Origin of the sequence: Rathayibacter sp. AY1B4 (genome assembly GCF_002932815.1) — a bacterium.
Lineage (GTDB): Bacteria > Actinomycetota > Actinomycetes > Actinomycetales > Microbacteriaceae > Rathayibacter.
This window is the reverse complement of sequence record NZ_PSWN01000005.1, coordinates 1-205,354: the sequence shown is the minus strand read 5'-3', so window position 1 is coordinate 205,354 and position 205,354 is coordinate 1. Positions and strand designations below refer to the sequence as shown.

Genomic DNA, 205,354 nt, shown 5'->3' with positions numbered 1-205,354 from the left:
GCAAGCTGGGCTTCATCGTTCGACTTGCATGTGTTAAGCACGCCGCCAGCGTTCGTCCTGAGCCAGGATCAAACTCTCCGTAAAAAAATTACGACCTCCGACCCCGAAGAGAAGGAGAGTCAAGTTTGACCTCTAGCAAATAAGACATCTCTCCGACCCGAAAGCCGGAAGCTGACATCAATTTCCAAAGGAATCCCAACCCGATCCGAAGATCAAGGCCGGGGTATAAATTGGCATTGAACATAGTGCACGCTGTTGAGTTCTCAAGAATCGGACACATCCCGCCTCCACACCAGAACGGTGCTTCACAACGAAAGTGATCGAAGTTTGCTGTACGAGGGCGTGAGCCACTCGATTTGTCTTGCTTGCCGAGACCGGTTAGGCTGGTTAGAACCGAAGTTCCGATCGCCTCCGTGGCAACTCGACTAACTTAGCACATCCGCAGGCCGTGTCAAGTCCGGCTTCTTCGTGGTGTTCGCTGCACGATCGAGGACCGCACCACTGCACCGGGCTCGGCCGTGAGGCCTTGCAACGAAGCCGGGACCGTGTCCCATGGAGGCTTTGCATCTTACGCTCGCGATCCCGCAGTCTTCAAGAGACGAATCTCTAACAGGCCTGGGAGCGAGGGGATGGTCCCCGCTTGAGGTGGGCCAGCTGGTCTCGACGCTCTGCGCCTGACTCCCGCTTGCCGCTCCTTTGGGGTGACGAGGAGTTACATTACGTCGGGCCTCGGCCGAGCGGCAAATCGCCTGCGTCCCGGGCGTGTCGGGATTCAGGGGTCTTGCGTCGCTGAGTGTCCGACTCGGCACCGGACACCGGACACCGGACACCGGACACCGGACACCGGACACCGGCTACCGGCTACCGGCTACCGGCTACCGGCTACCGGCTACCGGCTACCGGCTACCGGCTACCGGCTACCGGCTACCGGCTACCGGCTACCGGCTACCGGCTACCGGCTACCGGCTACCGGCTACCGGCTACCGGCTACCGGCTACCGGCTACCGGCTACCGGCTACCGGCTACCGGCTACCGGCTACCGGCTACCGGCTACCGGACACCGGACACCGGACACCGGACACGGGACACGGGACACGGGACACGGGACACCGTGTTGATGAGACCGCCGACGCCGTCATCATCCGCGTCCGCTCGAGGAGAGCGGGCACGCGGTCAGCGGACGAAGGCCCCGGCGAAGCTCTTCTTGCCGCGACGGAGGACGGCGATCCCATCGATCAACGGGAGCTCGCCGAGCGTGACGGTCTCGGACGGGAGGGCGGTGTTGTTCACCGAGAGCCCTCCCTGAGCGAGTGCCCGTCGCGCCTCCCCCGTGCTGGCGACGAGTCCGGTCTCGACGAACGCCTGCAGCGCCGGCGTCTCCGGTGTCGCCTCCATCGAGGGCACCGCCTCGAGCGCGCCACGGAGGATGACCGGGTCGATCCCCTCGAGCGAGCCCTTGCCGAAGAGCGCGGCCGAGGCGTCGATCACCGAACGCGTCGCCTCCGCTCCGTGCACGAGCGACGTGACCTCCCAGGCGAGCGCGCGCTGCGCCTCCCGGCGGAACGGCTCGTCGGCGGCGGCCTTCTCCAGGCGCTCGATCTCCGTGCGCGGCAGGAAGGTGAAGATCCGCAGGCGGTCGGCGACGTCACGGTCGTCCGTGTTGACCCAGAACTGGTAGAACGCGTATGGGCTGGTGAGCTCGGAGTCGAGCCAGACGGCGTTGCCCTCGCTCTTGCCGAACTTTGTGCCGTCGGAGTTCATCACCAGGGGTGTGCCGATCGCGTGGACCGACACGCCCTCCGTGCGGTGGATCAGGTCGGTCCCGCTCGTCAGGTTGCCCCACTGGTCGCTGCCGCCGGTCTGCAGGACGCACCCGTACTGCCGGTAGAGCTCCAGGTAGTCGAGTCCCTGCAGGATCTGGTAGCTGAACTCGGTGTAGCTGATCCCCGCGTCGGAGTTGAGGCGGGCGCTGACCGCGTCCTTCTTGAGCATCGTCCCCACGCGGAAGTGCTTCCCGATCTCCCGCAGGAAGTCGATCGCCGACAGCGGAGCGGTCCAGTCGAGGTTGTTGACCAGGCGCAGCCCGTTGTCGCCGCCCGCCGGAACGAACCGGGACACCTGCGCCTGGAGGCGCTCGACCCACGCCGTCACCGTCTCGCGCGAGTTCAGCGTCCGCTCGGCCGTCGGACGCGGATCCCCGATCAGCCCGGTCGAGCCGCCGACGAGCCCGAGCGGCCGATGCCCGGCCAGCTGGAGCCGGCGCATGACGATCAGCTGCACCAGGTTCCCGAGGTGGAGGCTGGGCGCGGTCGGGTCGAACCCGCAGTAGTAGGTGATCGGCTCCCCCGACAGCAGCTCGCGCAACGCTCCCGCATCGGTCGACACGTGCACCGAGCCTCGCCAGACCAGCTCGTCCCACACGGAGTCGAAGGCGGGGTCGAGCTGCGGGCTCGTCGCGGACCCGGGGAGGTGCTGGTCGATCACCCGACCAGGCTACCGCGGCGGGAAGGAGCCGGTCTCCGGGAGTCAAGCGCACAGGCTTGATCCCGGGCGATCAAGTGCCGATACTTGATCGAGGAGGTCCGATGTTCGTCATCACCGCGGATCAGCGCGACAGCAGGCACGACCACGACCGCGTGGACCAGGCGATCGCGAGCCTGATCGACGACGGTCGGGCGTCGTTCGTCCTGCCCCCGGAGCGGACGGCGGGCGACGAGTTCCAGTGCGTGCTCGACCGGGCCGATGCCGTCGTCGCGCTCGTGCTCGAGCTGCACCGGACCGGCCACTGGAGCATCGGCCTCGGGATCGGCCCCGTCGACCGGCCACTCCCCGCGACCACGAGAGCGGCGACCGGGGAGGCGTACTTCGCGGCGCGCCGGGCGGTCGAGGCGGCGAAGGGCCGGCCGACGCGCTTCTCCCTCGATCCGGACGCACCGGGAACGGCGGCGCCGGCACCGGCGGACGTCCAGGCGCTGATCGATCCGCTCCTCCTGCTGCGCGACGCGCGCTCCGAGGCCGGCTGGCAGATCGTCGACCTGCTCGAGAGCGGCCTCTCCCAGAAGGATGCGGCCGAGCGCCTCGCCGTCAGCCCGCAGGCGGTCAGCCTCCGGGTCCGCGCGGCGAGTGCTCGAGTCGACGCTCCCGCCCGTGACGCGCTCGCGCGCCTGCTGACAGTGGTCGACCGTACGCTCGACCCCACCGACGAGAGGACACCCCGATGACGGCACCCCCCGGATCCCCCGCCCTGCTCCTCGCCTCCGCGCTGCAGTCCGCCTCGTGGACGGGCGTGGTGCTCGTGCTGCTCGCCGGACTCGCCGGTGCGGTGCTCGCCGTGCGCCTTCGCCGTCCGCAGCTCGCCTGGATCCCCCTCGTGGCGGCTGCCGCCGCCTTCCTGCTCACGGCGGTCGCCGGACCGTCCGCGCCCCCGATCCACTCCGTCCTGGTGGCGGTGCTGGCCTTCGCGCTGGCGGTCGCGGGCGGCGGGCCGGTCGTGCTGCTCACCCTCCGGCTCGCGACGGCCGACTCCCGCAGCGGCAGCCACGGCGGCATCATGGTCGCCGGATCCTCCCGACCCGCCGCCGGGAGCGCGCCCTCGGCGATCGGCCAGCCGATCGAGGTGCTCCGCGGCGGGACGACGATCGGGGTCCTCGAGCGGATCGCGACGGCCGGCGCACTGATGAGCGGTCTCCCCGAGGGGATCGCGGTCGTGGTGGCGATCAAGGGCGTCGGCCGCTTCAGCGAGCTCGCCTCCCCGGAAGCGCGCGAGCGGTTCATCATCGGCACGCTGGCGAGCCTCGCCTGGTCGGCGGCTCTCGGCGTGCTCGCCCGGCTCTACCTCGCGGGCTGAGCTCCGGGCCGCCGCCGGGGCACTGCTCTCCGGTAGGGCGAGACGGTGGGGTCGCCCGGGATGCTGAAGCGCCACGGGAAGTCGTCCCCGCCGCCCGGGCCCGAGACGCCGGTGCGCGGGCCCGCCGCCACGGAGGACGGCCTCTCCCCCGGCAGCAGCTCGAACGCCGCCTCGAGCGGGTCGCCCGACTCGGTGAGACGGACTCCGAGGGCCTTCGCCAGCCGTGCGGGTCCGCGGGCCAGATCCCGGCTGCGAACGGGTCCGCGCCGGATCATCGCGAGATCCTCCCCCGATACGACCTCGCCGGCGCGCAGCAGCACCGCCGACGCCGTGCCCGCCGGGGAGCAGACGATGTTCACGCAGGTGTGCATCCCGTACGTGAAGTACGCGTACACGGACCCGGGCGGACCGAACATGGGAGCCGTCCGGGGTGTCGGTCCGCGGTGCGCGTGCGAGCCCGGATCCTCACCGGTTCCGAGGTACGCCTCGACCTCGGTCAGCCGGACGCCGACCACGCCCTCCGGCGTGCGGTGCAGGAGGACGCGGCCGAGCAGCTCCGGTGCCACCTCGAGGGCCGAGCGCGAGAGATCGGGGAGGTCGGCGCTCAGAAGAAGCTCTGGCCCGACACGAGGGTGATCACGATCACCGCGACGATGACGACTGCGGCGACGAGCACCAGAGTCCGCTGCTGCCAGGGGCGCAGCGGCGGACGGCCGTCGTCGCCCGGCGCTCCTCGAAGGGTCACGGGCGCTCCCCCCGGAGGGATCCGCGCACGACCCGGACGCGCTCGGTCAGCCGGGCGAGCTGCTCCGAGACGCGGTCGGGAGCCGTGCCGCCGACACCGTCCCGGCTCGCCACCGATCCCTCGATGCTGAGGACGGAGCGCACGTCGGGCGTGAGCAGCGGCGACACCGAGGCGAGCGCGGCGTCGTCGAGATCCTCGAGCCCCCTCCCCTGCGCCTCCGCCAGCTTGACCAGCTCGCCGGTGATCTCGTGGGCGTCCCGGAAGGGCACGTGCTTCTTCACGAGCCACTCGGCCACGTCGGTCGCGAGGGAGAAGCCCTGGGGCGCGAGCTCCGCCATCCGGTCGGTGTGGAAGGTGAGGGTCGCGATCATGCCGCTGAACGCGGGCAGCAGGACCTCGAGGGTCGTCACCGAGTCGAAGACCGGCTCCTTGTCCTCCTGCAGGTCACGGTTGTAGGCGAGCGGCAGGGCCTTGAGGGTCGCGAGCAGCCCGGTGAGGTTGCCGATCAGCCGGCCGGACTTCCCCCGGGCGAGCTCGGCGATGTCGGGGTTCTTCTTCTGCGGCATGATCGAGGACCCGGTCGAGTAGCCGTCGTCGAGCGTGACGAAGGCGAACTCCCGCGTGTTCCAGAGGATGACCTCCTCCGCGATGCGCGAGACGTCGATCCCGATCATGGCGGCGACGAAGGCGAACTCGGCGACGAGGTCGCGGCTGGCCGTCCCGTCGATCGAGTTCGGCACGCTCGACGCGAAGCCGAGATCGCGGGCGACCGCCTCGGCGTCCAGGCCGAGGGTCGAGCCGGCGAGGGCGCCCGAGCCGTAGGGCGAGACGTCCGCCCGGACGGCCCAGTCCCGCAGGCGCTCCAGATCGCGCAGCAGCGCCCAGCCGTGGGCGAGCAGATGGTGCGCGAGGAGTACGGGCTGAGCGTGCTGGAGGTGGGTGCGCCCGGGCATGATCGCCGTCGGGTGCGCCGACGCCTGTGCGGCGAGGGCGTCGATGAGCTGCACCACCAGCTCCGAGACGAGCGCCGCGTGGTCGCGGAGGTACATCCGGACGAAGGTGGCGATCTGGTCGTTGCGCGAGCGCCCCGCGCGGAGCTTGCCGCCGAGCTCGGGACCGGCTTCGAGCATCAGGCCGCGCTCGAGGGCGCCGTGCACGTCCTCGTCCGACTCGTCGGCGGCGAAGCTCCCGTCGGCGACGGCAGCCTCGAGCCGGTCGAGCGCCGCGAGCATCGCGGTGAGCTCGGCGTCGTCGAGGTAGCCCGCTCCGGCGAGCGCCCGGGCGTGGGCGCGGGAGCCGGCGAGGTCGTAGGGGGCGAGCTGCCAGTCGAAGTGGGTCGACCTCGAGAGCGCGGCGAGCTCGGGCGAGGGGCCGCCGGCGAAGCGGCCGCCCCAGAGGGCTCCGGCCTCGCCCGCGCGGGCGGAGGGTCGTTCCGTCATGGTTCTCCTCGGGTTCGGCTGTCGAGTCTACTGAGCGGCGTCGGCGGTGCCGGCGCGCTCCAGGAGCCACACGAGCAGGGCCTTCTGCGCGTGCAGGCGGTTCTCCGCCTCGTCCCAGATCACGCTCTGCGGGCCGTCGATCACGTCGGCGGTCACCTCGTAGCCGCGATCCGCGGGCAGGCAGTGCAGGAACAGCGCGTCGGGAGCGGCAGCGGCCATCGTGGCCGCGTCGACCCGGTAGGCGCCGAAGGTCGCGACGCGCGCCGCCTTCTCGTCCTCCTTGCCCATCGACACCCACGTGTCCGTGATCACGATGTCGGAGCCGGCCGCGCCCTCGTCGGGGTCGGTCGTGGTGATCGCCGATCCGCCGGTGGTCGCGGCGATGCGCTGCGCATCGGCCAGGACCGCCGCGTCCGGCGAGTACGACTCCGGGGAGACGATGCGGACGTGCATGCCGGCCGTGGCCCCCGCCAGGAGGTACGAGTGCGCCATGTTGCTCGCTCCGTCGCCGAAGAACGTGAGCGTGAGGCCGGCGAGGTGACCGCGGTGCTCGCGGATGGTCAGCAGGTCGGCGAGGAGCTGGCACGGGTGGAACTCGTCCGAGAGCGCGTTGACGACCGGCACGCGCGTGCTGCGCGCCATCTCCTCCAGGCCCGACTGCGCGTAGGTGCGCCACACGATGGCGGCGACCTGGCGCTCCAGGACCCGCGCCGTGTCGGAGGCGGTCTCCTTGCCGCCGAGCTGGCTGCTCGCGGTCGAGATGATCAGGGGGCTGCCGCCGAGATCGGCGATGCCGACCGCGAAGGAGACGCGGGTGCGCGTGGAGGACTTGTCGAAGATCACGGCGACGGTCTGCGGCCCGGCGAGGGGCTTCCGGGAGAAGCGGTCGCGCTTGAGCTCGAGGGCGAGGTCGAGGATCTCGGCCTGCTCGGCGGGAGTGATGTCGTCGTCGCGGAGGAAGTGGCGGGTCACGGTGCTGGTCGCTTTCGGTGGAGGTACGGGGTCAGAGGGTCTGCAGTGCGCGGCCGAAGCGCTCGGCGAACTCGGCGACGTCGGCGGCGGTCACCACGAGCGGAGGCGCGAGCCGGATGCTCGAGTCGTTCGCCGCGTTCACGATCAGGCCGGCGTCGAGGCAGGCGGCGGCGAGCTCGGCGGCGACCGGCCGGTTCAGGGCGATGCCCAGGAGGAGGCCCGCGCCGCGGACCCCTCCGATCAGGGGCGAGTCGAGAGCGGTCAGCGCGTCGACGATCTGCGCCCCGCGCTCCCGCGCGTTGCCGAGAAGGTCGGCGCGCTCGATCTCGGCGAGCACGGCTCCGGCCACGGCGGTCGCGAGCGGATTGCCGCCGAAGGTGCTGCCGTGGTGGCCCTTCTGCAGGAGGTCGGACGCCTCGCCGAAGGTCACCAGCGCTCCGACGGGGAAGCCTCCGCCGAGCCCCTTGGCCAGGGTGACGGCGTCGGGCAGGATCCCCGCCTCCTGGTAGGCGAACCAGCGTCCGGTCCGCCCGACCCCGGTCTGGATCTCGTCGACGATGAGCAGCGCGCCGTGCTCGCGGGTGAGCTCCCGCGCGCGCTCGAGGTAGCCGGCCGGCAGCGGGATGACGCCCGCCTCCCCCTGGATGGGCTCGACGATCAGCGCGGCGACGGACTCGTCGAGAGCCGCCTCGAGGGCCTCGATGCTCGCCTCGAGGTGCTCGACCCCTCCCGGCATCGGCTCGAACGGCGCACGCATGGCCGCCTTGCCGGTCAGCGCGAGCGCGCCCATCGTCCGCCCGTGGAACGCGTTCTGCAGCGCCAGGACGCGGTGCCGGCCGCCGGCCGCGTTCAGCCGCGCCAGCTTGAAGGCCGCCTCGTTGGCCTCGGTGCCCGAGTTGGCGAAGTAGACGCGGCCCGTCTCCCCGGCCCCGGTGAGGCGGCGCAGGGTCTCGGCGAGCTCGATCTGCGGGGCGGTCGCGAAGTAGTTGGAGACGTGGGCGAGCGCACCGGCCTGGCGCGTCACGGCCTCGACGAACACGGGATGCGCATGGCCGAGCGAGTTGACGGCGATGCCGCCGAGGAAGTCGAGGTACTCCCGCCCGTCGACGTCCCAGACCCGGCAGCCCTCGCCGCGCTCGAGCACGGCGAGCGGCGGCGCGAAGGTCTGCATCATCGCGGCGGAGTAGCGGTCTCGCGCCGAGCCGGTGCGGGACGCGGTCGTGGGGATGGACATGGTGGCCTTTCGATCGGAGCGGTCCGGCCGCGAGGGCCGACGGTGCGCGCGTCCCGGACGGGACGGGCGCTCGGAGCCGGGGCCGCTGAGGATCAGCGGCCCGACATTCGCTCCCGGTCGCGGGGGTCGAGCGAGGCGACGACCTCGGTGCCGATGCCCTCCGAGGTGAACACCTCGAGCAGGATCGAGTGCGGGATGCGGCCGTCGATGATGGCGGCCTTGGGCACTCCCCCGCGCACGGCGTCGAGGCAGGCGGTCATCTTGGGGATCATGCCCGATTCGAGCGAGGGCAGCAGAGCCGCGAGGTCGTCCGAGCGGATGTGCGAGACGAGCGACTCGCGGTCGGGCCAGTCGGAGTAGAGGCCGGCCACGTCGGTGAGGACGACGAGCTTCTCGGCGCCGAGCGCGACGGCCAGCGCGGCGGCGGCGGCGTCGGCGTTGACGTTCAGCGACTGCGTGGGGTCGTCCGAATCGGGGGCGATCGAGGACACGACCGGGATCCGGCCGGCCTCGAGCTGAGCGAGGACGGCGGCGGGGTCCACGGCGATCACGTCTCCGACGAGTCCGAGGTCGTGCTCCTCGCCGTCGATCACGACACCGCGGCGGCGGCCGACGAAGAGGCCCGCGTCCTCACCGGAGATGCCGGCGGCGAGGGGGCCGTGCTCGTTGATCCGGCGGACGATGTCGCGGCTGATGCTGCCGGTGAGCACCATCCGCACCACCTCCATCGCCTCGGGGCTCGTGACCCGGTAACCGCCCCGGAACTCGCTCTCGATCCCGAGCCGGTCGAGCATCCGCGAGATCTGGGGCCCGCCGCCGTGGACGACCACGGGGCGGATCCCGGCGTAGCGCAGGTAGACCATGTCCTGGGCGAAGGAGCGCTGCAGCTCCTCCGACACCATCGCGTTGCCGCCGAACTTGATCACCATCGTGCGCCCGTGGAAGCTCTGCAGCCAGGGCAGCGACTCGATGAGCGTCGCGGCCTTCCCGGGCGCGGCGTCGCGCTCGGCGCGGCTCTCGGCCGAGAGAGTGGTGTCGTCGCTCATGGCCGCCTCAGCTCGAGTACGCGGAGTTCTCGTGCACGTAGTCGTGCGTGAGGTCGTTGGTCCAGATCGTGGCCGTCGCGTCCCCGGCGTGCAGGTCGATGTCGACGGCGACCTCCCGAGGGGCGAGGTCGACGAGGTCGCGGCTCTCGTGCGGCTCGCCCGCGAGGCAGACCTGCACCCCGTTCATCGCGACGTCGATGCCGTACGGGTCGAACTGCGCATCGGTCGTGCCCACGGCGGCGAGGACGCGGCCCCAGTTGGGATCCTTGCCGAAGATCGCGGCCTTGAACAGGTTGCTGCGGGAGACGGCGCGGGCGACGACCACGGCCTCGTCCTCGGTCGCGGCGTTCAGCACGCGGATCGCGACGTCGTGGGCGGCGCCCTCCGCGTCGGCCTGCAGCTGCAGGGTGAGGTCGCGGCAGACCGCGGTCAGGGCCGCGGTGAACTCGTCGGCGTCGGCCTCGACGCCGCTGGCGCCGCTCGCGAGCAGTGCGACGGTGTCGTTCGTCGACATGCAGCCGTCCGAGTCGAGGCGGTCGAAGGTGACGCGGGTCGCGGCACGCAGGGCGGTGTCGAGAGCGGCGGACTCGAGGGCCGCGTCGGTCGTGATCACGACCAGCATCGTCGCCAGACCCGGCGCGAGCATCCCGGCGCCCTTGGCCATGCCGCCGATGCTCCAGCCCTGCTCGGAGCGGACCACCGCCTGCTTCGGGACCGTGTCGGTGGTCATGATCGCGCGGGCGGCCGCCTCGCCCGCCTCGGGTCCCCCGGCGAGCTCGGCGGAGGCGCCGGTCACGCCGGCGGTGAGCTTCGCGAGGTCGAGCTGGTCGCCGATCAGCCCGGTGGAGCACACCAGCACGTCGCCGGCGGACACCTCGAGGCTCTCGCCCACGAGCTCCGCGGTGCGGTGGGTGACCTGGAAGCCCTGAGCACCCGTGTAGCAGTTGGCGCCGCCGGAGTTGAGGACGATCGCCGAGACGACGCCGTCGCGCATCACCTGCTCGCTCCAGAGGACGGGGTTCGCCTTGCAGCGGTTGCTCGTGAAGACCGCGGCGGCGCTCTGCAGCGGGCCGAGGTTCTGCACGAGCGCGACGTCGCGCGCTCCGGTCGACTTCAGCCCGGCGACGACTCCGGCCGCCCGGAACCCTGCTGCTGCGGTGACGCTCACGGCGCGACTCCGTTCACGCTCAGGCCGAGGGACTCCGGGAGTCCCAGGGCGATGTTGGTGGACTGGACGGCCGCGCCCGCGGTGCCCTTGACCAGGTTGTCGATGGCCGAGACGACCACGACCCGGCGGGCCCGCTCGTCCACGGCGAGTCCGATCAGAGCGGTGTTCGCCCCCACCACGTCGGCCGTCCGGGGGAAGGAGCCCTCCGGGAGCAGCTGGACGAAGGTCTCGTCGCCGTAGGCGGTCTCCCACGCGGCGCGCACGTCCTGCGCGGAGACGCCGGGAGCGAGGCGCGCGGTCGAGGTCGCCAGGATGCCCCGGGACATCGGCACGAGGACCGGGGTGAACGAGATCGAGACGGGTCCGGCTCCGGCGAGCAGGAGGTTCTGCCGGATCTCGGGATTGTGGCGGTGCGCTCCGCCGAGGCCGTAGGCGTGCGCGGAGCCGAGGAGCTCGCTGGCGAGGAGGTCGGTCCGCAGGCTCTTGCCCGCACCCGAGGGTCCGACGGCGAGGACCGCGACGAGGTCCGACGACTCGATCACTCCGGCGTGCAGGCCGGGGGCCAGGCCGAGCGTGATCGCCGTGACGTTGCAGCCGGGGACGGCGATGCGCCGCACTCCGGCGAGCGCCTCGCGCTGCTTGCGTCCGCCGCCGCCGATCAGCAGCTCCGGGAGCCCGTAGGGCCAGGCCCCGGCGAAGTCGCCCCCGTAGAAGTCGGCCCAGTCCTGCGGGTCGGTCAACCGGTGGTCGGCGCCGCAGTCGACGACGAGGACGTCCTCGGGGAGGGTCGCGGTGATCTCGCCCGACTTCCCGTGCGGGAGGGCGAGGAAGACGACGTCGTGCCCGGCGAGGTTCCCGGTCGTCGTGTCGACGAGGACGAGGTCGCGGAGCGAGCGGAGGTGCGGGTGCACGGCGACGAGGGGCTGACCCGCATTGGCGTGCGCCGTCACCGTGCGCACCTCGAACTCGGGGTGGTCGGCGAGCAGTCGCAGCAGCTCGCCGCCCGCGTAGCCGCTCGCACCGGCCACCGCCACGGAGAAAGTCATGCCCGAGAGCCTAGCCGGTGCGGGTGCGGGGCCCCGCCCGGCCGAACCGGACGGGACCCCCGGCCTCACTCGCGGAGTCGGGCGCCGAAGCGCTCCGCCGCCACGGCCACGCCGTTCTCCTTCGCGGCCGTCGCCTCGGCCGCGGTGAGCGTGCGGTCCGGCGCGCGGAAGCGCAGCGCGAAGGTCAGCGACTTCGTCCCCTCGGCGAGCCCGGTGCCGCGGTAGTCGTCGACCAGGCGGATCGCCTCGAGCAGCTCGCCCGCCCCCTCGGCGACGGCGGCGCGCACGTCAGCCGCCGCGGTGCCGACCGGCACGACGAGCGAGAGGTCCTGGGTCGCGGCGGGCAGCGCGCCCACCGGGCGGGCCACGACGACCCTCCCGGCCCGCGCGAGCAGCGGCTCCAGGTCGAGCTCGACCACGGCGACGCGGCGCGGCAGGTCGAGCTCCTCGGCGAGCGCCGGGAGCAGCTCCCCCGCGTGGCCGATGACCGCGCCGTCGAGGACGACCTCGGCGGTGCGGCCCGGGTGCAGCGCGGCGTGGGCCCCCTGGCGCAGCACCAGCTCGGTGCCGGTCGCCGCGGAGACCTCGCGGACCACGTCGAGGGCGTCGCGCCAGTCGACGTCACGGCCGGCGACACCGGGCTGGCGCACGACGGCGGCGCCCGTGAGCAGCGCCGCGAGGTGCCGCGGCTGCGGTGGGATGCCCGCGTTCAGCTCGGCCTCGACCTCCGCGGACGGACGCGCCCCGCCCGCAGGGAGCGCCCCGGAGCCGAACGGGCGGCCGGCGACCGGGAGGAAGACGGAGCCGAGCTCGTAGACCGCGAGATCCGTCAGGCCGCGCGAGCGGTTGCGGGCCGCGACCTGCACGAGACCCGGCAGCAGAGAGATCCGCAGCTGGCCCGCGGTCGCGTCGAGCGGGTTGGCGAGCGTGATCTGCTCCTGCGGCTCCCCGTCGACCGAGCCGAGCCGGTCGTTGATCGAGCGCGAGAGGAACGGGTACGAGAGCACCTCGGTCAGACCCGCGGCGGCGAGCGCCTGGGCGAGGGTGCGGCGCAGCCTCTGGCCCGGGGTCAGACCGCGGCCGGGAGGCGCGACGGGCAGGATCGCCGGGATGCGGTCGTACCCGGTGATGCGGGCGACCTCCTCCGCGAGCGAGGCGCGGTCGACGAGGTCCGGGCGCCAGCTCGGCGGAGTCACCAGCAGGCCCGCTCCGCCGGTCTCGACGGAGGCGCCGATCTCGACGAGCGCGCCGCGGATCTCCTCCGGGGTGTACTCCACCCCGATGAGGCCTGCGACGTAGCCGTCCGGCAGCTCGACCGGCTCCGCCGTGCGCGGGTCGGCCAGGACCGAGCCGAGCTCGTCCGCCGTGCCGCCGGCGAGCTCCACCAGCAGCTGCACCGCGCGGGCCGCGGCGACCGAGGCCACCTCGGGGTCGACGCCGCGCTCGAAGCGCCGCGACGCCTCGCTCGGCAGCTTGTGCCGGCGAGCCGTCCGGGCGATCGAGACCGGGTCGAAGTTCGCCGCCTCGAGCAGGACGTCGGACGTGGCGTCCGAGATCTCGGTGCGCGCGCCCCCCATCACTCCGGCGAGGCCGATCGCTCCGCTGTCGTCGGCGATGACGAGGTCCTCCGCGTGCAGGCGCCGGGTCTGGCCGTCGAGCGTCTCGAGGGTCTCCCCCGGCGCGGCGCGGCGCACCACGATGCCGCCCTGCAGGGTCGCCAGGTCGTAGCCGTGCAGCGGCTGGCCCAGCTCGAACATCACGTAGTTGGTGATGTCCACGACGAGCGAGATCGAGCGGACGCCGGCCAGTCGCAGTCGCGCGAGCATCCACGGCGGCGTCGGTCGTGAGACGTCGACGCCCCGGACGACGCGCGTGACGAACACGGAGGCGCCGACACGGCCGCGGATCGGCGCCTCGTCGGCCACGGACACGGGGAAGACGGGGGCCGTCTCCGTGCGCTCGTGCGGAGGGAGCGCCCGAGCGGGGTCGCGGAAGGCGGCTCCGGTGGCGTGGGCGTACTCGCGGGCGATGCCGCGGATCGAGAAGGCGTAGCCGCGGTCGGGCGTCACGTTGACCTCGACCGCGGCGTCGTCGAGACCGAGGAGCGCGACGGCGTCCGTGCCCGGCTCCGGGTCGAGCCCGAGCGAGGCGAGGCGGAGGATGCCGTCGTGGTCGTCCCCGAGGCCGAGCTCGCGGCTCGAGGCGATCATCCCGTCGGACACGTGCCCGTAGGTCTTCCGCGCGGAGATCGGGAACGGCCCGGGCAGGACCGCGCCCGGCAGTGACACGACGACCTTGTCGCCGGCCGCGAAGTTGTGGGCTCCGCAGACGATGCCGCGGACGTCCTCTCCGCCGTCGGCGGCACGCCCTCCCTCCGGGGCCACGCGGACGTGGCACCAGTTGATGGTCTTGCCGTTCTTCTGCGGCTCCGGAGCGAGGTCGAGCACCTCGCCGACGACGACGGGGCCGGTCACCTCGAAGCGGTGGACGTCCTCCTCCTCCAGGCCGACCGACACCAGGGCCGCGTGCACGGACTCCGTCGTGACGTCCTGCTCGAGGTCGACGTACTCCCCCAGCCAGCTCAGCGGGATGCGCATCAGATCACCATCCCGTACTGCTCGCTGAAGCGGACGTCGCCCTCGACCATGTCGCGCATGTCCTTCACGTCGTTGCGGAACATCAGGGTCCGCTCGATCCCCATGCCGAAGGCGAACCCGGAGTACTCCTCCGGGTCGATCCCGGCCGCGCGCAGCACGTTCGGATTGACCATGCCGCAGCCGCCCCACTCGATCCAGCGGGCACCGCCGACGAAGGTCGGGTGCCAGACGTCCAGCTCGGCGCTGGGCTCGGTGAAGGGGAAGTAGTTCGGGCGCAGGCGGATGCGCGCGTCGTCGCCGAAGAGGATCCGCGCGACGTGCTCGAGGGTGCCCCGCAGGTGCGCCATGGTCAGGCCGCGGTCGACGGCGAGACCCTCGAACTGCGTGAACACGGGCGTGTGCGTCGCGTCGAGCTCGTCGGTGCGGTACACCCGTCCGGGAGCGATCACGTAGAGCGGCAGCGGGCGCTCGAGCATCGAGCGGATCTGCACCGGCGAGGTGTGCGTGCGCAGCACCAGGTGCGAGTCGACGGGGTCGACGAAGAAGGTGTCCTGCATGGCGCGGGCCGGGTGGTCCTCGTCGAAGTTCAGGGCGTCGAAGTTGAACCACTCGTTCTCGAGCTCCGGCCCCTCCGCGATCTCCCAGCCCATCCCGACGAACACGTCGGCGATCGACTCCTGGAGCAGAGAGAGGGGGTGGCGGGCGCCGCGGCGCACGAAGCTGGCACCGGCGGTGACGTCCACGCGCTCGGCCTCGAGCGCGGCCGCGTCCTCGGCCTCGACGAGCTCGGCCTCGCGGGCGGCGTAGGCGTCGCCCACCTGCTTGCGGGCACCGCCGACGAGCTTGCCGGACGCCGCCTTGTGCTCGGGCGGGACGGAGCGCATCTGCGCGTTGAGGCGGGCGAGGGCGGACCCCTCGCCGAGGTGGGCGGCTCGGGCGGACTTCAGAGCGGCGGAGTCGCCCGCCGCGCCGATGGCGGCGAGGGCGTCGGCGACCGCCGCGGAGACGGCCTCGTCGGTGATCGGGTTGCTGTCTGACACGATCCCCCAGTGTAGGCGAGGGCCTCCGCCCCCTCCCGCCGCCCGCGCGCGGTGCTCGTCGCGCTCACCCGCGGCCGGCCCCCGTCTGCGCCGACGGCTCTCGAAGCCCCGCCACCGGCGCTGCTCGACCAGCAGGGGCGGGGTTCTCGCTACGCCGGGGTCGGACGCTGCTCCACCGGCAGGAGGCGGGGCACCGCCGGACGGGAAGACTCCCGGATCGATCGCGACTCCCCGATCGCCACCGCCTCCGCGTCGACGACGCCGGAGCGGAGCACCACCGCTCGATGCGCTGAGCGATCGCCGGACCCTCGAGGCGAACGGAGGAATCGCGTGCGAGCGATTCCTCCTGGCCGGACGCAGGACGCTCTGCGGAACCCGACCCGTCGGGAAGCCGACCGCGGTGAGGATCGCCCTCGGGCGATCCTCACAGTTCAATCCTGCACAGCGATCAGCTGCGTGTCCGTCTGCGCGCGGGCTGCGGGGTGGCCGCCGATGGTGCGGCCGCCGCGTCCGCCGCTCTTCGTGCGGATCTCGATCCACTTCGCCAGCCCCGAGAGGAGGAGGCAGATGCCGATGTAGATCGCTCCGATGACGATCGCCGCCGGGATGATCGGGCTGTCGAGGCTCGACTGGTTGCCCAGGTAGCGCGCGTAGTACAGCAGCTCGTTGTAGGTGATGATCGAGCCGAGCGCCGTGTCCTTGAGGGCGACGACGAGCTGGGCGATGATCACGGGCAGCATCGAGCGGATCGCCTGGGGGAACAGGATGAGCCGCATCACGCCGGACTTGCGCAGGCCGATCGCGTAGCCCGCCTCCTTCTGTCCTCGCGGGAGGGCTTCGATGCCGGCGCGGAAGATCTCGGAGAAGACGGAGCCGTTGTAGAGGGTCAGGGCGATGACGACGGCGAGGTAGGGGCTGAGCTTGAGGCCCGCGAACGGCAGGCCGTAGTACATCAGCATCATCAGGATCAGGACGGGGATCGCCCGGAACAGCTCGATGAAGAGCGTGACGGGGACGTTGATCCAGCGCCGGTCCGAGAGCCGGCCGATCGCCAGGAGGAGGCCGAGGACGAGGCTGGCGACGCCCGCCGTGGCGAAGGCCGCGAGCGTGCGGCCGAGGGCGCCGCCGATGCTCTGCCAGACCAGCGGGTAGCCGAACGCGCGCCACTTGGAGGCGTCGAACTGGCCGGACTCCGCGAAGCGCCAGACCACGAAGCCGAGGAACGCCGCGATCAGCAGGACGACGACGACGCCGATGACGCGGTTGCGCACGACGGCCCGGGGGCCGGGGTTGTCGAAGAGGACGGAGCTCATCGGGCGACCCTCCACTTCTTCTCGAGCTGACGTTGGACGAGCGAGAGCAGGGTGACCAGGACCACGAAGACCAGGGCCACCCAGAGGACGACGATGAGGCTGTTCTCGCCGCGCTCGTTGAGGACGCGGACGATGGTGCCCGCCTCCGCGACCGAGAAGCCGGCGGCGACGGTGGTGTTCTTCAGCAGCGCGATCAGGACGCTCATGAGCGGCGGGATCACGGAGCGGAAGGCCTGGGGCAGGACGACCTGCGTCATCGTGAGGCCGAAGTCGAGGCCGATCGCGCGGGCGGCCTCGGCCTGGCCGATCGGCACGGTGTTGATGCCCGAGCGCAGCACCTCCGCGACGTAGGTCGCGGTGTAGAGGCTGAGGGCGCAGATCGCCAGGTTCGTGTAGTCCACCTGCGGCAGGTCGAGCTTGGGGTAGCCGAAGGCGAAGAAGAACATCACCAGCGTGAGCGGGGTGTTCCGGATGGTGTTCACGTACACCGTGCCGACCGCGCGGGCGATCGGGACGGGCGAGACGCGCATCGCGCCGACCACCGTGCCGATCAGCAGGGCGAACACGAGCGAGACGCTGAAGAGGATCAGGGTGTTGCCGAAGGCCGGGACGTAGACGTCGAGGTTGTTCAACAGGACATCCATGCGGCTGGCCCTTCTGTCGGAGCGGTGGTGGTGGTCGAGGAGAGGGGACCCCCGGGCGGCGGTCGGGCCGCCCGGGGCGCCTCCTAGTAGTCGTTCACCGCCGGCTGGGTGACGGTCGTGCCGGACTGGCCGAGCGTCTCGTCGTAGATGGCGCTCCAGGTCTCGCCGCCGTCGGTCAGCATGCCGTTGACGAAGTGGCGCAGGGCGTCGTCGTCCTTGGGCAGGCCGATGCCGTACAGCTCGGTGCTGAAGGGCTCGCCGACGACCTTGAGCTCGTCGGGCCGCTGAGCGGCGTAGCCGATCAGGATCGCGCCGTCGGTTGTGACGGCGTCGACGGTGCCGTCGGCGAGCGCGTCCACGCACTGCGAGTACGTGTCGAACTCCTCGGTCTTCACCTCGGGGTAGTTGGTGCGGATGTTCTGGATCGGGGTGGAGCCGGTGGCCGAGCACACGGTGGTGTCGGCGGTGAGGTCGTCCGGTCCGGCGATCGTGTCGTTGTCGGCCGCGACGAGCAGCTGCTGGCCGGTCTCGAAGTAGGGTCCGGCGAAGCCGACCTGCTCCTTGCGCTTGTCGGTGATCGAGTAGGTGCCGACGTAGTAGTCGATGTCGCCGTTCACGATCGACGCCTCGCGGTTGGCCGACGGGATCGCCTTGAACTCGATGGCGTCGGCCGCGAAGCCGAGCGAGGCGGCGGTCCACTTCGCGATCTCGATGTCGAACCCGGAGCGCTCGCCGGTCGCCGCGTCGAGGTAGCCCAGCCCGGGCTGATCCTCCTTGACGCCGATGACGACCTTGCCGTCCGCGGTCATCGCGTCGAAGGTCGGGCTGCCCTCGAGGGTCACGTCGGAGGCGACCTCGTACGCGGAGGTCCCTCCCTCGGAGCCTCCACCGGCGCCGCCGCCGGCGGTTCCGGAGTCGCCGGAGCAGCCGGCGAGGGCGAGGGTCGCTGCTGCGAGTCCCGCGGTCATGAACATGAGCCTGGTGCGCATGATCGTCCTTCCTGGGGTTCGGCCCGCCGGAGCGGGCGATGTCGGGTCGGCTCCCGGGTCACGGGTCCGACCTGCCTGGTGGCTGCTGATCGCGCTTCTAGTGCGTGATGAGCTTGGAGAGGAAGTCCTTGGCCCGGTCGGTGCGGGGCGCGGTGAAGAACGACTCCGGGTCGGTGTCCTCGAGGATCTCGCCGTCGGCCATGAACACGACGCGGTCGGCGGCCTTCCGGGCGAAGCCCATCTCGTGGGTGACGACGATCATCGTCATCCCGTCCTTGGCGAGCCCGACCATCACGTCCAGGACCTCGTTGATCATCTCGGGGTCGAGCGCCGAGGTCGGCTCGTCGAACAGCATCACCTTGGGCTTCATCGCCAGCGCCCGCGCGATCGCGACGCGCTGCTGCTGCCCGCCGGAGAGCTGGGCCGGCGTCTTGGCGGCCTGGTGGCCGACGCCGACCCGGTCGAGCAGCGCCGTGGCCTGGGCCTCCGCGTCCTTGCGGGAGAGCCCGCGGACCTTGATCGGGCCGAGGGTGACGTTCTCGAGGATCGTCTTGTGCGCGAAGAGGTTGAAGGACTGGAAGACCATCCCGACGTCGGCGCGGAGCGCGGCGAGGCCCTTGCCCTCCTCCGGGAGCTTCTGACCGTCGATGGTGATGGTGCCGCCCGAGATCGTCTCGAGCCGGTTGACCGTGCGGCAGAGCGTCGACTTGCCGGATCCGGAGGGGCCGAGGACCACGACGACCTCGCCCCGGTGCACCGTCAGATCGATGTCCTTCAGAGCCTGGAAGTCGCCGTAGTGCTTCTGCACCCCGGAGAGGACGACGAGGGGTTCACCGGCGGGAGCGGCGGCGCGCTCGTCTTGCGGGGCTGTGACCATGCCGTCAGAGAAGCACACGGGGATGGGCCGGTCAAATCATGAGGGAATTCTTAACCGAAGGGTAACAACGCGCCCTGTTCTCCAGGTTCGCGGCCCCCTCGGCCCGGTTCCTCTCAGGAACGCAGCGCGAAGGCGCTCTCGTACAGGCAGACGGAGGCCGCGGTCGCGAGGTTGAGCGACTCCGCCGCCCCGTAGATGGGCACCGCGACCACGCCGTCGACGAGGGCGAGCGACTCGTCCTCGAGGCCGCGCGCCTCGTTGCCGAAGACCCAGACGGTCGGCTGGGCGAGGTCCCCGCGGGCGCGGACGTCGAGCAGGTCCTCCCCCTTCACGTCGGCCGCGACGGAGCGGAGGCCCACGCCGCGGAGCCGGCCCAGCACGTCGGCGAGGTCGGCGCCGACCGCGACCGGGAGGTGGAAGAGCGAGCCGGTCGTGGAGCGCACGACCTTGGGGTTGTAGAGGTCGACCGAGCGGCCGGACAGCACGACCGCGTCAGCGCCGGCGGCGTCGGCGGCACGGATGATCGTGCCGAGATTGCCCGGATCGCGGACCTCCTCGAGCACCGCCACGAGGCGCGGCTCGGAGGCGACGACGTCCTTGAGCGACGTGGGGAACTGACGGCAGACCGCGACGAAGCCCTGCGGAGTGACGGTGTCGGCCATCGCGTCGAGGACGTCCTCGGTCACGTACTCGATCTCCACCTCCGCCTCGGCGGCCGCGGCGACGATCTCGGGGTGCCGCTCCAGAGCGGTCGGAGTCGCGAACGACTCGACGATCAGCTCCGGGCGGTACTGCAGCGCCTCGGAGAGTGCCTGCGGGCCCTCGAGGAGGAAGAGCCCCGTCTCGAGCCGGGCCGGGCGGCGAGTGAGCTTCGCCACGGAGCGGACACGGGGAGAGCGGGGGTTGTCGAGCATGCGGCGAGCCTATCGGCGCGGTGGTCGCCGCCCCCGCAGACACGGCGCGGGAGGGCCCGCGGACGACGGAGGGGGCCGCGACCTCTCGGTCGCGACCCCCTCCGGGAAGCCGTGCTGACTACGCTGCGGCCTTGGGCGCCGAGGTGTCGGCGGGCAGCGCGCTCTTCGCGGTCGCGACGAGCGAGGCGAACGTGGCCGGCTCGGTGATCGCGAGGTCCGCGAGGATGCGGCGGTCGACCTGGACGCCGGCCAGGGCGAGGCCCTGGATGAAGCGGTTGTAGGTCAGGCCGTTCGCGCGGGACGCGGCGTTGATGCGCTGGATCCAGAGACGACGGAACTCGCCCTTCTTGGCGCGGCGGTCGCGGTACGAGTAGACGAGGGAGTGGGTGACCTGCTCCTTCGCCTTGCGGTAGAGGCGCGACCGCTGGCCGCGGTAGCCCGAGGCGCGCTCGAGGATGACGCGACGCTTCTTGTGGGCGTTGACGGCCCTCTTCACTCTTGCCATTGCTGTTTCTTCCTATCGATCCGTGTCGGCTGAGTAGCGACCACGCGGCGCAGCGGGCTGCGCCGGCGGTGGGCTACAGACCGAGAAGCTTCTTGGCGACCTTGGCGTCCTGCGGGGCGAGGACCTGGTCCTGGTTGAGGCGGCGCGTGCGAACGCTGGACTTGGACTCCAGGTTGTGACGCATGCCGGCCTGCTGCTTCATGACCTTGCCGGAGCCGGTCACCTTGAAGCGCTTCTTGGCACCCGAGTGGGTCTTCATCTTGGGCATGTTCTCTCCTTGTGAACGTCACTCCGCGCTCGGCGGGGCGAAACCGGTGCCCCGCGAGCGGGGCGTCCACCGGCCCCGAGGCCGGGGCGGCGAAGTACTAGACGGACTCGGCCTCGGCCGTGTCCTCGGGGGTGTTGGCCTCGCGACGAGCGGCGCGGACCGCATTGGCCTCGGCCTTCGCCTCGGACTTGTTCTTCAGCGGGCCGATGACCATCACCATGTTGCGACCGTCGATGGTCGGGGTGGACTCGACCTGGCCGAACTCGGCGACGTCCTCCGCGAAGCGCTGGAGCAGGCGGACGCCCATCTCGGGGCGCGACTGCTCGCGACCGCGGAAGAGGATCATCGCCTTAACCTTGTCGCCGGCCTTCAGGAAGCCCTCGGCGCGCTTGCGCTTGGTCTCGTAGTCGTGCTTGTCGATCTTCAGGCGGAAACGGACCTCCTTGAGGATCGTGTTCGCCTGGTTGCGACGGGCTTCCTTGAGCTTCTGAGCCTGCTCGTACTTGAACTTCCCGTAGTCCATGATCTTGGCCACGGGCGGCTTGGAGTTGGGGGCGACCTCGACCAGGTCCAGGTCTGCGTCCTGCGCGAGTCGCAGGGCGACCTCGATCTTGACGACGCCGACCTGTTCTCCTGCGGGACCCACGAGGCGGACCTCGGGGACGCGGATACGGTCGTTGGTACGGGGATCGCTGATTGCGTTTCTCCTCTGATCTCGGTGAGTGCAGCTGCGCTGCCGGAGTCTTCTCCAGCGCACCCGAGAGAGGTGATCGTCCCGTCCACGTCGTGCCTGCAGCACGGCGCTCGCACCCTGTGACGCGGTTCCCGAGGCGGACCTCGAGAGCCGCAGCCCTGCCTCCGGCGGTCTGACGACCCTCGGGGGCGGAGTGCTTCTGACCCGGTAACCTTGTGAAGCGGTCAAGCGCGGGTGGGAGAATCTCCACTTTCGAACCGAGGACATGCCTCGGAGCCCGGACAACCATAGCAGACCAGCGGCCCGCCCGACAGAGCGGATCCGGCCGCCCCTCGATCCTCTGCTGCGGCGGCCGCGCCCCTCCACCACGGACGACGAACGAAGGACCCATGGCCCAGTACGACGACGACTACACGCGACGATTCGGCGAGGACGGCGGAGCCTCCGACGTGGAGGCCGCCCGCGACATCGCGGAGGTCCCGGCGGTGGAGATCATCACCACCGCCGCCGTGCACCTGATGAGCGCGGCCGCCGTCAAGTGCGGGCTCGCCGACGAGCCCGGAGCGCAGGTCGACCTCGACGAGGCGCGCAAGCTCATCAACGCGCTCGCGGGCCTGGTCACGGCCGGGGCGCCCGACATCAGCGACATGCACGCCCGGAGCCTGCGCGACGGCCTCCGCACCCTCCAGCTCGCGTTCCGCGAGGCGTCCCCGATCGCCGACCCGATCGGCAAGGGCCCGGGCGAGAAGTGGACCGGCCCGGTCACCTGATCGGGAGTCAGCGGGCGGCGGCGAGCTGCAGCGTCATCGAGTCGACGCGCTGCGCGACGGTCTCGTCGGCCGCCCACCGCTCCCCCAGGCGCGCGACGAGGGCGCCGAGCGCGTCCTGATCGAGCCCCGGGCGCAGGCTCAGGACCACCACGAGCTCGGGCCCCGCGAGGCGCTGCTCCGGATCTCCCGCGCGCACCTCGAGCGAGGCGACCGCCCGCTCCCCCTCCGCAGCCGCGCGCAGAGCCCGGAGCACCTCCGCATCGGCGGGGGCCGGCCGCCAGTCGCCGCCCTCCGCGATCGCCCAGAGCGCCGGGCGCCGGACCGCGAACTCCCGCTCGGACGCGGGGTCGAGGACCATCACCTCGGTGCCCTCCGCGACGGCCGCCAGGGCCGCGCGGCGCCCGTCGACAGGGACGGGACGGGCGGCCGGGTCCCACCGGCGCATGCTCTCGACGCCGCTGAAGACGGGGAGCACCGTGCGGCCGTCGGGTCCGGCGACCGTGACGATCGCGAGCTCCTGCGTCTTGTCCGCCCGGAGACCCCCGACCCCCTCGGCCTCCTCGCCGAGGCGGGCGACCAGCGGGATGAGCAGGCGGGACGTGCGGATCGCGTCGACCACGGTCTCCGGGCCGCGAGTGCCGCGGGCGAAGGACTCGAGCGCGGCGACCAGCGCCTCCGGGGCGCTCCCGTCGTCCTCCGGCGCTGCGCTCGGCTCGAAGTGCCGGCCCGCCCAGGGGGTGCCGGCCGAGTCGGTCAGATGCGCCGGGAGCGGGCGGGGCTCACTCGGATGCGACATCCAGGGCCTCCGCGAGCGTGAACGCGCCCGCGTACAGCGCCTTGCCGACGATCGCGCCCTCGAGGCCCTGGGGCACGAGGTCGCGAAGAGCGGCGATGTCGTCGAGGTTCGAGATGCCGCCCGAGGCGATCACGGGGCGGTGGGTGCGGGCCATGACCTGCTCGAGGAGCTCGAGGTTCGGGCCCTTGAGCGTGCCGTCCTTGGTGACATCGGTGACGACGTAGCGGGTGCAGCCGGCCTCCTCCAGGCGGTCGAGGACCTGCCAGAGGTCGCCGCCCTCCTTGGTCCAGCCGCGCGCGGCGAGCGTGGTGCCGCGGACGTCGAGCCCGACGGCGATCTGGTCGCCGTACTGCGCGATGACGCTCGCGGCCCACTCGGGGTTCTCGAGCGCCGCGGTTCCGAGGTTGATGCGCTTCGCGCCGGCGCTCAGCGCGGACTCGAGGCTGCGGTCGTCGCGGATCCCGCCGGAGAGCTCGACGTTGACGCCCTTCACCTGCCGGATGACCTTCTTCATGATGCCGTGGTTGTCGCCGCGGCCGAAGGCGGCGTCGAGGTCGACGAGGTGGATCCACTCCGCGCCCTGGTCGGCCCAGTCGCCCGCGGCGTCGATCGGGTCGCCGTAGTTGGTCTCGGTCCCGGCTTCGCCCTGCGTGAGCCGCACGGCCCTGCCGCCCGCCACGTCGATCGCGGGCAGGAGGACCAGGCCCGGGGCCTTGGTGAACTCGCTCATCGTCATCCTCAGTCTCGGAGCCGGTGCCGGCCCCTGGAGGCGCCGACCACCGGCCGATCCTAGTTCGTGCGGAGGGTGCCCAGCCAATTGGCCAGCAGCCGGAGCCCGGCGGCCCCCGACTTCTCGGGGTGGAACTGAGTGGCCGAGAGCGGCCCGTTCTCGACCGCGGCGATGAAGGGGCCTCCGTGATCGGCCCAGGTGACCGCGGGACGCGGGAACGGGGGCATCACGTCGAGCGACCACTCGCGGGCGCCGTAGGAGTGCACGAAGTAGAAGCGCTCCTCGGCGATGCCGTCGAAGAGCACCGATCCCTCGGGAGCGGAGACGGTGTTCCAGCCCATGTGCGGGACGACCTCGGCCGGGAGGAGGTCCACCGTCCCCGGCCACTCGCCCAGGCCCTCGCTCTCGACCCCGCGCTCGACGCCGCGCTCGAAGAGCACCTGCATCCCGACGCAGATGCCCAGGACGGGGCGCCCGCCGGCGAGGCGCTTCTCGATGATCTCGCCGCCACGGGCGCGGGTCAGTGCCGACATCACGGCGTCGAAGGCGCCGACGCCGGGCACGAGGAGGCCGTCCGCCTCCAGCGCCCGCTGCCGGTCCCCCGTCAGCTCGACGTCGGCCCCGGCGAGCTCGAGCGCCTTGACGGCGGAGTGCACGTTCCCCGAGCCGTAGTCGTAGACAACGACGGAGGGGCGGGCCGAGCTCACAGCGCGCCCTTCGTCGACGGCACGCCGGAGACGAGCGGATCGAGGGCCTTGGCCTGACGGAAGGCGCGGGCGAACGCCTTGAACTCCGCTTCGGCGATGTGGTGCGGGTCCCTGCCGCCGAGCACCGTGACGTGCACGGTGAGGCCGGCGTTGAACGCGATCGCCTCGAAGACGTGGCGCACCATCGACCCGGTGAAGTGGCCGCCGATCAGGTGCAGCGCGAAGCCCTCCGGCTCGCCGGTGTGCACGAGGTAGGGGCGCCCCGAGATGTCGACGACCGCCTGCACGAGCGCCTCGTCGAGGGGGACGAGCGCGTCGCCGAAGCGGGAGATCCCGGCCTTGTCGCCGAGCGCCTGACGGATGGCCGTGCCGAGCACGATGCCGATGTCCTCCGCGGTGTGGTGGATGTCGATCTCGATGTCGCCGCGGGCCCGGACGTGCAGGTCCGTGAGCGAGTGCTTCGCGAACGCCGTCAGCAGGTGGTCGAAGAAGGGCACGCCGGTCTCGAGATCGGCGACGCCCGTGCCGTCGAGGTCGAGGGAGAGCTCGATGCTCGACTCGCTGGTGGCACGGCTGAGGGAGGCGGTGCGCCCGGGTGCGGCGCTCGGGGAGGTCATGCCTCCCAGTCTATTCGCGCCGCGTCACCGACCCCGGGCGGACCTCTACTCGCGCGAGAGCGCCACCGCGGGGTCGGCCGACGGTGCGGGGAGGGAGGCGAGCGCCTCGAGGAACGCGGTCGTCTCCTCCTCGGTGCCGGCGCTGACGCGGAGGTGGTTCGGGATGCCGACGTCGCGGATGAGCACGCCGCGGGCGAGCAGGCCCTCGAACACGGCGGCCGGATCCGCGACGCCGCCGAAGAGGACGAAGTTGCTGCCGGTCGCGTACGGGCGGTAGCCGAGGGCGCGCAGTCCGTCGATCATCCGGTCGCGCTGCACGATGATCTCGCCGACCATGGCGAGCATCTCGTCGGCGTGAGCGAGGGCGGCGGTCGCGGCGGCCTGGGTGAGAGCCGACAGGTGGTACGGGAGGCGGACGAGGCGGAGCGCGTCGATCACCGCGGGGTCGGCGGCGAGGTAGCCCAGGCGGACGCCGGCGAAGGCGAAGGCCTTGCTCATGGTGCGGGACACGAGCAGGCGCGGTCGCCCGGGGAGGAGGCTCAGCGCGGTGGGCGCGCCCCTGCCCGCGAACTCGGCGTACGCCTCGTCGACGACGACGATGCCGTCGGTCGCGTCGTAGACCGCCTCGATCACGGCGAGGTCGAGCGGCGTCCCGGTCGGGTTGTTCGGAGCGCAGAGGAAGACGATGTCGGGCCGGGCCCGGCGCACCTGCTCCGCGGCGTACTCGGCTCCGATCTCGAACTCCGCCTCGCGCGGAGCGGGGATCCACTCCGTTCCGCTCCCCGACGCGAGGATCGAGTACATCGAATAGGTGGGCGCGAACCCCAGCAGCGAGCGCCCGGGACCGCCGAACGCCTGAAGGACGTGCTGGAGCACCTCGTTCGATCCGTTCGCAGCCCACACGCCGTCCGCGGTGAGCCCGTGACCGAGGTAGCCGGCGAGGGAGTCGCGCAGCTCTCGGAACTCGCGGTCGGGGTACCGGTTGACGGTGCGCAGCGCCTCCGAGACCCGCCCGACGATGTCGGCGATCACGTCGTCCGGGACCGGGTGGGTGTTCTCGTTGACGTTGAGGGCGACGGGCACGACCGCCTGGGGTGCGCCGTACGGGTGCTTGCCTCGGAGGTCGTCGCGGAGGGGCAGGTCGTCGAGAGTCGTCACCAGGGAATGGTAGCGAAGCACCCGGTGCGGACGTCCGGGCAGCCCGGCTCAGCGAGCGGTGTCGTACTCGGCCGGGACCGCGAGGCGCTGCCCGGGCTCGACGCCCGCGCTCGAGAGCTGGTTGAGGGAGAGGATGTCGTCGACCACGTCGCGCGGGTCCGCCTGCGGGGCGAGCTCCTCGGCGAGCGACCAGAGCGACTCGCCCGCGTGAACGGTGACGTACTGGAACTCGACCGCAGCGGCGTCGCTCGACGCGATCGCTCCACCGCCGTTGAGCCCGAAGGCGAAGGCGCCCGCCACGATCGGCAGGGCCCCCAGAGCGGCCACCACGGCGCGGCCGCGGCGCGTGAGGCGCAGACGGGTGCGAACGATCCGCGCTTCACCGAACGCGCTCATCGGCTCGGGAGCGGACGGCAGTACCTCGACGGGCCGAGCCGCGGACGAGCGCTGGAGCGGGCGGGAGGTGAGCTGTGCGGTCATGGGATCGCTCCTTTCAACAGGGATTCGGGGAGGCCCTCGGCCGGGAGGGCCGCCCCGAACGCCTGTACCGAACATATCTTCGAACGACGGAGCGGTCAAGGGACCGGTCCGGCTGATCCGCGAGCGGATTCGCGTGCGACACACTCGAACGAATGTTCCGAGTCGTGACTTCCGGCGGATACAGTTTCGAGAGCCTGGTCGTAGTAGAGCAGCGACCACCGACATTCCTTGTCGGGTCGCGACCGGGCGGGCGCGCACGCGGCGTGCGCACCGGGAAGAGGGAGCATCGTGAGCGACGCGCAGAGGGCCGGGACCCCGGCCGCCAAGACGAAGGCAGCCGCAGGCCGGCGCCGGAAGAGCCTGAGCGCCAAGCAGCTCGCGATCCTCGACGCGATCCAGCGCTCGGTGTCGAGCCGCGGCTACCCGCCGAGCATGCGCGAGATCGGCGACGCGGTCGGCCTCGCCTCGCTGTCGAGCGTCACCCACCAGCTCAACCAGCTCGAGCTCAGCGGCTACCTGCGCCGCGACCCGAACCGGCCCCGCGCCCTCGAGATCCTCATCGACGTCCCCAGCTCGACGGAGGACGACGGGTCGTTCGAGTCGACCGCGACGGTCGGCGACGCGGCGATGGTCCCCCTCGTCGGCCGGATCGCGGCGGGCGTGCCGATCATGGCCGACCAGCAGATCGACGAGGTGTTCCCGCTTCCCCGGCAGCTCGTCGGCAAGGGCGAGCTCTTCATGCTCAAGGTCGTCGGCGAGTCGATGATCGACGCCGCGATCTGCGACGGCGACTGGGTCGTGGTCCGCTCGCAGCGCACCGCCGAGAACGGCGAGATCGTGGCGGCCATGCTCGACGGCGAGGCCACCGTCAAGGTGCTGCGCCAGCGCGACGGCCACACCTGGCTGCTGCCCCGCAACTCCAACTTCGAGCCGATCCTCGGCGACGAGGCAGAGGTGCTCGGGAAGATCGTGGCGGTCCTCCGCTCGGTCTGACACCGGGCGTGCAGGAGGGGCCCGACCGGCGTGCAGCCGGTCGGGCCGCTCCTGCATTCGACGGGCACGGGCGATCGGGGCGCGCGCCCCTCCGTCGCGGTCACGGGAAGGCGGAAGAGAGCTGCCGACACGAGATCGCCGAACCCCCCGACCTCCGGAGCGGGTCGATGATGCGGGACGCCGCACCCCCTCCCGGATGCGCCGAGCGCCCGCCGCCCGGACGGGGAGACAGGCGCTCGGGTGGTGGCGATCAGGCCTGGACGGCCGCGCGCGGAACCGCGAACTCGGTGAGCGAGCCCGCCAGGTCGGCGTGCACGAGGGCGACCACGTGGGTGCCGCCCTCGACGTACTGCGTCGACAGGATCCGGCCGCTGCGGTGCAGATGCGAGATCACGTCGCCCCGGTCGTACGGCACGAGCAGGTCGATCTCGACGTCCGGCTCGGGCAGGATCTCGGCGATCCGCGCCTCCAGCTCGTCGATGCCCTCGCCGCTGCGCGCCGACACGAAGACCGCGTCGGGAGCGAGACCGCGCAGCACCAGCCGCGTGCCCTCGTCCACCAGATCGGCCTTGTTGAAGGCGATGATCTCGGGGATGCTGCGGGCGCCCACCTCGCCGATCACGTCGCGCACGGTGGCGATCTGCCCGGCCGGATCGGGGTGGGAGGCGTCCACGACGTGGACGATCACATCGGAGTCCGCGACCTCCTCGAGCGTCGACCGGAAGGCCTCGACGAGCTGGTGCGGAAGCGCTCGCACGAAGCCGACCGTGTCGGCGAGCGTGTAGAGGCGCCCGTCCTTCGTCTGGGCCTTGCGAACGGTGGCGTCGAGGGTCGCGAAGAGCGAGTTCTCGACGAGGACGCCCGCGTGCGTCATCCGGTTCAGCAGGCTCGACTTGCCGGCGTTCGTGTACCCCGCGATCGCCACCGAGGGGACGGCGTTGCGCTTGCGGTTCGCGCGCTTGGCCTCGCGGGCGGGCTTCATCGCCGTGATCTGCTTGCGCAGGCGCGCCATGCGGGTGTGGATGCGGCGACGATCGAGCTCGATCTTCGTCTCACCCGGACCGCGCGAGCCCATTCCGGCTCCCGCGCCCACCTGGCCGCCGGCCTGGCGGGACATGGACTCGCCCCAGCCGCGCAGTCGCGGGAGCAGGTACTCGAGCTGCGCGAGCTCGACCTGCGCCTTGCCCTCACGGCTCTTCGCGTGCTGGCTGAAGATGTCGAGGATCACCGCGGTGCGGTCGATCACCTTGACCTTCACCACGTCCTCCAGCGCACGCCGCTGGCTCGGTGCGAGCTCGGTGTCGGCGACGACCGTGTCCGCGCCGAGGGCCGCGACGAGCCCCGCGAGCTCCTGGGCCTTGCCCTTGCCGAGGTAGGTGCTCGGATCGGGGTGCGGGCGGCGCTGGAGCAGGCCGTCGAGGACCGTCGCTCCCGCCGTCTCCGCGAGCGCGGCGAGCTCGTGCAACGAGTTCTCCGCGTCCTCCAGCGAATTCTGCGAGTACACGCCGATGAGCACGACGTTCTCCAGGCGCAGCTGGCGGTACTCGACCTCCGTGACGTCCTCGAGCTCGGTCGAGAGGCCGGCGACGCGTCGCAGCGCCTGCCGGTCGTCGCGGTCGAACTGCTCGCCGTCGCTGTTCTCGCCCTCGTGGCCGGCGCTCTGCAGCGCCTGGGCTCCACCCGCGACGAAGCGCGAGTACCCTGCCGAACGCGACTGCGCGTTCGCCAGGACCCTCGAGACGACGTCCACGGCCTCGGTCGTGTCGGTCTCGTTCAGGTCTTCCGTCATCCGGATAACACTAACTCCTCAGGTCTTGATAGGTTCACTTCTCATGGCCGCCGAGCACTACTTCTCGAGTACTCCCGACGGCGACCTCCGGCCCCGCAGGATCCAGGCCCGCCTGGCCGGCCGCGACCTCGAGGTCACGACGGCAGGAGGGGTGTTCAGCCCCGGTCACGTCGATCTCGGCACGCGCGTCCTGCTGGACGCGGTGCCCGACGCCCCCGCTGACGGGGACCTGTTGGATCTCGGCTGCGGCTGGGGCCCGATCGCCCTCGCGCTCGCCCTCGCCTCCCCCGACGCCCGGGTGTGGGCGGTCGACGTCAACCAGCGGGCGCTCGAGCTGGTCCGTCGCAACTGCGAGGAACTCGGCGTCCTCAATGTCAACGCCGTGCTGCCCGAGGATGTTCCCGACGACGTCCGCTTCCGCACGGTGTGGTCGAACCCGCCGATCCGCATCGGCAAGGAGGAGCTGCACCTCCTGCTCGAGCGCTGGCTGCCGCGGCTCGAGGAGGGCGCGGACGCCTGGCTCGTCGTGCAGCGCAACCTCGGCTCAGACTCGCTCCAGACCTGGCTGGGCGCCGCGTTCGCCGGGCGGCTCGACGTGGAGCGCGTCTCCTCGGCGAAGGGCTTCCGCGTGCTCCGGACGACCCGCCTGGCCTGACCGGGTCCTCAGTCGATCCGGATCGTCCCGGTGAAGACGAGGTCGGCCGGGCCGGAGAGCCCAACGTGCTCGCCCTCCTCCGCCGCGAACATCGTCACGCCGAGCGTGCCGCCCGGGACCTCCACGCGCCAGGCCTGCGGAGCGCGGGCTCCCGCCCAGTAGCGCACCGCCAGTGCCGCCGCCGCGGCACCCGTGCCGCAGCTCAGGGTCTCGCCGCTGCCGCGCTCGTGCACGCGCATCCGGATCCGCCCGATCCCGTCGTGGACCAGGGGCTCGCCGGGAACCACGAACTCGACGTTCGCGCCGTCCTCGGGCTCCGGGTCGAGCTGCGGGATGTAGGAGAGGTCGGCGGAGTCGAGCTCCTCGTCGTTGCTGAGGGCGACGACCACGTGCGGATTGCCGAGGTCGATCCCGAGACCGGGGCGCGCGACCTTGAGCTCCTTCGCCCGCACCAGGGGCTCGCCGCCCGCCAGCTCCCAGCGGCCGAGGTCGACCTGGAACCCGGCACCGCTGCGGGTGACGTCGCGGACGCCGGCGCGGGTGCCGATCGGCAGGGTGTCGCCGGGCTCGAGCGCCGCGAGGCCGCCCGCGAGCAGGAACGCGGCGTAGACGCGGATGCCGTTGCCGCACATCTCGGCGATCGAGCCGTCGGCGTTGCGGTAGTCCATGAACCACTCCGCCTCGCTCTCCTCGGCCAGAGCCGCGGCGCCCTCCGGGATCGCGCGGGAGCGGACGGCACGGATGACGCCGTCGGCGCCGACGCCGAAGTGGCGGTCGCAGATCATCGCGATCTGCGCGGGCGAGAGGTCGACCTCACCGTCCGGGTCGCTGAAGAGCACGAAGTCGTTGCCGGTGCCCTGGCCCTTGGTGAAGTGCAGCTCGATCGTCATGGCGCACAGCCTAGCGAGGAGCGGGAGCGGCGGCCTGGGCGGCGGCGTGCGCCCGCGACACCAGGTCCGGCGCGTCGTACGGGAGCCGGTGGGCGCCGGCGTAGCGCCGGAACCAGCTGTTCTGCCGACGTGCGTAGCGGCGCGTGAGCGCCTGCGTCGCCGCGATCGCCTCCTCCTTGCGGAGGACGCCGGCACGCTGGGCGAGCGCCTGGGCGTACCCGATGGCCCGCCCGGCGGTGACGCCGCGCTCAAGGCCGAGGGGGACGAGCCGCTCGACCTCGTCGAGCATCCCGGCCGCCCACATCCGCTCCACCCGCCGGTCGAGGCGCTGCACCAGCTCCTCCCGCGGAGCCTCGAGGAACAGGATCGAGGCGGGGCGCCACGGAACCGGCTCGTCGGACATCAGCGCGCTGTGCGTGCTCCCGCCGGTGAGCTCCGCGATCTCGAGCGCGCGGACGATGCGCCGGGCGTTGTGCGGACCGATCCGCTCGGCCACTCCGGCGTCGATCCGGCGCAACCGCTCGACGAGGGCGCCCAGGCCCTCCCGCTCGGCGGTCTCCTCGAGCCGGCGCCGGACGGCCGGGTCGGTGCCCGCGAACGAGAACTCGAAGACGACGCTGGAGACATACAGACCGGAGCCTCCGACGAGGATCGGCGTCGCCCCGCGCGCCAGCACGCTCTCGATCACGCGCCGCGCCTCGCTCTGGTAGCGGGCGACCGACGCCTCCTCCGTCACGTCGAGGACGTCGAGCAGGTGGTGCGGGACGCCCCGACGCTCGTCGGCGGGCAGCTTCGCGGTGCCGATGTCCATCCCGCGGTAGAGCTGCATCGCGTCGGCGTTCACGATCTCAGCGGCGCCGCCGTCCTGCCGGATCACCTCGGCGAGCTCGAGCGAGAGGTCGGACTTGCCCGTGCCGGTCGCGCCGACGATCGCGATGAGCTCCGGCGCGGTATCGGGGGCTCCGGTCTCAGCGCTCGCCATCGAGGGCGTCGTAGATCGGCGTCGTCAGCGTGCCGGCGTCGCGCACGCGCAGCGACGGCAGGCCCAGCGAGACCCGGGGCGCCCCGCTCGCGCCCGGGGCGGCCGGAACTCCGCAGGACTCGGTCTGCGCCCGGTCCCAGGCGTCGCCCGCGCGGGTGCGGCGGATGCGGAGCGGCGCGCCGTCGGGCGAATCCGCCAGGAGGTAGAAGGGGGCGGCACGGGTGACCCGGACGGAGACCACGTCTCCGGGACGCGGCTGCTCGGAGCCCTCGGGCACGTCGAAGTGCACCAGACGGCTGTCCTCGGCGCGTCCGCTCAGCCGGTGCGTCTCCGTGTCGCGGCGGCCCTCGCCGGTCGCGACGAGGACCTCGACCTCTCGGCCGACGACCGTGCGGTTCTCCTGCTCGCTGATCGCGTCCTGCAGGGCGACGAGCCGCTCGTAACGCTCCTGGACGACCGCCTTGGGGATCTGGTCGGGCAGCGTCGCGGCCGGGGTGCCGGGCCGGATGGAGTACTGGAAGGTGAAGGCGGAGGCGAAGCGGGCCGCCTCGACCACCCGCAGGGTCTCCTGGAAGTCGGCCTCCGTCTCACCGGGGAAGCCCACGATGATGTCGGTGCTGATCGCCGCGTGCGGGATGCGATCGCGCACCCGGTCGAGGATCCCGAGGAACTTCTCGGAGCGGTAGGAGCGGCGCATCGCTTTGAGGACGCGGTCGGAGCCGGACTGGAGCGGCATGTGCAGCTGCGGCATCACCGCCGGCGTCTCGGCCATGGCGTCGATCACGTCGTCGGTGAAGGCCGCGGGATGGGGGCTCGTGAAGCGGATCCGCTCGAGCCCGTCGATGGTGCCCGCCGCGCGGAGCAGCTTCGAGAACGCCTGGCGATCGCCGAACTCGACGCCGTAGGAGTTCACGTTCTGGCCGAGAAGGGTGACCTCGATCGCGCCGTCGTCCACGAGCGCCTGGATCTCGGCGAGCACGTCGCCGGGACGCCGGTCCTTCTCCTTGCCGCGGAGCGAGGGGACGATGCAGAAGGTGCAGGTGTTGTTGCAGCCGACCGAGATCGAGACCCAGCCGCTGTAGGTCGAGTCGCGCTTCGTGGGGAGCGTGGAGGGGAAGACATCGAGCGATTCGAGGATCTCGAGCTGCGCCTCGTCGTTGTGGCGGGCGCGCTCGAGCAGGCTAGGGAGGGCGCCCATGTTGTGCGTGCCGAAGACCACGTCGACCCACGGGGCACGGTCGAGGATGACGTTCTTGTCCTTCTGCGCGAGACAGCCGCCGACCGCGATCTGCATCCCCTCGTGTCGGCGCTTCACCGACGCGAGGTGGCCGAGGTTGCCGTAGAGCTTGTTGTCGGCGTTCTCGCGCACCGCGCAGGTGTTGATCACGACGACGTCGGCCTCGGCTCCATCGGCGGACACGTAGCCCGCCGCCTCGAGCGAACCGCTCAGCCGCTCGGAGTCGTGCACGTTCATCTGGCACCCGAACGTACGGACCTCGTAGGTCCTCGGCCGGGTCTCGGCGACGGGCGGCGGGGCGGTACCGAGCGTGCTCATGGTGTGGGATTCTACGCTCCGGTCGGACCGCTCTCGGCCCGCCGTGTCAGCGGAAGCGGACGCTCGACCCCGGCTTGCGGATCGTCTCGCGGACGACGCGCTGCACGAGTCCGCCGGCGTAGCCGCGGCGCGCGAGGAATCCCGTGAGCCGGCGCTCGGCGACCTCGTCGGAGAGAGAGCGCAGGCTCGGCAGGCGCTTGCGCGCGAGCTCGAGCGCCGTGCGGTACTCGTCGTCGCCGTCCAGCTCGTCGAGCGCTGACGCGATCGCCTCGGGGTCGATCTTCCGCGCGCGCAGCTCCTGCTGGATGGAGGAGCGGCCGAGCTTCTTGCGGTCACGGAGCGAGACGACCAGCTGCTCCGCCATGCGGAGGTCGTCGAGGTAGCCGAAGCGCGTGAAGCGCTCGAGGATCTCGAGGGCGTCCTTCTCGGCGACGCCCTCCGTGTAGAGGCGCGCCTCGACCTCGGCGACCGAGAGGCTCTTGCGGGAGAGCCCCCGTACGATCCGATCCGCGACCTGCTCGGGATCGATCTCCTCCGGGATCTCGATCGCGTCCTCGTCGTCCTCGTCGTCCGCGTTCTCGACGAACGCCGGCGCGCGCCGGGCGACATGAGCCGAGAGCTCGGCGATCCGCTCGGAGGCCGGAGACGCGGCGCCCCCGACGGCGGAGCCTTCCGACTCGCCTGCGGCCGCCCCGGGAGCACTGGTACCCGGCGTTCCGGCTCCGGACGGATCCGGAAGCGACCCGGCCCCGTCTGCGTCCGGCGCCGCCGGAGCCCAGCCCTCGTCGCCCGCCGCACCCCGGTCGACCCAGGGCAGGAAGGCCACGGGGCGGCCCTTCGCCCCCTCCGCGGCCTTCTCCGCCACGGGCTAGGCGCCCTTGCGCACGGGCTGCTTGGTCTCGATCGCGACCGGCGCGGCCTCGACGGCCGCGTTCGGGTCGACGATCACGCCGAGCTTGACCAGGATGCGCTTCTCGATCTCGGCGGCCACATCGGGGTTGTCGATGAGGAACTGGCGCGCCTTCTCCTTGCCCTGACCGAGCTGGTCGCCGTCGTAGGTGTACCAGGCGCCCGACTTGCGGACGATCTCGTGCTCGACGCCGAAGTCGATCAGGCTGCCCTCGCGGGAGATGCCTACGCCGTAGAGGATGTCGAACTCGGCCTGCTTGAAGGGCGGGGCCATCTTGTTCTTCACGACCTTGACGCGCGTGCGGTTGCCGACCGCGTCGGTGCCGTCCTTCAGCGTCTCGATGCGGCGGATGTCGAGGCGGACCGACGCGTAGAACTTGAGCGCCTTGCCGCCCGCCGTGGTCTCGGGGCTTCCGAAGAAGACGCCGATCTTCTCGCGCAGCTGGTTGATGAAGATCATCGTGGTGTTCGTGGTGTTCAGTCCGCCGGTCAGCTTGCGCAGCGCCTGGGACATGAGGCGCGCCTGCAGGCCGACGTGGGAGTCGCCCATCTCGCCCTCGATCTCGGCACGCGGCACGAGGGCCGCGACGGAGTCGATCACGATGAGGTCGATCGAGCCCGAGCGCACGAGCATGTCGGCGATCTCGAGCGCCTGCTCTCCGGTGTCGGGCTGCGACACGAGGAGGGAGTCGATGTCGACGCCGAGCTTCTTGGCGTACTCGGGGTCGAGCGCGTGCTCCGCGTCGATGAAGGCGGCGATGCCGCCGTTGCGCTGCGCGTTCGCGATCGCGTGCAGGGTGAGGGTGGTCTTTCCGGAGGACTCGGGGCCGTAGATCTCGACGATGCGGCCGCGCGGGAGCCCGCCGATCCCGAGCGCGACGTCGAGCGCGATCGAACCGGTCTGGATCACCTCGACGGGAGCGCGGTCGTCGCTGCCGAGGCGCATGACGGCGCCCTTGCCGAACTGGCGGTCGATCTGGGCGAGTGCGGTCTCGAGGGACTTCTCGCGGTCGGAGGAACTGGGCATGGCCGTCTCGCTCTCGTGTTCGTGGTGGTGTCGCCTACAGGCTGTCGCGACATGCCGGTGGCTGTCGGAGTGACAGTGCCGGCCGGCTGCGACAAGGCGGTGAAGCAGGTCCGTTCAGGTGTCTCCGACGGTACGCCCGACCACCGACATCGGGGCCGAGCGAGAGCGACTCCGTGGAGACGGGGCCGATCCTGCTTCTGTGGAGGAGCCTAGACCCGTTCGAACACGGATTCGAGCACGAGCCGTCGGCGTGTCGAACACGGCTTCGGCGACGGGAGCGTCAGCGGTGGCGCTTCCGCGGATCCACGCCGTGCCACCGGGCCTCCGGGACGTCGTTGGCGCGGCAGAGGGCGAGCCAGACCTCGCGCGGCTCCGCTCCGTCCGCGAGGGCGCGCTCGGCGGTGCGGCCCCCGAGCTCGGTCAGCACGAGGTCCGAGACCAGGACACGGGCGTACGCGCCGCCGAACTCGTCGTCCACCAGCTGCCGGAACTCGCTCAAGCGCATGCATCCACGGTAGCCGCTGCCCGGAGGCCGCACTCCCCCGGGAACGCCGAAGGGCGCCCGGCCGGAGCCTGGGCGCCCTTCGCGTGGAACGGGTGCGGTGCGTGGAGGGGACGGGGGCCGACTACTGCGTGACGAGGTCCGCGTCGAAGCCGGCGACCATGTCGGCCGGGATGGTGTCGGGGATGGTGTCGATGCCCTCGATGACGGCGAGACGATCGCCGACCTCGCGCATGATCACCGAGATGGGGGTGTCGAGGGCGTCGGCGACAGAGGCGAGGATCTCCGAGGAGGCCTCCTTCTGACCGCGTTCGACCTCGCTCAGGTAGCCGAGCGCAACGCTCGCCTTGCTCGCCACCTGACGGAGCGTACGACCTTTCTGCAGGCGAAAGTCCCTGAGGACATCGCCGATCTCCTGACGAACTAGAACCACTGGACCCTCCTTCTCCACGTCAACCGCATGTCGTGCACCTGCACCGCGAGCACGAGCGCCGGAGATTCCGGAGCGGGTGATCGGGGGGCTGGGACGAGAGAACCGGATAGCTGTTCACTACCCGGTTCGTATGGTGTCGACTCTAATACCGGATGACTGGACTTTGCGTGTGAGCGACACCAGTTGTAACCGGGCCGCAATGCGGCGCATTCCGATTCCCGGAGGGCCCTCGCTGGGTATCCGCCTCATGCGCCGCGGGCGATCAGCTCCGCGCCGAGGGCGAGGGCCGCGTCGACCGAGGCGGCGCGGATCGCGGCGCGGTCGCCGTCGAACCGGTGCTCACGGACGAGCTCGTCCTCGCCGAGGACGGCCGCCACGAAGACGGTGCCGACGGCCGCGTCCCCCTGCGGATCCGGACCGGCGACCCCCGTGGTCGCCAGGCCGAGCGTCGGACGCCCGTCGGCCGCGAGCCGCGAGGACGCTCCGCGCGCCATCTGCACAGCGACTGCGGGATCGACGGGACCCCGCTCGCCGAGGACGCGCGCGTCGACCCCGAGGAGCCGGTCCTTGAGGTCGGTGGCATAGCTCACCACTCCCCCGCGGTACACGGCGGAGGCGCCGGGCACCTCCACGAGGGCGGAGCTGAGCGCGCCGCCGGTGAGGGACTCCGCGACGGCGAGGTCGACACCCCGCCGCCGGAGCTCGGCGATCAGCTGCGCGGCCGTCACCGCGTCGACCGGGCGGCCCGGCTCTGGCGGGCGGCGTCGGCGAGGTAGTCGATCCCGGTGGCGACCGTGAGCACCACCGCGGCCGTCATCGTGATGCCGTTCAGCCAGTGGACCCACTCGCCGAGGACGGCCCAGAGCGGCAGCAGAGCGAGGGAGATCGCGATCGACTGCACGATCGTCTTGAGCTTGCCGCCCCGCGACGCCGGGATCACCCGGTCCGAGAGCACGGCCATCCGGAAGACGGTGATGCCGATCTCGCGCACCAGGATGACGATCGTCACCCACCACGGCAGCTCCGCGAGGATCGAGAGCCCGACGAGCGCCGCACCGGTCAGCACCTTGTCGGCGATCGGATCCAGGAGCTTGCCGAGATCGGTCACGAGGCCCCGGCTCCGGGCGATGTGCCCGTCGATGCCGTCCGTGGCGATCGCGACGATGAAGAGGAGCGCCGCGGCGATCCGGATCCCGCCGTCCTGCCCCCCGTCGGCCAGCAGGAGCCAGAAGAAGACGGGCGCCAGCAGGATCCGGAGGACCGTGATCGCGTTCGGCAGGTTCCAGTTGCCCGACGCGGCCGGAGCCGGTGCGGTGGGGTGGGTCATCGTGTTCCGCCGTTCCTCGCAGTGCGGGCGACCGGGACGGTCACTCGCGTCCCGTCAGCGTCCAGGCGTCCTCGCCGGACCCCTCGTCGTCGTCGTGGTAGTCGGTGGCGGCGGGCCCCGTCGGCTCGGCCAGCGGATCCGCGTACGGATCCGGGGCGACCGAGGACGGCGCGGCCGGCCCCTCGCCCGGGTCCTCGCCGCGCATCCGCGCGAGGACGCCCGGCAGCTGCTCGGCGGTGACCAGCACGTCGCGGGCCTTCGACCCCTCGGAGGGGCCGACGACCTCGCGCGACTCGAGCAGGTCCATCAGTCGGCCGGCCTTGGCGAAGCCGACGCGGAGCTTGCGCTGCAGCATCGAGGTCGAGCCGAACTGCGTGCTGACGACGAGCTCGGCCGCCGCGACCAGCAGCTCGAGGTCGTCCCCGATGTCGGAGTCGATCTCCTTGCGCTGCGCCTGCACGGTGATGTCCTGGCGGTACTCGGGCTGCGCCTGACGGGTGACGTGCTCGACGACCTTCGCGATCTCGTCCTCGCGGACCCAGGCGCCCTGGACGCGCATCGGCTTGTTGGTCCCCATGGGGAGGAAGAGGCCGTCGCCCTGCCCGATGAGCTTGTCGGCTCCCGGCTGGTCGAGGATGACCCGCGAGTCGGTCACGCTGGTCACCGCGAAGGCGAGGCGGCTGGGCACGTTCGCCTTGATGAGGCCGGTCACCACGTCGACGCTCGGCCGCTGCGTGGCCAGCACGAGGTGGATGCCCGAGGCGCGCGCGAGCTGGGTGATGCGCACGATCGAGTCCTCGACGTCGCGCGGGGCGACCATCATCAGGTCGGCGAGCTCGTCGACCACCACGAGGAGGTACGGGTACGGCTTGAGGACGCGGCTACTGCCCGCGGGGAGCTTGATCTCGTCGGCGCGGACGGCCGCGTTGAAGTCGTCGATGTGGCGGAACCCGAACGACGCCAGGTCGTCGTAGCGCATGTCCATCTCCTTCACGACCCACTGCAGCGCCTCGGCGGCCTTCTTGGGGTTCGTGATGATCGGAGTGATCAGGTGCGGCACTCCGCCGTAGATGGTGAGCTCCACGCGCTTGGGGTCGATCAGGACCATGCGCACGTCCTGCGGGCGCGCGCGCATCAGCAGGCTCGTGATCATCGAGTTGACGAAGCTGGACTTGCCGGAGCCGGTGGAGCCGGCGACCAGGAGGTGCGGCATCTTGGCGAGGTTCGCCACGACGTAGCCGCCCTCGACGTCCTTGCCGACGCCGATGGTCATCGGGTGCGTGGACGTCGTCGAGGCCGGCGAGCGGAGGACGTCGCCCAGGGAGACGATCTCGCGGTCCGTGTTGGGGATCTCGACGCCGATCGCGCTCTTGCCCGGGATCGGGGAGAGGATCCGGACCTCGTTGCTGGCGACGGCGTAGGAGAGGTTCTTGCTGAGCGCGGTGACGCGCTCGACCTTGACGCCGGGGCCGAGCTCGATCTCGTAGCGGGTGACGGTCGGGCCGCGGGAGAAGCCGGTGACCGTCGCGTCCACGTTGAACTGCTGCAGCACCTCGGTGATGGCGCGGACCATCTCGTCGTTGGCCGCCGAGCGCGCCTTGGAGGGCGTGCCCGTCGAGAGGGCGGCCGCCGAGGGGAGGCGGTACGGCGCGTCGTCCTCGAACGAGGAGTCGAAACCGGCGGTCGGGTCCTCCTCGGCGAGGGGCGCGATCGGGCCGGTCTCGATGACGGGCGGGATCGGGACGGCGGGCGCCACGTCGAGGCGGTCGAGCCGGATGACCTCGGTCGCGTCGTCGTCGACCACGCCGGTCGCGCCGCGGGGAGCGCCCGTCTGCTCGAAGCGGGCGAGCGCCGCCTCGGCGGTCTCGGCCTCGGCCAGCACCTCGGTGGCGTAGGAGCGGGTCGGCGGGTGGGCCTCGTCGTCGCGCTCCTCGAGCGCGGTGTCGAGGCCCTTCGCGCGGCCGCGGGCCGGCGCGGCGCCCTCGATGACCTCGGTGAAGGAGTCGATCGGGAGCTCGGTCTGCACGGTCGGCTCGTCCTCGCGCCCGGACTCGGTGCGCCGCCACCAGGGCAGCTCTCCGCCGTCCTGCTGCGCGTCCTCCTCCTGCTCGGCCTCCGCCTTCGCCGCGGCCTTCGCGGCGGCCCGCTCGGCCTTGAGGCGGGCGCGCTCCTCGTCGTCGAGCACGGGGGCGCCGAAGAGGTAGCCGTAGAGCTCCCGCGAGCGCGCGCCGATGCGGTTCGGCGGGGTCTTGGTGATGATGAACAGCGACAGCAGGATCACGAGAGACAGCAGCACGGTCGCGCCGGGGACGGTGGCGATCGCCGCGAGCGGGGCGCCCACCAGCCAGCCGAGGACGCCTCCCGCGGCCGCCATGGACTCGATTCCCTGGCCGGGCTGCGGCAGGCCGAGGTGCGCGTGGCAGATGCCGGCGGAGGCGACGAGCAGCGTGATGACGCCCACGCCGATCCGCCCGTTGTCGTCGACGGACCGGGGGTGCCGGAAGAGCCAGAGGGAGAAGAGGAGAAGGACGACCGGCAGCACGTAGGCGACACGGCCGAAGAAGCCGCCGAAGCTCCACGCGTCGAGCACCAGGGCGACCGGGTCGGTCGCGAGGAACCACTCGACCACCGCGCCCGCGACGGCCAGCAGCAGCAGCAGGAAGGGGACGCCGTCGCGGCGCTCCTCCTTCGCCAGCCGCTCGGGACCGAGGGCGCGGGCGGCGCCGCCCGCGAGGTGGGCCAGCGCCATCCAGAGCCGCACGGCGGGGTTGGTGCGCGGGGCGGACTCGAAGGCCACCGTCTTCGTTTCAGCGGCCGCCTTGCCCGAGCCCCGGCCGGATCGCGGCGCGCCGGAGCGCGGAGTCGCGCTGCCGCGCCCGCGCGAGGTCGTCTTGGTACTGGTCGCCATGAGGCCACCGTACCCGCCGCCCCCGTCAGGGCCGGTGACCCGCGCCGCGACGGCAGGCGCCGATCCGCCGCCGGCCGGGAGGCTCAGGCCTCGATGACGAGCGGCACGATCATGGGCCGGCGGCGGTAGGAGGTGTTGACCCAGCGGCCGACGACGCGACGGACGGCCTGCGAGAGCGCGTGCTGATCGCTCGCCCCGTTCCGCACCGCCTCCTCGAGCGCGGCCGCGATCCGCGGCTTGACCTCGTCGAAGACGCTGTCGTCCTCCGCGAAGCCCTTCGCGTGGATCTCGGGGCCGACGACGATCCGCCCCGTGCCCGCCTCGACCACCACGATGATCGAGATGAAGCCCTCCTCGCCGAGGATCCGCCGGTCCTTGAGGTCGGCGTCGGTGATCTCGCCCACCGACGATCCGTCGACGTAGACGAACCCCAGGTCGAGCCGTCCGACGACGGTCGCCCTGCCGTCGAGCAGGTCGATCACGGTGCCGTCCTCGGCGATGATCGTGTTCTCCTCCGCGATCCCGGTCTCACGCGCGAGCTGCGCGTTCGCGACCAGGTGCCGGTACTCGCCGTGCACCGGCATCACGTTCAGCGGCTTGAGGATGTTGTAGCAGTAGAGGAGCTCGCCGGCCGCGGCGTGCCCGGACACGTGCACCTTCGCGTTGCCCTTGTGCACGACGGTCGCTCCGAGCCGCGTGAGCCCGTTGATGACCCGGTACACCGCGTTCTCGTTGCCGGGGATGAGACTGGAGGCGAGGATCACGGTGTCGCCTTCCCCCGGCTCGATCTGGTGATCGAGGTTGGCCATCCGGCTGAGGACGGCCATCGGCTCGCCCTGCGACCCGGTGGACATGTAGACGATCCTGTCCTCGGGGACGTCGCCCGACTTCTTCATGTCGACCAGGACTCCCGGAGGGACGTGCAGGTAGCCGAGATCCGCGGCGATGCGCATGTTGCGGACCATGGAGCGGCCGAGCAGCGCCACGCGGCGGCCCGTGGCGTGGGCCGCGTCGAGCACCTGCTGCACCCGGTGCACGTGGCTGGAGAAGCTCGCGACGATGACGCGGCGGGTCGCCCTGGCCATGACGCTCTCGATGACCGGGCCGATGTCGCGCTCGCTCGGCGTGAAGCCGGGGACGTCGGCGTTGGTGGAGTCGACCATGAACAGGTCGACTCCCTCCTCGCCGAGGCGGGCGAAGGCGCGCAGGTCGGTGATCCGGCCGTCGAGCGGCAGCTGGTCCATCTTGAAGTCGCCGGTGTGCAGCACCGAGCCCGCGTCGGTGACGATCGACACGGCCAGCGCGTCCGGGATCGAGTGGTTCACGGCGACGAACTCGAGCTCGAAGGGCCCGAGGTTCTCGACGTCGCCCTCCTTCACCGTGAGCGTGTACGGCGTGATCCGGTGCTCCTTGAGCTTCGCCTCGACGAGGGCGAGCGTGAGGGTGGAGCCGATCAGCGGGATGTCGCGCTTCAGGCGGAGCAGGTAGGGGACGGCGCCGATGTGGTCCTCGTGGCCGTGGGTGAGGACCACTCCGACGATGTCGTCGAGCCTGTCCCGGATGGGCGTGAAGTCCGGGAGGATCAGGTCGACGCCCGGCTGGTCCTCCTCCGGGAAGAGCACGCCGCAGTCGACGACCAGGAGCCTGCCGTCGATCTCGAAGACGGTCATGTTGCGGCCGATCTCGCCGAGGCCGCCGAGGGGGATGATCCGGAGCGTTCCCGGAGCGAGCGGGGCGGGGATGATCACGGGACCGGGCATGCGCCCTCCTTCTCCAGCGGTGCTTTCTCGGGACGTGCCGCTCGGGCTCAGCGGGTGGTGCCGGCGACCTTCGGGAGGGCGCCGCCGGCCGCGGCGTTGCGGTCGGGCCGGAAGTTGCGGAAGTCGACGCCCGGGATGTCGCGGACCAGGCCGAGCTCGTCCTCGATGAGCGCCGCCTCCGACTCCTCCGGGCCGACCAGGGGCAGCCGCACGCGCGGCGAGGAGATGCGGCCGAGGCCGTGCAGGATGTACTTCGCGGCGACGGTCCCGGGGACGTGCGTCATCACGGCGCGCACGAGCGGCTCGAGCTGCTGGTGCGCGCGGGTGGCCGCGTGGAGGTCGCCCGCGTTCACGGCGTCGACGATCGTGCGGTACGGCGCGGCGGCGATGTTCGCGGTGACGCCGATGAGCCCCGTGGCGCCGATGGCGAGCTCGGGGAGCACGTTCGCGTCGTCGCCGCAGAAGTACATCAGGTCGGTCTGGTTGAGCACGCGGCTGACCTCGGAGAGATCGCCCTTCGCGTCCTTCACGGCCAGGATGTTCGGGTGCTTGGCCGCCCGCAGGATCGTCTCGTAGCGGATCGGCACGCCGGTGCGGCCGGGGATGTCGTAGAGGATCACCGGCAGGTCCGTCGCATCCGCGATCATCCGGAAGTGGGTGAGCACGCCCGCCTGCGTGGGCTTGTTGTAGTACGGGGTGACGATCATGTTGCCGTCGGCGCCGGCCTTCTCGCTCTGACGGGCGAGCTGCATGGCGTGGGCGGTCTCGTTCGAGCCGCCTCCCGTGATGATCTTGGCGCGGCCCCCGGCGACCGAGCGGCCGACCTCGACGAGGCGGATCTTCTCCGGGTCGGTCAGGGTGCTGGTCTCGCCCGTGGTCCCGGTGACCACGATGCCGTCCGCGCCCGCTGCGATGCAGTCGTCGATGTGCTTCTCGACACCGGGCCAGTCGACCTCGCCGTCGGCGGTGAACGGGGTGACCAGGGCGACCAGGACCTGGCCGAAGGGATTCTCCGGAGTTGACACGCTGCCAGGGTAGCGGGTCGCCGCCGCGCCGCCGGGAGGAGGTTCCCGGAGCCGCCCGCGCGGACGGCAGCAGGCGGATCGGGCGGGACGGCCCGCTCGTCCTCGCCGGGCGGCGGGCTACGGAGCGACGCGGCCGTTCGCCGTGAAGGCGGCGGCCGTGAGGGGCATCAGCTCCTGGAAGTGCGTCTCCATCTGCTCGGCCGCCATCTCGATCTCGCGCTGCGGGAAGGAGGGGAATGTCGAGTCCTCGCGCTTGGTGCGCAGGGAGAGGAAGTTCATCAGCGAGCGGGCGTTGAGCGTGACGTACATCGACGAGTAGATGTTCAGCGGGAGGACGATCCGGGCGACCTCGCGGGCGACGCCCTCGCCGAGCATCCGCCGGTACGACTCGTAGGCCTGCGTGCTGACGCGGCGCGTCTCCTCGGCGACGAGCTCGGCCTGCTCGGGGGTGCCCGGCTCGAAGGAGTAGGCGCCGGGCTTGCCGACCTGCACGAGGTTGCGGCGGGGGCCGGGCACGTAGAAGACCGGACGGAGCTCGCGGTAGCGGCCCGACTCCTCGTTGTAGGAGGCGATGCGGTGCCGCATGAACTCGCGGAAGACGAAGATCGGCGCCTGCACGTAGAAGGTCATCGAGTTGTGCTCGAACGGCGAGCCGTGGCGGTCGCGCATGAGGTAGTTGATCAGGCCGCGGTCGCGCTTGCGCTGCAGCTCGGCGTCGGACTCCTCGCCGTCGAGCGCCTCGGCGAGCGTCTTCTCGCCCTGGGTCGAGACGCGGGCCGCGAACAGCACGTCGGAGTCGTGGGCGCTCGCGCGGACCAGCTCGACGACGACGTCGCTGCGGAAGACGGGACTGCTCGGGTCTGCGCTGAGGCTGCTCTGTTCGGTCACGGATCGAACCTAGACCACGCTCCGACCGCGGCCGTCGTCACATCCCGAAACAGTCGTCCGCGCAGCGCCCGCGCCGACCTACGCTTCCCGGATGGAGCCCGTGACGATCCTCGCCGCACTGCTCGGCCTCGTCGTGCTGGGCGTCGTCCTCGGGGCTGTCCATCGGGCCCGCTCAGGGCGCGTCGCGAGCGCCCCCTCGCGCCAGGACCCCGCGATCGACCCCGGCGAGCTCGTCCCCGGCGCAGTGCTCGGGACCCGGGCCACAGTCGTGCAGTTCTCGACCGACGTCTGCACGCGGTGCCCTGCAGTGCGACGGATGCTCGGGGAGCTCGCCCAGCAGCGGCCCGGGCTGGCGCACCTCGACGTCGATCTGACGCACCGCCCCGACCTTGCGGCGCGCTTCCGCGTCCGGCAGACGCCCACGCTCCTCCTGCTCGATCGAGACGGAGTGCCGCGCAGCCGCGTCGGCGGCGCTCCGACCCGGGCCGCCCTGACCATCGAGCTCGACCGACTCCAGGAGACATGATGAGCACCCGCTCCCCCTCCACCACCGGCGCCACTCCCCCGTCCGGCACCGTCGATCCCCGCGGCCCGAGGGTCGCCGCCGGAGTCACCGCCGCACTCCTCCTCACGGCCGTGGGCCTCGGGCTCGCGGCCGCGGCCCGGGCCGACCTCGACGGCCGGCTCTCCCAGCCCGGCTTCCTCCTGCTGCTCGCGCTCGCCGCCCTCTTCGCCTGGTCGGCCGCGCGCGGCGTCGGCTCCGGCCCCTGGGCGGTGCTGTTCCGCCGGGTGGTCCGGCCGCACCTGGCACCGCCGCGCGAGTGGGAGGACGCCCGCCCGCCGCGCTTCGCCCAGCTGATCGGCCTGGTGGTGACCGGCGCCGGCGTCCTCCTGCACGTCGCCGGCGTCCCGGGATCGGTTCCGGTCGCCGCGGCCGTCGCCTTCCTCGCCGCCTTCCTCAACGCCGTGTTCGGCCTCTGCCTGGGCTGCGAGCTCTACCTCGTGCTCGCGCGGGCCGGCCTGGTCGGGCGCTCGGCCGGCTCCCGGGCGTGAGGCTCTAGGCTGGGTCCGCTTCGCGGGCGGCCCGCGACCGGCTCCGGGAGGCACCATGAGCGACTCATCCGCACGGCACTCCGACCACGACGGGACCACGGACTCCGGCTCGCCGCGACGCGCCGCGCGCACGCCGGGCGAGCACGTGTCGACGCCGTCCGAGCTGCCCTCGGCCCGGCCGGATGCGTCCGCTCCCCGGCTCCGCGTCCTGATCTCGGGCGCCAGCGGGATGATCGGCTCCGAGCTGACCCGCCAGCTGCGCGCCGAGGGGCACGAGATCCTGCGCCTGGTGCGCCACGCGCCGTCGAGCCCGGACGAGTTCCACTGGGCGCCCACCTCCCACATGCTCGACTTCAGCGTGCTCGACCGCGTCGACGCCGTGATCAACCTCTCCGGCGCCTCGATCAGCCGCCTGCCGTGGACCGCGTCCTACAAGCGGGAGATCCTCGACTCGCGGATCCAGTCCACGCAGACCCTCACCGACGCGATGCGGATGTCCTCGACCCCGCCGACGACGCTGATCAACGCCTCCGCGGTCGGCTACTACGGAGACCGCCCGGGCGAGGAGCTCACCGAGCAGTCCTCGCGTGGCGACGGGTTCCTCGCCGACGTCGTCGACCGCTGGGAGAAGGCCGCTCACCTCGCGCCCGAGGCCACGCGGGTGGTCACCGCTCGCACCGGGCTCGTCCTCGGCGACGGCGGCGCGCTCAAGCCGCTCCTGCCCCTGACGAAGCTCGGCCTCAGCGGACCCCTCGGCAGCGGCAACCAGGCCTGGCCCTGGATCAGCCTCTATGACGAGGCCGCGGCGATCCGCCACCTGCTCACGTCCTCGCTCTCGGGCCCGGTGAACCTCGCCGGACCGGTGCCGGCGACCGCGAACGACGTGATGCGCACCCTCGCCGAGCAGCTGCACCGCCCGTTCAAGCTGGCCGTCCCCGAGAAGATCATCGAGCTCGCGCTGCGCGACGCCGGGCACGAGCTCCTGCTCTCGAGCCAGCGCCTGGTCCCCCAGCGGCTGCTCGACGACGGCTTCGAGTTCCGCCACCGCACGGTCGGCGCGGCGCTGGAGTGGGTGCTCGCCTGATCCCGGCCGCCCGAGCGGTTCTCGCCCGGAGAGCCGCGCTCGAGTCGCGGCCGAGCGGTCAGGCCGGAGCCTCGTGCTCCAGCGCGATGGCCCGGCGGATGGCGCCTCGGGCGCGCTTGCGGTCGCCACTGGCGTCGTAGGCGAGGCCGAGGCGGTACCAGGCACGCCAGCTCCCGGGCTGCGCGTCGACCTCCTCCGCGTACTGCGGGAACAGCGCGTCCGCCTCCTCCCGGAGCGGACCCCCGCTGGCCCGCGAGTCGAGGACCTCCTGCGGCAACGCGTTCTCGCCCTCCAGCCGACGGGCCAGCTTCTCGGCGCGGAGCCCGAACAGCAGCTCGCGCACGAGCCCCCAGACGCCGACGGCGCCGAGGATCAGCAGGCCGACGCCCATCACGATGCCGGGCACCGTCGCCGCGGCGAAGGCGACGACGGAGTACTGCAGGCAGACGAACAGGTAGAGGGCGAGCAGGACCGCCATCAGGACGACGCCGATGCGGGTCCTCACGGGGTGCTCGTCGCTGCGGCGGCCTGGCCGGACGGAGCCCGGTCGATGACGGGCTGCTCGTCGACCGGCCGCTCGTCGAGAGGCGCGGCGTCGAAGGCGGCGCGCAGGTCGATCAGCGCGTCGAGGCCCACCACCACGCCCGTGGTCGTCCGGACCGCGTCGAGAGCGCGCAGGACGCCCAGCTCGTAGGACGCCTGCGAGGTGGTGTCGTGCCGGATGGTGACCGTCTCGCCGGTGCCGCCGAAGACGACCTCCTGGCGCGCCTCCACTCCGGGCAGGCGGAGGCTGTGGACCGGGACGCTCGCGACCTGCTGGCCGCGGGCCCGCTGGTCGGTGTGCGGAGCCTGCACCGGACCGAGCTCGGCCCGGGCGCGCAGCAGCAGCTCGGCCGTGCGGACCGCGGTCCCGGAGGGCGAGTCGACCTTGCGGGCGCCGTGGGTCTCGACGATCTCGGCGGCGTCGAAGAAGCGCGCGGCCACGGTGGCCAGCGCGGTCGCGAGCACCGAGCCCAGCGAGAAGTTGGGGATGATCACGACGCCGGCCTCCGGCTGCTCGGCGACGCTGCGCCGGAGGGCCGCGATCCGGTCGCCGGTCCAGCCGGAGGTGCCGACGAGCACCTTCCTCCCGTTGGCCACGGCGAAGTCGACGATCTGCTGGCTGACGGCCGGCACGGTCATGTCGACGACGACGTCGGCCGCGAGCATCTCGGCGGGATCGCTCCGCGAGCCGAGCCGCGCGACGAGCGAGAACTCGCTCGACGCCTCGATGAGCGAGCAGGTGAACGAGCCGAGTCGGCCGGACGCGCCGACCACGGCGACGGAGGTAGTCACCGACTCAGCGTAGCCCGCAGCTCAGTACGGCTGGGCCTCGGGCAGGCCGGTGCGCAGCTCCACGGGCAGGTGCGAGAGATCGTTGTGCACGACGAGCACCGGCGGCTTGCGGGAGCGGACGCGGATGATCGTCAGCCCGCAGTTGGCCTGGTTGAGGCCCAGCCACCGCCAGTCGGGAGCGTCGAACACGTGGCGGACGAACCAGCCGATCACGAAGTTGTGGGTGATGAGGAGGTCGTGGCGGTCCTCGCGCGACGGTGCCAGGAACTCGGCCACCGCGTCCTGCATCTGCGCGTGCCCCGCCTCGATCTCGGCCGCGGTGACGCTGCCGAAGAAGGGCTCGAACGCCTTGGGCATGTCCGGGGTCGGCCCCGAGGGGATGCAGTCGAACAGCAGCGAGGACGGCTGGAGCGGCAGGCTCGGCAGAAGCGTCTGGAAGCGTGCGGCCGTCTCCTCGGCCCGGCGCAGCGGGGAGTGCCACGCTCCGGTGAAGGGGACTCCGCCGAGCCGCTCGGCGATGAGCCTCGCCTGGCGCTCACCACGGGCCGAGAGCGGGCCGTCCGGCATGCCGTGCTCGGCGTCCTGCTGCTCGCCGTGGCGGACGAGGTAGATGTAGTGGGACACGGGGTCCTCCCTGGTGCGGCGCGGCGGTGCGCGGTCAGCGGGCGTTCGACGATCGGATCAGATCGCGGAGGCGCTCTCGATCCCGGCGATCCCGGCGAAGGCCGACTCGTCGACCGCGCCGACGGCCGAGATCGACGACGGCCCCCGGGCCAAGTCTGCCGCGAGTGCCTGGACGTCCTCCGCGCCGACGAGGGCGAGTCGGCGCAGGCTCTCGTCGAGGTCGACGAACTCGCCGAAGGTCAGCTCGGCGCGTCCGAGGCGCGACATCCGGGTGTCGGAGTCCTCCAGCGCGAGCGCCGCCGCTCCCGAGAGCTGGCCGCGGGCGCGCGCGAGCTCGTCGTCGGTGACGCCGTCCTCGGCGAGGCGGTGGAACTCGGTGAGCAGGAGCTCGGCGACCGTCCCCGCCTTCGCCGGGGTGCACGCGGCGTAGAGCCCGAAGAGGCCGGCGTCCGAGTAGGACGGGGCGAAGGAGTAGACGGAGTAGGCCAGGCCGCGCTTCTCGCGCACCTCCTGGAACAGCCGCGAGGACATGCCGCCGCCGAGGATCGAGTTGAGGACGCCCATCGTCATCCGCCGCTCGTCGCCCGCTGCGAGACCGGGGAAGCCGACCAGCAGGTTCGCCTGCTCGGTGGGGCGGTGCACCACCGACAGGGCCCTGCCGCGTGTGTAGGACGCACGGCCGCCGACGCGCCGCTCGACGGGCGGGGCCGCTGTGCCGAGGTCCCAGCCGTCGGCGACGAGGACCCGCTGGAGCAGAGCGACGAGCACCTCGTGGTCGACGGCGCCGGCGACGGTGATCACCACGTCGCGCGGGCGGTAGGCGGCGCGGTAGTGCGCCCAGACCGCGTCCCGGGTGGCCTCGCCGATGGTCGCGGCGGTGCCCCCGATCGGGCGGCCCAGCGGGTGGTCGCCGAACACGGCCTCGAACAGCTTCTCGCCCGCCACGTCGGCCGGATCGTCGTCCGCCATCGCCAGCTCCTCGAGGATGACCCCGCGCTCGGTCTCGAACTCGTCCGGATCGATCAGGCTCGAGGTCACCATGTCGGCGATCACCTCGACCGCCATCGGGAGGTCGCGGTCCTGGATCTTGGCGTAGTAGCAGGTGTACTCCTTGGCGGTGAGAGCGTTGTGCTCCCCGCCCACGGAGTCGAAGGACACGGCGATGTCGAGGGCGGACCGCTTCTGCGTGCCCTTGAACAGCAGGTGCTCGAGGAAGTGCGTCGAGCCGACGTTGGAGGGCACGGCGGGCTCGCCCGCGGTCGCGGGGCGGCCGGGCCGCTCGTCGCGAGAACCCGCGGCGACCCAGAAGCCGATCGTGGCGCTGCGGGCGCCGGGCACCGATTCGCTGAGGATGCGGACACCGCTCGGGAGGACGGAGCGGCGGACCGTGGATCCGCCTGCGGCCCGGACTGACGTCTCCGGCTGGTCGAGGGGCAGTGCGACTCCGTGATTCATCGTGCCCACCCTAGGCCACCGCGACGGCGGCCCGAGCCGGGCTGTCGCGCCGTGGCGGGAGAGGTGCAGGGGGCGTCGCGGACGGGCGCGGTCAGCGGCGCGCGCGCTCCAGCGCGGCCAGGTGTCCGGGGTCGAGCTCGAGCGAGACCGCGCGCACCAGCGCGTCCACGTCGGCGGGTGAGCGCGGGGCGACCGTCGCGGCGGTCAGCCGCGGCCGGCCGAGCAGCCAGGCCAGGGCGACGGCGGCGGGAGCGGCCGAGAGCTCGGCACCGATCGCGTCGAGGACGGCGAGGACCCGGCGTCCGCGGCGCCCGAGGTGGGCGGCGGCGAGTGCCCCGTCGGGCAGGCGGCCGAGCTCGCGGCGGGTGCGCTCGGCGCCGCGGAGGAACCCGTGGGCGAGGGGGACGGTCGCGAGCAGGGCGAGTCCCTGGCCGGCGGCGACGAGGCCGAGATCGCCCTCCGAGCCGGGCCGCTCCAGCAGGTTCCAGCGGACCTCCGCGCCGGCGAGGCGGGGCAGCCCGTGGGCGGCCAGGACGCGCGCCTCGAACAGCTCCTCCGGAGAGAATCCGGAGGCGACCACCGACCGCACCAGCCCGCGCGCCAGCATCACGTCGACAGCGCTGAGGAGCTCGTCGAGGCGTCCGGCCCCGTCGGGGCGGACCGCCAGCACATCGAGGCGATCGGTGCGGAGGCGGCGCAGCGCCCCCTCGACACGGTCCACGAGTGCACGCGGCGTCGCGGGCGCGCCGACCGGAGCGGCGAAGCGGCCGATCAGGAGGAAGCGGTCCCGGTCGCGGTGTCCGGCGGGCCAGCCGCCGACGCCCTCCGCGAGGCTCGAGTCGGTGACGACGACGCCGTTGCCGCCCCACGCCGCGTAGCGCTCGAGCAGCGCGGCACCGTCGTCGCGGCCGAGCGCCGCCGCGTCGAGCACGAAGGGGAAGAGGTCGTGGCCGGAGTCGCCCATCGGCCGGCGGTGCGAGGGTGCGACGGCGGTCGGCTCGACGGGGCCGGTCTCGGCGAGGACGCCGCTCGAGGCGGCTGCGCGGGAGACCGCGGGCGGGAGCGGGACGGCACTGTGACGGGGAGCCCGCACGACGGCGCCGGTCCTGTCCCTGGGCACGCCACCACTCTCCCTGCGGCGGCTCGGGTCCCGCCAGGGGAGAGAGTATCCGAGCGCCGGAGCCGCCACTCCGCCGGGTCGCGCACGGTTCACCAGATCGTTACACGGGCGCCGCCGGCGGGGTCGACTCGCGCCGGCGAGCGGTGCGGCGGGCCCCTCCGTGTCGGCCGTCCGGGCTAGATTCGCGACCATGGACTCCGCCGCCCCGACCCCCTCCGAGACCGCCGCCCCGACCTCCGGCTCCCCCGAGCGGGAGACGTCCGCGCCCTGGTGGACGAGCGCCGTCGTCTACCAGATCTACCCGCGCTCGTTCGCGGACTCGAACGGCGACGGCATCGGCGACCTGGGCGGCATCCGCTCGAAGCTCGACCACCTCGCCGACCTGGGGGTCGACGTGATCTGGCTCTCGCCGGTCTACCCGTCGCCGCAGCACGACAACGGCTACGACATCTCGGACTACGAGGACATCGACCCGCGGTTCGGCACCCTGGAGGAGTTCGACCTGCTCCTCGCGGAGGCCCACGAGCGCGGCATCCGCATCGTGATGGACCTCGTGGTCAATCACACGAGCGACGAGCACGCCTGGTTCGTCGAGTCCCGCTCCTCGCAGGAGGACCCGAAGCGCGACTGGTACTGGTGGCGCCGCGGGCGCCGCTCGGCCGAGCCCGGCCGCGAGCTCGAGGCGGCCGCCGGCGCCGGCCTCGACGTCGCCGAGCCGAACGGCTGGCGCTCCTACTTCTCCGGCCCGGCCTGGACGCTCGACCCGGCGACGGACGAGTACTTCCTCCACCTCTTCGCGGTGCAGCAGCCGGACCTCAACTGGGAGAACCCCGAGGTGCGGAACGCGGTGCACGCGATGATGAACCGCTGGCTCGACCGCGGAGTGGACGGCTTCCGGATGGACGTGATCAACCTCGTCTCGAAGGACGTCGGAGCCGTCGACGGCGAGCAGGGCGGCACGGGCATCGTCGGAGGGGTGGGTCCGCGGCTCCACGAGTACCTCCGCGAGATGCACGAGGCCGTGTTCGCGCACCGCGAGGGCTCCTTCCTCACCGTCGGCGAGATGCCCGGGGTCACCCTCGAGGAGGCGGTGCTCGTGACGGATCCCGAGCGGCGTGAGCTCGACATGGTCTTCCAGTTCGAGCACGTCGGCATCGACCACGGAGTCGACAAGTTCCACCCGGTGCCGCTGGACCTGGTCGCCTTGAAGGCCAACCTCGCGCGCTGGCAGGACGGCCTGGCCGAGCGCGGCTGGAACAGCCTGTACCTCGGCAACCACGACCAGCCGCGTCTCGTCTCCCGCTTCGGGGACGACGGCGCGCACCGCTACGAGTCCGCTACCCTCTGGGCGACGCTCCTCCACCTCCAGCGCGGCACGCCGTACATCTACCAGGGCGACGAGATCGGGATGACGAACGTCCCGTTCGCCGGCATCGAGGACTTCCGCGACGTCGAGTCCCTGAACTACTGGGCCGAGGCCGTCGACGAGCGCGGCGAGGACCCGGCGATCGTGCTCGCCGGGCTGCGCGCGCAGAGCCGCGACAACGCCCGCACGCCGGTGCAGTGGGACGACGGCCCCCAGGCCGGCTTCACGACCGGCGAGCCGTGGATCGCGGTCAACCCGAACGCCGCCGAGGTGAACGTCGCCGCCGACCGGGCCGCCGAGCGGTCGGTCTTCGAGTACTACCGGGCGCTGATCGCGCTGCGGCACGCCGATGAGACGGTGCAGCTGGGCCGCTTCGCGCTGCTGGAGCCCGAGCACCCCGCGCTCTTCGCCTTCACGCGCACCGGACCGGGCGAGCTGCTCGTCGTCGGGAACGTGTCCGGCGAGCCGATCGACGTGCCGCTGCTCGAGGAGTGGGCGGCTGCCGAGACGGTCCTCGGCAACGTCGCCGGTGCGACCGGGTCGACGCTAGGCCCGTGGGAGGCGCGCATCCTGCGCCGCTGAACCTCGCCGCGCCCCGCTCCGAGCCCGGCGCGGGGCGCGGCGCCCGACGGCGGCGGACCCGCGGGCGAGAGCCTCAGGCGGAGACGCGGTCCAGCTGGGCGATGTCGCTCCGGGTCAGTGGGAGCGCGGCCGCCGCGAACAGCGACTCGAGCTCCGCGGCGTTCCGCGCCCGGACGATCGCCGCCGAGACCTCCTGGTGCGAGAGCACCCAGGCGAGCGCGACCACGCCGGGCTCCGTGCCGTGGGCCCCGGCGATCTCGTCGAGGGCAGCGAGCACGCGGGAGCCGTGGCGGCCGACGTAGTCCAGGCCCGCCTCGAACAGGGCCGACTCCGGCTCGTCCGTGCGGCTGCGCAGGGCGCCGGTGAGGTAGCCGCTCGCCAGGGGCAGCCGCGCGAGGGTGCCGAGCTCGAGCCGCACCACCTCGGGGGCGACGTCGGTCTCGTAGGTCCGGCGCTCCATCAGGCTGTACTCCGACACGACGGCCGAGAGCGACGGCAGTGCGAACGCGGTCGCCGTCTCGTGCAGCGCCGTGATCGCGGCTCCGCTGAAGTGCGCGGCGCCCAGGGCGCCGACCGAGCCGTCCGCCAGGAACGGCGCGACCGCCGCCAGGCTGTCGGCGATGGGGATCCCGGGGTCCTCGCTGTCGAACGAGAGCAGGTCGATCCGGGTGCCGAGCCGCTCGAGGCTCCCCTCGATCGCGATGCGGACGTCCTCCGGGGCGAGGCCAGGCGCGTCCGGGTGCCGGCCGACCTTCGTCGCGACCAGCATCCGCTCGCGCAGCCCGCTCTGCTCGAGCCAGCGGCCGATCATGTACTCGCTCCGACCGGTCGCGTAGTGGTCCGCGGTCGAGATCAGGGTGCCGCCGAGACGGCCGAACGCGTCGAGCACCTCGGTGGTGTCGTCGATCCCGGCGGCCCAGCCGAAGACGGAGCCGTCGAGGGCGAGCGGATGCACGGGGAGGCCGGTCCGACCCAGGGTGCGTGAGAGGAGGGGCGTCTCCGGCTCGGTGGCCAGGGGCGTCGGGTCGGTCACGGAGTCCTCCGGTCGGGGCGGTGCGGCGCGGTCCCGCCACCGTACCCCATGCCCCCGCCGACGACGGACGCCCGCCCCACCGGAGTGGGACGGGCGTCACGGTCGTGCAGGAGGGATCAGCTCTCGGCGGGAGCCTCGGCCTCGGCCTCCTCGGCCACGACGGGCGCGAGGGACAGCTTGCCGCGATCGTCGATCTTGGTGATCTGGACGAGCAGCTTCTGACCGACTCCGAGGACGTCCTCGACGTTCTCGACGCGCTTGCCGCCGGCGAGCTTGCGGACCTCGCTGATGTGCAGCAGTCCGTCCTTGCCGGGGAGGAGCGAGACGAACGCGCCGAACGTCGCGAGCTTGACGACGGTTCCGAGGAACTGCTCGCCGACCTCGGGGTTGGTCGGGTTCGCGATGGCGTTGACCTGCGCACGCGCGGCCTCGGCCGACGGGCCGTCGACGGCTCCGATGTAGACGGTGCCGTCCTCCTCGATGGAGATGTCGGCGCCGGTCTCGTCCTGGATCGCGTTGATCGTCTTGCCCTTGGGGCCGATCAGCTCGCCGATCTTGTCGACGGGGATCTGCACCGAGATCACGCGGGGCGCGGTCGGGGCCATCTCGTCGGGCTGGTCGATGGCCGCCGTGAGCACCGCGAGGATCGTGGTGCGGGCGTCCTTGGCCTGCTTGAGCGCGGCGTCGAGCACCGACGACGGGATGCCGTCGAGCTTCGTGTCGAGCTGGATGGCCGTGACGAACTCGGCGGTTCCGGCGACCTTGAAGTCCATGTCGCCGAGCGCGTCCTCGGCGCCCAGGATGTCGGTCAGCGCCGCGTAGCGGGTCTGGCCGTCGACGACGTCGGACACGAGGCCCATCGCGATGCCCGCGACCGGGGCGCGCAGCGGCACTCCGGCGTTGAGGAGCGACAGGGTCGACGCGCAGACCGAGCCCATCGAGGTCGAGCCGTTGGAGCTCAGCGCCTCGGAGACCTGGCGGATCGCGTAGGGGAACTCCTCGCGGCTCGGCAGCACCGGCACGAGGGCGCGCTCGGCGAGGAAGCCGTGCCCGATCTCGCGACGCTTCGGCGATCCGACGCGGCCGGTCTCACCGGTCGAGTAGGGCGGGAAGTTGTAGTGGTGCAGGTACCGCTTCTTGGTGACGGGCGACAGCGAGTCGATCTGCTGCTCCATCTTGAGCATGTTCAGCGTGGTGACGCCCAGGATCTGGGTCTCGCCGCGCTGGAAGATGGCCGAGCCGTGGACGCGCGGGATGACCTGCACCTCGGCGTCGAGCGGGCGGATGTCGGCCAGGCCGCGTCCGTCGATGCGCACGCCGTCGCGGAGGATGCGGCCGCGGACGACCACCTTCGTGACGGACTTGTACGCCGCTCCGACCTGGTTGTAGGCCTCGGCCGACAGCTGACCCGAGGCGATGCGCTCGGCGATCTGCTCCTTGACGCGCGCCTTGAGGGCGTCGTCGGCGTCCTGCCGCTCGACCTTGTCGGCGATCTGGTACACGCGGACGAGCTCGTCGTAGCTGAGCTCGGCGACGTTGTCGTAGGTCTCCTGCGCGTAGGGCAGGAACACCGGGTAGTCCTTGACCGGCTTCGCGGTCTCGGCGGCGAGCTTCGCCTGCGCCTCGACGAGTGCGCGGAGGAAGGGCTTGGCGGCCTCGAGGCCCTCGGCGACGACGTCCTCGCTGGGCTTGGTCGCACCCGCCTTGATGAGGTTCCAGGAGGACTCCGTGGCCTCGGCCTCGACCATCATGATGGCGACGTCCGAGGAGCCGTCCTCGTTGGTGACGACGCGGCCCGCGACGGTGAGGTCGAAGACGGCGTTCTCCAGCTGGGAGGCCTTGGGGAAGGCGACCCACTGGTCGTTGCCGGAGCCGTCGGACATGAGCGCCAGGCGGACGCCGGCGACCGGGCCGGAGAACGGCAGGCCGGAGATCTGCGTGGACGCGCTCGCGGCGTTGATCGCGAGGGCGTCGTAGAACTCGTCCGGCGCGATGCTGAGGACCGTGATGACGATCTGGACCTCGTTGCGCAGGCCCTCGACGAACGAGGGGCGCAGCGGCCGGTCGATCAGACGGCAGACCAGGATCGCCTCGGTGGAGGGGCGGCCCTCGCGGCGGAAGAACGAGCCGGGGATCTTGCCGGCGGCGTAGGAGCGCTCCTCGACGTCGACGGTCAGCGGGAAGAAGTCGAAGTTGTCCTTCGGGTTCTTCGAGGCCGACGTGGCCGAGAGGAGCATGGTGTCCTCGTCGAGATAGGCGGCGACGGCGCCCTGAGCCTGCTGCGCGAGGCGGCCGGTCTCGAAGCGGACGGTGCGGGTGCCGTACGAGCCGTTGTCGAGAACGGCTTCGGCGAATGTGATTTCAGGACCTTCCAAGAGGTCTGTCTCCTTAACGTCTGCAGCGGCGCCCCTTCTGGGCGCCGGCGTTCGTCGGAGCAGCGGTCCGGTCAGGAATCGAGACGATCCCACGGCAGGGCTTCGCGCCGTGCCGTCGTGTGGAGGGCGTTCGTGCTGGCCACCAGTAGAAGAGCTCCGGGCTGTCGCGACCTGTGCCGCGAGCGGGACGTGCCGCCTGCGACTCGTGCCGCGGCGGCCCGTGCTCTGTCGCACGCTGCCGCCGTCCGGGACTCCACCACCGAGGACCAGCTTCCTGCCGGCCTGCTCCGTGGCTCGAATCCTGGGTCGACCGGCGGTCGCTTTCGGATTCGGAACCGGTTCATGCTATCAGCCGCGGTGCGGTTCCTCCATGGACCGCGCCGACCCGGCGGGCCCTCCGCCCGTCAGCCACGCGTCTCGTGCATCAGCAGCTCGACGCGCAGCCCGCCCCTCACCGTCACGATGCGGGCCGGCACGCGGGGCGACCTCCCCGCCTCCGAGAGCCGGGCGAGGGCGGCCTCGACCACGTTCTCGAGACCGCGCGGCACCTGGCCGACGAGCCCCGAGGGGCGCTGGGCCGCGAACAGGCGGACCGGCATCGGAGCGTCCACGCGCTCCTCCTCCGCGGTGCGGCGCGGGATCACGGCCGTGACCTCGTCCTCGCCGAGGGCGAGCACCCGCGCGATCTCGTCCTGGTGCGGCCGGGAGTCGGCGAGGCGGAGGAGGGTGTCGCCGCGCCGCGACTTCGGACGCAGCTCGTAGTCGTAGTCGTCGAGCTTGCCCGAGCCGCGGTCGTCGGAGGGGAGGGGGTTCGCGTCGCCGCGTCCGAACGAGAAGAGCTTCATGCCTCCATTGTCCAGCGCGCGGCCCCTCCCCCGCTCGCGTCAGGCGGTGCGCCGCATCCGGGCGATCGCCGCGAGCACCAGGACGAGCACGACGGCGACGAAGCCGAGCAGGACCGGGACGGCCGGCAGGAGCGCGAGCGCGGCACCGATCGCCAGGACCGGCACCGCGAGGCCGAGATAGGCGGCGAGGAACACGGCCGCGAGCACCTCGCCGCGGGTCTCGTCGGTGGCGAGCGAGCCGGCGACTCCGAGCGCCAGGCGGAAGAGCAGGCCCACGCCCGCTCCCGCGAGCACCCCGCCGATGATGAAGGCGGACACCGAGACGATCACGGCACCGGTCGCGACCAGCAGCAGCCCGGCCGTCAGCGCCACGGCCGCGAGGCGGAGCGCCGTCCGCGAGGACAGCCGGATCGAGACCAGCTGCGCGACGGCTCCGGCGGCGAAGACCCCGAAGGAGACCGCGCCCGCCTCGAGGTGGGAGGTCTCGCCGAAGCGCCCGGCGAGGAAGGTCGGCGCCAGCGAGGTGAAGAGGCCGAACACGGCGAACCCGGCGAACGCGCCGACCGCGGCCGAGAGGAAGACGCCGCGGGAGGCGGCCGGCACGGCCAGGCGCTGCGGACGGTAGGCCGGGAGGACCTCGCGCCGCTCGACCGTCTCGGGGACGAGCGCGACGCCGATCCCGAGGACGACCAGGAGGACGAGGAACACGGCGTACGGGACGACCAGGGGCTCGCGCACCGTCACGGCGAACACCCCGCCGACGAGCGGGCCGAGCGCCAGCCCGCCCATGTTGACGAGGGCGGAGACGGCGCGGGAGGTGCCGGGGCCCTCCTCCGGGCGGGCGACGGCGCGCAGCTCCGAGAGGTGAGCGGTGGCCGTCGCGGTGAGCGCGCCGACGCCGAGCCCGGTCAGCAGGCGGGCGAGGATCAGCCCGGGCACGTCCGGCCAGAGCAGGAACACGGCGGCCGCCAGGACCTCGACGAGGATCGACGCGAGCAGGATCCGGCGGCGGCCGAGCCAGTCGCTGACGTGCCCGGCGAGGAAGAGGCTCGCCACGACTCCGACCGCGTACGCGGCGAAGACCACGGTGACGACGAAGGCCGGGAACCCGTCGCGCTGCTGGTAGATCGCGTAGAGCGGTGTCGGCACGGTCGAGAACGCCATCACCGTGAGGAAGGCGACGGCGATCACCCAGAAGCCGTGGCGGTGCGGGAGCTCGCGGCGGTGGACAGACGGGAGGGAGCGCTCGGTGGTGGTCACGGTGTCCACAGTGCTCCGCCCCATCATCCGTGTCCAACGGAGGATCTCGGTTGGATTGATCGTCCCTGCTGGATAATGAGCGGATGGACGACCGCCAGCTCGCCGCCTTCGTCGCCGTCGCCGAGGAGCTCAGCTTCACCCGGGCGGCCGCGCGCCTGTTCGTCGTGCAGTCGACCCTCTCGGCGAGCATCCGCTCGCTCGAGCAGGAGCTCGGCTCGCCGCTGTTCGCCCGCTCGACCCGGCGGGTGGCGCTCACCGCGGTCGGCGAGGCGCTCCTGCCCTCGGCCCGATCGGCGATCGACAGCCTCGACCGGATGCGCTCGCTCGCGGCCGACGACGCGGCGGGGCTCCGCGGGCGGGTGCGGGTGGGCACCTTCTCCGCCCTCGACCTCGTCGACCTGCCCGGCGCACTCGGCGTCTTCCGCACCCGGCACCCGCTGGTGGACCTGCTCCTGCGCACCTCGACCACCGGCTCCACCGGTCTCGCCGAGGACCTGCGCCGCGGCCTGCTCGACGCCGCTCTGCTGGCACTGCCCGCGGCGCAGCTGCGGGGCCTGGCGGTGACGCGGCTGGTGCGCAGCGACTACGTCCTGCTGGTGGAGAGCGCGCATCCGCTCGCCGCGGCGGGACCGCCCTCCCCGCAGGACCTCGACGGGCTCACCTTCGTGGACACGCCCGCCGGCTTCGGCAACAGGGTCGCCGTCGACCTCGCCTTCCGCGAGGCCGGGGCGTCGCGCCGGGTGGCCACCGAGGTCGCCGATCTGCCGGGGATCCCCCGCTTCGTGCAGGCGGGGCTGGGGCCGGCGATCGTGCCGCGCGCGGGCGTCGAGCCGCTGGAGGGCGTCACGGCCCTCGCGCTCGACTGGCCGGGGCTGGTCTGGGAGCTCTCGGTCTGCACGGCGCCGCGCCCCTCCGCCGCGGTGCAGGCGCTCACGGCCGTGCTGGCGGAGCGCTTGGCCTAGGCCTCAGCCCTCGCGCAGGGGGCCGCGGACGATCGAGTCGCCGGAGTGCTCCGGGTCGTCGTCGAACGGCTCCTGGGAGACGTCCACGAGCGGGTACTCGGCGAGGTCGACGTCGTCGGGGACGGCGAAGACGCCGTCGGTCCCGTCGAGCACGCCGAGCCCGACCAGCCCGGAGGCGTCGGCGGCGAGGAGCCAGACCTCCCGGTACGAGTCGTCCGCGCTCTGCGCATCGAGGTGCACGTGCAGGCGGCGGGTGCCGTCGGCGTCCTCCAGCTCGGCGGTTCCGCTCGCTCCCTGCCAGTCGGGGAAAGCGGCGAGATCAGCGCGCGCCACGACGGCGGCGGTGTCGTCGCTCCGCGAGGCCTGCCACCAGGCTCCGCCCGCGACCCCGATGACGAGCGCGCCGAGAGCGGCCAGCACGGCGCTCAGAGCGCGGGGCCGGCGGCGGCGGGCGGGACGGTGCCGTCCCGGGGGAAGGGCGAGCGGAGGCGGCACGGCAGCGGCCGACGACGGCAGGGCGCCGGGCCCGAGGTCGCCGAGGGCGAGCTCCTCGCGGATGCGGTCCCAGACGATCGCGGGCGGCGCCTCCAGCTCGACAGCACGGCTCGCACGGCCCAGGCCCGCGGCGTGGCCGAGCTCGACCAGCTGCCGGGCGCAGTCGGGGCAGTCGCGCAGGTGGGTCTGCTCGGCGTCGCTCGAGTGCTCGCCGAGGGCGAGCAGGGCGAGCTCGTCGGGATCGAGGTGGGTCATGTGCTGCTCACCTCCAGGCGGGAGCGGAGCCGGTCGAGGCTGCGGCGGATGTGGCTCTTGACGGTACCGAGCGGCAGGCCGGTGCGCTCGGCGATCTCGGTGTGGGTGAGGTCCTCGTAGAAGGCGAGGCCGATCACCCGCCGGGGGACGGGATCCAGGCGGGCCAGCTCGTCGGCGATCAGGATCCGCGCCTCGAGGTCGACGGGGGCCTCCCCCTCCTCGACCGGCGTGACGGCGACGAGGGCCTCGGTGAGCCTCCGCTCGCGCGCCCGCGCCTCGTGCGCGTCCGCGATCCTCCTCCGGGAGATCCCGACCAGCCAGGCTCCGAGAGCCGCCCGTCCGGGGTCGAAGCCCGAGCGCGAGGTCCAGGCCGAGACGAACACGCGCTGCACCACGTCCTCCGCGTCGCCGCGGTCGCCGAGCGAGCGCAGCGCCAGCGTGAAGACCAGCGGCGACCAGCGCGAGTAGGCCTCGGCGAGCGCCGCCTCCTCCCCTGCGGCGAAGCGGCGGCCGAGCCGGGCCACGAGAGCGCTGTCGGCCTCGGCGCCGTCGGCGGGCTCGATGGTCTCGATCAGGGGGTCCCTCCAGGGCTGCGGGGAGCGCTGCCGCCCGGGGGCGTGCGGCGCTGCGAGGCTCATCGTACGTCGCTGAGGCTCGGGCGGGCGGATCAGCCGGCCGGGACGGCCGTGACCACCACGTTGCTGAGGTAGTGGCGGGTGTCGTAGTCGAAGTCGCCGCCGCAGGTGATCAGGACCAGCCGCGGCGGTCCGTCGGCGGCGAACACGGCCGAGAGGTCGACCGTGGTCTTCTCCGTGGTCTCCACCGTCGAGACGGTGTACGCGCGCTCCGCGCCGTCCGCGCCGGTGAGGGTCACGGTCTGGCCCGGGACCGCCTTCTTCAGCTCGACGAACGGCCCGAGGCCGTAGGCGAGGGAGTCGACGTGCGCGGCGATCACGACCGTGCCCTCCGGCTCGTCGAGGCCGGCGCCGAAGCGGTACCAGCCGGCGACCTGCGTGTCGGGCACGAGCTCCATCGTGCCGTCGTCCGCGACTCCGACCGGCTCGACGGCCATGTCGACGGGGAGCCCCTCGACGACGAGCCGCTCGGGAGCGAGCGCGGTGGGGGCGGGGGTCGCGCCGAGCCGGGCGTCCGCCACCGGGACGGACGGCACCGCTTCCGGCGGGGCCGCCGTGGGCGAGGAGGGGACCGTGGCCGGCACCGGCTGCTGGGGCGCCGAGGAGACGGCGGCGGGAGCGGGCTCCACCCGGGACTCCTGCGCCGCGCATCCGGCGAGACCGGCACCGGCCACGATCAGCCCGACCACGGCGAGGACGCGCAGAGGGAAGGGGCTCCGGCTCATGGCGTCCTCCTGGGTCGTGGTCGGGGGTGCCGGGACGGCCGCGCTCCAGCACGGCCGACCCGGCGGTCGGTTCCTCGGGTCAGCGACGCGAGGCGGCGGTGCGGCGGCCGATCAGCACGGCGCCGGCGGCGGCGAGGGCGGCGAGCAGTGCTCCGCCCCACCAGCCCGCGGCGGCGTCGGGGCGGTTGTCCGCGGCGAGGCCGGCCTCACCGGCGGGGACGCCCGACGGCGAGGAGTGCAGTCCGTCGATGGTCTGCGTCGCGAGAGCGAGGTTGCCCTTCTCCAGGCTGCCCCAGGCGTAGACGATCGTGTTCACGCCCTCCTGGACCTGCACGTCGGCCGGGCCGATGACCGGCGCGGTGGTCCCGGTCGCGGCGACCACGGTCGAGATCGTGGCCGGGGCGAGGTTCAGCACGCCCTCGTTCGGGTTCGTCACGTTCGTCAGGACGGGCGACCCTCCGGCGAGGATGTCCACGGCCGGAGCGGCGGCGATGTGGCGGACCGTGAGCCGGCCCTCGCCCGCGGCGGTCTTCGAGATGTCGTTGGTGAAGAGGGTCGCGGTGGGGGTGTTGTCGGGCTTGAGGTGCGCCGCGACGGTGTAGCTCTTCCCCGCCTCGAGGCTGATGTCGATCGGGCCGATCACGGGGGCGCTGGCGTCCGCGGCGGTGGAGGCCGTGATGGCGACCTTGTAGGTGCCGGTGGGGAGGTCGAGCGGGCCGGCGAGCGAGCCGGGGGTGAAGTCGTCGAGCGTCAGCTTGCCGTCGACGTAGACGTCGACCGGGGTGTCGGGGACGGCGTGCAGGACCGAGAGGTCGGCCGAGTCGGCGTCGGCGGCGGCGGCGGGCGTTGTGGCGATGCCGACGACGGCCAGGGTTCCGATGCAGGCACCGGCGAGCAGGCTGCGGGAGAAGCGGGAGGTGGTCACGGTGTTCCTCTTTCACGATGGGACCCGCGAGGGGTCGGGGGGTGGTCGAGAAGGGCCTTCACCACTACTTCCGCCCGAGGCGCCTCCTCGGATGCACCCGGTCTGAGATTCCTCGAAAGAATTCCTGCCGGACGCTTCGAGGGCCCCTCGCGGCGCTGGCCCGAGCGCCCGTGCCGGGCTAGCCTCCGACCAGGAGGTGCGGAGGATGGGCAGGCGCGGCGTGGTCCTCCTCCTCGCCGCCGCGGCGCTCACCACGGCGGCGGTCGCGAGCGTGCACGGCTCCCTCGCCCCCCGGGCGCCGGTCGCCGACCAGGCCGCCGCCGCCTCCGACGCCCCCGCCCAGTGCGACGACGCCCGGGAGCTGCTGGCCGCCTCGTCCGCCTTCGAGGGCGGAGCGGGCGTGCCGGCCGGCCACCTCGTGGCCTGCCTCGACGAGGACCACCGGCGCCTCACGATCCACAACCGCACCCCCGTCGTCTGGAGTCTCGGCGACTCCTCGGTGCGGGGCGTGACGAGCGGGACGGACGGAGTGACGGGGCTGCTGAGCCTGCACGCGTCGCAGTCCTCCTCCGGACTGCTCCTCGCACCCGGATCGGCGGCCTCGGTCTCGGCCGGCGACGGGAGGATCCGACCGCGGCCCGACGAGCCCTCGACCCGGCTGCAGCTCGCGCTCACCGCGGTGGTCGCGGCTCAGGATCAGGCGATCGGCCCCTCCGCCGGTCCCGACAGCATCATCCGCGGCGCCGCGCTCACCTGCGCGGTCGTGGTCGCGGAGTCGGACACCGGCTGGCGGGTGACCTCGCCGCGGGCTCTCGCTGCGGCGGCCGAGGACCCGGTGTGCGCGCGCGACTGGGCCCGCGCCCAGCGCAGCGCGGCGGCCTGGCGGATCGCCCTGCCCGGGCTCGTCGACGCCGTGGAGGCTCCCGGCCGCCCCGAGGAGGACACGGCGCTCCAGCGGGCCGCGGCCGACTGGTTCTCGGCCTCGAGCGGCTACTCGTGGGGCGGAGTCGACCGCCCCGCTCCCCTGCCCTGACCGGCGCCGCGCGCCTCGTCCGCCCGGGAACGCGGAACGGGCCGCCCTCCGCGAGGAGGACGGCCCGTTCGGCAAGAAGTTCGCGGTGTCATCGAGACCGCGCCCTGCTCCAGGAGGAGCTAGCGGCGCAGACCGAGACGCTCGATCAGCGAGCGGTAGCGGTTGATGTCCACATCCGACAGGTAGCCGAGGAGTCGACGACGCTGACCCACGAGCAGCAGCAGACCACGACGCGAGTGGTGGTCGTGCTTGTGCTCCTTGAGGTGCTCGGTGAGGTCCTTGATCCGCTTGGTCAGGACGGCCACCTGCACCTCGGGGGATCCGGTGTCACCGGGGTGGGTCGCGTACTCTTCGATGATCGCCTTCTTGACATCTGCTTCGAGTGCCATATATGGGATCCCCTCTCTCTCGTTGCGCGGTGCCCGGCGCCTGATGCGTGGGCTCTCTTGATCCGCGGCCGTCGAACGGCAACCGGACGACTCTACCAGAGGGAGGGCGGTATCAGGAGCCGGTGGCCCGGTTCCAGAGCACGACGAGCCACGGCGAGACCAGCAGCTGCCAGTAGACGAGCACGATGACGTTGAGGACCACGCCGATCCAGCCGGCGATGGGCGGGCGCTTCTCGCGACGCCGGGCGCGGAGGGTGGAGACGGCGAGCAGGATCCCGGCGAGCAGGACCGCGTGCACGAGCGCGGTGTAGAGCACGCCGACCAGCAGGTCGCTGACGGCCTGGTCGCCCGGGTAGGCGCCGAGCGAGATCAGGGCGTACCAGACGAAGAACGACAGCGGGACGGCGAGGACGGCCAGGAGGACCGAGACGATCCCGGCTCCGTAGCGGCGGAGGAACCCGCGAGCTCCCGAGGCCGTGGCACCGGTCCGAGCGGCTCCGGCGCGGACGCCGCCCGTGGAGCTGCGCCGACCGCCCGTGGCGGCCGCCGCGCGACGCGCGCCCGCCTCGGCGGCGGTGCGGATCGAGCGTCGCGAGGGGGCGGCTCCGGCTGCTCGCGGGGCAGGAGGACCCTGACGCCCGGGCGCGCCGTCGGATGACGTGCTCATGCCTCTCACCCTAGGGGATGACCCCTGAGCCCCCGGATCGACGCGACGCGGCCCGCCGGGGCGGCGGAGTCAGCAGAATGGAGCGAGTGAGCCAGACCCCCCGCGCCCCCCGGCGCAGCCACGTCCTCGACGTCTCCCCCCTCCGCGAGTCCCCGGCCTTCGCCCGGCTCTGGGCCGGCAACGTGATCTCGGGCATCGGCGGCCAGATGACGATCGTCGCGGTCGGCCTGCACATCTACGAGCTCACCGGATCGACCCTCGCGGTCGCGCTGGTCGGCGTGGTGGCGCTGGTCCCGACCGTGATCGCCGGCCTCTACGGCGGGATGCTCGCCGACGCGTTCGACCGCCGCCTGGTGCTCCTGCTCGCCGCGGTCGTGGCCTGGGGCTCGACCGCGGGGATCGCGGCCCTCGCCTGGCTCGGCGCCGAGACCCCGCTCTCCCTCTACGTGCTCACCGCCGTGAACGCGGTGGCGACGACGGTGATCGTGACCACCCGGATGACGCTGGCTCCGCGGCTGCTCCGCACCGAGCTGGTCCCCGCCGCCGCCGCGCTGGGCGGCATCGCGAGCGGAGTCGAGGTGACCGTGGGGCCCGCCCTCGCCGGCGTGCTGGTCGCCTCCTCCGGCTTCGCGATCACGTACACGATCGACGTCGTGCTGTTCCTCGCTGCGTTCCTCGGCATCGCGGGGCTGCCGGCGCTCGTGCCCGAGGGCGAGCGGCAGCGGCCGGGGCTGGAGTCCCTCCGGTACGGCCTGGGCTTCCTGAAGGGCGCCCCGAACATCCGGATGTCCTTCCTGGTCGACATCGTGGCCATGACCTTCGGACAGCCGCGCGTGGTCTTCCCGGCGGCCGCCGCCGTGCTGCTCGGCGGAGGCGCGGTGACGGTGGGCGCCCTCACGGCCGCGTTCGCGATCGGGGCGCTGATCAGCGGCGTCTTCTCCGGCCGGCTGTCCGGGGTCCGACGGCAGGGCCTCGCGATCGGCCGCTCGATCCAGGTGTACGGAGCGTTCGTCGTCGCCTTCGGCACGGTCCTGCTCGGTGCCGCACTCGTGCAGCACGACGCGTCGGCGCCGAACGCGGGGCTCATCGCGCTGGTGGCGGTCGCCCTGGCCGGCGCGGGCGCCTCGGACAACGTCAGCTCGATCTTCCGGCAGACGATGCTGCAGACCGCGGTCCCGGACAACATGAGAGGTCGTCTCCAGGGCGTGTTCATCGTCGTGGTGACGGGCGGCCCGCGGGTCGGCGACCTCTACACGGGACTGCTCGCCTCGCTCGCGCTGCTCTGGCTGCCGCCGCTCGCGGGCGGGCTCGCGATCATCGCGATCCTCGCCGCGGTGCTGCGCCTGCGGCCGGGGTTCCGCGCGTACGACGCCCTGCACCCGACGGCCTGAGCGGAGGGGCGTCTCCCTCGAGCCGGATGGGACAGCGCGCCCGCCCGCTCGGCTCAGGCCGACGGACGGGCGCGCCGGGGATCAGTCGCCGGAGGCCGCGTCGGCGCCGCCGCCGTCGGTCAGCCGGTCGTCCGAGACCAGTCCGCTGTCGTCGTCGCGGCCCTCGACCCGCACCGGGCGGTAGACGTGGAAGCCGTCGTCGTCGGGCTCCAGCTCCCAGACCACCTCGACCTCCTCGCCGTCGATGTCGGCCAGGCGGGTGAAGGAGCGCTGCGGGGAGCCGTCGATCATCTCGAGGCGGATGCTCTCCTGCTCCGCTCCGCTGTCGAGGATGGCGGTGTACGTCGATTCGGTGTCCATGCCTCGACGCTAGACACGCGCGGTGAGGCGTCGCCACCCCTTGCGGCGGCGCACGGTCCGCGTAGCGTCGGCACCATGACCGACACCGACATCACTCCCGCCGACTCCGACGACCGCGAGCAGATCACCGAGATGGTGAAGAGCGCCGGGATCGGGCTCCTCACCACCGTCAATGCCACCGGGCAGCTCGTCAGCCGTCCGCTCAAGGCCCAGGACATCGACTTCGACGGCGAGCTGTGGTTCTTCACGCAGGACCCGTCGCCCAAGGTCGACGACATCCGCGCGAACCCGAGCGTCAACGTCGCGTTCGAGTCGAAGAAGGGCTACCTGTCGGTGGCCGGCTCGGCGACCGTCGTGCACGACCCGGCGAAGGTGGACGAGCTGTGGTCCCCGGCCGTCGCCGGCTGGTTCCCCGACGGCAAGGACGACCCGACCGTCGCGCTGATCCGCGTCGAGGCCGAGACCGTCGAGCTGTGGGCGACCGACGAGCCGCGTCCGGTGGTGCTGTTCAAGGTCCTCAAGGCCGCCGTCACCGGCGGACAGCCCGACATCGGCGAGAACCGCACCGTCTCCTTCGAGTGATCCCTCCCCCCGGGGCGCCGCCGGGGCGCGGCGCCTCGCGGGGAAAGGCGTCAGGCGCCGCCGAAGCGCTCGGTGCGGACGCGCTCGGGCGCGTGGCCCTGCTCGACCAGGGCGGTGGCGACGGCCTCGACGAACGAGGTCGGGCCGCACACGTAGACGGTCGGCTCGAGCGGGGCCGGCAGAGCCGCCTCGGCGAGCAGCTCCGGAGTGACGCGGCCGGCCGGACGCGCCGCTCCCGCCGGCGCCACCCGGGTGAAGACGTGGTCCACCGCGACTCCGCCCGTCGCGGCCGGCCGCTCGGCGAGCGCCGCCAGCTCCTCGCGGTAGTAGGCGAAGACGGGCGAGCGGACCGAGTAGAGCAGCTCCATCCGCGCCCCGCTCCCGGACCGGGCGTGCTCGCGCGCCATCGCCATCAGCGGCACCACGCCGCTCCCGCCCGCGATCAGCTGCACCGGCTCCGCCTGCTCGGGGCGCCAGACGAACCAGCCGCCGATCGGACCGCGGATCTCGAGCCGGTCGCCCGCTTCGAGTCCGTCGACCAGGTACGGGGAGACCTCCCCGTCGTCCAGCCTCTCGACCGCGAGCTCGACCCGCTCCCCGTCGGCCGGGGCGCCGATCGAGTAGGAGCGGCTCGCCTGGTAGCCGTCGGGCGCGGTGAGGCGCACGTCGAGGTGCTGCCCCGCCAGGTGGCCCGGCCACCCGGGCACGCGGAGCACCAGGAGGCGCGACGTGGGCGTGAGCGGCGCGACCGACTCGGCCACCGCCTCCGTCCACATCACCAGTAGCGCTCCTCTTTCCAGGGGTCCCCGTGCATGTGGTAGCCGTTCTGCTCCCAGAAGCCGGGCTCGTCGCCGGGCATCAGGCGGAGCGTCCGGACCCACTTCGCGCTCTTCCAGAAGTAGAGGTGCGGCACCAGGAGCCGGGCGGGGCCGCCGTGCTCGGCCGCGAGGGGCTTCCCCTCGAACTCGGTGACGACCCAGGCCCTCCCGCCGCGGATCTCGGCGAGCGGGAGGTTCGTCGTGTAGCCGCCGAAGCTCTGCGCCATGACGAAGCCGGCGTCCGTCTCCAGGCCCTCCAGCAGCGTGTCGACCGAGACGCCGCGCCAGCTGGTGCCGAGCTTCGACCACCGGGTCACGCAGTGGATGTCGGTGTGCACGTCCTCGTGCGGGAGCGCGTCGAACTCCTCCCGGTTCCAGCGGCGGACGCCCGCGGGACCGCCGTCGATGGAGAAGGCCCACTCGTGGATGTTCGGGGTGGGCCCGATCGAGAGGACGGGGAAGCCGTTCTCGAGGTGCTGGCCCGGCGGGAGGTCCGGGTCCGCCTCCCTCTTGCCGAAGAAGCCCCGCGTGATGATGCCCATGTCCGCCCTCGTCGTCCTCGGGGCCTGGCCCCGGATCGCTGGAAACCGCTCGTCGCGCTCACGCTACCGCTCGGCGCTACCGCATGCGGGCCCGCCGGGCGAGCCCGGGACCGTGTCGGACGTCGGTGCCAGGATCGGGGCATGAGACGAACCGTCGTGCCGCCGTACCTCCTCGTCCGCATCGCCCGCCTCGACGATCCGGCCTTCGCCCGGGCCGCGCGGGCCGCGAGCCGCTCGCTCGAGCAGGACGTGCCGTTCCGGCGCGTCCGGCCCGGAGAGCCCGCGCCCGACCGCGGGGCGCCGACCGCCGCCGCGACGTCCTCGCCGCGCACCCGCGTGCAGTCCCTCCAGCGCACCATCGCGGACGCGCGGACCGAGGAGACGCTGCCCGGCACGGTCGTCCGCCGCGAGGGCGAGGCTGCCACGGGGGACGCGGCCGTTGACGAGGCGTACGACGGCCTCGGCGCGATGTCGGCCTTCCTGCAGGGTGCGTACGGCCGCGACTCGATCGACGACGCCTGGCTTCCGCTCGACGCGACCGTGCACTTCGGCGACGACTATGACAACGCCTTCTGGGACGGCTCGCGGATGGTCTTCGGCGACGGGGACGGCCAGGTGTTCCGCCGCTTCACCGTCTCGCAGAGCGTGATCGGCCACGAGCTCGCCCACGGCATCACCGAGTACACGGCGAACCTCGTCTACCGCGGCCAGTCCGGAGCGCTCAACGAGTCGGTCTCGGACGTGTTCGGAGCCCTGCTGGAGCAGTACGGCGCGGGCCAGAGCGCAGATGAGGCGAGCTGGCTGATCGGCGAGGGGCTCTTCACCGACGAGGTGCAGGGCACGGCCCTGCGGTCGATGATCGCCCCCGGCACCGCCTACGACGACGACGTCCTCGGCTCCGACCCGCAGCCGGGCTCGATGGCCGACTACGTCGAGACCGACGACGACAACGGCGGAGTGCACATCAACTCGGGGATCCCCAACCGCGCGTTCGCCGTGGCGGCGACGACCCTCGGCGGGAAGGCGTGGGAGCGCGCTGGGCAGGTCTGGTACGACGTGCTGACCGGGGGCGTCCTCACCGCGACGGCCGACTTCGAGGCGTTCGCGGCGCTCACCGTGCGGGCCGCCGCCGAGCGCTACGGATCCGGCTCCGAGGTCGAGGCCGCCGTGCGCACCGGCTGGACGACGGTCGGCGTGACGCTGTCCGCCTGAGCCGGTCCGATCGAGGGCGGAGGCGGGTAGCATCGCGCGCATGGACGTCATCGTGTCGCGCAGCGGCGGATTCGCCGGCCTCCGCCGGGTGTGGCGGGTCGACGTCGAGCAGCAGCCCGACGAGGGCGCGTGGCGCGACCTGCTCGGCTCGCTCCCCTGGGACGCCGCCGACGGCGAGTCCCCCGGCCGGGCCGACCGCTTCGTCTACGAGATCCGCGTGCAGACGCGCCACGTCCGCCTCGGCGAGACCGAGCTCGACGGAGCCTGGCGCGAGCTGGTCGACCGCGTGAAGAAGGCGCAGCCCCGTTAGGAGCTGCGCCTTCTTCACGTGCTCGGAGCTACTTGGTGCCGAGCAGGTCGATCACGAAGATCAGGGTCTTGCCGGAGAGCGGGTGCCCTCCACCGGCCGGGCCGTACGCCAGCGCGGGCGGGCAGATCAGCTTGCGGCGGCCGCCGACCTTCATCCCCGGGATGCCCTGCTGCCAGGCGCGGATGAGGTTGTTGAGGGGGAAGTTGATCGACTGGTCGCGGCTCCAGGAGGAGTCGAACTCCTCGCCGCTGTCGTACTCGACGCCGAGGTAGTGGACCTCGACGGTCGAGCCGGGCTGCGCCTCGGCGCCGTCGCCGACGACGATGTCCTCGACGACGAGGGTGTCGGGGGCCGGGCCCTCAGGGGCGTCGACCTCGGGCTTGGTCAGGTTCTCGCTGCTCATGCCTCGATCCTACGGCGCTCGCGAGCGGAGTCTGGGAGCGGGCTGCGAGCACTCACTCCACGAGCGTGAGGCGCTGCGTCGGCCGGGTCATCGCGACGTAGAGCGATGCGGCGCCGCGCTCGCCGGTCTGCGCGATGAGGCGAGGCCGGGCGATGATCACGGAGTCGAACTCGAGCCCCTTGGCGTCGTTCGTCGACAGCACGGCGATCGCGCGGTCGAGCCCGGTCGCTCCGCGGCCCACTTCCCGGCCGAACCGCTCCTCGAGGCGCTCGGCGATCGCGGCGAGGTCGACGTCGGGCGCGATGACCGCCAGCGTCCCCTCCGCCTCGATCGCCCGGTCCTCGACGACGGCCCCCAGCACCCGCTCGGCGAGGCTCGCATCGCCGCGGTCGCGGATCGTCCGCACCGGCCACTCGGTGGAGCGCACGGCCTCCCCCGGCGTGATCTCCAGCCCGTTCTCGCGCGCCGTCCGCTCGGCGAAGGCGACGATCTGCGCGGGCGTGCGGTAGTTGACCGTCAGTTCCTCCAGGCGCCACGGCGCCGCCTCCACTCCCCGGCCCTGGCGGCCGAAGGTGTCGCGGAGCGCGGCGTCCCAGCTCGAGGCGGCGGAGGCGCCGGACGCCTGCGCGACGTCGCCCACGATCGTGAACGAGCGCATCGGGCAGCGGCGCAGCAGCACCCGCCACTGCATCGGCGAGAGCTCCTGCGCCTCGTCGACCACGACGTGCCCGTAGGTCCAGGTGCGGTCGGCCGCGGCCCGCTCGGCGGTGGTGCCGAGCACAGAGCGCTCGGCGAAGCCGGCCGCGAGGTCCTTGGCGTTGACGAGGCCGTCGACGCCCATGTTGCGGATGGCGGCCTCCGCGTTCTCGACGTCGCGCTTGCGCTGCTCCTTCTCGGCCTTCTTCGAGGCGTCGGCGAGGTCGTCGTAGGCGCCGAGCAGCTCCGCGGCCTCGTCGAGCAGCGGCACGTCGGAGACCGTGAACGGAGCGTCGCGGTCGCGGCGGAGGAGGGAGCGCTGCGCGGCGGTCCAGCGCGGCGTGAGGGTCGCGAACCAGTTCGGACGGGCGTAGAGGTCCTGCAGCAGCTTCTCGGGGGTCAGCGGGATCCACGCGGTGTTGAGAGCGACGCGGACGTCGTGGGCGGTCCGCACGTCCTCGCGCAGCACCGCCTCGTCGGCCTCGTCGACCGTGCTGCCGTGGCTCCGCAGCTGATCGGCGAGCTGGCGGGTGAGCTGCGAGAGCAGCGTCTTGACGAAGGAGACGCGCGCCTCGTTGTGCGGCTTGCGGGTGTCGCGCGCGCGGGTGATCGCGCGCTCCACGTCCTGCGGCTCCAGACGGAGCTTCTCGCCGTTGACGTCGAGCACCTGGGTCTCGGCCGGGACGGTCTGGCGGGAGCGGACCGCGCGCTTGAGCAGCTCCGCCATGCGCGCCGAGCCCTTCACGCGGGCGACCGCGGGCACGTCCTCCTCGACGAGGTCGAGGCCCGGGTAGAGCTGGCCGAGCGTCGAGAGGACGACACCCGTCTCGCCGAGCGAGGGCAGCACCGCCTCGATGTAGCGGAGGAAGGAGCGTGAGGGGCCGACCACGAGCACGCCGGAGGAGGCGATGCGGTCGCGGTAGGAGTAGAGGAGGTAGGCGGCCCGGTGCAGGGCGACCGCGGTCTTGCCGGTGCCCGGCCCGCCCTGCACGACGAGCACGCCGCGCAGCTCGGACCGGATGATGCGGTCCTGCTCGCTCTGGATGGTCGCGACGATGTCGTGCATCCGGCCGGTGCGCTGCGCGCCGAGGGCCGCCATGAGCGCGCCCTCGCCCTGCAGCACTGTGCCCTCGCGCAGCAGCTCCTCGTCGAAGACCTCGTCCTCGAAGCGGAGGACTTCGCGGCCCCGAGTGGTGAGGTGGCGCCGGGCGCGCGTCCCCATCGGCCGGGCGGCGGTGGCCTGGTAGAACGCGGCCGACTGCGGGGCGCGCCAGTCGAGCAGCAGCGTGTCCTGCTCCTCGTCGCGCAGGCCGATCCGGCCGATGTAGCGGTGCTCGGCGTCGGCGTCCGCGAGCGTCAGCCGGCCGAAGGCGAGCCGGTCGTCGGCGCCGGTGAGCGAGCGGATGCGGTCCTCGTAGAGCCGCGCGTACGCGTCGCGCTCGGAGCGGCTCTGGTGGTTGCCGCCGACGCTCTCGATGCGGACGGTGTCCAGAGCCTCGCGGGCCTGGGCGATCAGCTCGTCGAGGCGGGCGTAGAGCGCCGCCACGTAGTCGCGCTCCCGAGAGAGCTCGGTGGCCTGCACAGTGCTGCCGTCCGTCATCGTCCGCCTTCCGAGGTTCCGCCGCCGCGGGCCGGGAGGCGCGGGATGCGCTCCGGGGGCCGCGGGAAAAGAGGCGGTCCAGTCTACCGAGCGATCCGAAGCGGCCCGTGCCGACAGCGGGATCCGGATGCCTCTTGCGCTCGGCGCCGCGGAGGAGCATCCTCTCTCTCACGAAGAGCTCGACGCCCCGTCCGAGCAGCCGGCCCTGCCGCTGCCGCAGGGCGTCGAGCTCTTTCTCGCGGGTGTCCGTCCTCCGTCCGGTCATCGACCGGGAAGAGAACCGGACGGCCCCGCGTTGCACGCCCCATGGCCACTCCGAGCAGCAGCGTCACCGCCCCCTCCCGCGCCTCGATCGACCTCACGGAGTCGGCACGCGCCGGCTGGGAGTCGTGGCTCGCCCGACGCGTCGAGCGCGTCACCGGACCCCGGGGCGATCTCGCCCTCGTCGAGACGCGCTGGCTCGAGCCCGGCGAGAGCGTCGACGACGAGCAGGCGCTGGCCGGCTACGGCCCCTCGGCGACCCTGACGCGGATGCGCCGCGAGAACCTCGACACCGGCGAGCCCGAGTACGGCTACCGCGTCTGGGACGCGGCCTCCGACGGCATCCGCTCCTTCGACGCCATCGAGACCTTCCCGTTCGACGCCGCCTGGGTGCTCGAGGCGTGGTTCGAGCCGGTCGCCGAGGACCGCACGGTCCCGTTCGAGCACCTGCGCGACAACGGCGCCACCCGCGAGCTCGTCGTGCCCGGCGACATCACCTTCTCGCTCGTGGACGACGGGCGCGCCCGCGAGTACACGGTCGCGGCGTTCGACGACGGCGGCACGCTCCTCGTCCCGTTCGGCGATCCGACCAACCGCAGCGACGACCCGGAGCTCGCGAGCTACCCCGTCGGCCGCTTCCTCGTCGTGCAGCGGATCGGCGGCGCGGCCGACGCGGGCACCCCCGGTCCGGTGCTCCTGGACTTCAACCGGGCCTACATCCCGCCGTGCGGCTTCTCGCCCCACTACAACTGCCCGCTGCCGCCCGCGCAGAACCGGCTCGGCGTGCCCGTGACGGCCGGCGAGCGCCGCGTGCGCAGCGCCTCCGCCTAGCGCGCCGGGGCTGAGCGGGGGCGGCCCCGGCTCAGCGGGTGAGCACCGCCCGGCGGGCGACGAGCTCGTCGAGCAGGACCTGCTCGTCGACCGCTCCGGTGCGTCCGCCGCGGCCGAGCAGGAGGTGCTGCCGGTGGTGCGCGAGCCGCGTCGCCGAGCGGAGGAAGTCCCGCATCGCCCGCGGCCGGTCCCCTCCCGCGCTCCGGGCCCAGCGGGCGGCGGTGCGGCGCCCCTCCGCGGTGCCGATCATCCGCACCTCGGCCGGCGAGAGCCAGCCGGCGACGGCGTAGTCGTCGAGCCGCTGGAGCGTCACGCGCCGCTCCTGCCGGCGCAGCAGCACCACCACGACCACGGCGACCGCGAACAGCGGCACCTGGACCACGCCGTAGAAGCCGAACCAGTCGGACACCAGGAACGACGAGCCGTTCCAGAGCGCGTGCAGGAACGCGGCGAGCGCCAGCCCGAGCAGGGCGATGGGCAGCCGCGCGACGGCGGGCCGGTTCGAGGCGAAGCCGAGGGCCGCGCCCGTGCAGGCGGTGAAGAGCACGTGCGCGAAGGGCGAGAGCACCCCGCGGAGGAAGAAGGTCACGGCGAGCGAGCCGAGACCGCCCTCCACCAGCGCGCTGCCGAAGTAGAGGATGTTCTCGACGAAGGCGAACCCGGAGGCGACGACGGCCGCGTAGACGATGCCGTCGACGGGCCCGTCGAAGGTCCGGCGCCAGATCAGCAGGACGAGGAGGACGCCGATCCCCTTGGCCGTCTCCTCGACCAGCGGCGCCTGGATCACGGCGCCGACGAAGTCGGATCCGCTCGGCTGCTGCCCGGACGCGTAGACGGCGATCTGCACGCCGAGGTCGACCAGGAGCGCGATCGCGACGGACCCGGCCGCGCCCCAGAGGAACGCGAACCACAGGCCCAGCGCTGGCTCCGGCTCCCACCGGTCGACCCAGCGGACGCCCAGCAGAACCACGGTCAGCGGGACGAGGGCGATGACCGCGCAGATCCCCGCGGCGCTGACGCCGAGTCCGAGAACCACGTAGGCGAGCACGAGCAGCAGCAGGATCCCGAGGAGCGCCACGCCGATCGAGCCGAGCACGGTCGGCACGACGGAGGGGCGGGCGGTGGCGGGCGGTGCGGGCGGCGGATAGGCGCTCATGGGGCCGACAGTAGGGCACGGGCGGGGTGCGCTGTCGGCGGTTGACACGCGCCGGGCGCGTGGAGGAGGGCCGGGGTGCGGACGCCCGTGTCCGATTCCCGCTCCTGCTCGACGTCGCCGCGTGCGAGGCTCGAGGCGTGCCCGACTCCGATCCGCTCTTCGAGGAGCGCTACCGCGCCGTCGCCTCCCGCGACTCCCGGTTCGACGGGCGGTTCCTGACCGGCGTGCACTCCACCGGCATCTACTGCCGTCCGAGCTGCCCCGCCATCACGCCGCGGCGCGCGAACGTGCGCTTCTACCCGACGGCCGCCGCCGCGCACGAGGCGGGGCTCCGCGCCTGCAAGCGCTGCCTGCCGGACGCTGTCCCCGGCTCCCCCGAGTGGAACCTGCGCGACGACACGGCGGCGCGCGCCATGCGTTTGATCGCCGACGGAGTGGTCGACCGCGAGGGGGTCGAGGGGCTGGCCGCCCGGCTCGGCTACGGCGCGCGCCACCTCGGCCGCATCCTGCGCGAGGAGCTGGGCGCGCCTCCGCTGGCCCTCGCTCGCGCCCAGCGCGCCCAGACCGCCCGGCTCCTGCTCACGAGCACCGACCTGCCCGTGTCCGACGTCGCCTTCGCCGCCGGCTTCACGAGCATCCGGCAGTTCAATGCGACCCTGGCGGAGGTGTACGAGCGGACCCCGACGGCCCTGCGCGCCTCGGCCCGCGGCACGCGCTCCGAGGCGAGCGTCCACGACGGCGCGACCACGCTGGAGCTCCGGCTGGCAGTGCGGGCTCCGTTCGATCCCGGGGTGCTCGACGTGCTCGGCGGCACCGCGCTCCCGGGCATCGAGGAGGCGTCCCCCGGCGGCTACGCGCGCTCGCTCGTCCTGCCCGGGGGCGCGGCGCTGATCCGGCTGGCGGCGGACGGGGAGAGCGTCCGCTGCAGCGCGACGCTCGTCTCCGTCGCCGACGTCGGGCCGCTGGTCGCCCGGGTGAGGCGGCTGCTCGACCTGGACGCGGACGCCCGCGCCGTGGACGAGGCCCTCGCGGCCGATCCCGCACTCGCTCCGAGCGTCGCCGCCCGCCCCGGTGTCCGCGTGCCCGGCTCCGTCGACCCGGCCGAGACGCTGGTGCGCGCGCTGCTCGGCCGGCGGGAGGCCGCACGGCTGGTCGCGGCGCTCGGCGCGACGCTCCCGGAGTCCGTGGCGAGCGGATCGATCGCACGCGCCTTCCCCTCCCCCGCGGTGATCGCCGAGCACGCCGCCGACGTGCTCCGCGGATCCGCCGACGTGCTGGTGCGGACCTGCACGCTGCTCGCCGAGGGAGCCCTGCGGCTCGACGCCGACCGGGAGGAGCTCGCCGAGCAGCTGCTGGCGGTCCCCGGGATCGACGCGGCCACGGCGGCCGAGGTGGCACAGCGGGCGACCGGAGATCCCGACGTCCTGCTCACAGGGGATCCCGTGCTCCGGCGGGGCGCGGCGGCGCGCGGCCTGCCCGCCGGCGAGCGCGGGCTGGCCGAGGCCGGGCGCCGCTGGGCGCCCTGGCGCAGCTACGCCGGGGCGCGCCTCGCGGCCGCGGTCACGCCTCCGGCGCGGGGTCGATGATCGGGAGCGCCGCGGTCATCGCCTCGATGCCCGAGAGCCGCGCCGGCGAGATCAGCCGCATGACCTCCTCGCGGGACATCAGCCCCGCCTCGACCACCAGGTCGGCGATGTTGCGGCCGGTCGCGAGGGCGGCCTTCGCGAGGGCGGCGGACGCGGTGTAGCCGATGCTCGGCGTGAGCGCCGTCACGACCCCGACCGAGGAGGCGACCATGGCCTCGAGCCGGTCGACGTTCGCGGTGATGCCGTCGATGCAGTTCTCGCGGAGCGTCCTGCAGGCCTGCGTCATCCAGGTGATGCTCTGCAGCAGCGAGTGCGCGATCACCGGCTCGAAGGCGTTGAGCTGGAGCTGACCCGCCTCGGCCGCCATCGTGACCGTGACGTCGGCCCCGGCCACCGAGTAGGCGACCTGGTTGACCACCTCGGGGATGACCGGGTTCACCTTGCCGGGCATGATGCTGGATCCCGCCTGGCGCGGAGGCAGGTTGATCTCACCGAAGCCGGCCTGCGGGCCCGAGGAGAGGAGCCTCAGGTCGTTGCAGATCTTGGACAGCTTGATCGCGGAGCGCTTGAGCGCGCTCGAGAACGACATGAAGACGCCGGTGTCGCTCGTCGCCTCGACGAGGTCCTGCGCCATCTCGAGGTCGAGGTCGGTGATCTCGTTGAGGTGGCGGACCGCGGCTGCGCCGTAGCGCGGATCGGCGGTGATGCCGGTGCCGATCGCGGTGGCTCCGATGTTGACCTCGGCGAGCAGCCAGATGGTCTCGGAGAGACGGGCGTGGTCCTCGCCGAGGGTCGTCGCGAAGCCGTGGAACTCCTGGCCGAGCGTCATCGGCACCGCGTCCTGCAGCTGCGTGCGGCCGACCTTCAGGACGCTGCCGAACTCGACCGCCTTGCGGGAGAACGACTCGCGCAGCAGCGCCAGCTCGTCGAGCAGGCGGCGCAGCGACCAGGTCATCGCGATCTTGATCGCGGTCGGGTAGACGTCGTTGGTGGACTGGCTGCGGTTGACGTCGTCGAGGGGGTGCAGGTGCGCGTAGTCGCCCCGCTCGAAGCCGCCGATCTCGAGTGCGACGTTGGCGACGACCTCGTTCGCGTTCATGTTCGTCGAGGTGCCGGCGCCGCCCTGGATCACCCCGACCACGAACTGGTCGTGGAACTCGCCGTCGATGATGCGGCGGCACGCGGCCTCGATCAGCTCGGCCTTGGCGGGGGCGAGAGTGCCGAGCTCGGTGTTGGCCCGGGCGGCCGCGAGCTTGACCGTCGCGAGGGACCGGACGAGATCGGGGTAGATCGAGATGGGGCGCTTCGAGATCGGGAAGTTGTCGAGGGCCCGCGCCGTGTGGATGCCCCAGTAGGCCTCGGCGGGGATCTCCATCGAGCCGAGGGAGTCGCTCTCGGTGCGCGTGGCGGGGGTCTCGGTGTCGTCCAGGGCTCTGCCTTCCGGGTCGCGGTCGGGGAGGGTGCTCGGTGCGAGGGTCACGTCCAGCTCCGTTGCTGTCGTCGTGCGGCCCCGGAGGGTGCAGGGGGCTCGCGAACTGCGCGGCCAGCCTATCGCCGGGGCACGGGGCGGCGGCGGACGCGGGCGCGGAGCGTCCGCTCGGCGGGCGCGGAACGACCGCGCCTCCCGCCGCCGGAGCGGACAGGAGGCGCGGGACGCGGGAAGCGGCGGATCAGCGGTAGTCGCTGCCGGACGCGAGGGCCGCGAGCGGCACGAGCACGACCACGACGAGCACGGCGATCGCGAAGAGCAGGACGAGGCCGAGCATGACGGAGTTGAGCACGATGCCCCAGATCGAGAGCGTGCGGCCGGTCGGCTCCCTCCGCAGGCCCAGGATGCCGAAGACGAGGCCCGCGGCCGGAGCGATCACGGTCAGTCCGAAGAAGACGGAGGTGACGCCGAGGATCAGGCTGGTGAGCGAGAACGGGGTCGAGGGCGCCGGGGCGAGCGCCGCGGGCGGGACGGCGGGGGTGCCGTAGGGGGCGCGGGCCTGCTGCGAGGAGGCGGGCTCCTCGGCGGCGGGGCGCTCCCCGGCGGACGGCCGCTCCTCGGTGAGGACGGCGGTCGCGCCCAGGTCCACGGTCGGCTGCTCGTCGGCGGGGGTGGAGAGGCGGGCGGTGCGGTCGTCGGTGGTCACGGTGTGCTCCTTCTCGGGTGCCGGTCGCCCGGCGGGATGCGGTGCCGCCGGGCGGGCCGGCGGTGCTGCCGGTGTGCTCCGGCGATGCCTCCACGCTACGGACGCGCCCGGACCCGCCCCATCCGGGGAACCCCCGGAACTCGGGGGCGATCCCCCGCCTCGACGCGGGGGCGGGTGCGAGACTGGTCCCGGCGCGAGGAGGCGGCGATGGACGACGACGAGCTGCGGCACCGCACCCGGGACCGCAAGGGCGCCCGGGCCGTCTGGTTCGCCGGGCTCTCGGCGCTCGCCGGCTTCGTGGTGATCTCCCCTGTGATCTCCCTCACGGCGACCGTGATGGTGTGGGGGTCGCGGCGGCGGATCGGCACCCTCAGCGACCGGAACGGCCTGGTCGCCGTCAACTGGCAGCTCACCTACCTCGCACTCCAGCTGATGCTGGTCCCGCTGCACCTCGCGCTGGTGTCGGTGCGCGACTCGCTCGGCGCCGACTGGCCGCTCGCGACGATCTCGGCGATCCTCGCGCTGGCCGTGCTCAACCTCGTGCTGTGCGTCGTCCTCGGGATCCGGTCCGGCCGGGGACGCACCGTGCGCCTCTGGATCGCCGTGCCCTTCGCCCGCTCCACCCGTCCGCCGCGCTGACCGTTCGGGGACACCGGGCACGGCGGCTCTCCGCTCCTGGGACTCCGCCCGGCGTGTCCGCGGCGCGGTGCCCCCTCGACCCCGCGGCGGCGGGCAGGGTGGTGGAGTGATCGCCTTCCCTCCGCCCGTGTACGTCGTGGCCGACGACGGAGTGCGGCTGGCCACCTACTCCGTCGGCGAGGAGAGCGCCCCGACCGTCCTCGCCGTGCACGGCTTCGCCTCCCACGCCGTGCTCAACTGGGAGACGTCGGGCTGGCTGCGGACGCTGCACCGGGCCGGGTACCGCGTCGTGGCGCTCGACCAGCGCGGGCACGGCGCGAGCGAGAAGCCGCACCACTCCGACTCCTACAGCGTGGACGCCATGGTGGCCGACCTGGTGCGGGTGCTCGACTCCTACGACCTCGAGGCACCCCACGTGCTCGGCTACTCCCTCGGCGCCCGGATGAGCTGGGTGCTGGGACTCGAGCACCCGGAGCGGCTCGCATCGCTGAGCCTCGGCGGGCTGACGGTGGGCGAGCCCCTCCGCTCCTTCGACGCGGAGGCGGCCCGGGCCCGCGTCGCCTCCGGCGGCGAGATCGACGACAGCTTCACCCGCGCCTTCATCGGCATGGCGGAGGGCGTGCAGGGCAACGACCTCGCAGCGCTGGTGGCGGTGGCCGACGGCGTCCGTGGCGGGGCGCACCCGGAGCACGGGCGGTACCCCGGCCTGCCGACGCTGCTCGTGACCGGCGGCGCGGATCCGATCGCTCCCGGCGGTGAGCTGCTGGCGGCGGAGGCGGGGGCGCGGCTCGTGAGCGTCCCCGGCCGCGACCACACCAGCACCGTGCCCGCGCGGGGCTTCAAGGACGCGGTGCTGGCGTTCCTGGCGGAGCAGCGCTGAGCCGGCCCCGCGCCGGACGGGAGCACCGCGAGCGCCGAGGCCCGCGGCGTAGCATCCCCCTCATGCAGGCGATCCGCATCGAGAACCCCGGCCCCGACTCCCGACTCGTGCTGGAGGAGGTGCCGACACCCTCCCCCGGACCCGGCGAGGTCCTCGTCCGCGTGGCGGCCGCCGGCGTCAACCGCGCCGACCTCGGCCAGCGCGGCGGGGTCTACCCGCCGCCGCCCGGCGCCTCCGAGATCCTCGGCATGGAGGTGTCCGGCACGGTCGTCGCGCTCGGCGAGGACGCGACCGGGTTCGCGGAGGGCGACGAGGTCTGCGCGCTGCTCTCCGGCGGCGGCTACGCGGAGTACGTCGCGGTCGACGCGGGCCTGGTGCTGCCGGTGCCGGACGGCGTCGGCCTCGTCTCGGCCGCCGCCCTCCCGGAGACGACGTCCACCGTCTGGTCGAACCTCGTGATGGTGGCCGGGCTCGGATCCGGCGACACCGTCCTCCTCCACGGCGGCGGGAGCGGGATCGGGACCACGGGCATCCAGATCGCCGCCGCCCTCGGCGCCCGCGTCGCCGTCACGGCCGGCAGCGCCCGCAAGCTCGAGGCGTGCCGCGCGCTCGGCGCCGACGTCCTGATCGACTACCGCGAGGAGGACTTCGTCGAGCGGATCCGCGAGGCGACCGGCGGGCGCGGCGTCGACGTGATCCTCGACCCCGTCGGCGGCGACTACCTGGCCCGCGACCTGGAGGCGCTGGCCGTGGGCGGGCGCGTGGTGTTCATCGGCAACCAGTCCGGCGCGCTGGGCTCGCTCGACCTCGGGGTGCTGATGCGCAAGCGCGGGGCGGTGCACGCCACGACCCTCCGCGCCCGGCCCCTGGAGGAGCGGCGCGCGATCGTCGCGCGGGTGCGCGCGGAGGTCTGGCCGCTGGTCGCCGCCGGAACGGTGCGACCGGTGGTGGACGAGGTGGTCCCGCTCGCCGAGGCCGAGCGGGCGCACGACGTGATGCGCTCCTCCGGCCACATCGGCAAGCTGCTGCTCACCCCGTGACGCCCCGCACCGGAGGAGGCCCCCGCCGCCCGCGGTGAGCGGGAGCGGGGGCCTCCTCCGGTGATGCCCTCCGGCGGGGCGTCAGACGGCGGAGCGCAGGAGTCCGAGCGAGCGGTTGATGCCGTCGACGTCGACCGCGGCCGGATCGAACGAGGCTCCGGCGGCGAGGCCGAGAGCCTCGAGCGCCTCCGCGTGGTCGGCCGAGGACGGGTCCGTCGCCGCCCGCACCGTGTCGGCCCAGGCCGCGGGGCCTCCCGGCACGTCGAGCGGAGCCGCGCCGCGCGCGCCCGTGCAGCGCGGCAGAGCCGACGACAGCGGCGCGATCGACTCCAGACGGATGACGTGGCGCCACTCGTCCTCGAGGTCGTAGACGTAGAAGAGCTCGTCCTGCTCCTGCTCGAGCACCTCGGCGAGCGCGACGCCCGCCTCGTCCACGAGGTCGGCGCCGAACTCCTCCGCGTCGGACGGCGAGCCGATCGGAGCCTGCTCCTCGTCGGGCACGCCGACGCTGAAGTAGTGCGGCTGCGCGTCGGTCCAGCCCAGCGAGAGCTGGAGCGCGAGGTGCAGATCGCGCAGCGACGACTCGGAGGAGAGCTCGAGGCGCCGCCAGACGACGGGCTTGGTCCCGAGCAGGGCGACGTGGAGCGCGTAGGCCGTCGCCGTGTCCTGGGTCGCCTCGTCGAGGATCTCGAGGCGGGTGGCCTCGCGCTCCCCGAGGAGGACGACCGTCGCGCGGACGACGGAGGCGAGGACGGGCGCCAGGCCCTCCGGCACCGCGTAGCCGAACTCGGGCGAGTGCAGCAGCAGCCCGAGCTCGGCGGTGTCGTCGAGCATCCGCTCGGCCGTGCCGACCATGCGCTCGCGCTCGTCGAGGGCCTCGTCGAGCGAGACTCCGGAGTCGGCTGCCAGCTCGTCGACCAGCTCGCCGACGACCAGGCCCGGGTGGATCTCGGCCTGGCAGGCTACCGCGATGCGGACCAGCACGGCGTCGGTGGTGGTGACCGCGCGCTCCTCCGGGGAGAAGGCGCCGTCCTCGGTGTCGGCGGCCGCCAGCGCGGTCTGGGCGCTGAGGATCCACTGCTCGAGGAAGCGGGCGACGTAGGCGATGCGCTCGGCGGCGGCCTCGTGCGCGTCGGAGCTGCGCCAGAGCACGGCGGCCTCGCCGAGACCTGCGGCGGATCCCTCCTGCTCGAGCACGGCGGAGCCGATCAGCGCGTCCCACCAGGCCGAGACCGGGATGCGGACGGAGTCGTCGCTCGGGGTGGATCCCGCGGAGGAGATGCCCGCCTCGACCGCGATCTCGCGGGCGGCGCGCTCGGTGAGGGTCGCGCCGTCTTCGGCGGCGAGGTGCTCGACCACGACGTCGGCGGCGTGCACGAGAGCGGTGGCGCGGACGGCGGAGAGCTGCTCCTCGGCCGGGACCTCGTCGAGCTCGGCGAGGTCGTCGAGCACGGCCTCGACGAAGGAGCCGGCGAGGTCGAGGACCTCGTCGAGGACGGCCTGGCACTCGTCCAGCTCCTCGTCGGTGCCGGTCCAGAGGTCCTCGTCGGTGAGGAAGTCGAGGAAGTGCTCGACGACCTCGGCGACGGTGAAGAGGGTGTCGTCGAGGTCGGCCTCGCTCTCCTCCCCTGACAGGTCGGCCTCGATCTGGTCGAAGACGGCCTCGAGCAGCTCGGCGTCGGGCTGGGCGAAGGAGCCGCGCGGGCGCAGGTCGCGGGTCATCGCGAAGAGGTCGGTCAGCACCTCGACGGCCTCGTCGGCCTCGAGGTGCTCGTGCTGCATGCCCACCTCGGCGAGGTGCGAGCGGTACCAGCTGCGGAACCGCACCATCAGAGCGGTCTCGGCCGTGCGGCCGCCGCCCTGACCGCCGGACCCGCCCTGACCGCCTCCGGATCGTCCCTGGTTGCGCTTCTTGCCCATGATTCCTCCGCGACCGCTCCACTCACGACGAAGCGCTCCAGCCTACCCAGTGCGGGCGCGCGGCGGCACGCGCGGTCGCCCCCTGTTCACCCTGTGCGCACCGGGTCCGCTCCCTCTGATGCGGCCGATCGCCCGAGTCCCGGGATCAGCGCGCTGTGGAAGTCCTCGCCGCCCGGGCCCCTGCCACACGGGTCGCGATGATGAGAAATCTCGCAGCGATCGGGCGGCGAGGCTTGCGCTCGGACCCCTCGCTTCGGTGGAGTGTCCGGATGACCGACACGACGGACACCGCCGAGACCGCTCCCGGGAAGGCGTCGCTCAAGCGGGTGATCACCGGACCGCTGCTGTTCGCCTTCATCGTGGGCGACACACTCGGAGCCGGCATCTACACCCTGGTCGGCACCATGGCGGAGGACGTGGGCGGCGTGATCTGGCTGCCGCTGCTGATCGCGCTGGTCGTCGCCCTGCTCACCGCGGGCACGTACGCCGAGCTGATCACCAAGTACCCGCACGCCGGAGGGGCGGCGCGCTACGTGGACCGCGCGTTCGGGAAGCCGTACCTCTCGTTCCTGATCGGCTTCCTGATGATGGCCTCCGGCATCACGACGGCCGCCTCCCTGGCGAACGCGTTCGCGGGCGACTACCTCGGGGCTCTGCTGGACGTGCCGCCGATCCCGACCGCGATCGTCTTCATCGCGATCCTCACCCTGGTGAACCTGCGCGGTGTGAAGGAGTCGCTGACCGCGAACCTGGTCGCCTCGGTGATCGAGGTGAGCGGACTGGTCATCGTCATCGTCTGCGCCGCGGTCTTCTTCGGCTCCGGCGACGGCGACGCCTCCCGCGTGCTCGAGTTCAACCCCGACGTCGCTCCGCTGCAGGGGGCGTTCGCCGCCTCGATCGTCGCCTTCTTCTCGTTCCTCGGCTTCGAGGCCGCGGCGAACATGGCCGAGGAGGTGCGGAACCCCTCGAAGGTCTACCCGCGGGCCCTCTTCGGTGCGCTGATCACCGCCGCCGTGGTCTACCTCCTGATCGCGCTCGGCGCCGTGATCGTGCTGCCGAACGACGAGCTCGCGGCCTCCAGCGGCCCCCTGCTGGACGTGGTCGCGGCGAGCGGAGTGGCGGTGCCGCCGTGGCTGTTCGGCCTGATCGCACTCGTCGCCATCGCGAACGGCGCTCTGCTGTTCATGGTGATGGCGTCGCGGGTCGGCTTCGGGCTCGCCACCTCCGGGCTGCTGCCGAGCGCCTTCGGCAAGGTGCTCCCGGGCCGCCGCACGCCGTGGGTGTCGATCGTGGTCGTCGGCGGAGTGACGATGCTGCTCAGCCTCATCGGCGACGTCGGCACCCTCGCCGAGACGACGGTGCTGCTGCTCCTGCTGGTGTTCATCGCGGCGAACGTGTCGGTGCTGGTGCTGAAGAAGGACCGCGTCGACCACGCCCACTACTCCGTGCCGCGCGTGGTGCCGGTGCTCGCGACCATCGCGAGCGTGGTGCTGCTGACGCAGCAGACGGGCGTGGTCTGGCTGGCGACAGCGGGCTACGTGGTCGTGGGGACGCTGCTGTTCCTCGCCACCCGCCTGGGGAAGCGGAAGCACGCGGAGCGGACCCCGGACTGATCCGGGCCGGCGGCGATCCGTCGCGAGCGGCCCGTCCGCGGATCCCCTGCGGGCCGTCCGCGGCGGATCGATCGCGGGGGGCGGTGAGGAGTGGGATCGTGAGGCTATGACCGTCACGCTCGAGCCGATGCCCGCCGCCGCTCTCGCCGCCTGGATGCGGGTCCAGCGCTCGGCGTACATCGAGGACCGGATGCGGGCGGGCGACGACGAGGCGGCCGCGACGCGCAACGCCGACACCTCGTACGAGAAGTACTTCCCGGGCGGCTCCCCCGCCGCCGGGCACGACGTGCTCCTCGTCTCCGAGGACGGCCGCGCGGTCGGGTCGCTCTGGCTCGGCCCGCACCCGAGCGGGCTCGAGGGCGTCGGATACGTCTGGGACGTGCAGATCGACGCCGCCGAGCGCGGCCGCGGCCTCGGCCGGGCGGCGATGCTGCTCGCGGAGTCGCACGTCCGCTCCCAGGGCGGCTCCGCCCTCGCGCTGAACGTGTTCGGCTTCAACACCGCCGCGCGGGCTCTGTACGAGTCGCTCGGCTACGAGACGACGTCCCTGCAGATGCGCAAGCCGCTGGTCTGAGCGGGGCCGCTCGACGCCGGGCAGGGGCACGACTCGGTCGCGCAGAACGCCGCACGCCGTGCTCGAGGGCGGACGCCGACGGGCGCCCACCGACGAGCACGGCGGCGGTGGTGGAACCGTCGGAAATCAGCGGGACCCTGCGGTCAGCTCGTGGAGGCCACGGCGGTCGGGTCGCCGGTGCCGGACGGACGCGGGGCGTCACCCGAACCCGTCGCCACCGACGCGCCGGTCGGAACGACGGTGCCGCCGGTCGCCATCCCCCGGCCGAAGGCCTGGCCCTGGAGGATCGCGCCGAGGTCGACGCCGGTCGCCGATCTGACGCTGTCGAACGTCGCGGCGAGACCCGCCGCCTGCTCGCGCGCGATGTGGGTGCCGGCGGTGTCGCCGCCGATCAGCGTCACCGAGCCGACGTTCTGGTAGCCCTTCGCGAACTCGGCCATGAGCGAGGGCAGCTGCCCGATGAGCTCGCGACCCAGGATCGCCTCCTGGTTCTCGCGGAGCGCCTCCGCCTCGGCCGCGATGGCCGCCGCGCTCGCCTCGCCCTTCGCGCGGATGGCCTCCGCCTCGGCGGTCGCGTTCGCGCGCAGCGCCTCGGCCTCAGCGCCCGCCTTGGCCCGCAGTGCGTGGGCCTCGGCCTCGGCGCGCGCGCTCACGGCGGCGGCCTCGGCGGCGGCGGACGCCTGGCGCGCCTCCGCCTGGCGCTGGACGGCGTACGCCTCGGCGTCCGAGACCTGCTGCGCGACCTGGCGGTCCGTCTCGGCCTTCTTCTCGCGTCCGTAGGCGTCGGCGTCGGCCTCGGTCTGACGGCGGTACTTCTCGGCGTCCGCGACGCGCTTGACGTCGGCGTCGAGCTCGGCCTGCCGGTTCTCGGCGCGCTGCACGAGGACGGCCTGCTCGCGCTCGGCGCGGGCCAGGTTCTCGGCCTGCTCGGCCTCGGCGTTGGCGCGGCCGACCTCGGACTTCGCGGCGGCGGTGTTCTTGTCGTAGGCGGTCTGCTCGATCAGGTTCGCCTCGTCCGTGGCCAGCTGGCGAGCCTTGACCTCGCGGGCCGCGTTGATCCGCGCGACGTCGGCCTCGCGGCGGACGCGCTCGATCTCCTGCGCTCCGAGCGCCTCGATGTAGCCGTTGCGGTCGGTGACGCCCTGGATGGCGAAGGAGTCGAGGACGAGGCCCTGGGCGAGCAGGTCGCCCTTGATGCCCTCGGCGATCTCGTCTCCCAGCTTCTGCCGGTCCTGCATGACCTCCTCGACGCTGAGCTTCGCGACGACGCCGCGGAGGGCGCCCTCGAGCTGCTCGGTCGTGAAGACGTCGATCGACTGGTCCTGCGATGCGAAGCGCTCGGCGGCGGCGCGGACCTGGTCGGCCGTGGACCCGATCTTGACCAGGGCGACGCCCGCGAGGTGGATGGTCACGCCGTTCTTGGTCTGCGCGACCGGCTCCATCTTGATCTGGCGGGAGCGCAGCGAGATGCGGTCGGACCGCTGGGTCAGCTTGTTCACGAACGCGCCGCCGCCGGTGATGACGGTCATGTTCGAGGTGAGGCCGTCCTCGCCCTTCTGCTTCTTCCCGACGATCACGATCGCCTCGTCGGCCTGCGGCACCTGGTACCAGGCGCGGAAGAGGAAGAAGCCGATGAGGGCGATCAGCAGGAGTGCGCCGACGGCGACTCCGGCGAGGACGATCCAGAGGAGATCCGGTTCCATGGGCGGGCGACCTTTCGTCCGACCCGCGCGACGCGGGTACCTGAGAGACGTACAGGTTCCATCGTGTCACAGCGCCTCGGACGGCCGCGTCGGCCGGAGGGGGGATACTGCGGCCGCCGCCGAGAGCGGATCACGAGGGGGCGGGCCCGGAGGAGGACGCCACGAACGAGGGCGTCGCGCGGAGTGCCGCGGAGGAGATCAGTGCTGGGGTACCTGGACTCGAACCAAGAACAACTGAACCAGAATCAGCCGTGTTGCCAATTACACCATACCCCAATGGTCATCCGGAGGTGATCCCGGGACCAGGCGGCGGCCGGATCGAGACCCGAGCGCCGAGAGACGACAGTACCCTACGCGGGCATCCCGCTCAAATCGAGCCGCGGACGACGCTGCCCTCGGACTCCGGGGCGGCCTCGCCGAGGCGGGCGCGGACGAGGTCGCGGTTGATCGCGGAGGCGACCTGGGCGCCCGATCCGGCGGCGACGATCAGCTGCTGCGGGCCGGGAGGGGTGACCTCGCCGGCGGCGTAGAGGCCGGGGACGGACGTGCGGCCACCGGCGTCGACGCGGAGGAAGCCGTCGGCGTCGCGGTCGGGGCCGGCCGCGTCCAGGTAGTCCAGCGCGGGCGTCCAGACGGGTCGGACGAACGCCCCGGTGCGCGGGACGACGTCGCCGTCGACGAGGCGGACGCCGGTCATCTCGGCGCGCTCCCCGGCGAGGTCGGCGACCGGGCGCCGGTCGACCCGGATGCCGATGGAGGCCAGCAGCGACTCGTCGGCGTCGCTCACCGTCCCGACGCCGTTGGTGAAGACGATCAGGTCGGTCGACCACTGCGAGAGGAGCATGGCCCGCTCCGCGAGGTCGTCGGTCTCGCCGATCAGGGCGAGCGCCTCCCCCGCCTTCTCGTAGCCGTCGCACTCCATGCAGCTGTGCACGGCGGTGCCGTAGTAGGCGCGCAGGCTCGGGAGCGCGGGCGGCGTCTCGAGGAGCCCCGCGGCGACCACGACGGCGGTGGCGACGACGGAGCGGTCCGCGCTGCCGCGCACGCCGCGCGCGCCGACCACGAACTCGCCGCCGGAGCGCTCGACCGACGTGACGAGGGCGTTGTGCACCTCGGCGGCCTCGTAGCGCTCGAACTCCTCGCGGCCGAGGCGGCGCAGCTCGAGCGGCGAGATGCCGTCGCGGGTGAGGAACCCGTGCGAGTGCAGGGTCGCAGCGTTCCGCGGGCGGTTGCTGTCGAGCAGCAGCACGCTGCGGCGCGCCCGGACGAGGTTGAGCGCGGTCGAGAGCCCGGCGGGGCCCCCGCCGATCACGACGACGTCGTAGCGTCCGCCGACCGTCTCCGCCACGGTCAGGCCTGCCGGGAGGTGCCGAGGTGAGCGCCCAGGCGGTCGAGGCGGGCGATCGACTCCTGCTTGCCGAGGATCTCCATCGACTCGAACAGCGGCGGCGAGACGCGGCGTCCGGAGACCGCCGTGCGCAGCGGCCCGTAGGCGATGCGGGGCTTGAGGCCGAGGCCCTCGATCAGCGCGGAGGCGAGCGCCTCCTGGATCGAGGCCGCCAGCCACTCGGACGCGGGGACGAGCTCGAGGGCGCCGATCGAGGCGGCGAGCACCTCGCCGGCGTTCGCGGGCAGGCCCTTCAGCGCGTCCTCGTCGTACTCGAGCGCGTCGGACGCGGTGAAGAGGAACCCGAGCATGCCGGGGGCCTCCCCGAGCAGGCCGATCCGCTCCTGCACGAGGGGTGCGGCGGCGTCGAGCACGGCGCGCTGCTCGGCGGTCGGCTCGCCCGCGAGCACTCCGGCCGCCACGAGGTACGGGATCGTCCGCTCGGTGAAGTCGTCGACGGCCAGGAGGCGGATGTGGTCGCCGTTGATCGACTCAGCCTTCTTGAGGTCGAAGCGGGCCGGATTGGGGTTCACGTCGGCGACGTCGAAGGCGGCGACCATCTCGTCGATCGAGAAGACGTCGCGGTCGTGCGTGAGCGACCAGCCGAGCAGGGCGAGGTAGTTGACCAGGCCCTCCGGGATGAAGCCGCGGTCGCGGTGGTGGAAGAGGTTCGAGGACGGGTCGCGCTTGGAGAGCTTCTTGCTGCCGTCGCCCATCACGTACGGGAGGTGCCCGAAGCGCGGGACGAAGGTCGTCACTCCGATGTCGATCAGCGCGTGGTACAGCGCGATCTGCCGGGCGGTCGAGGGGAGGATGTCCTCGCCGCGCAGCACGTGGGTGATCTGCATGATCGCGTCGTCGACCGGGTTCACCAGCGTGTAGAGCGGCTGGCCGTTGGGGCGCACCACGACGAAGTCGCTGAAGGAGCCGGCGGGGAACGTGATCGGGCCGCGGACCAGGTCGTCGAAGGACAGGTCGGCGTCCGGCACGCGCAGGCGCAGCGCCGGGGCGCGGCCCTCGGCGCGGAAGGCGGCGCGCTGCTCCTCGGTGAGGTCGCGGTCGTGGTTGTCGTACCCGTGCTGCTTCGCGCGGCCGGCCGCCTCGTTGCGCGCGTCGATCTCCTCGGCCGTGGAGTAGCTCTCGTAGAGGTGCCCCGACGCCGTCAGCCGCGCGATCACGTCGAGGTAGACGTCGGTGCGCTCGGACTGCCGGTACGGGCCGTGCGGGCCGCCGACTCCGACGCCCTCGTCCCAGTCGAGCTTCAGCCAGCGCAGCGCGTCGAGGATCTGCTCCACGCTCTCCTCGCTGTCGCGGGCGGCGTCCGTGTCCTCGATGCGGAAGACGAACGTGCCGCCGGTGTGGCGCGCGTACGCCCAGTTGAACAGGGCGGTGCGGATGAGGCCGACGTGCGGGGTCCCGGTCGGCGAGGGGCAGAAGCGGACGCGGACGTCGCTCCCGGTCGCGGTCGTGAACGGGTGCGCGTCCGGCGCGCTTTCCAGGGGCGGGGTGAGCTCAGACATACGAGGCCGATCCTACCGGCGGGAGCCGGTGCGGCGCCCGGGATCGCGGGGGCCGTGGCGCCTCCGCCCCGGGCACGGTGCGCGCCTCGCGGCGACTGCTTCTACCGGACAGCACTGCTCCGAGTCAACGGACTCCCCGAGCGAGCAGGAGCAGTGGTGCGCTGACCTCGGGCCTCTCGTCGAGAGGGCCCGAGCGCCGCACCGCAGGCCGCGCCGGGCCTCCGCGTGAGCGTGCCCGGAAGGAGCACTGATGAGCACGATCGATCTCGACCCCCGCACCGGCCGCCCGAGCGCCCTCACCGAGGCGGCGCGGGAGGAGAAGGACGCCCGCACGCTCTCGCTCTTCCAGGCGGCTGTGAGCGCGGAGGCCGCCGAGGGCGCGCGCATCCGCGAGCGCATCGTGCTCGACCACCTGGGCCTGGCCGAGGCCATGGCCCGCCGGGTCTCCCGGAGCGGAGGCGACTGGGCGGATCTGCGCCAGGTCGCCTACGTGGGCCTCGTGAAGGCCGCCCGCCGCTTCACTCCCGAGCGCGGCGACAGCTTCGCCGCGTTCGCCGTCCCCACGATCACCGGCGAGCTCAAGCGCCACCTCCGCGACCTCGGCTGGATGATCCGGCCGCCGCGCGGCGTGCAGGAGCTGCACCGCCGCTCCGCCGTCGTCGCCGACGAGCTCGCGCAGGAGCTCGGCCGTCACCCCACCGACCAGGAGATCGCCCGCCGCCTCGGAGTGGACGCGGCGGAGGTGGCCGACGCGCGCCTCGCGGGGCATCCGCTCTCCCTCGACGAGACCGTGGGCGAGGGCGGCGTCGGCCTGGGCGACACCCTCGGCGGCGAGGACGACCGGCTGCTCGAGATCGACCGGCGGCACGGGCTCGCCGAGGCCCTCGCCGAGCTCGAGGAGGGCCAGCGCGAGCTCCTGCGGATGCGCTTCGTCGAGGAGCGCACCCAGCAGCAGATCGCCGACGCGCTGGGAACGACGCAGATGCAGGTCTCGCGCCTGCAGCGGCGGATCCTCGCGCAGCTCGCCGACAGGCTCGGCGCCCCCTCGCGCAGCCATCAGCCGCGCGCTCCCCGGGCCCGCGTGGCCACGGTCACTCCGGTCCGACCGGCGACGCGGCTGAAGTCCGCCTGAGGTGGGCCTCGGCACGCGACGGGAGCGACGCGAGGGCGGCGAGGACGTCGTCGACCTGGACAGCGAGCAGCGCCGGGTCCGGCTCGGCGGAGAAGACGTCTCCGCGGCGGAGAGAGGCGTCGGTCAGCACGACGTGCGGCCCCGAGGCCGGAGGGCCCCAGGCCTCGGGCGGTGCCGGACCGAAGATCACGACCGAGGGGACGCCGTACGCGGAGGCGAGGTGCGCGGCTCCGGTGTCGACGGTCACCACGACCTCGGCGGCCGCGACGACCGCGGCGAACCCGCTGAGCGCGAGCTCCCCCGCCAGCACCTCGCCCGTGCCGGCGAGCTCGGCGACGCGGCGGGCGCGGTCGGCCTCGTTCGCGCCCCCGGTGTAGACGACGCGGTGCCCCTCGGCGGTGAGGGAGCGGGCCACCGCGGCGAAGCGCTCCTCCGGCCACTCGCGCGAGCCGTAGAAGGCCCCGATGTGCACGACCGCGGCTCCGGGGGCCGAGGCGGGCTCCTCCGGGACGGCGATCGCGACGTCCTCGGGGTCGGCGTCGAGACCGATCGAGTTCACCAGGCGGGCCCAGCGGGCGCGCTCGAGCTCGCCGTCGATCCAGAGCGGCCGCGGGTCCTCCGGGCCCGCGCCCGGGTCCAGCGCCGGGACGCGGAACTCGAGCGTGCGCTCGGGCGCGATCTCGCGCAGCCGCAGCCGCGACTCCGGGCCGTTGCCGTGGATGTTCACGCCGAGCTCGACCCGGCCGGCGGCCATCGGCAGCGGGTCGTCGAGTCCGCGGAGGGTGGGCACGAGCGCGTCCAGGCCCTCGACCAGGTCGACGATCGGCTCGAGCCAGGGCGTGGTCGCCATGATCAGCCGGTGGTCCGGGAAGCCGCGGCGCAGGGCCTTGAGCGCCGGGACGGCGACGAGCAGGTCGCCGAGCTTGAGGGCGCGCAGCGCGAGGATCTCCGGAGTCCCGTCCGGGGCGGTGAGAGCGCGCACGGCGCCTCCTTCCTGTCGGAGTCCCCGTACCCCGCTGCGCGCACCTCAGACGCGCCGCCCGCAGATGCGAGCGACGCGCCCGGAGGGACCGACTTCTCCGGAAGGGGGTTTACATCCCCGGTCGAGGGGTACGAGGAGAAGGTGAACGACTCCTCCTCCCGGAGCGCCGACGAGCGCGCGAGGGCCCCGCGCCTGCGGGGGATCCTCTTCGACCGCGATGCGACGCTCGTGGTCGACGTGCCCTACAACGGCGACCCGGCGCAGGTCTCCCCGATGCCCACCGCCCTCGCCGCGGTCGAGCGGGCGCGCGAGGCGGGGCTGGCCGTGGGCGTGGTCACCAACCAGTCCGGGATCGCCCGCGGGATCATCGACCGCGGCCAGGCCGACGCGGTGAACCGGCGCGTGGACGAGCTCTTCGGCGGCTTCGACGTGTGGATGCTCTGCCCCCACGGCCCGGAGGACGGCTGCTCCTGCCGGAAGCCCCGGCCCGGCATGGTGCTCGGCGCCGCCGAGCAGCTGGGACTGCCGGCACGGTCCCTCGCCGTGATCGGCGACATCGGGGCCGACGTCGGCGCCGCCGCCGCGGCCGGCGCCCGTGGAGTGCTGGTGCCGACTCCGATCACCCGCGCCGAGGAGGTGGACGCCGCTCCGCTGCAGGCGGCGACGCTCCTCGAGGCGGTCGAGCTGCTGCTCGCGATGCAGCCCGACGAGGACGCCGAGTGAAGCGCCGCGTGCTCGTCGCCCGCCTGGACAGCGCGGGAGACGTCCTGCTGTGCGGACCCGCCGTCCGCGCGATCGCGGCCGACGCCGAGGTGCTGCTGCTGAGCGGTCCGCAGGGAGCGCCCGCGGCCGCGCTGCTGCCGGGTCCCTCCTCCGTCCGCACCTGGTGGTGCCCGTGGATCGGCGACGCCTCCCGCCCCGTCGACGGCGAGCTCGTCGACGAGCTGCGCGCGATCGTCGAGGAGTTCGCGCCGGACGAGGCCGTGATCCTCACCTCCTTCCACCAGTCGCCGCTGCCGCTGGCCCTGCTGCTCCGCCTCGCCGGTGTCGCCCGCATCACGGGCGCCTCGGTCGACTTCGCGGGCGCCCTGCTCGATGTGCGCCTCGTCCCGGGCGAGACCCTCGAGGAGGACCAGCCGGAGCCGGAGCGCGCGCTCGCGATCGCGGCGGCGGCCGGCTTCGCGCTGCCCGCCGGCGACGACGGACGGCTCCGCGTGCGCCGCGAGGGCGTGCTGCCCGCCGCTCTCGAGGGGATCGGCCCCTACGCGGTCGTGCACCCCGGGGCAGCCGTCCCCGCCCGCGCCTGGCCCGCGGCGAACGCGGCCCGCGCCGTCGAGCTGCTGGCGGACGCGGGCCTCGCCGTCGTCGTCACCGGCGGCCCGGGCGAGCGCTCCCTCACGGCCGAGGTCGCGGGCTCCCGTGGCATCGACCTCGGCGGGGCGACGGACTTCCCCGGCGCCGCCGAGGTGCTGGCCGGCGCCGAGGTCGTGATCTGCGGCAACACCGGCCCCGCGCACCTCGCCGCCGCGGTCGGCACCCCCGTGGTCAGCCTCTTCGCGCCGGTCGTCCCGGCCGTGCGCTGGGCGCCCTACGGCGTCCCGGTCGCGCTGCTCGGCGACCAGGAGGCGCCCTGCGCCGGCTCGCGCGCCCGCGTGTGCCCCGTCCCCGGCCATCCCTGCCTCGCGGGGGTGAGCGCCGAGGAGGCGGTCGCCGCCGCCCTCCGACTCCGACCCACGACTTCCCCGAGAGAGGCCATCGCATGAGGATCCTGCTCTGGCACGTGCACGGCGGCTGGGCGGACGCCTTCGTCCGCGGCGCCCACACCTACCTGCTCCCCACGACTCCGGCCCGCGACGGCTGGGGCCTGGGCACCGGCGGCCGCGACTGGCCGAGCGCCGTCGAGATCGCGCCCGAGGAGCTGCACGACGCCGACGTCGACGCGGTCCTCCTCCAGAGGCCCGAGGAGCTCGCCGAGGCCGAGCGCCTGCTCGGGCGACGCCTCGGCCGCGACGTGCCCGCCGTCTACGTGGAGCACAACACCCCCCGCGGGGACGTGCCGGACAACCGCCACCCGCTCGCCGACCGCGACGACCTGCTGATCGTCCACGTCACCCACTTCAACGCCCTGATGTGGGACACCGGATCGACTCGGACGACGGTGATCGAGCACGGGATCCACGACCCGGGTCCCCTCTACACCGGCGAGCTGCCGCACTTCGGCGTAGTCGTCAACGAGCCCGTCCGCCGGGGCCGGGTCGCGGGGACCGACCTGCTCCCCCGCTTCGGCGCCGTCGCTCCGCTGGACGTCTTCGGGATGAAGACCGACCGGCTCGCCGAGCTGCCGGGTCTGGAGGACGTGACGGTCCTCGGCGACGTCCGCACGCAGGCGATGCACGCGGCCCTGGCCCGCCGCCGGGTCTACCTGCACCCGTTCCGCTGGACCTCCCTCGGCCTCGCGCTGCTGGAGGCGATGCACCTCGGGATGCCCGTCGTCGCGCTCGACGTGACGGAGGCGGGGCGCGCCGTCCCGCCCGAGGCCGGAGCGGTCTCGAACGACCTCGACGCCCTCGTCGCCTCGGCCCGGGCGCTCGTCGAGGACCCGGACCGCGCCGCCCGCGCCGGCGCCGTCGCCCGCGAGGCCGCGCTCGCGCGTTACGGCCTCGCCCGGTTCCACCGCGACTGGGACGAGGTCCTCGCCGACCTCCCCGGACGCCGGTCGCCGGAGCCCGCTCTGGAAGGGAGCACCCGATGAAGCAGCACCTCTCCGCCGCGCCCGCGCTGACGATCGCCATGGTCTCGGAGCACGCGAGCCCGCTGGCGACCCTCGGCGGCGTCGACGCCGGCGGCCAGAACGTCCACGTGGCGGCGCTCGCCGACGCGCTCGCCCGCCGCGGCCACCGCGTCGTCGTCTACACCCGCCGCGACGACCCCTCCCTCCCCCGGCGCGTGCCCTTCACCTCGGGAGTCGAGGTCGTGCACATCGACGCCGGACCGCCGCGCCGGGTGTCCAAGGACGAGCTGCTGCCCTTCATGGGCGACTTCGCCGTCGACCTCGCCGAGGAGTGGCTGCAGGAGCGGCCGGACCTCGTGCACAGCCACTTCTGGATGTCCGGGGTCGCCGCGCTCGACGCCTCCGAGCGGGTGGAGCGAGCCACGGGTCGGCGCGTGCCCGTCCTCCACACCTTCCACGCGCTGGGCGTGGTCAAGCGCCGCCAGCAGGGCGCGCTCGACACCAGCCCCGAGGAGCGCGCCTGGCTCGAGCCCGGAGTGGGTCAGAAGGCCGACGGCGTCGTCGCCACCTGCTCGGACGAGGCTTTCGAGCTCAAGGGGCTCGGCGTGCCGACCTCGCGCATCTCGGTGGTGCCCTGCGGAGTCGACATCGACCGGTTCTCTGTCGAGGGCCCGGTCGCGCCCCGCAGCGAGCGCTCGCGGCTGATGACCATCGGACGCCTGGTGCCGCGCAAGGGCATGGGCATCGCGATCGAGGCGCTCGCGCACCTGGTCGCGGCCGGCCATGACGCCGAGCTCGTCGTGGTCGGGGGCTCCGGCTCCGGCGACGCGCTGACGGCGGACCCCGAGTACCAGCGGCTGCACGGCGTGGCCGAGAGCCTCGGCGTCGCGGACCGTGTCGACTTCGTCGGCCAGCTCTCGCAGACCGAGATGCCCGCGATGCTCCGCTCGGCCGACGTCGTGGTCTGCGCGCCCTGGTACGAGCCGTTCGGCATCACTCCGCTCGAGGCGATGGCCTGCGGCGTGCCGGTCGTCGCCTCCTCCGTGGGCGGCCTGATCGACACCGTGGTCGAGGACGTCACCGGGGTCCACGTGCCTCCGCGCGACCCGGTCGCCCTGGCCGCCGCCCTCGGCTCGCTGCTGGAGGACCCCGACCGCGCCCGCGCCTACGGGGCCGCCGGCCGCGAGCGCGTCGAGTCCCGCTACTCCTGGGACCGCGTCGCCGCCGACACCGAGCGCGCCTACGTCACGACCCTCGCCGGCCTCGGCGACGAGTCGCTCCTCACCGGCGCCACGAGCGCACCCTCATCCCCCACCACCCGGAAGGCGGCTCCGCGACGATGACCATCGACACCGCGACCATCGACACCGTTCTGGACACCCCGGCCGACGCCGCCCGGCGCCTCGTCGACGACCACGTGGCGCGCGCGCTCGACGCGGTCGCGCAGCTGGAGCGCCACTCCGACAGGATCGCCGCCTGGGGCGTCGAGCTCGCCGACCGCCTGCACTCCGGCGCGCGCCTGCTCGCCGCGGGCAACGGCGGCTCCGCGGCGGAGGCGCAGCACCTCACCGCCGAGCTCGTCGGCCGCTTCGACGGCGACCGCGTCCCCTTCTCCGCCATCTCGCTGCACGCCGAGACGTCGAGCCTGACCGCGATCGGCAACGACTACGGCTTCGACCACGTGTTCTCGCGCCAGGTCACCGCGCACGCCCGGGCGGGCGACGTCGTGGTCCTGCTCTCCACCAGCGGACGCAGCGCGAACCTCCTCCACGCCGCGGAGGCCGCCCGTGCGGCGGGCGCCCGGTCGTGGGCGCTGACCGGCGAGGGGCCGAACCCGCTCACCGAGCTCTGCGACGAGGCGATCGCCCTCGAGGGCCACGGCTCCAATGTGCAGGAGGCGCAGCTGGTGCTCGTGCACGCGCTCTGCCGGGCCTTCGAGCACCGGATCCGCGCACGGACGGCGGCCGCCTCGTGAGCCGCCTGCGCCTCGTCGTCGTCGGCGACGTGATGCTCGACGTCGACCTCTCCGGACCCGCCGAGCGGCTGAGCCCGGACGCCCCCGTCCCCGTGGTCGACGTGTCGGCCCGCAGTGCCCGCGCCGGCGGTGCCGGACTCGTCGCCCGGATGCTCGCCCGCGACGGGCACGAGGTGACGCTGGTGACCGCGCTCGCCGAGGACTCGGATCCGGACGTGGCGGAGCTGCGCGCCGAGCTGTCCGGCGTCCGCCTGGTCGCTGGGCTCTCGGGAGCGCCGACGCCGGTGAAGACCCGCGTCGCCGCCTCCGGCCAGGCCGTCGTGCGGATCGACCGCGGCTGCGAGACGCCGCCCGTCCCCGGCGTCACCGACGCGATGCTCGCCGCGCTCGCCGACGCCGACGCCGTGATCGTCGCCGACTACGGCCGCCGCCTGACCGAGGAGCCGTCGCTCCGCACGGCGCTCGACGCGCTCACCGTGCCGCTGGTGTGGGATCCGCACCCGCGGGGCTCGCAGCCGGTCGCCGCCACCTCCCTCGCCACCCCGAACCTGGCCGAGGCCACCGCCTTCTCGGGAGCCGTCGGCCGCGGAGTGACGCGCGCCGAGTCCGCCGCGACCACCCTCCTCGAGCGCTGGGGCTGCGGCGCGGTCACCGTGACGATGGGATCCTCCGGCGCCCTGCTGCGCTCACGCGGCGCCGGCGTCCCGGTCGTCGCACCGGCCGTCGCCGTGCCGCCCACCGACCCGTGCGGCGCGGGCGACCGGTTCGCCGCCTCCGCCGCCGTCGCCCTCGCCGAGGGTGCGAGCACGTCTGAGGCGGTGCAGGCGGCGGTCGCCGCAGCCGGCGCCTACCTCCTCGCGGGAGGGGTCGCCTCCCTCTCCGCTCCCGCCGACCCCGCACCCCTCCACGGCGGCGGGGTGGACGCCCTGCGCGTCGCCGAGTCCGTCCGCGCGGCAGGAGGAACGGTGGTCGCGACGGGCGGCTGCTTCGACCTGCTCCACGCCGGCCACGCCCGCACCCTCTCCGCCGCACGCGCTCTCGGCGACTGCCTGATCGTCTGCCTGAACTCGGACGACTCCGTCCGGCGCCTCAAGGGCGCGGCGCGGCCGATCATCCCCGAGGACGACCGCGTCGACCTGCTGCTCGCGCTCGAGTGCGTCGACGCCGTGCTGGTCTTCGGCGAGGACACGCCGGACGAGGCGCTGCGCCGCATCCGCCCCGACGTCTGGGTGAAGGGCGGCGACTACTCCGCCGAGTCCCTCCCCGAGACGGCGACGGTGGCGGAGTGGGGCGGCCGGGTCCTGACCGTGCCGTACCACCCGGGCCGCTCGACCACCCATCTCGCCGCCGCGCTCGCGCGCGTCGGCTGACCCGCGGCCCACAAGGCCCGCAGACCACCCCCGGAAGGAAACCATGAGCACCACTCCCACCCCCATCGGCCGCGTCCTGATCACCGGAGGAGCCTCCGGGCTCGGTGCGGCCGTCGCCGCCGCGGTCACCGCCGCCGGCGGCACCCCGATCGTGCTCGACCGCGACGTCTCGTCGGTGAAGGAGGGCGTCGCCGCCTACCAGGTCGACGTCGCGAAGACCCGCGAGGCCGAGAAGGCGGTCGTCGAGATCGCCCGCGAGCACGGCGGGCTCGACGCCGTCGTGACCGCGGCCGGCATCGACCGCTGCGGCCGCCTCGTGGACGTGGAGCCGGAGGAGTGGGAGCGCGTCATCTCCGTCAACCTCCTCGGCACCGCGGCCGTCGTCCGGGCGGCCCTGCCCTTCCTCACCGAGACCCACGGCCGCGTCGTCACCGTCGCCTCCTCGCTCGCGATCAAGGCCGTCTCGGACGCGACCGCGTACTGCGCCTCGAAGTTCGGCGTGCTCGGCTTCACCCGCGCGCTCGCGGCCGAGACCAAGGGCGAGATCGGCGTGACCACGCTGATCCCGTCGGGCATGAAGACGCGCTTCTTCGACGACCGCGACGAGCAGTACAAGCCGGGTCCGGACGCGCTGCTGAACGATCCGGAGAACGTGGCGAACGCCGTCATGTTCGTCCTCGGCCAGCCGCGCGGCTGCGAGGTCCGCGAGCTCGTCATCACGCACGAGGAGGAGCCGTCCTGGCCGTGATCCGCTGACGCGGACCCCGGGATCCCCCCTGCTGCGAGATGCCACCTGTGACGCCGACACGCCGATGTCGAGCACCACAGGTGGCATCTCGCGGTTCAGCGGGTGGAGGCGAGCACTCCGCGGACGTCCTCGAGCACGCGGTCGACCGGCACGTCGTCGACGAAGGTGAGCTCGTGCTCGCAGCGCGGAGCGGTCCAGCCCACCTGCGTCACGTCGATGCCGCAGACCGGGCAGCGGGTGGTCCAGCTCAGCTGCACCCGGTGGCGCTGCCGTCCGAGGGGCTGCGCGTTGATCGCGTTGCCCACCCAGAAGATGCCGACCGTCGGAGCACCGACCGCGGCGGCGAGGTGGCGGGGGCCGGAGTCGTTGCCGAGCACGAGGTCGGCGAGCGAGAGCAGCGGAGCGAGGTCCGGGAGGTCCACGACGCCCGCCCAGGAGACCGCTCCCGGCGCTCCGGCGACGATCTCGTCGGCGGCGGGCACATCGGAGGCGTCTCCCACCACCAGCACTCGCGCCCCGTCGGCGAGGAGAGCGGTCGCCACCTCGGCGAACGACGCACTCGGCCAGCGGCGGCGGACATCGGTCGCTCCGGGGTGGATCAGCACGAGCGGGCCGCCCGCGGGCAGGGCCGCGGCCAGGCGGTCGCGGCGCTCCGGGTCGACCGGCAGGACGGGCTCCAGGCGGACGGCTCCGGCCCCGGCCAGCCCGACGATCTCGAGCGCCCGCAGCATCTCGTGCTGGTAGTAGACGTAGGGGATCGTCCGCTCGAGCTCCGCGGCGTCGTCGGTGCGCGAGCCGATCGTGTGGCGCGCTCCGAGCCGCCGGAGGAACGGATTGGAGTAGCGCCCGCCGCCGTGGAGCTGCACGGCCAGGTCGAAGCGGCGGGCGCGCATCCGCTCGGTGAAGTCCTCGACGACGCGGGGGTCCTCCCCTTCGCCGTCACGGACGCCCTGCGCCACCGGCAGGATCTCGACGTCGGCGATCGGCGACTCGACGCCCGAAAGCAGGACCCGGTGCGCAGGCGTCCCGAGCAGGGTGATCTCGGCGCCGGGGTACGCGCCCGCGAGCGCGTCGACGGCGGGCAGCGCGAACAGCAGGTCGCCGAGTCCGCCGCCGCGCAGGACGGCGATCCTCTCGACTCCGGCGAAAGGCTCTCGGAGGGGGGCGATGGCGACCACGACGGGTTCCTCTCAGGTGCGGAGGGCGCGCGGGCGCCGCTCCGGGGACGGTGCACTCCTCCACTTCCCCGCCGGGGCCGATCCGAAACCGGATCGGGGGCGAGCCCGTCGCCGATCCGGGGGCGGATTCCGGAGGCGGCGTGTCTAGGCGCGCACCACCCGGGTACCGGACGGATGCGTCCGCCACTCCGCGGGCGCCCCCGACCGAGAGGTGACCGTGACCATCGACATCACGACCCCCGCCACGACCGCCGCCGACGCCGTCCGCCGCGCGCGGACCGCGTTCCCCGCGTGGGCCGCCACCGCGCCCGCCGAGCGCGGCGCCCTGCTCCGTGCCGCCGCCCACCGCGTGGCCGAGCGCGAGCAGGAGCTCGCCGACCTCAACACGCAGGAGACGGGCAAGCCCGCCGGCGACGCCCTGGGCGGCGTCCGCGCCGGTGTCGACACGCTGCTCCAGTACGCCGAGCTCGGCCCGCTGCACCGCGGGAGGAGCCTGCGCGGAGGGGCCCTCAACGTCGATCTCGCCCTGCCGCACCCGCGCGGTGTCGTGCTCGCCCTCACTCCGTGGAACGACCCGGTCGCCGTCGCCGCGGGCCTCCTGGGCGCCGCGATCGTCTCCGGGGACGTCGTCGTGCACAAGCCGAGCGAGCGCAGCCCGGGCACGGGCGCCCTCTTCACGAGCATCCTCGCCGAGGCGCTGCCCGAGGGCGTGCTGACCCTGGTCGAGGGCGACGGGGCGGTCGGCGACGAGCTGGCGCGCACCGAGGGCGTCGATATCCTCGCCCACGTCGGCTCGACCGCCACCGGCCGCGCGCTCGCCCGGGTCGCCGCCGTCACCGGCGCGCACGTGATCCTCGAGAACGGCGGCAACGACGCGCTCGTCGTCGACCGCGACGTCGACCCGGTCTGGGCCGCCGAGCAGGCCGCCCTGGGCGCCTTCGCCAACGCCGGCCAGATCTGCACCTCCGTCGAGCGGATCTACGTGCACCGCGACATCGCCGAGGCGTTCACGGCGGCGCTGGTCGCCGAGGCCGACCGCTGGAGCGCGGGCCCACTCCCCCGCCTCGTCGACGCCCGCATGCGCGACGCCGTCCACGAGCACGTCACGGAGGCGCTCGGCAGCGGCGCGCGCGCCCTCACCGGCGGCACTCCCGGGGACGGCACCTTCTACCCCGCGACCGTCCTGGCCGACTGCACCGAGTCGATGCTGGTGATGACGGAGGAGACCTTCGGGCCCGTCGCGCCGATCCGCGTCGTCGACTCCTTCGACGAGGGCCTGGACCTGGCCGCCGCGAGCCCCTACGGCCTGGCCGCCTCGATCCTCACCGCCGACATGGAGCACGCGCACCGCGCCGCGGCGACGCTGCCGGTCGGCACCGTCAAGGTCAACGGCGTCTTCGGAGGAGCGCCGGGCGGCAGCGCCCAGCCCCGCGGAGCATCCGGCTCCGGCTTCGGCTACGGCCCGGAGCTGCTCGACGAGATGACCACCACCACGGTCGTGCACTTCGGCCTGCCCGTCCTGCCGGGAGGCGCGCGATGAGCCTCGAGGGCTCGGCGCTCCAGCGGGCGAGCGCCCTCCTGGCGCACGTCCACGAGCGCCCGCCCGTCGTCGCCGTGATCGGGGACCTCATCCTCGACTCCTGGTGGCTCGGCGAGGCGGAGCGCGTCACGCGGGAGGCGCCCGCGCCGGTCCTGCGGCTCGAGGACGTCGTCGACGTCGCGGGCGGGGCCGCCAACACCGCCGCCAACCTGCGCGCGCTGGGCGCCGTCGTCCGCACGGTCGGCGTGGCCGGTCGCGACTCCGAGGGCGACCGGCTCGTGCGCGCGCTCGAGCGGGCCGGCCTGGACACCTCCCGGGTCGTCCGCACCGGCGCCGCGACGACGATCAAGACCCGCGTGGTCGGCGGCGACAGCGTGATGCTGCGCGTCGACTCCGGCCCGCACCGCCCGGCCGACGACGAGCTGGCCCTGCTCGCCGGTGCCGCCGCCGAGGCCGCCGCGGGCGCCGACGCCGTCCTGGTCTGCGACTACGGCTCGGGGATCCTCCGCGAGGCCGTCGAGCGCCTGCTCGCCGTCGGGCGCCCCGGCCTCCTCGTGATCGACGCGCACGAGCTCGCCGACTGGGCCTTCGCCCGGCCGGACCTCGTCACCCCGAACGCCAAGGAGGCGGAGCGGCTGCTCGGCGGTTCCCTCGGCCGCGGGACGGAGCGGGCCGCCGCCGTGCGCGACGCGGCGGACGACCTGCGCGCCCGCTCGGGCGCCCGGCACGTCGTGGTCACCCTCGACCGGGACGGCTCCACCGCCCTCGACGCCGACGGCACGGTCAGCCGCACCTTCGCTCAGCCTGCGGAGGAGAAGCAGGCGTCCGGTGCCGGCGACACCTTCGCCGCGACCGCCACCCTCGCCCTCGCCGCCGGCCGCTCCCTGGCCACCGCGGTCGATCTGGCGCAGGCCGCCGCCGACGTGGTCGTGCAGCGCCCCGGTACCTCCGTCTGCTCGGGCGACGACCTGCTCGCCTCCCTCGCCGCTCCCGGCGCCGTCGTGCTCGGCGAGGACGCCCTCGTCGAGGTCCTCGCGGAGCAGTCGCGCCGCGGTCGCCGCGTGGTGTTCACCAACGGCTGCTTCGACGTCCTGCACCGCGGCCACACCGCCTACCTCCGCCAGGCCCGCGAGCTCGGCGACGTGCTCGTGGTCGCGGTGAACGACGACGACTCCGTCCGGCGGCTGAAGGGCGAGGGACGGCCGATCAACCCGGAGGGCGACCGCGCGGGTGTGATCGCCGAGCTGGGCTGCGTCGACTACGTGACTCTCTTCGGCGGAGACACCCCCATCCCGCTGCTCGAGCGCGTGCAGCCCGACGTCTACGTGAAGGGCGGGGACTACAACCCCGACATGCTCGCGGAGGCGGCCGTCGTCCGCTCCTACGGGGGCGTCGTCACCACGGTCGGCTACGTCTCGGAGCACTCCACGACCGAGATGGTCCAGCGCATCCGATCGACCGCGCCGTGACCAGCCGCCGGTGGTCCGGGCGCTGGGGGGTCCCGGAGGCTCCCCGGCAGCCGCTGATCGACGTACTGGTGCCGACGGTCGGCCGCCGTGCCGAGCTCGCCGCCACGCTCGCCGGACTCGCCGCCCAGGACGACCCGCCCTTCCGCGTGATCGTGAGCGACCAGTCCGACGACGCGGTCGCCGAGAGCGACCCGACGATCCTCGCGATGCTGCGCGTGCTGGAGGCGCAGGGCCGGGCTCCGGTGGTGCGCCGGCACCTGCCCCGGCGCGGGCTCGCGGAGCAGAGGCACTACCTCCTCTCCCTCGCCACCGCCCCGGCCGTCCTCTTCCTCGACGACGACGTGTGGCTCGAGCCGGGCACGCTCTCGCGGCTGCACGAGGCCCTCGAGCGCCTCGACTGCGGCTTCGTCGGCTCCGCGGTGCAGGGCCTGTCCTACCTCGAGGACGTGCGCCCGCACGAGACCGAGTCGTTCGAGACCTGGGAGGAGCGCGTGGAGCCCGAGCGGGTGCGGCGCGGAACCCCTGAGTTCGAGCGCTGGCCGCTGCACAACGCGGCGAATCTCACGCACGTCGCCGCCCGCCTCGACGTCCCGGAGGGCGCCTGGCGCGCGTACCGGGTCGCCTGGCTGGGCGCGTGCGTCCTCTACCGCCGCGACGCCCTCCTGGCCGTCGGCGGCTTCGACTTCTGGGAGCAGCTGCCCCCGGAGCACAGCGGTGAGGACGTCGCCGCGCAGTGGCGCGTCATGGAGCGCTTCGGCGGCGCGGGCCTCGTGCCCAGCGGCGCCGTGCACCTCGAGACGCCCACGACGGTCACCGACCGGCGCGTCGACGCCTTCGACCGGCTCTTCGCCGAAGAGCACTCGTAACACTCAGCAAGGCGACGAAAGGACAGCACGATGGACGCACCCAACCCGATCCAGATCCAGAAGTACCTCTCGGGCATCGACTACCCCGCCTCGAAGGACACGATCGTCGAGACCGCGGAGAAGGAGGGCGCGGACGGCGACGTCCTCGAGGCCCTCCGTGCGATCCCGGACGGCGACTACGAGAAGCCCACCGACGTGAGCTCGGCCGTCTCGAAGGTCTGACCCCCTCCGCGGGACGCCGCTCCGGTGCACGGCACGCCGTGCCTGCCGTACCGGAGCGGCGTCCCGCGAGCGGCGATCGGCCGACGCGGAGAGCCGGGGTCAGGCGGAGGCGTGCTCGCGCTCGCGCAGGACGCCGGACTCGAGCGCCTGGAACGACAGCACCTTGTAGCCCTCGGACTCGAAGAAGATCGTCGCCCGGTCGGCCTCCACGCTCATCACGGTGCCGGCGCCCCACTCGCGGTGCTCCACCGACTCGTCGACGCTCAGAGGGGCGTCCACGGGCGCCTCCTCGGTCTCGCCGCTCGCCTCGTGCCGCTCGCAGCCGTCGCAGTTGCCGCACCACTCGGCCGACTCCACGCCGAAGTAGTCCAGCAGGACCCGGCGGCGGCACTGGCTGGTCTCCGCGTACGCGCGCATCATCGACAGGCGCGACTCCGCGATCCGCTCGCGGGAGGCCAGAGCCTCCTTCACCGCGTGCACGACCTCGTCGCCCGAGGCCTCGCGCGTCGCGCGCAGACCGGACCCGGTCTCCACCAGCCCCGCGTCCGCGAGATCGTTGACGATCCGGGCGATCGTGCGGGCCGGCTTCCCCAGCTCCTTCGCGAGAGCCGCGGAGTCGAGCCCCGGCTGCTCCGAGACGGCCGCCCAGATCACGCGCAGCGCGGCCTTGTCGACCGAGCGCTTGGCGAAGAAGCGGCGGAGACCCAGGTCCTCGGCGCGGTAGTGCAGCGCGCCCGTCGCCGGCTCGCCGTCGCGGCCCGCGCGGCCGATCTCCTGGTAGTACGCGTCGAGCGACTCGGTGGTCGTCGCGTGCAGCACGAAGCGGACGTCGGCCCGGTCGATGCCCATCCCGAAGGCCGAGGTCGCGACGACGACGTCGAGCTCGCCGGCGCGCCACTGCTCGTGCACGACCTTGCGCTCGGACACCTTGAGTCCGGCGTGGTACGCCGCGACCCGGCGCCCCTCCGCCGCGATGTCGGCCGCGTAGGCCTCCGTCTCCTTGCGGGTGGCGACGTAGACCAGGCCCGGAGCCGTCCAGCTGCGCGCCTCCTCGACCACGGCGGCGCGCTTCTCGTTCTCGCTCTCGTGGCGGTGCACCACCAGCCGGATCTCCGGACGGTCGACGCCGTGCACCTGGATCTCGGGGTCGGTCATCCGGAGGCGCTCGATGATCTCGTCGCGCACCGGCCCGGAGGCGGTGGCGGTCATCGCGAGCACCGGCGGGTCTCCGAGCTCGCCGCGCACATCGGCCAGGCGGAGGTAGTCGGGGCGGAAGTCGTGGCCCCAGGAGGAGACGCAGTGCGCCTCGTCGACGACCAGGAGCGACACTCCCGCGGCCGCCAGACGCGCCACGTTCTCGGGCTTGGCGAGCTGCTCGGGCGCCAGGAGCACGTAGAGCGGGCCGCCCTCGTCGATCCGGTCCCAGGCGCGGGCGACGGCCGCGGCGCCCTGGGAGGAGTTGATCGCGACGGCGGGCGGGGCCGCCGGAGCCGCCTCGATCGCGGCGAGCTGGTCGGCCTGCAGGGCGACGAGCGGGGAGACGACCAGGACGACGCCGCCGCGCTCGGCTCCGGCGATCTGGTAGACCGCGGACTTGCCGCCGCCCGTCGCCAGCACCAGCAGCGTATCGCGCCCGGAGGCCGCCGACTCGATCGCCTCGCGCTGACCGGGGAGCAGCGACGACCAGCCGAAGTCCTCCCGGGCGATGCGGCTGACGGAGTCGGTGCGGGAGGAGTTCATAGCTCGACGCTACGACCAGACGGCCCCGGAGGCAGTCCGCTTGACAGCGCCGGGGAGCACGGTGAAGGCGCGTCGCCCGGCCTCACGGCCCGCCTCTGCCCCCTCGCCCCCGCGCTGTCAACGTCCTGCGGAGGGGCCCGTCGCGTGCTGGGCTGGAGCCCCGACGAGAGGAGCCGACATGGCCGACCAGAACGTGAACGAGGACCCTCCCGGATCCGGCGGCGACGCCGCCCCGAACACCGTCGGCGCGCAGACGGTGCTGCCCGGCGAGGACGCGGCCGACGCCTCCGCAGCGGGGGCCGCTCCCGGGGGCACCGCGATCGACCGCGGTGTCACGGACGCCGTGACCGACGGCGGCAGCGGAGGGGACACCGTCTCCGGCGACGCCGACCTGCCGGACGAGACCGAGGGCGCGGTCGGCAGCGACCCGGCGAGCGCCGACTGACGTCCCGCTCGGATGCGTCCGGCCCGCCGGATCCGAGGATCCTTGCGGGCCGGAGGCGCTCGTCCCTCCGCGGAGGAGGGCCCGGGCTCAGCGCCGGACGACCACCGGGTTGAACAGCGTGCCGATGCCCTCGACGTCCACCGCGACGGTGTCCCCGTTCGCGATCGGCCCGACGCCGGCGGGCGTCCCGGTGAGGATCACGTCCCCGGGGAGCAGCGTGAAGATGCGCGAGACGTAGGCCACGAGCTCGGGCACCCCGTGGATCATGTCGCCGGTGCTGCCCGACTGCTGCACGCGCCCGTTGACGCGGGTCTCGATCGCGCTCTCGTTCCAGACGAACTCGGTCTCGATGACCGGTCCGAGCGGGCAGAAGGTGTCGTAGCCCTTCGCCCGCGCCCACTGGCCGTCGGAGCGCTGGAGGTCGCGTGCGGTGACGTCGTTGGCGATCGTGTACCCGAAGACCACGTCCTCGTAGTCCTCCGCGCGGACGTTGCGGGCCACGGCGCCGATCACGATCGCCAGCTCGCCCTCGAACTCCACCTGCTGGCTGTCCTCGGGGAGGACGATCGCCTCGTCCGGGCCGATGACCGACGTGTTCGGCTTGAGGAACACCAGCGGCTCCGCCGGGGCTTCGCCGCCCATCTCGGCCGCGTGGTCGGCGTAGTTCTTCCCGATGCCGACGATCTTGGAGCGCGGGATCACCGGCGCGAGGAGCTTCGCCTCCGCGATCGGGATGCGCTCCCCCGTGGTGTCGAACCCGGCGAACATCGGGTCGCCGGCGAGCACGACCAGGTCGTCCTCGTCCACGATCCCGAAGTGGATCGCTCCCCCGTTGTCCCCGTCGCGCTGCGTGGCGAATCGTGCGATCTTCATGCGTCCAGCCTCGTCATCCATCCGTGCGTGTCCTCGCGGCGTCCGTACTGGATGCCGGTCAGCTCCTCGCGGAGCGACATCGTGAGCTCCCCGGCGGGCGCGCTCTCGCGGCCGACGGAGAAGCCCTCGCCCTTGAGCTCGGCGATCGGGGTGATCACGGCGGCGGTCCCGCAGGCGAACACCTCGACCACGTCGCCGGAGGCCACTCCGTCGCGCCACTCGTCGATGCTCACGCGGCGCCGCTCGACGCGGTGGCCGCGGTCCTCGGCGAGCTGCAGGACGCTGTCGCGCGTGATGCCCTCGAGGATCGAGTCCGATTCCGGGGTGACCAGCGTGCCGTCCTTCTTCACCAGCACCACGTTCATGCCGCCGAGCTCCTCGATCCACTGCGACTCCTGCGAGTCGAGGAAGAGGACCTGCGCGCAGCCGTGGCTGTAGGCCTCCTGCTGCGGAAGGAGGGAGGAGGCGTAGTTGCCGCCCGTCTTCGCCGCTCCCGTGCCGCCCTTGCCCGCCCGGGCGTAGGAGGTGGAGAGCCAGATCGACACGGGGGCGACCCCGCCCGAGAAGTAGGCGCCGGCGGGGCTGGCGATCACGTAGTAGCCGACGTCCTCGGCCGCGCGCACGCCGAGGAACGCCTCCTGCGCGAACATGAACGGGCGCAGGTAGAGGCTGGTCTCCGGTTCCGAGGGGACCCAGTCGCCGTCGACCGCGATCAGCTGCCGCAGCGACTCGACGAAGAGGTCCGTCGGGAGCTCCGGCAGCGCGAGGCGGCGGGCCGAGCGCTGCAGGCGGCGCGCGTTCGCCTCCGGGCGGAAGGTCCAGACGGAGCCGTCCTCGTGGCGGTAGGCCTTCATCCCCTCGAAGATCTCCTGCGCGTAGTGCAGGACGGCGGCGGCGGGGTCGAGCGCGAGCGGGCCGTAGGGCTCGACGCGGGCGCTGTGCCAGCCGTCCGTGCGGGTCCAGCGGAGGCCGACCATGTGGTCGGTGAAGTGCATGCCGAAGCCGGGGTTCGCGAGGATCCGGGCGCGCTCCTCGGCGGAGCGGGGCGCGGGGGCGGCGGTCACCTCGAAGGCGAGGTCGGCGGGGGCGGAGTCGGTGCTCATCGTGGTGGTGTCCTTCTGCGGGGGATCAGCGGAGGCGGGCGACGACGGAGTCGCCGATCGCGGCCGTGGAGCGCGGGGTGCCGTCGCGCGACTCGATGTCGGCGGTCACGGCCGCGGTGACGCGCGCGGCCTCGTCGCTCCGGCCGAGGTGGTCCAGCAGCATCGCCGCCGAGAGGATCGCGGCGGTCGGGTCGGCGAGCTGCCGTCCGGCGATGTCGGGCGCGGATCCGTGGACCGGCTCGAACATGCTGGGGAACGCGCCGTCGGGGTTGATGTTGCCCGAGGCCGCGAGTCCGATGCCGCCGCTGATCGCGCCGGCCAGATCGGTCAGGATGTCGCCGAAGAGGTTGTCGGTGACGATGACGTCGAACCTAGCAGGGTCGGTCACGAGGAAGATCGTTGCGGCGTCCACGTGGAGGTAGTCGACGGCCACGTCCTCGAAGGCGGCCCCCACCTCGTCGACGATCCGCTTCCAGAGCGAGCCGGAGAAGACGAGGACGTTCGTCTTGTGCACGAGCGTCAGCCGGGAGCGGCGCGTGCGGGCGAGCTCGAACGCGTGGCGGACGACGCGCTCGACGCCGTAGGCGGTGTTGACCGACACCTCGTTGGCGACCTCGTGCGGGGTGCCCTGCCGGATCGAGCCGCCGGTGCCGACGTAGGGCCCCTCCGTGCCCTCGCGGACGACCACGAAGTCGACCTCGCCGGGAGCCGCGAGCGGCGAGGGGACGCCCGCGTAGAGACGGGTGGGCCGCAGGTTGACGTAGTGGTCGAGCTCGAAGCGCAGCCGCAGGAGCAGCCCGCGCTCGATGTTCGCGTCCCGGAGGCGCGGGTCGCCCGGTGCTCCGCCGACGGCGCCCAGGAGGATCGCGTCGTGCCCCGCGATCGCCGCGAGGTCCTCGTCGGTGAGGACGTCGCCGGTCTCGAGGTAGCGGGCGGCGCCGAGCGAGAAGGTGGTCGTCTCGAGCACCAGGTCGGAGTCGGCGGTGACGGCGTCGAGGACCTTGACGGCCTCGGCGGTCACCTCGGGCCCGATCCCGTCTCCGGGGATGACGGCGAGCTTCACGGTGCGGGGCATGGCGGTCCTCAGGCGTACGGGGTCGGAGTCCCCCCAGCGTACTCGCGGCCCGCCCGCGCCGCGGTCCGGGGCACGCGCCCCCCCGTCGGGCTGGCGAGGGCCGCCCGGGAGGCGCTGCGCGTCCCGGGCGGCCTCCCGCGGAAGGAGAGGAGGAGCGTCAGCTCCGGCGGAGGCGCCAGGCGCCGACCGCGGCGGCGGCCAGCACGAGGACGACGCCCAGCCAGGCCGACCAGCCCACGCCCGAGTCGAACGCCGCGCTCGCCGACGCGACGAGGCTCGCGGCGGAGTCGGCGGGCAGCTCGCCGGCGACCGAGACGGCGCCGCCGAGGGTCTCCCCGGCCCGCTGCGCCTGCACGGCGTCGAGGCCCTCGGGCAGCACGACTCCCCCGCGGTACACGGCGGTGAGGACCGTGCCGAGCGTCGCGGTGCCGAGGACGGCACCGAGCTCGTAGGCGGTCTCGGAGACGGCGGAGGCCGCACCGGCCTTGTCGGCGGGCGCGTTAGCCAGGATCAGCTCGTTCGACACCGTCTCGGCCGCACCGATGCCCAGGCCGAGGAACGCGAAGGCGACGGCGACGGTGAGCGCGGACGCTCCTCCGGGCGCCCCGCTGCCGAGGGCCAGCAGGATGTACCCGACGGCCGAGACCAGCAGTCCGGCCGGGACGACGAGGCGCGGAGCGACGCGGCGCGCGATCGGCACCACGCCGAGCCCGGCCAGGATCATCACGGCGAGGCCCGGCACGAGCACGAGGCCCGCCTCCAGGGGCGAGAGCCCGACCACGAGCTGCAGGTGCTGCGAGAGGAAGAAGAGCCCGCCGACCAGCGCGGTGACGCTGAGGAGGTTGACCACGATCGCCGCACTGAACGAGCCGCGGCGGAAGAGCGAGAGATCGAGCATCGGCGAGGCCCGGCGCTGCTGGCGGCGGACGAACAGAACTCCCGAGACGACGCCCACGACGAGCGCCGCGACGCCGACCGCGTCGATCCCGTGCTCGGCGAAGGACTTCACCGCGTAGACGACCGGCGCCATGGTCGCCAGCGACAGCAGGATGCTGACCACGTCGACCGGGCCGGGCTGCGGGTCGCGCGACTCCGGCACCAGGATCGGCACCAGGACGACCAGCGGGAGCAGCACGGGCACCGCGAGCAGGAACACCGACCCCCAGGGGAAGTGCTCGAGCAGCACGCCGCCGACCAGCGGGCCGGTGCCCGAGCCCACGGCGAAGCCGGTCGCCCAGATGGCGATCGCGAGGCGGCGCTGGTCGCGGTCGGGGAAGACGCTGCGCAGGAGCGAGAGCGTCGAGGGCATCAGCATCGCGCCGAAGAAGCCCAGTGCCGCACGGGCGCCGATGAGCGCCGCGGCGGTGGGAGCGAACGCGGCCACGACCGAGACGGCGGCGAAGCCGACCGCGCCGACCAGCAGGAGGCGCCGCCGCCCGACGCGGTCGCCGAGGCTGCCCATCGCCACCAGCAGGCCCGCGAGCACCAGCGGGTAGGCGTCGACGATCCACAGCAGCTCGGTGCCGGAGGGGCCCAGATCCTCGGCGATCGAGGGGAGCGCGAAGTTCAGCACCGTGTTGTCGACCGAGACCAGCAGCACCGGGAGCATCAGCACCGCGAGCGCCACCCAGGCGCGTCGCCCGACCCGGTCGGCGGCGCCGGCGGTGTCGTGGGTGGAGACGGGAGCGGTGCGCGCGGACACGGGGACGACCTTTCAGAGGAGAACGGAGAGAGTATACCGTCCAGCCGGTACAGTCGCCACTGATCCGCCGTAGGATGGTCGCCGTGCCTCCTGCCCCCGCCCGCGACCGCGTCCTCGACGCGTTCGAGCAGCTCCTCATCGAGCAGGGCGAGCGCGCCGCGACCCTCGACGCCGTCGCCCGCGAGGCCGGAGTCTCCAAGGGCGGGCTGCTCTACCACTTCCCCTCGAAGGACGCCCTCGTCGACGGGCTCCTGCAGCGCCTCGACGCGCGGCGGGAGGCGGACGTCGCGCAGAGCCTCGCCGCTCCCGAGGGCGTGGTCGCCTACCTGCTGCGCACCTCCTTCGCCGCCGACTCGGCCTTCGACCGCACGATCCTCGCCGTGTCGCGCATCGCGCAGGGGCACGACGAGCGCGCCAGCGGCGGCCTCGCGCGGATCCACGACAGCTGGAACGAGGTGGTCGCCGACGCCGTGGGCGACCCGCTCGTCGCCCGGGCGATCGTCCTGATGAGCGACGGGCTCTACTACAACTCCGCCCTGCTCCCCACGGGCTCGCCGTCGCGCGGCGAGGCCGAGGACGTCCTCGCGGTCGTCCAGCGACTCCTCGGGAGCTGAGTGGCGCCGCCCCCGGCGGACCCGCTACAGCTCGACGACCCCGTCGATCAGGGTCACCGTCGCGCCGCCGATCCAGATCGCGCCGTCCGTGCTCTCGACGCGCACGCGCCCGGCTCGGCCCAGCGCCGCCCCCTGGGCGGCCGTGTAGCGCTCGCGCAGCACGCCGCTGCCGATCAGCCACTGGGCGATCCCCGCGTTGAGGCTCCCCGTCACCGGGTCCTCGGACACGCCGGCGTCGGGGATGAACGCCCGCACCTCGACCGCGCACTCGCCTCCCGCCGGATGCTCGCCCACGACGCCGACGGGGAGCCCGGCGAGGAGAGCCTGGTCCGGCCGCAGCGCGAGGACCTGCTCCGCCGACGCGAGCCGCACGGCCAGCCAGCCGGGACCGTTGTCGACCCACTCGTGGTCGAGGATCTCCGCGCGCGGGATCCGCAGAGCCGCGGCCACCCGCTCGAGCGTCGCCTCGTCGACCGGTCCGGTCCGCCGGCGGGGCGGGGCGGCGAAGGCGATGCCCTCCTCCGTCACCCGCAGTCGGACGAGACCCGCGGCGCACTCCTGCACGAGCTCCCCCGCCGCGCGGGCCGTCCCTCCGGCCGCGAGCCAGGCGTGCGCGCTCCCGAGGGTCGGGTGCCCGGCGAAGGGCAGCTCCCCGCCCGGCGTGAAGATCCGCAGCCGGTAGTCGGCCGCGGGGTCGCTCGGGCGGAGGAGGAAGGTCGTCTCGGACAGGTTCGTCCAGCGCGCGAACTCCGCCATCGCGGCGTCGCCCACGCCGTCGCCGTCGACGACGACCGCCACCGGGTTGCCCCGGAACGGCGCGGCGCCGAAGACGTCGACCTGAGCGAACCGCCGCGTGCTCACTGCTCGGTGATGTCGATCTCCTGCATGAGGTCGGCGTCGATCGCGACGCGGACCTTCTCGAGCAGGCCGTCGGGGGCGGGAGAGTCGATGGTGATCACCGAGAGCGCCTTGCCGCCCGCCTCGGTGCGCGCGATCTGCATGCCCGCGATGTTGACCGCGGCGTCGCCGAACTCGCGGCCGTAGACCGCGACGATCCCGGGGCGGTCGACGTAGCTCATGACGACGAGGTGCTTCGCGAGGGGGACCTCGACGTCGTAGCCGTTGATCGCGACGATCTTCTCGACCTGCTTGGTGCCGGTCAGCGTGCCCGAGACCGAGATCTGCGAGCCGTCCGAGAGCGCGCCGCGCAGCGTGATCACGTTGCGGTACTCGTCCGACACCGGCTCCGTGATCAGGCGCACCTCGATGCCGCGCTGCTCCGCGAGCACCGGCGCGTTGACGTAGGACACCGTCTCCGAGACCACGTTGGTGAACACGCCCTTGAGAGCCGCCAGCTTGAGGACCTTCACGTCGTAGCCGGCGAGCTCGCCGCGCACCTCGACGTCGATGGAGGTGACCGGCGAGTCCGCGAGGCCCGAGAAGACCTGGCCGAGCTTCTCGACCAGCGGGATGCCGGGGCGCACGTACTCGTCGATCACGCCGCCGGCGACGTTCACGGCGTCCGGCACGAGCTCGCCCGAGAGCGCCAGGCGCACCGAGCGGGCGACCGAGACGCCGGCCTTCTCCTGCGCCTCGTCGGTCGAGGCCCCGAGGTGCGGAGTGACGACCACGTTCTCGAGGGCGAGCAGCGGCGATCCGGTCGGCGGCTCCTTCACGAACACATCGAGTCCGGCGCCGGCGATGGTCTTCGCGACGAGCGCGCGGTGCAGCGCGTCCTCGTCGATGAGGCCGCCGCGGGCCACGTTCACGATGAACGCCGACGGCTTCATCAGCGCCAGCTGATCGTCCGAGATCATGCCCGTCGTCTCGGGGGTCCTCGGCATGTGGATCGTGATGAAGTCGCTCTCGGCCAGCAGCTCCTCCAGGGAGAGGAGCGTGACGCCGAGCTGCTGCGCGCGGGCGCTGGTCACGTAGGGGTCGTAGGCGACGACGTTCACGCCGAAGGCCTGCAGGCGCGCGGTGATCAGCGCGCCGATGCGGCCGAGGCCGATGATGCCGACGGTCTTCTCGTAGAGCTCGACGCCCGTGTACTTCGAGCGCTTCCAGAGGCCCTGCGCGAGCGCGCTGTGAGCGGCGGGGATGTGGCGGGCGAGGCTCAGGATGTGACCGACGGTGAGCTCGGCGGCCGAGATGATGTTCGAGGTCGGTGCGTTCACGACCATGACCCCCGCGGCGGTCGCGGCGGTGATGTCGACGTTGTCCAGACCCACACCGGCGCGGGCGATCACCTGGAGCGAGGGGGCCGCGGCGATCGCCTCCGCGTCGACCTGCGTCGCGGAGCGCACGAGGATCGCGTGCGCCGTGGCGAGGGCCTCGAGCAGCGCCGGGCGGTCGGTGCCGTCCACGGAGCGGATCTCGAAGTCGGGACCGAGCGCGTCCACGGTGGCGGGCGAGAGTTCTTCGGCGATCAGGACGACCGGCTTTGTCACGAGAGGCGCTTCCTTCGGAGAGGGGACGGAGCGGGCACCGAGGCGGGGGCGTCGGCAGCCCCCCGTCACTGTAGCGGAGGGGTGCGCGCGCCCCGCGCCGTGTGACGCCGCCGGTCAGCTCAGCGAGACCAGGCTCTCGACGCCGAGGACGAGCTGCACGTCGAGCGAGAGCGCCGCCGAGAGGCAGAGGGCCGCCGCGAGCAGTCCGACGCGCGCCGGGAGCCCCCGGCGGCGGCCGAGCAGGACGGCAGCGACGAAGCAGGCGACCGGCAGCACCAGGCCGAGCAGGAGCACCGCCCAGCCCGTCGGATTCAGGTCGGTGCCGAGGGAGGCCGCGTAGCTGCGCAGGCCGATCAGGTTGCCGACCGCCTCCCAGACGTCCCAGGCGAAGAAGAGCGCGAACACCACGGCGACGAGGACGGAGGCGGCCAGGCGACGGCCGGTCCGGTCGCGCCGGCCGGTCCCGCCGAGGGTGGCCCGGGTCGAGTCGGTCATCAGGCCCCCTTGAGGAACGGCAGCGGAGCGAGGAGGACGAGTCCGGCGACCAGCCAGAGCACGCGGGTGCGCACCCGGGAGTCGCGGGTGGCGAGGAGCACCACGGCGAACCACACCGGCGGCGCCAGGACCGCCAGCCAGAGCCCGAGCGAGTAGAGGGCGCCGCCGAGCGCATCGCCCGCGAAGCCGGCCGCGGCGACCGGCGACTGCCGCGTCGCCGTGATCGCCCAGGCGATGGCGTACAGGAGGTAGAGGCCGGCCGCGATCCCCGCGGCGATCAGCAGAGCGGACGAGGACGCGGCCTCGTCGTCGGGGTCCTCGTCCTCGGAGTCGTCGTCGTCCGAGCCGTCGTCCGCCGGGCCCGCCCCCGCGACCGCGCGGGGCGTCCGGCGCACGCGCGCCGTCCCCGCGGCGAGCGTCGGGTCCGCGGCCTCGCCCGCCCACTCCAGGGCCTCGTCGTCGGCGTCGTCCTCCGGGCCGGCGTCCGGCCCGCGGTCCACCGGCGGGGTCGCCGCGTCGTCGTCCTCCGGGGAGCGGCCCGGTCCACCATCGATCACCGCAACACCCTAGCCGCGCGCACCTCGCAGGAGGCTCGGAGCCCGCCGCCGCCTCCCCGACACCCGGCGGACACCCCGCGTCCTCCCCCGGGGGCGAGGCTGAGCGGATGGACGACCGCCGCCGCCGCTTCGTCGCCCTCGGCGACTCCTTCACGGAGGGGGTCGGCGACCCGCACCCGCGCCTGCCGAACGGGGTGCGCGGCTGGGCCGACCGCGTCGCCGAGCGCCTGGCGAAGGCCGAGCCGGGCTGGGAGTACGCGAACCTCGCCGTCCGCTCGAAGCGCCTCGCCCAGATCACCGAGGACCAGCTCGCGCCCGCCCTCGCCCTCCGCCCCACCCTGATCACGCTGTACGCCGGCGGCAACGACATCCTCGACCTCGGCACCGACACCGTCGATCTGATCACCCGCTACGAGGCGCTCGTCGACGCGCTCGCGACCACCGGCGCCTCCCTCGTGCTCTTCACCGGCGTCGACATCCCGGGACTGCCCGCCCCGCGGATGTTCCTGCGCCGCAACCACCTCTACAACAGCGCCGTCCGCCGGATCGCCCGCGAGCGGGGCGCGATCCTCGTCGACTACTGGGCGATGCGGGAGTTCCACTCCCCCGTGCTCTGGTCGCCCGACCGGATGCACCTCTCCAAGCGCGGGCACCGCGTCCTGGCCGGCCGCGTGCTCGACACGCTCGGCGTGCCGCACACGATCTCGACCGGGCCCTGGGACGCCTCCGAGCCGCTCCGCCTCCGCGCACGGCTGCGCGAGCAGCGCCGCTGGGCGGCCGACTGGGTCCTCCCCCTCGTCGGCCGCAAGCTGCGCCGGGTGACGCTCGGCGACCACCTCTCGCCCCGGTGGCCGGACCCCGTCCTCGTCCCGCCGAAGGGCGGTCTCCGCCGTCTCGTCCGCGAGCTCGAGCGGTAGGCGCGCCCCGGACGCGGAGGAGCCCCGGCCCGGCGAGGGGATCCCGGTGGACGGGTCCCTCGTCGGACCGGGGCTCCCCCGGTCGACGCGGTGCGACTAGCGCGCGACGCTGCCGTCGGTGTAGTCCTCGTCGGTCTGCTTCCAGGCGAAGAGCTTGCGCAGCTCGCGGCCGGTCTCCTCGATCGGGTGCTTCTCGCCCTTGGCGCGCAGCTCCTGGAACTCGGGTCCGCCCGCGTCCTGGTCGCCGATGAAGCGCTTCGCGAAGGCGCCGCTCTGGATGTCGCCGAGGACGGCCTTCATGTTCTCCTTCACACGCGGGTCGATGACGCGCGGGCCGGAGACGTAGTCGCCGTACTCGGCGGTGTCGGAGACGCTCCAGCGCTGCTTGGCGATGCCGCCCTCCCACATGAGGTCGACGATGAGCTTGAGCTCATGCAGCACCTCGAAGTAGGCGATCTCGGGCTGGTAGCCGGCCTCGACGAGGGTCTCGAAGCCGTACTGGACGAGCTGCGAGGTGCCGCCGCAGAGCACGGCCTGCTCGCCGAACAGGTCGGTCTCGGTCTCCTCGGTGAAGGTGGTCTTGATGACGCCGGCGCGGGTGCCGCCGATGGCCTTCGCGTAGGACTTCGCGGTCTCCCAGGCGGTGCCGGTCGCGTCGTTCTCGACAGCGATGATGTCCGGGATGCCGCGGCCGGCGACGAACTCGCGGCGCACGGTGTGGCCGGGGGCCTTCGGCGCGATGAGGATGACGTCGACGCCCGCGGGCGCCTCGATGTAGCCGAAGCGGATGTTGAAGCCGTGCGCGAAGGCGAGGGTCTTGCCCTCGGTCAGCGCGGACGCGATCTGCTCGCTGTAGATCGCGCGCTGGTGCTGGTCCGGCGCGAGGATCATGATCAGGTCGGCCCAGGCCGCGGCGTCGGCGACGCTCTTGACCTCGAAGCCGTCGTCCTCGGCCTTGGCGGTCGACTTCGACCCCTCCTTCAGCGCGATGACGACCTGGACGCCGGAGTCGCGGAGGTTCTGCGCGTGCGCGTGGCCCTGCGAGCCGTAGCCGACGATCGCGACCTTCTTGGACTGGATGATGGAGAGGTCGGCGTCGGCGTCGTAGATGAGCTCGGTCACGTGGTGAGTCCTTTTCTGTAGTGGAGAGTTCGCGGTCAGTTCTTGAAGACGCGCTCGGTGATCGACTTGGAGCCGCGCCCGATGGCGAGCAGGCCCGACTGCGCGATCTCCTTGATGCCGTAGGGCTCGATCACCCGCAGGAACGCGTTGGTCTTGCCGGTGTCGCCGGTGACCTCGATCACCAGGGCGTCGGTCGCGACGTCGACCACGCGGGCGCGGAAGAGCGTGACGGCCTCGAGCACCTGCGAGCGCGTGACGTTGTCGACGCGGACCTTGACGAGCAGGTGCTCGCGCTGGACCGACTGGTCGGTGTCGAGCTCGACGATCTTGATCACGTTGACGAGCTTGTTGAGCTGCTTCGTGACCTGCTCGAGCGGCAGGTCCTCGACGTCCACGGCGACCGTGATGCGCGAGAGCCCGGCCAGCTCGGTCGGACCGACCGCCAGCGACTCGATGTTGAAGCCGCGGCGGGCGAACAGCCCGGCGACACGGGTGAGCAGTCCCGGCTTGTCCTCGACGAGCAGGGAGAGAACGTGGTGCGTCATGCGGGTCTACTCCTCGTCGTCCCAGGTCGGGCTGTGGTCTCGGGCGTACTGGACGTAGCTGTTGGAGACGCCCTGCGGGACCATCGGCCAGACCATGGAGTCGCGGCTGACGACGAAGTCGATCACCACGGGCCGGTCGTTGGTGGCGATGGCGAGGCGGATGGCGTCGTCGATCTCCTCCGGCTTCGTGACGCGGATGCCGAGCGCGCCGTAGGCGTCGGCGAGCTTCACGAAGTCGGGCACCCGGACGGTGTCGTGACCCGTGTTGAGGTCGGTGTTGGAGTAGCGGCCCTCGTAGAACAGGGTCTGCCACTGGCGCACCATGCCGAGCGAGGAGTTGTTGATCACCGCGACCTTGATCGGGATGTCGTTGATCGTGCAGGTGGCGAGCTCCTGATTGGTCATCTGGAAGCAGCCGTCGCCGTCGATCGCCCACACGGTGCGCTCGGGCTCGCCGACCTTGGCGCCCATCGCCGCGGGCACGGAGTAGCCCATGGTGCCGGCGCCGCCGGAGTTCAGCCACGAGTTGGGGCGCTCGTACGTGATGAACTGCGCCGCCCACATCTGGTGCTGGCCGACGCCGGAGGCGAAGACGCCCTCGGGGCCGGTGATCTCGCCGATGCGCTTGATGACGTACTGCGGCGAGAGCAGGCCGTCGTTCGGCTCGGTGTAGCCGAGCGGGAACTCCGTCTGCAGGCCCTTGAGGTAGCTCCACCACTCGGAGGTGTCGGCGCGGCCGTCGGCGGAAGCCTTGGCGAACGCGTCGGTGAGGTCCGGGAGGACGTCCTTCAGGTCGCCCACGATCGGCACGTCGGCGGTGCGGATCTTGGAGATCTCGGCCGGGTCGATGTCGACGTGCACGACCTTGGCGTGGGGCGCGAAGAGCGCCGCCTTGCCGGTCACGCGGTCGTCGAAGCGCGAGCCCAGCGCGAGGATCAGGTCCGCCTCCTGCAGCGCGAGCACCGCGGGGACGGTGCCGTGCATGCCGGGCATGCCCAGGTGCTGCTCGTGCGAGTCCGGGAACGCTCCGCGCGCCATCAGCGTGGTCACCACGGGAGCGCCGCAGGCCTCGGCGAACGCCTTCAGCTCGGCGGCCGCGCGGGCGCGGATGATGCCGCCGCCCACGTAGAGCACCGGCTTCCTCGACTCGACCAGCAGCTGGGCCGCGGCCTGGATCTGCTTGCCGTGGGCCTTCGTGACCGGCCGGTATCCGGGCAGGTCGATCTTCGGCGGCCAGAGGAACGGCGCCTGGTCCTGCTGCGCGTCCTTCGTGATGTCGACCAGCACGGGGCCGGGGCGGCCGGTGGTGGCGATCAGCGCGGCGGAGGCGAGGGCCGAGGGGATGTCCTCGGGGCGCGTCACGAGGATGGAGTGCTTCGTGATCGGCATCGTGATGCCGACGATGTCCGCCTCCTGGAACGCGTCGGTCCCCATGAGCGTCGAGAACACCTGGCCGGTGATCGCGAGCATCGGGACGGAGTCCATGTAGGCGTCCGCGATCGCGGTGACCAGGTTGGTCGCTCCGGGGCCCGAGGTCGCGATGCAGACGCCGAGCCTGCCGGTCGCCGAGGCGTAGCCCTCGGCGGCGTGGCCGGCGCCCTGCTCGTGGCGGACCAGGATGTGCCGGATCTTCGAGGAGTCCATCAGCGGGTCGTAGACCGGGAGGATCGCGCCGCCGGGCAGGCCGAAGACGTCCTCGATCCCGAGCATCTCGAGCGAGCGGACGACCGCCTGCGCTCCGGTGAGGACCTCGGCCGCGGGGGCGGCCCCGGGAGCGTGGGCGGGTCGGGGTGGCTGGGGCGTCGGTGCGGGCTGCACGGCGGACGGATCCGGAGTCATGCGGGTGTCGATTCCTTCAGGAGGTGGTGCGGCGGCGGGCAGAGCCGGAGGCGAGTGCCCGGGAACGCGAGTGCGCGGCCGGCCGGAGCGGGCCGGGTCACCCGGTGACGGCGCCCTCGGCTGCCGAGCGGACGAGCTTGGCGTACTTGGCGAGGACACCGCGGGTGTAGCGCGGAGGGAGAGGGGCCCAGCCTTCTCGGCGGGCGGCGAGCTCGGACTCGTCGACGAGTAGGTCGATCGAGCGAGCGGCGATGTCGACCCGAATCGGGTCTCCGTCGCGAACGAATGCGATGGGACCTGCGTCCACCGATTCGGGAGCTATGTGGCCGATGCACAGGCCGGTTGTGCCGCCTGAGAATCGTCCGTCCGTCAACAGTAGTACATCTTTTCCGAGCCCGGCCCCCTTGATGGCGGCGGTGATGGCGAGCATCTCGCGCATGCCGGGACCGCCCTTGGGGCCCTCGTAGCGGATGACCACCACGTCGCCCTTCTCGATCCGGCCCTCGGTCAGAGCGTCCATCGCGGCGCGCTCGCGCTCGAACACGCGGGCCGGACCCTCGAAGACGGAGGCGTCGAAGCCGGCTGTCTTGACGACCGCGCCCTCGGGGGCGAGCGAGCCCTTGAGGATGGTGAGCCCGCCGGTCGCGTGGATCGGGTTGTCGAGGGTGCGGATGACCTCGCCGTCCAGAGGCGCGATGTCCATCGCGGCGAGGTTCTCGGCGACCGTCCTCCCGGTGACCGTCAGGCAGTCGCCGTGGAGCAGCCCGGCGTCCAGGAGCGCCTTCATCACGGCCGGGACGCCGCCGTGGCGGTCGACGTCGTTCATGACGTACTTGCCGAAGGGCTTGAGGTCGCCGATGTGCGGGATCGTGTCGCCGATGCGGTTGAAGTCGTCGATCGTGAGGTCGACCTCGGCCTCGTTGGCGATCGCGAGCAGGTGCAGGATGACGTTGGTCGACCCGCCGAAGGCCATCGCCACCGCGATCGCGTTCTCGAACGCCTCCTTGGTGAGGATGTCGCGGGCCGTGGTGCCGTTGCGCAGCAGCTCGACGACGGCCTCGCCGGACTTGCGGGCGAAGTAGTCGCGGCGGCGGTCGGCGGCGGCGGGCGAGGCGGAGCCGGGCAGGCTCATGCCGAGCGCCTCGGCCACGCTGGCCATGGTGTTGGCGGTGTACATGCCGCCGCAGGATCCCTCGCCCGGGGCGAAGGCGCACTCGATGCGCTTGGCGTCCTCCTCGGACATGATCCCGGCCTTGACGCCGCCGACGGCCTCGAAGGAGTCGATGATCGTGATGTCCTTCTCGGTGCCGTCCGAGAGCTTGACCCAGCCCGGGGCGATCGAGCCGGCGTAGACGAACACGGCGGCGAGGTCGAGGCGGGCCGCGGCCATCAGCATGCCGGGCAGCGACTTGTCGCAGCCGGCCAGCATGACGGTGCCGTCCAGGCGCTCAGCCATCATCACGGTCTCGACGGAGTCGGCGATGACCTCGCGGGAGACGAGCGAGAAGTGCATGCCCTCGTGCCCCATCGAGATGCCGTCCGAGACGGAGATGGTGCCGAACTGGAGCGGGTAGCCGCCGCCGGAGTGCACGCCCTCCTTCGCGGAGCGCGCGAGGCGCTCGAGCGAGAGGTTGCAGGGGGTGATCTCGTTCCACGAGGACGCGATGCCGATCTGGGGCTTCTCCCAGTCGTCATCGCCCATCCCGACCGCCCGCAGCATCCCGCGCGACGTCGTGGCCTCGATGCCGTCCGTGACGGTGCGCGAGCGGGGCTTCCAATCGATTTCCGGCATGCGATGAGGCTACCGCCTCGCGCGCGGTGCCCCTGCTCGCCGGGCGGACCCGGACCGGCCCGCGCACCCGTCCCGGCCCCGGCCTCCGGCAGCGGCACCGGGTGCGGACGTCCCCGCGGATCTCCGACTCGTCGCGAACGGCCGCTCCCCGCGTCGGCGGACGGCCGTCCTCGGCGAGTCGGCGATCCGGGACCCGCCGGCGCTGACCGCCGGGAGGGGGCTGCTACTCCGCGCGCAGGTCGGCCAGCATCCGGAGCGCGTGCGCGACCTGCTCGGGGCCGCGGACCCGGTAGGAGGCCGCGGTGGTGCCCTCGCCGCTCTTGATGCCGACGTCGCCGGAGCCGAGGACCGCGAAGGCGTCCTCGTCCGTCACGTCGTCGCCCGCGTAGAGCACGGCGGTCGCGCCGGTGTAGCGGCGGAGGTGCTGCACGGCCTCGCCCTTGGTGGTCGAGCGGACCGAGAACTCCAGGACGTTCTTCCCCTCGCGGACGGTGACCCCCTGCACCTCGGCGCGCGCCTCGGAGAGGGCGACGACGTGGGCGACGCGGCTGTGGCGCTCGGTCGCGAGGCGGGTGTGCAGGGCGAAGCCGGCGGGCTTGTCCTCGATCCAGACGTTGTCGATCCCGCGGGCGATGCCCTTCAGGACGTCCTCGAGCACTCCCACCTTCTCGAGCTCGTCGTCGTCGAGCCGGACCGCGTCCTCCTCGGGGTCGAGGCGGATCTCGATGCCGTGGGAGCCGACCAGCAGCGCCTCGTCCGGCAGCTGCGAGACCTCCTCCAGGCTCCCGAGCGCCCGGCCGGAGACCAGCGCGACCCGGGTGCCGGGGAGGGCGAGGAGCCGCAGCACGGCCTCGCGCGCCTCGGGGAGCGCCCGCGCGCGGGCGGGGTCGTCGACCTCGGGCGCGAGGGTGCCGTCGAAGTCGAGGGCCACCAGGAGCCGTTCGGTCGCGGCGAGCTCCCGCAGCGCCGCCGCGAGCCGCTCGGGCACTCCCTCGCTCATCGCGCGCCGCCGTCGAGCTCGCGGTCGTCGGCGGCCTCCCGCTCGAGCTCGGCCGCCTGTCCGTGCGCCGAGTCGTCGCGGTGCTCGGCCTCCTGGCCGTGCGGCGCCTCCTGCCCGCGGGCGGCGGGCCGCACGTCGAGCTGCTGGCCGGCCGCGTGCTCCGCGAGAGCGGAGAGGAACGACTCGGACCAGCGCGCCACGTCGTTCTCGAGCACGCGGCGACGGAGCGCGCGCATGCGCCGGGTGCGCTCGACGCGCGGCATCCGCGCCGAGGCCTCCATCGCGTCCTTCAGCCCCGAGATGTCGTGCGGGTTCACCTGCACGGCCTGCTTGAGCTCGTCGGCCGCTCCGGCGAACTCGCTCAGCACGAGCACGCCGTCGTTGTCGAAGCGGGACGCGACGTACTCCTTCGCGACGAGGTTCATCCCGTCGCGCAGCGCCGTCACGAGCATGACGTCGGCGGCGAGGTAGAGCGCCACCATCTCCTCGCGCGGGTAGCCGTGGTGGAGGTAGCTGATCGCCGGGTGCCCGAGCGTGCTGTAGTCGCCGTTGATCCGGCCGACCTGCAGCTCGATGTCGTCGCGCAGCTGCCGGTAGGTGTCCACGCGCTCGCGGCTCGGGCTCGCGACCTGCACCAGCACCGCGTCCTCGGAGGTGAGGCGGCCGTCCGCCAGGAGCTCGCCGAAGGCCTTCAGGCGGTGGCCGATCCCCTTGGTGTAGTCGAGCCGGTCGACGCCGAGCATGATCGTCGCGGGGTTGCCCAGCTCGGCGCGGATCTCGGCGGCGCGGGCCTGGATCTCGGGGGTGCGCGCCATCGCCTCGAACGACGCGGAGTCGATCGAGATCGGGAAGTGCCGGGCGACGACCGGGCGCACGCTCGCCCCGCGCCGCGAGCGGTTGACGCGGCGGGTGCCGCCGACGGCCTCCTCCTCGACCGGGACCTCGACGACCGTGCTGCGGGTGTCGTAGCCCAGCAGGCGCCGGACCGCGCGCAGGAAGCTGCCTGCGTCGCCCTGGCGCTGGAAGCCGATCACGTCGGCGCCGAGCAGGCCCTCGACGATCTGCCGGCGCCACGGGAGCTGCGCGAAGATACCGTAGGGCGGGAACGGGATGTGGTTGAAGAAGCCGATCGTGACGTCGGGGCGGAGCTCCCGCAGCATCTTCGGCACGAGCTGGAGCTGGTAGTCCTGCACCCAGACCACGCCGTCCTCCTCCGTCACGGCCGCGGCCGCCTCGGCGAAGCGCTGGTTGACCCGCACGTAGGCGTCCCACCAGTCGCGGTGGTAGGTCGGGGGCGCGATCACGTCGTGGTACAGCGGCCAGAGCGTGTCGTTCGAGAAGCCCTCGTAGTAGTCCTCGAGCTCCTGCGCGCTGAGGGCGACCGGGACGATCTGGACGCCGTTGTCGACGAACGGGGCGACCTCCTCGTCGGCCACGCCGGGCCAGCCGACCCAGGCGCCCTCGTTCGCGCGCATCACGGGCTCGAGCGCGGTGACCAGCCCGCCGGGCGAGGTCTTCCAGGAGGCGGTGCCGTCCTCGGCCACGACGCGGTCCACGGGGAGGCGGTTCGAGACGACCACGAACGCGTTGCGCTCGGTCCCTCCCGAGGTCCCGGCGTCGGTCCTGTCAGCGGCGGAGGAGGCGGAGGCGGAGTGCGGAGGAATGGTGGTCCCTTTTCGTCGGTCGAGCCGTCGTCGTGCCCGTCGAGGCTATCAGCCGGCCCCGCACGGGGGACGGCGGGTCAGCCCTGCACGAGGGCGAGGGCGAGCGTCGCTCCGCCCACCGTCGGGACGACCGCGACGAGTCCGAGGAGCGCGTACTGGCGCCACGAGACGTGCACGCCCAGCGCGGTCAGCCTCTGGTGCCAGAGCAGGGTGGCGAGCGAGGCCCACGGGGTGATCAGCGGTCCGGCGTTCACGCCGATCAGCAGGGCGATCAGTCGGAGCGGATCCGCCGCGACGGGCTCGAGGGCGAGGTAGGCGGGCAGGTTGTCGACCAGGTTGGAGGCGACCGCGCCGGAGCCGGCGAGGCGCAGCAGGTCGAGCGTCCCGCTCCCCTCCCCCGCGACCACGGCGAGCGCCGCGCCCAGCCCGAGCTGGTGCGCCGCCTCCATCGCCACGAAGAGGCCCGACGCGAACACGACGAGCTGCCACGGCAGGAGGGCGGGCGTGAGCGCCGCGGGACGGCGCACCGCGAAGAGGACGATCAGCGCGACCGCGGCGACCGTCGCCGGGATCCACACCTCGAGGCCCGAGACGAGCGCCGGCAGGAGCAGCGCCACGACGATCCCCGCGCCGACCAGCAGCACCCGGTCCTCCACCGGCGTCCGCTCCCCCGGGGTGTAGCGCCCGGCCAGCTCGCGCCGGTACCGGATCGCGAGGATCAGCACGGGCACGACGGCCGCGACGAGCGCGGGCACCGCGGTCAGCGCGGCGAAGGCGAAGGGGCCCTCGACCCCCAGGCGCCGCTGCGCGAGCAGGTTGGTGAGGTTCGAGACGGGGAGGAGGAGGGAGGCGCAGTTCGCCAGCCAGACCGTGGCCATCGCGAACGGCAGGGGCGGGACGCGCACGTGCGCCGCGAGCAGGACCACGACCGGGGTCAGGAGCACGGCGGTCGTGTCGAGCGAGAGGAACACCGTGCTGACGACGGCCATCGCCACCACCAGCAGCCAGAGCACCGCGGTCCGCCCGCGGCCCCACTCGGCGGAGCGCTCGGCGACCACGGTGAAGACGCCGGCCTCGGAGGCCAGCTCGGCGACCACGGTCACCGCGACCACGAAGCCGAGGATCGGCGCCGTCCGCTCGACGAGCTCGCCCAGCGCGTCCATCGGGAGGACCCCCGTGACGACGGCCACCGCCCCGACGACGAGCAGCACCGCCCCGATCACAGCCGTGCGCATGTCGTTCCCGTTCTCCTCGGCGTGCCCCGGCTCGAGGATTCGGGTCCCGGCGACGGTCCACCGTAGCGGGACAACCCCTCGGTGCTGTCAAGCGTTCCTCTGAGAGCTTTCGCACCCGCTAGCGTCGGGGTGAACACGGGAGGCACACGCATGCGCAAGTTCATCCTCAACTCCAGCGTCATCAGCGCGATCGTCGGCGGCTGGTCGATCCTGCAGACCACGCGCAAGGGCCCGCGCGACTGGCGCCTGGCCCTCCAGTGGGTCAGCTGGGCCATCTCGGTCACCGTCGCCCTGGGCTCCGTGTCCTACGACTCGAAGGAGATCGTCAAGGAGGAGCGCGGCAAGAAGCGCGACCGCTAGGCCCTCCTGACGCGCCGCCTCCCCGCGGGGCGGCGTGTCAGCCGGTCTCCCGTCCCGGTGGCGGCGACACTGTTCCCAGTCGCTGCCGGCACGGGAAACGGGGTTCGTCATGAGGTTTCGTCTGAGGCGTCGCAAGGCGGCCCCCGAGGTCGTCGAGTCGGCCCCCGTCCTCACGCAGGACGAGCTCTTCGCCGTCGTCCACGAGCGCCTCGCGGCCTTCGTCGGATCCGAGGGCGCCTGGGTCGTCACGCGCCGCAGCCACGACGACCGCGATCCGATCTTCCACGGGATGCTCGCGCGCTCCCTCGCCCACGAGCTCTCCGCCGCCATCCAGGAGGAGCAGCTCCGCGCCGGCGCCGAGCGGACGTCGTCCCCGGTCACCGAGGCGATCCCCGTGATGCGCGCCTCCACTCCCCCGGTGGAGCCGGCCGCCCTCACCTGGGAGCCGAAGCCGATCGCCGTCTGGGCGGAGCCGGCCCCCGCCGACGCCCCCGTCGCGACCCGCTCCTGACCCGAGCGGTCGGCCGGCGGGCTCGCCCTCCGGCCGACCCGACGAGCGACGTCGCCCTTCCCGCTGATCGAGGAGGCGGCGCAGCCGCCGTCTCGAGATCCCCCGCGGCCGCCCTCCCCCGGCCGCCCGTCAGAGCGTCGGCCAGCTCCCGGGGCCCTCGCTGCCCGCCGGGTACTCGTCGAGCGGCACCCGGTCCGCGTGCCACGCGTCGATCGCGGGCTGCACGATGCGCCAGCACTCCTCGGCGGCGTCCCCGCGGACCGAGAGCGACGGGTCGTCGTCGAGGATCCCCGAGATGACCTCGCCGTACGCCAGCAGCTCGCCCGCGCCGAAGGTCGCCTCCAGCGAGGCGCGCTCGAGCGTGTACGGGTCGCCGGGGCCGTTGATGTTCAGCTCGAGCGACATCTGGTCGGGCGCGAGGAACAGCCGCAGCACGGACGGCGCCTCGGTGCCCACGAAGCCGCGGGGCAGGTGCGGCACCGGCTTGAAGCGGATGACCACTTCGCGTCGCCGCTCCCCGAGCGCCTTGCCGGAGCGGAGGGTGAACGGCACGCCGGCCCAGCGCCAGGTGTCGATCTCGACGACCAGCTCGGCCAGCGTCTCGGTCCGGCGAGCGGGGTCCACGCCCTTCTCGTCCGCGTAGGCGGGCAGCTCGCGTCCGTCGATCGTCCCCGCCGTGTAGCGGGCGCGGCGCGAGCTCGCGGCGGGGTCGTCGCCGTGCAGGCGGGTGGCGCGCAGGACGATCGACTTCGCGTCGCGGAGGTCGGCCGCGTCGAGCGAGGACGGCGGCTCCATCGCGATCACCGCGAGGACCTGCAGCAGGTGGCTCTGGATCATGTCGGTCAGCGCGCCCGCGCCGTCGTAGTAGCTCGCCCGCCCCTCGAGGGCCAGCTGCTCGTCGTAGACGATCTCGACGCTCTCGATGTGCTCGGCCGACCACAGCGGCTCGAGGATCCGGTTCGCGAAGCGCAGGCCGAGCACGTTCATCACGGTCGCGCGGCCGAGGAAGTGGTCGACGCGGTGGATGCGGTCCTCGGGGACCAGCGCGGCGAGGCGCTTGTTGAGGGCGTGCGCGCTCGCCTCGTCGGTCCCGAACGGCTTCTCCAGCGCCAGCACGGTGCCCTCCGGCAGGTCGTGGGCGGCGAGCGCCTCGCAGGCCTTCGCCGCGATCGCCGGCGGGAGGGCGAAGTAGACCGCCACCGGACCGGCGCAGCTCGCGAGCAGTGCGGCGAGCGCCTCCGGATCGGTGACGTCGACCTGCTGGTAGCGCGTGCCGGAGGTGAGCGCGTCCACGCCCTCGCCCTGCGCCTCGACGGTGGCGAAGGAGGCGGTCAGCACCTCGTGCCAGTGCTCCTGGGTCCAGTCCTCGCGTCCCGCGCCGACGAGGTGGACCCGCCGGTCGGTCTCGCGGGTCAGCAGCTGGCCGACGGCGGGGAGGAGGAGCCGCGAGGACAGGTCCCCCGTCGCTCCGAGGATGAGCAGGGTCGAGACGGTCTGTGCCATGCGGCTCACCCTACGGCGGCGCTGAAGAGCCCCGCTCCGCCTTGACTGGGAGGCCACAGCCGCACCTGAGAGGATCACCGCATGGTCTCCCCGATCGAGGACTACGCCGTCCTCTCCGACTGCCGCACGGCCGCTCTCGTCTCCCGCGACGGGGGGATCGACTGGCTGTGCCTGCCGCGCTTCGACTCCGCCTCCGTCTTCGGCGCCCTCCTCGGCGGCGACGACCAGGGGCGCTGGTCGCTCCGGCCGGTGGACGGGGAGGCGACGAGCGAGCGCCACTACCTCGGCGACACGCTCGCGCTGGTCACCCGGTGGACGACTCCCACCGGCGTCGTCGAGGTGGTCGACGTGATGCCGCTGCGCGACGAGCGCGCCGAGCTGGTGCGCCGGGTGCGCGGAGTGTCGGGGACCGTCCGGATGCGGCAGGAGCTGCGCATCCGCTTCGACTACGCCCGCACCATGCCGTGGGTGCGGCAGGAGGGGACGGACGAGGATCCGCTGCTCGTCGCCGTCGCCGGGCCCGACGCGGTCGTGGTGCGCGGAGTGCGGTTGAAGGCCGTCGACCACGCCCACGCGGCGGAGTTCGACGTCGACGCGGACGCGGTCGTCGACCTCTCGATGGCGTGGTTCCCCTCGCACCAGCGGGCGCCGAAGCGCCTCGACGTCGACCGCGCGCTGGAGCGCACGCTCTCCTGGTGGTCCGAGTGGGCGTCGGCGATCGACTACGACGGCCCGCACCGCGACGCCGTCGTCCGCTCGCTGCTGACCCTCCGCGCCCTCACCGACGACGAGACCGGCGGCATCGTCGCGGCGGCGACCACCTCGCTCCCGGAGCAGTTCGGCGGCGCCCGCAACTGGGACTACCGCTACGTCTGGCTCCGCGACGCCTCGCTCACCCTGCAGGCCCTGCTCGCGCACGGGTCCGAGCAGGAGGCGCAGAAGTGGCGGGCCTGGCTGCTCCGCGCGGTCGCGGGCGCGCCGGAGGACGTGCAGATCATGTACGGCCTCGCCGGCGAGCGCGACCTGCCCGAGCGGGAGATGCCGAGCCTGCCCGGCTACGACGGCGCCTCCCCCGTGCGGATCGGGAACGCCGCCGTCGACCAGTACCAGGCGGACGTGATCGGCGAGGTGATGGTCGCTCTGCACGAGGCCCGCGTGGCCGGAGTGGACGAGACGGAGTTCTCCTGGCCGCTCCAGCGCGCGCTCCTGGGCTTCGTCGAGACCAACTGGCAGCGGCCGGACAACGGCATCTGGGAGATCCGGGGCGAGCCGCGGCACTTCACGCACTCGCGGGTCATGATCTGGGCCGCGCTCGATCGGGGCGTCCGCGCCGTGCGCGAGAACGGCCTGCCCGGTCCGGTCGAGACCTGGGAGCGCCTCCGCGACGAGGTGCGCGCCGAGATCGAGGCCCAGGGCTTCGACGCCGAGCGCGGCCACTTCGTGCAGTCCTACGGCTCGCCCGAGGTCGACGCGTCGCTCCTCGTGCTGCCGATGGTCGGCTTCGTCCCCGCCGACGACCCGCGGATGCTGGGCACCGTCGCCGAGCTGGAGCGCGTGCTCCTGCAGGACGGCCTGCTGCACCGCTACCGGACCGAGTCCTCGGTCGACGGCCTCGCCGGCGGCGAGCACCCGTTCCTCGCCTGCTCCTTCTGGCTCGTCCGGCAGTACGCCGACTCCGGCCGGATCGACGACGCGCGGACCCTGATGGACCGGCTCGTCGGGCTCTGCAACGACGTGGGCCTCCTCTCGGAGGAGTACGACGTCGAGGGCCGCCGGCACGCGGGGAACACTCCCCAGGCCCTCTCCCACCTCGCCCTGGTGCAGGCGGCCGACGCGATCGCGGCAGCCCGATGAGGCGCCGCCGCGTCGTTCTCGCGAGCATCGGCGGAGTCCTCGGAGTCGCGGTCCTCGGCTTCCTCACCTGGAGCTCGATCGTCAGCGGCCCCGACGAGGACGCCCTTGCCCGCGTGCGCGCCGATCCGGCGATCGCGGTCGAGCGCACGGACGACGCGCTCGTGATGACGCCGACCTCGACCGGCGAGCTGGCCGGCACGGGCCTGGTCTTCATCCCCGGAGCGAAGGTCGACGCCTCCTCCTACGAGGCGACCCTGGCTCCGCTGGTCGACGCCGGGGCGACCGTCGTGATCACGCGGCCGATCCTGCACCTGGCCTTCTTCGACCTCCGCTCCCTCGAGACCTTCACCAGCCAGGCCGAGGGCGTCGACCGCTGGCTCGTCGGCGGCCACTCCCTCGGCGGCGTGAAGGCCTGCCAGTGGGCCGAGGACCCGGCGGTGGCGGGCCTGGTGCTGCTCGGCAGCTACTGCGCGAACGACCTCTCGGGCTCCGAGCTCCCCGTCCTCAGTGTCAGCGGATCGGAGGACGGGCTCAGCACGCCGGAGAAGGTCGCCGACGCGAGCGTCCGGCTGCCCTCCTCCGCCGACCTCGTCGAGATCGACGGCGCCAACCACGCCGACTTCGGCTGGTACGGGCCGCAGGCGGGCGACGGCGAGGCGACCATCAGCCACGAGGAGGCGGACGCCCGCATAGCCGAGGCCCTCCTGGGCTTCAGCCGCGAGGTCGGCTGAGTCGCCCGCTCCCGCTTGACCTCGAGCGCACTCGAAGTCGTAGGTTGACGCCATGTCCACCGCCACCGCCGCCCCGGCCGAGCCGGAGGTGCTGTCGATCTCGCAGGTCGCCGCCGTCACCGGTCTCACCGTGCACACCCTGCGCTACTACGAGCGCGCCGGGCTCATGCTCGACCCGGTCGAGCGCGCCTCGTCGCAGCACCGCCGCTACCGGCCGGCCGACGTCGGCTGGGTCGACTTCCTCACCAAGCTCCGCGCGACCGGGATGCCGATCGCGAGGATCCGCGAGTACGCCCGGCTCCTCCGGATCGGGCCCGCCACGGAGCCGGAGCGCCTCGCGCTGCTCCGGACGCACCGCGAGGAGGTCGAGGCGCAGCTCGCCCGGACACACGCCAGCCTCGCCGCGATCGACATCAAGATCGCGGCGTACCAGGAGAGGACCACCCACTGATGAAGACGATCACCCTCGGATCCGACGTCGCCGCCCTCGAGGTCTCGCGCCTCGGGCTCGGCGCGATGGGCATGTCGGCGTTCTACACCGGCGCCGGCACCGACGACGCGGAGTCGATCCGCACCGTGCACCGCGCCCTCGAGCTCGGCGTCACGTTCCTCGACACCGCCGAGATCTACGGCCCGTACACCAACGAGGAGCTGCTCGGCCGCGCGCTGGCAGGCCGCCGCGACGAGGTGGTGCTGGCGAGCAAGTTCGGCATGATCCGCCACCGCGGCGACGGGGGCCGCGGACTCGACGGCTCCCCGGAGAACCTGCGGCTCGCCGTCGAGGGCTCGCTCGCGCGCCTCGGCACCGACCGCATCGACCTCTACTACCAGCACCGCATGGACCCGGGCGTCCCGGTCGAGGAGACCGCCGGGGCCTTCGCGGAGCTGATCCAGGAGGGCAAGCTCCGCGGCTACGGCCTCTCGGAGGCGGCGCCCGCGACGATCCGGCGCGCTCACGCCGTGCACCCGGTCACCGCTGTGCAGTCCGAGTACTCGCTGTGGACCCGCGACCCCGAGGCGGAGGTGCTGCCGGTCCTCCGCGAGCTCGGCATCGGCTTCGTCCCGTACTCGCCGCTGGGCCGCGGCTTCCTCACGGGCAGCATCCGCTCGGTCGCCGAGCTGGGCAGCGACGACTTCCGCCGCGACAACCCCCGCTTCGCCGACGGAGCGCTGGAGGCGAACCTCCGCATCGTGGAGGCCGTCGACCGTGTGGCGGCAGAGGCGGACGCGACCGCCGCGCAGGTGGCGCTCGCCTGGCTGCTCGCCCAGGGCGAGGACATCGCTCCGATCCCGGGCACCAAGCGCGTCTCGCGCATCGAGGAGAACGCGGCCGCGGACGCCCTCGTGCTGACCGCGGAGCAGCTCGACGTCCTCGGCGCGCTCGAGGCCCCCGTCGGCGACCGCTACGCCGACATGAGCTCCGTGAACCGCTGACCGCCCTGCGGGACGCCGCTCGCCGCGCGCACCCCGGGTGCGGCCGTGGGAGCGGCGTCCTCGCAGGAGTCAGTCCCTCGGCGGCAGCTCCCGCTTCGGGGTGTCCCGCTTCGGGGTGTCCCGCAGGTCGATGAGACCCGTGAACATCGCCCCCCGCTCGTTCGAGCGCTCGTCGCCCGAGAACAGGTTGTCCGGGGCGGAGGACCCGTGCCGGCGCGGGGTCGCGGCGGGAGCGGGCTCCCGCTCCATCTCGACGCGCTGACGCGGCAGGGCGACGGGGTCGTTCTCGTGCAGCCACGAGACGAGCCGCTCGCGCACGTAGCAGCGCAGGTCGAAGAGCGTCGGCGCGTCCTTCGCAGTGACGAGCACCCGGATCCGGACGAAGCCGCCCGTCGCGTCGGTCACCTGCAGCACGCTGGTGCGCCGGTCCCAGAGGTCGGTCTCCTCGAGCATGCGGTGCAGCTCCTCGCGCATCTGCTCGGGGCTGACCCGCCAGTCCAGGTCGAGCTCGACGGCGCCGAGCAGCTCGGACCCGGTGCGGGTCCAGTTCTGGAACGGCTGGGTCGTGAAGTAGTTCGTGGGCAGCACCAGGCGGCGGTCGTCCCAGAGGTGGACGACGACGTAGGTCAGCGTGATCTCCTCGATCCGCCCCCACTCGGTCTCGACGATCACCACGTCGTCCAGGCGGATGGCGTCGCTGAAGGCGAGCTGCATCCCGGCGAAGATGTTCGTGAGGCTCGACTGCGCGGCCAGGCCCGCCACGATCGAGAGCACGCCGGCCGAGGCCAGGAGGCTCGCACCGGCCGTGCGGGCCTCGGGGAAGGTCAGCAGCGAGGCGCCGATCGCGATGACCACGACGGCCGCCACGGCGACCCTCCGGATGATCGTCATCTGCGTGCGGAGGCGGCGTGCCCGGCGGTTGTCGGCCGTGTCGGTCCGGTAGCGCTCGGCGCCCAGGTCCTCGAGGAACACGAACAGGGAGCCGATCACCCACGCCGCCGCGCCGATCGTGGCGATCTGGAACACCCGCTGCACGAGACCCGGCCAGGGGTCGCCCGTCACGGTGGCGGCGAGCGCGGCCCAGACCGCGATGGTCATGAGCAACACGCGGAACGGGATGCGCAGACGCCGGATCAGCAGGCGCGCCCAGGTCTTGCGCTTGCCGACCGAGCGCAGCACGAGGGCGACGACGGCGGTCGCGACCACGGCGATCACGACCGCGATCACCACGGCGAGCGCGATCGAGCCGATCACGGGGAGGACGTCTTCGGGCACATCGGTCCTTTCTGGAGGGAAACGGAAGCGAACGGAGATCCTGCCACGCGAACGGGGGTCGGTCCGCATTCTGCGCCGAACACCGTGCGGATGCTCAGGCGCCTGTTGGCGTCGGCGGACGGAGACGTCGACCTCGCCTGGAGCACCGTCGCCCGGACCTTCACGCGGACGGGCATCACCCTGAGCCTGACCGCCGCCGCAGACGACCAGGCCCGGGCCTTCGACGCGCTCGACGTCGGGATCGGCTCCACGAGCGACGGCTTCCGCGGAGTCCTGCCGCCTTTCGACCCGTCGACCGACGCACCCTCCAGCGAGTGAGCACGGGCCGGCGCTCCCCCCGCGGGCGCTCCGAGGAGGTCGGGAACGGACTCGGACCGGGAACGACGAAGCCCCGCACCTCACGAGGAGGTGCGGGGCTGGTGGTGCACCCCCTCGGACTTGAACCGAGAACCCACTGATTAAGAGTCAGTTGCTCTGCCGATTGAGCTAGAGGTGCGTTCCGGCCGGCTGATCGTGCGTCCCGAACCGAGGGATCACATTACCAGCGTCTCCCCCCGTCTCGTCAAATCGAGTGCGACGGAACGCCCGCGGCAGCGATCGGAGGCTCCGCGGGACCCACCGGTATCGTGGTCGCGTGACCCCGCAGAGCAGTGACCAGAGCTTCGACGACGACCTCCGACTCGCCCTCCGCCTGGCGGACGCGGCCGATGCGATCTCGCGGGAGCGGTTCGGCGCGCTCGACCTCGTCGTGGACACGAAGCTCGACCGGACCCCGGTCACCGACGCCGACCGCGCCGTCGAGGAGGCGATCCGCGCGCTGCTCGCCGCCGAGCGTCCGGACGACGCGATCCTCGGCGAGGAGTTCGGCACCTCGGGCGAGGCCTCGCGGCAGTGGATCCTCGACCCGATCGACGGCACCGCCCACTTCCTCCGCGGCGTCCCGATCTGGGCGACCCTGATCGCGCTCGCGGTCGACGGCGTCCCCGTCGTCGGAGTCGTCTCCGCTCCCGCTCTCGGCACGCGCTGGTGGGCGGCCGAGGGCTCCGGCGCCTGGGCCGTCGAGCTGGAGGCCGGGGCCGAGCCGCGACCGCTGCGCGTCTCGGGGATCGACACGCTCGCCTCGGCGACCTTCAGCTACAACAGCATCCAGCAGTGGGAGGGCGCGGGCCGTCTCCCGCAGCTGCTCGAGCTCGCCGGCGCCGTCTGGCGCGACCGGGCGTACGGGGACGCGTGGCCCTACATGCTCGTCGCCGAGGGTCTCCTCGACGGTGCGGGCGAGTTCGACGTGAAGCCCTACGACCTGGCCGCCCTGGTGCCGATCGTGCAGGAGGCGGGCGGCCGCTTCACCTCCGCCGACGGGGAGGACGGGCCGTGGCACGGCAGCGCCGTCGCCACCAACGGCCTGCTGCACGACGAGGTGCTCGCGATCGTGGCGCCGCGATGAGGAGCCGGACGGCCGCGCTCGCCTCGGCGGCGCTCCTCCTGCTCCTCTCGGGCTGCTCCTCCGTCGTCGGGCCGGACGGCCCGGAGGCCGTGCGTGACGAGGGCGGCACGGTGGCGACCGCCGGCGTCACCGACGTGTTCTCGCTGCGGCGCGGCGACTGCCTGGCCGACCCGGGCGACGACCGCATCGCCGACGTGGACGTCGTCCCGTGCGCCGAGGAGCACGAACTGGAGGTCTTCCACACGTTCGCGCAGCCCGGAGACCGCTACACCAGCCGCAACACGCTGCTCGCCCAGGCCGAGGCGGGCTGCGAGCCGGAGTTCGGCGCCGTGATGGGGATCGCCTACGGCGACTCCGCCCTCGAGTACCGCTCGCTCGTCCCCTCCGAGGTCGGCTGGCGCCATGGAGACCGCACGATCGTCTGCGCGGTCCTCGATCCGGCCGACGACTCCACCACCGGCAGCCTCTTCGGCTCCGCTCGCTGACCACGGCTCCGATCGACCCCCGTTCGGCTCATTGACACGCGCTCCGGCGGAGCGCAGGGTGAAGGGACGACCGGCAGGCGCGAGGGGGCGCGGAGACCGGCGGCTCAGGAGTCGACATGCAGGACCGGCACGATCAGGAACCCCCCGAGCGCTCGCGCACGGCCGAGCAGCACTGGGGACCGGCGGACAGCCTGTTCCCGAGGCTCCACCGGCAGAGCTCCCTGCTCGCCGCGGCGGAGGCGGTCGCGCAGGTCGACGGGCCCGGCCCGGGCGACGTCTGGTCGCGGCTCCTGCACGACTACGCCCACGCCTCCGACCGCGTCGTCTCGGTGGACGGCGACGCCGAGGCCGCCACGCTCGGCTGGCTGAAGCCGCGCGGGGTGGTCTCGCTGCTGGTCACCGAGCGGTGCGACGACGACGCCGCCGCCGAGCACCTGGTGGCCGCGCTCGCCGCGATGAACGCCGTGACCCTCTCCGTGCACGAGGCGCGAGCAGTACGCCTCCGTCCTCTGCTGGACGTGCTGCACCGGCTCCTGCCCGACGCGTTCGCCGAGCTGCCGGTGGACCGCAGCGCCCACTACCCGGCCGGCACCGCCATCGCCGTGCTGGCGCCGGGCGTGCTCTACCGGGACTGGGCCCCGCCGCAGGCTCTCGCCGGCCCGGCGCACGACGACGACGACCGGCTGGCGATGCTCACCCTCTACGGGCGGATCAGACAGCTCGACGTGCGACCGTCGTGAGGGCGGCGGAGCGGAGCTCCCAGTGTGCGACGACGACCGGTGGTGGAGATGGGGGGAATCGAACCCCCGTCCATCGCTGTGATTCTGCGCCTTCTACGGGTGTAGCCGATGAGAGCGTTCTGCTCGGCCCCGACCGTTACCATCGGCGCATCGGTCGACGGGCCCAGCCCGAGTGCAAGTCCCGCGTCGCCCTCAGGCGTAACGACGCAGCAAGTCCTCTAGATGACGCCAGGATCCGGGGCGAGGACGCACCCACGGGCTGACGGACTATCTACTCTGGCTTAGGCAGCGAGAGCGAAGTCGGTGCGCTTCTGTTCGGCACCTGTGTTTTCCAGGGATCGTTGACGAGATGACCCTGGATCCTCGACCCGCTTCTCGCAGTTTCGCAGGCAATGTCGAAACCGATCATCCCCGCGAGCACTCGACGGCCCGGAGGCCGCTGGAGTGGGTCGTTCGTCGCACACTGTGGAGTTACGAGTCCTAGTCTACCTCAGCTCCGCGGGCGGTCACCCGGCGGCGGCGCAGATCGAGCAGACCCAGCACGAGCGCGAGCGCGATCAGCCCGAGGGTGACGAAGTAGCCGTTGCGGAAGGCGTCGTGGTAGCGGTCCAGCCCCTCCGCCATCCCCTGCTCGCTCGCCAGCGTCGCGAAGAAGACGGCGGAGGCGCAGGCGGTGCCGACCGCGGTGCCCACGCGCTGGCCGAGCTGGCCCACGGAGCCCGCCACGCCGCCCTGCGCCGGCGGGATCTCGGCGAGGGTGAGCGTCTGGTTCGGCGACACGACGAAGCCGCCGCCGGCCCCGGCGACGAGCATCGCGGCACCCATGCCGTAGGCCGCGGTCTCGGCCGGGAGGAGCTCGGCGGCGAGCAGCACGAGCGTGAAGCCGATGACCACGAGCACGATGCCGAGCACCACCAGTGCGCGGCCGTAGCGCTGCACGAGCTTGCCGCCGTACCAGGCGGTCACCGCCGAGGTCAGCGCGAACGGGATGCTCACCATGCCGGCGAACACCGGCTCGAGGCCGAGCCCCTGCTGGAGGAAGAGCGTCGTGAGGAGGAAGGTCGCCGGGATCGCGGCGAAGTAGGAGGTCGCGACCAGGATGCCGTTGCGGTAGGAGCTGGTCCGGAAGATGCGGAAGTCGATGACGGGCGTCCGCCCCGACGCGGCGTAGTGCGCCTCCCAGCGCACGAAGACGGCGGCGGCGGCCGCGGCGAGGACCAGCCAGAACCAGCGGTAGGGCGAGTCCGAGGAGGAGCCCGTGGTCAGCAGGAACGGCAGCATGAACGCGAAGATCGCGACCGCCAGCAGGAGCAGGCCGACCGGGTCGAGGGACCGGTCCCCCTCGGGCCGCGAGCGCTTCTTCGGGATGAGCTTCCAGGCGAAGACCAGCGCGGCGACGCCCAGCGGGATGTTCATCCAGAACAGCAGGCGCCAGCCGTCCTGCTCGCCGCCGATCGCGATCAGGAGGCCGCCGAGGGTCGGGCCGAAGGCGGTCGACAGGCCGATGGTCGCGCCGAAGACCCCGAAGGCCCGGGCCCGCTCGGCGCCGGTGAACATCTGCTGCACCAGCCCGAGGACCTGAGGCATCTGGATGCCCGCGGCGACGCCCTGCAGGAAGCGCGCGACGACGAGCAGCTCGATCGACGGCGCGAGCGCGCAGAGCAGGCTCGTCACCGTGAACGCGGTCAGCCCGATGAGGAACAGCAGGCGGCGCGAGCGGATGTCGCCCAGCCGACCGGCCGGCACGAGCGCCAGTCCGAAGGCGAGCGCGTAGCCCGCGACGATCAGCTGCAGCTGGCTCGCGTCCGCTCCGAGCGAGCGCTCGATCGACGGCAGGCCGACGTTGACCTTCGAGAGGTCGAGGATCGTGATGGCCGCGACTCCGACGCTCACCGCGAAGGCGCGCCACCGCGTCTTCTCGTCGGCGGCGCTCAGGGCGGCGGGGGCGCTGTTCTCGGGGGAGGTCACGCGCCCCAGTCTCCCAAAGCACGGGGCGCGAAGAAGAGGCTTGCGCGGCACCCGTCGGACAGTGCCCGCCGGGGCCTACTCGCCGAGGCGGCGGCGGGTCGACATCGCACGGTCCGCCTCGCGGCGGTCCTGGCGCTCTCGGAGGACCTGGCGCTTGTCGTAGTCCTTCTTGCCCTTGGCCACGGCAAGCTCGACCTTGGCCTTGCCGTCGCTGAAGTACAGCGAGAGCGGGATCAGCGTGTACCCGCCCTCCTTCACCTTGTTGTGGATCTTGAGGATCTGCGCCTTGTGCAGCAGCAGCTTGCGCTTGCGGCGCGGCGGGTGGTTCGTCCAGGTGCCCTGGGCCCACTCGTTGATGTGGACGGCGTCGAGCCACGCCTCTCCCCCGTCGACGAACGCGTAGCCGTCGACCAGCGAGGCTCGGCCGGCCCGGAGGGACTTCACCTCGGTGCCGGTGAGCACGAGGCCCGCCTCGTAGGTGTCCTCGATGAGGTAGTCGTGGCGCGCCTTGCGGTTGGTCGCGACGACCTTCTGTCCCTGTTCTCTGGGCACGGCTGCTCCTCGGGTCGCGAGCGGATGAAGGGGGCGGGCATCGTCGGGGCGATGCACCGGTGGGCCGCCCCGAACGGGACAGCCCACCAGTATACGTCCGGTCCGGGATCAGACCCGCAGGTACCGCGCGATCGCGACGTTCGCCGAGACGGCGGCCAGGACGATGCCGACCACGATCAGGATCGGCACGACGATCAGAGCGTCGTCGAGTCCCACGAAGGAGGTCAGCGGGATCCGGTACGCCAGGAACCCCTGCACGAAGACCTGCACGATGGCGACCACCGCGACTCCCGCGAGGATCGAGCCGACCAGCGCGGCGAAGACCCCCTCGAGGATGAACGGGGTCTGGATGAACCTGTTCGAGGCCCCCACGAGCCGCATGATGCCCAGCTCCCGTCTCCGCGAGAACGCCGAGAGGCGGATCGTGGTGGCGATGAGCAGCACGGCCGCGACGAGCATCAGGACGGCGATGCCGATCGCCGTGTAGCTCGCCGCGTTGAGGATCGAGAAGATCTGGTCGAGGTACTGCCGCTGGTCGGTGACGCTCTCGACTCCCGAGACGCTCGACAGGCTCTCCACGATGACGTCCGACTGGGTCGGGTCCTTCAGGTTGATCCAGAAGGTCTGGTTGAGCAGGTCGGGAGTGACGTACTCGGCGACCGGGTTGCCCGCGAACTGCTCCTGGAAGTTCGCGTAGGCCTGGTCGTGGTCCTCGAAGTAGGAGCGGTCGATGTACGGCGCGAGCGTGGCGCCCTCGAGCTGGCCCTGCACCGCGTCGATCTGCTCGGCGGTGGCGTCGGAGCCGCTGCAGTTCGAGCCGCCGGAGGTGGCGGTGCACATGTACACCGCGACCTGCGCCTTGTCGTACCAGAAGTTCTTCATCTGGCCGATCTGCATCTGGAGCAGGATCGCCGTGCCGACGAAGGTGAGGGAGATGAAGGTCACCAGGATCACCGAGACGACCATGGAGACGTTGCGCCGGAGGCCGCTGGCGACCTCCGACCAGATCAGTGCGAATCTCACTTGACGGGTCCTACGTTCTGCTGGTCGTCGCCGGTCTCGTCGCCCTCGCCCGCGTGGGCGCGGAGGCCGAGGCGCGCGGCGAGCGACTCCTCGGGCAGGGCGCCGCTGTCGGCGGGGAGGAAGATCGGACCGGTCTGGCTCTGCAGCTCGACGACGCGCGGGGCGGCGGCGGGCTCGGCGGCCGGCTCCGGCTCGCGCTCGCGCTCCGGCTCGACGGCGGCGGAGCGGCGGCCCTCGGGGACGCGGGGCTGGGCGGCGGTCTGCGAGAGGCGGGCCGGCTCGGGCGGCGGGGCCGGGGCCTCCTGGCGCAGGTCGATCTCGGGGACCTCGGCGGGCGCGAGCTCGCTGTCGATGATCGCCGGGGGCGCGGGCTGCTCGGCGACCGCGTGGTCGTCGGCCGCCACGACCACGACGCCGTCGTGGACGACGGTGATGCTCTCGGTCTGGCCGTAGCCGCCCTGGCTCTCGTCGCGGACGATGCTGCCGGCCGAGAGCTCGATGACGCGGCGCTTCATCTGGTCGACGATGCCGGCCTCGTGGGTCGCCATGATCACGGTCGTGCCGCCCGCGTTGATCCGCTCGAGCAGCGCCATGATGCCGGCGCTCGTGGTCGGGTCGAGGTTGCCCGTGGGCTCGTCGGCCAGCAGGACGGCCGGCTTGTTGACGACGGCGCGGGCGATCGCCACGCGCTGCTGCTCGCCGCCGGAGAGCTCGTGGGGCAGGCGCGACGCCTTGCCCGCGAGACCCACCATCTTGAGCGTGTCCGGGACGGCCTCCTGGATGTAGCCCTTCGACTTGCCGATCACCTGGAGGCTGAACGCGACGTTGTCGAAGACCGACTTGTTCGGCAGCAGCCGGAAGTCCTGGAACACGACGCCCATGTTGCGGCGGAAGTACGGGACCTTGCGGCTCGAGATCTTGCCGAGGTTCTGCCCGAGCACGTGGATCGACCCGGAGGAGGGGCGCTCCTCCTTGAGGATCAGGCGGAGGCAGCTCGACTTGCCGGAGCCGGAGGCGCCGACGAGGAAGACGAACTCGCCCCGGAGGATCTCGAGATCGATGGCGTTGAGGGCGGGTCTCGTGCCGCCCCGATACTGCTTGGAGACGTTGTCGAAGCGAATCATGTCGGTACGAGGGTAAGCGACGATCCCGAAGAGTCCGCCGAGGGGGCGCGCGGCGCGTCGGTGGGGACGCGCCCGCGCCGCGCTAGGAGGACTTCCGCCAGCGGATCCCGGCGGCGATGAAGCCGTCCAGATCGCCGTCGAACACGTGCGAGGGGTTGCCGACCTCGTGGTCGGTGCGCAGGTCCTTCACCATCTGGTACGGAGCGAGGACGTAGCTGCGCATCTGGTCGCCCCAGCTCGCGGTGATGGTGCCGGCGAGCTCCTTCTTGGTGGCCGCCTCCTGCTCCTTCTGCAGCAGCAGGAGCCGCGACTGGAGCACGCGCATCGCCGCGGCGCGGTTCTGGATCTGGCTCTTCTCGTTCTGCATCGACACGACGGTGCCGGTGGGCAGGTGGGTGAGCCGCACCGCGGAGTCGGTGGTGTTCACCGACTGGCCGCCGGGGCCGGAGGAGCGGAAGACGTCCACGCGGATGTCGTTGTCCGGGATCTCGATCGCCCCGGCCTCCTCCATCAGCGGGATGACCTCGACCGCGGCGAAGGAGGTCTGGCGCTTGCCCGCGGCGCCGAAGGGGCTCATCCGCACGAGGCGGTGGGTGCCGGCCTCGACCGAGAGCGTGCCGAAGGCGTAGGGGGCGTCGATCTGGAAGGTGGCCGACTTGATGCCCGCCTCCTCCGCGTAGCTGGCGTCCATGACGGTGGCCGCGTACTTGTGCTTCTCGGCCCAGCGGAGGTACATCCGCATCAGCATCTCGGCGAAGTCGGAGGCGTCGACGCCGCCCGCTCCCGCGCGGATGGTGACCACGGCGGGGCGGTCGTCGTACTCGCCGTCGAGCAGGGTCTGCACCTCGAGCTCGCCCATGACCTTCTGGAGGGAGGAGAGCTCGGCGATCGCCTCCTGCTCGGACTCGGCGTCCTCGGCCTCGTTCGCCATCTCGACGAGCACCTCGAGGTCGTCCAGGCGCCGGTCGATCGCGGTGATCCGCGCGAGCTCGGACTGGCGGTGGCTGAGGGCGCTGGTCACCTTCTGCGCGTTGGCCGTGTCGTCCCACAGGTCGGGGGCGCCGGCCTGCTCGCTGAGCTCGGCGATCTTCGAGCGGAGGCCGTCCACGTCGATGACGGCGCGGATGTCGGCGAAGGTGGAGCGGAGAGCAGTGATCTGCTCGGTGAAGTCGTTGTCCAGCATGGTGCGTCCAGACTACCGGGGGCCGGGGGCCGCCCTCCGGCCCGGGCGTACCCTGGGGACGGTGACCAGCACCGCTCCGCGCCCCTTCCCCGTCGGGCCGCTGCTGCTGTCGACCTTCCTCCCCACCCTCCTCTTCTCCATCGGCGAGGGTGCGATCATCCCCCTCCTGCCGGCCGCGGCGGGCGACCTCGGCGCGACGCTGGCGCTGGCGGGGCTCGTGGCCGGGATGATCATGATCGGCGAGCTGGCGGGCGACATCCCCAGCGGCTGGATCGTCTCGCGGATCGGCGAGCGCGGCGCCATGCTCGGAGCCTCGGCCGCGTCGATCCTCGGGCTCGTGGTGTGCCTGCTCTCGACGTCGTGGGTCGGGCTGACGATCGGCGTCTTCGTGATCGGCCTCGCGACCGCGGTCTTCGCGCTGGCGCGCCACGCGTTCATGACGTCGTTCGTCCCGATCACGCACCGCGCCCGCGCGCTCAGCGCCCTCGCCGGGGCGTTCCGCGCGGGCTGGCTGATCGGCCCGTTCCTGGCGGCCGGGGTGGTGCACCTCACCGGCTCCGTCGAGTCCGTCTTCTGGGTGCACATCGTCTGCTGCGTGGCGGCGGTCGTGGTCCTGCTGCTCGTGCCCGACCCCGCGACGGTCCTGCGGCGGGCGCAGGCGTCCGCCGACCGCGCAGCCCCGGGCGAGGTGGTCGCGGCGGAGGCGCCGGCGACCGTCCCGGAGTCGCCGCAGTCGCTGCTCGGGACGCTGCGCGAGCACCGCGGGGTCCTCGCTCGGATGGGGACCGGCGCCGCCGTGATCGGGGCGCTGCGGGCGAGCCGGACGCTGATCCTCCCCCTCTGGGCGGTGAGCATCGGGCTCGCCGAGACCGACACCGCGATCATCATCGGCATCGCCGGCGCGCTCGACTTCGCCCTCTTCTACGCCGGCGGCCAGCTGATGGACCGCTTCGGCCGGGGCGCCACCGCGATCCCCTCGATGATCGGCCTCGGGCTCGGCCACCTCGCCCTCGCCGCCTCGGTGCTCGCCCTCGATCCGGTGCCCTGGTTCGTCGCCGTGGCCTGCGTGCTCGCGGCCGCGAACGGCATCGGCTCCGGGATCCTGATGACCATCGGCGCCGATCTCGCGCCCCCGGCCGATCCGGCCCCGTTCCTCGGCGCGTTCCGCTTCACCGGTGACGCGGGCAACGCCGCCGCCCCGATCGTCGTGTCGGCGCTCACCGCCCTCGTCTCCCTCCCCTTCGCCGCCGTCGTGATGGGGGTGCTCGGTCTGGGCGGAGCGGGGGCGCTCGCCCGCTGGATCCCGCGGTACCTCCCCCGGGCGGCTTTCCGCGGCTGAGGCGCGGAGCCCTCCTCCTACACTGGAGCCCGCACGCGGGAGTGGTGGAATGGCAGACACGCAGGATTTAGGTTCCTGTGCCGAGAGGCGTGAGGGTTCGAGTCCCTCCTTCCGCACGGGATCGGCCGGTACGCTGAGCGCGCTCGCGTGACCGCCGACCGGCCACCGGCCCCCGTCGACTGGAGATCCGTTGAACCACGCCGCCCTCGTCCCCTGGCTCGATCCGGAGACGATCCTGACCTCGTTCGGCCCCTGGGGCGTGCTCGTGGTCTGCCTCATCGTGTTCGCCGAGACCGGACTGCTGATCGGCTTCCTCTTCCCGGGCGACACTCTGCTGATCATCACGGGCCTGCTGGCGCACGAGAACGCGTCGAACGGCGGCCTCGGCGTCCCGATCTGGCTCATCTGCCTGGCCGTCGGGTTCTCGGCCTTCGTCGGCGGCGAGGTCGGCTACCTGATCGGGCACAAGGCCGGCCCGCGCATCTTCGAGCGCAAGGAGTCCGGCTTCTTCAGCATCGAGAACGTGAAGCGGACCAACGCGTTCTTCGAGCGCTTCGGCGGCCTCGCCGTGATCCTCGCCCGCTTCGTGCCGATCGTCCGCACCTTCGCGCCGATCGCGGCCGGCGTGGCTCACATGAACTACCGCAAGTACAGCCTCTACAACCTCATCGGCGCCCTGATCTGGGGCAGCGGGGTCACCCTGATCGGATGGCTGCTCGCCTTCATCCCGCCGGTCGCCGACTTCGTCTCGCACTACATCGACGTGATCCTGATCGGCGCGGTCGTGCTCGCGCTGGTGCCGACGCTGTTCCACTTCTTCCAGCAGCAGCGCAAGGCGAAGCTCGCCGCCGACCCCGAGACCGACTCGACCGAGTCGGCCGCCTACGTGCTCGACGCCGACACCCTGGACGACAAGCACCCGAAGTCCTGACCTCCGCCTCCGGGGGACGCCACTCCGGCACGCGGCACGCCGACAGGCGTGCACCGGAGCGGCATCCCGCGGTGGGAACCCGCCGGGGTCAGAGCCGGGCGGACAGGGCGGCGAGCTCGGCGCGCAGCGCGGTGAAGGCGCGGGCGCGGTGGCTCCGGGCGTTCTTCTGCTCGGGAGCGAGCTCGGCCGCCGTGAGCGCCCCGGCCTCGGGGACGAACACCGGGTCGTAGCCGTGGCCGTTCGCACCGCGCGGGGCCGTCGCGATCGCGCCGTCCCAGCGGCCCTCGACCACCGTCTCCTGCCCGCCGGGGAGCACGGAGTCCGGCACCACGAGGGCGATGGTGCAGCTGAAGTGCGCACCGCGGTGCTCCGCCTTCACGTCGTGCAGCTGCGCCAGGAGGAGCTCGAGGTTGGCCGTCGCGTCGTGCGCGCGTCCCGACCAGCGGGCCGAGAAGATGCCCGGCGCGCCGCCGAGGACGTCGACGCAGATCCCGGAGTCGTCCGCGAGCGCCACGAGGCCGGTGTGCGCCGCCGCCGCGCGCGCTTTGATCAGCGCGTTCTCGGCGAAGCTCACGCCGTCCTCGACGGGCTCGGGTCCGTCGTAGGCGCGGACGCCGACTCCGGGGAGCGCGCCGGCCAGCATGGCGCGGAACTCCTCCACCTTGCCCGCGTTGTGCGTGGCGAGGACGAGGTCCAGGCTCACGCTCCGGGCTCCGCGGCGAGCGCTTCGGCCTGGATGCGGGCGAGGTCGGAGGCACCGGCGACCGCGAGGTCGAGCAGGGCGTCGAGCTCGCGGCGGTCGAACGGGGCCCCCTCGGCGGTGCCCTGCACCTCGACGAACAGGCCGCGTCCGGTGACGACGACGTTCATGTCGGTCTCGGCGCGCACGTCCTCGACGTAGGCCAGGTCGAGCATCGGCACGCCGTCGATGATGCCGACGGACACCGCCGAGAGGCTGTCGATCAGCGGCTGCGCCTTCTGCCCCACGTACTTCTTGCCGCGCGCCCACTCGATCGCGTCGGCCATCGCCACGTAGGCGCCGGTGATCGCCGCGGTGCGGGTGCCGCCGTCGGCCTGGAGGACGTCGCAGTCGATCACGAGGGTGTTCTCGCCGAGCGCCTTCGTGTCGACCACCGCGCGCAGGCTCCGGCCGATCAGCCGCGAGATCTCGTGCGTGCGCCCGCCGACCTTCCCCTTGACCGACTCGCGGTCCATGCGGGAGTCGGTGGATCGGGGCAGCATCGCGTACTCGGCGGTGACCCAGCCCTTGCCCTTGCCCTGCAGCCAGCGCGGCACGCCGTTCGTGAAGGAGGCGGTGCAGAGCACCCTGGTGTTCCCGAACGAGACGAGCGCGGAGCCCTCCGCCTGGGAGCTCCAGCCGCGCTCGATCGTCACGGTGCGCAGCTCGTCGGGCGCCCGCCCGTCCTTGCGCGCGGCCTTCGATGCGGTGCTGTCGGTCACTCGGGTCTCCCTCGATCGTGCGGGAGCGCGGCCCGGTCGAGCTCGCGCAGGTTGATGGTGCCGGTCTCGACGAGGTCGACGCTCGAGACCTCCGGACCGAGGAAGCGGCGGGCGAGGCGGACGAAGTCGCTCGAGCCCGTCTCCTCCCACCGGTAGGTCGGAGGCGCGGCGGAGGTGCGCTGCAGGCCGTGCGCCACGAGGGTGCGGTAGACGTCGAGCGCGGTCTCCTCGGCGCTCGAGACGAGGCGGACGTCCGGCCCCATCACGTACGCGATGGCACCGCGCAGCAGCGGGTAGTGGGTGCAGCCGAGGACGAGCGTGTCGACCCCCGCGGCCTTGAGCGGCGCGAGGTACTCCTCCGCCACCGCGAGCAGCTCGTCGCTCCAGGTGACTCCCGCCTCGACGAACTCGACGAAGCGCGGGCAGGCGGCGGTGAACAGCTGCAGGTCGGGCGCGGCGACGAAGGCGTCGTCGTAGGCGCGGGAGCGGATCGTCCCGACCGTGCCGATCACGCCGACGCGGCGGTTGCGGGTGTCGCGGACAGCGCTGCGGACGGCGGGCTGGATGACCTCGATCACCGGGATGCCGCGGCCGAGCGTGTAGCGCTCGCGGGCGTCGCGCATCATCGCGGCCGAGGCGGTGTTGCAGGCGATGACGAGCAGCTTGGCGCCCTGGTCGACCAGCGTGTCGAGGGTGTCGAGGGCGTAGGCGCGGACGTCGGCGAGCGGCTTGGGGCCGTAGGGCGAGTGCGCGGTGTCGCCGAGGTAGACGATCGACTCGTTCTGCAGCTGGTCGATCACGGAGCGGGCGACGGTGAGCCCGCCGACTCCGGAGTCGAAGATGCCCAGCGGTGCGTCCGTCACGGAGGAACAGCCTACCCGCGCCCTGCGGCCCGGTCCCGGCCGCACGCCGTTCCCGGGCCCGGCGGCGTGCGCAAGCCCCGGCACCCGCGCCTGGGCCGCGCGGGGGCGGCCGTGGAACACTGAGCGGATGGACTCCACGGCCTTCCTCACCGACCGGTACGAGCTCACGATGGTCGAGGGCGCCCTCGGCAGCGGCACCGCCGACCGCCGCTGCATGTTCGAGGTGTTCGCCCGGAGCCTCCCGCCCGGACGCCGCTACGGCGTGCTCGCGGGCACCGGCCGGCTCCTCGAGCTCATCTCGCGCTTCCGCTTCGGCGACGACGAGCTGTCCTGGCTCCGCGAGAACCGCGTGGTCGACTCCCGCACGCTGGACTGGCTCGCCGACTACCGCTTCCGGGGCGACGTCTGGGGCTACCGCGAGGGCGAGGTCTACCTCCCGGGCTCCCCCGTGCTCATCGTCGAGGCGCCCTTCGCCGACGGCGTGCTGCTGGAGACCCTGGTGCTCAGCGTCCTCAACCACGACAGCGCCGTGGCGAGCGCCGCCGCGCGGATGGTCTCGGCCGCCGACGGGCGGCCGCTCGCCGAGATGGGCTCGCGCCGCGCCGGTGAGCGGTCCGCCGTCGCCGCGGCTCGCGCCGCCTACATCGCCGGATTCGGCGCCTCCTCGAACCTGGAGGCGGGCCGCAGCTTCGGCGTGCCCACGATGGGCACCTCCGCGCACTCCTTCACGCTCCTCCACGACTCGGAGGAGGAGGCCTTCCGCGCGCAGGTCGCCGCGCTCGGCTCCGGCACGACCCTCCTGGTGGACACCTACGACGTGACGGCCGCCGTCGACCTGGCGGTCCGCGTCGCCGGCACCGGCCTCGGCGCTGTGCGCATCGACTCCGGCGACCTCCCCCAGCAGGTGGCCGCCGTCCGGCAGCAGCTGGACGCGCTCGGCGCGACCGGCACGCGCATCACCGTCACCAACGACCTCGACGAGTACGGGATCGCCGCGCTCGCGGCCTCACCGGTCGACTCCTACGGCGTCGGCACCTCGGTGGCTACGGGCTCGGGCCACCCGACGGCGGGCATGGTCTACAAGCTGGTCGCGCACGAGGACGACGCGGGCGAGTGGGTCGCGGTGGCGAAGAAGTCGGTCTCGAAGGCGTCGATCGGCGGACGGAAGGCCGCCGGCCGTCTGCTCTCCGACGACGGGGTCGCCGAGGCCGAGGTCGTGCACGTGGGCGCCGGCCCCGAGGGCGCCGTCGGCGAGGACGAGCGGGCGCTGCTCGTCCCCCTGATCGAGGACGGGACGATCCGTCCCGAGCACCTCGGCATCGAGGGAGTGGCGGCAGCCCGCGCGCACCACGCGAACGCGGTCCTCGAGCTTCCGATCGACGCGCTCCGGCTCGGCCGCGGCGAGCCCGTCATCCCGACCCGCTACGAATGAGCGGGGCGGGAGCTCACTTCATCTTCGCGTAGATCTCCTTGCAGGCCGGGCACACCGGGAACTTCTCCGGGTCGCGGCCCGGGAGCCACTTCTTGCCGCAGAGCGCGCGGACCGGCTTGCCGGTGATGGCGCTCTCGAGGATCTTGTCCTTCGGCACGTAGTGGGAGAAGCGCTCGTGGTCGCCCGGCTCGATGGACTCCTGGTTGAGGAGCTCCTCGAGCTCGCGGTCGAGCGTGGCGGTTCCTCCGCCTCCCTCGAGGGGGTCGGTGCTGCTGTTCTGGACGCGCGGAATCATGCCGACGATCCTACGCGCGGAGCCCGGGCCCGCGGCCGTGCGCTCCGGATCGGGCGGCGCTAGTAGCGGCTGGTGAACGCGACCAGCTCGGTCGCGCGGCGCTCGAACAGCCGGCCGCCGAGGAGCACGCCGAGGGCGAAGACGACCACGGCGCTGCCGAAGCCGACGAGCACGGCGTCGCCCGCCGCCTCCGGGTCGACGAACAGGGCCCGGACGCCGAGCACCACGGCCGGAGCCGAGAGGAGCAGCCCCAGGCCGAACGCCAGGGACTGCGGACCGGCGCCGCTGGCTCCGGGGGCCTGGGGCTGCGTGAACGCGCTGTCGCCCGGGCGCGGAGCCGGATAGGCGAGCCGTGCCGAGACGGCGCTGGCGACGCCGGCGGGGACGAGCAGGAGGCAGGTGTTCACCGCGAGCACGACGGGCAGCGCATCGGGGAGACCCGAGGTCGCGCTGCTGATCAGCGAGCCGAGCACGACGACCGGCACGCCGAGCAGGAGGGTCGGGAAGGCGCGGCCGAGCCGGTCCGACCAGCCGCGGACGCCCGCGGCCACGTGGAGCCAGAACGCCGAGCCGTCGTAGGCGACGTCGTTGTGCAGGAACCAGCCGAGGAACAGCGCGATCAGCGGGACCGGGAGCAGCGAGAGCAGCGGGAAGGGGACGCCGACGACCGCGAGCAGCAGCAGGGCCGCGACCGGCAGCACCGGCACGGCGACGAGCGACGCCTGGTAGCGCGGATCCCGGAGCCAGTAGGTGATGCTGCGCGCCGCGATCGCGCCGGTCCGGGTCGAGCCGAGGACGTCGAACCAGCCCAGCCGGAGGCCGCGCGGCGGCCGGTGCGTGCGCTCGGGGCGTTCCGTCAGCAGGCGGACGACGAGCCACCAGACCGCGCCCGCCGCGACGAGCGTCACCAGGGCCAGCAGGAGCGGGCCGAGCGCGTCGCCGGTCCGGGCGGCCGGGGCGATCATCCACGCCGCACCGAACGGAGTGGCCCCCATCGCCGCACCCCAGCGCTCGAGCACCGGGGTGTCCCCCGTGTCGACCAGCGCCGCGGCACCGAGGGCGGCGGGACCGCCGAGCATCAGCACCAGGCCGAGGACGGCCAGCAGCTCGCGGGCGGTCCGGGAGGGGACGAGGGCGGCGGAGGCGGCGAGGCCGATCCGCGCGAACAGCGAGGCCGTCGCCACCGCGAGGAGCGGGCCGACCACGGCGAAGGCGCCTGCGCCCGGGACGAGCGGCGCGCTCGCGAGCCCGACCACCAGCAGGGCGAGCGTGGGGACCGAGACGAGGCCGGCCAGGGCGAGCGCCCCGGCGAGGCGGAGCGGCGGAAGGCCGAAGAGGCGGAACGCGCGCGGATCCATCGGGTCGAGCGGGCCGAGCAGGAAGGGCAGCACCAGGAAGCCGACGGAGACGAGTCCGCCGGCGGTCACGAGAGCGCCCGCCGCCGCGTCCGAGGAGCGCAGCGCGCCGATCGCCCCGATCAGCAGGGCCGTCACCGCGACGACCACGAGCACGCCCAGGACGACGCCGGCCGAGCGCGCGGGCCCGGAGCGGAACGCGCCCAGGAGGACGTCGATCCTCAGCCGGAGAAGTCGTGCAGCCACTGCAGCCCCTCGGCGATCTGCTTGCCGCCCGCGAGCTCGAGGAAGCGCTCCTCCAGCGTCGCGGTGCCGGCGACCTCCGCGACCGTCCCGGAGGCGAGCACGCGCCCGCCGACGATCACGGCCACGTCGTCGCAGACGCGCTCGATGAAGTCGAGCCCGTGGCTGGAGAGGACGACGGTGCCGCCGCCCTCGACGAAGCGGCGCAGCACGGTGATCACGGCGGCCGAGGAGACCGGGTCCACCGACTCGAACGGCTCGTCGAGGACCAGCACGCGCGGGGCGTGGATCATCGCCGCCGCGAGGGCGACCTTCTTCGCCATCCCCGCGGAGTAGTCCGAGATCAGGCGCTCCAGCGCGTCGGAGAGGCCGAGCGCCTCGGCCAGCTCGACCGTGCGCTGCTTCGCCGTGGCGAGGTCGATGCCGCGCAGCGCGGCGGAGTAGGCGAGGAACTGGGCGCCGGTGAGCCGGTCGAACAGCCGGAGGCGGTCGGGCAGGACCCCGATCAGCGGCTTCGCGGCCGACGGGTCCTTCCAGACGTCGACGCCGTGCACGAGGACGCGGCCGGTGTCGGGTCGCAGAAGGCCCGTCATCATCGAGAGCGTGGTGGTCTTGCCCGCGCCGTTCGGGCCGATGATCCCGTAGAAGGTCCCCGCGCGGACGGCCAGGTCGATGCGGTCGACCGCCACCGTCCTCCCGAAGGTCCGGGTCAGCTGGTGCAGCTCGAAGACGACGGGCGAGGCGCCGTCCGGATCCGCGGCACCCTCAGCGGGCTCGGCGTTCGTCACGGACGTCATCCGGCTACGGTACCAACTCGCCCGCAGGCCCCCGGCGCCCGCGCCGACACCCGGCGACACGGCGAGAGGTCAACCACCCTGGCCCCGGGGGGCGTGAACTGTACACTAGGTCTCTACCCGAGGAGTCGATCAGATCGAGACGCAGCGGTTAATTCGAGGAGAACACACGATGATGCACACAGGTTCGACGAGCAGCAGCCCCGCCACCGTCGTCATCCTCGCCGCAGGGATGGGCAGCCGGCTCGGCCGCTCCCTCCCCAAGCCGCTCACGCCGCTCAGCGACGGGCGCACGATCATGCAGCAGCAGTTCGACAACATCCACCACGCCTTCGGCACGAAGGTCCCGGTGAGCATCGTCGTCGGCTACAAGCTCGAGCACATCATCGAGGCCTTCCCCTCGGCGACGTTCGTCTACAACGAGCAGTACGACCAGACCAACACCTCCAAGAGCCTCCTCCGCGCGCTGCAGGCGAGCGGGCAGGGCGGCGTGCTGTGGATGAACGGCGACGTCGTCTTCGACCCGCGCATCCTCGACCGGGCGGCCGCGCTGATCGCGAAGGACGTCTCCTTCGTCACCGTCAACACCTCGAAGGTGTCGGACGAGGAGGTCAAGTACACGACGAGCGCCGAGGGCTTCATCCAGGAGCTCTCCAAGACGGTGCGCGGCGGCCTCGGCGAGGCGGTCGGGATCAACTACGTGTCCGCCTCCGACAAGGCCGCGCTGGTGCGCCAGCTCGCCCGGGTCGACGCCCTGGACTACTTCGAGCGTGGCATAGAGTTGGCGATCGAGCAGGACCGCCTGCTCGTCGAGCCGATGGACATCTCCGACCTCTACGCCGTCGAGGTGGACTTCGCCGAGGACCTCGAGCGCGCGAACCTCTTCGTCTGACGCTCCCGGCTCCTCCCCCGGCTCGAGCGGAGCCGACGGGAGGAGTCGCGCAGTGAGCACGGCCGACACCCTCGCGACCGAGACGGCCCTGCGCCACCGGCGCTCCCGGGCCTGGCGCTACCGTCACTCCCTCTGGCTGCTGACCAGGCGCGACCTCACCGTCCGGTACGCCACGAGCGCGCTCGGCTACGTCTGGTCGGTTCTCGACCCGCTCGTGATGTCGGGCATCTACTTCTTCGTCTTCACCGTCGTCTTCCAGCGGACCGTCGGCGAGGACCCGTACATCGTCTTCCTGCTCGCAGGCCTGCTGCCGTGGATGTGGTTCAACCAGGCGACCTCCGACGCGACCCGCGCGTTCCTCCGCGAGGCGAAGCTGGTGCGGTCGACGTCGATCCCGCGGACCATCTGGGTCGGGCGGATCGTGCTCTCGAAGGGCATCGAGTTCGTGGCGAGCCTGCCGGTGCTGGTGCTCTTCGCCGTGATCGCCGGCGCGCACCTGACCTGGGCGGCGCTGCTGTTCCCCGTGGCGATCCTGCTGCAGGCGGTGCTCACGCTCGGCGTGGGTCTGCTGGTGGCCCCGCTCGTGGTGTTCTTCCGCGATCTGGAGCGGGCCGTGAAGCTCGTGCTCCGGTTCCTCTTCTACGCGTCGCCGATCATCTACTCCACGGCCAACCTGCCGGAGCAGATCCGGCCGCTCGCGGCGCTCAACCCGCTCAGCGGAATCTTCGCCCTCTACCGCTCCGCGTTCTTCGAGAGCGAGCTCGACGTCCCGCTCATCCTCGCCTCCGCGGGCCTCTCGGTGCTCGTGCTGGCGCTGGGCCTCGTCGTCTTCCGCCGCTCCGAGCGCGCGGTGCTGAAGGAGCTGTGATGGCCGACGCCCCGGTGGTCATCGAGTGCCGCGGCCTCGGGATCCGCTTCCGCCGCAACCGGCGGGGCCGCCGCTCCTTCAAGGACCTCTTCGCCGGCCGCTCCCGCCGCTCGCGGCCCGGCGAATACTGGGCGCTGCGCGGGCTCGACGTGCAGGTGCGGGCGGGCGAGGCGATCGGTGTCGTCGGCCGGAACGGTCAGGGGAAGTCGACGCTGCTCAAGCTCGTCGCCGGCGTGGTGCTGCCGGACGAGGGCGCGGTGGAGGTGCGCGGGGGCGTCGCTCCGCTCATCGAGATCACCGGCGGCTTCGTGGCCGACCTGAGCGTCCGCGAGAACGTCTACCTGACCGCGGGTCTCCACGGGATGTCCAAGCGCGAGGTCGACGCGCGCTTCGACTCGATCATCGAGTTCGCCGAGATCGGCGACTTCCTCGACACCCCCTACAAGCACCTCTCGAGCGGGATGAAGGTGCGCATCGCCTTCTCCGTCGTGTCGCGGCTCGAGGAGCCGATCATCCTGGTGGACGAGGTGCTCGCGGTCGGCGACAGGGCGTTCCGCGAGAAGTGCTACGCGCGGATCGAGGAGCTGCTCGCCTCCGGCCGCACCCTCTTCTTCGTCTCGCACAATGAGCGCGACCTCCGCCGCTTCTGCACGCGCGGCCTCTACCTGGACAAGGGCCGCCTGGTGCTGGACGCGCCGATCGAGGAGGTGCTCGCGCGTTACGCTGAGGACTACGCGCCGACACCGCGGAGCAGCACGGCGCCGGCCGAGGGCCCGCCCGTCCAGGGCACCGTCTCCGACGACTGACCCCTCCCGCACGCGGCGCCCGAGGACGCAGGAGTGCACGACATGGCCCAGAAGGACCGCAAGCGCGAGCGCGCCGTGGAGAGGGCCGGCGAGGTGGAGCAGGCCGACGGCTCCGAGAACGCTCAGCTGGCGAAGCTGCTCGACCGGCTCCTCGCGGTGCAGCGCCCGGCCGTGCTGGCGAACATCCGCCTGCTGCGGCGCCGGCGTCCCGGGGCGACTCCGGAGCAGATCATCACGTCGCTCGAGCGGCAGTACCTCTCGAGCGTGGCCGCGGGAGGCGCGGCGATCGGGGCGACCGCCGTCGTCCCCGGCATCGGCACGGCCGCCTCGGTGGCCCTCTCCGGCGCGGGAGCGGCGGGGTTCCTGGAGGCGAGCGCGCTCTTCGCGCAGTCGGTGACGGAGGTGCACGGGATCCCGCTCGAGGACCCGGACCGCGCGCGGGCCCTCGTGCTCACGCTGATGATGGGCTCCTCCGGCAGCGAGATGGTGCGCCAGGTGGCCGGGCAGGCCGTCGGCGGGGGCAGCGGCCTCAACCAGTACTGGGGCTCCGTGGTCACGAAGGGCCTGCCGTCCTTCCTCGTGGGCGAGCTGGCGGACCGCGCGAAGAAGTCCTTCGCCAAGCACTTCCTCGCCCAGCAGGGCGCGGGCCTGGTCGGCCGGGCGATGCCGTTCGGGATCGGAGCGGCACTGGGCGGCGTCGGCAACGCGATGCTGGGCCGCAAGGTGATCCAGAGCGCGCGCGACGCGTTCGGGCCGGCACCGCAGGCGTTCGGCAACACCCTCGTGCTCGAGCCGACCCGCGCCGAGCGGAAGGCGCTGGCCGCCGCGCCGGCCGAGCCGCTGGCGCTGTTCGTCCGCGACTACGGCGGAACGGGCGAGCGGACGGCGCTCCTCCTCCACGGCCTCGGCTCCGACTCCCGGATCTGGTACGCCCTGGTCCCGACGCTGCACGAGCACGGCTACCGCGTGGTGGCCCCCGATCTCGCCGGTCACGGCGGCTCGCCGGCATCGCCCGTGTACTCGCCGGAGCGCTGGGCGTCGGACGTCCGCGCCTCGGTGCTGCAGACCCCCGACCTCGTCATCGGCCACGGCCTCGGCGCCGTCGTCGCCGCCCGGCTCGCCCCCGAGTACGGCGCCGACCGGCTCGTCCTGCTCGACCCCGCGTTCTCGGACGCCCGGGGACTGACGAGCGCGCTCCACCGCGGCGGCTCGGTCGCGCACGTCGAGAAGGGCGACGCCGACTCCCTCCGCCACCGCCACCCGATCTGGACGGACGAGCAGATCGAGCTCGACGTGTCGGCCCACGCGCTCTGGGAGCAGGACTCCGCCGGCGGGCTGACGGCACGGGGTGCGGCCGAGGCCCCCGAGACGTTCCCCGTGGCGACGCTCGCCGTGATGCCGGAGGACCCGCTGGGCCACGGCTCGCTGGGCGGCGTCCTCGCCGGCCGCGGCGTCGAGGTGCGGACCGTGCCGGGGGGCGGGGCCTCGATCCTCCGTGAGGACCGCGCGGCGCTGATCGCGGCGCTGGAGGACCGGATCTAGCTCAGGATCTGCTCCAGCTCAGGGCCTGCTCCGCGCGCGATGGTCCGGAGCCGTCGGAGGCGTTCGGTCAGCGTTCCCGAGGCCGGCGCCCGGGCCCGACGAGCGGCATCCCGAGCACGGTGCGGACGAGTCCGCCGCCGTCGCGGTCCTCGGCGATCACGCGGAGGCCGGTCTTCTCGGCGACGCGCCTCGAGGCGGCGTTGTCCGGGTGCACGAGCGCCACGAGTCGTCTCGCGAGGCGGTGGGCGAGCGCGAGGTCGCGGCAGGCCGCAGCCGCCTCGGTGGCGTAGCCGCGGCCGTGCAGACCGGCCCGCACGTGGTAGCCGACCTCGAGCTCGATCCCGCCGTCGACGCGCTGCCAGGTCAACCCGCAGTCGCCGACGAACTCGCCGTCGAGGGTCTCGACGATCCACAGCCCGAAGCCGTGCTCGCGGTAGTTGCGCCGGTTCCACTCGATCCAGGCGGCTGCCTGCTCGCGGTCCTTCGGCCCGGGGTAGTACCGCATCACGACCGGGTCGCCGAGCAGGTCCGCCATGTCGGGGAGGTCCTCGGCGGTCATCTCACGGAAGCGCAGCCGGGCGGTGGCGGCGGGGATCATCGGGTCGGGCTGCTCGGCCTGCGACTGCGGAGACGGCGACCGGGACCGTCGTCGAGCGCTCGATCCATCCGGCCGCCGCCCCCGGCCCTACTTCTCCGCCTTGGCGGCGGCCTTCGCGGCCTGCTTGGTGGCGCGGACCTTCGTCAGCGACTCCGGAGAGACGATGTCGGCGACGGAGCGGAAGGCGCCCTCCTCTCCGTACGCGCCCGCGGCCGAGCGCCAGCCCTCCCCCGAGAATCCGCGCTGCTTGCCGAGCAGGGCGAGGAAGATCCGCGCCTTCTGCTCACCGAAGCCGGGCAGCGCCTTCAGACGCGCGAGGACCGTGCGGCCGTCGGGCTCGTCGCGCGTCCAGACCGCCGCGGCGTCGCCGTCCCAGTCGTCGACCAGAGCGCGGCAGAGGACCTGCACGCGCCCCGCCATGCTCGCCGGGTAGCGGTGGATCGCGGGCGGAGTCCGGCAGAGCTCCGAGAACGCGTCCTCGTCGAAGCCCGCGATCGACGCGGCGTCGAAGGAGGCGCCCTCCGCCTCGAGGCGCTCCTCGATCTTGCGGGGCCCGGAGAAGGCCGTCTCCATCGCGACCTGCTGGTCGAGGAGCATCCCGATCAGCAGCGCCAGCGGGTCGCGGCTGAGCAGCGCGTCGGCGTCTGGATCGTCGGTGATGTGCAGGGCGGAGTCGCGGGTCATCCTCCAGGGATACCACGGACGGCCCCGGCGGCGAGCGCGCGGACGGTCCGGTCGACGAGGTCCAGCGCCGCAGCGAGCTCGAGGTCGCCGACATGGCCGTAGCCGAGGACCAGCGCCTCGATCGCAGCCCGTCCCGACAGGGCGTACTCGTGCAGAGTGGCGACGAGCAGTCCCTCCCGGAGCAGCGCGGCCGCGACGGCGTGCGCGTCCAGAGGCGCGGGCAGGGAGAGGACGACGTGCAGACCCCCGTCGAGTCCGCTTGCGCGCCCCCACGGCACCGACTCCCCGAATGCGTGGACCAGCTCACGGCGGTGGGCGTAGCGCCGTCTCGAGCGCGTGAGATGCCTCCGGAACGCCCCGCTCGCCATGAACTGCGCGAGCGCCGCCTGCGTCGGACCCGAGGCGGAGGCGTCCTTCTCGTCGTCGAGGCCGGCCAGCGCCCCGCGGAGCCAGGACGCCGGCGGAACGGCCAGGTAGGCGATGCGGAGCCACGGCGAGACGGTCTTCGAGAACGACCCGACATGGGCGACTCCGCCGCCGGAGTCGAGCGAGGCGAGCGCGGGCAGCGGGGCGCCGACGTAGCGGAACTCGCTGTCGTAGTCGTCCTCCACCACGAGCAGGGGGCCGGCCGACGCGCGGCGCACCAGCTCCAGGCGCTCGGCAAGGGCGAGCCTGCCTCCGGTCGGGTACTGGTGCGACGGAGTCACGACGACCACGTCCGCGCCGGAGCTCGCGAGAGCGTCGAGGTCGATGCCGTCGCCGCGCACCGGGACGCCGACGACCTCGTGCCCGTCGGCGCGCAGGCGGCGCCGGACGGCCGGGTAGCCGGGGTCCTCGACGGCGACGCGCACCTCGCGTCCGAGCGAGGCCGAGGCGGCGCGGGCCAGGAGCGCGACGGCGCCCGCGGTGCCGCTGGTCACCACCACGTCCGACGCCTGCACGTCGACGCCGCGGGACCGGCGCAGCTGCTCGGCGATCTGCTCCCGCAGGGCCGGGTCCCCGGAACCCCGAGGAGGCGCCGAGGGCGGCGAGGCGAGCGCCAGGCGCCAGGCGGCCCGCCACTCCGGGGTGTCGAGGGCGCGGGTGTCCGGCCGGCCCGGCCTCAGGTCCGCCGCGGCGGGCGGGACGACGGTCTCCCGGGACTCCGGCCGCGGCTCCTGCGGCGCCGGCGCCAGCAGTCCGTCGGAGGCGACCGTCACCGCTGCGCGCGGGTGGGCGACGAGGTAGCCCTCCCCCACCAGCTGATCCACCGCGGCGACGACGGAGCCCCGCGAGACGCCGAGCCGCTCGGCGAGCACGCGGCTCGACGGGATCGGATCTCCCGCCCGGTAGCGCCCGTCCAGCACCGCCTGGCGCAGCGCCTCGGCGAGCCCGGCGCGGACCGAGCCGCGCGGCGACGGCCCGAGGAGGAGCGGGATCTCCAGATCGCCCGACGCCATCGACCGCTCCGCTCTGGACCACTCCGATCGCGGCCCAGTGGCATCCTGGCAGATCCAGTCGGCGCGGGACGATTCCGACATGGACAGCCTCCCCGTCACCGACCGCACCCGCGTCTCCCGTCTCCGCGACCGCCAGCGCACCGATCCCGCCGAGCTGCACGCCCTGCTCGACGAGGCGCTCGTCGCCCACGTCGCCGTCGTGCGGGACGGCGCCGCGATCGTGCTGCCGATCCTCTTCGCCCGCGACGGCGACTCCCTCCTGCTGCACGGGTCGAGCGGCGGAGGACTGCTGCGGGAGGCGGCGCGGCACTCGCTCCTCACCGCCTCGGTCACGCTGGTCGACGGACTGGTCGTCGCCCGCTCCACCTTCGACAGCTCGATGAACTACCGCTCGGCGATGGTGATCGGCCGGGCCGAGGCGCTGGAGGGCGAGGAGAAGGCGCGGGCCCTCGATCTGCTGGTCGCACGCCTCCTCCCGGGGCGCGACGAGGAGGTGCGGCCGAGCACCGACCGCGAGATCGCGGCGACGCTGGTGCTGCGCCTCCCCCTGGCCGAGGCGAGCCTGAAGGTGCGCGCGCACGGAGCGGGCGACGAGCCGGAGGCCGGGGTCTGGGCGGGCGTCGTGCCGCTGGTCACCCGCACGCTCGCGCCGGTGCCGGCGGAGGAGGGCGTCGCGGTCCCGGAGTCGGTCCGCCGCTTCAGCGCTGCGGTCGACGGCGCGGTGCCGACCTGGCGCTGAGCGGACCGGCCGTCGCGGTGCGGTCCGCTACTTGGCGTCCTGACGGGGGAAGACGACCTTCTGCACGACGATGATCACCGAGGCCGCGACCGGGATCGCGACCAGGGCGCCGAGCACGCCCGCGATGGTGCCGCCCGCGACCGCCGCGATCACGACGACCGCACCGGGGACCGAGACGGCCTTGTTCATGATGCGGGGGCTGAGGAGGTACGCCTCGACCTGCATGTAGACGAGGTAGTAGATCGCGGCGACCAGCGCGGTCAGCGGCGAAGCCAGGAGGCAGGCGAGCGAGATGATCACGGCGCCCGAGAGCGTGCCGACCAGCGGGATCAGGGAGCCGAGGAACGCGACGCAGGCCAGCAGCGCCGGCACCGGGGCGCCGATCGAGAGCAGCAGGATGAACGTGAGCACGCCGTTCACGCCGGCGAGCGAGACCTGGCCGACCACGTAACGGCCCACGGCGCCGGTGATCTCGTCGCCGACCTCGTGCGCCTTCGCGCGGTGCGAGGCGGGGGCGAAGCGGTAGGCGACGGCCTTCATCGAGCGCAGCGACGCGAGGAAGTACAGGGTCAGGATCAGCACGATGACGGCGCCGGTCACGCCGCTGGCGATGCCGGTCCCGACCGCGATCAGTCCGCCGCCGAGCGAGAGCAGGTTGTTGGGGTTGCCGATGAAGCTCTGGACGCTCTCGATCAGCTCGTCGATGTCGATCACGCCGCGCAGCTGCTGCTCGAGGTCGAGCACCCACTGCTGCGAGGCGATGTCGGTGACGATCTGCGGGGCGCTCGTGACGAACATCGTCAGCTGCTCGACCAGGATCGGGATGATGTAGACCAGCAGGCCGGCGAAGATCAGCACCACCGCGGCGAAGACCGCCGTGATCGCCAGCGGCCTCGGCAGGCGCTTGCTCTCGAGCCAGGAGACCAGCGGATCGAGGCCGAGCGCGAAGAACAGCGCCACGAAGATGTAGGTCAGCACCGTGCCCAGCTGCACGACGAGGCCGCCCAGGACGAGCGCCACCAGCACGCCGAGCGCGCCGAACAGGCCGATGCGGAAGGAGCGGATCGTGAAGACCGGCTTCTCCGGGTCGGCGGAGACCACGATGTCCGGCTCGACCGCGGGCTGGGCGGGTGCCGACCGGCGCCGGCGGGAGCGGGCGAAGGCGCGCGGGGTCATCATGGGACGAGCGTAGCGGGGCACCGGGAGGCCGCCCGGCGACCGGCCCACCCTTGACGCGGCCGTTCGAGCGGTGCTCCCGCCCACTCAACCCTCCGGATCGTGGTCGTCGACCGCGCCGTCGCCCCGGTGCAGAGCGGCGTGCCGCTCCCACTCGGTGAGCAGGTGCTCGATCGCCTCGTGGAAGCGCCGCGTGGCCGCTCCGGGCGACGTGTCGCCGAAGTAGCGGTGCACCCAGCGCTCCAGCCGCTCGACCGACTCCGGATCGTGCTCGGCGCTGTCGATCCGCCCGATGATCGCGGAGGCGTCCTCTGCGTGCAGCCACTCCGCGTCGCCGAGGTAGCCGCTCTCGTCGACCTCGGCCTCGGCGCTGACGGGCCGGGTGACCAGCAGCGGGCGCCCCGTGGCCAGCCGGTCGTAGACCATCGCCGACACGTCGAGGATCGCGAGGTCGGCGGCGGCGAGCTGCCAGCCGAGCTCGGCACCGGTGTCGTGCACGTGACCGGCGCGCGGATCGGCCGCGTTGGCGGCGGCGATCATCGCGACGATCGCCCGGTCGGCCGCGGCGTAGTCGGAGTCGACCGCGCCGCTGCGGGGATGCGGGCGGTAGACGAGCCGGAACCGCGGGTCGGCCAGGAGCCCGCGCACGAGGGCCGTGCCGTGGCTCCGGATCGAGCCGTAGCCCGCGGCGGGGCGGTCGCCCTCCCAGGTCGGCGCGTAGAGCACCACGCGGCGCTCGTCGGGCGTGAACGGCACGGCGCCGGCGAAGTGGTCCGCCTGAGGACGGCCGATGGCGAGGGCGCGCCTGTCGAAGTCGTAGTCCCAGAGCACGCGGCGCAGCCGGGCGAGGGCGGCGTCCCCGGCGATCATGCTGTAGTCGTACGCCTTGAACTGGTTCGTCGTCATGTACATCTTGTCGCTCTCGCCGTGATTGACGAAGACGTGCCAGCGGCGCCCGTAGCGCATCATCTGGAAGTTGCGGGCGTTCTGGTTGACGTAGAGCACGATCCGCAGCGGCTGGCTCGCGATGGTGCTCTCGAGGTCGGCGACGGAGCGGACGTAGGCGACCGGGACCGGGCTCTCGCGCAGCAGCACCTCCGCGGCGCCGGCGTTGCGGCTGAGCAGCACGACCGGGTGCGTCTCCGCCAGCTCGGCCAGCGGCCGGTACCACTGCCGCAGCTGGTACAGGTTGATGTCGCCGTCGGCGAAGTAGACGCCGATCTCGAACCGGCCCTCGGGCAGCGGCCCGCGCTCCGCGAGCAGCCGGGTCACCGCGTGGCGGGCCCGGCGAGCCGCGAGCAGCTCGCCGCCCACCTTGCGCGCGAGTCGCGCGTCGGTGCGGAGGCGGGCGATCAGGGCACGGGGAGCGGGAGTCATCCGCCCCAGGGTACCGGCGACGGCCCCCACGCCGGGGGCCTCGCACGGTCCGATCAGGCCGGGGTCACCCTCAGCCAGACGAACTGCAGCGGAGCGAGACGGAAGCCCTCGCGCAGGTCGACCGCGATCTCGGTGACCAGGTCGACCGCCTCCGCGGCGAACCCGACGAACCGCTCGGCCGCGACCTCCTGGACCTCGTCCGACACGTTCGCGAGCACGAGCACCGACTCCCCGTCGCCGGGGCGCTGGTAGCCGAGCACGTGGTCGTTGACCGGGTCGAAGACGCTCAGCTCGGTGCCCGCGAACATCGGAACGGCCTTGCGCACGGCGATGAGGTGCAGCAGCCCGCCGAAGACCTCGCTCGCGGCCGTCCCCGGGACCTCGCGCTCGTCGTAGCGCTCCGCGGGGCGGCGGGGACGGTTCACCCAGCGCGAGTCGCCGGCCGTCGTCGGGTCGTCGAGATAGCCGTGGTCATTGAGCTGGCCGACCTCGTCGCCGAGGTAGAGCAGCGGCAGCCCCCCGGTGCTCAGGGCGATCGAGTGCGCGAGAAGCACACGGTCGATCCCGTACGGGTCACCCGCCTCCACTCCGGCGAGGGACGCGGTGGTGCCCGAGACGCGGCGGTCGCCGGTGCGCGGGTTCTCCTGGAACGGCACTCCGCGGGCGAACGTGCCGTCGAACCGGTCGGTGTAGAAGTCGTTGAGGAAGCGGCGGTGGCCGGCCGCGTCGATCCCGAGCTCGGCGGCGTCCTCGTCGGCGAAGGTCCAGCCGATGTCGTCGTGCCCGCGCACGTAGTTGACCCAGGCCGTGCCCTCGGGGAGGGCGTGCCGGCGCTCGAGGGCCTGCGAGAGGAGACGGACGTCGCGGGTGGCGAGCGCCTCCCAGGTGAGCGCCATCTGCAGCGGGTTGTACGAGAGCTGGCACTCCTCGACGTCGATGTACTCGATCACCTCGTCGGGGTGCACGATCGCCTCGGACTTGAACAGCAGCGCCGGAGCGGCCAGGCGGCAGACCTCGTTGAACGCGCGCAGCAGCAGGTGCGCCTGCGGCTGCGACTCGCAGGTGGTGCCGAGCTCCTTCCAGATGAACGCGACCGCGTCCATCCTCAGGGCGTCGATCCCCTGGTTGGCGAGGAAGAGCATCTCTCCCGCCATCGCCCGGAACACCTCGGGGTTGGAGTAGTTGAGGTCCCACTGGTAGCGGTGGAACGTGGCCCAGACCCAGCGCCCGTCCTCCAGCTGAACGAAGGAGCCGGGATGGTCGTCCGGGAAGATCTCGCGCGTCGTGCGCTCGAAGGCGTCGGGCTGCTCCCGGTCCGGGTAGATCCAGTAGTAGTCCTCGAAGCGCTGCTCGCCGGCGAGCGCGCGCTGCGCCCACTCGTGCTCGTTCGAGGTGTGGTTGAAGACGAAGTCGACCACGAGTGCGATGCCCTGCTCACGCAGCTCGGAGGCCAGCCCGCGGAGCTGCTCCATGTCGCCGAGGTCCGGCCGCACGCGCCGGTAGCTCGAGACCGCGTAGCCCCCGTCCGACTCGCCCTCGGGCGCATCGAAGAGCGGCATAAGGTGCAGGTAGTTCAGGCCGATCTCGCGGAGGTACGGGATCTCGGCGCGCAGCCCCTCGAGGTCGCCCGCGTAGCGGTCGACGTAGCAGACCCCGCCCAGAGCCTTGTTCGAGAGGAACCAGGTCGGGTGCTGCTCGCGGGCGCGGTCGAGCGCGCGGAGCTCCTCGGGCCGCTCCTCCCAGGAGGCGGCGGCGAGCTCGACGATCGCGACCAGCTGGTCCTCGAGGTCGTCGCGGCCGGCGTACACCGTGGCGAGCAGATCGACCAGGCGCGGGAGGTGCTCGTCGAGGCGGCCGGAGAACTCGTCGTCGACGGCGCCGAGGCGCTCGCGGACCGCCAAGAGGAGGTCCGGTCCGGCAGGGGTCGCCTCCGCCTCGGCGCGCTCGGGCGGGGAGAGCTGGGTCGAATCGAACACCGTCGTCCTTTCGGGGGCCCCGGCGGGGGCGGATTCCCCGATGCTAGACGATCGGCGGACGCCCGGCGAACGCCATCCGGAGCACCGTGCGGGCCGAGAGGACGCGCCGGCCGCCCGGATCCGAGCGCCATCCCTCCCGCCAGCCGGCGAACCAGGCGCGCAGGGCGGCCGGGTCGCGACGCCAGCGGAGGCACTGGATCGCGGTCCAGGACCCCACGTAGACGAGCGCCAGAGGTGCGGCGAGGTTGCGGCGGGCGAGCCAGACGCGGTTGCGCGCGTTCAGCCGGTAGTAGTCGGCGTGACGGGTCGGCTGGATGACGGGGTGCTGGGCGACGAGCTCTCCCGCGTACCAGGCGGTGCGACCCGTGTCCCAGACCCGCCAGGCCAGCTCGATGCCCTCGTGGGCGTAGAAGAACGGAGCCGCCCAGCCGCCCGTCCGGGCGAACACGTCGCGCCGCAGCACGACCGCTCCCTCCCAGACCGAGAAGACGGGGCCGGAGCGGCGGGGGTCGCCCTTGAGGATCCGCGGGATCCAGCGCCGCGGGCTCGGCGTGCCGTCCGTGCTGTCGACGCGGGGCTGCACCAGGCCGATGCGGCGGTTCGAGACGAGCAGCGCGATCGCGTCGACGAGGAAGCGGGGGGACGGGATCCGGGCGTCGTCGTCGAGGAAGAAGAGGTACTCCCCCGCGACGGCGTCGACTCCGGCGTTCCGGCCCGCCGGGATGCCGAGGTTCTCGGGCAGCGCCAGGGCGCGCACTCCCTCGGGCAGGCCGTCCGGCTCCCAGCCGTTGCCGACGCAGACGACGTCCAGCTCGACGCCCTCCTGCGCGAAGACGCTGGCCAGCCCCGCGGCGAGGTCGTCGGGCCGGGTCCCCTGCGTCAGGACGACGACGCCGACCCGCGGCTCAGGAGCGGACACGCTTGGACGCCATGATCGCGACGAAGTGGCCGACCAGGGCGAGGAGGGCGAGCGGCAGCAGCGCCCCGACGAGGACCCGGTCGGCCGTGCCCGCTCCGACGACGAGGCCCACGAGGGCGGTCGCGAAGGCCAGCATCGTCAGCTCGACGGAGTGGTAGAGGCGGTGGAAGGGCAGGAAGCGGGCCGCGCGGCGAAGCCCCGCCAGCCCGGACGAGGACGGCACCGCCTCGCCCTTCGTGTCGGCCAGCTTCGTGAGACCGGCGTTCGCGCGCGCCACGTGCACCATGTCGTTGAGCGCCTTGTTGAGGACGATCACCAGGGCCAGGGCGAAGCCGATCGTGGTCCAGAGGAAGTCCGCCGGCGCCTCGAACGGGACGCCCGCCGCTCGCAGCCCGAGCGCGATCGGGATCAGCGCCTCGGTCGTGTAGTGCCCGACCTTGTCGAGGAACACGCCCGCCGGCGAGGACGTGCGGCGCCAGCGCGCGACCTCGCCGTCGCAGCAGTCCACCAGCATCTGCAGCTGGCCGAGGAGCAGCGCCAGCGCCGCTCCGGCGATCCCCGGGATCAGGAGGGCTGCCGCCGCGCTCCAGCCGACCAGGATCATCAGCCCGGTGACGCCGTTCGCCGAGATCGAGGTCTTCAGCAGCAGCCAGGTCAGGTAGGGCGAGAAGCGGCGCAGGTAGAGCGACGCCGTCCAGTGCTCGGCGTTGCGGCGGCCGCGCACCTCCGGGGGCTGCGCGACGGCGCGCAGCTCGGCGATGGAGCGGGGTCTCGTCGTCGTGGTCATGCGCCCCTCGGCGAGTCGGACCGCGGCTGGTGGCGGTGGGCGGAGATGTTGCTGGTCAGCCCGGCGAAGCCGAGCACGAAGCCGGTCCCCCAGGCCACGTGGACCGCCGGGATGACCACGGCGAACCACAGCATCGCACGCGCGCCGTCCGGCCGCGCGACCACGAGAGTGGCCGCCGCCACCAGGAGGAGGTAGGCGGCGGGCACCGCGAACCCCAGCAGGAGCCAGGGCGCGGCTCCGGCGAGCGCCTGGACGACTCCCGCCAGCCCGACGAGCAGCCCGATCGCGAGCATCGCGACGAGCACGGGCGGAGCGAAGTAGCGCAGCGACCGCGAGGCCGGGAACATCCGGGTGAGCTCGCCCCGCCACATCCCGGTCGAGAGGAACTGCCGGAGCAGCGCGCGCATCGAGGGCCGCGGCCGGTAGGTGACGGTGAGGCGCGGAGTGAACCAGACGACCTCGCCGCGCTCGCGCAGCCGCCGGTTCAGCTCCCAGTCCTGCCCGCGCTTGAAGCGCTCGTCGAACAGGCCGGCGCGCTCGAGGGCGGAGCGGCGGAAGACGCCGAGGTACACCGTGTCGGCCGGGCCCTCCTCGCCTCCCACGTGGTGGGGCGTGCCGCCCAGCCCGATGCGGGAGCCGTAGGCCCGGGCGACCGCGCGCTGGAACGGGGTGAGGCCCTCCGCCGCCATCACTCCGCCGACGTTCGCCGCTCCGGAGCGCTGCAGCGCCTCGACCGCCGTGCGCGCGTACTCGGGCGGCAGAACGGAGTGCGCGTCGACCCGGACGACGACCGGGTGGCGCGAGGCGCGGATCGCGGCGTTGAGGCCCGCAGGAGTGGAGCCGACCTCGTTCGGCACGACGCGGATCCGCGGGTCGGCCGCGCTCAGCTCGGCGACGAGCTGCTCCGTGCCGTCGATGCTCGGGGCGACGGCGAGGACGACGTCGAAGGGGCCGGTGTAGTCCTGGTGCAGCAGCGAGTCGACCGCGGCGCGCACGTGGGCGACCTCGTTGAGGACGGGCATGACGTAGGAGACGCCGGGCAGGTCGGAGAGGTCGTCTTCCGGGATCTCGTGCTGCATGGGTCCAGTTCGTGCGGGAGGAGCGCGGGCGCAGGGATCCACCACCCTACCAGCGGGGAGCGCCGCGCCCCGGGCCGGGCCCGGACGCGGAAAAGCCCCCCGGGGACGGATCCTCGAGGGGCTCTGCGCGGCGGCGGAGCACAGCCCCCCGGGGACGGATCCTCGAGGGGCTGTGCGCGGCGGCGGCGGGTCAGCCGGCGGCCATCTGGCCGAGCGTCGCCTTCGCCTGGTAGCTCTGGCCGTTGCGGACGTAGGTCAGCTCGACCGCGGCGTTCGCGGCCTGCGCGCGGACCTGCGCGGTGAGGTCGGACGCGCTCGTGATCGGAGTGCTGTCGATCGCGGTGATGATGTCGCCCTTGGCGAGACCGGCCGCCTGCGCGGCACCGCCTCCGGAGACCTCCTCGATGCGGGCGCCGAGGACGTCCGCGGTCGAGTCGGAGACGCTCGCGCCGAGCAGGCCGTGCGAGGCGGAGCCGTTCGCGATGATCTCCTTCGCGATGCGCTCGGCGATCGCGCTGGGGATCGCGAAGCCGACTCCGATGTTGCCGGACTGGCCGCTCGAGGAGGACTGGCCGGCGCTCGCGATCGCGACGTTCACGCCGATCAGCTCGCCGTCGCTGTCGAGCAGCGCGCCGCCGGAGTTGCCCGGGTTGATCGCCGCGTCGGTCTGGATGACGGGCAGCGAGATGGTGCTCTTCGCCTGGGTCGGCGCCTGCTGGCCCGGGATGTCGAAGTTGAACGGGCTCTCGGTGCCGCCGCTCGAGCTGTCGCCCGAGTCGTCCGGAGCCGCCGAGGAGGCGACCTGGATGCTGCGGTTGAGCGCGCTGACGATGCCGTCGGTCACGGTGCCGGAGAGGCCGAGCGGGGCGCCGATGGCGACCGCCGTGTCGCCCACGTTGATCTTGGTGGAGTCCGCGAACGTCATCGGGCTGAGGTCGGTCGCGCCGGTCAGCTTGATGACGGCGAGGTCGAGGGTCGGGTCGGTGCCGACGACGGTCGCGTCGAAGATCCGGCCGTCGCTGGTGGTGACCGAGACGGTGCCGTTCGCGATCTCGCCGTCGAGGGTGACCACGTGGGTGTTGGTCAGGACGTAGCCGTCCTTCGAGAGCACGATGCCGGATCCGGTGCCGGCGGACGAGCTGCCGCTCACCGCGATGGTGACGACGCTCGGAGTGGCCTTGGCGGCGACCGCGGTGGCGGTCGTGGCGTCCTCGGCGTTGTTGACCGTGATCGTCTGCGAGCCGCCGGCGGAGACCACGCGGGTCCCGCCGCCGTTGGAGGCGGACCAGAGGCCGAACACGCCGGCTCCCGCGACTCCGCCCACGACCGCGCCGATGGCGAGCGCCGCGACGACGCCCACTCCGGCTCGGCGCTTCGTGGCGGTGGGGGCGGGGGTGTACTCGGCGCCCGGGCCGAAGGGGCTCGAGGAGGGCGGCTCCTCGGAGCCGTGCAGCGTGTTCGCGGCGGGCGGCGCGTACTGCCCGTAGCGGGCGGGCTGGGAGACGGGCTGCGCCTCGTTGCCGGCCGTCGCGTTCGGCGTGTACGGCGGCTGGGGGGCCGAGGAGGAGGGGTAGGGGACGGTCGGGCTCTCGCTCTCGCGGTGCGCTCCGCCCCGATGGATCGGCTCGGTGGGCCCGGTGGTCGAGGACGACGCTCCGGAGCTCTCGCCGGGGGTGCGCTCGGTCGCCTCTCGGGCGCCGGACTCCGTCGGCGTGGTGGGTTCCTCCGGCTGACGAGGACCCTCGTGACTCTCGGTCATGGGTGCTGCTCCTTCCAAGCGGGAATAGCTTGGCGATCGTACCTGGGGGTTTCTTATGACGGGCCTGCGAGCGGGAAATGAAACCGGCCGGACTGCTCGAGCGGGCACACTGGGCACGTGAGCATTCCCGGATCCTGGTCCCGCGCCGCGGCGGGCGCCGGCCTCCTCGGCCCCGGCGGCGAGGTCGCCGCCACCGTCTTCAGCGAGATGAGCGCGCTCGCCCTGCGCACCGGAGCGGTGAACCTCGGCCAGGGCTTCCCGGACGAGGACGGCCCGCGCGAGATCCTCGACGCCGCGCGCGACGCCATCGCGTCCGGGCTCAACCAGTACCCGCCGGGTCCCGGCTTCCCCGTCCTGCGCGAGGCGATCGCCGCGCACCGGCTGCGCTTCTCCGGGATCGCCCTCGACCCCGACGGCGAGGTCCTCGTCACCACGGGCGCCACCGAGGCCCTGGCCGCGGCTCTGCTGGGCCTGCTCGAGCCGGGCGACGAGGTCGTCACCTTCACGCCCCACTACGACGCCTACGGAGCCCTGATCGCCCTGGCAGGAGGGGTGCACCGCACCGTGCTCCTGCGCGGCCCCTCCTTCGCGGTCGACCACGACGAGCTGACCGCCGCGGTGAGCGACCGCACGCGCGTCATCCTGGTGAACGACCCGCACAACCCGACCGGTGCCGTCCTCCCGGCCGAGACCCGCGAGCTGATCGTGCGGCTCGCCGAGCGGCACGACGCCGTGATCCTGACGGACGAGGTCTACGAGCACCTGCGCTTCGACACTCCGCACGTCCCGCTGGCCTCCCTTCCCGGAGCCTTCGAGCGGACGCTCTCCGTCTCCTCGGCGGGCAAGACCTTCAGCACCACGGGCTGGAAGATCGGCTGGGTGACGGGCCCGCGCGAGCTGATCACGGCCGTCCTCGCCGTGAAGCAGTTCCTCACCTACGTCAGCGGCTCGCCGTTCCAGGGGGCCGTCGCCCTCGGGCTCGGGCTCCCGGACGCCTTCTTCACCGGCGCGGCGCAGACTCTTGCGGCCAAGAAGGACCTGCTGTCGGCGGGCCTGGCTGCTGCGGGCTTCGGCGTCGCGCCCTCCTCGGGCGGCTACTTCGTCGTCGCGGACGCGGCACCGCTCGGCTACGACGACGGGGTCGCGCTCTGCCGGGCGCTCCCGGATCTCGCGGGAGTGGTGGCGGTGCCCGTGTCGGCGTTCTGCCGCCCCGAGGACGCCGCTCCCTACCGCTCGCTCGTCCGCTTCGCCTTCTGCAAGCGGTTCGAGGTGCTGGAGACCGCGGTCGCGGGCCTCGCCCGCATGGCGCGCTGAGGAGCCGGCCTCAGCGGATTCGGTCGGATGCCCGGCGCCGTCGGGCCGGGGGCGGCGGTCAGAGCGGCAGCACCCGGAAGCGCCGCAGCGCCAGAGCGGGGTTCTTCGCGCGCGCCGCGTCGATCCGCTCGCGCGAGACCCAGGCGACGGCGACATCCTCGACCTCGCCGAGGGTGACGGTCTCGACGCCCATCGGATCGACGATCATGCTCGTGCCGACCCCGATCGGCGGGGTCTGGTCGGCTGCGAGGAGGTACACCGTGTTCTCGAGCGCGCGGGCGGTGACCAGCGTCCGCCAGTGCGCCTCCTTGAGCGGGCCGCGCACCCACTCGGCCGGTGCCGCGATGACGTCGACCCCGGCGTCGACCAGCCAGCGGCTGACCTCCGGGAAGCGCAGGTCGTAGCAGGTCTGCAGCCCGACGACGAGGCCGCCGACCTCGAACGTCTCGGGTGCGGCGATCTCCCCCGCGGCGACCCACTCCGACTCGGTCTGGCCGAAGGCGTCGTACAGGTGCAGCTTGCGGTAGCGGGCCACGAGCGCGCCCTCGGGGTCGAGCGCGACGAGCGTGTTCGCGATGCGGCGCCCGTCCACCGCCTCGACCATGCCCGCCACGAGGTGGATCCGGAGCTCGCGCGCGAGCGCCGCGAGAGCCGTGACGAACGGGCCGTCGAGCGCCTCGCCCGCCGCGACCAGCTCGGGCCCGAGCGGATCGGTGAAGGCGGAGCTGTACTCCGGCAGCACCACCATGCTCGCGCCGCGCTCGGCGGCGATCCGGGCCAGGCGCCCGATCGTCGCGATGTTCGCCTCCCGGTCCGTCGAGGGGGCGAACTGCGCCACGGCCATGCCGACGGCGCCGGTCATCAGCTCGGCGGGTAGAGGAAGAGGGCGACCTGGGAGGCCGGGATGGTGCGCTTGTGGTACGCGTGGTCGTTGCCCCAGTTGTACTCCTCGAGCGAGACCGTGCCGTCGGAGTTGACGGCCTGCACGTAGGCGACGTGGTTGCCGGTGAACCAGGCGACCGCGCCGGGGACGGGCGTGCTGCTGGTCACCCAGCCGTGGGAGGCCCACTGGCCGGCCCACGCGTAGGCGCTGCCCCCGCCCGGGGTCATGTTGCCCCAGGTCCACTTGAAGGGTGCGCTCGTCGAGCCCTGGTCGCGGTTGATCCGCCAGGCGACGAAGTCGACGCACTCGCGGTAGTAGTACCGCAGCGGCGAGAGGCCGCCGCCCTGGTCGTCGGTGAGCTGGTCGCGCCAGGGGTAGTCGTCGCCCTCCTCGCGGGGCGTGACCGAGGTGCTGGTGCCGCCGCTGCCTGCGGCGGCGCCGTCCGCGCCGGTCGTGCCTGCCGCGGCCTGCGCCTCCTGGGCGAGGCGGGCGGTCTCGGCGTCGCGGGCGGCCTGCTCGGCGGCGGCGAGCGCACGCGCCTGGGCGGCCGCCTCATCGAGCTGGGCCTGGGTCGGTGCGGTGAAGGAGTCGCGGATGACCTGCTCCTGGACCGCGGTCGGCGCGACGGTGAGCTTCTGGTTGCCGAGCGCCTGCACGCGGGCGGCGGCCTCGACGGCGGCCTGCGAATCGGGTGCCGGGTCGAAGGAGTAGGCGGGGAGTGCGGAGACCGCCACGAGGCCCGCGATGGCGGCGAGGGCGACCGTGCTGACGGTCGCGCGGAAGACACGGCCCCGGCGGCGCCGCACGGGGCGGACGGGCGTGAGGACCGGAGTGGCGACGCGTGCCGCGGGCAGCGCGTGCGGCGCCTGCCGCGGGCTCCGCCGGGTCGGGCGGTCGCCGAGCCCCTCGTTCGAGCCGTCGTCCCCGCGTTCGTCCCTCACAGCAGCACCCCTCGCATCGGGGTCGAGCATAACGTGCGGGCCGGTCCGGCACACGCGTCGGCGCGGAGCGTCGGGAGGCCGGTCCGCGGATGCGGGTCGCGCGAGACCGGCTGGCGGTCGGCGGCGCCGCGGGCGGGTCCGACGGTGACGCGGACGGGCGACCGGAGTAGCGTCCGGAGCGGAGCGGGCGCGACGGTGCGGCCGTGGGACGGAGGACGGCGATGATCCGGAGCGAGAGGGCCTTCAGCGGCTTCAGCGTGGACGACGTGGAGGCGGCGCGGGCCTTCTACGGCGGAGTGCTCGGGCTCGAGGTCGAGCTGAACGCGATGGGGATCCTCGACATCCGGCTGCCGGGCGGAGGCCGCGCGATCGCGTACCCGAAGCCGGACCACGAGCCGGCGTCGTTCACGATCCTGAACTTCTCGGTGGAGGACGTCGACGCGGCGGTCGCCGAGCTGCACGCGGCAGGCGTCACCACGGCGATCTACGACGACCCGTCGCTGCCGACCGATGCGGACGGAGTGATGCGCGGCCACGGGCCGACGATCTGCTGGTTCCGCGATCCGGCGGGCAACGTGCTGAGCGTGATCGAGGGCGACTGAGGTCTCGGCCCGCGCACTGTCAGCCGCGGGCAGCACGTCCGCGACCCGCGTTAACGACGAAAGCCGGCCCTTCTCAGGACCGGCTTTCGCTTTCTTGTTGCGGGGGCAGGATTTGAACCTACGACCTCTGGGTTATGAGCCCAGCGAGCTACCGAACTGCTCCACCCCGCGGCACAAGAAGAGACATTACACGCGTTCCGGCGCCGGTGCAAATCGACGCGGCGGTGGGAGCGGGCTCCGGTCTCAGGCGGGCTTGGCGGCGCGCAGCACGGCGCTCCCGTCCACGCTCAGCCCGACCGCCGTCAGGGCGGCTGCGAGCTCGGACGAGGTGCGCGACCAGGTGCGGACGTCGGCGTCGACGGGAGCGGACGACGACGGGGCGACGAGCACCGCGCCGCCGGGGGCGACGAACCACTCCACCAGCCGCGCCCACTCCTCCATGTCGGGGAGCCACGAGACGACGCCGGCGCTGCAGAGCACGACGTCGAACGAGTCGGGCTCCGGCAGCATGTGCCGCAGCTCGTAGAGGTTCGCGCAGACGAAGCGGGCGGAGCCGGCGAGGTCCCTGTCCGCGGCGGCGGCGCGTGCTCGGCGCACCGCGGGCATCGAGAAGTCGACGCCCACCACGCGGGCGCCGCGCTCGGCGAGCTCGAGCGCGTCGAGCCCGTCGCCCGAGCCGAGCTGGAGGATCCTCGGCCCGGGGTCGAGGAGCACCGCGGTGACAAGATCCGGGTGGAGCGCACCCTCGCCGGTGCGCTCCTCCCAGTACGTGCGATTCAGCTCGAGCCACTCCCCCGAGCGGAGGTGCTCGCCGCGGTCGACCTGCACCATGCGGGCTACTGGCCGCCCTCGGCCTGCAGCGCCCGCGAGAGCGCCTCGGTCAGCTGCTCGTCCGCCGCCGCGAAGGCGGTGAGGTCGCCCGCCTTGAGGGCGTTCTCGCGAGCCGTGAGTGCGTCCCGCGCGTCGTTCAGCGCCTGCTGCAGCGCCGTCTGGTCGCCCGTGGCCGGCGTGGAGCCGGTGCCGCCGGTCGTGCCGCCCGCGTCGCCTCCGGTGTCGCCGCCCGAGGTGCCGGTGCCGGCGTCCGGAGTCGTCGGCGTGCCGGTGTCGCCCGCGTCGGCTCCCGAGTCGCCGCCGAAGAGGCTGTCGAGGGCCGCGTCGAGGGTGTCCTCGAAGGCGATGTCGTCACCGAACGCGACCAGCACCTTCTGCAGGAGCGGGAAGCTCGTGTCTCCGTTGGAGCGCACGTAGATCGGCTGGACGTAGAGCAGGCCGCCGCCGACCGGCAGCGTGAGCAGGTTGCCCCTCGTGACGGTGGTGTCGCCGCGGGAGAGGATGTTCAGCTCGTTCGCGACCGTCGGGTCGGTGGTGAACGCGTTCTGCACCTGGCCGGGGCCGGGCACCGTGTCGTCCTTCGGCAGCTCGAGCAGGCGGAGCGTGCCGTAGCCGTCGGCCACGGAGCCCGCCGTCGAGCCGGCGTCGGAGTCGGCCACGAGGTAGCCGGTCAGCACGTTGCGGCTGGCCTGCGCGCCCTGGACGCTCGCCGGGATGTACGTCGAGTAGAGCGAGTACGACGGCACGTCCTGATCCGGCGTCTGCAGCGTCAGGTAGTACGGAGGCTGCAGGCTGGTGCCGGTCGCGGCGGCCGTGGTCGCGGCTCCGCTCGTCGGGTCGTTCGGCGTCGCCCAGGCGTCCTCGCGGGAGTAGAAGGAGCCCGCGTCGGTGACGTGGTAGGTGCCGAGGACCGCGCGCTGGACCTTGAAGAGGTCCTCCGGGTACCGGACGTGGCTGAGCAGCTCGCCCGACATGTCGCTCACGGGCTTCACCGTGGTCGGGAAGATCTTCTGCCAGGTCTGCAGGATCGGGTCCTCGGTGTCCCACGCGTAGAGCGTGACGCTGCCGTCGTACGCGTCGACGGTCGCCTTCACCGAGTTGCGGATGTAGTTGACGTCGTCGGTCGGGAACTGCTGCTGCGTGTTCGTGTCGGCGATCGCCTGCGAGAGGCTCTGCACCTCCGAGTACGGGTAGTCGGCCGAGGTGGTGTACCCGTCGACGACCCACTTCACGCGGCCGTCGACGACGGTCGGGTAGGCGTCGGAGTCGAGCTTGAGGTACGGCGCGACCTTCTGGACGCGCTGCACGGGATCGCGGTCGTAGAGGATCTGCGAGTCGTCGTTCACGCCGTCCGAGAGGAAGATCTGCTCGGACTGGAACTTGATCGCGTAGACGAGCTTCTTGAAGACGTTGTCGAGAGCGGGGCCGCCCTCGCCGTCGAAGGTCGTGTAGGTCTGCTGCGCGCCGTCGGTGCCCGAGGGGTAGTCGAGCTCGATGTCGCGCGAGTCGTTGCCGCCCACGATCGAGTACGGCGGGGAGTTCTCGCCGAAGTAGATCCGCGGCTCGTAGTCGCCGAGGTCGCCCGTCGTCGGGACGCCGGACTCGATGAACACCGGCTCGCCGTCGGCCGAGCGCTGGTTGCCGTACGCGGCGACCAGGCCGTAGCCGTGGGTGTAGACCAGCGTCTGGTTGTACCAGGTCTGGTTGGTGCCGAGGCCGTTGAGGTTCAGCTCGCGGACGCCGACCACGGCGTCCTGCGTCGATCCGTCGATGGAGTAGCGGTCGACGTCGAGCGCGTTCTGGGTGTCGCCGAACTTGTAGTACTGGCGGAACTGCTGCAGCTGCGAGAACGCGTCGGTGACGACGGCGGGGTCGAGGATGCGGATGTTCGCGGTGGTCTCGGCGTCCGAGCGCAGGGCGCCCGGCTCCGCGTCGGTGGTCGCCTCGTAGGGGATGACGTCGACGTCGCTGACGCCGTAGGCCTGGCGCGTCATGTCGATGTTGTTCTGGATGAAGGGCTGCTCGAGCGTGCGCTCGTTGGGCTCGACCTGGAACTTCTGCACGATCCACGGGTAGAGGGAGCCGACGAGCAGGCTCGACACGATCAGCAGCGCGGTGCCGATGACCGGGAAGCGCCAGCGGCCGATGAAGGCGGTGACGACGAAGAGGATCGCGACCAGCGCCGCGATGCCGGCCAGGATCTGCAGGCCCGGGATCGTCGCGTTGACGGTGGAGTAGGTGGCGCCGGTGATGCGGGGCCCCTGCTGCGCGAGCGTCGCGTACTGGTCGAGCCAGAGGCTGACCGCCTGCACGGCGAGGTAGAGGGCGGCGATGACCGCCAGCTGGATGCGCGAGGCCTTCGAGATGCGGATCTCGCGGCCGTTCACCCGGATCGCTCCGTAGAGGTAGCCGGTGGCGAGGGTCGCGAACGCCGAGATCAGCAGGACCGCCGACGCGAAGCCGACGATGCTCTGGTAGAAGGGCAGCTCGAAGAGGTAGAACGACGTGTCGAGGCCGAACTGCGGATCCGTGGTGCCCGAGGGCGTGCGGTTCCAGAAGGTGAGGCTCGTCTGCCAGCGGGTGGCGGAGGAGACGCCGGCGAAGAGGCCGAGCACCGCGGGGATCCCGAAGGTGGCCAGGCGCCGCAGCGGCTCCACGACCTGCTGGTAGCGGTCGATCTGCGAGTTGAGCTTCGCGTAGACCGGCCGGAGGCGGTACGCCAGCATCAGGCTGATGAACACCGGCACCGCCATGGCGACGAAGCCGATGACGAAGAGACCGCCCGCCGCCGCCCACTGCGTCGTGAGCACGGAGAGGAAGCCGAGCTGGTCGTACCAGAGGATGTCGGTGTACAGACCGGCGAAGACGAAGAACGCCACCACCAGGACGGCCACCACCACGACAGTGACGGCGAGGACGCTCCGTCTCTTCCGCGGCGGGGTTACGGTTGCTGTGGAACTCACGTGAGGGCCTCTTGCTGTCGAGATGTGAGGGGAGGCCACCCATGCTATGCGACGGCTGTCCGGCTCACCTGGGCGTCGACCCGGGGTCGGCGGGCGGGATCAGTCGAGGGGAGCGGCGGTGCTGCAGTCCGGCAGCCCGGAGGTGTCGCCCGCGGCGATGCCCTTCAGTGCGGCGAGGGCGTCGTCGAGGGTCGAGACCGCGAGCACGTCGAGCCCGTCGGGGACGTGGCCGACGACCTCGTTGCAGTTGGTCGCGGGGGCGAGGAAGTACTCGGCTCCGGCGCCCTCCGCCCCGTAGAGCTTCTGGCGGATCCCGCCGATGGCGCCGACCTCGCCGGCCGCGTCGATCGTGCCGGTCCCGGCGACGCTCCGCCCCCCGTTGAGCTCGCCCTCGGTGAGCTTGTCGATGATCCCGAGGGCGAACATCATGCCCGCGCTCGGCCCGCCCACGTCGTCCAGCTGGATGTCGACCTCGAACGGGAAGTCGAAGGCCGCTCCGGGGAGGACGCCGATGACGGCGGCGCCGTTCGAGTCGCGCGGCGTGACCTCCACCTCCTGCCGGACGCCCTCGCGCTCGATGCTGACCTGCACCGGGGAGCCGGTGCCGAGGGTCTGCAGGGTCGCGCGCAGGGCGGTCGCGTCGGCGACCGGGGTGCCCGCGACCGCGAGGATCTCGTCCCCCGCCTCCAGGACGCCCTCGGCCGGGGAGCCCTCGGGCACCTGCACGACCGAGACGCGCTGCTCGACGGGGTAGCCGAGCTCGGTGAGCGCGGCGGCGATCGCCTCCTGCTGGGAGTCGGTCATCTCGGCCTGGTTCGCCTCGTCGCGCTCCTCGACCGTGGAGGAGGGAGGGAAGATCGCGTCGACCGGGACGACCGCCTTGGTCCTGTCGAACCAGGCGCTCGCGACCTCGACCCAGGTGGGCAGGCTCTGCGGGTTGCCGACGACCGACACGGTGAGCATGTCGAGCGTGCCGGCCGTGGGGTAGGTGGTGCGGTCCGGGATCGAGATGAGGGGCACGTCCTTGCTGCGGCCCAGGGTGTCGAACACGGGGCCGGGCTGCTCGATCACGTAGGGGGCGGGCGCGACGCCCAGACCGACCACGACGGCGACACCCGAGAGGAGGACGACCGGTCCGACCCACGGGCGGCGCGGGGAGGAGGAGGGGCGCGGGTCGTCGGAGAACAGCGACACGGGGGCCTTTCTGGCAACGGGTGGAGCGGCTCCGCCGGGATGTTCGCGGCGGGCGGAAGCGGGCTGGGCCCGAGCGGTGCTCTGCACGCCGAGGCCCCGGGCGCTCGGGCTAACGTAGCTTGCACGACTGGGAGTCGCGCCGGAACCGGCGCCCCGTGCAGGGCCGCGGAGGCGGTGCGGCGACCGGATTCACGTGAGCGACGGAGGGCTGATCCCGATGGCCGATGGCGACAGTGCGGACCGAGCGGGCGGCGGCTCCGAGGACGAGTTCCGGGAGATGCTGCGGCAGTTCCTCTCGGGGAACGGCCCGGTCGACCCCTCGCAGCTCGCCGGAGCGGCGGGACTGCCGAACGACCCGGTGGCCCTGCAGAACCTGCTCTCGCAGCTGCAGAGCGCGATGCAGCAGAACGGCGACGGCGGCGTCAACTGGACGCTCTCGCTCGAGCAGGCGAAGCAGCTCGCGCGCGCCGAGTCCGCGCCGGTGTCCGACTCCGTGCGGGCTCCGATCGACGCGGCCTTCGGCGTCGCCGCGCTCTGGCTCGACGAGGTCGCGTACGTCTCCGAGCTGAGCCGCACACCGCGCTCGATCAGCCGCCTCGAGTGGATCTCCCTGACGATGCCGGTCTGGACCCAGCTCGCCGAGCCGGTGGCGCTGAGCATCTCGGACGCGCTGACCCGCGTGCTCCGCGAGCAGGCCCCGGAGGAGATGCAGGCGATGATCGCCGGTGCCGAGGGCATGATGCGCGGGATCGGCGGCACCCTGTTCGCCCTGCAGCTGGGCCAGGTCGTCGGGCAGCTCGCCGCCGAGGTCGTCTCGGGCGGCGACATCGGCATCCCGCTGCTGGAGGAGAACGACGCGGCGATCCTGCCGCAGAACGTCGCCGCGTTCGGCGAGGGCCTCGACATCCCGCTGGACCAGGTGCAGCTGTACCTGGCGGTCCGCGAGCTCGCGCACGCCCGCCTCTTCCGGCACGGCAAGTGGCTCCGTCTCGCCCTCATCTCGCAGATCACCGACTTCGCGCGCGGGATCAGCATCGACACCACCCGCCTCGAGGAGCTGGCCGAGGGCTTCGACCCGTCGAACCCCGAGGAGCTCCGCGACGCGATGACCTCCGGCGCGCTCATCCCGCCGAAGACGGAGGAGCAGCTCGCCGCGCACGGCCGCCTCGAGACCGTCCTCGCCCTCATCGAGGGGTGGGTCGACGTCGTCACCGCGGCGGCGACCACCCGCCTGCCCAGCGCCGGGGCGATCGCCGAGACGGTCCGCCGCCGCCGCGCCTCCGGCGGGCCGGCCGAATCCGCCTTCGCCACCCTCGTCGGCCTGGAGCTGCGCCCGCGCCGCCTCCGCGAGGCCGCCGCGATGTGGCAGGCCGTGACCGACGCCGTCGGGCCCGAGGCCCGCGACTCCCTCTGGTCGCACCCCGACCTGCTCCCCGGCTCGGAGGACCTGGACGACCCGAGCGCGCTCGTCGCCCGGCTCACGGCCGAGGCCCGCGGCGAGACCCCGGAGCCCGACGAGATGGACCGCGCGCTGGAGGACCTGCTGAACGGCACGATGCCGCGCGAGGGCGACGGCGCCTCCGGAGACGCCCCGGACACGACCGACGACGACGGCTCGCCGGACGACGACGACCGCGGCTCCTCCCCCACGGGCGACCGCCCCGTCTGACCCCCGTCCGGCGCCCGCCTGTGGACAACTCGCGCGGCGCCGGGCCGGTCTCGGCCATGATCGCCGGATGGTGCTCCGGCTCGATCCCCGACTCCCCCTGCTCTGGCGCTCAGCAACCGCGGTGCAGCTCGGCCTCGACCGGCCGCACGCGGTGCTGGACGGCGTCGGCTACCCGGAGGAGCTGCTGCTCGACGCCCTCCGCGTGGGCACCAGCGCCGGCACCGTCCGCCTGATCGCGGCGCGCGCCGGAGCGAGCGAGGCGCGGGTCGACGAGGTGCTCGAGGCGCTCCGGCCGGTCCTGCTGCGCAGCGTCGAGCCAGGCCCTCCCCCGGCACCGCGGGTCGTCGTCGAGGGGACGGGCGCGGCACCGGACGCACTGCGCACGCTGCTCCGGAGCGAGGGCTGCTCGTTGCTCGCCGACGACGGGACGCCGGACCTCGCCGTGCTGATCGCCGACTTCGCGGTCGCCCCCGCCCGCGCCGCGCACTGGCTCGCGGCCGATGTGCCGCACCTGGCGGTGGTGTTCGGCGACGAATCGGTGCGCCTCGGACCCCTGGTGGAGCCGGGGTCCGGACCGTGCCTGCACTGCGCCGAGCGGGACCGGATGGACCTCGACCCGGATCGCGCACGCCTCGTGATCCAGGTGCTCGGCCGCTCAGCCCCCACCCGCACGCCGCTCGCGAGCGCGGCGATCGCCGTGGCGGCCGCCGACGCCGTGCTGCGGCGGCTCCTCGCGGGCTGGCGAGGGCTCCGCGCGGCCGAGCGGGTCTACAGCGACGCCTCCGGAGCGTTCACCGTGCGGGAGCGGGAGCCGCACCCCGAGTGCGCGTGCCGAGCTCTTCGAGGAAGCGCGACGGCTCCCTCCGCGTGACGCGGCCGACCGTCGAGCGCGCCCACGAGAGGCGCAGGCGCCGGCGGGCCCGGGTGATGCCGACGTAGAGGAGGCGCCGCTCCTCGTCGATCGCCTCGAGGCCGGCGGCGTACGAGATCGGCAGCAGTCCCTCGGCGAGCCCCATCAGGTGCACCGACTCCCACTCGAGGCCCTTCGCCGAGTGCAGCGTGGCGAGGGTGACCGCGCCGCGGTCCGGCTCGTGGTGCACCTGCTGGCGTGCGGTCAGGTCGTCCGTGAACTGCCGGAAGGTCCATCCGGCAGGGGCCTCGTCGACGAGGCGGGCCAGCGTGTCCAGCGACTCCCACCGGTCGCGCACCGCACCGGGCGCCGACGGGGGCTCGGCGCTCCAGCCGAGCGAGCGGAGGACGTCGCTCACCGACTTGAACAGCGGCTCGCCGCTGATCGACACGGACGCCGCGCGCAGCTGCATCACGGCCTGCTTCACCTCGGGCAGGTCGAAGAAGCGCTTGCCGCCGCGCATGTGCGCGCTCACTCCACGCTCGTGCAGGGCGTGCTCGATGACCGCCGACTGGCTGTTGGTGCGGAAGAGGACCGCGATGTCGGAGGGGCGTACCCCCGCCTCGATGTCGGCCGCGACCCGCGCCGCGATCCCGCGCGCCTCCGCGATGTCGTCCGGGTAGGCGTCGATCGCGGGCTCCGGCGCCTCGGCGGCGGCGACGGCGTGGAGCGAGAGGGCGCCGGGCCTGCCCCGCATGAGGCGGTTCGCGGTCTGCACGATCGGCACGGCCGAGCGGTAGTTCTCCTCCAGGCGCACCACGGTGGCGGCCGGCCAGCGGGACGGGAAGTCGAGGAGGTAGTCGGCCCGCGCACCCGCGAAGGAGTAGATGGTCTGGCTGGCGTCGCCGACGACGCAGAGGTCGCTCCGGTCGCCGAGCCAGAGCTCCAGGAGCCGCTGCTGCAGCGGCGAGACGTCCTGGTACTCGTCGACGACGAAGAAGCGGTACTGCTCGCGCACCTGCATCGCCATCGCGGGCTCGGACTCGAGCATCCCGGCGGTCACGAGCAGGACGTCCTCGAAGTCGATCTGGCGGCGCTGGTCCTTCAGCCCCTCGTACTCGTCCACGAGCGCGACCGTCTGCTCCAGGGTGAGCCGTCCGGGCAGGGGGCGCGTGCGGGCGGCGACGGCGTACTGCTCGAGCGAGAGGGCGGACACCTTCCGCCACTCGATCTCGGCCGAGAGGTCGCGGAGCGTCGCCGTGTCGAGCTTCAGGCGGAGCCGCTCGGCCGCGTGCCCGAGCAGGCGGGCCTTGCCGTCGAGCAGCTGGGGCATCGTGCCCCCCACCAGCTGCGGCCAGAAGTAGCCGAGCTGCGAGAGGGCGGCGGCGTGGAAGGTGCGGGCCTGGACGCCCCCGGCGCCGAGCACCCGCAGGCGCGAGCGCAGCTCGGCCGCGGCGCGGCTCGTGAAGGTCAGGGCCATGACGCGACCGGGCGTGTAGACGCCGGTCGCCACTCCGTGCGCGATGCGGTGCGTGATCGTCCGGGTCTTGCCCGTGCCCGCTCCCGCGAGGACGCAGACCGGCCCCAGCAGCGCCTCCGCCGCCTCGCGCTGCCCCTCGTCGAGTCCGTCGAGCAGGGTCACGCGATCGGGCCGTTCTCCAGCTCGCCTCCGTACCAGTCCTCGATCATCGCGCGGGCGATGGACGAGCGGCCGGGCAGCAGCACGGACTCGAGCGAGTCGTGCAGCTGCTGACGGGTGAACCAGCGCAGCTCGACGATCTCCTCGCCGTCCGGGAGCAGATCCTCCGGGGACTGGTCCTCGGCGAGGCGGGCGATGAAGCCGACCATGAGGGAGGCGGGGAAGGGCCAGGGCTGCGAGCCGAGGTACTGCGGGTCGACGACGCGCATGCCCGACTCCTCGCCGATCTCGCGGATCACGGCGGCCTCGAGCGACTCGCCCGGCTCGACGAAGCCGGCGAGCAGGGAGAAGCGGCCGGTGCCCCACATCGCGTTCGAGCCGAGGAGGAGGCGGTCGTCCGCGTCGAGGACGCAGACGATGATCGCCGGATCCGTGCGCGGGAAGACCTGGCTGCCGTCGGTGGGCGAGCGGCGGACCCAGCCGCCCTGCTCGACGACGGTCGGGTCACCGTTGCGGGGCGAGTAGCCGTGCGAGGCGTGCCAGTTCGCGATGGCGAGAGCCTCGGTGAACAGGCCCGCGTCGCGGTCGCTCAGGCGCTCGGCGATCGGGCGCAGGCCGCTCCACCGCTCCTCGTCGGGCTCGAGCTCGGCGGCGGCCGCGTCGGTGAGGACGGTCGCGATGACGGGGGTTCCGACCGGCTCGCCGGGGGCCTCGGCGAGCGTGCGGCCGAGGTAGATCCGGAGGGTTCCGGCGGTCACGTCCTCGGGGCGGCGCAGGAGGAGGCGGTCGGCCTCGACCAGGGTCCGGTCGTGGTGCAGGACTAGCACGCGGGTGGCGGGATCGGCGAGCAGCTCGTCGAAGAGCGCGGGCCGCGAGCGTCCGACGCCGTCGCGGTCGGCCGCCTGTCGCGAGAGCGGGAGGCGATCGGCGAAGGGCAGTGACATCCGGGGCTCATTTCGTGACGGGGGCCGCGAGGACCGCTGTCGCGGGCCTTCGACGGCATCGGCGGGACAGCGCGTGGCGGCGGGCCGGCCGGGCACGAGCCGCCTACCCTGGAAACCATGGCCAGATCCCATCTCACTCTAGCCGCGCTGGCCACCTCGGCCGTCGAGGGCCTCGACGTCCGCTCCGCGCGCCCCTTCACGTCCTCGACGCACGGCGACTTCGACTCCGCCCTGCTGACGACGCGCGAGAGCGCCCGCCTCGTCGTGCGCGTTCCCACGTCCGCGCTCGCGGAGCAGGAGCAGCTCGGCGACCTCGTCGCGCTCCGAGCGCTGACCGCCGGCATCCGCAGCCGCCTGCCCTTCGATCTGCAGGAGAGCGTCGGGCAGACGCCGTTCGACGGCACCCGCGCGGTCGTCTACGAGTACCTCGAGGGAGATCGCGTCCTCATCGACGACGTGGCCGCGCAGAGCGGGCTCGCGGACTCGATCGGCCGGGCCATCGGGGCGATCCACTCGCTCCCGGTGTCGTTCGTCCAGGAGGCGGGCCTGCCGATCGCGACCGCGCGCGACAGCGTGAACGAGACGGTCGCGGTGATCGAGCGCGCGGCCGACACCGGCCACGTCCCGGCGGCGCTCGTCGCGCGCTGGGAGTCGGCCTCCTCCGACGAGGCGCTCTGGCAGTTCGACCCGACCGTGGTGAACGGCTCGATGACCGCCGACTCCTTCCTCCGCTCGGGCGACGTCGTCGCGGCCGTGCTCGGCTGGGCGGCGCTGCGGGTCGGCGACCCGGCGCGCGACCTGCACTGGCTGCTGAGCGCCCCGGGCTCGGAGACGGCGCTCTCCGCCTACTCCCGGATGCGCGCGGGAGCAGTGGACCGCACGATCCGCCAGCGTGCCCAGCTCTACGCCGAGCTCGAGCTCGCCCGCTGGCTGCTGCACGGCACCGAGACCGACGACTCCGCCATCGTGGACGACGCGGTCGCCATGCTGGACACGCTGGTCGACAGCGTGCTCGGCGACCTCTCCGCGCCCCTCTCGACCGACACCGGCCCGGTGCTGGCGGTCTCGGAGGTCGAGGAGCTGCTCAACCGCACGCCGGGAGCCCGCACGGGCTCCTCCGCTCACGGCCGCGGGCTCGCTCCCGTCGCCGAGGAGAGCGACTCCGCGAGCTCGCGCTCGGAGTAGAACCGCTCGGGCCGTAGCACGAGGTCGTCGGCGACGAAGTAGAACACGGCGTCGACGCTCTCGAGCGGCACCCCCCGCCAGCGCGAGTAGGCGAGCCGGTACAGCGCGAGCTGGAACTGCTTGAGCTCGAGGTCGGCGGCGTCCTTCGGCGCTCGCCCGGTCTTCCAGTCGACGATCTGCACGCCGTCCTCCGTCGGGTACACCGCGTCGAGCTTGCAGACGACGACGTGGCCGGCGAGCTGGAGGTGGATCTCGATCTCGACCGCCTCCGGGCGCCGGTCGGCCCACTCCGAGCGCTCGAAGATGGCGATCAGGGCGTCGAGCCGCTCCTGCTCGACGCTCGCGGGGCCGGCGTCGTCGAGCTCGTCGGGGAAGGTGTCGACCGCCTCCGCCCCGCCCTGGACGCCGAAGCGGTTCTCGACCCAGGAATGGAACGTCGTGCCGAGCCGGGTCTGCCGGTAGGGGCGCTCCGGCATCGGCCGGCGCAGCTGCGCCGCGACCTCGTCCGGCGTGCTGACGATGTCCTTGAACCGGGAGGCGGGGATGCGGGTGGGCAGCGGCGTGCGCTCGCCCCCGGCCAGCCGCACCGCCCGCTCGGCGAGCAGCAGGCGGATGTCGTCGCCGCGCGCTCCGAGCAGAGCCGGCTCGGCGCTGCGGACCCGGGCGGCGGCGGCGCGGACCCGGTCGCCGCGGGAGCCGAGCGGATCGTGCGGCCAGCGGAACGTGCGCGGGGCCCGCTCGAGCGGGTTCTCCTCGTTCGCGGGCTCGGTCGGCAGCGGCGGGATCGTGCCGGCCTGCTCGAGGTCGCGGAGGAAGACGCCCGGTCCGCGCGGCTTGGCCTGGCCGGCCCACCACGAGCCGCTGAGCAGGAGGTGGTGACGCGCCCGCGTGACGGCCACGTAGGCGAGACGCCGCTCCTCCGCCTCGTTGCGCTCGCGGAGGGTGTCGCCGAACGCTCCGATCGCGTCGACGACCTCCTTCTGCGTGCTGCAGCCGCGCCAGGCGAGATCGGGGAGCTCGGCGGCGTCGCCGCGGAACGCGTAGGGCATCGCGCCCAGTCTGACCCACCCGCGGAAGCCCTCGACCGGCGTGCCGGGGAGCTCGCCGTCGACCATCCGCGGGACGGCGACGAGGTCCCACTCCAGACCCTTGGAGCCGTGGATCGTCAGCAGCTGCACCGTCCCCGGTTCCGGGTCCTCCGGTCGCGGGGCCAGGCCGTCGCGCTTGTCCGCGAGGACGAGCCAGCGGAGGAATCCGCGGAGGGAGGAGCCGGTGCCGGCGCCGCGGTCGTCCGTCTGCAGGTACCCGGCCACCGCCTCGCGGAAGGCCTCGAGGTTGGCGCGGCCGTCCCCGCGCGACTCGTTCGCCTCGACCTCGATGTCCAGGCCCAGCTCCTGCTCGACCAGGGTGACGAAGTCGAGGAGGTCGAGCCCGGCCCGGGCGCGCAGCCGGGCGAACAGGGTGCCCGCCTCGTGCAGGCGCCGCAGGCCCTCGGCGCTGAACCCGCCGAGCGCGGAGTGGTCGATCCGCCCGTCGTCGCCGGGGCGGCGCGCCGCGATGAAGTCGAGGGCCTCGACGATCGAGCCGCCCTCGCCCTCGGTGACGGACGCGCGCATCCGCTCGCGCACCTCCTCCGGGAGCAGCCGGTGCGCGTGGTCGCGCGCCGCGAGCCACGAGGCGAGGTCGCGCAGCGCCTTGAGGTCGCGGACGCCCAGACGCCAGCGGGCGCCGGCCAGGAGGCGGACGAGCTCGCTGCCGGCGGCCGGGTCCTCGACCACGGTGAGCGCGGCGACGAGGTCGGCGATCTCGGGCTGCCGCAGCAGGCCCCCGATGCCGAGGATGTGGTACCGGACGCCGTGCTTCGCCAGCGCGGCGGCGAAGCGGTCCATGTGCGCGCGCACCCGGAAGAGCACCGCGGCCGACGGCGGCTCGGCGTTCTCGCGCAGCCGCCCGGCGAACCAGGCGGCGACGTCGTCCGCCTCCTCCTCGATCGTCTCGGGGAAGGTGAGCTCGACCGGGTGCTCGGAGGCCTGAGGACCCGCGCTCAGCGTGTCGACCGCGACCGCGCTGCTCGCCGACAGCGGCTCCACGATCGCATTCGCGGCGGTCAGCACACGGCGGCCGTTGCGCCAGCTCGTGCTGAGGGAGAAGCGGCCCGCTCCCCCGAAATCGGTGCCGAAGCGGCCGAGCCCCTCGGCGCTCGCACCGCGCCAGCCGTAGATGGACTGGTGCGGGTCGCCCACGGCCATCACTCCCTGCCCGGCGAAGAGCCGCGAGAGGAGGCGGGTCTGCAGCACGGAGGTGTCCTGGTACTCGTCGAGGAGCACCACCCGGTACCTCGCGCGGTGCTCGTCCACGATCCGCGGCACACGGTCGACGATCCGCAGCGCGAGGGCCACCTGGTCCGAGAACTCGACGAAGCCGCGCTCGGCCTTCGCCTCCTGGAACCGCTCGGCGAGCGCCGTCAGCACCGGCAGCGCGCCCACGGCCTGCAGCGCCTTCTCGAGCTCGCGGTAGAGCCCCGAGCCGCTGCCTCCGCGCGGCAGCTCGCCCAGGCGGAGGAAGTCCTCGGCGAACGCGGCGACCGCGGCCGGATCGGCGAGGTTGTCGGCGAGGTCGTGCGCGAGCGAGACGACGAGGTCGGTCAGCCGGTCGATCCCCGCCTCCACCTCGAGGATGCGCGGATCGGCCGTGTCGGCCACGACTCCCCGCGCGAGATGCCAGGCGGAGGCCTCGGAGAGCACGGTCGCGTCCCCCTCGCGGCCGATCAGGGCGGCGTTGTCGCGGAAGATCGTGTTCGCGAAGGCGTTGTAGGTCGAGACGGTGGCGGCCTCGAACGGGTCGGGCGCCGACTGCCCGGGCGCGAGCGGGAGCAGGCCCGCCGCGCCGAGCTGGTCGATCCTCCGCCCGATGCGCTCGCCGAGCTCGGCCGCCGCCTTGCGGGTGAAGGTGAGGCCGAGCACCTCCGACGGCGCCGCGTGGCCGTTCGCGAGGAGCCAGAGGACGCGGTTCGCCATCGTCTCGGTCTTGCCGCTGCCGGCACCGGCGACCACCAGGGCAGGCTCGAGCGGCGCCTCGATGACGGCGCGCTGCTCGGCGGTGGGCGGGCGCAGGTCGAGGCGCTCGGCGATGGTCAGGGCGTCGATCACGGCAGCTCCTCCTCGGAGACGGCGGAGGGGCCGGGGTCGGCGGGGCCGGAAGGATCGGCCGGCGCATCGGGACCCGGCTCCTCGGAGTCCTCCAGGTCCTCTGTCTCGTCGACCTCGTCGATCGCCAGGAGTCCGTCCCCCGGGACCTCGGGCACCGCGTGGATGCGGTACCGCAGGGCGTCGCCGGGCGAGAACGGGGTCGCGTCGAGCAGGCCCGAGAAGCCCGCCGCCGCCATGCCCAGGGCCGCGGCGCGGACGCGCTCGCGCAGCCGCTCCAGCTCCTCCTCGCCGAAGCGCTCCTGGACCACCTCTCGGTACGGCTTCCCGCGCACGCCCGTCGCCACGAAGAGCAGCTTCGCGCCTCCCCCGTCGGCCGGGTCGGCCGCCTCGATCGCGCCTTCGGCGACGGCGAGCTGGTAGCTGCCCAGCTGCGCGTGCTCGGCGATGTCGTCCTTGCGGGGGGTGCTGCGGCCCGTCTTGAGATCGACGATCGTGACGGAGCCGTCGGCCGCGCGCTCGACGCGGTCGATCGAGCCCCGCACCCGGGCGGGCGGGACGTCGAGCTCGAACTGCTGCTCGCGGCCGAGCACCACGCCTCCCCCGCGCTCGAAGTCGGCGAGGTAGCCCGCGAGGCCGTCGATCAGCCGCCGTGTGACGCGCTTCTGCCGCTCCCCCAGCCAGGGCGACTCGAAGACCAGCTCGGGCCACCGCGACTCGAGAGCCGCCCACAGCTCCTGCGGATCGGGCCGCTCGGCGTTCTCGAGGACCCAGTGCACGAGGGTGCCGACCCCCATCGCCGTGCTCGTCGTGGAGCCGGAGACGGCGTCGACGAACCAGTCCAGAGGGGACCGCTCGAAGGCCTCGAGGCGGCTCGGCGAGACGGAGACGGGACGCTCGGGGTCGCCGACGTCGAAGAGCGGCTCCGTGGTCGAGGGCTCGAGCACCCCTGACCAGGAGGAGGGGTCGGCGCCCGGGACCTCCGCGAGCGCCAGGGCGCTGAGCCCTCGGATGGCGGCGGGAGCCTCGGTCGAGTCCGGTGTGGTGGCGGTCCGGCGCAGCGCCGCCACCGCCCCGCGCAGCGTGAGCGGCACTGCGGAGGCCGGATCGAGCCGCGGCGCGTCCGGCGGAGTGAGCCGGAAGAAGAGGGAGGGCGTCTCGTCCTCGCCCGCGACGGCGCTGAGCACCAGCTGCCGCCGAGCGCGCGAGGCGGCCAGTACGAACATCCGGAGCTCGTCGTCGAGAGTGGCCTTGCGGGCGTCGAGCGGCAGTCCGCCCTCGCCGCGGGCGTGCCGCAGCAGGCCGTCCGGATCGAGCAGCGAGCCGCGCTGGCGGAGGTTGGGCCAGACGCCGTCCTGCAGTCGCGCCACCACCACGACGTCGAACTCGAGGCCGACGACGGAGGAGGGCGTGCCGATCAGGACCGCGTCCTCGACGGAGCGCGGAGCGAGCGTGTCCTCGGGGACCTCCGCCTCGAGGATCTCGGTGACGAAGCCGACCGCGGAGTGCCCGGTCGCCCGCTCCACGAACCGGCGCGCGGCGCTGAAGAGGGCGACCACGCCGTCGAGGTTGCGGTTGGCCTCGGCGGCGGTCAGGCCGGTGCCGAGGGCGAGCTCGCGCCAGGAGGACGCGACGCGGCTGGACTCCCACGCCGACCACAGGAGCTCCTCGATCGAGCCCCCCTCCTCGTGCAGGCGGCGGACCCGGTCGATCGTCACGGCCAGCCGCTCGGCCTGCCGGGCGGGAGCGGAGTCGATGGTCGCGAATCGGCCGGGCGCTGCGAGGGCCTCGACCAGCAGCGGGTCGCTCGCGCGGATGCCGCCGCCGGCCAGCTCCTCCGCCCGGAGCGCGAGCCGGAGCCTGCGGAGCCCCAGCCGGTCGACCCCGCCGAACGGGCCGAGCAGCAGCTCCGCCGCGAGCTCCGCGTCGAGGGGCCGCTCGCCGATCGCGACGCCGACCAGCACGAGCAGCGCCCGGGCCGCGTGATCGTCGCGCAGCGCCCGTCCGGCGAGCACGGAGCGGGTCGGCACCTCCGCCACCGCGAGCGCCTTCACCAGCGGCTGGACCGCGGCTCCGGAGCGGACGACGACCGCCATCCGCCGCCACGCCACTCCGTCGCGCAGCCGCCGCTCGCGCAGCAGCCGCGCCACCGTCGCCGCCTCGCGCGCCGCCGTCGGGGCGTGCAGCACCAGGACGGGTGCCGGGCCCGCGTCGGGGGCCGGAGCCGCGACCGCCGCCCGCTGCCGGCCGGCCGCCGCGGTGCCGATCCGCTCGGTGGCCGCCGACACGACCGCCCGCAGCGCGGCCGAGTGGCGGTGCACCCGAGCGAGCACCAGCGTCTCGACGTCGGACGCGCCGATGCTCGCGGCGAACCGGCCGAGCGTGTCGGAGGCCGCGCCGCGGTAGGCGCTGGTCGCCACGTCCGGGTCGCCCAGCGCGATCACGGTCACCCCGCGCTCCGTCAGCGCCCGCAGCAGCACGAGCGTCGACTCGCTCGCCTCCTGGAGGTCGTCGACGACGACGAGGCGCAGCGCGTCGATCCGCTCGCCGCCCTCGCCGGCGCGGATCGCCTCGGCGGCGTAGGCCGCGAACTCCGCCGCGTCCAGACGGGTGCCCGCCTGGGGCGCCATCCACTCGACCACCTCGCGCAGCTCGTCGAGCACGTCGGCCGCCGCGCTCCACTCCCCTCGCTCGGCGTCGACCCCGAGGGCGCGGATCGCGTCCGAGTCGAGCCCGTGCTCGGTCGCCCGCATCCCGAACTCGCGGAGCTCGGTCCGGAAGGTCCGCAGCCGCAGCACCTCGGGGCTGAACTCCTCCGGCCACCGCGGGCCGGTCCCCTCCTCGAGGTGGCCCTCGAGGAGCTCCGAGAGGAGGGCGTCCTGCTCGCCGCCGGTCAGGAGGGTCGGCCGCTCGAGGCCGCGCTCCTTGGCGGAGGAGGTGACCGCCTCGAACGCGAGCGAGGTCGCGGTCCGGGCGAGCGGGCCCCGGGTCGGCACTCCCAGCCGCAGGGCGAGCACGTCGCGCAGGGCGGTGGCGGCGGTGCGGCTGGCCGCGAGCACCACGACCGACTCGGGCGGGTACCCCCGCTCGAGGACGCGCTCGGCGACCAGCTCGACGACCGTCGTGGTCTTGCCCGTCCCCGGCGCCCCGAGCACGGCGGCGCTGCGGCCCTCGGGCAGCGCGAGCACCGCGCGCTGGGAGTCGTCCAGCACGACCGCGGGCTCGCCCGGGAGCGCCTCGCCGACGGAGGCTGCGGTGGAGGGAGCGGGGGTCGCGGGAGCGGTCACACGACCACGGTAGCCACCGGGTCCGACACTCCCGCCCGTCCCCGCCGGGAGCCCCGGCCGCCCGCTCCGCTCACCGCGAAACCGGCGCGGTCGTCCGAGCGCGGTCCCGTATCCTGACACCCTCGTCCCCTCCCGAAAGGCACTGCTGGTGGAAATCCGTATTGGAATGGTCAACACCCCGCGCGAGCTCAACTTCGAGTCGTCGATGTCCGTGACCGAGGTCGAGAAGACGGTGACCACCGCTCTCGAGGCCGGCACCGCCGTCCTCCGCCTCCGCGACGAGAAGGGCAAGATCTACATCGTCCCGACCGCCACCATCGCCTTCGTCGAGGTCGGCTCCGAGGAGTCGCGCCGCGTCGGCTTCGTCGCCTAGAGCGTTCCGGGCGGACACGTCGTGGAGCTCCTCTTCATCACCCTGTTCGGGGTCCTGATCGGTCTCGCCGCGCGCTACGGGCTGCCGCACCGGCACCTGCACGGCTCCGTGCTGGTCCCGGCGATCGGCGGCCTCGTCGCCGCAGTCGTCTGGGTCGCACTGACCTGGGCGGGCCTGCCGTGGGACGGCGGCCTGATCTGGGTCCTGTCCCTCGTCGCGACCGCCGTGGTCGTCGTCCCGGTCGGCCTCTCGCTCGGGCGCAGCCGCGCCCGCCGCGACGAGGCCTCCCTGCAGGCGATGCTCTCGGGACGCGTCGCCCCCTGATCCGAGCCGGAGGCGCGGGAGTCCTCGGACTTCCGCGCCTCCGTCGTTCCGGATTCCGGCGCAGTGCGACGCCGGGAACCGTCAGGCCGTGAGCCCCAGCGCGTCCATCCGGCGCGTGTGCGAGGCGATGAGCTCGGTGAACACCGGCTCGATCCGCGACTCGTCGGAGTCGTGGTTGCCCGAGCCCATCAGTGCGGAGCGCGCCACGAGGAGGGTGTCGCCCACCAGGCGGCGGCCCCAGACGGCCAGGCGCGAGCCCAGGCGCTCGTCCGCGGCGATCTCGCGGCGGAGGATCGCGATCACGCCGTCGACGCCCGTGTCCGCGCCGAGCGTCTGCGCGATGCGCGGCCCCACGTCGGTGGGCAGCCCGCCGGTGAGGCGGATGAAGAAGTCGTCGAGCAGGCCCGCCGTGATGTACGCCGAGAGCAGCGTCTCGTGGAGGTCCGCGCCGCGGGTGAGCCGCTCGAAGGTGTCGATCGCGGGGCGGAACGGCGCCATGGCCTCGCCGGGCTCCACGTCGCGGCGGCGCAGCTCGGCGACGACGGCGTGGTGCTTCGCGAGAGCCGTGCCGGCGGCGGAGGAGATGGCCTCCTTGTCCGCGAGGTCGTCGGTCTCGGCGACGGCGCGCGCCAGCACCTCGAACACCGCGAGCTGGAGGTAGGCGACCTGGCCGAGGTAGGGCAGCACCTCGGGGGTGAGGTCGGCGAGGTCGACGCGGTCGCGCTTCTGGCTCGACTCCCCGCGCGGCGTCAGGCGGGGCACCTCGAGCAGGGGACGTCGACGTCGGAACCAGGCAGCCATTTCCTCAGCATAGGGCGCCGGAGGGGCGGGGTTCCGGGGCCGGCGGGGCCGGGAGCAGTAGACTCGCCGGGATGTCACCGGCGCTGGATCGGTGACCCTGCGCCCGGAGTCGTACAGGGGCGTAGACCGTTCGACACGACAGGCGCTTCACTCCGTGACTTTCTCCGATCTGAACATCGACGACGACATCGTCGCCGCACTCGCCGCCAAGGGCATCCTCGAGCCGTTCCCCATCCAGGAGCAGACGATCCCCCTGGCCCTGCAGAAGCAGGACATCATCGGCCAGGCCAAGACCGGCACCGGCAAGACCTTCGGCTTCGGCCTCCCCCTCATCCAGGCCCTCGGCACCGACCCGGAGCCGGGCGTCAAGGCGCTCATCGTCGTCCCGACCCGCGAGCTCGCCGTGCAGGTCACCGAGGACATCGAGCTGGCCGCCTCCAACCGGCCGACCAAGATCGTCTCGATCTACGGCGGCAAGGCCTACGAGGGCCAGATCGAGCAGCTGAAGGCCGGCGCGCAGATCGTCGTCGGCACGCCCGGCCGCCTCCTCGACCTCGCCGGGCAGCGCCTGCTCTCGCTCGCCAACGTGCAGGTGATGGTCCTCGACGAGGCCGACAAGATGCTCGACCTGGGCTTCCTCTCGGACATCGAGAAGCTGTTCGCGCAGACGCCGCCCACCCGCCACACCATGCTCTTCTCGGCGACGATGCCGGGCGCGATCGTCGCGCTCGCGCGCCGCTTCATGAACAAGCCCATCCACATCCGCGCGACCGACCCCGACGAGGGCATCACGCAGGCGAACATCAAGCACATCGTCTACCGGGCGCACTCGCTCGACAAGGACGAGGTCATCGCGCGCATCCTGCAGTCCGAGGGCCGCGGCAAGACCGTCATCTTCACCCGCACGAAGCGCGCCGCCGCCCGCATCGTCGAGGAGCTCAACGACCGCGGCTTCAACGCGGCGGCCGTGCACGGAGACCTCAACCAGGAGCAGCGCGAGCGCGCGATGGCGGCGTTCAAGGCCGGCAAGAAGGACATCCTGATCGCCACCGACGTCGCCGCGCGCGGCATCGACGTGAACGACGTCACCCACGTGATCAACCACACGATCCCGGACGACGACCAGACCTACCTGCACCGCGTCGGCCGCACCGGGCGCGCGGGCAAGACCGGCATCGCGGTGACCTTCGTCGACTGGGAGGACCTGCACAAGTGGGCCCTCATCAACCGGGCGCTGGAGTTCGGCCAGCCCGACCCGGTCGAGACCTACTCGTCGTCGCCGCACCTCTACACCGACCTCGACATCCCCGCGGGGACCAAGGGACGGCTGAAGCCGACCCCGATCCCCGCCGAGGCGAAGGCCGACGCGCGCCCGGACCGGGGCGAGCGCTCCGACCGCGGCGAGCGCTCCGAGCGGGGCGACCGGCCGCCGCGTCGCCGCACCCGCTCCGACTCCGCCGACTCGACCGCTCCGCAGCAGACCGGCCCCGCTCCCTCGAGCGAGAGCAAGGAGCACCACGACGGCAACAGCGAGCCGCGCCGCCGCACCCGGTCGCGCCGCCGCTCGCCGCGCCCCGACGCGCAGGCCTGAGCCTCCGCGCCCCGAGCCCGTCCCCCCGCGATCCGTCGCGGGAGGGCGGGCTCCCGGCGTCTCAGCGGCTCTCCCGCGACTCAGCGGGCGGAGGAGCGGATCGCGTCGACGGTCGCGCGCGCGGTCGTGTTCTCGCCCAGGCGGTTGGGCTTGCCCGTGCCGTGGTAGTCGCTCGAGCCCGTGGTGACGAGCGAGTACTGCTCGGCGAGCTCGCGCAGGCGGCGCTTGCCGTCGGCCGTGTTCTCGCGGTGCTCGACCTCGAGGCCGAACAGGCCGGCGTCGACGAGCTGCGGGAGGATCGACTCGACCGCGATCCCGCGGGCGCTCGCGGCCGGGTGCGCGATGACCGGGACCCCGCCCGCCGCGCGGACCAGGCGCACGGCGTCGACCGGGTCGGGCGCGTAGTGCGGGCGGTAGTAGCCGCCGCGCCAGTCGAGGATCCCCGCGAAGGCCGCGGAGCGGTCGGTGGCCAGGCCGCGGGCGACGAGCGCGTCGGCGATGTGCGGACGCCCGATGGTCGTGCCCGGGCTGGTCTGGGCGAGGACGTCGTCCCAGGTGAGGTCGTAGTCGGCCGCGATCGCGGTGACGATCGCCTCCGCGCGGTGCGTGCGGGCCGAGCGGATGCGCGCGGTCTCGGCCACGAGCCCCGGATCCGCCGGATCGACGAGGTACGCGAGGACGTGGACGCTGGCCCAGCCGACGCGGGAGGAGAGCTCCATGCCGGGCAGCAGGTCGATGCCCGCCTCCTCGGCCGCGGCGAGCGCCTCGGCCCAGCCGCCGGTCGTGTCGTGGTCGGTGAGCGCCACTCCGGCGAGCCCGGCCGCGGCCGCGGCCCGCACCAGGACGGCCGGAGCCTCGGTGCCGTCGGAGACGACGGAGTGGGTGTGGAGGTCGTAACGGCCCCCGTCGACATGCATGCGCTCATCGTAGACGCGCCGCCTGCGAGCCCTCCGATGCCCTAGTAGCCTGGGCGGCGATGGGGACGAGACTGGTGAAGACCGCGGTGGCGGTGATCGTGGCGATCGCTCTACTGGTGGTCGCGGCGCCCGGCTTCTTCGGGATCGCCCGGGAGGCCCCCTTCGCCCAGCTGGTGCCGTTCCGGCTCGCGACGGGCGCGGCGGCCGTCGGGCTCGCCGCTGTCCTGGTCGTGATCGCGGTCCTCGTCGCTCCGGTCAGGCGCCTCGCGCTGGCACTCGCGGCGCTCGGCGTCGTCTTCGCGCTCGTGCTCGCGGGAGTGCAGGGAGCGCGGGGCTACGACTCCGCCGCTCCGCGCGCCCACCGCCTCGCCGACGTGCGCCTCGCGACCTGGAACGTGCTGCACGACGGCGTGCCCGTCGACACGATCGCCTCGCTCGCCCGGGAGAGCGCGGTCGACGGCATCGCCCTCCTCGAGGTCTCGCAGACGCACGCGCAGGACGTCGTGAACGCGCTCAGCGCCCAGGGGATGTCGATGACCCTCCACTACGCCGGGTCGGGCGCCGACGACGGGGCGGCCCTGCTGCTCTCCCCCTCGCTCGGCGGCTACAGCGTCGACACCGCCGCGGTCGTCACCGGATCGACACCGTCCCTCGTCGCACGCCCCGACACTCCCGAGCGCCCCGTCCTCGCCGCGGTGCACACCATGGCGCCGATCCCCTCGCGCCTCGCGGAGTGGCGGAGCGATCTGCTCTCGGTCTCCGCGCTCTGCTCCGCGGAGGAGGACGTCGTGGTCCTCGGCGATCTGAACTCCACGGTCGACCACTGGACCGGGCTGCCGGGCTCGGCCGCGCTGGGCGGCTGCCGCGACGCGGGGACCGTCGCGGGCGGCGCCGCCCTGGGCACCTGGCCGTCCTCGGTCCCGCCCGCGCTCGGCGCCCCGATCGACCACGTCCTCTTCTCGGGACGCTGGGAGGTCTCGGGCTACCAGGTCGTCGACGACCGCGACGACGCCGGGAGCGACCACCGGCCGCTGGTCGTCCAGCTCTCGGTCCGCGGGATGGTGAAGGACGCGTCCTGACGTTCCTCCCCGGCGCCGACTCCCCGTCCTCCTCCCCCGCTCGGCCCGTGGCGGCCCCCGCGGCCGTGCGGAGGAGGACAATGGGAGTCATGACGAACACGGAGGAGCGGACCGCCGCTCAGACGCCCGACCCCGCCGCCGCCCCGCGCCCCCGCGCCACCGCGAACCGCTCGACGACCCCCGCCTCCGACCGCTTCCGCGACTTCATCGCGTCCGGCTGGGCCGAGCGGGAGGAGCCGCTGCCTGCTCCGCGCGAGCAGGCGTCCTTCGCCGCCTCCCGCCGCGAGCGCCTCTCCGCGCTGCACACCGGCGTGCGCATCGTCGTCCCGGCGGGCCGCCTCAAGCAGCGCGCGAACGACACCGACTACCCGTTCCGTGCGCACTCGGCCTTCACCTGGCTCACCGGCTGGGGCTCCGACTCCGAGCCCGGCGCGGTCCTCGTCCTCGAGCCCGCCGGGTCCGGCCACAGCGCGACGCTCTACTTCCGCGAGCGCGCGGGCCGCGACTCCGACGAGTTCTACGCCAACCCCGAGATCGGCGAGTTCTGGATCGGGCCGCGTCCGTCGCTCGCGCAGGTCGCGAGCGATCTCGGCCTCGCCACCCGCGGGATCGCCGAGCTCGACGCGGTCCTCGACGCGCACGACGGCGTCCCCCTCGCCGTGCTGCGCGAGGCCGACCCGGCGGTGACCGGCCGTCTCGACGCGGTCGAGGCCGACGAGCGGGCGGACCGCGACGCGGCGCTCGAGCGCGACATCGCCGAGCTCCGCCTGGTCAAGGACGCCTACGAGATCGCCGAGCTGCGCGCCGCCGTCGACGCGACGGGCCGCGGCTTCGAGGACGTCCTGTCCGACCTGCCGCGCATCATCGCCCACGAGAAGGGCGAGCGCCTGATCGAGGGCGTCTTCAACGGACGCGCGCGCGCCGACGGCAACGCGGTCGGCTACGACACCATCGCCGCGGCGGGCCCCCACGCCTGCATCCTGCACTGGACGCGCAACGACGGGCCGGTGCGCCCCGGCCAGCTGGTGCTGCTGGACGCCGGCGTCGAGCAGGACAGCTACTACACCGCCGACATCACGCGCACCTTCCCGGTGGACGGCCGCTACACGGACGCCCAGCGCCAGGTTCACGAGACGGTGCGGGAGGCGGCCGACGCCGCGTTCGCGATCGTCCGACCCGGCATCCGCTTCCGCGAGGTTCACGCCGCGGCGATGGCCGTCATCGCGCGGCGCACCGCCGAGTGGGGCCTGCTGCCGGTCAGCGCCGAGGAGGCGCTCGAGGCCGACAACCAGCAGCACCGCCGCTACATGGTCCACGGCACCAGCCACCACCTCGGGCTCGACGTGCACGACTGCGCCCGGGCACGGCGCGAGATGTACCTCGACGGACTGGTCGAGGAGGGCATGGTCTTCACGATCGAGCCCGGCCTCTACTTCCAGCCCGACGACCTCACGGTCCCGGAGGAGCTGCGCGGCATCGGCGTCCGGATCGAGGACGACGTGCTCGTCACCGCCGACGGCGCCGAGAACCTCTCGGCCGGCATCCCGCGCTCGGCCGACGACATCGAGGCGTGGATGGCCCGACTGGCCCGCTGAGCACGGTCGCCCGCGGGGAGCCCCGGCCGCTCAGGCGGCGAGGGGCAGCGCGAACTCCCCGCGGGCGGCGGCGAGCGCCAGCCCGTCGAGCAGCGTCGCCAGCTGACCGGCGGGAGCGTCCGGGTCCTCGGGGTGCCACTGCACGCCCACGAGGGGGGCCGCGACGTGCTCGACGGCCTCGATCACGCCGTCCTCCGCCCGGGCGACGACCCGCAGCCCCGGAGCGAGCAGGTCGACCGCCTGGTGGTGCGCGCTCTGCACCGCGAGCGCCTCGGACCCGAAGAGCCCGCCGAGCACGGAGCCCGCCGCGAGCCCGACCTCGTGCCGGTGCATGCGCTGGTGAGCGGGGGCCGCCGCGTTGACGTGCTCCGCCTCCGGACCCAGGTCCTGCACCAGCGTGCCGCCGAGCGCGACGTTGACGATCTGCAGGCCGCGGCAGATGCCCAGCAGCGGGGTCCGGCGGGCCAGTGCCCGGTGCACCAGCGCGATCTGGGCGGCATCCGCGCGCTCCGCGTGGGGGCCCTCGGCCGGGTAGCCGCGGTCGGCGCCGTACTGCTCGGGAGCGATGTCCTCGCCGCCCGCGAGGACGAGGGCGTCCGCCCCCGCCGTGCGCGCCAGCAGCTCCTCCGTGCCCAGCTCCTCGGCGGCGAAGCGCTCCGCCCGCCAGCCGCGCTCGTGCGCGAGGGCGAGGATGCGGCCGTTCAGGATCTGCACGTAGGCGTGGTACTCCTCGCGGCCCGGTCGCACGCGGGCGACCTCGACGATGGCGAGCGAGCGGGTCATGACTCCATCCTGGGCACGCCGCCGCCGCCGGTCGAACCGCCGTGTCACGCGGTGTCACACTCCGGCCGTACGATCACGGAGTGACCTCGCCGAGCCCGTCCCTCCCGGAGCGCGTGCAGCAGGCGCGCTCCGAGGTCTCCGTCCTCGCCGGGACCACTCCCGAGCGCCGGGTCCGACCGCTGCGCGAGGCCGTCGAGCACGTCGCCGCCGGCGGCTCCCCCGATCCCGGCGCCCTGCTCGACGCGGTCGACTCGCTGGTCGGACTCGTGACCCGCGCCGAGGTGCAGCTGAGCGGCGTCGAGCGCTCCGTGCGGGACGACCTGGAGCGGGCCGCCACCCTCTCCGACCTGCGCACCTCGGCGCAGCTCGCGTCCGCCGCCGACGTGGCCGTCGCGTGCGCCGCGGCACGGTCGCTCCTCCTCGACGCCGACGACGCCCGGTCGGCCGGCGCCCGCCACGATCCGGCCGCGCTGCTGGTCCTGCTGCTCGACGCCGACTCCGCTCTGGACGCCGTCGTCTCCGGGTACCGCGAGCCGCGGGCCCAGGCCGAGCGCCAGCTCCTCCTGTTCGAGGCGGCGCGCACCGCGGCCCGGCTCGGCGCCGAGTCGGTGCTGCTCCTGGCCGCCGTGCACGGCGAGCGCATCACCGCGGCACCCCGGATCCTCGCGGAGGAGACGCTCGGGCAGCTGGACACCGCGGTGCGCCGTGCGGCAGGCGATCCGGCCGGCGCTCTGGACGAGGCCCGCGCCGCCGCCGACCGCGCCCGCTCCGCACTCGACGAGGCCCTGGTCGACCTCGACGGCGCACCCCCGTCGCTCCGCCCCGCGGCCGTCCCCGGTGGCCTGCCCGCGGCCTGAGGACGCAGGCACCCGGCAGCGGCGCGCGTGCCATAGTGAGGGACATGGCCTCCTTCCTCGTCGTCCCCCAGTGGCAGGGCTCGGCGTCGACGCGCGCGATGCGCCTCGTCGACGGAGCCGAGGCGATCCGGGGCGATCTGCCCTCCTCCGCCACCACGACCCTCGACATCCCCGCTGAGGCGGGCGACGCTCAGGACACCGGCATCCGCCGCTACGCCTCGGTCGCCACCGTCGCCGAGCGGGTGCGCGAGGCCCTCTCGGGCCGCACCGATCCCGTGATCACGATCGGCGGCGACTGCGGCGTCGAGTTCGCGGCGATCGGGCACGCCGTGCGCTCGGCACCGGGCCCGGTCGCGCTGGTCTGGCTCGACGCCCACCCGGACGCGCACACTCCCGAGTCCTCCCCCAGCGGCGCCTTCTGCGGCATGGTCCTCTCGGCCGCGCTGGGCCGCGGCGTCGGCCTCCTGAGCGCGGGCGCCGAGGAGCGGGTGGCCGACGAGCGCGTCGTCCTCGCCGGTGTCCGCTCCGCCGACGACGGCGAGCTCGAGCCGCTGGTCGAGCGGGGGGCCGCGGTGCTGACCGCGGACGCCCTCGACCCGGAGTCGCTCGTCGCGGCGGTCGAGGCGACCGGTGCCGCCTCCGTCTACGTGCACCTCGATCTGGACGTGCTCGACCCCGCCGATCTCGCCGGGCTGTTCGACCCGGTGCCCTTCGGCGTTCCCGCCTCGCGCCTCGTCGCGAGCCTCGACGCCCTCCGGTCCCGCTTCCCGCTCGCGGGCGCCGGCGTCACCTCGTTCGCCCCGTCGTCGCCGACCGCGGCCGAGGACGACCTGCCCACGATCCTCCGCCTCCTCGGCGCTCTGTCCCGCGGGGCCTGAGAGAGCCCTGCAATCGGCGCGCAAGCCCGAGCGCGTGTCGGCGGCACCCGGCAAGATGGTCGGACGCCACCGAGCGGAGGAACAGATGAGCGACGAGAGACCGCGCGTGCGCACCGAGCGGCGCGGGACCGTGCTCGCGATCGTGCTGGACCGGCCCGAGAAGCGCAACGCCGCCGATCTGCGGCTGCTCGCGGAGCTGGCGTCCGCGTACGGCGAGCTCGACCGCGACCCGGAGCTGCGCGCCGGCGTCGTCCTCGCCGAGGGCGGGCACTTCACGGCCGGGCTCGACCTCGCCGACATCGGGCCCCGCCTGGGCTCCGACGGCCTCGACTTCGTGCCCGAGGGCGGTCTCGACCCCTGGGGCCTGCGCACCCGCCCCGTGAGCAAGCCGGTGGTCATCGGCCTCCAGGGCACCTGCCTCACGCTCGGCATCGAGCTCGCGCTCGCGAGCGACGTCGTCCTCGCCGAGCGGTCCACCCGCTTCGGCCAGATCGAGGTCGCCCGCGGCATCCTGCCCTTCGGCGGAGCGACGCTGCGCTTCCCCCGCGCCGTCGGCTGGGGCGACGCGATGCGCTGGATCCTCACCGGCGACCTCTTCGACGCCGAGGAGGCCCACCGCATCGGCCTCGTGCAGCAGGTCGTCCCCGACGGGACGGTCGCCGAGGCGGCCTGGGCTCTGGCCGCCCGGATCGCCGCGCAGGCGCCGCTCGCCGTGCAGGCCGCCCTGGCCAGTGCCCGGCTCGCGGTCGCCGCGTCCGACGCCGAGGCCGCGGCCGCGCTCCCCGGGGCGCTCGCGCGTCTCGCGGCGTCCGAGGACGCGCGCATCGGCACCGAGGCCTTCCTCCAGCGCACGACGGCGGAGTTCACCGGACGATGAGCGACGAGAGCACCACCGTCACGGCGCCCGGCGGCTCCTCCCTCGAGGCGCAGCAGGAGCGGGCCGCGCAGCAGCTCGAGATCCGGCTCCGCTACGGCGACCAGGTGTGGGAGCTGCGCGAGGTCGACCACTTCGCCGTCTTCTCCCGCCGCAGCACCGCACGGCGCGCCGGGCGCGTCCTCGTGGCCTCCGGCTTCCAGATCGCGATCTCGCGGCTGAGGCTGAGGCAGGTCCTCGTCGCGAGCCACCACGCCGCGGTCGACGCGGAGTCGACCACCGCGTTCCTCCGCCAGGTGATCGAGGCGGTCGAGAGCCACGGCGGCCGCTACGACGGCTGGCGGGCCGAGATCGTGCCGGCGCATTGAGCGCCGGGCACCCACCGACGACGGGGCTCGACGCCTCCGAGACCCCCAGGGAGACAGCATGAGCAGCACGACGGACGAGTTCGACGTCATCGTCATCGGAGCAGGGCCGGTGGGCGAGAACCTCGCCGACCGAGCGGTCCAGGGCGGCCTCACCGCCGCCGTCGTCGAGAGCGAGCTCGTCGGGGGCGAGTGCTCCTACTGGGCGTGCATGCCCTCGAAGGCGCTGCTGCGGCCGCCGATGGCCCTCCGCGCCGCCCGTGATCTCCCCGGCGCGGCGCAGGCGGTGAGCGGAGGAGTCGACGTGCCCGCGCTCCTGGCCCGCCGCGACTCCTTCACCAGCCACTTCGACGACCACGGCCAGGTGCAGTGGCTCGAGGGCGCCGGCATCGAGCTCGTCCGCGGGCACGGCCGCCTGAGCGGCGAGCGCGAGGTGACCGTGACCGGACCCGACGGCGAGGTGCGCGTGCTCCGCGCCCGCTCCGCCGTCGCCGTCGCGACCGGCACCACCGCCGTCGTCCCCGACATCCCGGGCCTGCGCGCGGCATCCCCCTGGACGAGCCGCGAGGCCACCTCGGCCGAGGAGGTGCCGCCGCGCCTCGTCGTCATCGGCGGCGGAGTCGTCGCGACCGAGATGGCGACCGCCTACGCCGGCATGGGCTCCTCCATCACGCTCGTCGCCCGCAGCGGACTCCTCGCGCCGTTCGAGCCTTTCGCCGGCGAGCTCGTCGGCTCGGCGCTCCAGGAGCTCGGCGTCGACCTGCGCCTCGGCGACTCGCCCGTCTCGGTCGAGCGCCGGCCCGACGGCACCGTGGCCGTGACGCTCGAGGGCGGCGACGTCATCGAGGCCGACCAGGTGCTCGCCGCGACCGGCCGCGCCCCGCACACCCGCGACGTCGGCCTCGAGACGGTGGGCCTCGAGCCCGGCTCCTCGCTGACGGTCGACGACACGATGCTCGTGCTGGGCGGCGACGGTGCTCCCCTCGGCGGCGGGCGTCCGTGGCTCTACGGGGTCGGCGACGTGAACCACCGCGCACTGCTCACGCACCAGGGCAAGTACCAGGCCCGTGCGGCCGGCGACGTGATCGTCGCGCGCGCCACCGGTGCCGAGGTCCACGACGCCCCCTGGGGAGCGCACGTCGCGACCGCGGACCACGAGGCCGTGCCGCAGGTCGTCTTCACCGACCCCGAGGTCGCGTCGGTCGGCCTGACCGCCGCGGCCGCCGAGAAGGCCGGATACCGCACCCGCGTCGTCGACTACCAGATCGGCTCGGTCGCCGGCGCCGCCCTCGCCGCCGACGGCTACACGGGCACCGCGCGGATGGTCGTGGACGAGGACCGGAAGGTCGTCCTCGGCGTCACCTTCGTCGGCAAGGAGGTCGGCGAGCTGATCCACTCCGCGACGATCGCCGTCGTCGGCGAGGTACCGCTCTCGCGCCTCTGGCACGCGGTCCCCTCCTATCCGACGATCAGCGAGGTCTGGCTGCGGCTGCTCGAGACCTACGGACGCGACAGCGCGTGAGCGCGCTCCGTCGAGCCGTCGCGACGGTGGCCCTGGATCCGGCGATCACCCGGCCCGGCTACCTCTTCGCGTGCGCGGTCGGACTCGCCTGGGGCGCGCTGTGGAGCACGGGCCCGATCCGGCGCAGCCACGGCCTCGTCGTCTTCACCGGTCTGCCCTCCTGGGCGTTCGGCCGCGGAGGGTCCTGCGTCGGCACGAGCTACCTCACGGGCACCAACGTCTCCGACAGCGTCCTCGAGCACGAGGCCGTGCACAAGGAGCAGTGGCGGCTCTACGGGATGTGGTTCCCGTTCGCGTACACGGTGGCGGGTCGCGATCCGCTGCGCAATCGATTCGAGATCGAAGCCGGTCTCGAGAAGGGCGGATATCTCCGTGGTCACTGACATGACGGGGCGCGTCGTCGTCCTCACCGGAGCCAGTTCCGGCATCGGCCGGGTCGCGGCGGGAGCGCTGGCGTCCGCCGGTGCCCGCGTGGCCGTGGTCGGGCGGAACTCCGAGCGCACCCGCGCGGTCGCCGCCGACGTGGGGGGCGACGCGTTCCTGGCCGATTTCGACCGGCTCGACGACGTCCGCGCCCTGGCCGACGGCCTCCTCGAGCGCTACGAGCGGATCGACGTGCTGGCGAACAACGCGGGCGGGCTCGTCTCCCACCGCGCCGAGACGGTCGACGGCCACGAGCGGACGATCCAGAGCAACCACCTCGCGCCGTTCCTGCTCACGCGGCTCCTGCTCCCGCGGATGATCGAGACCTCGAGGGAGCGGGCCGGCGTCCGCGTCGTCTCCACGGCGAGCCTCGCGAACCGCTTCGGTCGCCTGAGGCTCGACGACCTCGACAACCGCCGCGGTCCGTGGCTCGGCGGCTGGCGGGCGTACGGCACGTCGAAGCTGGTGACGATCCTCTTCATCCGCGAGCTGGCGGAGCGCCTGCTGACGACGTCGGTCGACGCGTACTCGTTCCACCCGGGCGTCGTCTCGACGAGCTTCGGTGCCGACAGCACGATGATGAAGCTGATGACGAGCCTCTCGGTCGGCTCCTTCGGGATCTCCGCCGAGGCGGGTGCGGTGCCGCTGATCACCCTCGCCTCCGAGCCCGACGTCGGTGCCGCCAGCGGCACCTACTTCGACCAGCTGACACCGCACGGCTCCCTGAACCCCCAGGCCCGAGACCGCGCTCTCGCCCACGACCTCTGGACCCTCTCCAGCCGCCTCGTGGGCGTCTCGCCCACCCTGTAGCCCGCTGCCGCTCCCCGCCGACGCCGACTCGACGCGGGGGCGGCGCGGAGCACCCGACCCGCTCGCCGGGAGGATCTCGACACACCCTCTCCGAGGGCTGCCCGATCAGCAGGTCTGTGCGCGGTCGCCCGACTCGGTCTGTGCCCGCGAGCTGCTCGATCAGCCGCGAAATCGGTCGGGCGTGGATCTCGAAACTCCCTCTCCGAGGGCTATCCGATGAGCATGTCCGGGCGCGGTCGCCCGACTCGCCAGGCACCCGAGAACCGCTCGATCACGCGCGAAGTCCGTCGGCAGTGACTCTCGAGACGCCCTCTGCGAGGTCCACTAGATCAGCATCGTCCTCCGCGGTCGCACCCCTGGCGCGCCGTCCTCCGCGGCCGCGCCCCCGGCGCGCCGTCCCCAGCGCCCGCGCCCCCGGCGCGCCGTCCCCCGCGGTCGCGCCCCCGGCGCGCCGCACCCCTACGAGCAGCGCCCGGAGCGTCGCAGGGCGACGTTCTGCAAGGCGGAGGAGGAAGCGATACCGGCGGTATCGCGCCCGACGACAACGCCGCAGAACGTCGCCCTGCGGCGCTCCGGGTCAGTTAGACTCTTGGCGGCCGAGGCGCCAGTACCCCATGAACGCCACGCGCTTCCGGTCGAGTCCGAGCTCGGTGACGAGGCAGCGGCGGATCAGCTTCACGGCGCCGGCTTCTCCGGCGATCCAGGCGTAGAGGCCGGGGTCGGTGCTCTCGTCGGGGACCTCCCAGAGCATCTCGTGGTCGACGTCGATGTCGCTGACGTCGACGCCGCGGTGGTGGGCGGTGAGGAAGCGGGTGGCCCAGGCGCGGACCGCGTCGCCGAGGGCCGCTCCGGGGGCTGCCGCGTCGGCGCGGACGATCCAGGTGACGTGGACGCCGGCGGGGTGGTGGAGCGGGAGGCGGTCGTGGGCGGTGGGGACCTCGAGGAACGCGGCTCCGGTGGCGTCGTCGTCGAGGCTCTCGAGGATCGCGGCGATGGCGGGGACGGCCGTCTCGTCGCCGGCGAGGAGGAGGGAGGTGGCGGCGCCGGGGTGGAACTCGACTCCGCCGCCGGGGAGGTGGGAGCGCGTGTCGGGCGCGATGATGACGATCTGGTCGCCGGCGCGGGCGCTCTCGACCCAGGCGGAGGCCGGTCCGGTGTCGCCGTGGGCGGCGAAGTCGATGTCGACCTCGGCGTCCTCGGGGCGGACGGCGCGGATGGTGTAGGTGCGGAGCGGGTTCCGGAGCTCGTCGGGGAGCTGTCGCCAGCGGCCGTACCAGTCGGGGTCGAGTCCGTCGGGTCCGTCGGGGTCCGAGACGGAGGCGAGGAAGGCGGGGGCGTCGGAGGCTGCGGTGGGGACGACGAGCTTGATGCGCTGGTCGGGGCCGGTGCAGCCGACGTGGTCGAGGCCGGTGCCGGTGAGGGTCACGCGGATGAAGTGCGGGGCGATCCGGGTCGCTGCGGCGACGGTCGCGAGGTACGGCCGGTAGGCCGGTCGGGCGGGGGCGGCGGTCGTCGGAGGCATCGCCTCAGTCTCGCACAGAAGGTAAGCCTTGCCTAACACTCAACCGGGACGCCCGGCGGACGGTCAGCGCGCGGCGTGCTCGGCGGAGGTGCGCAGGCGCGCCTCGACGTCGGCGGCGAGCTCGGCGACGACGGGGCCGGCCCCGCCGATCCAGGCGCAGAAGTCGTGGCGGTCGTCGGCCCACGGGTAGTCGCCGTCGACGACCGACATCTCGCCGACCCAGGCCCGGACCGCGCGGTCGAGCGCGACTCCGCGGGAGCAGCGCTCACCGGTGCCGGGGGCGCCCGAGCGCTCGGAGCGGCCGAGCCAGGTGACGCAGACCCGTCCGGGGGCGGCGAGCGGCGGCAGCCCGCGCGCGTCGTCGACCTCGACGAAGACCTGGCCGCGGGCGTTCGCGGGGAGAGTGTCGAGGATGCTCTGGATCCACGGCACGACGGTCTCGTCGCCCGCGATCAGGAACTGCTTCACGTCGACCGGCGCGGAGCCGTCGCGGTCCTCGAACATGCACATCGTGTTCGAGTATAGGCAAGGCTTACCTCAGTGACCAGAGCCGGACCCTGACCATCCGCCGTGCTGCCGCGCCGGGACCCGTCACCACTGCGGCCTCCCCCCGTCACCACTGCGGCGGGTGCCGCCTCTGCCAGCGCGCCCGCCGCTCGAGCTGTGCGCCGATCGCCAGCAGCGTCGCCTCGCCGCCGGGTCGCCCGATCAGCTGGACTCCCATCGGCAGGCCCTCCTCCGTGGTGCTCAGCGGAAGGGTGATCGCGGGGAGGCCGCTCACGTTCACGAAGGACGTGTACGGCGTGTAGAGGCACTGCTGCTCGAAATTGCGCTCGGGATCCTCGAGGTCGTACCAGCCGACGGGGCGCGGCGTCATCGCCAGCGACGGCGTCAGGACCGCGTCGACGCCGGAGAACGCCGCGATCACCGCGCGCTCGTAGCCCGAGAGCCAGGACGCCGCCTCGACGATCTCGCGCGCGGAGCGCCGGCGTCCCTCCTCCACCAGCCAGCGGGTCAGCGGCTCCAGCAGATCGAGGTCCGCGCCCTCGACGGGCAGGGTCGCCGCGCCGCTCTGCCACAGCGTCCGGAACGCGGCGGGGTACGCGGCGCTCGGGGGCAGCGACGCCTCCTCGAGCCCGTGGCCGAGGGCGGCCAGCGCGGCGATCCCCTCGTCCAGCGCGGCGCGCGCCTCCGGCGCGAGAGCGATCTCGTACTCCTCGTCCCAGGGCGAGTCCGTGAGCACGCCGATCTGGAAGCGCCCCTCTCCGCGCACCGCGGCGCCGAGGAACGAGCCGTCGCCGTCGCCGGGCGCGCCGAGCGACCAGCGCTGCGGGAGGCGGCCGTTCGTCCGCTCCAGCATGCCCTCGAGCAGGAGGCCCGCGTCGGCGACCGAGCGGGTGATCGGCCCGGCGACCGTCAGGCCGCCGACCCCGCCGATGCCGGAGAGCGCGGCGACGCGTCCGCGGGAGGGCTTCAGTCCCACCAGGCCGCAGGCCGCGGCGGGGATGCGGATGGACCCGCCGCCGTCCGAGGCGGGGGCGAACGGCAGCAGTCCCGCGGCGACGGCGACCGCCGCTCCTCCGCTGGATCCGCCGGCCCCGAGGCGGGTGTCCCAGGGCGTGACGGCGGGCGGGCCGATGCGCGTCTCGGTGTAGGAGGGCATCCCGAACTCGGGCGCCGCGGTCTTGCCGAGGCTGACCGCTCCCGCCGCATCGAGCACCTCGACGATCTCGTCGGAGGCGGTGGGCACGTGGTGCTCGCGCAGCCGGGATCCGAATGCGGTCCGCACGCCCGCGCGCCGCCAGAGGTCCTTGTCGCCGCTCGGCAGGCCCCAGAGCGGAGCGGTTCCGGGCCCGGTGCCGAGCGCTGATGCCCGCTCCCGCGCCCGATCGGCGGTCACCGTGGCGAAGGCGCCCAGCTCCCCGTTCCACCGCTCGATCCGGGCGAGGTAGTGATCGGCGAGCTCGAGAGGCGTGACCTCTCCGCGCTGCAGCCAGTCCCACTGCTCCTGGGCGCTGAGGTGGTGGAGTTCGAACATGGAACGACCCTATTCCGCCGCTCCGGGGAGCCGGCGGAACAGGGTCGTGGGGGTCAGGCCGCGCGGCGGCCGCTCTCGCTCGCCTCGTCGATGCCCCTCCGGGCGCCGTCGGGCACCACGGTGTCGCGATCGATGCGGGCGCCGGTCGCGATCACGGCCGAGCGTCCGATGCGGGAGTAGCTCCCGATCCGCGCCCCCGGTCCGATGATCGCCTCGGGCCCGACGTGCACGTTCGCGCCGATGAAGGCGCTGTGCCCGATCATGGCGTCGCGGTCGACCCAGCTGCCCGCGCCGATCCAGGCGCGCTCGCCCACGGTCGCGCCGGGCTCCACGTAGGCGCCGGTCTCCACGTACGCGGTCGCCGAGACGCGCGATCCGGGAGCGACCATGCCGCGCCCGTTCGCGTGGCGGCGGTAGACGATCTCGTCGTCACTGCCGCGCGCCCCTCGACCCTTGTTCATCCCTGTTCCTGCCATCTGCCTCTGGCTCCTCCGAGCTGTCCGGTGGGCGGGGCGCCGAGCCCCGTCCCGTCATCGGTAGACAACAGCGGCGAGCGCCCGCGCATTCCCCGTTCGGGGGGCGCTGGCGCTCGCCGCTGTTGTCTACCGATGACGGG

The 205,354-nt window shown here is 73.3% G+C and carries 195 protein-coding genes, 4 tRNA genes, 1 rRNA gene and 1 other RNA gene; 73 read left to right on the top strand and 128 right to left on the bottom strand.

Annotated features, from left to right (window positions below):
• A 16S ribosomal RNA gene (locus C5D66_RS05345) occupies positions 1-84 on the bottom strand; the annotation flags it as partial.
• A 1,089-nt stretch (positions 85-1,173) separates the two neighbouring features.
• Complete coding sequence (gene tyrS, locus C5D66_RS05335) at positions 1,174-2,484, bottom strand: tyrosine--tRNA ligase (protein ID WP_104250196.1); 1,311 nt, start codon at positions 2,482-2,484, stop codon at positions 1,174-1,176.
• Positions 2,485-2,585: 101 nt separating this feature from the next.
• Between tyrS and C5D66_RS05330 the strand changes: the two genes are divergently transcribed.
• Together C5D66_RS05330 and C5D66_RS05325 are read left to right on the top strand one after the other, a co-directional pair.
• Positions 2,586-3,221 (top strand): DNA-binding protein, encoded by a 636-nt coding sequence (locus tag C5D66_RS05330; protein WP_104255580.1) that lies wholly within the window; start codon positions 2,586-2,588, stop codon positions 3,219-3,221.
• On the top strand, positions 3,218-3,847 hold the full coding sequence (locus C5D66_RS05325) for a hypothetical protein (protein ID WP_258063818.1): 630 nt from the start codon (positions 3,218-3,220) through the stop codon (positions 3,845-3,847). Before C5D66_RS05330 ends, C5D66_RS05325 begins: the two co-directional genes overlap by 4 nt.
• Here C5D66_RS05325 and C5D66_RS05320 read toward each other — a convergent pair.
• The 18 genes from C5D66_RS05320 to infC all read right to left on the bottom strand — a co-directional run bounded on the left by C5D66_RS05320 (position 3,832) and on the right by infC (position 21,290).
• Positions 3,832-4,455: a DNA-3-methyladenine glycosylase gene (locus C5D66_RS05320; protein ID WP_104255579.1), complete on the bottom strand. Its 624-nt coding sequence runs from the start codon at positions 4,453-4,455 to the stop codon at positions 3,832-3,834. The two genes, C5D66_RS05325 and C5D66_RS05320, sit on opposite strands and share 16 nt — an antisense overlap.
• A complete protein-coding gene (locus tag C5D66_RS17060; RefSeq protein WP_160034127.1) occupies positions 4,452-4,592 on the bottom strand; it encodes a hypothetical protein in 141 nt (46 codons plus the stop codon). The genes C5D66_RS05320 and C5D66_RS17060 overlap by 4 nt, the downstream gene beginning before the upstream one ends.
• Positions 4,589-6,031 (bottom strand): argininosuccinate lyase, encoded by a 1,443-nt coding sequence (argH, locus tag C5D66_RS05315; RefSeq protein WP_104255578.1) that lies wholly within the window; start codon positions 6,029-6,031, stop codon positions 4,589-4,591. The genes C5D66_RS17060 and argH overlap by 4 nt, the downstream gene beginning before the upstream one ends.
• A 27-nt stretch (positions 6,032-6,058) precedes the next feature.
• Entirely contained in the window at positions 6,059-7,003 is a 945-nt protein-coding gene (gene argF / locus C5D66_RS05310; protein WP_104238645.1) for an ornithine carbamoyltransferase, read from the bottom strand.
• A gap of 31 nt (positions 7,004-7,034) precedes the next feature.
• Positions 7,035-8,237: an acetylornithine transaminase gene (locus C5D66_RS05305; RefSeq protein ID WP_104255577.1), complete on the bottom strand. Its 1,203-nt coding sequence runs from the start codon at positions 8,235-8,237 to the stop codon at positions 7,035-7,037.
• A 92-nt stretch (positions 8,238-8,329) separates the two neighbouring features.
• Entirely contained in the window at positions 8,330-9,283 is a 954-nt protein-coding gene (gene argB, locus C5D66_RS05300) for an acetylglutamate kinase (RefSeq protein WP_104224497.1), read from the bottom strand.
• Positions 9,284-9,290: 7 nt separating this feature from the next.
• A complete protein-coding gene (gene argJ, locus C5D66_RS05295; protein ID WP_104255576.1) occupies positions 9,291-10,451 on the bottom strand; it encodes a bifunctional glutamate N-acetyltransferase/amino-acid acetyltransferase ArgJ in 1,161 nt (386 codons plus the stop codon).
• A complete protein-coding gene (gene argC, locus C5D66_RS05290) occupies positions 10,448-11,497 on the bottom strand; it encodes an N-acetyl-gamma-glutamyl-phosphate reductase (RefSeq protein WP_104255575.1) in 1,050 nt (349 codons plus the stop codon). Before argC ends, argJ begins: the two co-directional genes overlap by 4 nt.
• Positions 11,498-11,562: 65 nt before the next feature.
• A complete protein-coding gene (gene pheT, locus C5D66_RS05285; RefSeq protein ID WP_104255574.1) occupies positions 11,563-14,094 on the bottom strand; it encodes a phenylalanine--tRNA ligase subunit beta in 2,532 nt (843 codons plus the stop codon).
• A complete protein-coding gene (pheS, locus tag C5D66_RS05280; protein ID WP_104226313.1) occupies positions 14,094-15,134 on the bottom strand; it encodes a phenylalanine--tRNA ligase subunit alpha in 1,041 nt (346 codons plus the stop codon). The genes pheT and pheS overlap by 1 nt, the downstream gene beginning before the upstream one ends.
• A 431-nt stretch (positions 15,135-15,565) precedes the next feature.
• Entirely contained in the window at positions 15,566-16,447 is an 882-nt protein-coding gene (locus tag C5D66_RS05275; RefSeq protein ID WP_104224492.1) for an amino acid ABC transporter permease, read from the bottom strand.
• Entirely contained in the window at positions 16,444-17,091 is a 648-nt protein-coding gene (locus C5D66_RS05270) for an amino acid ABC transporter permease (RefSeq protein ID WP_104224491.1), read from the bottom strand. Before C5D66_RS05270 ends, C5D66_RS05275 begins: the two co-directional genes overlap by 4 nt.
• Positions 17,092-17,174: 83 nt before the next feature.
• A complete protein-coding gene (locus C5D66_RS05265) occupies positions 17,175-18,080 on the bottom strand; it encodes a glutamate ABC transporter substrate-binding protein (RefSeq protein WP_181067878.1) in 906 nt (301 codons plus the stop codon).
• 97 nt (positions 18,081-18,177) lie between these two features.
• Positions 18,178-18,957, bottom strand: a complete 780-nt coding sequence (locus C5D66_RS05260; RefSeq protein ID WP_104224489.1) for an amino acid ABC transporter ATP-binding protein — start codon at positions 18,955-18,957, stop codon at positions 18,178-18,180.
• A gap of 113 nt (positions 18,958-19,070) precedes the next feature.
• Positions 19,071-19,871 (bottom strand): RNA methyltransferase, encoded by an 801-nt coding sequence (locus tag C5D66_RS05255; protein WP_104224488.1) that lies wholly within the window; start codon positions 19,869-19,871, stop codon positions 19,071-19,073.
• Positions 19,872-19,989: 118 nt separating this feature from the next.
• Complete coding sequence (gene rplT, locus C5D66_RS05250; protein ID WP_104224487.1) at positions 19,990-20,376, bottom strand: 50S ribosomal protein L20; 387 nt, start codon at positions 20,374-20,376, stop codon at positions 19,990-19,992.
• A gap of 73 nt (positions 20,377-20,449) precedes the next feature.
• Positions 20,450-20,644 carry a 50S ribosomal protein L35 gene (gene rpmI, locus C5D66_RS05245; RefSeq protein WP_055793295.1) on the bottom strand — a complete coding sequence of 65 codons (195 nt, stop codon included), beginning with the start codon at positions 20,642-20,644 and terminating at the stop codon, positions 20,450-20,452.
• Between the two features lie 97 nt (positions 20,645-20,741).
• Positions 20,742-21,290: a translation initiation factor IF-3 gene (infC, locus tag C5D66_RS05240; RefSeq protein ID WP_374952931.1), complete on the bottom strand. Its 549-nt coding sequence runs from the start codon at positions 21,288-21,290 to the stop codon at positions 20,742-20,744.
• Between the two features lie 437 nt (positions 21,291-21,727).
• Between infC and C5D66_RS05235 the strand changes: the two genes are divergently transcribed.
• Complete coding sequence (locus C5D66_RS05235; RefSeq protein WP_104313470.1) at positions 21,728-22,108, top strand: DUF1844 domain-containing protein; 381 nt, start codon at positions 21,728-21,730, stop codon at positions 22,106-22,108.
• A 7-nt stretch (positions 22,109-22,115) separates the two neighbouring features.
• On the opposite strand, the gene C5D66_RS05230 is transcribed toward C5D66_RS05235, so the two are convergent.
• The 6 genes from C5D66_RS05230 to C5D66_RS05205 are packed head-to-tail and all read right to left on the bottom strand — an operon-like array spanning position 22,116 to position 26,596.
• Positions 22,116-22,904 (bottom strand): SseB family protein, encoded by a 789-nt coding sequence (locus tag C5D66_RS05230; RefSeq protein WP_104255572.1) that lies wholly within the window; start codon positions 22,902-22,904, stop codon positions 22,116-22,118.
• A complete protein-coding gene (priA, locus tag C5D66_RS05225; protein ID WP_104224506.1) occupies positions 22,888-23,634 on the bottom strand; it encodes a bifunctional 1-(5-phosphoribosyl)-5-((5-phosphoribosylamino)methylideneamino)imidazole-4-carboxamide isomerase/phosphoribosylanthranilate isomerase PriA in 747 nt (248 codons plus the stop codon). The genes C5D66_RS05230 and priA overlap by 17 nt, the downstream gene beginning before the upstream one ends.
• 59 nt (positions 23,635-23,693) lie before the next feature.
• Complete coding sequence (hisH, locus tag C5D66_RS05220) at positions 23,694-24,341, bottom strand: imidazole glycerol phosphate synthase subunit HisH (protein ID WP_104224485.1); 648 nt, start codon at positions 24,339-24,341, stop codon at positions 23,694-23,696.
• Positions 24,338-24,958: an imidazoleglycerol-phosphate dehydratase HisB gene (gene hisB, locus C5D66_RS05215; protein WP_104233277.1), complete on the bottom strand. Its 621-nt coding sequence runs from the start codon at positions 24,956-24,958 to the stop codon at positions 24,338-24,340. Before hisB ends, hisH begins: the two co-directional genes overlap by 4 nt.
• Positions 24,959-25,003: 45 nt before the next feature.
• On the bottom strand, positions 25,004-26,119 hold the full coding sequence (locus C5D66_RS05210; RefSeq protein ID WP_104255583.1) for a histidinol-phosphate transaminase: 1,116 nt from the start codon (positions 26,117-26,119) through the stop codon (positions 25,004-25,006).
• 45 nt (positions 26,120-26,164) lie between these two features.
• A complete protein-coding gene (locus C5D66_RS05205) occupies positions 26,165-26,596 on the bottom strand; it encodes a LysM peptidoglycan-binding domain-containing protein (RefSeq protein ID WP_308471155.1) in 432 nt (143 codons plus the stop codon).
• A gap of 288 nt (positions 26,597-26,884) precedes the next feature.
• Between C5D66_RS05205 and lexA the strand changes: the two genes are divergently transcribed.
• Positions 26,885-27,589, top strand: coding sequence for a transcriptional repressor LexA (lexA, locus tag C5D66_RS05200; RefSeq protein ID WP_104224482.1), 705 nt, complete (start codon positions 26,885-26,887; stop codon positions 27,587-27,589).
• Between the two features lie 250 nt (positions 27,590-27,839).
• On the opposite strand, the gene hflX is transcribed toward lexA, so the two are convergent.
• A complete protein-coding gene (hflX, locus tag C5D66_RS05195) occupies positions 27,840-29,378 on the bottom strand; it encodes a GTPase HflX (protein ID WP_104224481.1) in 1,539 nt (512 codons plus the stop codon).
• Positions 29,379-29,421: 43 nt separating this feature from the next.
• On the opposite strand from hflX, the gene C5D66_RS05190 reads away from it, so the two are divergent.
• Positions 29,422-30,033 (top strand): class I SAM-dependent methyltransferase, encoded by a 612-nt coding sequence (locus C5D66_RS05190; protein WP_104224480.1) that lies wholly within the window; start codon positions 29,422-29,424, stop codon positions 30,031-30,033.
• Positions 30,034-30,041: 8 nt separating this feature from the next.
• On the opposite strand, the gene dapF is transcribed toward C5D66_RS05190, so the two are convergent.
• The 13 genes from dapF to thyX all read right to left on the bottom strand — a co-directional run bounded on the left by dapF (position 30,042) and on the right by thyX (position 44,239).
• Positions 30,042-30,923, bottom strand: coding sequence for a diaminopimelate epimerase (dapF, locus tag C5D66_RS05185; RefSeq protein ID WP_104226308.1), 882 nt, complete (start codon positions 30,921-30,923; stop codon positions 30,042-30,044).
• Positions 30,924-30,933: 10 nt separating this feature from the next.
• On the bottom strand, positions 30,934-31,905 hold the full coding sequence (gene miaA, locus C5D66_RS05180) for a tRNA (adenosine(37)-N6)-dimethylallyltransferase MiaA (RefSeq protein WP_104255571.1): 972 nt from the start codon (positions 31,903-31,905) through the stop codon (positions 30,934-30,936).
• On the bottom strand, positions 31,892-33,460 hold the full coding sequence (gene miaB / locus C5D66_RS05175; RefSeq protein WP_104255570.1) for a tRNA (N6-isopentenyl adenosine(37)-C2)-methylthiotransferase MiaB: 1,569 nt from the start codon (positions 33,458-33,460) through the stop codon (positions 31,892-31,894). Before miaB ends, miaA begins: the two co-directional genes overlap by 14 nt.
• A 46-nt stretch (positions 33,461-33,506) precedes the next feature.
• A complete protein-coding gene (locus tag C5D66_RS05170; RefSeq protein ID WP_146084773.1) occupies positions 33,507-34,286 on the bottom strand; it encodes a regulatory protein RecX in 780 nt (259 codons plus the stop codon).
• Between the two features lie 42 nt (positions 34,287-34,328).
• Positions 34,329-35,396: a recombinase RecA gene (gene recA / locus C5D66_RS05165; protein ID WP_104224475.1), complete on the bottom strand. Its 1,068-nt coding sequence runs from the start codon at positions 35,394-35,396 to the stop codon at positions 34,329-34,331.
• A 280-nt stretch (positions 35,397-35,676) separates the two neighbouring features.
• Positions 35,677-35,901: a DUF3046 domain-containing protein gene (locus C5D66_RS05160; protein WP_104224474.1), complete on the bottom strand. Its 225-nt coding sequence runs from the start codon at positions 35,899-35,901 to the stop codon at positions 35,677-35,679.
• A gap of 121 nt (positions 35,902-36,022) precedes the next feature.
• The gene (locus C5D66_RS05155; protein ID WP_068207524.1) at positions 36,023-36,331 is read right to left on the bottom strand and encodes a helix-turn-helix domain-containing protein; all 309 of its coding nucleotides are present in this window, start codon (positions 36,329-36,331) and stop codon (positions 36,023-36,025) included.
• Between the two features lie 245 nt (positions 36,332-36,576).
• Positions 36,577-37,059, bottom strand: a complete 483-nt coding sequence (locus tag C5D66_RS05150; protein WP_104255568.1) for a CinA family protein — start codon at positions 37,057-37,059, stop codon at positions 36,577-36,579.
• On the bottom strand, positions 37,056-37,658 hold the full coding sequence (pgsA, locus tag C5D66_RS05145; protein ID WP_104233268.1) for a CDP-diacylglycerol--glycerol-3-phosphate 3-phosphatidyltransferase: 603 nt from the start codon (positions 37,656-37,658) through the stop codon (positions 37,056-37,058). The genes C5D66_RS05150 and pgsA overlap by 4 nt, the downstream gene beginning before the upstream one ends.
• A gap of 40 nt (positions 37,659-37,698) precedes the next feature.
• Positions 37,699-40,566: a DNA translocase FtsK gene (locus tag C5D66_RS05140; RefSeq protein WP_104255567.1), complete on the bottom strand. Its 2,868-nt coding sequence runs from the start codon at positions 40,564-40,566 to the stop codon at positions 37,699-37,701.
• A gap of 83 nt (positions 40,567-40,649) precedes the next feature.
• Complete coding sequence (locus C5D66_RS05135) at positions 40,650-42,326, bottom strand: ribonuclease J (protein ID WP_104224470.1); 1,677 nt, start codon at positions 42,324-42,326, stop codon at positions 40,650-40,652.
• Positions 42,327-42,373: 47 nt separating this feature from the next.
• Positions 42,374-43,351 (bottom strand): 4-hydroxy-tetrahydrodipicolinate synthase, encoded by a 978-nt coding sequence (gene dapA, locus C5D66_RS05130; RefSeq protein WP_104224469.1) that lies wholly within the window; start codon positions 43,349-43,351, stop codon positions 42,374-42,376.
• Positions 43,352-43,468: 117 nt separating this feature from the next.
• On the bottom strand, positions 43,469-44,239 hold the full coding sequence (gene thyX, locus C5D66_RS05125) for an FAD-dependent thymidylate synthase (protein ID WP_104224468.1): 771 nt from the start codon (positions 44,237-44,239) through the stop codon (positions 43,469-43,471).
• A gap of 91 nt (positions 44,240-44,330) precedes the next feature.
• On the opposite strand from thyX, the gene C5D66_RS05120 reads away from it, so the two are divergent.
• Genes C5D66_RS05120 through C5D66_RS05110 form a run of 3 tightly spaced genes read left to right on the top strand, consistent with a single transcriptional unit; the run spans position 44,331 to position 46,376 of the window.
• Positions 44,331-44,765, top strand: a complete 435-nt coding sequence (locus C5D66_RS05120) for a thioredoxin family protein (RefSeq protein WP_104233266.1) — start codon at positions 44,331-44,333, stop codon at positions 44,763-44,765.
• Entirely contained in the window at positions 44,765-45,292 is a 528-nt protein-coding gene (locus C5D66_RS05115; RefSeq protein ID WP_104233265.1) for a DUF4395 domain-containing protein, read from the top strand. Before C5D66_RS05120 ends, C5D66_RS05115 begins: the two co-directional genes overlap by 1 nt.
• A 55-nt stretch (positions 45,293-45,347) precedes the next feature.
• Entirely contained in the window at positions 45,348-46,376 is a 1,029-nt protein-coding gene (locus C5D66_RS05110; RefSeq protein WP_104238626.1) for a TIGR01777 family oxidoreductase, read from the top strand.
• 58 nt (positions 46,377-46,434) lie between these two features.
• Here the strand turns inward: C5D66_RS05110 and C5D66_RS05105 are convergent, their stop codons facing one another.
• From C5D66_RS05105 to C5D66_RS05085, 5 genes are all read right to left on the bottom strand, one after another.
• Positions 46,435-46,881 (bottom strand): tetratricopeptide repeat protein, encoded by a 447-nt coding sequence (locus C5D66_RS05105; RefSeq protein ID WP_104255566.1) that lies wholly within the window; start codon positions 46,879-46,881, stop codon positions 46,435-46,437.
• Positions 46,878-47,711 carry a 4-hydroxy-tetrahydrodipicolinate reductase gene (gene dapB, locus C5D66_RS05100; protein ID WP_104255565.1) on the bottom strand — a complete coding sequence of 278 codons (834 nt, stop codon included), beginning with the start codon at positions 47,709-47,711 and terminating at the stop codon, positions 46,878-46,880. The genes C5D66_RS05105 and dapB overlap by 4 nt, the downstream gene beginning before the upstream one ends.
• 21 nt (positions 47,712-47,732) lie before the next feature.
• Positions 47,733-48,335 carry a histidine phosphatase family protein gene (locus C5D66_RS05095; RefSeq protein ID WP_104224462.1) on the bottom strand — a complete coding sequence of 201 codons (603 nt, stop codon included), beginning with the start codon at positions 48,333-48,335 and terminating at the stop codon, positions 47,733-47,735.
• A 57-nt stretch (positions 48,336-48,392) separates the two neighbouring features.
• Complete coding sequence (locus C5D66_RS05090) at positions 48,393-49,790, bottom strand: pitrilysin family protein (protein ID WP_104255581.1); 1,398 nt, start codon at positions 49,788-49,790, stop codon at positions 48,393-48,395.
• A 91-nt stretch (positions 49,791-49,881) separates the two neighbouring features.
• Complete coding sequence (locus tag C5D66_RS05085; protein ID WP_181028815.1) at positions 49,882-50,910, bottom strand: aldo/keto reductase; 1,029 nt, start codon at positions 50,908-50,910, stop codon at positions 49,882-49,884.
• A gap of 190 nt (positions 50,911-51,100) precedes the next feature.
• Between C5D66_RS05085 and C5D66_RS05080 the strand changes: the two genes are divergently transcribed.
• The gene (locus C5D66_RS05080) at positions 51,101-52,858 is read left to right on the top strand and encodes an alpha-glucosidase (protein WP_104274061.1); all 1,758 of its coding nucleotides are present in this window, start codon (positions 51,101-51,103) and stop codon (positions 52,856-52,858) included.
• A 73-nt stretch (positions 52,859-52,931) separates the two neighbouring features.
• Here the strand turns inward: C5D66_RS05080 and C5D66_RS05075 are convergent, their stop codons facing one another.
• From C5D66_RS05075 to C5D66_RS05060, 4 genes are all read right to left on the bottom strand, one after another.
• Positions 52,932-53,891, bottom strand: a complete 960-nt coding sequence (locus C5D66_RS05075) for an aldo/keto reductase (protein WP_104233259.1) — start codon at positions 53,889-53,891, stop codon at positions 52,932-52,934.
• A gap of 116 nt (positions 53,892-54,007) precedes the next feature.
• Positions 54,008-56,266: a polyribonucleotide nucleotidyltransferase gene (locus tag C5D66_RS05070; RefSeq protein ID WP_104226293.1), complete on the bottom strand. Its 2,259-nt coding sequence runs from the start codon at positions 56,264-56,266 to the stop codon at positions 54,008-54,010.
• A gap of 404 nt (positions 56,267-56,670) precedes the next feature.
• Positions 56,671-57,111 (bottom strand): hypothetical protein, encoded by a 441-nt coding sequence (locus C5D66_RS05065; RefSeq protein WP_104233257.1) that lies wholly within the window; start codon positions 57,109-57,111, stop codon positions 56,671-56,673.
• A 39-nt stretch (positions 57,112-57,150) separates the two neighbouring features.
• A complete protein-coding gene (locus C5D66_RS05060) occupies positions 57,151-58,371 on the bottom strand; it encodes an MFS transporter (RefSeq protein ID WP_258059399.1) in 1,221 nt (406 codons plus the stop codon).
• An 83-nt stretch (positions 58,372-58,454) separates the two neighbouring features.
• Between C5D66_RS05060 and C5D66_RS05055 the strand changes: the two genes are divergently transcribed.
• Complete coding sequence (locus C5D66_RS05055; RefSeq protein ID WP_104274062.1) at positions 58,455-59,333, top strand: LysR family transcriptional regulator; 879 nt, start codon at positions 58,455-58,457, stop codon at positions 59,331-59,333.
• Between the two features lie 3 nt (positions 59,334-59,336).
• Here C5D66_RS05055 and C5D66_RS05050 read toward each other — a convergent pair whose 3' ends face one another.
• The 4 genes from C5D66_RS05050 to C5D66_RS05035 all read right to left on the bottom strand — a co-directional run bounded on the left by C5D66_RS05050 (position 59,337) and on the right by C5D66_RS05035 (position 62,368).
• Positions 59,337-60,083 carry an anti-sigma factor gene (locus C5D66_RS05050; RefSeq protein ID WP_104274063.1) on the bottom strand — a complete coding sequence of 249 codons (747 nt, stop codon included), beginning with the start codon at positions 60,081-60,083 and terminating at the stop codon, positions 59,337-59,339.
• The gene (locus tag C5D66_RS05045) at positions 60,080-60,721 is read right to left on the bottom strand and encodes an RNA polymerase sigma factor (RefSeq protein WP_104226288.1); all 642 of its coding nucleotides are present in this window, start codon (positions 60,719-60,721) and stop codon (positions 60,080-60,082) included. The genes C5D66_RS05050 and C5D66_RS05045 overlap by 4 nt, the downstream gene beginning before the upstream one ends.
• 29 nt (positions 60,722-60,750) lie before the next feature.
• On the bottom strand, positions 60,751-61,443 hold the full coding sequence (locus C5D66_RS05040) for a class F sortase (RefSeq protein ID WP_104255560.1): 693 nt from the start codon (positions 61,441-61,443) through the stop codon (positions 60,751-60,753).
• 79 nt (positions 61,444-61,522) lie between these two features.
• A complete protein-coding gene (locus C5D66_RS05035) occupies positions 61,523-62,368 on the bottom strand; it encodes a DUF4397 domain-containing protein (RefSeq protein ID WP_104255559.1) in 846 nt (281 codons plus the stop codon).
• Positions 62,369-62,573: 205 nt separating this feature from the next.
• On the opposite strand from C5D66_RS05035, the gene C5D66_RS05030 reads away from it, so the two are divergent.
• Positions 62,574-63,401, top strand: coding sequence for a hypothetical protein (locus C5D66_RS05030; protein ID WP_104224814.1), 828 nt, complete (start codon positions 62,574-62,576; stop codon positions 63,399-63,401).
• Between the two features lie 119 nt (positions 63,402-63,520).
• Here the strand turns inward: C5D66_RS05030 and rpsO are convergent, their stop codons facing one another.
• Together rpsO and C5D66_RS05020 are read right to left on the bottom strand one after the other, a co-directional pair.
• The gene (gene rpsO, locus C5D66_RS05025) at positions 63,521-63,790 is read right to left on the bottom strand and encodes a 30S ribosomal protein S15 (RefSeq protein ID WP_068252328.1); all 270 of its coding nucleotides are present in this window, start codon (positions 63,788-63,790) and stop codon (positions 63,521-63,523) included.
• A 112-nt stretch (positions 63,791-63,902) separates the two neighbouring features.
• Complete coding sequence (locus C5D66_RS05020) at positions 63,903-64,457, bottom strand: hypothetical protein (protein ID WP_104274064.1); 555 nt, start codon at positions 64,455-64,457, stop codon at positions 63,903-63,905.
• An 86-nt stretch (positions 64,458-64,543) separates the two neighbouring features.
• Between C5D66_RS05020 and C5D66_RS05015 the strand changes: the two genes are divergently transcribed.
• Positions 64,544-65,848 carry an MFS transporter gene (locus C5D66_RS05015; protein ID WP_258063821.1) on the top strand — a complete coding sequence of 435 codons (1,305 nt, stop codon included), beginning with the start codon at positions 64,544-64,546 and terminating at the stop codon, positions 65,846-65,848.
• 81 nt (positions 65,849-65,929) lie between these two features.
• On the opposite strand, the gene C5D66_RS05010 is transcribed toward C5D66_RS05015, so the two are convergent.
• On the bottom strand, positions 65,930-66,208 hold the full coding sequence (locus C5D66_RS05010; RefSeq protein WP_104224817.1) for a hypothetical protein: 279 nt from the start codon (positions 66,206-66,208) through the stop codon (positions 65,930-65,932).
• Between the two features lie 75 nt (positions 66,209-66,283).
• On the opposite strand from C5D66_RS05010, the gene C5D66_RS05005 reads away from it, so the two are divergent.
• Positions 66,284-66,790 carry a pyridoxamine 5'-phosphate oxidase family protein gene (locus C5D66_RS05005; protein WP_104224818.1) on the top strand — a complete coding sequence of 169 codons (507 nt, stop codon included), beginning with the start codon at positions 66,284-66,286 and terminating at the stop codon, positions 66,788-66,790.
• A gap of 50 nt (positions 66,791-66,840) precedes the next feature.
• On the opposite strand, the gene C5D66_RS05000 is transcribed toward C5D66_RS05005, so the two are convergent.
• Together C5D66_RS05000 and C5D66_RS04995 are read right to left on the bottom strand one after the other, a co-directional pair.
• Positions 66,841-67,566: a ferredoxin reductase gene (locus C5D66_RS05000; RefSeq protein ID WP_104274066.1), complete on the bottom strand. Its 726-nt coding sequence runs from the start codon at positions 67,564-67,566 to the stop codon at positions 66,841-66,843.
• Positions 67,566-68,150 (bottom strand): molybdopterin-dependent oxidoreductase, encoded by a 585-nt coding sequence (locus C5D66_RS04995; RefSeq protein WP_104224820.1) that lies wholly within the window; start codon positions 68,148-68,150, stop codon positions 67,566-67,568. The genes C5D66_RS05000 and C5D66_RS04995 overlap by 1 nt, the downstream gene beginning before the upstream one ends.
• Before the next feature lie 141 nt (positions 68,151-68,291).
• Between C5D66_RS04995 and C5D66_RS04990 the strand changes: the two genes are divergently transcribed.
• Both C5D66_RS04990 and C5D66_RS04985 read left to right on the top strand, forming a co-directional pair.
• Positions 68,292-69,362, top strand: coding sequence for a M4 family metallopeptidase (locus C5D66_RS04990; protein ID WP_104260613.1), 1,071 nt, complete (start codon positions 68,292-68,294; stop codon positions 69,360-69,362).
• A 40-nt stretch (positions 69,363-69,402) separates the two neighbouring features.
• Complete coding sequence (locus C5D66_RS04985; RefSeq protein ID WP_104274067.1) at positions 69,403-69,672, top strand: protealysin inhibitor emfourin; 270 nt, start codon at positions 69,403-69,405, stop codon at positions 69,670-69,672.
• Positions 69,673-69,700: 28 nt separating this feature from the next.
• Here C5D66_RS04985 and C5D66_RS04980 read toward each other — a convergent pair whose 3' ends face one another.
• Entirely contained in the window at positions 69,701-70,075 is a 375-nt protein-coding gene (locus C5D66_RS04980) for an FKBP-type peptidyl-prolyl cis-trans isomerase (protein WP_104267071.1), read from the bottom strand.
• A gap of 52 nt (positions 70,076-70,127) precedes the next feature.
• Positions 70,128-72,371, bottom strand: coding sequence for a UvrD-helicase domain-containing protein (locus tag C5D66_RS04975; RefSeq protein WP_104255553.1), 2,244 nt, complete (start codon positions 72,369-72,371; stop codon positions 70,128-70,130).
• A 306-nt stretch (positions 72,372-72,677) separates the two neighbouring features.
• On the opposite strand from C5D66_RS04975, the gene C5D66_RS04970 reads away from it, so the two are divergent.
• Positions 72,678-73,463, top strand: a complete 786-nt coding sequence (locus tag C5D66_RS04970) for a DUF1684 domain-containing protein (RefSeq protein ID WP_104233244.1) — start codon at positions 72,678-72,680, stop codon at positions 73,461-73,463.
• A 31-nt stretch (positions 73,464-73,494) separates the two neighbouring features.
• Here C5D66_RS04970 and C5D66_RS04965 read toward each other — a convergent pair whose 3' ends face one another.
• Entirely contained in the window at positions 73,495-74,619 is a 1,125-nt protein-coding gene (locus C5D66_RS04965) for a PrsW family intramembrane metalloprotease (protein ID WP_104233243.1), read from the bottom strand.
• A gap of 137 nt (positions 74,620-74,756) precedes the next feature.
• Here C5D66_RS04965 and C5D66_RS04960 point away from each other — a divergent pair, with 137 nt between their 5' ends.
• Complete coding sequence (locus tag C5D66_RS04960) at positions 74,757-76,205, top strand: DNA-3-methyladenine glycosylase 2 family protein (RefSeq protein ID WP_167299023.1); 1,449 nt, start codon at positions 74,757-74,759, stop codon at positions 76,203-76,205.
• Here C5D66_RS04960 and C5D66_RS04955 read toward each other — a convergent pair.
• Together C5D66_RS04955 and C5D66_RS04950 are read right to left on the bottom strand one after the other, a co-directional pair.
• Positions 76,180-77,634: an aspartate ammonia-lyase gene (locus C5D66_RS04955; RefSeq protein ID WP_258064082.1), complete on the bottom strand. Its 1,455-nt coding sequence runs from the start codon at positions 77,632-77,634 to the stop codon at positions 76,180-76,182. The two genes, C5D66_RS04960 and C5D66_RS04955, sit on opposite strands and share 26 nt — an antisense overlap.
• Positions 77,635-77,875: 241 nt before the next feature.
• Complete coding sequence (locus C5D66_RS04950; RefSeq protein WP_104250160.1) at positions 77,876-78,340, bottom strand: DUF4190 domain-containing protein; 465 nt, start codon at positions 78,338-78,340, stop codon at positions 77,876-77,878.
• Positions 78,341-78,547: 207 nt separating this feature from the next.
• Here C5D66_RS04950 and C5D66_RS04945 point away from each other — a divergent pair, with 207 nt between their 5' ends.
• From C5D66_RS04945 to C5D66_RS04935, 3 genes are all read left to right on the top strand, one after another.
• Positions 78,548-78,979 carry a DUF4870 domain-containing protein gene (locus tag C5D66_RS04945; RefSeq protein WP_181065463.1) on the top strand — a complete coding sequence of 144 codons (432 nt, stop codon included), beginning with the start codon at positions 78,548-78,550 and terminating at the stop codon, positions 78,977-78,979.
• 106 nt (positions 78,980-79,085) lie between these two features.
• Entirely contained in the window at positions 79,086-79,859 is a 774-nt protein-coding gene (locus C5D66_RS04940) for an alpha/beta fold hydrolase (protein ID WP_181125760.1), read from the top strand.
• Positions 79,860-79,921: 62 nt separating this feature from the next.
• Positions 79,922-80,899, top strand: a complete 978-nt coding sequence (locus C5D66_RS04935; RefSeq protein WP_104255551.1) for an NAD(P)H-quinone oxidoreductase — start codon at positions 79,922-79,924, stop codon at positions 80,897-80,899.
• A gap of 81 nt (positions 80,900-80,980) precedes the next feature.
• Here the strand turns inward: C5D66_RS04935 and C5D66_RS04930 are convergent, their stop codons facing one another.
• Entirely contained in the window at positions 80,981-82,819 is a 1,839-nt protein-coding gene (locus tag C5D66_RS04930; protein ID WP_104255550.1) for a plasmid pRiA4b ORF-3 family protein, read from the bottom strand.
• Positions 82,820-83,088: 269 nt separating this feature from the next.
• On the opposite strand from C5D66_RS04930, the gene C5D66_RS04925 reads away from it, so the two are divergent.
• A complete protein-coding gene (locus C5D66_RS04925) occupies positions 83,089-84,432 on the top strand; it encodes an APC family permease (RefSeq protein WP_104226270.1) in 1,344 nt (447 codons plus the stop codon).
• A 106-nt stretch (positions 84,433-84,538) separates the two neighbouring features.
• Positions 84,539-85,006 carry an N-acetyltransferase gene (locus tag C5D66_RS04920; RefSeq protein WP_104255549.1) on the top strand — a complete coding sequence of 156 codons (468 nt, stop codon included), beginning with the start codon at positions 84,539-84,541 and terminating at the stop codon, positions 85,004-85,006.
• A 143-nt stretch (positions 85,007-85,149) separates the two neighbouring features.
• On the opposite strand, the gene C5D66_RS04915 is transcribed toward C5D66_RS04920, so the two are convergent.
• The 4 genes from C5D66_RS04915 to gltX form a co-directional block, all read right to left on the bottom strand.
• On the bottom strand, positions 85,150-86,709 hold the full coding sequence (locus tag C5D66_RS04915) for an SPFH domain-containing protein (RefSeq protein ID WP_104226268.1): 1,560 nt from the start codon (positions 86,707-86,709) through the stop codon (positions 85,150-85,152).
• 204 nt (positions 86,710-86,913) lie between these two features.
• Positions 86,914-86,985, bottom strand: a tRNA-Gln gene (locus C5D66_RS04910).
• 91 nt (positions 86,986-87,076) lie between these two features.
• Entirely contained in the window at positions 87,077-88,057 is a 981-nt protein-coding gene (locus C5D66_RS04905) for an NAD(P)/FAD-dependent oxidoreductase (RefSeq protein WP_104276156.1), read from the bottom strand.
• A 2-nt stretch (positions 88,058-88,059) separates the two neighbouring features.
• Positions 88,060-89,616, bottom strand: a complete 1,557-nt coding sequence (gene gltX, locus C5D66_RS04900) for a glutamate--tRNA ligase (RefSeq protein WP_104255548.1) — start codon at positions 89,614-89,616, stop codon at positions 88,060-88,062.
• A 250-nt stretch (positions 89,617-89,866) separates the two neighbouring features.
• Here gltX and C5D66_RS04895 point away from each other — a divergent pair, with 250 nt between their 5' ends.
• Positions 89,867-90,748, top strand: coding sequence for a sigma-70 family RNA polymerase sigma factor (locus C5D66_RS04895; RefSeq protein ID WP_104255547.1), 882 nt, complete (start codon positions 89,867-89,869; stop codon positions 90,746-90,748).
• Here the strand turns inward: C5D66_RS04895 and C5D66_RS04890 are convergent.
• Complete coding sequence (locus tag C5D66_RS04890; protein WP_104255546.1) at positions 90,708-91,730, bottom strand: glycosyltransferase family 9 protein; 1,023 nt, start codon at positions 91,728-91,730, stop codon at positions 90,708-90,710. The genes C5D66_RS04895 and C5D66_RS04890 overlap by 41 nt on opposite strands.
• Before the next feature lie 141 nt (positions 91,731-91,871).
• Between C5D66_RS04890 and C5D66_RS17055 the strand changes: the two genes are divergently transcribed.
• Genes C5D66_RS17055 through C5D66_RS04860 form a run of 7 tightly spaced genes read left to right on the top strand, consistent with a single transcriptional unit; the run spans position 91,872 to position 98,554 of the window.
• On the top strand, positions 91,872-92,453 hold the full coding sequence (locus C5D66_RS17055; RefSeq protein WP_104226264.1) for an HAD-IIIA family hydrolase: 582 nt from the start codon (positions 91,872-91,874) through the stop codon (positions 92,451-92,453).
• Entirely contained in the window at positions 92,450-93,493 is a 1,044-nt protein-coding gene (locus C5D66_RS04885) for a glycosyltransferase family 9 protein (RefSeq protein WP_219814506.1), read from the top strand. Before C5D66_RS17055 ends, C5D66_RS04885 begins: the two co-directional genes overlap by 4 nt.
• The gene (locus C5D66_RS04880; RefSeq protein WP_104233231.1) at positions 93,490-94,482 is read left to right on the top strand and encodes a glycosyltransferase; all 993 of its coding nucleotides are present in this window, start codon (positions 93,490-93,492) and stop codon (positions 94,480-94,482) included. The genes C5D66_RS04885 and C5D66_RS04880 overlap by 4 nt, the downstream gene beginning before the upstream one ends.
• 26 nt (positions 94,483-94,508) lie before the next feature.
• Positions 94,509-95,804, top strand: a complete 1,296-nt coding sequence (locus C5D66_RS04875; RefSeq protein WP_104283822.1) for a glycosyltransferase — start codon at positions 94,509-94,511, stop codon at positions 95,802-95,804.
• Positions 95,801-96,436 (top strand): SIS domain-containing protein, encoded by a 636-nt coding sequence (locus C5D66_RS04870; protein WP_104223523.1) that lies wholly within the window; start codon positions 95,801-95,803, stop codon positions 96,434-96,436. Before C5D66_RS04875 ends, C5D66_RS04870 begins: the two co-directional genes overlap by 4 nt.
• 5 nt (positions 96,437-96,441) lie before the next feature.
• Positions 96,442-97,806, top strand: coding sequence for a PfkB family carbohydrate kinase (locus C5D66_RS04865; RefSeq protein WP_104256037.1), 1,365 nt, complete (start codon positions 96,442-96,444; stop codon positions 97,804-97,806).
• A 43-nt stretch (positions 97,807-97,849) separates the two neighbouring features.
• A complete protein-coding gene (locus tag C5D66_RS04860) occupies positions 97,850-98,554 on the top strand; it encodes an SDR family oxidoreductase (RefSeq protein ID WP_104250150.1) in 705 nt (234 codons plus the stop codon).
• A gap of 95 nt (positions 98,555-98,649) precedes the next feature.
• On the opposite strand, the gene C5D66_RS04855 is transcribed toward C5D66_RS04860, so the two are convergent.
• Positions 98,650-99,732: a glycosyltransferase family 9 protein gene (locus tag C5D66_RS04855; RefSeq protein ID WP_104283813.1), complete on the bottom strand. Its 1,083-nt coding sequence runs from the start codon at positions 99,730-99,732 to the stop codon at positions 98,650-98,652.
• 217 nt (positions 99,733-99,949) lie between these two features.
• Here C5D66_RS04855 and C5D66_RS04850 point away from each other — a divergent pair, with 217 nt between their 5' ends.
• The 4 genes from C5D66_RS04850 to C5D66_RS04835 are packed head-to-tail and all read left to right on the top strand — an operon-like array spanning position 99,950 to position 103,829.
• Entirely contained in the window at positions 99,950-101,272 is a 1,323-nt protein-coding gene (locus C5D66_RS04850) for an aldehyde dehydrogenase (RefSeq protein WP_258063822.1), read from the top strand.
• Complete coding sequence (gene rfaE2, locus C5D66_RS04845) at positions 101,269-102,741, top strand: D-glycero-beta-D-manno-heptose 1-phosphate adenylyltransferase (protein ID WP_104256011.1); 1,473 nt, start codon at positions 101,269-101,271, stop codon at positions 102,739-102,741. Before C5D66_RS04850 ends, rfaE2 begins: the two co-directional genes overlap by 4 nt.
• Complete coding sequence (locus tag C5D66_RS04840) at positions 102,738-103,607, top strand: glycosyltransferase family A protein (RefSeq protein WP_219812158.1); 870 nt, start codon at positions 102,738-102,740, stop codon at positions 103,605-103,607. The genes rfaE2 and C5D66_RS04840 overlap by 4 nt, the downstream gene beginning before the upstream one ends.
• A 30-nt stretch (positions 103,608-103,637) precedes the next feature.
• The gene (locus C5D66_RS04835) at positions 103,638-103,829 is read left to right on the top strand and encodes a DUF2795 domain-containing protein (protein WP_104223528.1); all 192 of its coding nucleotides are present in this window, start codon (positions 103,638-103,640) and stop codon (positions 103,827-103,829) included.
• Positions 103,830-103,928: 99 nt separating this feature from the next.
• Here C5D66_RS04835 and C5D66_RS04830 read toward each other — a convergent pair whose 3' ends face one another.
• On the bottom strand, positions 103,929-105,569 hold the full coding sequence (locus C5D66_RS04830; RefSeq protein WP_104326806.1) for a RecQ family ATP-dependent DNA helicase: 1,641 nt from the start codon (positions 105,567-105,569) through the stop codon (positions 103,929-103,931).
• Between the two features lie 178 nt (positions 105,570-105,747).
• Between C5D66_RS04830 and C5D66_RS16735 the strand changes: the two genes are divergently transcribed.
• Positions 105,748-106,014 (top strand): hypothetical protein, encoded by a 267-nt coding sequence (locus C5D66_RS16735; RefSeq protein ID WP_146083178.1) that lies wholly within the window; start codon positions 105,748-105,750, stop codon positions 106,012-106,014.
• Positions 106,015-106,101: 87 nt separating this feature from the next.
• Here C5D66_RS16735 and C5D66_RS04820 read toward each other — a convergent pair whose 3' ends face one another.
• The 4 genes from C5D66_RS04820 to C5D66_RS04805 form a co-directional block, all read right to left on the bottom strand.
• Positions 106,102-106,887 carry a fumarylacetoacetate hydrolase family protein gene (locus C5D66_RS04820; RefSeq protein ID WP_104256014.1) on the bottom strand — a complete coding sequence of 262 codons (786 nt, stop codon included), beginning with the start codon at positions 106,885-106,887 and terminating at the stop codon, positions 106,102-106,104.
• Positions 106,884-107,990, bottom strand: coding sequence for a branched-chain amino acid aminotransferase (locus C5D66_RS04815; RefSeq protein ID WP_104256015.1), 1,107 nt, complete (start codon positions 107,988-107,990; stop codon positions 106,884-106,886). The genes C5D66_RS04820 and C5D66_RS04815 overlap by 4 nt, the downstream gene beginning before the upstream one ends.
• Before the next feature lie 25 nt (positions 107,991-108,015).
• Positions 108,016-109,065, bottom strand: a complete 1,050-nt coding sequence (locus C5D66_RS04810) for a 3-isopropylmalate dehydrogenase (protein ID WP_104223533.1) — start codon at positions 109,063-109,065, stop codon at positions 108,016-108,018.
• 157 nt (positions 109,066-109,222) lie between these two features.
• Complete coding sequence (locus tag C5D66_RS04805; RefSeq protein WP_258063824.1) at positions 109,223-110,767, bottom strand: MFS transporter; 1,545 nt, start codon at positions 110,765-110,767, stop codon at positions 109,223-109,225.
• A gap of 74 nt (positions 110,768-110,841) precedes the next feature.
• Here C5D66_RS04805 and C5D66_RS04800 point away from each other — a divergent pair, with 74 nt between their 5' ends.
• Positions 110,842-111,381, top strand: a complete 540-nt coding sequence (locus tag C5D66_RS04800) for a TetR/AcrR family transcriptional regulator (protein WP_104239274.1) — start codon at positions 110,842-110,844, stop codon at positions 111,379-111,381.
• A 24-nt stretch (positions 111,382-111,405) separates the two neighbouring features.
• On the opposite strand, the gene C5D66_RS04795 is transcribed toward C5D66_RS04800, so the two are convergent.
• The 4 genes from C5D66_RS04795 to C5D66_RS04780 all read right to left on the bottom strand — a co-directional run bounded on the left by C5D66_RS04795 (position 111,406) and on the right by C5D66_RS04780 (position 114,883).
• On the bottom strand, positions 111,406-112,242 hold the full coding sequence (locus tag C5D66_RS04795) for a PhzF family phenazine biosynthesis protein (protein WP_104256016.1): 837 nt from the start codon (positions 112,240-112,242) through the stop codon (positions 111,406-111,408).
• Positions 112,239-113,831, bottom strand: coding sequence for a phosphoglycerate dehydrogenase (serA, locus tag C5D66_RS04790; protein ID WP_104223535.1), 1,593 nt, complete (start codon positions 113,829-113,831; stop codon positions 112,239-112,241). Before serA ends, C5D66_RS04795 begins: the two co-directional genes overlap by 4 nt.
• A 114-nt stretch (positions 113,832-113,945) precedes the next feature.
• Positions 113,946-114,326: a hypothetical protein gene (locus C5D66_RS04785; protein ID WP_104256017.1), complete on the bottom strand. Its 381-nt coding sequence runs from the start codon at positions 114,324-114,326 to the stop codon at positions 113,946-113,948.
• Positions 114,326-114,883, bottom strand: a complete 558-nt coding sequence (locus C5D66_RS04780) for a hypothetical protein (protein ID WP_104256018.1) — start codon at positions 114,881-114,883, stop codon at positions 114,326-114,328. Before C5D66_RS04780 ends, C5D66_RS04785 begins: the two co-directional genes overlap by 1 nt.
• A 107-nt stretch (positions 114,884-114,990) precedes the next feature.
• On the opposite strand from C5D66_RS04780, the gene C5D66_RS04775 reads away from it, so the two are divergent.
• A complete protein-coding gene (locus tag C5D66_RS04775; protein WP_104256019.1) occupies positions 114,991-115,800 on the top strand; it encodes an SGNH/GDSL hydrolase family protein in 810 nt (269 codons plus the stop codon).
• Positions 115,801-115,896: 96 nt separating this feature from the next.
• Here the strand turns inward: C5D66_RS04775 and ilvC are convergent, their stop codons facing one another.
• The 7 genes from ilvC to C5D66_RS04740 form a co-directional block, all read right to left on the bottom strand.
• Positions 115,897-116,922, bottom strand: coding sequence for a ketol-acid reductoisomerase (ilvC, locus tag C5D66_RS04770; RefSeq protein WP_104223539.1), 1,026 nt, complete (start codon positions 116,920-116,922; stop codon positions 115,897-115,899).
• 35 nt (positions 116,923-116,957) lie between these two features.
• A complete protein-coding gene (gene ilvN / locus C5D66_RS04765; protein ID WP_104223540.1) occupies positions 116,958-117,467 on the bottom strand; it encodes an acetolactate synthase small subunit in 510 nt (169 codons plus the stop codon).
• A gap of 6 nt (positions 117,468-117,473) precedes the next feature.
• Positions 117,474-119,306 carry an acetolactate synthase large subunit gene (locus C5D66_RS04760; protein ID WP_104256020.1) on the bottom strand — a complete coding sequence of 611 codons (1,833 nt, stop codon included), beginning with the start codon at positions 119,304-119,306 and terminating at the stop codon, positions 117,474-117,476.
• 97 nt (positions 119,307-119,403) lie between these two features.
• Positions 119,404-121,098 carry a dihydroxy-acid dehydratase gene (gene ilvD / locus C5D66_RS04755; RefSeq protein WP_104233215.1) on the bottom strand — a complete coding sequence of 565 codons (1,695 nt, stop codon included), beginning with the start codon at positions 121,096-121,098 and terminating at the stop codon, positions 119,404-119,406.
• A gap of 223 nt (positions 121,099-121,321) precedes the next feature.
• A complete protein-coding gene (otsB, locus tag C5D66_RS04750) occupies positions 121,322-122,098 on the bottom strand; it encodes a trehalose-phosphatase (protein ID WP_104256021.1) in 777 nt (258 codons plus the stop codon).
• The gene (locus C5D66_RS04745) at positions 122,095-123,678 is read right to left on the bottom strand and encodes a trehalose-6-phosphate synthase (protein ID WP_104226244.1); all 1,584 of its coding nucleotides are present in this window, start codon (positions 123,676-123,678) and stop codon (positions 122,095-122,097) included. The genes otsB and C5D66_RS04745 overlap by 4 nt, the downstream gene beginning before the upstream one ends.
• Positions 123,679-123,839: 161 nt before the next feature.
• Positions 123,840-124,997, bottom strand: coding sequence for an SLC13 family permease (locus C5D66_RS04740; protein WP_104256022.1), 1,158 nt, complete (start codon positions 124,995-124,997; stop codon positions 123,840-123,842).
• A gap of 150 nt (positions 124,998-125,147) precedes the next feature.
• On the opposite strand from C5D66_RS04740, the gene C5D66_RS04735 reads away from it, so the two are divergent.
• Complete coding sequence (locus C5D66_RS04735; protein ID WP_104223546.1) at positions 125,148-125,357, top strand: hypothetical protein; 210 nt, start codon at positions 125,148-125,150, stop codon at positions 125,355-125,357.
• A gap of 109 nt (positions 125,358-125,466) precedes the next feature.
• Complete coding sequence (locus C5D66_RS04730) at positions 125,467-125,868, top strand: hypothetical protein (protein WP_104256023.1); 402 nt, start codon at positions 125,467-125,469, stop codon at positions 125,866-125,868.
• A 129-nt stretch (positions 125,869-125,997) separates the two neighbouring features.
• Here C5D66_RS04730 and C5D66_RS04725 read toward each other — a convergent pair whose 3' ends face one another.
• Positions 125,998-127,371 (bottom strand): glucose-6-phosphate dehydrogenase, encoded by a 1,374-nt coding sequence (locus C5D66_RS04725; RefSeq protein WP_181028773.1) that lies wholly within the window; start codon positions 127,369-127,371, stop codon positions 125,998-126,000.
• A gap of 81 nt (positions 127,372-127,452) precedes the next feature.
• Between C5D66_RS04725 and C5D66_RS04720 the strand changes: the two genes are divergently transcribed.
• Genes C5D66_RS04720 through C5D66_RS04705 form a run of 4 tightly spaced genes read left to right on the top strand, consistent with a single transcriptional unit; the run spans position 127,453 to position 131,390 of the window.
• Positions 127,453-129,225, top strand: coding sequence for a glycoside hydrolase family 15 protein (locus C5D66_RS04720; protein ID WP_104256025.1), 1,773 nt, complete (start codon positions 127,453-127,455; stop codon positions 129,223-129,225).
• Positions 129,222-129,956 carry an alpha/beta hydrolase gene (locus tag C5D66_RS04715; protein WP_104256026.1) on the top strand — a complete coding sequence of 245 codons (735 nt, stop codon included), beginning with the start codon at positions 129,222-129,224 and terminating at the stop codon, positions 129,954-129,956. Before C5D66_RS04720 ends, C5D66_RS04715 begins: the two co-directional genes overlap by 4 nt.
• 52 nt (positions 129,957-130,008) lie before the next feature.
• Entirely contained in the window at positions 130,009-130,407 is a 399-nt protein-coding gene (locus C5D66_RS04710) for a MerR family transcriptional regulator (protein WP_104223551.1), read from the top strand.
• A complete protein-coding gene (locus C5D66_RS04705) occupies positions 130,407-131,390 on the top strand; it encodes an aldo/keto reductase (protein WP_104226238.1) in 984 nt (327 codons plus the stop codon). The genes C5D66_RS04710 and C5D66_RS04705 overlap by 1 nt, the downstream gene beginning before the upstream one ends.
• Positions 131,391-131,459: 69 nt before the next feature.
• Here C5D66_RS04705 and C5D66_RS04700 read toward each other — a convergent pair whose 3' ends face one another.
• Positions 131,460-132,665, bottom strand: a complete 1,206-nt coding sequence (locus tag C5D66_RS04700; RefSeq protein WP_258063827.1) for a mechanosensitive ion channel family protein — start codon at positions 132,663-132,665, stop codon at positions 131,460-131,462.
• A gap of 90 nt (positions 132,666-132,755) precedes the next feature.
• Here C5D66_RS04700 and C5D66_RS04695 point away from each other — a divergent pair, with 90 nt between their 5' ends.
• Positions 132,756-132,983 (top strand): hypothetical protein, encoded by a 228-nt coding sequence (locus C5D66_RS04695; RefSeq protein ID WP_146083179.1) that lies wholly within the window; start codon positions 132,756-132,758, stop codon positions 132,981-132,983.
• A 102-nt stretch (positions 132,984-133,085) separates the two neighbouring features.
• On the opposite strand, the gene C5D66_RS04690 is transcribed toward C5D66_RS04695, so the two are convergent.
• Positions 133,086-133,161: transfer RNA gene (locus tag C5D66_RS04690), tRNA-Lys, on the bottom strand.
• 138 nt (positions 133,162-133,299) lie between these two features.
• Between C5D66_RS04690 and C5D66_RS04685 the strand changes: the two genes are divergently transcribed.
• The 3 genes from C5D66_RS04685 to C5D66_RS04675 all read left to right on the top strand — a co-directional run bounded on the left by C5D66_RS04685 (position 133,300) and on the right by C5D66_RS04675 (position 135,334).
• Complete coding sequence (locus C5D66_RS04685; RefSeq protein WP_104223554.1) at positions 133,300-134,109, top strand: inositol monophosphatase family protein; 810 nt, start codon at positions 133,300-133,302, stop codon at positions 134,107-134,109.
• The gene (locus tag C5D66_RS04680; protein ID WP_104233204.1) at positions 134,106-134,594 is read left to right on the top strand and encodes a septum formation family protein; all 489 of its coding nucleotides are present in this window, start codon (positions 134,106-134,108) and stop codon (positions 134,592-134,594) included. The genes C5D66_RS04685 and C5D66_RS04680 overlap by 4 nt, the downstream gene beginning before the upstream one ends.
• A gap of 116 nt (positions 134,595-134,710) precedes the next feature.
• Positions 134,711-135,334, top strand: coding sequence for a hypothetical protein (locus C5D66_RS04675; RefSeq protein WP_104256029.1), 624 nt, complete (start codon positions 134,711-134,713; stop codon positions 135,332-135,334).
• Between the two features lie 40 nt (positions 135,335-135,374).
• On the opposite strand, the gene ssrA is transcribed toward C5D66_RS04675, so the two are convergent.
• The 6 genes from ssrA to prfB form a co-directional block, all read right to left on the bottom strand.
• Positions 135,375-135,747, bottom strand: a transfer-messenger RNA (tmRNA) gene (ssrA, locus tag C5D66_RS04670).
• Between the two features lie 67 nt (positions 135,748-135,814).
• Complete coding sequence (locus tag C5D66_RS04665; protein ID WP_104223557.1) at positions 135,815-137,302, bottom strand: MFS transporter; 1,488 nt, start codon at positions 137,300-137,302, stop codon at positions 135,815-135,817.
• A gap of 75 nt (positions 137,303-137,377) precedes the next feature.
• A complete protein-coding gene (gene smpB / locus C5D66_RS04660; protein ID WP_104223558.1) occupies positions 137,378-137,854 on the bottom strand; it encodes an SsrA-binding protein SmpB in 477 nt (158 codons plus the stop codon).
• Between the two features lie 108 nt (positions 137,855-137,962).
• Positions 137,963-138,877 (bottom strand): permease-like cell division protein FtsX, encoded by a 915-nt coding sequence (gene ftsX / locus C5D66_RS04655; RefSeq protein ID WP_104223559.1) that lies wholly within the window; start codon positions 138,875-138,877, stop codon positions 137,963-137,965.
• On the bottom strand, positions 138,874-140,001 hold the full coding sequence (gene ftsE, locus C5D66_RS04650) for a cell division ATP-binding protein FtsE (RefSeq protein WP_104256030.1): 1,128 nt from the start codon (positions 139,999-140,001) through the stop codon (positions 138,874-138,876). Before ftsE ends, ftsX begins: the two co-directional genes overlap by 4 nt.
• Before the next feature lie 82 nt (positions 140,002-140,083).
• Positions 140,084-141,184 carry a peptide chain release factor 2 gene (gene prfB / locus C5D66_RS04645; RefSeq protein WP_104226967.1) on the bottom strand — a complete coding sequence of 367 codons (1,101 nt, stop codon included), beginning with the start codon at positions 141,182-141,184 and terminating at the stop codon, positions 140,084-140,086.
• Positions 141,185-141,245: 61 nt separating this feature from the next.
• On the opposite strand from prfB, the gene C5D66_RS04640 reads away from it, so the two are divergent.
• The 3 genes from C5D66_RS04640 to C5D66_RS04630 all read left to right on the top strand — a co-directional run bounded on the left by C5D66_RS04640 (position 141,246) and on the right by C5D66_RS04630 (position 143,454).
• Complete coding sequence (locus tag C5D66_RS04640) at positions 141,246-142,523, top strand: MFS transporter (protein ID WP_258063829.1); 1,278 nt, start codon at positions 141,246-141,248, stop codon at positions 142,521-142,523.
• Between the two features lie 35 nt (positions 142,524-142,558).
• Positions 142,559-142,639: transfer RNA gene (locus C5D66_RS04635), tRNA-Leu, on the top strand.
• 74 nt (positions 142,640-142,713) lie between these two features.
• Entirely contained in the window at positions 142,714-143,454 is a 741-nt protein-coding gene (locus tag C5D66_RS04630; protein ID WP_104238166.1) for a DedA family protein, read from the top strand.
• A gap of 88 nt (positions 143,455-143,542) precedes the next feature.
• Here the strand turns inward: C5D66_RS04630 and rdgB are convergent, their stop codons facing one another.
• Genes rdgB through murI form a run of 3 tightly spaced genes read right to left on the bottom strand, consistent with a single transcriptional unit; the run spans position 143,543 to position 145,778 of the window.
• Complete coding sequence (gene rdgB, locus C5D66_RS04625) at positions 143,543-144,157, bottom strand: RdgB/HAM1 family non-canonical purine NTP pyrophosphatase (RefSeq protein ID WP_104223564.1); 615 nt, start codon at positions 144,155-144,157, stop codon at positions 143,543-143,545.
• Positions 144,154-144,915, bottom strand: a complete 762-nt coding sequence (gene rph, locus C5D66_RS04620) for a ribonuclease PH (RefSeq protein ID WP_104326804.1) — start codon at positions 144,913-144,915, stop codon at positions 144,154-144,156. The genes rdgB and rph overlap by 4 nt, the downstream gene beginning before the upstream one ends.
• Positions 144,912-145,778, bottom strand: a complete 867-nt coding sequence (murI, locus tag C5D66_RS04615) for a glutamate racemase (RefSeq protein WP_104223566.1) — start codon at positions 145,776-145,778, stop codon at positions 144,912-144,914. The genes rph and murI overlap by 4 nt, the downstream gene beginning before the upstream one ends.
• Before the next feature lie 127 nt (positions 145,779-145,905).
• Between murI and C5D66_RS04610 the strand changes: the two genes are divergently transcribed.
• On the top strand, positions 145,906-147,210 hold the full coding sequence (locus C5D66_RS04610) for a nicotinate phosphoribosyltransferase (protein ID WP_104326803.1): 1,305 nt from the start codon (positions 145,906-145,908) through the stop codon (positions 147,208-147,210).
• Between the two features lie 13 nt (positions 147,211-147,223).
• Here the strand turns inward: C5D66_RS04610 and C5D66_RS04605 are convergent, their stop codons facing one another.
• The 3 genes from C5D66_RS04605 to C5D66_RS04595 are packed head-to-tail and all read right to left on the bottom strand — an operon-like array spanning position 147,224 to position 149,900.
• Entirely contained in the window at positions 147,224-147,505 is a 282-nt protein-coding gene (locus C5D66_RS04605; RefSeq protein WP_104223568.1) for a DUF3039 domain-containing protein, read from the bottom strand.
• 59 nt (positions 147,506-147,564) lie between these two features.
• Positions 147,565-149,106 (bottom strand): ABC transporter permease, encoded by a 1,542-nt coding sequence (locus C5D66_RS04600; RefSeq protein WP_104326802.1) that lies wholly within the window; start codon positions 149,104-149,106, stop codon positions 147,565-147,567.
• Positions 149,082-149,900: an ABC transporter ATP-binding protein gene (locus C5D66_RS04595; protein WP_104223570.1), complete on the bottom strand. Its 819-nt coding sequence runs from the start codon at positions 149,898-149,900 to the stop codon at positions 149,082-149,084. Before C5D66_RS04595 ends, C5D66_RS04600 begins: the two co-directional genes overlap by 25 nt.
• 169 nt (positions 149,901-150,069) lie before the next feature.
• On the opposite strand from C5D66_RS04595, the gene C5D66_RS04590 reads away from it, so the two are divergent.
• The 4 genes from C5D66_RS04590 to C5D66_RS04575 are packed head-to-tail and all read left to right on the top strand — an operon-like array spanning position 150,070 to position 154,005.
• On the top strand, positions 150,070-150,789 hold the full coding sequence (locus C5D66_RS04590; protein ID WP_258063830.1) for a phosphocholine cytidylyltransferase family protein: 720 nt from the start codon (positions 150,070-150,072) through the stop codon (positions 150,787-150,789).
• 52 nt (positions 150,790-150,841) lie between these two features.
• Positions 150,842-151,657, top strand: a complete 816-nt coding sequence (locus C5D66_RS04585) for an ABC transporter permease (protein WP_374953537.1) — start codon at positions 150,842-150,844, stop codon at positions 151,655-151,657.
• Positions 151,657-152,463, top strand: a complete 807-nt coding sequence (locus C5D66_RS04580) for an ABC transporter ATP-binding protein (protein ID WP_104326801.1) — start codon at positions 151,657-151,659, stop codon at positions 152,461-152,463. Before C5D66_RS04585 ends, C5D66_RS04580 begins: the two co-directional genes overlap by 1 nt.
• A 42-nt stretch (positions 152,464-152,505) precedes the next feature.
• Positions 152,506-154,005 carry an alpha/beta hydrolase gene (locus C5D66_RS04575; RefSeq protein WP_104326800.1) on the top strand — a complete coding sequence of 500 codons (1,500 nt, stop codon included), beginning with the start codon at positions 152,506-152,508 and terminating at the stop codon, positions 154,003-154,005.
• Positions 154,006-154,072: 67 nt separating this feature from the next.
• On the opposite strand, the gene C5D66_RS04570 is transcribed toward C5D66_RS04575, so the two are convergent.
• From C5D66_RS04570 to C5D66_RS04560, 3 genes are all read right to left on the bottom strand, one after another.
• Complete coding sequence (locus C5D66_RS04570) at positions 154,073-154,603, bottom strand: GNAT family N-acetyltransferase (RefSeq protein WP_104326799.1); 531 nt, start codon at positions 154,601-154,603, stop codon at positions 154,073-154,075.
• An 87-nt stretch (positions 154,604-154,690) separates the two neighbouring features.
• Positions 154,691-155,287, bottom strand: a complete 597-nt coding sequence (locus C5D66_RS04565) for an HhH-GPD-type base excision DNA repair protein (protein WP_104223574.1) — start codon at positions 155,285-155,287, stop codon at positions 154,691-154,693.
• Positions 155,284-156,726: a PLP-dependent aminotransferase family protein gene (locus C5D66_RS04560; RefSeq protein WP_181067880.1), complete on the bottom strand. Its 1,443-nt coding sequence runs from the start codon at positions 156,724-156,726 to the stop codon at positions 155,284-155,286. Before C5D66_RS04560 ends, C5D66_RS04565 begins: the two co-directional genes overlap by 4 nt.
• 79 nt (positions 156,727-156,805) lie before the next feature.
• On the opposite strand from C5D66_RS04560, the gene C5D66_RS04555 reads away from it, so the two are divergent.
• A complete protein-coding gene (locus C5D66_RS04555; protein ID WP_104256036.1) occupies positions 156,806-157,465 on the top strand; it encodes a pyridoxamine 5'-phosphate oxidase family protein in 660 nt (219 codons plus the stop codon).
• A 27-nt stretch (positions 157,466-157,492) separates the two neighbouring features.
• On the opposite strand, the gene C5D66_RS04550 is transcribed toward C5D66_RS04555, so the two are convergent.
• From C5D66_RS04550 to C5D66_RS04520, 7 genes are all read right to left on the bottom strand, one after another.
• Entirely contained in the window at positions 157,493-158,644 is a 1,152-nt protein-coding gene (locus tag C5D66_RS04550; RefSeq protein ID WP_244229611.1) for an AI-2E family transporter, read from the bottom strand.
• Positions 158,645-158,728: 84 nt separating this feature from the next.
• Positions 158,729-160,018 (bottom strand): CDP-glycerol glycerophosphotransferase family protein, encoded by a 1,290-nt coding sequence (locus C5D66_RS04545; protein ID WP_258063832.1) that lies wholly within the window; start codon positions 160,016-160,018, stop codon positions 158,729-158,731.
• Positions 160,019-160,071: 53 nt separating this feature from the next.
• Positions 160,072-161,919 carry an amylosucrase gene (locus C5D66_RS04540; protein WP_104326809.1) on the bottom strand — a complete coding sequence of 616 codons (1,848 nt, stop codon included), beginning with the start codon at positions 161,917-161,919 and terminating at the stop codon, positions 160,072-160,074.
• Between the two features lie 118 nt (positions 161,920-162,037).
• On the bottom strand, positions 162,038-162,913 hold the full coding sequence (locus tag C5D66_RS04535; RefSeq protein ID WP_104326797.1) for a glycosyltransferase family 2 protein: 876 nt from the start codon (positions 162,911-162,913) through the stop codon (positions 162,038-162,040).
• Positions 162,900-163,700: a CDP-alcohol phosphatidyltransferase family protein gene (locus C5D66_RS04530; protein WP_104223579.1), complete on the bottom strand. Its 801-nt coding sequence runs from the start codon at positions 163,698-163,700 to the stop codon at positions 162,900-162,902. Before C5D66_RS04530 ends, C5D66_RS04535 begins: the two co-directional genes overlap by 14 nt.
• On the bottom strand, positions 163,697-164,779 hold the full coding sequence (locus C5D66_RS04525; protein WP_181027226.1) for a glycosyltransferase family 2 protein: 1,083 nt from the start codon (positions 164,777-164,779) through the stop codon (positions 163,697-163,699). Before C5D66_RS04525 ends, C5D66_RS04530 begins: the two co-directional genes overlap by 4 nt.
• 190 nt (positions 164,780-164,969) lie before the next feature.
• Complete coding sequence (locus C5D66_RS04520; RefSeq protein WP_104256186.1) at positions 164,970-166,538, bottom strand: S1C family serine protease; 1,569 nt, start codon at positions 166,536-166,538, stop codon at positions 164,970-164,972.
• Between the two features lie 117 nt (positions 166,539-166,655).
• Between C5D66_RS04520 and C5D66_RS04515 the strand changes: the two genes are divergently transcribed.
• Positions 166,656-167,852: an aminotransferase class I/II-fold pyridoxal phosphate-dependent enzyme gene (locus C5D66_RS04515; RefSeq protein WP_104256187.1), complete on the top strand. Its 1,197-nt coding sequence runs from the start codon at positions 166,656-166,658 to the stop codon at positions 167,850-167,852.
• 58 nt (positions 167,853-167,910) lie between these two features.
• Here C5D66_RS04515 and C5D66_RS04510 read toward each other — a convergent pair whose 3' ends face one another.
• Positions 167,911-168,714: a carbon-nitrogen hydrolase family protein gene (locus C5D66_RS04510; protein WP_104256188.1), complete on the bottom strand. Its 804-nt coding sequence runs from the start codon at positions 168,712-168,714 to the stop codon at positions 167,911-167,913.
• Positions 168,714-169,676 carry a CHAP domain-containing protein gene (locus C5D66_RS04505; RefSeq protein WP_104262670.1) on the bottom strand — a complete coding sequence of 321 codons (963 nt, stop codon included), beginning with the start codon at positions 169,674-169,676 and terminating at the stop codon, positions 168,714-168,716. Before C5D66_RS04505 ends, C5D66_RS04510 begins: the two co-directional genes overlap by 1 nt.
• A 221-nt stretch (positions 169,677-169,897) precedes the next feature.
• Between C5D66_RS04505 and C5D66_RS04500 the strand changes: the two genes are divergently transcribed.
• Positions 169,898-170,278 carry a VOC family protein gene (locus tag C5D66_RS04500; RefSeq protein WP_104226951.1) on the top strand — a complete coding sequence of 127 codons (381 nt, stop codon included), beginning with the start codon at positions 169,898-169,900 and terminating at the stop codon, positions 170,276-170,278.
• Between the two features lie 97 nt (positions 170,279-170,375).
• Here C5D66_RS04500 and C5D66_RS04495 read toward each other — a convergent pair.
• From C5D66_RS04495 to C5D66_RS04480, 4 genes are all read right to left on the bottom strand, one after another.
• Positions 170,376-170,449, bottom strand: a tRNA-Met gene (locus tag C5D66_RS04495).
• Positions 170,450-170,521: 72 nt separating this feature from the next.
• Complete coding sequence (locus tag C5D66_RS04490) at positions 170,522-171,109, bottom strand: bifunctional 2-polyprenyl-6-hydroxyphenol methylase/3-demethylubiquinol 3-O-methyltransferase UbiG (protein WP_104256190.1); 588 nt, start codon at positions 171,107-171,109, stop codon at positions 170,522-170,524.
• Between the two features lie 5 nt (positions 171,110-171,114).
• Positions 171,115-174,072, bottom strand: a complete 2,958-nt coding sequence (locus C5D66_RS04485) for a UPF0182 family protein (protein ID WP_258063834.1) — start codon at positions 174,070-174,072, stop codon at positions 171,115-171,117.
• Between the two features lie 99 nt (positions 174,073-174,171).
• Entirely contained in the window at positions 174,172-175,266 is a 1,095-nt protein-coding gene (locus C5D66_RS04480) for a PDZ domain-containing protein (protein WP_104256191.1), read from the bottom strand.
• A 217-nt stretch (positions 175,267-175,483) separates the two neighbouring features.
• Here C5D66_RS04480 and C5D66_RS04475 point away from each other — a divergent pair, with 217 nt between their 5' ends.
• Together C5D66_RS04475 and C5D66_RS04470 are read left to right on the top strand one after the other, a co-directional pair.
• Positions 175,484-176,935 (top strand): zinc-dependent metalloprotease, encoded by a 1,452-nt coding sequence (locus C5D66_RS04475; RefSeq protein ID WP_104247839.1) that lies wholly within the window; start codon positions 175,484-175,486, stop codon positions 176,933-176,935.
• A 67-nt stretch (positions 176,936-177,002) separates the two neighbouring features.
• The gene (locus C5D66_RS04470) at positions 177,003-177,806 is read left to right on the top strand and encodes a hypothetical protein (RefSeq protein WP_104224835.1); all 804 of its coding nucleotides are present in this window, start codon (positions 177,003-177,005) and stop codon (positions 177,804-177,806) included.
• Here C5D66_RS04470 and C5D66_RS04465 read toward each other — a convergent pair.
• On the bottom strand, positions 177,727-179,427 hold the full coding sequence (locus tag C5D66_RS04465; RefSeq protein WP_104326796.1) for an ATP-dependent helicase: 1,701 nt from the start codon (positions 179,425-179,427) through the stop codon (positions 177,727-177,729). The two genes, C5D66_RS04470 and C5D66_RS04465, sit on opposite strands and share 80 nt — an antisense overlap.
• Positions 179,424-180,368 (bottom strand): NAD(+) diphosphatase, encoded by a 945-nt coding sequence (nudC, locus tag C5D66_RS04460; protein WP_104262666.1) that lies wholly within the window; start codon positions 180,366-180,368, stop codon positions 179,424-179,426. Before nudC ends, C5D66_RS04465 begins: the two co-directional genes overlap by 4 nt.
• 117 nt (positions 180,369-180,485) lie before the next feature.
• Here nudC and C5D66_RS04455 point away from each other — a divergent pair, with 117 nt between their 5' ends.
• A complete protein-coding gene (locus tag C5D66_RS04455) occupies positions 180,486-181,553 on the top strand; it encodes a phosphotransferase (RefSeq protein WP_104326795.1) in 1,068 nt (355 codons plus the stop codon).
• On the opposite strand, the gene C5D66_RS04450 is transcribed toward C5D66_RS04455, so the two are convergent.
• Together C5D66_RS04450 and C5D66_RS04445 are read right to left on the bottom strand one after the other, a co-directional pair.
• Positions 181,490-184,702 carry an ATP-dependent DNA helicase gene (locus C5D66_RS04450; protein WP_104256194.1) on the bottom strand — a complete coding sequence of 1,071 codons (3,213 nt, stop codon included), beginning with the start codon at positions 184,700-184,702 and terminating at the stop codon, positions 181,490-181,492. The two genes, C5D66_RS04455 and C5D66_RS04450, sit on opposite strands and share 64 nt — an antisense overlap.
• Positions 184,699-187,986 carry an ATP-dependent DNA helicase gene (locus C5D66_RS04445; protein WP_104256195.1) on the bottom strand — a complete coding sequence of 1,096 codons (3,288 nt, stop codon included), beginning with the start codon at positions 187,984-187,986 and terminating at the stop codon, positions 184,699-184,701. Before C5D66_RS04445 ends, C5D66_RS04450 begins: the two co-directional genes overlap by 4 nt.
• Positions 187,987-188,134: 148 nt before the next feature.
• Between C5D66_RS04445 and C5D66_RS04440 the strand changes: the two genes are divergently transcribed.
• Positions 188,135-188,359 (top strand): DUF3107 domain-containing protein, encoded by a 225-nt coding sequence (locus tag C5D66_RS04440; protein ID WP_104224841.1) that lies wholly within the window; start codon positions 188,135-188,137, stop codon positions 188,357-188,359.
• A gap of 21 nt (positions 188,360-188,380) precedes the next feature.
• Positions 188,381-188,683: a hypothetical protein gene (locus C5D66_RS04435; RefSeq protein ID WP_104226942.1), complete on the top strand. Its 303-nt coding sequence runs from the start codon at positions 188,381-188,383 to the stop codon at positions 188,681-188,683.
• Between the two features lie 81 nt (positions 188,684-188,764).
• On the opposite strand, the gene C5D66_RS04430 is transcribed toward C5D66_RS04435, so the two are convergent.
• The gene (locus C5D66_RS04430) at positions 188,765-189,484 is read right to left on the bottom strand and encodes a ferritin-like fold-containing protein (RefSeq protein WP_104247820.1); all 720 of its coding nucleotides are present in this window, start codon (positions 189,482-189,484) and stop codon (positions 188,765-188,767) included.
• 154 nt (positions 189,485-189,638) lie between these two features.
• On the opposite strand from C5D66_RS04430, the gene C5D66_RS04425 reads away from it, so the two are divergent.
• Positions 189,639-191,075: a DEAD/DEAH box helicase gene (locus C5D66_RS04425; RefSeq protein ID WP_104224844.1), complete on the top strand. Its 1,437-nt coding sequence runs from the start codon at positions 189,639-189,641 to the stop codon at positions 191,073-191,075.
• An 80-nt stretch (positions 191,076-191,155) separates the two neighbouring features.
• Here the strand turns inward: C5D66_RS04425 and C5D66_RS04420 are convergent, their stop codons facing one another.
• On the bottom strand, positions 191,156-191,992 hold the full coding sequence (locus C5D66_RS04420) for a PHP domain-containing protein (RefSeq protein ID WP_104224845.1): 837 nt from the start codon (positions 191,990-191,992) through the stop codon (positions 191,156-191,158).
• Positions 191,993-192,051: 59 nt separating this feature from the next.
• On the opposite strand from C5D66_RS04420, the gene C5D66_RS04415 reads away from it, so the two are divergent.
• Together C5D66_RS04415 and C5D66_RS04410 are read left to right on the top strand one after the other, a co-directional pair.
• Complete coding sequence (locus tag C5D66_RS04415) at positions 192,052-193,071, top strand: endonuclease/exonuclease/phosphatase family protein (RefSeq protein ID WP_104256196.1); 1,020 nt, start codon at positions 192,052-192,054, stop codon at positions 193,069-193,071.
• Between the two features lie 89 nt (positions 193,072-193,160).
• Positions 193,161-194,666 carry an aminopeptidase P family protein gene (locus tag C5D66_RS04410; RefSeq protein ID WP_258063451.1) on the top strand — a complete coding sequence of 502 codons (1,506 nt, stop codon included), beginning with the start codon at positions 193,161-193,163 and terminating at the stop codon, positions 194,664-194,666.
• 30 nt (positions 194,667-194,696) lie between these two features.
• Here C5D66_RS04410 and C5D66_RS04405 read toward each other — a convergent pair whose 3' ends face one another.
• Entirely contained in the window at positions 194,697-195,449 is a 753-nt protein-coding gene (locus C5D66_RS04405) for a gamma-glutamyl-gamma-aminobutyrate hydrolase family protein (protein ID WP_104225036.1), read from the bottom strand.
• Positions 195,450-195,529: 80 nt separating this feature from the next.
• Here C5D66_RS04405 and C5D66_RS04400 point away from each other — a divergent pair, with 80 nt between their 5' ends.
• The 7 genes from C5D66_RS04400 to C5D66_RS04370 all read left to right on the top strand — a co-directional run bounded on the left by C5D66_RS04400 (position 195,530) and on the right by C5D66_RS04370 (position 201,178).
• Positions 195,530-196,306: a hypothetical protein gene (locus C5D66_RS04400; protein ID WP_104239623.1), complete on the top strand. Its 777-nt coding sequence runs from the start codon at positions 195,530-195,532 to the stop codon at positions 196,304-196,306.
• 44 nt (positions 196,307-196,350) lie between these two features.
• A complete protein-coding gene (locus C5D66_RS04395; RefSeq protein ID WP_104256198.1) occupies positions 196,351-197,184 on the top strand; it encodes an arginase family protein in 834 nt (277 codons plus the stop codon).
• An 85-nt stretch (positions 197,185-197,269) separates the two neighbouring features.
• Positions 197,270-198,061, top strand: coding sequence for a crotonase/enoyl-CoA hydratase family protein (locus C5D66_RS04390; RefSeq protein WP_104256199.1), 792 nt, complete (start codon positions 197,270-197,272; stop codon positions 198,059-198,061).
• Positions 198,058-198,426, top strand: a complete 369-nt coding sequence (locus tag C5D66_RS04385; RefSeq protein ID WP_104256200.1) for a ribonuclease E inhibitor RraB — start codon at positions 198,058-198,060, stop codon at positions 198,424-198,426. The genes C5D66_RS04390 and C5D66_RS04385 overlap by 4 nt, the downstream gene beginning before the upstream one ends.
• Before the next feature lie 58 nt (positions 198,427-198,484).
• A complete protein-coding gene (locus C5D66_RS04380) occupies positions 198,485-199,945 on the top strand; it encodes an NAD(P)/FAD-dependent oxidoreductase (RefSeq protein WP_104274425.1) in 1,461 nt (486 codons plus the stop codon).
• Positions 199,942-200,328 (top strand): Fe-S oxidoreductase, encoded by a 387-nt coding sequence (locus C5D66_RS04375; RefSeq protein WP_104227423.1) that lies wholly within the window; start codon positions 199,942-199,944, stop codon positions 200,326-200,328. Before C5D66_RS04380 ends, C5D66_RS04375 begins: the two co-directional genes overlap by 4 nt.
• Positions 200,318-201,178: an SDR family NAD(P)-dependent oxidoreductase gene (locus C5D66_RS04370; RefSeq protein WP_258061598.1), complete on the top strand. Its 861-nt coding sequence runs from the start codon at positions 200,318-200,320 to the stop codon at positions 201,176-201,178. The genes C5D66_RS04375 and C5D66_RS04370 overlap by 11 nt, the downstream gene beginning before the upstream one ends.
• 577 nt (positions 201,179-201,755) lie before the next feature.
• Here C5D66_RS04370 and C5D66_RS04365 read toward each other — a convergent pair.
• The 4 genes from C5D66_RS04365 to C5D66_RS04350 all read right to left on the bottom strand — a co-directional run bounded on the left by C5D66_RS04365 (position 201,756) and on the right by C5D66_RS04350 (position 205,199).
• Positions 201,756-202,700, bottom strand: coding sequence for a siderophore-interacting protein (locus C5D66_RS04365; RefSeq protein ID WP_104273841.1), 945 nt, complete (start codon positions 202,698-202,700; stop codon positions 201,756-201,758).
• Positions 202,701-202,763: 63 nt separating this feature from the next.
• Complete coding sequence (locus C5D66_RS04360) at positions 202,764-203,210, bottom strand: SIP domain-containing protein (RefSeq protein ID WP_104225027.1); 447 nt, start codon at positions 203,208-203,210, stop codon at positions 202,764-202,766.
• 103 nt (positions 203,211-203,313) lie between these two features.
• A complete protein-coding gene (locus tag C5D66_RS04355) occupies positions 203,314-204,738 on the bottom strand; it encodes an amidase (protein ID WP_104274427.1) in 1,425 nt (474 codons plus the stop codon).
• 53 nt (positions 204,739-204,791) lie between these two features.
• A complete protein-coding gene (locus C5D66_RS04350; RefSeq protein ID WP_104317518.1) occupies positions 204,792-205,199 on the bottom strand; it encodes a transferase in 408 nt (135 codons plus the stop codon).
• Positions 205,200-205,354: the final 155 nt, after the last annotated feature.

Bases quoted from the DNA above. Each gene is read 5' to 3' on its own strand.
- C5D66_RS05330 (WP_104255580.1), top strand. From the start codon at position 2,586: ATGTTCGTCATCACCGCGGATCAGCGCGACAGCAGGCACGACCACGAC.
- C5D66_RS05325 (WP_258063818.1), top strand. From the start codon at position 3,218: ATGACGGCACCCCCCGGATCCCCCGCCCTGCTCCTCGCCTCCGCGCTG.
- argH (WP_104255578.1), bottom strand. From the start codon at position 6,031: ATGACGGAACGACCCTCCGCCCGCGCGGGCGAGGCCGGAGCCCTCTGG.
- C5D66_RS05305 (WP_104255577.1), bottom strand. From the start codon at position 8,237: ATGTCCATCCCCACGACCGCGTCCCGCACCGGCTCGGCGCGAGACCGC.
- argB (WP_104224497.1), bottom strand. From the start codon at position 9,283: ATGAGCGACGACACCACTCTCTCGGCCGAGAGCCGCGCCGAGCGCGAC.
- argC (WP_104255575.1), bottom strand. From the start codon at position 11,497: ATGACTTTCTCCGTGGCGGTGGCCGGTGCGAGCGGCTACGCGGGCGGC.
- pheT (WP_104255574.1), bottom strand. From the start codon at position 14,094: ATGCGCATCCCGCTGAGCTGGCTGGGGGAGTACGTCGACCTCGAGCAG.
- C5D66_RS05275 (WP_104224492.1), bottom strand. From the start codon at position 16,447: ATGAGCTCCGTCCTCTTCGACAACCCCGGCCCCCGGGCCGTCGTGCGC.
- C5D66_RS05270 (WP_104224491.1), bottom strand. From the start codon at position 17,091: ATGGATGTCCTGTTGAACAACCTCGACGTCTACGTCCCGGCCTTCGGC.
- C5D66_RS05265 (WP_181067878.1), bottom strand. From the start codon at position 18,080: ATGCGCACCAGGCTCATGTTCATGACCGCGGGACTCGCAGCAGCGACC.
- C5D66_RS05260 (WP_104224489.1), bottom strand. From the start codon at position 18,957: ATGGTCACAGCCCCGCAAGACGAGCGCGCCGCCGCTCCCGCCGGTGAA.
- C5D66_RS05255 (WP_104224488.1), bottom strand. From the start codon at position 19,871: ATGCTCGACAACCCCCGCTCTCCCCGTGTCCGCTCCGTGGCGAAGCTC.
- rplT (WP_104224487.1), bottom strand. From the start codon at position 20,376: ATGGCAAGAGTGAAGAGGGCCGTCAACGCCCACAAGAAGCGTCGCGTC.
- rpmI (WP_055793295.1), bottom strand. From the start codon at position 20,644: ATGCCCAAGATGAAGACCCACTCGGGTGCCAAGAAGCGCTTCAAGGTG.
- C5D66_RS05235 (WP_104313470.1), top strand. From the start codon at position 21,728: ATGGCCCAGTACGACGACGACTACACGCGACGATTCGGCGAGGACGGC.
- C5D66_RS05230 (WP_104255572.1), bottom strand. From the start codon at position 22,904: ATGTCGCATCCGAGTGAGCCCCGCCCGCTCCCGGCGCATCTGACCGAC.
- priA (WP_104224506.1), bottom strand. From the start codon at position 23,634: ATGAGCGAGTTCACCAAGGCCCCGGGCCTGGTCCTCCTGCCCGCGATC.
- hisB (WP_104233277.1), bottom strand. From the start codon at position 24,958: ATGACCTCCCCGAGCGCCGCACCCGGGCGCACCGCCTCCCTCAGCCGT.
- C5D66_RS05205 (WP_308471155.1), bottom strand. From the start codon at position 26,596: ATGACCGCACAGCTCACCTCCCGCCCGCTCCAGCGCTCGTCCGCGGCT.
- hflX (WP_104224481.1), bottom strand. From the start codon at position 29,378: ATGACGGAAGACCTGAACGAGACCGACACGACCGAGGCCGTGGACGTC.
- C5D66_RS05190 (WP_104224480.1), top strand. From the start codon at position 29,422: ATGGCCGCCGAGCACTACTTCTCGAGTACTCCCGACGGCGACCTCCGG.
- dapF (WP_104226308.1), bottom strand. From the start codon at position 30,923: ATGACGATCGAGCTGCACTTCACCAAGGGCCAGGGCACCGGCAACGAC.
- miaA (WP_104255571.1), bottom strand. From the start codon at position 31,905: ATGGCGAGCGCTGAGACCGGAGCCCCCGATACCGCGCCGGAGCTCATC.
- miaB (WP_104255570.1), bottom strand. From the start codon at position 33,460: ATGAGCACGCTCGGTACCGCCCCGCCGCCCGTCGCCGAGACCCGGCCG.
- recA (WP_104224475.1), bottom strand. From the start codon at position 35,396: ATGCCCAGTTCCTCCGACCGCGAGAAGTCCCTCGAGACCGCACTCGCC.
- C5D66_RS05160 (WP_104224474.1), bottom strand. From the start codon at position 35,901: ATGCGCTTGAGCGAGTTCCGGCAGCTGGTGGACGACGAGTTCGGCGGC.
- pgsA (WP_104233268.1), bottom strand. From the start codon at position 37,658: ATGACCCACCCCACCGCACCGGCTCCGGCCGCGTCGGGCAACTGGAAC.
- C5D66_RS05140 (WP_104255567.1), bottom strand. From the start codon at position 40,566: ATGGCGACCAGTACCAAGACGACCTCGCGCGGGCGCGGCAGCGCGACT.
- C5D66_RS05135 (WP_104224470.1), bottom strand. From the start codon at position 42,326: ATGCCCGGTCCCGTGATCATCCCCGCCCCGCTCGCTCCGGGAACGCTC.
- C5D66_RS05120 (WP_104233266.1), top strand. From the start codon at position 44,331: ATGGAGCCCGTGACGATCCTCGCCGCACTGCTCGGCCTCGTCGTGCTG.
- C5D66_RS05115 (WP_104233265.1), top strand. From the start codon at position 44,765: ATGAGCACCCGCTCCCCCTCCACCACCGGCGCCACTCCCCCGTCCGGC.
- C5D66_RS05110 (WP_104238626.1), top strand. From the start codon at position 45,348: ATGAGCGACTCATCCGCACGGCACTCCGACCACGACGGGACCACGGAC.
- C5D66_RS05090 (WP_104255581.1), bottom strand. From the start codon at position 49,790: ATGAATCACGGAGTCGCACTGCCCCTCGACCAGCCGGAGACGTCAGTC.
- C5D66_RS05080 (WP_104274061.1), top strand. From the start codon at position 51,101: ATGGACTCCGCCGCCCCGACCCCCTCCGAGACCGCCGCCCCGACCTCC.
- C5D66_RS05065 (WP_104233257.1), bottom strand. From the start codon at position 57,111: ATGAAGCTCTTCTCGTTCGGACGCGGCGACGCGAACCCCCTCCCCTCC.
- C5D66_RS05055 (WP_104274062.1), top strand. From the start codon at position 58,455: ATGGACGACCGCCAGCTCGCCGCCTTCGTCGCCGTCGCCGAGGAGCTC.
- C5D66_RS05050 (WP_104274063.1), bottom strand. From the start codon at position 60,083: ATGACCCACCTCGATCCCGACGAGCTCGCCCTGCTCGCCCTCGGCGAG.
- C5D66_RS05045 (WP_104226288.1), bottom strand. From the start codon at position 60,721: ATGAGCCTCGCAGCGCCGCACGCCCCCGGGCGGCAGCGCTCCCCGCAG.
- C5D66_RS05040 (WP_104255560.1), bottom strand. From the start codon at position 61,443: ATGAGCCGGAGCCCCTTCCCTCTGCGCGTCCTCGCCGTGGTCGGGCTG.
- C5D66_RS05030 (WP_104224814.1), top strand. From the start codon at position 62,574: ATGGGCAGGCGCGGCGTGGTCCTCCTCCTCGCCGCCGCGGCGCTCACC.
- rpsO (WP_068252328.1), bottom strand. From the start codon at position 63,790: ATGGCACTCGAAGCAGATGTCAAGAAGGCGATCATCGAAGAGTACGCG.
- C5D66_RS05020 (WP_104274064.1), bottom strand. From the start codon at position 64,457: ATGAGCACGTCATCCGACGGCGCGCCCGGGCGTCAGGGTCCTCCTGCC.
- C5D66_RS05010 (WP_104224817.1), bottom strand. From the start codon at position 66,208: ATGGACACCGAATCGACGTACACCGCCATCCTCGACAGCGGAGCGGAG.
- C5D66_RS05005 (WP_104224818.1), top strand. From the start codon at position 66,284: ATGACCGACACCGACATCACTCCCGCCGACTCCGACGACCGCGAGCAG.
- C5D66_RS05000 (WP_104274066.1), bottom strand. From the start codon at position 67,566: ATGTGGACGGAGGCGGTGGCCGAGTCGGTCGCGCCGCTCACGCCCACG.
- C5D66_RS04995 (WP_104224820.1), bottom strand. From the start codon at position 68,150: ATGGGCATCATCACGCGGGGCTTCTTCGGCAAGAGGGAGGCGGACCCG.
- C5D66_RS04990 (WP_104260613.1), top strand. From the start codon at position 68,292: ATGAGACGAACCGTCGTGCCGCCGTACCTCCTCGTCCGCATCGCCCGC.
- C5D66_RS04985 (WP_104274067.1), top strand. From the start codon at position 69,403: ATGGACGTCATCGTGTCGCGCAGCGGCGGATTCGCCGGCCTCCGCCGG.
- C5D66_RS04980 (WP_104267071.1), bottom strand. From the start codon at position 70,075: ATGAGCAGCGAGAACCTGACCAAGCCCGAGGTCGACGCCCCTGAGGGC.
- C5D66_RS04975 (WP_104255553.1), bottom strand. From the start codon at position 72,371: ATGACGGACGGCAGCACTGTGCAGGCCACCGAGCTCTCTCGGGAGCGC.
- C5D66_RS04970 (WP_104233244.1), top strand. From the start codon at position 72,678: ATGGCCACTCCGAGCAGCAGCGTCACCGCCCCCTCCCGCGCCTCGATC.
- C5D66_RS04965 (WP_104233243.1), bottom strand. From the start codon at position 74,619: ATGAGCGCCTATCCGCCGCCCGCACCGCCCGCCACCGCCCGCCCCTCC.
- C5D66_RS04945 (WP_181065463.1), top strand. From the start codon at position 78,548: ATGGACGACGACGAGCTGCGGCACCGCACCCGGGACCGCAAGGGCGCC.
- C5D66_RS04935 (WP_104255551.1), top strand. From the start codon at position 79,922: ATGCAGGCGATCCGCATCGAGAACCCCGGCCCCGACTCCCGACTCGTG.
- C5D66_RS04930 (WP_104255550.1), bottom strand. From the start codon at position 82,819: ATGGGCAAGAAGCGCAACCAGGGACGATCCGGAGGCGGTCAGGGCGGG.
- C5D66_RS04925 (WP_104226270.1), top strand. From the start codon at position 83,089: ATGACCGACACGACGGACACCGCCGAGACCGCTCCCGGGAAGGCGTCG.
- C5D66_RS04920 (WP_104255549.1), top strand. From the start codon at position 84,539: ATGACCGTCACGCTCGAGCCGATGCCCGCCGCCGCTCTCGCCGCCTGG.
- C5D66_RS04915 (WP_104226268.1), bottom strand. From the start codon at position 86,709: ATGGAACCGGATCTCCTCTGGATCGTCCTCGCCGGAGTCGCCGTCGGC.
- gltX (WP_104255548.1), bottom strand. From the start codon at position 89,616: ATGTCTGAGCTCACCCCGCCCCTGGAAAGCGCGCCGGACGCGCACCCG.
- C5D66_RS04895 (WP_104255547.1), top strand. From the start codon at position 89,867: ATGAGCACGATCGATCTCGACCCCCGCACCGGCCGCCCGAGCGCCCTC.
- C5D66_RS04880 (WP_104233231.1), top strand. From the start codon at position 93,490: ATGAGGATCCTGCTCTGGCACGTGCACGGCGGCTGGGCGGACGCCTTC.
- C5D66_RS04870 (WP_104223523.1), top strand. From the start codon at position 95,801: ATGACCATCGACACCGCGACCATCGACACCGTTCTGGACACCCCGGCC.
- C5D66_RS04860 (WP_104250150.1), top strand. From the start codon at position 97,850: ATGAGCACCACTCCCACCCCCATCGGCCGCGTCCTGATCACCGGAGGA.
- rfaE2 (WP_104256011.1), top strand. From the start codon at position 101,269: ATGAGCCTCGAGGGCTCGGCGCTCCAGCGGGCGAGCGCCCTCCTGGCG.
- C5D66_RS04835 (WP_104223528.1), top strand. From the start codon at position 103,638: ATGGACGCACCCAACCCGATCCAGATCCAGAAGTACCTCTCGGGCATC.
- C5D66_RS04830 (WP_104326806.1), bottom strand. From the start codon at position 105,569: ATGAACTCCTCCCGCACCGACTCCGTCAGCCGCATCGCCCGGGAGGAC.
- C5D66_RS16735 (WP_146083178.1), top strand. From the start codon at position 105,748: ATGGCCGACCAGAACGTGAACGAGGACCCTCCCGGATCCGGCGGCGAC.
- C5D66_RS04820 (WP_104256014.1), bottom strand. From the start codon at position 106,887: ATGAAGATCGCACGATTCGCCACGCAGCGCGACGGGGACAACGGGGGA.
- C5D66_RS04815 (WP_104256015.1), bottom strand. From the start codon at position 107,990: ATGAGCACCGACTCCGCCCCCGCCGACCTCGCCTTCGAGGTGACCGCC.
- C5D66_RS04810 (WP_104223533.1), bottom strand. From the start codon at position 109,065: ATGCCCCGCACCGTGAAGCTCGCCGTCATCCCCGGAGACGGGATCGGG.
- C5D66_RS04800 (WP_104239274.1), top strand. From the start codon at position 110,842: ATGGTCGCCGTGCCTCCTGCCCCCGCCCGCGACCGCGTCCTCGACGCG.
- C5D66_RS04785 (WP_104256017.1), bottom strand. From the start codon at position 114,326: ATGACCGACTCGACCCGGGCCACCCTCGGCGGGACCGGCCGGCGCGAC.
- C5D66_RS04775 (WP_104256019.1), top strand. From the start codon at position 114,991: ATGGACGACCGCCGCCGCCGCTTCGTCGCCCTCGGCGACTCCTTCACG.
- ilvN (WP_104223540.1), bottom strand. From the start codon at position 117,467: ATGACGCACCACGTTCTCTCCCTGCTCGTCGAGGACAAGCCGGGACTG.
- C5D66_RS04760 (WP_104256020.1), bottom strand. From the start codon at position 119,306: ATGACTCCGGATCCGTCCGCCGTGCAGCCCGCACCGACGCCCCAGCCA.
- ilvD (WP_104233215.1), bottom strand. From the start codon at position 121,098: ATGCCGGAAATCGATTGGAAGCCCCGCTCGCGCACCGTCACGGACGGC.
- otsB (WP_104256021.1), bottom strand. From the start codon at position 122,098: ATGAGCGAGGGAGTGCCCGAGCGGCTCGCGGCGGCGCTGCGGGAGCTC.
- C5D66_RS04740 (WP_104256022.1), bottom strand. From the start codon at position 124,997: ATGCGCACGGCTGTGATCGGGGCGGTGCTGCTCGTCGTCGGGGCGGTG.
- C5D66_RS04735 (WP_104223546.1), top strand. From the start codon at position 125,148: ATGCGCAAGTTCATCCTCAACTCCAGCGTCATCAGCGCGATCGTCGGC.
- C5D66_RS04730 (WP_104256023.1), top strand. From the start codon at position 125,467: ATGAGGTTTCGTCTGAGGCGTCGCAAGGCGGCCCCCGAGGTCGTCGAG.
- C5D66_RS04725 (WP_181028773.1), bottom strand. From the start codon at position 127,371: ATGGCACAGACCGTCTCGACCCTGCTCATCCTCGGAGCGACGGGGGAC.
- C5D66_RS04720 (WP_104256025.1), top strand. From the start codon at position 127,453: ATGGTCTCCCCGATCGAGGACTACGCCGTCCTCTCCGACTGCCGCACG.
- C5D66_RS04715 (WP_104256026.1), top strand. From the start codon at position 129,222: ATGAGGCGCCGCCGCGTCGTTCTCGCGAGCATCGGCGGAGTCCTCGGA.
- C5D66_RS04710 (WP_104223551.1), top strand. From the start codon at position 130,009: ATGTCCACCGCCACCGCCGCCCCGGCCGAGCCGGAGGTGCTGTCGATC.
- C5D66_RS04705 (WP_104226238.1), top strand. From the start codon at position 130,407: ATGAAGACGATCACCCTCGGATCCGACGTCGCCGCCCTCGAGGTCTCG.
- C5D66_RS04695 (WP_146083179.1), top strand. From the start codon at position 132,756: ATGCTCAGGCGCCTGTTGGCGTCGGCGGACGGAGACGTCGACCTCGCC.
- C5D66_RS04680 (WP_104233204.1), top strand. From the start codon at position 134,106: ATGAGGAGCCGGACGGCCGCGCTCGCCTCGGCGGCGCTCCTCCTGCTC.
- C5D66_RS04675 (WP_104256029.1), top strand. From the start codon at position 134,711: ATGCAGGACCGGCACGATCAGGAACCCCCCGAGCGCTCGCGCACGGCC.
- ftsE (WP_104256030.1), bottom strand. From the start codon at position 140,001: ATGATTCGCTTCGACAACGTCTCCAAGCAGTATCGGGGCGGCACGAGA.
- prfB (WP_104226967.1), bottom strand. From the start codon at position 141,184: ATGCTGGACAACGACTTCACCGAGCAGATCACTGCTCTCCGCTCCACC.
- C5D66_RS04610 (WP_104326803.1), top strand. From the start codon at position 145,906: ATGGACTCCACGGCCTTCCTCACCGACCGGTACGAGCTCACGATGGTC.
- C5D66_RS04605 (WP_104223568.1), bottom strand. From the start codon at position 147,505: ATGATTCCGCGCGTCCAGAACAGCAGCACCGACCCCCTCGAGGGAGGC.
- C5D66_RS04595 (WP_104223570.1), bottom strand. From the start codon at position 149,900: ATGACGTCCGTGACGAACGCCGAGCCCGCTGAGGGTGCCGCGGATCCG.
- C5D66_RS04590 (WP_258063830.1), top strand. From the start codon at position 150,070: ATGATGCACACAGGTTCGACGAGCAGCAGCCCCGCCACCGTCGTCATC.
- C5D66_RS04580 (WP_104326801.1), top strand. From the start codon at position 151,657: ATGGCCGACGCCCCGGTGGTCATCGAGTGCCGCGGCCTCGGGATCCGC.
- C5D66_RS04575 (WP_104326800.1), top strand. From the start codon at position 152,506: ATGGCCCAGAAGGACCGCAAGCGCGAGCGCGCCGTGGAGAGGGCCGGC.
- C5D66_RS04570 (WP_104326799.1), bottom strand. From the start codon at position 154,603: ATGATCCCCGCCGCCACCGCCCGGCTGCGCTTCCGTGAGATGACCGCC.
- C5D66_RS04565 (WP_104223574.1), bottom strand. From the start codon at position 155,287: ATGACCCGCGACTCCGCCCTGCACATCACCGACGATCCAGACGCCGAC.
- C5D66_RS04560 (WP_181067880.1), bottom strand. From the start codon at position 156,726: ATGGCGTCGGGCGATCTGGAGATCCCGCTCCTCCTCGGGCCGTCGCCG.
- C5D66_RS04555 (WP_104256036.1), top strand. From the start codon at position 156,806: ATGGACAGCCTCCCCGTCACCGACCGCACCCGCGTCTCCCGTCTCCGC.
- C5D66_RS04550 (WP_244229611.1), bottom strand. From the start codon at position 158,644: ATGATGACCCCGCGCGCCTTCGCCCGCTCCCGCCGGCGCCGGTCGGCA.
- C5D66_RS04545 (WP_258063832.1), bottom strand. From the start codon at position 160,018: ATGACTCCCGCTCCCCGTGCCCTGATCGCCCGCCTCCGCACCGACGCG.
- C5D66_RS04530 (WP_104223579.1), bottom strand. From the start codon at position 163,700: ATGACCACGACGACGAGACCCCGCTCCATCGCCGAGCTGCGCGCCGTC.
- C5D66_RS04525 (WP_181027226.1), bottom strand. From the start codon at position 164,779: ATGCAGCACGAGATCCCGGAAGACGACCTCTCCGACCTGCCCGGCGTC.
- C5D66_RS04520 (WP_104256186.1), bottom strand. From the start codon at position 166,538: ATGACCGAGAGTCACGAGGGTCCTCGTCAGCCGGAGGAACCCACCACG.
- C5D66_RS04510 (WP_104256188.1), bottom strand. From the start codon at position 168,714: ATGACCGGCGCCGTCGGCATGGCCGTGGCGCAGTTCGCCCCCTCGACG.
- C5D66_RS04500 (WP_104226951.1), top strand. From the start codon at position 169,898: ATGATCCGGAGCGAGAGGGCCTTCAGCGGCTTCAGCGTGGACGACGTG.
- C5D66_RS04490 (WP_104256190.1), bottom strand. From the start codon at position 171,109: ATGGTGCAGGTCGACCGCGGCGAGCACCTCCGCTCGGGGGAGTGGCTC.
- C5D66_RS04475 (WP_104247839.1), top strand. From the start codon at position 175,484: ATGGCCGATGGCGACAGTGCGGACCGAGCGGGCGGCGGCTCCGAGGAC.
- C5D66_RS04470 (WP_104224835.1), top strand. From the start codon at position 177,003: ATGGTGCTCCGGCTCGATCCCCGACTCCCCCTGCTCTGGCGCTCAGCA.
- nudC (WP_104262666.1), bottom strand. From the start codon at position 180,368: ATGTCACTGCCCTTCGCCGATCGCCTCCCGCTCTCGCGACAGGCGGCC.
- C5D66_RS04455 (WP_104326795.1), top strand. From the start codon at position 180,486: ATGGCCAGATCCCATCTCACTCTAGCCGCGCTGGCCACCTCGGCCGTC.
- C5D66_RS04430 (WP_104247820.1), bottom strand. From the start codon at position 189,484: ATGGCTGCCTGGTTCCGACGTCGACGTCCCCTGCTCGAGGTGCCCCGC.
- C5D66_RS04420 (WP_104224845.1), bottom strand. From the start codon at position 191,992: ATGCATGTCGACGGGGGCCGTTACGACCTCCACACCCACTCCGTCGTC.
- C5D66_RS04415 (WP_104256196.1), top strand. From the start codon at position 192,052: ATGGGGACGAGACTGGTGAAGACCGCGGTGGCGGTGATCGTGGCGATC.
- C5D66_RS04410 (WP_258063451.1), top strand. From the start codon at position 193,161: ATGACGAACACGGAGGAGCGGACCGCCGCTCAGACGCCCGACCCCGCC.
- C5D66_RS04405 (WP_104225036.1), bottom strand. From the start codon at position 195,449: ATGACCCGCTCGCTCGCCATCGTCGAGGTCGCCCGCGTGCGACCGGGC.
- C5D66_RS04395 (WP_104256198.1), top strand. From the start codon at position 196,351: ATGGCCTCCTTCCTCGTCGTCCCCCAGTGGCAGGGCTCGGCGTCGACG.
- C5D66_RS04390 (WP_104256199.1), top strand. From the start codon at position 197,270: ATGAGCGACGAGAGACCGCGCGTGCGCACCGAGCGGCGCGGGACCGTG.
- C5D66_RS04385 (WP_104256200.1), top strand. From the start codon at position 198,058: ATGAGCGACGAGAGCACCACCGTCACGGCGCCCGGCGGCTCCTCCCTC.
- C5D66_RS04380 (WP_104274425.1), top strand. From the start codon at position 198,485: ATGAGCAGCACGACGGACGAGTTCGACGTCATCGTCATCGGAGCAGGG.
- C5D66_RS04365 (WP_104273841.1), bottom strand. From the start codon at position 202,700: ATGCCTCCGACGACCGCCGCCCCCGCCCGACCGGCCTACCGGCCGTAC.
- C5D66_RS04360 (WP_104225027.1), bottom strand. From the start codon at position 203,210: ATGTGCATGTTCGAGGACCGCGACGGCTCCGCGCCGGTCGACGTGAAG.
- C5D66_RS04355 (WP_104274427.1), bottom strand. From the start codon at position 204,738: ATGTTCGAACTCCACCACCTCAGCGCCCAGGAGCAGTGGGACTGGCTG.
- C5D66_RS04350 (WP_104317518.1), bottom strand. From the start codon at position 205,199: ATGAACAAGGGTCGAGGGGCGCGCGGCAGTGACGACGAGATCGTCTAC.